Source organism: Pseudomonas sp. S09G 359 (assembly GCF_002843605.1).
In the GTDB taxonomy this organism is placed as follows: domain Bacteria; phylum Pseudomonadota; class Gammaproteobacteria; order Pseudomonadales; family Pseudomonadaceae; genus Aquipseudomonas.
The window spans coordinates 4,419,987-4,644,722 of sequence record NZ_CP025263.1 but is presented as its reverse complement, the minus strand read 5'-3'; the positions used below and the strand labels follow the sequence as shown (position 1 = coordinate 4,644,722).

Genomic DNA, 224,736 nt, shown 5'->3' with positions numbered 1-224,736 from the left:
GGCACCGGCCGCCACGCCGCCTGCGCCGCGCTTGAGCGCACCTGCCAGCGCTGCGCCGGCGATCAGTAAGGCGGCCCAGCACACCACGACTGCTCGGGATACCTTGTGGGAAATTGCGGAAAAAAATCGCAATGGTGCTTCGGTCCAGCAAACCATGCTGGCTATCCAGGCGCTCAATCCTGATGCTTTTGTCGATGGCAATATCAACCGCCTGAAAACCGGCCAAGTCCTGCGGCTGCCCGATCGTGTGCAGGCGACCAGCCTGTCGCAACCTGCGGCGATTGCTGAAGTGACTGCGCAAAACGCCGCCTGGCGCCAGGGGCGGCGCGGGGCGACTAATCAAGTTGCGGGCAAGCAACAACTGGACGCCACCAAGCGGACCCAGGCCGGGAATGCGCCGGCGAGTACCAATGCCAAGGACAATTTGAGCCTGGTCTCGGCTGAAGCGGCCAAGAAGGGCGGCAAGGGCAAGGCCGGTGACGGCCAGGCCCTGAGCGACAAGCTGGCGATGACCCAAGAGCAACTGGACACCACTCGCCGCGACAACGAAGAGCTGAAAAGCCGCGCGGCCGACTTGCAGAGCCAGTTGGACAAGCTGCAAAAACTGATTCAATTGAAAAACGATCAATTGGCCCGTCTGCAGGCTGAAAAAGGTGACCCGGCGGCGCAGGCTACGGCAGCGATGCCGGCTCAATTGGCTGCTGCGCCTACGGGCACTCCGGCAGCCACCGAGGCCACGCCGAGCGTGGCAGCGCCTGCGCCAGCGCCCGAGCCGATCAAGCCGGATGCTGCGCCCGCCACTGCCGAAGGCAAGTTCAACGACCTGCTGACCAGTCCGATCGTACTCGGTGTGGTGGGCGGTGCGGCAGGCCTGCTGGTGCTGTTGCTCCTGCTGTTGTGGGCGCGCCATCGCAACGCCCGTCGCGAGGAAGAAAAGCACCTGCGCATGGCGCGAGCCCTGGCGCAAGAGCCGGAGTTCACCTCGAATATCGACCACGACCTGCCGCCGGATAGCTTCGAAGGCCTCGAAGTGCCACCGCCGAACGTCAAGCTGGCAGCCGCTCCTGCATCGGCGCCTGTTGTCGAGCCAGTCGTGGCGGTACCGAGCGTCGCGTCCGTGCTGGCGCCGCTGGCTGTCGCCGTGGCCCCGCAAAACGCCAACGATGCGCTGGCGCAGGCCCAGTCCCTGGTTGATCGTGGCCACCTGAACCAGGCGGCGGACGTGCTGGAGCAGGCAATCAAGCATGAGCCCAAGCGCAGTGACCTGCGTTTGAAGCTGATGGAGGTCTACGGCCTGCAAAACGATAAGGACGGCTTCGTTACCCAGGAGCGTCAACTGGTGGCCAATGGTGAAAACCATGCCCAGGTCGAGCAGCTCAAGAGTCGCTTCCCGGCCATGGCCGTGCTGGCCGCTGGTGTCAGTGCCGCGGTGGCCGCTGCTGCCCTGGACGCCCAGTACGTCAAGGACTTGCTGGAAGACAAGCCGGCCCCGGCAGCGCCGGAAGCCTTCGACACCGATTTCGATTTGAGCCTGGACGATCTGGAAGCGGCCTCGCCTGCCGTGGTCGCGGATGCCGAGCCGACGTTCGAGTCGCTGCTGCAGGAGCAGACCGCAGCCAAGGCCGCCCCGGATGAGCTGTCGGACTTCGACCTGGACCTGCAACTGGATGCACCGACGTCCACGCAATCCGACGATGACTTTCTCTCGGGCCTCGAGGACGAGATGAAGGACGTGCCGGCGGTCGAGCCACCGACCCTGACCCCCGCGGCGCCGGAAGACTTCGACCTGCCGGAGGACTTCGACTTGTCCCTGGCGGATGAGCCGCAAACGCCTGCCGAGCCTGACGTTTTTGCGTCGGAACTGGACGACGTCAACGCAGAACTGGATCGCCTGTCCCAGAGCCTTGAGCATCCGTCCATCGAACCTTCGTTCACCGCTGAAGATGCCGCGCTGGGCGATGATGAGCCGGAGTTCGACTTCCTGTCCGGTTCGGACGAGGTGGCCACTAAGCTCGACCTGGCCCAGGCCTATATCGACATGGGCGACATGGACGGCGCACGGGACATTCTTTCCGAGGTGCTGACCGAAGGTAACGAAGGGCAGCGCGGCGAGGCCAAGGAAATGCTCGGCCGCATTTGACGGGGCATGCAAAACAGGTGTGGGAGGCGGACTTGCTCCCGATGGTGGTTTGTCAGTCGACACATCTGTGACTGAACTACCGCCGTCGGGAGCAAGCCCCCTCCCACATTTGCATTACAGCAATCCCTAACAAAAGCGCCCGCCACGCGGTTGCCGCCTTTATAATGGCCGCCTTTGCGCAACTCATCAGGCTCTCAGTTCTTGGCAAATATAGATAACGCGGCCGCCGAAATGGCGGCCGCAGGCTTTTACCGCATCGCCCTGGGCGTGGAATACAAAGGCTCGCGCTACCGCGGCTGGCAGCGCCAGGCGTCCGGCGTGCTGACCGTGCAGGAAACCCTGGAGAAGGCCCTGTCAAAAGTCGCCGACTCGCCGGTGTCGCTGATGTGCGCCGGGCGTACCGACGCCGGTGTGCATGCCTGCGGCCAGGTGGTGCACTTCGACACCCAGGCCGAACGCACCATGAAGGCGTGGGTAATGGGCGCCAATATCAATTTGCCCCATGACGTCAGTGTCAGCTGGGCCAAGGTCATGCCGGCGCACTTTCATGCGCGTTTCAAGGCCATTGCCCGGCGTTATCGCTATGTGATCTACAACGACCAGATCCGCCCGGCGCACCTGAACGAAGAAATCACCTGGAACCACCGCCCGCTGGATGCCGAGCGCATGGCTGAGGCCGCGCAGCACCTGGTCGGCGTGCATGATTTCAGTGCTTTCCGTGCCGGGCAGTGCCAGGCCAAGTCGCCCATCAAGGAAGTCCATCACCTGCGGGTGACGCGCCACGGCAAGATGATCGTGCTGGATATCCGCGCCGGGGCATTCCTGCACCATATGGTACGAAACATTGCGGGTGTGCTGATGACCATCGGCACCGGCGAGCGCCCGGTGGAATGGGCCAAGGAAGTACTGGAGAGCCGCATACGCCGTACCGGCGGTGTGACCGCGCACCCGTTCGGCCTTTACCTGGTGGATGTGGAGTACCGCGACGAGTTCGAACTGCCCGAGCGTTTCATCGGGCCACACTTCCTCACAGGTTTCAGCGAACTTGGCGGCTGACGCCCGGAAAAGCTTTTGTTACCATCCGGGACTTTCTCGGTTCAACCCCTGAGGTTTCTACGATATGCCAGCCGTTCGCAGCAAGATTTGCGGGATTACCCGCATAGAAGACGCGCTGGCGGCAGTCGAGGCGGGCGCGGACGCCATTGGTTTGGTGTTTTATGCCAAAAGCCCGCGGGCGGTGAACGTGGTGCAGGCGCGGGCGATTATTGCCGCGTTGCCACCGTTCGTGACCACCGTGGGCCTGTTCGTCAACGCCAGCCGTTGCGAACTCAATGAAACCCTGGATGCCGTGCCGCTGGATATGCTGCAGTTTCACGGCGACGAAACCCCGGACGAATGCGAAAGCTACCAGCGCCCGTATATCAAGGCATTGCGGGTCAAGGCCGGTGACGACATCGCGGGTGCCTGCGCTGCCTATGGCGGCGCGCGCGGGATCCTGTTGGATACCTATGTCGAAGGCGTGCCCGGTGGTACCGGTGAGGCCTTCGACTGGTCGCTGATTCCCGAGGGGCTGAGCAAGCCGGTCATCCTGGCCGGAGGCCTCAACCCCGCGAATGTCGCGGCGGCCATCGAGCAGGTGCGCCCTTACGCGGTGGATGTCAGTGGTGGGGTGGAGCAGGGCAAGGGCATCAAGGATCGCAGTAAGATTCGCGCATTCATGCAGGCTGTGCGTAACAGCGGTGGCGGGATGTGACGGCTGGCAGTCTGCCGCCGTCCATAACTACCACTGTGTAAAACAGCCCGGCGCCGCCTGTGGGTAGCCCGGAAATGAAGTGGCAACCCTGCACGGGCAGGTTGTCTGGAAGGCTGAGGAGGCATGCGGGAAATGGCCGGTCGAACGTCTGACCCCGTCCAGCATGCATCATCGCCACATATGAATTTAGCTCAAGGGCATACGCGGGGCTGAGTTCAAGCCACCGGTACTGGAGAAAGAAAGCATGAGCAACTGGTTAGTAGACAAACTGATCCCTTCGATCATGCGTTCCGAGGTGAAAAAAAGCTCGGTTCCTGAAGGTCTGTGGCACAAGTGCCCATCCTGCGATGCGGTGCTGTACCGCCCTGAGCTGGAAAAGACCCTGGATGTTTGCCCCAAGTGCAACCACCACATGCGTATCGGCGCCCGCGCCCGCATCGACATTTTCCTCGACGCAGAGGGCCGTAATGAGCTGGGCGCTGACCTGGAGCCGGTTGACCGTCTCAAGTTCCGCGACAGCAAGAAGTACAAGGACCGCCTGGTCGGCGCCCAGAAGCAGACGGGCGAGAAAGACGCGCTGATTTCCGTCAGCGGCAAGCTGTTGGGCATGCCTGTAGTGGTGTCGGCGTTCGAGTTCTCCTTCATGGGCGGCTCCATGGGTGCCATCGTCGGTGAGCGCTTTGTGCGCGCCGCCAACTACGCTCTGGAAAACCGTTGCCCGATGATCTGCTTCGCCGCCTCCGGTGGTGCGCGCATGCAGGAAGCGCTGATCTCCCTGATGCAAATGGCCAAGACCTCTGCGGTGCTGGCGCGTCTGCGCGAAGAAGGCATTCCGTTCATCTCCGTACTGACCGACCCGGTCTACGGCGGCGTTTCCGCCAGCCTGGCAATGCTGGGTGACGTGATCGTCGGCGAGCCAAAAGCCCTGATCGGCTTTGCCGGCCCGCGTGTAATCGAGCAGACCGTGCGTGAAAAACTGCCGGAAGGCTTCCAGCGCAGCGAGTTCCTGCTGGAGCATGGTGCAATCGACCTGATCGTGCCGCGTGGCGAGCTGCGCCCACGCCTGGGTAACCTGCTGGCGCAAATGATGGGCCTGCCGACACCGGTGTACGTCGCGCCTAAAGTCGAGCCAATCGTTGTGCCGCCGGTGCCTGCAAACCTATGACCCAACGTACCCTTGGCGAATGGCTCGCCTACCTAGAGCAGTTGCATCCGTCAGCCATCGACATGGGCCTGGAGCGCTCGCAACAGGTAGCGGCCCGCCTTGGGTTGGGGCGCCCGGCGCCGCGTGTAATCACGGTGACCGGTACCAACGGCAAAGGCTCGACCTGTGCCTTTGTCGCGGCGCTGCTGCAGGCCCAGGGGCTGAAGGTCGGCGTGTACAACTCGCCGCACCTGCTGCGCTACAACGAGCGGGTGCAGCTCAATGGCGTCGAAGCCACTGACGAGCAGCTCTGCGAAGCCTTTGCCGCACTCGATGCGGGCCGAGGCGAGATTTCCCTGACTTACTTCGAAATGGGCACCCTGGCGGCGTTCTGGCTGTTCGAGCGTGCGCAACTGGATGTGGTCGTGCTGGAAGTGGGCCTGGGCGGGCGCCTCGACACGGTCAACGTAGTAGATGCCGGCCTGGCGCTGGTGACCAGCATCGGCGTGGACCATGCCGACTACCTGGGCAATACCCGCGAATCCGTAGCCTATGAAAAGGCCGGGATCTTCCGCCAGGGCAAGCCTGCCCTCTGTGGTGACATCGACCCGCCGCACACCCTGCTGGACAAAGTGCGCGAGCTCGATTGCCCGTTCTTCCTGCGCGGCCGTGAGTTCAGCCTCGAGATCGGTGATCAGCACTGGCAGTGGCGCGGGCGTGATGCGCGTGGTCAAGCCGTAGAGCTGCATAACCTGCCGTTGTTGAATCTGCCGATGGAAAACGCGGCGCTGGCGCTGCAGGCTTATCTGCTGCTGGACCTGGCGTGGAATGCCGAGCAGATTGCCGCGACATTGCTGGCGACCCGCGTGGTCGGGCGCCTGGACCGCCGTGCATTCGAATGGCAAGGCAAGCGCCTGAACCTGCTGCTGGATGTGGGGCACAACCCCCATGCGGCCGAATACCTGGCCAAGCGCCTGGAGCGTACGCCGCCGGTCGGCCGCCGCCTTGCGGTATTTGGTTTGCTTGCTGACAAGGATTTGCACGGCGTGGTTGCACCGTTGCTGGGCAGTGTCCAGGCTTGGGCCGTCGCGCCGTTGGATTCGCCGCGTAGCCGTGCGGCCGCCGAACTGGAAGTGGCCTTGCAGAACCTTGGTGCGCCGGTGGCGTCGTATGCAAGCGTGACGTCTGCCCTTGAGGCGCAGTGTGCGGTGGCAACGGCCGACGACGAGATTCTGTTGTTCGGATCATTTTATTGTGTTGCCGAGGCGCTCGAATGGTTGGCCCGGCGCTCCACGGAGGAAGCTGCACATGGCATTACTGGATAGCGCATACAAGCAGCGAATGGTCGGAGCCCTGGTTCTGGTGGCATTGGCGGTGATTTTTCTGCCGATGCTGTTCTCCCGCCAGGACGAAGAGCGCCAGGTAGTGGTTGAAGCACCCGCCGCGCCCCAGGCGCCGGCAGTGCCACAGGTGCAGATTGAGCCGGTGGTGGTGCCCGAGCCGCAGGCCTTGCCGGAAGAAGAGCCTGTGCCGAGCGACGATGAGGTGGCTGCGCAGCAGGCGCCGTCGATGCCGGTGCAGCCGAGCGTGCCGGTGGTCAAGCCTGCTCCGGCAGCGCCTGTCGCAGCCGCCAAGCCTGCTGCCCCGGCAGCTGCGCCCAAGCCAGTGGCGCCGCAACCTGCAGCGCCGGGCAAGCCGGATGTCGGCCAAAGCCGGATCGATCCGAATGGCTTGCCGATCAGTTGGTCGATTCAAGTCGCCAGCCTGGGTAATCGCGAAGGTGCCGATGCCCTGCAGAAAAAGCTGCGTAGCCAGGGTTACAACGCCTATATCCGCAGTGCCGACGGCAAGAACCGGGTATTTATCGGGCCGCTGATCGAGCGCGCCGAGGCCGACCGCCTGCGGGATTTGCTGGATCGCCAGCAGAACCTGAAAGGTTTCGTGACCCGCTTCCAGCCTGAGCGCGGCTAATAAGTAGGGCAATGCAGTCAAAATGTGGGAGGGGGCTTGCCCCCGATAGCGGTGGGTCAGCGATAGATGTGCTGGCTGACCCACTGCTATCGGGGCCAAGCCCCCTCCCACATTAGTTTTATGGTTGGGTTGAAATAGAGTAGGTTCGTCACAAACTACTGATTTGCAAAGCGGTCGTAATCACCGCTTACCGATAGCCCGGCGCTCTGCTAAAATGCGCCGCCTTATCCGTCCGTAGGCTCAAACGTGCCATTTACCTGGGTTGATTGGGCGATTGTTGCAATCGTCGCCATCTCCGCTTTGATCAGTCTAAGCCGCGGCTTCGTAAAAGAAGCACTGTCGTTGCTGACTTGGATCATCGCAGGAGTCGTAGCCTGGATGTTCGGTGGTTCACTGTCTGTCTACCTGGCCGGATACATCGAGACACCTTCGGCTCGCGTCATCGCGGGCTGCGCCATCATGTTCATCGCCACGCTGCTGGTGGGGGCGATGGTCAATTATCTTATTGGCGAGTTGATACGTGTCACCGGCCTCTCCGGGACCGATCGATTTCTCGGCATGGCCTTCGGCGCCGCACGGGGTGCGTTGCTGGTGGTTGTGGCGGTCGGGCTGTTGAGCCTGGGGCCGGTACAGCAGGATTCGTGGTGGCAGGAGTCGGTACTCGTGCCAAAATTTCTATTAGTTGCAGATTGGTCCAAGAACCTCATTTTGGGGTGGAGCAGTCAGTGGCTGGCCAGCGGAATCAGCGTACCCGCTGATCTTCCGTTCAAGGAACACCTCTTACCGGCCAAAACGCCTCAGTAAGCTGTGTTCAGTCAAGATTCATTAAGTAGGGGTTGCGTCGCATGTGTGGCATCGTCGGTATCGTCGGTAAGTCGAACGTCAATCAGGCGCTGTATGACGCGCTAACCGTCCTCCAGCACCGCGGCCAGGACGCTGCCGGTATTGTGACCAGCCACGACGGCCGGTTATTCCTGCGCAAGGACAATGGTCTGGTGCGTGACGTGTTTCATCAGCGTCACATGCAGCGCCTGGTCGGCCACATGGGCATTGGCCATGTGCGTTACCCGACTGCCGGTAGCTCGACTTCGGCCGAAGCTCAACCGTTTTACGTCAACTCGCCTTACGGCATCACCCTGGCGCACAACGGTAACCTGACCAACGTTGAACAGCTGGCCAAGGAGATTTACGAATCTGACCTGCGCCACGTCAACACCAGTTCCGACTCGGAAGTGTTGCTCAACGTGTTCGCCCACGAGCTGGCCCAGCGCGGCAAGCTGCAGCCGACCGAAGAAGACGTGTTCGCGGCCGTGATCGACGTGCACAACCGTTGCGTCGGTGGTTACGCTGTCGTGGCGATGATCACCGGCTACGGTATCGTCGGTTTCCGCGACCCGCATGGCATTCGCCCGATCGTGTTCGGCCAGCGTCATACTGACGAAGGCGTCGAGTACATGATCGCTTCCGAAAGCGTGTCCCTGGACGTGCTGGGCTTCACCCTGATCCGCGACCTCGCGCCGGGCGAAGCGGTGTACATCACCGAAGACGGCAAGCTGCACACCCGTCAGTGCGCTGTGGCGCCGAAACTCACCCCGTGCATCTTCGAACACGTCTACCTGGCGCGTCCGGATTCGATCATCGACGGCGTTTCGGTGTACAAGGCGCGTCTGCGCATGGGCGAGAAGCTCGCCGAGAAGATCCTGCGTGAGCGCCCGGAGCACGACATCGACGTGGTCATCCCGATCCCGGACACCAGTCGTACCGCTGCACTGGAACTGGCCAACCACTTGGGCGTCAAGTTCCGCGAAGGCTTCGTGAAGAACCGCTACATCGGCCGTACCTTCATCATGCCGGGCCAGGCTGCGCGCAAGAAGTCGGTGCGCCAGAAGCTCAACGCGATCGAGCTGGAATTTCGCGGCAAGAACGTGATGCTGGTGGATGACTCCATCGTACGTGGCACCACCTGCAAGCAGATCATCCAGATGGCCCGCGAGGCCGGTGCGAAGAACGTGTACTTCTGTTCCGCTGCGCCTGCCGTGCGTTACCCGAACGTGTACGGTATCGACATGCCGAGCGCCCACGAACTGATCGCCCACAACCGGTCGACCCAGGACGTTGCCGACCTGATCGGCGCTGATTGGCTGATCTACCAGGACCTGCCGGACCTGATCGAAGCGGTTGGCGGTGGCAAAATCAAGATCGCCGAGTTCGACTGCGCCGTGTTTGACGGCAAGTACGTGACCGGGGACGTTGATGAGGCCTACCTGAACAAGATCGAGCAGGCGCGTAACGACTCCTCGAAGATCAAGACCCAGGCGGTCAGCGCGATCATCGATCTGTACAACAACTGAGTAAACACCGGCCCTGAGGGGCCGGTTTTGTATCTTAAATAAAGAATTGAGTAAGGAGTGGCAGCATGAGTCAGGAATGGGATGCCGGTCGGTTGGACAGCGACCTCGATGGCGTAGCTTTCGATACCCTGGCTGTGCGTGCCGGCCAGCACCGCACGCCGGAAGGCGAACACGGTGACCCGATGTTCTTCACTTCCAGCTATGTGTTCCGCACCGCCGCCGACGCCGCTGCGCGGTTTGCCGGTGAAGTGCCGGGCAACGTGTATTCGCGCTATACCAACCCGACCGTGCGCGCCTTTGAGGAGCGCATCGCCGCCCTGGAGGGCGCTGAGCAAGCGGTGGCCACGGCCACTGGCATGGCGGCCATCCTGGCGGTGGTGATGAGCCTGTGCAGCGCTGGCGACCACGTGCTGGTGTCGCGCAGCGTGTTCGGCTCCACCATCAGCCTGTTCGAGAAGTACTTCAAGCGCTTCGGTATCGAAGTGGATTACGTGCCCCTGGCGGACCTGTCCGGTTGGGATGCGGCGATCAAGGCCAATACCAAGTTGCTGTTCGTCGAGTCGCCATCCAATCCGTTGGCCGAGCTGGTGGATATCGCCGCGTTGTCCGAAGTGGCTCACGCCAAGGGCGCGATGCTGGTGGTCGACAACTGCTTCTGCACCCCGGCATTGCAGCAGCCATTGAAGCTGGGCGCAGACGTCGTGGTGCACTCGGCGACCAAGTTCATCGACGGCCAGGGTCGTTGCATGGGCGGCGTCGTGGCGGGCCGTAGCGAGCAGATGAAAGAAATCGTCGGCTTCCTGCGTACCGCCGGCCCGACCCTGAGCCCGTTCAATGCCTGGATTTTCCTCAAAGGCCTGGAAACCCTCAGCCTGCGCATGAAGGCCCATTGCGCCAATGCCCAGGCCCTGGCCGAGTGGCTGGAGCAGCAGGACGGTATCGAGAAGGTGCATTACGCCGGCCTCAAGAGCCACCCGCAGCACGAATTGGCCCAGCGCCAGCAGCGTGGTTTCGGTGCGGTGGTGAGTTTCGAAGTGAAGGGCGGCAAAGACGGCGCCTGGCGCTTTATCGATGCCACGCGCCTGATCTCCATCACCGCCAACCTGGGCGACAGCAAGACCACCATTACCCACCCGAGCACCACGTCCCATGGCCGTCTGGCGCCACAGGAGCGGGAAGCCGCGGGTATCCGCGACAGCCTGATCCGCATCGCCGTCGGCCTGGAAGATGTGGCCGATTTGCAGGCTGACCTGGCTCGCGGGTTGGCGGCCTTGTGATCGAGTGGTCCATGGAGGCTGCAGCGGCCACTAACGGTCGCGTTGCGCTGGTGACTGGCGCGGCGCGCGGCATTGGCCTCGGGATTGCGGCGTGGCTGATCAGTGAAGGCTGGCAGGTGGTGTTGACTGACCTGGACCGCGAGCGCGGTTCCAAGGTGTCCAAGGTGCTGGGTGACAACGCCTGGTTTATCAGCATGGATGTGGCTGATGAGAAACAGGTCGCCCAAGGTGTCGCCGAGGTCCTGGGGCAATTTGGCCGCCTGGATGCGCTGGTGTGCAACGCGGCGGTGGCCGACCCGCGCAATACCACCCTGGAAAGCCTCGACCTGGCCTACTGGAATCGTGTGTTGGCGGTGAACCTCAGCGGGCCTATGTTGCTGGCCAAGCACTGTGCGCCGTACCTGCGCGCCCACGGCGGGGCGATCGTCAACCTGGCGTCGACCCGGGCCCGTCAATCGGAGCCGGACACCGAGGCCTACGCGGCGAGCAAGGGTGGGCTGCTGGCCCTGACGCACGCGTTGGCGATCAGTCTTGGGCCGGAGGTGCGAGTGAATGCCGTGAGCCCAGGCTGGATCGATGCGCGTGACCCTGCTGCACGGCGTGCCGAGCCGCTGAGCGATACCGATCATGCCCAGCACCCGGCGGGCAGGGTGGGTACGGTGGAGGACGTGGCGGCGATGGTGGCGTGGTTGTTGTCGCGCCAGGCGGGGTTCGTCACGGGGCAAGAGTTTGTGGTGGACGGCGGCATGAGCAAGAAGATGATTTACAGCGAGTAGGGCCGGCGGCCGTCTTGAAGCAATTTTGTCTTTTTCAGAAAAACTTCAAGCAGGCTATTGACTTAGGTCCGTTACCTGCGTAAATTTCGCGGCCTCAACGAAGCAAAGGGTGATTAGCTCAGCTGGGAGAGCATCTGCCTTACAAGCAGAGGGTCGGCGGTTCGATCCCGTCATCACCCACCACTTCTTGAGAGTTTTGCCCTAGGGCAAGACGCTACGTTAAAGGTTGCACCGACGCGCAGCGGTAGTTCAGTCGGTTAGAATACCGGCCTGTCACGCCGGGGGTCGCGGGTTCGAGTCCCGTCCGCTGCGCCATATTTTCCATGTCCGATTCGTCGGGCTTGAGATTGAACAGCCCAGGCTGATCGATCAGATGTTTAAAGACGGTTGAGGGTTTACGCTCAGCCGGTCAAGCGATACGCAGCGGTAGTTCAGTCGGTTAGAATACCGGCCTGTCACGCCGGGGGTCGCGGGTTCGAGTCCCGTCCGCTGCGCCATATCTGCCTCAAGGCCCACTGAACGCCTTGAAGCACAAAGCAAGCCTTTGGCTACTTTGATCCGATAGCAAAGACCCTGGTCGAAAGACCGGGGTTTTTTGTTTCTGCGATTTGGAAAATCGATGGTAAGAACCGGCGAACCGGTTCTTACCCTGTTGTCAGAACCCCAACTTGTCCCGCAACCCGTAATACCAGGCGCCCAGCGCCGCAAAGGGTGTGCGCAGCAATTGGCCGCCCGGGAACGGATAGTGCGGCAGGTCGGCAAACGCGTCAAAGCGTTCTGCCTGGCCTCGAAGCGCCTCTGCCAATACCTTGCCTGCCAGGTGCGTGTACGTCACGCCGTGGCCGCTGCAGCCCTGAGAATAGTAGATGTTGTCGCCCAGGCGACCCACCTGCGGCAGGCGCGACAAGGTCAGTAGGAAATTGCCGGTCCAGGCGTAGTCGATTTTCACATCCTTGAGCTGCGGGAAGGCCTTGAGCATCTTAGGCCGGATGATCGCCTCGATGTTGGCCGGGTCGCGCGCGCCATACACGACGCCGCCGCCGAAGATCAGGCGCTTGTCGCCAGTGAGTCGGTAGTAGTCGAGCAGGTAGTTGCAGTCTTCGACGCAGTAGTCCTGCGGTAGCAGGGTCTTGGCCAGTTCATCGCCCAACGGCGCCGTGGTGATGACTTGGGTGCCGCACGGCATCGATTTGGCCGCCAGTTCCGGCACCAGGTTACCCAGGTAGGCATTCCCCGCGACGATGATGAACTTGGCCCTGACCTTGCCCTCGGCGGTATGCACCACCGGGTTGGCGCCGCGCTCGATGCGCACCGCCGCCGATTGCTCGTAGATTGTGCCGCCCAGCGACTCCACGGCCGCCGCTTCGCCCAGCGCCAGGTTGAGTGGGTGAATGTGCCCGCCGCTCATGTCCAGCAGGCCGCCGACATAGTTGTCACACGCCACCACCTCGCGGATACGGCGCTCGTCCAGCAGTTCCAGCTGGGTATGGCCGTAGCGCTCCCACAGGCGCTTCTGTGATTCCAGATGGCCCATATGCTTGTTGTTGAGCGCCGCGAACACGCCGCCATCCTTCAAGTCGCACTGGATCTGATATTTGGCGACCCGCTCGCGGATGATCCTGCCACCCTCAAACGCCATCTGCCCGAGCAGTTGCGCCTGTTGGGGGCCGACACTGCGCTCGATTACATCGATATCGCGGCTATAACTGTTGACGATCTGCCCACCATTGCGGCCAGACGCACCAAAGCCCACTTTGGCGGCTTCCAGTACCGTCACGCGAAAACCGTTCTCCAGCAAAAACAGCGCGCTGGACAGGCCGGTATAGCCGGCACCAATCACGCACACATCGGTTTCGACCTCGCCTTGCAGCATGGGGCGCGGTGGAACGGCATTCGCGGAAGCGGCGTAATACGACTGGGGGTAGGGGGTGTTCGCCATCCTGGAACCTCTGTTTTATATTTTTTACGAGTGCCCCGATCCTACCTGAGTTAAAAATTGCCTGCCAGCCACTCGCAAAAAGCCAATGCGCCGGCCGAAAATAAATAATTCGCATATTCATAGGGTTAGCTGCAAAAAAGAGGTTGACACCCCTCCATAATTCCGTAGAATGCCGCCTCACAGCAGGCACGTAGCTCAGTTGGTTAGAGCACCACCTTGACATGGTGGGGGTCGTTGGTTCGAGTCCAATCGCGCCTACCAAACAAAATCCGCTCTGCTGGGCGGTCTAGAAGGGCTCACCGAAAGGTGGGCCCTTTTTTGTTGCCTGCGATTTGCCAGGCTTTGCAAAACCCCGACTAAAGTAACTGGCAGTCAAGCCGATGCAGTCAGTACTCTTTCGGCATCGGACCTATGGCAATGCTCATCAATATTAGCAATCCTCCCGCTGTATCCAGCAGTCAAAGCGTTGCCGCCCCGGTTGATTCCACCACAACCGATAGCACCAGCAGCACCAGCAGCGCAGATGGCTTGAAGGTCAATATGAACGCCGGCGCTGAGGGTGCCGGTGGTGTAGGCGGTGGCGAGGCGCCGCTCAAGCAGGACTCCGAGACTGTCAAGCAGCTGAAAAAGCAGATTGAACAGTTGCAGCAACTGCTTCAGCAGCAGCAACAAGCGTTGCAAAAAGCCCAGTCTGGCACCCAGGACCCAGACGCTAAGGCAGTCGCGGTAGCGGCGGCTCAATCGCAGATCGCGAGCACCTCAGCGGCCTTGCAGACCGTGACGTCGGCCTTGTTGAAAGCCGTGACTGATGAGGGCAACAGCAGCACGGGCTCTATGGTCAGCACCACCGCCTGATTCATCGAGGAGTGTGTTGATGCATCGAGCGCTGCGCTCAGCCGCGCGTCAGCACACTCTCCCCGGCGGCCGCCGGCAACCGATACACATCCACCAGCGCCAACACCCCCAGTAACGCGACCCCGACAAACGCCACGCGGAAATCCGCCGCCTGCGCCTGAATTTCGTGCCCCTGCACGCTCATGGACGCCCGCAGCAACAGCGCCGCAACCGTCACACCCATCCCCATGGCCAGCTGGAACGACATGCTGAACAGCGCCGATGCCTCGCTCATGCGTGGTTTGGGCACGTCCGCGAAGCCGATCGAGTTGTAGCAGGTAAACTGCATCGAACGTGACAACCCGCCCACAAACAACACGGCTGCGATCAGCGCAAAGGGTGTTTGTGCGGTAAACAGTGCACACGCCGCAATCGACACCACGCCAATCACCCCATTCACCAGCAACACCTTACGAAAACCGTAGCGCTGCATGATGGCAGTGGTGAAGGGTTTCATCGCCAGGTTGCCGGCAAATACCGCGAGCACCAGTAAGCCCGCATCCACCGGGGATAAACCAAAGGCGACCTGAAACAGCAACGGCAGTAGAAACGGTAAGGCACTGATGGCCAGGCGAAACAGCGAGCCCCCATAAATACTCACGCGGAAGGTATTGATGGACAGGGTTTCCAGCGGCAACAACGGCTCGGTGTGGTGCCGGCAATGGTGCACGGCCCATACCGCCAGCACGATGCCCGCCGCGACCAGCGCAAGGCCCGGGATGAGCATTTCGTCGGCCCTGCTGCCCAGCCACTCAAGACCGCCCAACAGCGCCACGCACGCACCTGCCAGCAGTACAAAACCCTTTGCGTCGAACCTGCGCACCTGCGCTTCACGGCCTTCAGGCACCAGCCACAAAGCGGCGAGCAACGCCAACAGGCCCAGCGGCAGGTTCACATAGAAGATCCACGGCCACGAGGCATGGGTGACGATCAGCCCACCGGCCAATGGCCCGAGAATCGGCGCTACCAGGCCGGGCCAGGTGATGATCGCGATCATCTTGACCAAGTCTTTCTTATCCGTATTGCGCAGCACCGCCAGGCGTCCCACGGGCACCATCAGCGCCCCACCGATGCCTTGCAGCACCCGGGCGAACACGAACATCTCGAGGCTTTGGCTGAGCCCGCAGAGCAGCGAGGCGAGGGTGAACACGACGATCGCGCCGGCAAATACCCGGCGCGCACCAAAGCGGTCTGCGACCCAGCTGGACAGCGGTATGAAGATCGCCACGGCGAGAATATAGGCGGTGATGCCGATGTTCATGTCCACCGGGGTTACGCCGAAGGCCGTCGCCATGGTCGGCAGCGCGGTGGCGATGACCGTGGCGTCGAGGTTCTCCATGAAGAAGGTCACGGCGACCACCAGGGCGATCAGCCGAGTGTGCAGGTTGAGGCCGGTTTCGGCGGTGGGTGTGGCGGGAGAGGTCACCGGTGCTGCCCCTTGTTCCGATAAGGTCGCTGGCCTTTGACGATACCGGTTCAGGCTGGAACGTACACGTGTCGGGGCAGGCTTTTTGATTAAAATGTCGGCGATGCCGAAATGCCATCATCTCTGTACAATTGCCTTCGGCCGATATCCGGTCGAGCCATGATGGCGATAGGGAGTGTTGGTATGCGTGTTCGTTTAGCGGTGGGGATTGCGGCGTTGATGATGCTGGCGGGGTGTGTCACCAGCCGGTCGGAGGTTGAGGTCAACTTTGTACCGCCGGGAAACGTGCCGGCTACTGCGAGCAATGGCAAGAAGGTGTTGATCAGTACGGTGGATGAGCGGGTCTTCCAGATAAGCCCGCGTAGCCCGGCAACGCCATCGCTGAAAAATGACGAAGTCACCGATAAATCCATTACCGAGCGCGCTATCGCCCGCAAGCGTAATGGCTACGGCATGGCGCTCGGCGATGTGTTGTTACCGTCAGGCCGCACCCTTTCGCAATTGGTCAATCAGTCGGTAGCCTCGGCCTACCAGCAAGCGGGCTATGAAGTCGTCACCGAACCAAGTGCTGCTGATACTAAGGTGAAGGTGCATATCGTCGAATTCTGGTCGTGGTTTACTCCGGGTTTCTTCACTGTTGACGTCAGCAGCAAATCGCTTCTGCGTATCGAAGCACCAGGGGCGAAGACGTTTGACGTGGTTACCCTGCAAAACCAGAGCATGCAGGTGGTGATGGAAAAGGACTGGAAGAAAATCACCGAGGAGAACCTTCAGGAAGTGTCGCGGCAGACCGCCAAACAGCTTTAACGAAGGCAGGTGTGTGGCAGGAGGGTCAACCGCGGGGTTGGCCCTTTTTGCATTTATACAGCCATACTGGGCGATGTTTAACGCAGCGCATGGAGATGGAGTTGGTGATGGAAATGGAAGTGTCGTTCAACGTATCCGAACACGAGCTCGAGGCGATCCGCAAGCCATTGCGGGCGTATAACCTCAGCCACACCGGCGCAATGGGGTTTGAAACCGTCGGGATTTTACTGCGTGATCCCATCACCCAAGAGGTGGTCGGTGGTCTGTATGGAAAGATTTACTATGGGTGGATGTTTATCGAGCTACTGAGCATTCCAGACGCGCTGCGTACTCAAGGCACGGGTACCCGCTTGATGAATGCGGCTGAAGCGTTGGCTCGGCAAAAGGGTTGCACGGGGATCTGGCTGGACACGTTCAGCTTCCAGGCCCCTGGGTTTTATCGAAAGCTGGGCTTCAGTGAGTTTGGGCATATCGCCGATTACCCTCCGGGCCATCAGCGGCATTTTTTCCAGAAGCGCTTGGTATGACGCGCGGGGCGCTCCCGCCCCGCACGCTATAAACCGACATCGCCCAGATACGCGCCTCGTGTCAGGCTCCCCCCTTCAATCCCCCACAAAATTTATTGGTCCGCAGCAACAATTTTTCTTGTTGGACACCTCCCGCCCCCAGGCAGCAAAGTTGCCGCCACTGACGCTCGACCTTCCGGGTCAACAATAAAAAAACCGAGCCGACTGCACGCCACTTCCTGCTGTGAGCCTTTTGTTCACATCCTGCTGTAATGGCGCCGCAGCGCGCACCAAAGGACCTTTCCGCCATGCAAACTGTTGTGAACTTATGGCCGTTGATCGGCGTACTTGTGATCGTGGTTGGCTTTGTTTTGCGCTTCAATCCGTTGTTGGTGGTCACCGCCGCCGCTATCGCCACCGGGTTCGCCGCCCACTTCCCGCTGGAAAAAATCCTCGCCACCATGGGTGATGGTTTCCTTCAAACCCGTGCCCTGCAATTGATTCTGTTGTTGCCTCTGGCGGTCATCGGCTTGCTCGAGCGCCATGGCCTGCGCCTGCATGCGCAGAACTGGATTGCGCGGTTTGAGCGTGCCACGGTGGGGCGCTTGCTGATCATGTATCTGTTTGTGCGCGAATCCACGGCCGCGATGGGCTTGACCAGCCTGGGCGGGCATCCGCAGATGGTGCGCCCGCTGCTGGCACCGATGGCCGAGGGCGCAGCGGAAAAACGCTACGGGAAACTGCCGGACAAGCTGCGCCACAAGGTGCTGGCCATGTGTGCCGCCACCGACAACGTCGGGTTGTTTTTTGGTGAGGACATTTTCGTCGCCTTTGGTGCGATTGCGCTGATGCACACCTTCCTGTTGGGCTCGGGGATTGATGTGGAGCCGCTGCACATTGCGGTGTGGGGCATTCCTACGGCGATCTGCGCGTTTATCATCCACGCCATTCGCCTGCATCGATTCGACCGGCGGCTGACCCGCGAGATGATGCCCGTCGCCACTCCCGCGGAGGCTGCGCAATGATCATCTCCATTCAATACTTGTACTGGCTGGCTGGTGTTTTGTTGCTGATCACTGCTGGCATGATCTTGTTGGACCGAACCCATCCCAAACGCTGGTCGAGCGCCTTGTTCTGGCTGCTGTTCGCTATTCCGTTCCTGGTCGGCGAGCGCCTGCCCTCGGTGGCCATCGGTGCGGGCGTGGTCGTGATGGCGTTGATTGCCGGTTTCGGCGGTGTCGGCCGTGGCAAGCATGCCGAACTGCATGACAAGGCTGCCCGCGCCAGTGCCGGGCGCCTGGGGCATAAACTGTTCATCCCGGCGTTGGCCATCCCGCTGACCACGGTGATCGGCTCGGTATTGCTCAAGCACACCGAGATCGGCGGCGTACCGCTGCTGGACCCGAAAAACACCACCTTCGTCTCCCTCGGCATTGGTTGCCTGATTGCCCTTGGCCTGGCGTGCTGGTTGACCCGTGACACGCCGGTGCAGGCCTTGCGCGAATCTCGACGCCTGACCGAAGCCTTGGGCTGGGCCATGGTGTTGCCGCAGATGCTGGCGATGCTGGGCCTGCTGTTCAACGAAGCTGGAGTTGGCACGGCTGTGGCGCACGTCACCACCACCTATATCAACCTGGATTTCAAGCTGGTTGCGGTGATGGTCTATGTGTTGGGCATGGCACTGTTTACGGTGATCATGGGCAATGGTTTCGCGGCGTTCCCGGTGATGACTGGCGGTGTCGGTGTGCCGGTGTTGGTGGGGATCTACGGGGGTAACCCGGCCGTCATGGCGGCGATCGGCATGTTCTCGGGTTACTGCGGCACGCTGATGACGCCGATGGCCGCCAACTTCAATATCGTACCGGCGGCATTGCTGGAGTTGCCAGACAAGAACGCGGTGATCAAGGCCCAGTTGCCGACCGCGTTGATGATGCTGGTGGTCAATATTGTGCTGCTTTACCTGTTGATGTGAGGCCAAGATGCAAACCGTACTGCTGACAGGGTTCGAGCCCTTTGATCAAGACCTGATAAACCCCTCCTGGGAGGCGGTTCGCCAGTTGGATGGCGTGCAATTGGCCGCTGATCTGCAGGTAGTGGCGCGCCAACTGCCCTGTGCGTTTGCCACGGTGGGCGAGTGCCTGACCCGGCTGATCGATGAGTTGCAACCTGCCATGGTGATTGCCACCGGGTTGGGGCCGGGGCGCAGTGTGATTTCCTTCGAGCGCGTGGCGATAAACGTGAATGACGCGCGCATCCCCGACAACCTGGGCGCGCAGCCGGTCGATACGCCCGTGGTGGCCGACGGCCCGGCGGCTTACTTCACGACGCTGCCGATCAAGGCGATGGTCAAGGCCGTGCGCGAGGCGGGGATCGGAGCTTCGGTTTCGCAGACAGCGGGTACCTTTGTGTGCAACCAGGTGTTTTACCTGTTGCAGCACGCACTGGCCACCACGGGCGTGCGCAGCGGGTTTATCCATGTGCCGTACCTGCCGGAACAGGTGGTTGTTTCGGGGCAGCCTTCGATGGCGCTGGCCACCCTTGTCGATGGGTTACGGGTGGCTGTGCTGACAGCTTGGCAAACCTGCGTGGATGTAGCAGAAACGGGTGGGCAGGTCAGCTGACCTGCCTAAGCCGCCTCAGGTCGCAAACAGTCGGGTGAGCCCGAAGGTGATGGCGCAGGCCAGGCCGGTCATGGCGAATGCCGTCGCCACGTACCATTTGATCAGGTTAACTTCGGTGGTCGTAAGATCCGCCTTTGTTGCAAAGTGCTTTTCCATGGAATCTGCCCTGCTCGAAACGGCGATCAGCTTCTCTTTCATTTCCGCCAGCCCCTTTTCCAGTACACCTAGGTGTATTTCCACGCATGAGTCTCCTTATTTGCGTTTGCCGACTCAGCCTTGAGACGGGATGTTCAGCGCAAAGATAGAGCGAGTTCGGGTCTGTGGGCACAGGTAAACCTTTGCAAAATAACACCAGGAGTTGGCTGCTCAGTCTTCCCTCCGTGGGAAGAACAACTCGAAACACGTCACCCCGGCCTCGCTGCTCACACCATAGCGCCCGTTATGTAACTGCATGATGGTCGCCACGATTGACAGGCCCAACCCGTTGGACTGGGCCGAACGTTCCCGAGACTCATCCACCCGATAAAAGCGCTCGAACAGGCGCGGCAGGTGCTCGGCTGCAATGGTTTCACCTTGGTTGCTCACCTTCAGGTAGATACCCTCGGTATCCGGAACCGCCTGGATCACCAGTTCTGAGCGCGGTGCGCCATATTTGATGGCGTTGGCGCACAGGTTGGCCAGGGCCCGGCGCAGCAACATCGGTTCGGCCCAGATCACGCCTTCGCCCTCGGCCTGAATGCGGATATCCACATCGCTCGCCAAGCCTTCAAAGTAGTCGGCGATGCGTTCTACTTCATCGGCGGCACTGAGTTCCTGGCGTTGGCGCAAGGCGCTGGCCGGGTCGGTGCGGGCCAGGAACAGCATGTTGTCGAGCATCCGCGCCAGGCGCTCCAGCTCTTCGACGTTGGACGCCAGCAGTTGCTGATAGCTCTCGATGCTGCGCTGCTGTTGCAGGGCGACCTGGGTTTCACCCAGCAGGTTATTGATCGGTGTGCGCAATTCGTGGGCCATGTCGGTGGACACTTGGCCCAGTTGCACAAACCCCTTGGCCAGGCGTTCGAGCATCGTGTTGAAAGAGTCGATCATCGGCAGCAGCTCTTTGGGTGCGCCGCGACTGTCGAGACGCTCCGCCAGGTTGCCCACGCCAATGCCTTGGGTGTGCGCGGCCAGGCGCCGCAGCGGCACCAGGCCACGGTGTACCAGCAGGTAACTCACCACCGCGAGGATGACCGCAGCGATGCTGGCGAGGAAAAACACACTCAAGCGATAGCTGGCGAGCATGGCGGTGCGCTCAGTCATCAGGCGCCCGGTGGTGACTTGCAGGCTACCCAGGTCACCGGAGTCGATGGACGCGGCCACGGTGGCGAAGGGCACGCCATTGATGCCGGGCAAATGGTGCACGTCGGCAAAGCCCAGCTCATGGTCTTTGGGAACGGGCGGCACCGAGGGCATTTCAATATTGCCCGGGTTCACCAGTAGCAACGGCTTCTGCCCGGGCGCGGCGATGCTCAGCACTGATTCGCTGTTGCCCAACATGTTTTGAAACAGCTCCGGCTTGGTCTTGATCAAGTCCAGGGTGTTGCTGTCGTTGAGCAGGTTGCGCAATTGGTCGGCGCGATAGATCAGCGCGGCGTCATCACGCTTGATCAGTTCGCGCTCAAGCTCGCGGTAAAGCGCCACGCCCAGGGTGGCCAGCAGGGCGAACGCCAACAAGGCGAAGATCAGCGCCAGGCGCAGGGTCAGCGAATAGTGGCGGCGGTGGCTCATGGCTGGGTATCGAAGCGGTAGCCGATGCCCCGCACGCTGTGGATCAGTTTGAGCTGGAACGGGTCGTCGATTTTCAGGCGCAGGCGCCGCACGGCCACGTCCACCACGTTGGTGTCGCTGTCGAAGTTCATGTCCCACACCCGCGACGCGATCAGCGAACGGGACAGCACCTGGTCCTGGTGCGTGGCGAACAGGTGCAGCAAGGCGAATTCCTTGTTGGTCAGGGTGATGCGTGTACCGGCGCGGGTGACGCGGCGTTTGAGCACGTCGATGTGCAAATCGGCGATCTGCAGTTGTTCCTCTTCCCGGCTTGGGCCGCGGCGGGTCAGGGTGCGCAGGCGCGCGACCAGTTCGGCGAAGGAGAAGGGCTTGATCAGGTAATCATCGGCGCCCAGTTCGAGGCCCTTGATGCGGTCGGCAATGTCATCGCGGGCAGTGAGAAAAAGCACCGGTGTATCAGCTTCCTTGCGCAGGCGGCGCAGCACTTCCCAGCCGTCCATTTTCGGCATCATCACATCCAGCACGATCACGTCGAACGGTGTTTCCAGCGCTTGGTGCAACCCGTCCACGCCATCCCGGGCCAGGCTCACGGAGTAACCCAGTTCCTGCAGGCCGTTAAGCAGGTAATTGCCGGCCTTGGGTTCGTCTTCGACTACGAGGATGTTCATGGCAAGTGCCCTGTCTCAATACGTGGCGCAAGTGTAGCCGGATCAATTGTCACTGGCGCAACCCATGCCTTGCACCTGGTAGTCCAGCACGTGTTCGCGGCCCTGGCTGTCGAGGTAGTTGAGTTGCGCCGGGACAATGCCGCACTGGCCGTAGGTGTCGGTGCTGGACAGTACCTTGGCGACATCCAGGTGTACGAAAAAGCCGGTTTTATCGTGGATCACGGGTTCGCCAGCAAACACGGAACCAGTAGCAAACAACGCGGCAAAGCCGAAGATAAACAGTTTCATGGCGGTATCTCTCTTTAAGGGTTGGCTGCCCGGTCGTGGCAGTGAATTCACAGTAACCAGGCGCCCCGAACAGCCAACCAACAGGTTGATGACAAGTTTGTAATGCAGCGGCTTAAGGCTGGCGGCCGGACGCTTCGAGGATCAGGTCGGTGATTTCCTTGGCGTGGGAAACCAGCGACAAGTGGCTCGATGGCAGTTCGATGGTGCTGGCGTGCATGCGCTTGGCGAGGAAGCGTTCCAGATCCGGGTTGATGGTCTGGTCATTGGTCGATACGGCGTACCAGGACGGCTTGGTGTGCCAGGCGGCATTCACGGTGCGGCCGCTGAACAGGGTCTTGGTGATGGGTTGCTGCACCGCGTACAGCTCAAGCGCCTTGGCGTGGGGGACGTCGGCGGCGAAGTACTTGAGGAACGCGTCCTGGCTCAGCGTGAGGTACCCGTCGTGATCTTCCACGCCAGCGCGCACAGGCATGGTCGGGTACTTGGCCGAGAGTGCGACAAAGTCTTCATTGGCGTCCGGTGCACGAGCGGCCACGTACACCAGTGAACTGACTTTCGGGTTGACCCCGGCGTCGCTTACCACGCTACCCGCGTAGGAATGGCCGACCAGCACCGTAGGGCCGTCCTGTTGGTCCAGCACGCGGTTGGTGGCGGCAACATCGTCGGCGACCGAAGTCAGCGGGTTTTGCACGGCGGTCACGTGCAGGCCAGCGGCCTGGAGGCGGGTGATGACCTCGGACCAGCTCGACCCGTCCGCCCAGGAGCCATGCACCAACACCACGTTATTGGCTTTGATGGGGGCGACGGTAGCGGCCATGGCGGTGCCGGTGCCCAGCATCAGCAGGCTGGCGGCGATCAGGCAGAGTTTGCTTGCAGGTTTCATGGGTGGACCCTTTTCATCAGTGAGAAGTGGCGTCAACCGGTGTGGGTGACTGACGACTCCACTGTATGAAGTGAGGCGGGGCTCCAGACTTACAGCTTGATTACAAAGCTGTAATGCAATCGATTGATTGGCAGCGTTTACAAGCGCCGAGGCGATCCGTAGATTGCATCGTGCCCATTACTTGTTACAGCCCACGAGGAACCCCCGCAGTGTCCATCCGAGGTTCAGCCATCTTTGCCCGCGGTTACCGCGCCTTTCTGTTCGATATGGACGGCACTCTGCTCAACTCCATTGCGGCTGCCGAGCGGGTGTGGGGTATCTGGGCTGAACGCCATGGCCTGGATGTGGCGGCTTTTCTGACCACTATTCACGGCGCCCGCGCGATCGATACCATCACGCGCCAGGCACTGCCCGGCGTCGACCCTGAGGTCGAGGCGCAGTGGATTACCGAGGCTGAGCTGAATGACGTAGAGGGTGTGGTCGCGATTGATGGGGCCGTTGCCTTTCTGAACAGCTTGCCCGGCGCTCAATGGGCGTTGGTCACCTCGGCGCCCCGGGAACTGGCGCTGCGTCGACTGCAAGCGGCCGGTATCACGCCGCCGGCGGTGCTGGTTACCGCTGAGGATGTCGCCGTCGGCAAGCCGGACCCCGCCTGTTATGTACTGGGGGCACAGCGCCTGGGCGTGCCGGTGCAGGACTGCCTGGTCTTTGAAGATGCGCCGGTGGGTATTCGTGCCGCAGAGGCGGCCGGGGCGGATGTGATGGTGGTGACATCCACACACCTCAAGCCCATGCTCACTGAACACCCTTCGATTGACGGGTATGAACAATTACGGGCGCAGCGCACAAATGATGGCTTGCTGTGCGTGCACAGCGCGTTGGGCTGACAGGAAAAAGCCGAGTCTGCTAGCGGTCTCGGCCTTGTTCGCAAGGGTCGGAAGAGGGCGGCGGGTGTATCCGATCATTCCTCATTCCCTGGCGTGACAGCACCATCTCCCTGAGAATTTCATTCGCCAGTCGAGCAATTGCTTCGGCACCGCGATAATGCGCACGCACGATCCCGGTAATTGCGAAATGGTCGGTTTCCGGCCCACTGAGCACCGCCGAGAGGGTGCCGTCGGCATGCAATGTACAGTCGACTTTGTAGCTGGGCAGGCGGGCTGCCAGCTCAGATTCGATTTGGGTTTTAGTCAGGGTGTCCATCTGCTTCAGCACCATTGTGTGACTGGGCAAAGCAAAGCATAGGCGGTGTTGCGACGGTGTAAATACCGGCGATCTGTTAGCCAATAGTTGGCCGTCAACGGGCTGCCTTGTGAGCTATTTTCCGGCACATTTTACGCTGTATGGCCTTCTGGATGGGTTTAAGGCAGAACATAAACAAGTAGCCACCCAGCACGAACGCCAGATCCAGCCAGGAATGGCGGCTGGCGAAACCCGTACCTTCGATTTCAAGCATCAGGCCATATTCCAACCCCACAAAGACCAGCCCGATCAATAGCGTGATCGTCCAGGACATGGAGGTAAACGGCTGCGCAGTGGTAGGCCTCATCGACGTGCTCCTGAGCGCACTCGGATGGCAAGGTATCGGTCAGATGATTTGGCTGCGAAGGGTGCGACAAGTTCCGGGCGTTAAAGCAGTTTCATCTTGGCGCGAAGATGAACACATTAACGACCTCGATCATGCAACAAACTACAGGAGCAGTTCGAAGGGTTTTCGCCAGCCGTTACAGTGAACGAAAGGGCTGGCTACTGAGGTGCTTCAAGGCGTCTGGTTTTTGTCCGGAGCAGTCAGGCCGGCCTGGATGCGCTGGTAGATCTCCTCGCGATGCACGGCAACATCCTTAGGTGCGTTGATGCCGATTCGTACTTGCTGGCCGCTGACGCCCAGGATGGTGATCGTGATGTCATCACCGATGTTTATGCTTTCACCGACTTTGCGGGTGAGTATAAGCATGGACTTCTCCTTGATTACTTTTAAGGACACATGTTTCAGACAGGGCAGATGTCAGATGTGTGTAGCTTACTGCTAAGCGCTTCCCTGTGACTGCCTCTTTTAGGACGCATAGAGGCGGCATTAATTCCCATGGCGGCATCATACAGGTCTGCGATACATCATTCGCATTGTTTAAGCCAACGTTTATGACGGCCAGAATAGACAGTGAATGATAAAGTTGCCTCTTTATCCTTAAAGGAGCAGGGCTGTGCGTAAAGTAGCGATGGCAATTGCGGTGTTGGCATTGGCCGGTTGCGGTGAAGGTAAACCGGTCGACGCCCCCAAGGCCAGGCCTGCCGTGACCGAAAGCCAGCCACAAACCGGCGCGATTGCCGCCCAGGAATGGGATATTCGGGTTGGCCCGCCGGACCACAAGTTGCAGGCAATCACCGACCTTACGGCGTGGCTGCTCGAACATGGTTTCAATTTTTATATCGTGAAAACAGACGGCAAGGACGAAGTGCTGTTGGGGCCTTTTGCAACCAAGGCCGAGGCCGAGGCCAAGCAGACGCTGCTGAACGAAAAGATGGCGCGAGCCAAGAAAACCGACACCGTGTCGGAGATCATCGAGCACAACGTCGCGCAGTAACGAGCTGAATGGGCGGCAGCTCCGCCCATTTTCAACCGCAGGCTTTCAGGTCTACCGGCCCGACAAACTCATTGCCAGCCCCCATCACGCATGCAACGGTCTGGTTGCGCTGACGCTCCCATGTCTGCACCGGGTAGGTCTTGTTCCAGGCTTCGTACAGCTGGCGATCTTGCTTGGACAGGCGCAAGCCATACCGCTTGCTCATGTAGAAATAGGTGCGCGCGATCATTCCACGGATGGACGGGCGTGGCATGACCTTCTTGGCCTTGAAGTCCACCTGGGTCAGGCATGAACCGTACTGACCGCTTTGCACTGGCAGCCAGCCAAAACTGAAATTGCTACGGTCACCATTGACCTCGCCGATGCTCGGCACCAGGTTGTGCAGGTCCGCTTCGGCGCGCTTGAATACGTCATCATGGCGCGTGCAGTTCTTGCGCCCACCGTTCTGCCAGCACTGGCGCTGATGCCCGATCTGCCAGGCCGGAACAATGTGCTCCCACTCGATACGCGCGGCGCGGCTGGCGTTTTTGCGCGGGATGTAACCACAGGCTTTCAGGTCTATGCGGTTGCCGGTGTATTTGCAGCCGCAATAGAACTCGGTGGATTGTGGGGCATAAAGTTTCCAGGCGATCTTCTTGGCTTCGCTGAATGTGCGAGGCGCCTGGGCGTGAGCGGTGACGGCAAATAACAGGCAGCACACCGCGATAAAACGGACATACATCGAGTCAATCTTCCTTCGGCACAACCCAGAAAATCTGCACGCCGCCATCGTCCCGATAGGCGAGGGTGACGTTGTCGTTCTCGGCGATTTCTTCCAGCAAGCGCGCCCATTCATCCTCCGGTTCGTCCGGCAAGCGGAAGATCAAGGCTGCCTTGGCTTTTTGGGCGTTGGTCGAATTGATGATCTTTTGCACACGAATCGCCAGGCGTGCGTAGGCATCAGGCGGGGTTGGCGCTGCGGAAGAGGACTTTGCCACGGAGTATTCCTTAATAAGCTGTACGCACATACAGTATTTAACTGTGGGCGATTTCGCAACTGCTTAAATTTCAACAAGTTCGTCTGACAGCGATTCAGGCAGTTTGGTGTAGGGCGAAGGGGGGGCTATCGGAGGCGTTGCGGGGAGGGCAGGGGCGGGAAAGTCCGCCCCTGCCGAGGTGTCACCAGGAATCAGTATTCCCAGAACATCCGTTGCAGCTCTTTGCTGTCTTGGGTCTTGGTCAGGGCGACCATTGCCAGGATGCGGGCTTTCTGTGGGTTCAGGTCGAGGGCAGCGACCCAGTCGTACTTGTCGTCAGGCTGTTCGGCATTGCGCAGCACCATGCCGCCGGCATTCACGTGGGAAGAGCGAATGATCTGCACGCCTTGCTTGCGCAATTCCACCAGGGCAGGGACTACCTTGGACGACACCGAACCATTGCCGGTGCCGGCATGGATAATGGCTTTGGCGCCAGCCTGGGCCAGGGCCTTGTAGGCGGTGTCACTCACGTTGCCGTAGCCGTAGGCAATTTCAACATCCGGCAGGCTCTTGATGTTCTTGATGTCGAACTCGGAATCCATGGTGTGACGCTTGGCAGGCAGGCGGAACCAATAGGATTTGCCTTCAACCACCATGCCCAATGGGCCCCATGGGCTCTTGAACGCTTCGGTCTTGATGTTGATCATCTTGCTGACGTCGCGACCCGACTGGATCTCGTCGTTCATGGTCACCAGCACGCCTTTGCCGCGTGCGTCTTTGCTGCCGGCCACGGCCACGGCGTTGTACAGGTTGAGCATGCCGTCCGCCGACATGGCGGTGCCTGGGCGCATGGAGCCGACGACCACGATGGGCTTGTCGGTTTTTTCCACCAGGTTCAGGAAGTAGGCGGTTTCTTCCAGGGTGTCGGTGCCGTGGGTGATCACGATGCCGTCCACGTCCTTGCTGTCAGCCAGTTCGGCGACGCGACGACCCAGTTGCAGCAGGTTTTCGTTGTTGATGCTTTCGGACGCAATTTGCATCACTTGCTCGCCGCGCACATTGGCGATCTGGCTAAGCTCAGGAACACCGGCGATCAATTGCTCGATGCCGACTTTGGCCGCCTGGTAAGTGGCACTGTTGGCTGCGCTGGCGCCAGCGCCGGCAATGGTGCCGCCCGTGGCGAGGATCACCACGTTGGAGAGCTTGGTCTTGGTTTCAACGTCCTTTGCCTGGGCGGCAACGGGGAACAGCAGCAGGAGGGCCAACGCGCCCGGAACAAAAGTCTTCAGTGCAGATTTCATTATTTTTCTCTCTGGTTTTTGATGAGTGCTGTAGCAGGTTCATCTAGAACACCCGGGCGGTTCTGAACGCTCGAGGTGCTGAGAAAGAGCAGGATTTGTACCAAGCTCAGGGTGTTAGCGTTTACGAATTAACTCATTGATTTAAAACAATTTTAAATGTGCATATAAACTGTTCGCGAAGGTTTCTGTCCGGCTTTCCGAACAATGGAGTAGTTTTTCGTTCGGTTGTCCGAAAACTCTTACGGGATTCTCGTGAGGCGCCAGTGGCGGAGGCTTCACAGCTGTCGTTTTAGAGAACGACTGCGGGAGTGCGATGTTTAATCACCTCGGCGCATGAGGCTGGGGGCAGGGAGGGCTACAGGGCTTGGATGAAAGGCTGTTTTCTACCGTTGACAAATCTCGACAAGGTTCTCATAGTTTGAATAACGCAAACGTTTGCGAGATGTTTCACGAGCGCAAGCGTTGCTCACAATAATCATAAGATCGGAGTGAACCCATGAAGCTGCCATTCGCTGGACGTCTTCTTGCTGTCGCTGTGCTTGCTGCCGCATCCGCCGCTTTACCTCTCTCTTCTGCATTTGCTGATGAGGCCGCCAAACCCAAGGTCGGCCTGGTCATGAAATCCCTCGCCAACGAATTTTTCGTCACCATGCAAGACGGTGCCAAGGCGTACCAGAAAGACCACGCCGCCGATTTCGACATGATCACCAACGGGATCAAGAACGAAACCGATACCAGTGCGCAGATTGATATCGTCAACCAGATGATCCTCGCCAAGGTCAACGCTATCGTCATCGCCCCGGCTGACTCCAAGGCGCTCGTTACGGTGTTGAAGAAAGCCTCCGATGCCGGCATCAAGGTCGTCAACATCGATAACCGCCTGGACCCAGGCGTGCTGAAAAGCAAAAACCTCGACATCCCCTTCGTAGGCCCCGACAACCGCAAAGGCTCCAAGCTGGTGGGCGACTACCTGGCCAAGCAGCTGGCTGCCGGTGACAAAGTTGGCATCATCGAAGGCGTGCCGACCACCACCAATGCCCAGCAGCGCACCGCAGGCTATAAGGATGCGATGGATGCTGCCGGCATGAAGATCGTCTCCACCCAATCCGGCAACTGGGAAATCGACCAGGGCCAGAAAGTGGCGTCCGCCATGCTGAGCGAATACCCGGATCTCAAGGCATTGTTGGCCGGTAACGACAACATGGCCCTGGGCGCTGTCTCCGCCGTGCGTGCGGCGGGCAAGGCCGGCAAAGTCCTGGTAGTGGGCTACGACAATATCGAAGCCATCAAGCCTATGCTGCAGGATGGCCGCGTGCTGGCGACTGCCGACCAGGCCGCGGCCCAGCAAGCGGTGTTCGGTATCCAGAACGCGCTCAAGCTGGTCAAGGGTGAGAAAGTCGATGCCCAGGATGGCGTGATCGAAACCCCGGTCGAACTCGTCCTCAAGAAGTAATCCTGGCTGCACCCAACAGCGCCCGCTCGTCCTGAGCGGGCGCCTGGAGATTTTCCTATGTCATCTTCCGCCCCGAACGCTGTCCTCTCGGTCAGCGGTATCGGTAAGACCTATGCCCAACCGGTTTTGTCCGACATCACCCTCACGCTCAATCGCGGGGAAGTGCTGGCGCTCACCGGCGAAAACGGTGCAGGCAAAAGTACCTTGTCGAAGATCATCGGCGGGCTGGTCACGCCGACTACCGGGCACATGCAGTTCAACGGCCAGGACTACCGCCCAGGCAGCCGCACCCAGGCTGAGCAGTTGGGCGTGCGTATGGTCATGCAGGAACTTAACCTGCTGCCAACGCTGACCGTGGCCGAAAACCTGTTCCTGGATAACCTGCCGAACCACGGTGGCTGGATCAGCCGCAAGCAATTGCGCAAAGCGGCGATCGAGGCCATGGCCCAGGTCGGCCTGGACGCCATCGACCCGGACACCCTGGTCGGCAGCCTGGGTATCGGGCATCAGCAAATGGTCGAGATTGCCCGTAACCTGATCGGCGACTGCCACGTATTGATCCTCGATGAACCCACGGCGATGCTCACTGCCCGTGAAGTCGAGATGCTGTTTGAACAAATCACCCGCCTGCAGGCCCGAGGCGTGGCGATCATTTATATTTCGCACCGGCTCGAAGAACTGGCCCGTGTTGCCCAACGCATTGCGGTACTGCGTGACGGCAAGCTGGTCTGCGTCGAGCCGATGGCCAATTACAACAGCGAGCAACTGGTGACCTTGATGGTCGGCCGCGAGCTGGGCGAACACATGGACCTCGGCCCGCGCAGCATCGGCGGCCCGGCCCTGACGGTGAAGGGCCTGACCCGTTCGGACAAGGTTCGCGACGTGTCCTTTGAAGTACGTGCCGGTGAGATCTACGGCATCTCTGGCCTGATCGGCGCCGGTCGCACCGAGCTGCTGCGCCTGATCTTTGGCGCCGACCTTGCCGACAGTGGCACCGTTGCCCTGGGCTCGCCGGCCCAAGTGGTAAGCATTCGCTCGCCAGTCGACGCCGTGGGTCACGGCATCGCCTTGATCACTGAAGACCGCAAGGGTGAAGGCCTGCTGCTGACCCAGTCGATCAGCGCCAATATTGCCCTGGGTAACATGCCGGAAATCTCCGGCGGCGGCGTGGTTAACAGTCGTGATGAAACTGCCTTGGCCAAGCGTCAGATCGACGCCATGCGCATTCGCAGTTCCAGCCCGGCGCAATTGGTGTCCGAGCTGTCCGGCGGCAACCAGCAGAAAGTCGTGATCGGCCGTTGGCTGGAGCGTGATTGCTCGGTAATGCTGTTCGACGAGCCCACGCGCGGCATCGACGTGGGGGCCAAGTTCGATATTTATGCCTTGCTCGGCGAGTTGACCCGCCAGGGCAAAGCACTGGTGGTGGTGTCCAGCGACCTGCGTGAGCTCATGCTGATCTGTGACCGCATCGGCGTGTTGTCCGCCGGGCGCCTGATCGAGACCTTCGAGCGTGACAGCTGGACCCAGGATGAATTGCTCGCTGCCGCCTTTGCTGGCTATCAGAAACGTGATGCGCTGCTCAACGACGCAGTGCTTAGGGATACCCCATGAAAACAACAACTTCCCCCGGTAAAACTGGCGGCAACTTCTACGGCCTGGGCACCTACCTGGGGCTGGCGGGTGCGCTGTTGGCGATGATTGCGCTGTTCTCGGTGCTCAGCGACCACTTCCTGTCCTATGACACCTTCAGCACCCTGGCCAACCAGATCCCGGACCTGATGGTGCTGGCGGTGGGCATGACCTTCATCCTGATCATCGGTGGCATCGACCTGTCGGTGGGCTCGGTGCTGGCGCTGGCAGCCTCGGCCGTCAGCGTGGCAATTCTGAGCTGGGGCTGGAGCGTATTGCCGGCGGCTGTGCTGGGCATGGGCTGCGCGGCGCTGGCCGGTACCATTACCGGCTCGATCACCGTGGCGTGGCGGATTCCATCGTTTATCGTGTCCCTGGGCGTGCTGGAAATGGCCCGTGGCGTGGCGTATCAGATGACCGGCTCGCGCACTGCCTATATCGGTGATTCGTTTGCCTGGCTGTCCAACCCGATTGCCTTCGGCATTTCGCCGTCGTTCATCATTGCCCTGCTGGTGATCATCGCCGCGCAGTTGGTACTCACCCGTACGGTGTTCGGCCGTTACCTGATCGGTATCGGCACCAACGAAGAGGCCGTGCGCCTCGCCGGGATCAACCCCAAGCCCTACAAGATCCTGGTGTTCAGCCTGATGGGGCTGCTCGCTGGTGTAGCAGCACTGTTCCAGATCTCGCGCTTGGAAGCCGCCGACCCGAATGCCGGCTCCGGCCTGGAGCTGCAAGTGATTGCGGCGGTGGTGATCGGCGGCACCAGCTTGATGGGCGGGCGCGGTTCGGTGATCAGCACGTTCTTCGGGGTATTGATTATTTCGGTATTGGCCGCTGGCCTGGCACAGATCGGTGCCACGGAGCCCACCAAGCGCATCATCACCGGTGCCGTGATCGTGATTGCCGTGGTCCTTGACACCTATCGCAGCCAGCGCGCCAGTCGGCGGGGCTGAACCATGGCAACGATCAAGGATGTGGCAGCGCTTGCAGGTATTTCCTACACCACGGTGTCGCATGTGGTGAACAAGACGCGCCCGGTCAGCGAGCCGGTACGCATCAAGGTCGAAGCGGCGATCAAGCAGCTCGACTACGTGCCCAGCGCTGTCGCGCGCTCGCTCAAGGCCAAGACCACGGCCACCATCGGCCTGCTGGTGCCCAACAGCCTCAACCCGTATTTTGCGGAGCTGGCCAGGGGCATCGAGGATTACTGCGAGCGTAACGGCTACTGCGTGATCCTCTGCAACTCCGATGACAATGCTGAAAAACAACGCAGTTATTTGCGCGTGTTGCTGGAGAAGCGTATCGATGGCCTGATCGTGACCTCGGTGGGCGGCGATGACAGTGGCCTTGCCGCCGGCTTGAGCGCGGTGCGCACGCCGATGGTGATTGTCGACCGGGCGCTGGACGGCATTGATGTCGACCTGGTGCGCATCGATCACGAGGAGGGCGCCTACCTGGCGACCCGCCACCTGCTTGAGCTGGGCCATCGGGATATCGCCTGCATTGGCGGCCCGAGCCACACCCGGGTGGCGCAGATGCGCCTGGCGGGTTATCACCGTGCGCTGCGTGAGGCGGGTGTGGACGTGGCGGCCCATCGCACCCAGGAAAGCGACTTTACCAGTACCGGCGGTTATGCCGCGGCTGTGCAGCTACTGGCGCAAAACCCGCCCAGCGCGATTTTCGCCAGTAACGACATGATCGGTTTCGGCGTACTGCGTGCGGCCGCCGAGCGTAATATCCGCGTACCAGGCGAGCTGTCGGTGATTGGCTTCGATGACATTCAAATGGGCCGTTACGTGTACCCGGCGCTGACCACGGTCGGGCAGTCGATCGTGCAGTTGGGCGAGACGGCGGCCGAGCTGTTACTGCGACGAATTGCAAGCCCCCAACTGCCGATCGATCAACGCATCGTGACGCCGAGCATTGTGTTGCGCGAGTCGACGGCGCCCGTCGCCGGGACGTTTGCCCAATACCGCTGAACCGAATTGATGAGTACTGATGTATGCCAGCAAAAGTAGTGGTAATAGGCAGCTTGAACATGGACCTGGTGACCCGCGCGAGCCGGTTGCCGCGTGCCGGTGAAACCCTGATCGGTCAGACGTTCTCCACCGTGCCCGGCGGTAAGGGCGCCAACCAGGCCGTGGCGGCAGCACGACTGGGGGCTGACGTGGCGATGATCGGCTGCGTCGGCAGCGATGCGTACGGCACTCAGCTGCGCGACGCGTTGCTGGTGGAAGGTATCGACTGCCAGGCGGTCAGCACGGTGGACGGCTCCAGCGGCGTGGCGTTGATCGTGGTGGATGACAGCAGTCAGAACGCGATTGTGATCGTCGCCGGCAGTAACGGCGAGCTGTCACCCGCCTCGTTGCAGGCCTTTGATGCCGTGTTGCAGGCGGCCGAAGTCATCGTCTGCCAGCTGGAAGTGCCGATGGCCACGGTGGGTTATGCCCTCAAGCGTGGCCGCGAGCTGGGCAAAACCGTGATCCTCAACCCGGCCCCCGCCAGTGCGCCGTTGCCGGCCGAATGGTACGCCTCGATTGATTACCTGGTTCCCAACGAAAGCGAAGCCAGCGCACTGACCGGCGTGACGGTCGACTCCCTCGACAGTGCCAAGGTCGCTGCGACGCAACTGATCCAGGCGGGTGCCGGTAAAGTCATCATCACCTTGGGCGCGCAGGGCGCCTTGTTCAGTGACGGCCAGGTGTTTGAGCACCTGGTGGCGCCCAAAGTCAGGGCGGTGGACACCACGGCAGCCGGTGATACGTTTGTCGGCGGTTTCGCCGCAGCACTGGCCGCTGGCAAGAGCGAAGCCGAGGCCATCCGTTTTGGCCAGGTCGCCGCCGCGCTGTCGGTGACCCGTGCCGGCGCGCAACCCTCCATTCCTACGCTGCACGACGTACAAGGTTTTGTGCCCTCATGAAAAAGACCCCTCTGCTCAATATTGCCCTGTCACGCGTGATCGCGTCCCTGGGCCACGGCGACATCCTGGTGATCGGCGACGCTGGCCTGCCGGTGCCGCCCGGTGTCGAACTGATCGACCTGGCACTGACCCAGGGCATCCCGGATTTCATCAGCACCTTGGGCATTGTGCTCAGTGAAATGCAGGTGGAAAGCCACGTCCTGGCGGAAGAAATCCTACTCAAGCAACCGCCTGCGCTGACCGCGCTGAATACCCTGACTGAGCAGGCGGCCCTCGGCGAGCGGCGCCTGGTCAGCCATGAAGAGTTCAAACAGCTCAGTCGCAAGGCGCGTGCCGTGGTGCGCACCGGTGAATGCCAGCCTTACTGCAATATCGCGCTGGTGTCCGGCGTAACGTTCTAGAGTTCCCAACGACAAGGAGTGTTTTATGCAACGTGGTCTCCCAACCCTGAAAAACCTGTTTCGGAGTGTTTTGCTTTTGTCCGCGCTCACTGCTGCCAGCGCCCATGCGGCGGAAAAAATCGACCTGATCATCGACACCGATCCTGGCGCCGACGATGTGGTGGCCTTGCTGTTTGCCATGGCCTCCCCGGACGAATTGAACATTCGCGCGCTGACCACCGTTGCTGGCAACGTGCGTTTGGACAAAACCTCCCGTAACGCGCGCCTGGCACGCGAGTGGGCAGGGCGCGAGGAAATCCCGGTGTACGCCGGTGCGCCAAAACCGCTGCTGCGCACGCCGATCTATGCCGAGAACATCCACGGCAAGGAAGGTATTTCCGGAGTCACCGTGCATGAGCCGAAAAACGGCCTGGCCGAAGGCAATGCCGTTGACTACCTGATCAAGACCCTGAGCACCGCCAAACCCCATAGCATCACCATCGCCATGCTTGGCCCGCAGACCAACCTGGCGCTGGCACTGACCCAGGCGCCGGAAATCACCCAAGGCATCAAGGAACTGGTGGTGATGGGCGGCGCGCACTTCAACGGCGGCAATATCACGCCGGTCGCGGAGTTCAACCTGTTCGCCGACCCGCTGGCGGCCGAGATTGTGCTCAAGAGCGGCGTCAAGCTGACCTACCTGCCGCTGGACGTGACCCACAAGGTCCTGACCAGTGAAGCGCGGCTGAAAAAAATCGCCGACCTGAAGAACAATGCGAGCAAGGTGGTTGGCGACATTCTCAATGAATACGTCAAGGGCGACATGGAGCACTACGGCATCCCTGGCGGCCCGGTGCACGACGCCACTGTCATCGCCTACCTGCTCAAGCCTTCGCTGTTCAGTGGCCGTGAGGTCAATGTGGTGGTGGACAGCCGCGAAGGCCCGACCTTCGGCCAGACCATCGTCGATTGGTACGACGGCCTGAAACAACCGAAGAATGCGTTCTGGGTTGAGAACGGCGACGCCCAGGGCTTCTTCGATCTGCTGACCGAGCGCCTGGCGCGCTTGAAGTAAAACGCTTGCCGGTCGGCGTTCGCCGGCCGGTTCTTATTCGCGGCCGGGGTCTTGTGCCCCCGGATGATCGGCCGGGTATTTTTCGAATACCTGCCCGATGAACGCTTGTGCCGCTTGGGTGCCCAGTTCCTTCACTAGCAGGTCGATACCGATGATCGCCAACTCTTCAGGGCTTCCGGGGCTGTAGGAGCTTTGCCCTTGGGGCCATTTGGCTTTGATATCGGCTTGGAGCGTTACGGTGGTCATGGATGTCTCACGGGGCTGAAAGTGCTGGGCAGTGCGCTGGAATGCGGTTCTAACGGGCGCAGTTAAGCATTTTGCGCGGCTTTTGGCACTGCTACTTAGGCATGAAGAAGGCGCTGTGCGACACTGTGCGCCTGTTTTAATTGCCGGGGAGTACCGCGTGCAGATCGACTTGAACAACCCCGAGAACCTGACCCTGGCGGCGGTGCGCCAGCTGATTGCCAGTGCCAGTGATGATGAACATACGCAATTGCGCGTGACCAAGAGCGGCATCGCCTACATCTCTTCAGGGGCTGCAGTGGGCGGCGTGGATATCGATGGGTTGCTGTTTCGCCTGGAGACGTGGGCCAAGGGCTCTGGTTATGTAGGTAACGTAGCGGCCAGCGATGAAGTCTGGGTCATGCAGATTTTCAATGCGTTGAAGCAGAACTGGCCGAAGCCACCGTTTGATTACATCGACGTCTACTGATTGCGTTCATATCTGGTCACGATTGACCTGACGATTGCCTGCCCAGAGTCAGGCAGACTTGCCCCGCGGCAGTTTACGTCTTGAAACCAATCCGTTTGCTGGCTGTCGCACGATCTCTGTCCATTTTTAATCATAGGAGGCTTCATGCCTTGGAAGCTCGCATCATTCGGTACTTTGTTGGCAGCACTCGCATTGGCGGGTTGCAGCACCCCGGGTGCCTCTGAGCCAGCCAAAGACGCCGCCGCGGCCGATGCTGGTCATAGCCGCTGTGAGTCGCAGGCCGCCGAATTCACCATCGGCCAGAAAGCCTCGCCCCAGTTGCTGGAACAGGCGCGTACCCGGGCAGGTGCGCAGAACGCGCGTATTCTCAAGCCCAACGACATGATCACCCTGGAATACCGTTCTGACCGCCTGAACCTGAACACTGATGACAACCTGGTGATCACGCGGGTCAACTGCGGCTGATAGCAGGCTTTTGCAGCGCCCATAAAAAACCCCGTCACATGGACGGGGTTTTTTTTAGCTCAGCGGAGAATTACTCGCCGCGAACCTGTGCAGCTTGCATACCCTTTTGGCCTTTCTCAGCCACGAAGGAAACGGTTTGGCCTTCTTTCAGGCTTTTGAAACCGTCGCTTTCGATAGCTTTGAAGTGTACGAACAGGTCGTCACCGCCACCTTGAGGAGTGATGAAGCCGAAGCCTTTTTCATCGTTGAACCATTTAACGGTGCCGGTTTGGCGATTAGACATGGTGTATCTCCAAGAAACATATATTTTCAGTAGTGCTGTGCTGCTCAGGCCAACTGGGCACACCGGGCTATCATAGTCGAAATGTTCGGCTTGGGAGCCCCCCCAAGGCATTGTTTGCTAATCAATAGCGTTGCGTTTAGCCCCTGATTCAGCTGAAAGCCCCGATCTACGGGGCTTTCGCGTGAAATATTCGCTGGTAAAAAAAGCCGTAAAAGCTGCGTAATTTGTGAGAAATGGCAGTTTTCAGGCTGTTTTTCCAGCAAAACGGCCGTCTGATCAGCGCGCGATCTTACTTTTTCTTCACGACTTTGCAGGACGAAATAGCCGCCACCGCTTTGTTTTTAAGCTCGGGGCTGGCGTTCTGGTTAGTCATCAGCTCCTTGATTTCTGCAGTGCTCAATTCGGCGTTGATTTTGTCGGCGCCACATTCGCAATGGTCTTTGGCAGTTTTGACGTCCACGTTCTGGCTGGCAGCAGACGTGCAATCTTTGACGAAGCTGTCACGGGCACCGGCTGGCCAGTTGGAAGGGGCTGCAGCCTGCGCGCCGAGGGAAAGGAGGCTCAGGGTAGCGGCGAGAGCGAGGGTAGAGGTGAAACGCATCATGGGATGCTCCTTTGGGTCGAGGACGAACGGCGATTCTCAGTGGGTTTGAGGCATTGCGTACAGCTCAAGTTCACTTTTGCAGCTATTAAAGGCCGGAATTTGTCTTTACGCACGGCGGCAGCGGCGCGATGACCGTTCATCTGTGCTAGCATCTTGCGCTTGGCTAATTTCGGGCGCGCCAATTGCCGCCTTGCCATGTTTCTTTTTAGCTCACTCCAGTCACTCTGGTTCGATTATCGGTTGGCCGAAAGGCTCCTGCCGCTGTAAGGCAGGCGTTCATCACTGAACGGCCTGGTGTTGGATCTTGTACTGGCTCATCCCAACCCACGTGACCTTTGGTAGGGGTCACCACTAGGAGAGGAGGCGCCATGCCAACTATTACTCTTCCCGACGGCAGTCAACGTTCATTCGATCATTCGGTTTCCGTAGCCGAGGTCGCCGCATCCATTGGTGCCGGCTTGGCCAAGGCCACCGTGGCCGGTAAGGTCGACGGCAAGCTGGTCGACGCCAGCGACCTGATCACCGCCGATGCCAGCCTGCAAATCATCACGCCCAAGGATCAAGAGGGGCTGGAGATCATTCGCCACTCTTGTGCGCACCTGATTGGCCATGCGGTCAAGCAGCTGTACCCAACCGCGAAAATGGTGATCGGCCCGGTCATCGACGAAGGCTTCTATTACGACATCGCCTACGAGCGTCCTTTTACCCCGGACGACCTGGCCGCGATCGAACAGCGCATGCACGCGCTGATCGAGAAAGATTACGACGTGATCAAGAAAGTCACGCCGCGCGCCGAAGTCATCGACGTGTTCACCGCCCGTGGCGAAGACTACAAGCTGCGTCTGGTGGAAGACATGCCGGACGAGCAGGCCATGGGCCTGTACTACCACGAAGAATACGTCGACATGTGCCGTGGCCCGCACGTGCCGAACACGCGTTTCCTCAAGTCGTTCAAGCTGACCAAGCTGTCCGGTGCCTACTGGCGCGGTGACGCGAAGAACGAGCAACTGCAACGGATCTACGGCACCGCCTGGGCTGACAAGAAGCAGCTGGCCGCCTACATCCAGCGCATCGAAGAAGCCGAAAAACGCGACCACCGCAAGATCGGCAAGCGCCTGAACCTGTTCCACCTCCAGGAAGAAGCGCCGGGCATGGTGTTCTGGCACCCGAACGGCTGGACCCTGTACCAGGTGCTCGAGCAGTACATGCGCAAGGTTCAGCGTGACAACGGCTACCTGGAGATCAAGACTCCGCAGGTCGTTGACCGCAGCCTGTGGGAGAAATCCGGGCACTGGGCCAACTACGCCGACAACATGTTCACCACCCAGTCGGAAAACCGCGACTACGCCATCAAGCCCATGAACTGCCCTTGCCACGTGCAGGTGTTCAACCAGGGCCTGAAGAGCTACCGCGAGTTGCCGCTGCGCCTGGCCGAATTCGGTGCCTGCCACCGTAACGAGCCATCGGGTGCGTTGCACGGCATCATGCGTGTGCGTGGCTTTACCCAGGACGATGCCCACATCTTCTGCACCGAAGAGCAGATGCAGGCCGAATCCGCCGCGTTTATCAAGCTGACCATGGACGTTTACCGTGATTTCGGCTTTACCGAAGTCGAGATGAAGCTGTCCACTCGTCCGGAAAAACGCGTCGGTTCCGACGAGCTGTGGGATCGCGCCGAAGCCGCGTTGGCCGCAGCGCTGGACAGTGCGGGCCTTGCGTACGACCTGCAACCGGGTGAGGGCGCCTTCTACGGGCCGAAGATCGAGTTCTCGCTGAAAGATTGCCTTGGCCGCGTCTGGCAGTGTGGTACCCTGCAGCTCGATTTTAACCTGCCGATCCGTTTGGGAGCCGAATACGTCTCCGAAGACAACAGCCGTAAGCACCCGGTTATGCTGCACCGGGCGATCCTCGGCTCGTTCGAACGGTTCGTCGGTATCCTGATCGAGCACTACGAGGGTGCATTCCCCGCGTGGCTGGCGCCGACTCAGGCAGTGATCATGAATATCACTGATAAACAGGCCGATTTTGCTGCTGAAGTTGAAAAAACACTCAACGAAAGCGGATTTCGTGCCAAGTCCGACTTGAGAAATGAAAAGATCGGCTTTAAAATCCGCGAGCATACTTTGCTCAAGGTTCCCTATCTTTTGGTTATCGGAGATCGGGAAGTCGAGATGCAGACTGTCGCTGTGCGTACTCGTGAAGGTGCTGACCTGGGCTCGATGCCCGTCGCCCAGTTCGCTGAGTTCCTCGCGCAAGCGGTTTCCCGGCGTGGTCGCCCAGATTCGGAGTAATTATTATTAAGCGTGAAATGAGACAAGATAAACGAGCTGCACCGAAAGCCCCGATCAACGAGAATATCTCGGCACGCGAGGTTCGGTTAATTGGCGCTGACGGCGAGCAGATTGGCATCGTCTCGATTGATGAAGCGCTTCGTATCGCTGAAGAGTCCAAATTGGACCTGGTGGAAATTTCCGCCGACGCAATCCCGCCTGTTTGCCGGGTGATGGACTACGGCAAATCGATCTTCGAAAAGAAGAAGCAGGTTGCTGCAGCGAAGAAGAACCAGAAGCAGATTCAAGTAAAAGAAATCAAGTTTCGTCCAGGGACGGAGGAAGGGGATTACCAGGTAAAACTGCGCAACCTGGTACGTTTCCTGAGTGATGGGGACAGGGCCAAGGTATCCTTGCGATTCCGCGGCCGTGAGATGGCCCACCAGGAGCTGGGTATGGAACTCCTCAAGCGGGTTGAAGCTGACCTGCTCGAGTACGGTTCCGTCGAACAGCATCCTAAGATGGAAGGACGCCAGCTGATCATGGTCATCGCCCCGAAAAAGAAGAAGTAATCAACAGGGCACGGCAGGCCTTCTGATTATGTTTATCAACTGAATGCGGAGTATCCGAACATGCCAAAGATGAAGACTAAAAGTGGTGCTGCTAAGCGGTTTCTGAAAACTGCTAACGGTATCAAGCACAAGCACGCTTTCAAGAGCCACATCCTGACCAAAATGTCGACCAAGCGTAAGCGTCAACTGCGCGGTAGCAGCTTGCTGCATCCGTCTGACGTGGCAAAAGTCGAGCGCATGCTGCGCCTTCGTTAATTTTTGGATCAAGAATAGAGGAAGTAACTCATGGCTCGTGTAAAGCGTGGCGTCATTGCCCGTAAACGTCACAAAAAAATTCTGAAACTTGCTAAAGGCTACTACGGCGCTCGCTCACGCGTATTCCGTGTTGCCAAGCAAGCGGTAATCAAGGCAGGCCAATACGCCTACCGTGACCGTCGTCAGAAAAAACGTCAGTTCCGCGCTCTGTGGATCGCTCGTATCAACGCTGGTGCACGTGTTAACGGTCTGTCCTACAGCCGTTTCATCGCTGGCCTGAAAAAAGCGTCCATCGAGATCGACCGTAAGGTTCTGGCTGATCTGGCAGTGAACGAAAAAGCGGTGTTTGCCGCGATTGTCGAGAAAGCTAAAGCCACCTTGGCTTAAGTACCCCCGACAGTCACCTTGGGTTACTCCTGTAGCCCAGAGTGGTAAACGTCATAAATAGGGGAAGAGCCTTCAAGCTCTTCCCCTATTTTGTATCTGGAGTCTGTACATGGAAAACCTGGACGCGCTCGTCGCTCAAGCTCTCGAGGCTGTGCAAAGCGCTGAAGATATCAATGCCCTGGAGCAAATCCGGGTTCACTACCTTGGCAAAAAGGGTGAATTGACTCAGGTGATGAAGACCCTGGGGAATTTGCCGGCTGAAGAGCGTCCGCAAGTCGGCGCGCTGATCAACGTCGCCAAGGAGCGTGTCACAGAGGTGCTCAATGCGCGCAAGGCGTCGCTCGAGGAGGCCGATCTTGCGGCCAAGCTCGCCGCCGAGTCCATTGACGTAACCTTGCCTGGCCGTGGCCAGGCCTCGGGCGGTCTGCATCCGATCACCCGGACTCTGGAACGTATCGAGCAGTTCTTCACCCATATCGGCTACGGCATTGCCGAAGGCCCTGAGGTCGAAGACGACTATCACAACTTCGAGGCGCTCAACATCCCAGGCCATCACCCGGCCCGGTCGATGCACGACACCTTCTATTTCAACGCGAACATGCTGTTGCGCACCCATACCTCGCCGGTACAGGTCCGCACCATGGAAGCGAACAAGCCGCCGATCCGCATCGTCTGCCCAGGCCGTGTGTACCGCAGCGACTCGGATATCACCCACTCGCCGATGTTCCACCAGGTCGAAGGCCTGCTGGTTGATCGCGATATCAACTTCGCCGACCTCAAAGGCACCATCGAAGAGTTCCTGCGGGTGTTCTTCGAGAAGGAGCTGGCGGTGCGTTTCCGTCCATCGTTCTTCCCGTTCACCGAGCCATCCGCTGAAGTCGACATGGAATGCGTGATGTGCAGCGGTAAAGGTTGCCGCGTCTGCAAGCAGACCGGCTGGCTGGAAGTGATGGGCTGCGGCATGGTTCACCCTAACGTGCTGCGCATGTCCGGGATCGATCCGGAAGAGTTCTCGGGCTTTGCCTTCGGCATGGGCGTTGAGCGTCTGGCCATGCTGCGTTACGGCGTGAATGACTTGCGTCTGTTCTTCGACAACGACTTGCGGTTCCTCGCGCAATTTCGCTAGTCGTAACGAATCTTTAGGAGAGCAGGATGAAATTCAGTGAACAATGGCTGCGTGGCTGGGTAAGCCCGCAGGTAGGTCGCGACGAGCTGGTTGCTCGTCTGTCGATGGCCGGTCTTGAGGTCGATAGCGTTACGCCGGCCGCCGGTGTTTTCAGTGGCGTGGTGGTGGGCGAGGTGCTGAGCACCGAGCAGCACCCGGATGCCGACAAGTTGCGCGTATGCCAGGTCAGCAACGGCGCGGAAACCTTCCAGGTCGTGTGCGGAGCGCCCAACGTGCGCCCGGGCCTGAAGATCCCGTTCGCCATGATCGGTGCCGAACTGCCGGGCGACTTCAAGATCAAGAAGGCCAAGCTGCGTGGCGTTGAGTCCAACGGCATGCTGTGCTCCCAGGCTGAGCTGCAAGTCGGCGAAGGCAACGATGGCCTGATGGAACTGCCGGCCGACGCGCCCGTGGGCCAGGACATCCGTGTCTACCTGGAACTCGAAGACGCCAGCATCGAAGTCGACCTGACGCCTAACCGCGGCGACTGCCTGTCCCTGGCTGGCCTGGCCCGTGAAGTGGGCGCGTTGTACAACGCCCCTGTCACCCGCCCAGTGGTTGCCGCCGTGGCGGCGGTGCACGATGAAGTGCGCTCGATCGAAGTGCTGGCACCCAATGCCTGCCCACGTTACCTGGGTCGTGTGATCCGTAACGTAGACCTGTCCAAGCCAACCCCGCTGTGGATGGTTGAGCGCCTGCGTCGCGCCGACGTGCGCAGCATCGACGCTGCCGTCGACATCACCAACTACGTGATGCTGGAGCTGGGCCAACCGCTGCACGCGTTCGATCTCGCCGAAATCAACGGTGGCATCCGCGTGCGAATGGCCGAAGAAGGCGAGAAGCTGGTGCTGCTCGATGGCCAGGAAGTCAGCCTGCGCGCCGACACCCTGGTGATCGCCGACCATTCCCGCGCCCTGGCGATTGCCGGTGTGATGGGTGGCGAGCACAGCGGCGTGTCCGCGACCACGCGTGATGTATTCCTTGAAAGTGCGTTCTTTGACCAGATCGCCATTGCTGGCAAGGCCCGTTCCTACGGCCTGCACACCGATGCTTCGCACCGCTACGAGCGCGGCGTGGACTGGCAGCTCGCCCGTGAAGCCATGGAGCGTGCCACTGGCCTGCTGCTGGAAATCACCGGTGGCGATGCCGGCCCGATCACCGAAGTTGTCAGCCAACAGTACCTGCCGTCCGTTGCACCGATCACCCTGCGTGCCAAGAGCGTCGAGCAAATGCTCGGCCTGGTGATCGCGCCGGCTGAAATCGAGCAACTGTTGTCGGCCCTGGGCCTGGGTATTTCTGCGGGTGGGGAAGGGCAGTGGCAGGTTGAAGTGCCAAGCCATCGCTTCGATATCAGCCTGGAAGTCGACCTGATCGAAGAACTGGCTCGCTTGTACGGCTACAACCGCCTGCCGGTTCGTTACCCGCAAGCGCGCCTGGCACCGCAACCCAAGGCTGAGGCGCGTGCGCATCTGCCTGAGCTGCGTCGCCTGCTGGTTGCGCGGGGTTACCAGGAAGCGGTGACCTACAGCTTCATCGATCCCAAGCAGTTCGAACTGTTCAACCCGGGCGTCGAGCCGCTGTTGCTGGCCAACCCGATTTCCAACGACATGGCGGCCATGCGTTCGTCGCTGTGGCCAGGTTTGGTGAAAGCCCTTTCCCACAACCTGAACCGTCAGCAAGACCGCGTGCGCATGTTCGAAAGCGGCCTGCGTTTTGTCGGTCAATTGGACGGCCTGAAGCAAGAGCCGATGCTGGCTGGCGTGGTGTGCGGTAGCCGCCTGCCGGAAGGCTGGGCGCAGGGTCGCGACGGCGTTGACTTCTTCGACGTTAAAGCTGACGTGGAAGCGGTATTGGGCTTTGCCGGTGCACTGGATGCCTTCACCTTTTTGCCAGGCAGCCACCCAGCGTTGCACCCGGGCCAGACTGCACGGATCGAACGTGAAGGCCGCCTGGTGGGTTTCGTTGGCGCCATTCACCCAGAGCTGTCGAAAACCCTCGGTCTCGACCGTCCGGTCTTCGTTTTTGAGCTGGTCCTGGCGGAAGTTGCTTCCGGCAAGATGCCTAAATTCAGCGAGTTGTCGCGCTTCCCTGAAGTGCGTCGTGACTTGGCCCTGATCGCCGATCGTGAAGTCGCTGCCACTGCCGTTCTGGATGTAATCCGTGAAAATGCAGGGGAATGGCTGACAGACCTCAGGCTATTTGACGTCTATCAGGGTAAAGGCATTGATCCGCATAGAAAAAGCCTTGCAGTTGGCTTGACCTGGCAGCATCCATCGCGCACTCTTAATGACGATGAGGTGAATACCACGACACAAAATATCCTCACCTCGCTCGAACAAAGGTTGAACGCCACGTTAAGGAAGTGACGTATGGGGGCTTTGACGAAAGCTGAGATGGCGGAACGTCTGTACGAAGAGTTGGGTCTGAACAAGCGCGAGGCCAAGGAATTGGTCGAGCTGTTTTTTGAAGAAATCAGACACGCTCTGGAAGACAACGAACAGGTCAAATTGTCCGGTTTCGGCAATTTTGACCTGCGGGACAAACGCCAGCGGCCTGGCCGCAATCCAAAAACGGGAGAAGAAATCCCGATCACGGCTCGCCGTGTGGTCACCTTTCGTCCAGGGCAGAAGTTGAAGGCCCGAGTTGAGGCTTATGCTGGAACCAAGTCATAACGACGAACTACCCGTCATCCCAGGCAAACGCTACTTCACCATTGGTGAAGTCAGCGAGCTGTGTGCAGTAAAGCCACACGTGCTGCGCTATTGGGAGCAGGAGTTTCCTCAACTCAACCCCGTCAAACGCACCGGGAACCGTCGGTATTATCAGCGCCAGGATGTGCTGATGATCCGACAGATCCGTGCGTTGCTGTACGATCAGGGGTTCACCATCAGCGGCGCGCGCCAGCGTATGTCCGGTGATGAAGCCAAAGACGACACCACCCAATACAAGCAACTGATCCGCCAGATGATCTCCGAACTCGAAGATGTGCTGGTGGTGTTGAAGAAGTGATACAGGCTTTTAAAATACTTCCACATTTCAAAAGCTTGCGGTATATTCCTGATCGCTTCGTTGCGAAGCAAACCCAGTAACACGCCTAGTCGGGGCGTAGCGCAGTCCGGTAGCGCACTAGCATGGGGTGCTAGGGGTCGAGTGTTCGAATCACTCCGTCCCGACCATATTTTTCAGTGACTTAGCCGAACTCTAGCAAGTTCGGCTTTTTTACGCGCAGGGACTTTTGCGGGGGATCATCCCAATTTCCTCCTCAAGATCGTCAGCGCTGGCCCGCGAGAGTCAGTTGCCGACACTTTGTTCGCAGCCTCAATCAAGTGCTGCAACTCAGGGGTAGAATAGTGGCTCGTAATGCTGCCGTTCTTATGCCCCAACAACGCTTTCCGATCTTCCTCTGTCACGCTCGCTGCACGTAGCCTTCTGCCAAAGGTGTGCTTCAAGTCGTGAATCCTGATCGACCTGAATCCGGGGTGTGCTGGCGCATGGTGGACCTTCTCCCACTTGTCTGCTGCGCGCACCCTGGCTTTCTTCCAGGCTGAATCATTCATTCGATGCATTGCCGTTGGCCCGAACTGATCTGGTTGCCCATACGGGAACACCAGGTCTTTGAGTAGACCGCGCTGGCCATCGATGATGGACATCGCCACGTTGTTCAAGATCACCAGGCGTTCATCGCCGTTCTTCACCCCTGCTTTTTCACTCCGCCCGCCGAATCCGGCAGGTATCAGAAACACGCTGGTGTTCAGGTCCGGCACCCGTATTTCCCAATCCCACCGCAACTTGCACACTTCCTGCTCCGGGCAACCCGTGTTCACCTTATAGAGGGCCATCCTCAACAGGTGGTCGGGCAGCTCAGGGAACAACAGGGCCTGTTCTTCCCAGGACATCGGGTATGGTTTGCGGCTCGACTTCTTTTCCTCAAGCATCGATATCATCGGCACGCTCTCCAGCCACGGCCGCTTTTCAGCATCGCGCCACTTGCGGTGGCACAGGTTCAAGATCCTGACGACTCGCTGTAGGGCGATATTGACCGTCCTGTTCGATACGCCTGGCTTGACCTTTCCTTTGTCGGTCTTGCTCGGCCGCTGCCGGTCACGAATGAACGTAGCCAGGCTCCCATCATCGATGTGCGTTATCGGCAGATCGCCGATGTATGGGTCGAGTTGTTCGATGTGGGAAGCGGAAAGGCCGATTGATGCCTGGTCTTTGAACTCGACCAGGAACCGGGTGGCAGCCTCGCGCCAGGTTCGCACCTGGCGCACGCCGTAAATCTTTTCCTGCCGCAACTTTTCCAGCCGATGAATCAAGTACTGCTCGGCTTCTTCCCTCTCGCTTGCTCCAGTGCTTTCTTGAAGTCGGCTACCTCTGACGACTTTGTCGATGTGCCAAATCCCGTTCCTCTGGTAGAGGCCCGACATTGTTTTTCGCGCCATTGTTTTGCTCCTTGGCGCCCACTGCGGGGCGGATTGTTGTCCTGATCAGCCTTCTTTTCAATTGCCATGCGTTCGACGTAGGCGTCTGCCCACGCATCCAGCTCATGACGGTCGAAGGCAACGCCCTGTTTTCCAATGGGGAATTCGCGGACGTGGGGGCGGACGGTGTTCTTGAATTCTTCCCGGCACATGCCGAGGTAGGCGGGTGCAGCCGACGCCCGGATGAAGCGCGGCGTGATATCTGCGGCCGGTGCCGCGTTTGCTCTGGACATAGGAATGCCTTGCCACTCTATTTATAGGTGGTGTGATCAGCTTGGATAGGGTTTAGAGTTAAGTTCTATTTCAAAGGGAGATTGCAATGGTGAGCAATGTTTCGGTGGTCGGTTCGAGCGAGGATTCTAAATATATCGCCTATGGCGACGACAGCGGGTACAACGACGCTCTTGTATTTGCTTTTTTTATTTTCAAGCGAACAAAACTAAAGTCAATCGTTCGGGATATAGATGATATAAAAAGACGCTTTAAGTTTCCTCTTGGCGTAGGGATACATTGTCGAGAACTTAATAGTGGGCAAATCAGAAAGAAAAAGGGATTAGATCACCTCTCAGAAGAAGATATAAACTCAGTCCTCAATAATGTCATAACTGTCGTGAATCGTTACCAAGGACTTGCGCGGTTCGGTTACGCGTTTACGGATAAGTCGTTGGGTGCTTTCAGTTCGGGCGAGTTGGTGATGCAGTCAACGATAGGTGAGGCTGATATTGCTCTTCCTATTGCTCCGAATCCAAAAGGCATCCTTGGCTTTTTGGCCCAAATGTGTTTTGCCAATGGCCCCCAAGGAGGCCCCAATGGCCCGTGTGCAGCTGATTGCCAAATTTTTATATCTCCTGACCCAACGATGACAAAGTTCATAGGGCCCAGAAGCACGCAGGCACATTATTTGACTTCTGGCTATATTGACGATGGACGCAATATTGGCAAGGTCGATAAAGTTGAACCAATAATAGGTGGCGGCAAATATCCTCAACTTCTAGATGTTGCTGACGTGCTTGCATATGTGTGTTGTCACGCAATTCATAAAGACCCATTGCAGAAGAAGTATAATCAGTTATATGACCGTTTGGAGTGGCGGGTTGGCTCCGAGTTTGTGTTGGATCCGTCTCCTTAGATCACATTTTTTATACTTGCCCGGCCTTGCTACACTTGTCGTGGTCCCCGCTGTTGCGGGGCCTGTTGCACTTGTCGCACTTGGCCAGGAACTCCAGCACCCCGGCGGACGGCTTGCCGGTGCTGGTCATGGCACAACCTTCAATGCCGATTTCCCCAGCATGCGAAGCGCACGGCGGGCGCGTCCCAATTCTTGGCGTACGTCGCGGCGCTCTTGAATCACCCGCCAGGCCGCGTAGCAGTGTTCACACCCGGTATCCTCTTCGGTCAGGTGTATTTCCTGATCCTCGTACCCCATAAGGACTTGATTGCCGTAGTCGCTTTCGACCGTCTCGTTGAAGGCTTCCCACAGATGGGTTTTAACCAGCATCTTTTCGTCGTACAGGTCTTTGGTTTGTTCGGCGCTTAGCGTCCAGTCACCAGCCTTCTTCATCACCGGGCATTCAGCCAGGGGCGCGCCGATCTGCTTTTTCATCTGGCTGACCTGTTGCAGCAGGCGTTCGTGGTTGGCCAGGGCCGTGATGACGCGGGTTTCAAACGGGATGGCTTGTTTCACGACGCCCCCTTCAACAAGTCGATAACGATCTTCACGCCGCTGGACACGCTGGCCGGTTGCTGCACGGCGTATCGGGTCAGATCAGCAATGGCCTTGGTCCGTACCGGCTCGCGCCGAATCGATGCGCCCAGGCCCTGGACGAACGTCACGGCGAATTGCTTGCCCTCCAGCTCCATGACGCGGTTGATAGGGCCGGTGATCACCAGTTCGGGCAGAGGCTCGTTGGCCACGATGGGCGGGAGAAGTTTGGAGGCGCGCGCGGGCGCCTGGCGGGCGCGGTCAAGCGCCTGCTGTGCGAGTGAGTGCATGAGGGGATCCTTAGTACATGACGCGTCGTTGATAGGTTGGTTTGGCAGGGGGAATGGTGCAGAATCAGAACGCCATCATTGTTGGCGGTTGTTCATACGGAGAGACGAACATGTCGTTACAGCAAGCAAAACGGTTAGCTGACATCAGGGGAGAAATTGAAGCGGCATCTGAAAAAGTTAGTGCGCGGTTGCTGACTTTCAAGGAGTGATGCTGTGAATGATCTGGATGTTTCCGACTTCAATAAATCTAGGAGTTTTCTTCTCGGTTGGAGTATTTTAGTTTTTTGTCTTTGGTTTTTTGGTGCTGACCTCACTGCCTTTAAATTGCTAGGTAATGAAATAAAGCTTACTAAAAATGTAAGTGAGGTATGGCTGTTGCTGGGATGTGCTAATGCTTATCTATGGTTTAGATACCTTCAATTGGTTCCGAAGGGCGGGTTTAATTTTGATGGTGATATGAATGAGGTTTACGACGATGTATTACGTTCGTGGGTAGCGATTAGGTTAGTTTTTTTTGATCGTTGGCGAATAAAGTATCAGCAGCATAAGCTTAATGGATTCAAAGTTAAGATATACAAGTCTGCAGCAGTGATGCGTCGCTTCAACGTTGTAAGCAAAGGTGCGGCTGTGCAAGCTCATAGATTAAATCTTTCCGATAGAGCCGCTATGGATGTTAGTTATTTGTATCAGGTGACTCTCGAGAAAGGAGGGACCAATGAGGGCTGGGGTTTTGGGATTAGTGTACAACCTAACGCATTTTTTGCGGCCGCACTTAAAGCCATTGCCTTTATTAAAGGAGTGTTTGTTGTTCCATGGTTTACTACTTACTTACTGCCAGTTATGGTCGGGGCAGGCGCAACAATTTTAGCGATAGACCAATGGTGGCTGATAAATTCCTGAATGCCGTGTTACGACTGCGTATAAACCCCTACCAGCTAAGAATCGTATGCGTGACCTCTTATGGCTGAGTGTCTCTATAGGTCATAGGAGGTGCTTCCGGCTGGCGTGATCCGAGAGGATGTGCCTTACTTCTGGCTCACATAAAAGAGGAAGGACCGACTATGCCAATCAAAATCGACAATTCAGGATTGGATAAGCTGATGCGCAATATGGAAGCGCTGCAGGGCAATCACGAAATTCCACTTGGTGAGTTGTTCACACCGGAATTTATTCAAAGCCACAGCAAGTGCAGTGACTTGAACGGTTTATTTGAGGCTGCCGGCTACAACATCCAAAGCATTGAAGATATCGAAGCGATCGACGATAACCATTGGGATGCGTTCATCAAGGACAACACCGACTTCGATAACTGGCAGGAGATGCGCAGCCAAGCGATGGCGGGCTATATCCGTAAGCGCCTGAGCGACGGTATGTAGTACCAATACATCTGAGCGAGTCGTTTCATGGGTTTACCTGGTGAGAGACGCTCAGTGCCACCGCCACGGGCTGAACCCATATCGGCATGCTGTTGAGCATGAAGGTTTCGCCGGCATCGGCCAGCAATAGGGTGGTGCCCATCACATGGGCGATTGCTTCGGCGGCTGCCGGTGGAACTGCGTTCCCGATTCGCTCGCGCCAGGCTTGGTCGCTCAGGCCGTCCAGCTCAAACCATTCCTCTGGCTCAACCAAACTTTGCAGCGCGGCTAGCTCCAGCGTGGTGAACGGCCGGTGCCAGGTGCCGTCGAGGCTTTCGATAACGCAGGTCAACCGCTCGTTAGCTTCCGGCATGCGGGGATCTGCGACAGACCACCGGCCGTTGTCCTGACGGGCACTGGCTGAAACGGCGCCGCACTGGTCGTTCCAGCTGGTGACGCCGTAGTGCCCACCGGTGAGGTAGGCGTCTCCCTTCGTGCGCTTCATGCCTGGGCGTGGGTCCTGAACAGCGAAAGCTCCCTGGCCTGTGGTGCTGCCTGAGATAACCGTGCGCGATATGCCATCCCACTGGGCCACGTTGTACTTGGCGTGCCCAATGCCTGGGTCGCGGGGATCAGCAACGCTGAACGTACCTTGCCCGGGCGACTTGACGCCGATCACCGCGCCACTGGTTTCCTCCCAGCGCCGAACACCGTACTGCTGGTATTGCAGGGCGCCGGCCCTGGCCCGTGGATCAGCGACCGAGAACTTGCCGTTGGTTGGCCCGCTTCGCGCAGCAACGGTGCCGGCGGTTTCGTTCCAGTCGTGCACGCCCAGGAAACCGTCCCGGAATTGCGGAACAATGACCAGGTCGCGCAGGTAACCGTCCTCGATCACCAGGTCATTCAGGCAGCGCCAGTCTTTCCCGGCTTCGACCAGTGCGAGCCGCACCCAGGTTTTCCATTGCAGCGCCGGAAACCGGTGCATAGGGCCGGCGGCTTCCACGTCGCCGGCCATGGGCATGCGGCCCAGGATCGAGCCGACTGACTTGAGGGTTTTCTTTTCCGGCTCGTAGAGGAAGGGCGGCACCTTCTCGATGTGCCTGGCCACCAGCAAGAAGCGCTTGCGGCTCTGGGCCAGGCCGCCGATCACGCCACAGTCGTGGGTGGTTTCTGCAACTGCATAACCGTAGTGGTTCAGCAGCTTGTTGATCTGGTCCAGCAGGTGCCGGCCACGGGTGGCCAGGCGCGGCACGCTCTCGAAAACGATCAGCGATACCGGGTCATCCTTCCAGGCTTCGCACATCAGCCACACGCAGCGCAGCGTCAGTTCGTTGAGGGCCTGGTACTTCGGGGTCAGGCTCATTGTTTCGGGCAGCAAGCCAGAGGCGCCTTTGCAGGGGCTGCTGATGAACACGGCGTCCGGGCGTTCGTAGCCGGCGGCGCGGCGCACATCGTCAGGGCCAGCCTCAACACAACCAGGTGGTGGCGGCTTACCGTGGAAGGCGGTGTACATGCCCAGGGTGAACAGGTCCATCAGGGTGCCCGGCACTCCGGACAGCTGCTGGAAGTCGCGCAACCCGGCAGGGTCAACATCGATGCCGCCAATGCACTGCCACTCGGCCTGCATGTTGCCCACTACGGGCTTGGCCTTGTTGAACCCTTTGGCACCGCCGCCGAGGCCGCAGCAAAAATGGAAGTGCTTGAAAATTCGCTTGAGCATCATGCGATGGGTTCCTGTTTAGAGTTTGGAAACCGCTCGCAACGCAAACGCCGAGTCATTAATATCTCGACATTATTCGAAGGAGCGATTTGTATGAAGTCAAAGTCTGAATTCTTTGGTTGGGTTGTTACGGGGCTTTACCTTGTCGCTATTGCTGTTCTCGCTTTTTGGAAGCGAGATGCGTGGTCAGGTTTGACGCTTAACGAGATTGGTGATTTTCTCGCGGGAGCCTTTGGCCCCATCGCTTTTCTCTGGCTGGTGCTCGGCTATATACAGCAAGGGCGTGAACTAAAAATAAGTTCAGATGCTCTAGTTCAGCAAGCTGCGGAGTTGAAAAATTCGGTCCAACAACAGGCGGATCTTGTTGCTGTAAGCCGCGAGCAAAATATTGCTCAAGTAGCCGCTTATAACTATGAGCGCATGCGTTACGAAAAAAGCATGAATGCACGTATTTTCTTTTACTCGCAAGGGTGTCTAGGTGTTGGGGAGTTTTATACTCATACATTTGAAATACATAATGCTCGGGCGGAAGTGTTTGATTTGCAGTTTATGTGTAAGCTGCCAGGCAATAATTTTCACGGTACATATGCAGTATTAGCTCGCGATGAAAAAGTGACGGTTCCGTTTACGTTTGAAATGGTGGACCAAGATTACTCGACCATTCTTCACTGTTTTTACAAAACATTTGATGGGCGAAGGGTTGGTTTTCAGATGGACCTCGCCATAAGTGCAGAAGGTCAGAAAATGGCCATCACCCCAATGGTGAAACTCGCAGACCTTTAAACCTATATATCCATGACGTATGGTGTGATTGATAGTCGAATAGTAAGTTTGAGGGAGAGAATTATGGAGTTTGATGGGGCGAATCGCTATCTGGAGCTTATGAGGGGAGCTAAGGATAGAATGTTGGTTGTTCATAGGTTGCTGGTTGGAGAGGTGACGACTGGCTTCATGCAAACAAATGTTGAAATAATTTATCTTCAATATCGTAAAGTGCTAGAGCTTATTGCGTTTGGCTCCTTGATCGCAAATTTAGATGCATATGCAAAAATCAGGGAAAAATATTCAAGTGACTGGCACGCGAAGCGAGTACTCAACGCTGTAGAAGCGGTACACCCCGATTTTTACCCGAAGCCTGTGACGCAGATGCGGGTAGACGGCAAAAAACACAGCGCTGAGTTGCATAAGTTCGAAGGGCATTATCTAGCGAAAGCAAATTTTGAAATATTATATGACTTGTGCGGAGGAATTATGCATAGTCAAAATCCCTACGGATCTCCTATGAATTATGCTGCATGCCTTGAGGACGCACCTGAGTGGGGTATGAAAATTAAAAATCTATTAAACGTTCATGAGGTAAAACTGATCAATGAGAAACAGTTCTACCTTATTCAAATGGGTTCTAGTGTTGAAGGACCAATGTATAACTTGTTTGAGAGATTTGATGAGGATAATCCTCAGCTGTAAAACACGTATATGCACACATTGAATTGACCGGGGAAGGCTAACAATCACTTCGTTTGCCCGTGTCAATCCACCTGAGCAGGCGGGTTCATGGCGAAGTAGATGCGGTCGCATGCCTCGGTGTCGGGCCGCGCGCGGTGGCCACCGACCAGTTCTTCACCGATGAAGTGCAGCAGGGCCTCGGCCACGGTTGGCTGCTTGAACTGGCGGCCGAAGCCAGCGGCGATCATCTTGGCGGTGGGTGGGCACTGCACCAAGTTCTTACTGGACTGGCAGGTGCAGTATCCGGGGGTGGACTTGAAGGCGTCGGCCGCTTCCTTGCCCCGGCAGCGAGACAAGGCGATGCGCATGATCCGGTCATCAAAGTTGATGTTGTGGGCGACCCGCAGGCCGGCGCGGTCATGAATCGCCATGAAGCCGTCCAGCGCTTCCGACTCAGGGATACCCAAGTCCATGGCCATTTCGTTGGTGATGCCGTGGATCGCCGTAACGTCAGCAGGGATCACCCAGCCATCAGGGCGCACCATCGCTTCGAAGGCGTCGACCAGGGCTCCGTTAGCGTCATAGGCCAGGATGCAGATGTCTACCAGGTGCGGCTGGCTAGGGTCGTCGCTCGGGTTACGGAACGCCGGGAGGCCGGTAGTTTCAGTGTCAAATACGCAGATCATGTGTTGGCCCTCTTGATTCACTAAACAAGCTCGGTTAAATTTGGCGCCATGTCAGCCACTTGCGGAAAGCAATAGCTTTCCAGAGGTGGCAGAGCGGCTTAATGCACCGACCTGATAAGTCGGCAACTAGGCAACTGGTTCACGGGTTCGAATCCCGTCCTCTCCACAAAGCCTCCTTCCTTTTTTGGCTCAACGACCCCTAGCGGGTATATGAGCCACCAAAGGAAGGAGGCTTTCGTGGTTCTGGGCCCGGTTAAGCTGTAATGGCTTGTGGCATGACGATGAACCCTTGGTCGATCCATACTGCTGCATGGTGGTGGGCATAACAGCCATTTGCTGCTTGAGCGTGCCAGCAAGGATCACCGACGCCCGGTTGCCTTCAGCCGTCAGAGTGCGAGGTAGGCGCCTAGTTATATTGCGGGGATGGGTTTAAGTAACGTCTGCCAGAGTGGCGATGACCTTGAAGCTGTGGTCGAACGCTGATTCGCCCTCGGTTTCGATCTCAAGCATCTTGTCATCGAGCAGGCGCAGCAGCAGCGTGGCGGTCTTGTCGCTGTCGATAGCCAGGCGGCTCTGGACCCAGTGGCCTTTGAACGGTTTGGCCTACGCCAGAGACCTGTATAGCGAAGCCTTGCTGCAGGAAGAAATGGTGATCCTTGTGCGCCGTGACCACCCCTGGCTGAAGCGGACTTCAGTCTACGAAGACTTGAGTGCCGCGCGCTGGATCTTGCCGCGTGCCGGCTCTCCGGCGCGACAATTGCTGGATGCGTTTTTTGCCCACATCGGCATCGCCGCACCCAGCCCTGTGATTGAAACGGGCGACCTGGCGATTTTGCGCGGTGTGTTGCTGCGCTCAGACATGCTCGCCGCTGTTTCGGCCCATCAACTGGAACATGAAATGGCCAGCGGTGACCTGGTGCGACTGCCGCTTTCCCTCATCCATACCACGCGGCCAATCGGCCTGATCTCCAGAGCGGGGGCGCTTCAATCGCCTGCGGCGCAGGCGTTGATGGACAAGATTCGTGAGGTGGTAAGGGAGTAGGTGATCCCAGTGATGTTTACGCGGCATTTTTCAGACTACCCAACCATCCCCTCAACCTCCGCAAGCGTTACATACGGCACCACATCCTCCGGCAGCCGCGAAGCATCGGACAAGTTGTAAACCCTGAAATCATCCCCCACTACCTTCTCGGACATCAGCTTGAACGAAGGCAATATGCGCGTCTCAAAATGCTGGTCGAGCCCGCAGGGGGAGTGGTTGGATTCAGCGGTTTCATAAAAACGTCCGGCATTCTCGTCCAGATCCACCCCTACCAGGAATACCTGGTTGAAGCCGAGGTGAAACGCCAGTTGTATCGCCAGATAAGCCACCGTTCGTGCATCAAAGAAACCTTCGCTCATATCTTTACTGAAGCCAATCGGCCTTTCCCCAAGGCTGCGCAAGGAGTGATTGGCGACCAGTGCGCTGTGCCGTCTCAGTGCAGAGTCGATCCAGGAGGGTTTCTTCGCCTTGGTCAAGGTGTAAAGCGCCCCGGAGGGGGGGATAGCCGTTGATCGCGCGTGGTCTTCCCACAGGGCGACTCTCTGGCTGAGTGCCATCGCGTGTTTGAATAAATCGGGCTGCTGCTGCGAAAAGCTCTTGTCCGTGCAGGCGTAGAAATACGGCCGTACGTTGCTGTTCAAAAACATCGAGATTGCGCCATTCATCGTAATCATCGGCACGTGGGCAAATTGTGCGAGGGGAAACGACTTGGCTGATGCGCCGGAGGCAATGATGAACACCGCGCCCGTTGCGATATTCCGGCAGGCTTCAAAACGCTGCGTGTGCAGGTCCTGCACGGGTTCAACAGGGTTGCGGGGCATGGGTTTCATCAGATTCAACCGTGCAGTTAAAGTGAGTGACGTACATCAGCCGACCCGATTTTTGTTGCAAAGTTGCTATGTAAAAAAAATGATACATAGCTACGCAATTAAAATGTTTGCCCCATGGAGAACTGAAACACTTGCTTATCCGCGTTCTCAGGCGTGCGAATCGGGTACGCCAAGTTCACGCTCAGCGGCCCCAACGGGCTGTACCACGTCACACCTACGCCCACCGAACTGGCCATTTGGCTCAAGTCCACGCTGCCGCAGCCCTGGGTGGTGCTGAGGTAGCATTTGTCCGAGTAGACCGTGCCCACATCCCAGAACACCGAAGTGCGCACTGACTTGTTGTCCTTGATGAACGGCACGGGGAACAGGTACTCCGCGCCACCGGTGATCAGGATATTGCCGCCCAGGGACTCCGTGTCCCGATCCGAGTAATACGCCTGGCCGGCACTGGCGTAGGTGCCGGTGGCCGGGGTGTTGCGTGGGCCCAGGGTGCCGCTTTCAAAGCCGCGCACCGTGCCTTCGCCGCCCGCCGTGTAGGTTTCGTAGAACGGCAACCCGTCGGTCGAGCCATACCCGCTGCCGTAGCCGAGCTTGGTATGAAAGCGCAGGGTGGTGTTGTTGGTGACGGGGAGGTAGGTTTGCCCGGTGTAATCGATTTTGTAGAAGCTCAGGTCGCTGCCTGGCACCGTTACCATCAGGTTAAGGTTTTGCGAGTGCCCGCGCGTCGCCAATACGCCTTTGTTCAGGGTCGATTCCGACCAGCCGAGGTTGGCCTTGTAGTTGGTGAATTCCTTGCCTTCACGCTCGACAAAGTCGTAGATCTCGTCGGCGCTGTAGGTACCGGGTTCGATGCTGTCGTGTTGCGCCGTAAGGCCGAAACTCAGGCGTGAGGTTTCATTGATCGGGTAGCCGAGGGTGGCGCCGAGGCCAAAGCTGTTGATGGCGTAGTAAGACACCCCGTCATCGTAGTACTTGTTGTAGTCGGTCTTGCTGTAGAAGGCGTTGTAGCCCAGGCTCACGCCGTCCGGGGTGAAATAGGGGTCGGTGAAACCGATGTTGTACTTGCTCTGGTAGGACGATCGGGTCAGCCCCAGGCTGGCGTAGTTGCCGGTGCCGAGAAAGTTGTTCTGGGTAATCGAGCCCCCGAGGATCAGCCCCGAGCTCTGGGCAAACCCGACGCTGGCCGTAATCGAGCCAGAGGCTTGCTCTTCCACGGCGTAGTTCACATCCAGCTGGTCATCCACCCCGGCCACTGCGGGCGTCTCGACGTTGACCTCCTTGAAGAAGCCCAGGCGATCAAGGCGCACCTTGGATTGGTCGATCAGGTAGGTCGACGCCCAGCCACCTTCCATCTGGCGCATCTCGCGGCGCAGCACCTTGTCATCGGTCTTGGTGTTGCCACGGAAATTGATGCGATTGACGTAGGCGCGCTTGCCAGGGTCGACGCTGAAGGTGACGTCCACCGTGTGGTCTTCATCGTGGGCCTGCGGTACGCCGTTGACGTTGGCGAAGGTATAGCCTTCGTTGCCCAGCCGACGGGTGATCAGTTCCGAGGTGGTGGTCATCAGCTTGCGCGAAAACACCTGGCCCTTTTGCACCAGCAGCAATACCTGCACCTGGTCCTGCGGGATTTTGAGTTCACCACTGAGTTTTACCTCGCGCACCGTGTATTTCTGGCCCTCCTGGATATTCACGGTGATGTAGACGTGTTTCTTGTCCGGGGTCATCGACACTTGGGTCGAGGTGATATCCATATTGATATAGCCGCGGTCCAGGTAAAAGGAGCGCAGGCGTTCCAGATCGCCAGACAGTTTTTCCCGCGCGTACTTGTCGTCGTTCTTGAAAAACGACAGCCAATTGCTGGTCTTGAGGGTGAACTGGTCGGTCAGCGCCTCATCGGGGAATAGCGTATTGCCGACCACGTTGATGTGTTGGATCGACGCCACTTCGCCCTCATCGATCTTGATCTTCACGCCCACGCGGTTGCGCGGCTGCGGCACCACCTGTGTCTCCACCGACGCCGAGTAACGGCCTTGGGCGACGTACTGGCGCTGCAATTCGTTGCGTATACCTTCCAGGGTCGCGCGTTGAAAAATCTCGCCCTCGGCAAGCCCGGACTGCTTCAGGCCCTTCATCAGGTCATCGGTGGCGATTGCTTTGTTGCCTTCGAACTCGATACTGGCAACCGAGGGGCGCTCGACTACATTGATAATCAGCACATCGCCTTCGCGGCTCAGCTGGATGTCCTGGAAGAAGCCGGTCTTGAACAGCGTGCGGGTCGATTCGACCAGGCGCCGGTCGTCTGCGTCGTCGCCCACGTTCAACGGCAAGGCGCCGAACACGCTGCCGGCGGAGACCCGTTGCAAGCCGTTGATTCGAATATCCGAGATTTTGAAACCTTGGGCGAGTGCCAGTGAGGCATTGAGCAACAGCGCAACCGAGCAGAGCAGGCGCGAAAAATTCATCAAGATCTTTTCCAGAACACATCGACAAGCAGCGCCGGCGCGGCCGGACTGGTGAACGGCCAGCATAAGAGCGCATGGCGTTTGGTGCGGTTAACCGAATGTCAAGTTAGGTAAAGGTTGGCCTGCGCGGATGCGGCAAGGCGGATAATGCGCACCCCCCCACAGATGAGCCCGAAATGACCCGCGTACTGTTGGTCGACGACGACCAGGAACTGACTGCAATGCTGAGCCAATACCTGGCGAGCGAAGGCTTCGAGGCCACGGCCGTGCACACGGGCGAGGAGGGCGAGTTTCAGGCACTGTCGGGGCGCTACAGCATTGTGGTGCTTGACGTGATGCTGCCCCAGCGCTCGGGCATCGAGGTGCTGCGGCGCATTCGCGCGGTCAGCCAGGTGCCGGTGGTGCTGCTGACCGCCCGTGGCGACAACATCGACCGCATCACCGGCCTGGAACTCGGCGCTGATGACTATGTGCCCAAGCCCAGCTCGCCTGGCGAGTTGGTCGCGCGCTTGCGCGCGATCATGCGGCGGGTGCAGCCGGTGGGCCAGACAACGTCGGAAGTGATCAAGACCGGCCCCCTGGTGTTGTGGCCGGGGAAGCGCCAGGCCCTGTGGAAGGGCGTCGAGCTCGGCGTGACCAGCACTGAATTCAGCCTGCTCGAAGAGTTGGCCCGCAGCGCCGGCCAGGTGGTGAGTAAAAAAGAGCTGTCACTCAACGCCCTGGGCTGTCCGCTGACCCGCTACGACCGGCGTATCGACGTGCACATCAGCAGCATCCGGCAAAAGCTCGGGCCGCGCCCGGATGCCAAGGCCTGGATCCAGAGTGTGCGCGGCCTCGGCTACCTGTTGATTGCCGAATGACCAAGCCCAGCCTGCTGTTCTGGAAGTTGTTCCTGGCCTTCTGGCTGGCCACCACCCTGACGTTTCTGGTGGGGGTGGGCGTGCTTGAACTGGGCCGCTTCCGCCCGAACGATCCGCATGTGCAAACCATCCTGGCGGCCGAAGAGCAACTGCTGCAGCAATTCGGTATCGAGGCGGCCGGCCAGCTCCTTACGGTCTGGGAGCGTCCGAAGGATGAGGCCATCGGCATCTACGACAGCGCGGGTCAATTACGCGCAGGGTTGCCAGTTGCGCAGCCGGCCTATGAGCGCTCGGTCGTCAGCAAAGAGGGCCTGACGCTGTCGATTCGCTCCACTCACATGCCGGATGAACATGGCCGGCCCTGGCCGCAGATGCCGTTGATCATCGGCACGCTGATGAGCGCACTGTTCAGCGGCTACATGGCGTACTACCTGGCGTGGCCCCTGGCGTACCTGCGCCGGGCAATGAGCGACGCGGCGCAGGGGCGCTTCGAAACCCGGGTCAAACCCGCGATGGGCAAGCGCCGCGATGAAATCGTCGATTTGGCCGAAGACTGCGACCGCATGGCCAACCAGCTGAAGGTGCTGGTGGAAGCCCAGCAACAGTTGCTGCACGACATCTCCCACGAACTGCGCTCACCGCTGACCCGTCTGCAGGCGGCCATCGGCCTGCTGCGCCAGGATGCCACGCGCCTGGAAATGCTCGGACGCATCGAGCGTGAATCCGTGCGCATGGACACCCTGATCGAGGCGCTGCTGACCCTGGCGCGTCTGCAAGGCCGGCCCGATAGCATTGAGCGCGAGCCGGTGGATATCGTCGAACTGCTGGCGATGATCGTCGAAGATGCACAGTTCGAAGCGGGGATCAAAGGCTGCCGCGTACACCTGCAAGCGTGCCCGCCGTTTATTGCCTGTGTCAGTGGCGAGCTGTTGTACCGCTGCTTCGAGAACGTGATCCGCAATGCCGTGCGTTACACCCGGCCGGACACCACGGTGCAGGTTACCGCGCAGGTCAACCCCGAAGCGAACCGCCTGCGCGTGCAGGTCAGCGACCAGGGGCCAGGCGTTGAAAACCACCGGCTACGCAGCATCTTCCAGCCGTTCGAACGGGGCGTGGGCGATGCCAGCGTAGGCTTTGGCCTGGGCTTGGCCATCGCGGCGCGGGCCGTGCAAATGCACGGCGGCACGATCACGGCGCACAACGAAGCGAACGGCGGGCTGACCGTGGAGGTGAACCTGCACAGCGCGCTATCTTTACACGACATTACATTGGCTTGACCGCCCTGTACGTCGCGCCTGATTAGACTTATCGCCATTGATTGAGTGGAGGTGGCGATGTTTCAGGTACATAAAAAGGGCTTCGTGCCCGGCAGGAAAATGGTTGACGGCTTGGTCCCGTATGACTTCTTTTGCGAAGACAGCCCGGCGATCAACCTGTTCGTGTTTACCGGCGCTGCCACGCCCGACGCGACCGTCGCGGAGCAAACGCTGTGGGGCTTCACACGCCTGGAGCGGTTCGAGGCGATGACCAGCGCCCTGGTCAACAACAAGCACCACGCGGGCTGGTTTCAAAATGTCAGTGTGCTCACCGGGCCCAACCAGAACGGCACGCAAAGCGTGAAATTCCAGCGCGTGCTGAAAATCATCAAACACGCCAGCGCTACCCGTAAAGTCGACTACGAGATTCTGACCGACGAAGGCGATACGTACTTCACGCGCCGGGCCGTCGCTGAAGATTGCGCGCAAACCATCATCTATTCGGCCGAATGCGCGGCCATGTAACTCAGAGTCATGCGGCTCAATGCGCGAATCCCCACCGCCAGGCTCGGGTCATCCACCTGGAACCCCGGCGAGTGCGTGGGCCAAACCGTCTTGCCCTCCAGCGCCGGTGGGGTGACGCCCATGCGCATGAAAATCCCGGGGATCTGGCGGGCGTACTCGGCAAAGTCATCGGCGCCATAGGTGCCGTTGTCGATTCGCACCGGGGTGGTCGACACCTGTTGCAGCACTGGCAGCAACTGGTCCACCAACGCCGTGTCGTTGTAGCCTGCGCGGTAATTGCCGGGCAGGTACTCCACGGTGGCGGAGGCCCCCGAGGCTTCGGCGATGTTCTCGGCGGTGCGGGTCATGCGCTGCAAAACGTCCTCGCGCTGTTCATCGCTGACGGTACGGATCGAGCCCTCCAGCCGCACTTCGGCAGGGATGATGTTATGCCGGTCACCGGCGGTGATACGGCCCACCGAGATCACCGGCGCCGGTAGCAGGCTGAGGTTTGACTGGCGGCTGGGAATGGTCTGCCAGGCCAGGATCACCTGGGCTGCGACCGGCACCGGGTCAATACCGGTCCAGGGGAAGGCGGCGTGGGTCTGGCGCCCGACAATCCGTGCGACGAAGGTATCGGCAGCCGCGGTGGTGCGTTGCCGGCTGAGGGTGAAGGTACCTGCCGTGCCGGCGGTGACGTGGATACCGAAGATCACTGCGGGTGCTGGGTTTTGCAGCGCGCCCTCCTTGATCATCAGTTGCGCGCCGCCTTGTTCGCCCAGCGGCGGCCCTTCCTCGGCCGGCTGGAAAATCAGTTTGAGCGTGCCCGGCAACTGTTCACGATGCGCCGCCAACACTTCGGCCACGCCCAGCGCCATGGCCATATGCGCATCGTGACCACAAGCATGCATGACCCCGACCTCCTGGCCGCGGCTGCGCAAGTCAGCACCTTCATCTTTGCTGCGCACCGTCGAGGCGTAGGGCAGGCCGGTCTGTTCGGTCAGCGGCAGCGCGTCGAGTTCGGCACGGATGGCGACCACCGGGCCGGGTTTGCCGCCGCGCAAAATGCCGATCACGCCGGTATGCGCGATGCCGGTCTGCACTTCCAACCCCAGCTCCCGCAGGCGTTGGGCGATACGTTCGCCGGTATGGAACTCGCGGTTGCCCAGCTCCGGCTGCTGGTGAATGGCATGGCGCAGCGTGATCACGCCGGGTAGTGCCTGGTTTATCTGGTTATCCAGAGCGTCCCAGGGTTCGGCTGCCGACAGCGAGCCTGACAGCATCAACAGGAAAAAACCGGCGGTCTTGACAGGTAACATGCGCGCCTCCTGGCTCAGTAGGTGAAAGCGATCGGCGGCGCTTTGGCGTTCAGCAGGTAGTCGCCGATGGCTTTGTACTTGTAGGCCAGGGCGTCATGGGTGGTGTGGGTGCGCGCGTTGCGCCAGTGACGGTCGAAGTTGTAGCGCGACTGGGTGGTGGCGGCACCGCCGACTTCATACAGGCGCTCGCACACATGCAGCGCGGCGCGGGTCGAGGCGATCTTGGCTTCGGCCACGGCAATCGAGGATTTGACCAAAATGGCTTCCAGCTCCTCACCCTGCGCCAACCCCTGCAACTGTGTGCGTGCAGCCAGGTCGACTGCCCCGGCAGCTTTCTCCACCAGCGCTTCGGCGCCGTGGATACGCGCAGCCAGATCGCCGAGGGTGTGCAGGATGTACGGGTCGTGGCGGGCCTGATCCACGCCACTTTCGCGCACCGGCCGCGAGCCGCTGCGCGCCCACTCCACCGCGTCATCCAGCGCCGCCAGGCCAATGCCGACATCGATGGCGCAATGGATCAGTTGCGCGCTGGCGCCGACATAGTTGCGGCGCTGGTACCACTGCGCCAACGGGATCACCTGCTCGGGACGCACCACAACATTCTCCAGCAAAGTGCTACCACTGGCGGTCACGCGCTGGCCCATGCCATCCCAGTCGTCGAGCAGCGTGATACCAGGGGTGTTGGCAGGCAGCATCACATATACCGCGTCGCCGGCCGCGTCCACCGCCTGGATTTTCAGCAGGTCGGCAAACAGGCAGCCGGTGCTGTAGAACTTGCTGCCATTGAGCACCCATTGCTCGCCGCGCCGCTCCAGGCGGGTATGGATTTCACCGCGAAAGGTGCCGCTGCGTTCGGCAATCGCCCCCGATGACAGCTGGCGCTCGGCAAAGGCGCCGAGGTATTCGCGCTGTTGCTCGGGGTTGGCGATCAGGCGCAGGTGCTCGACCGTGGCGAAATGCGGAAAAAGCGCCTGCGCCACACTCGGGTCGGCCTTGGCCAGGCTGATGAAGATCTGTGCCACCTGCAGCTGGCTGACGTCGCCGCCGCCCAATTCCACAGGCACCCGGGCAGCGCCCAGGCCCGATTCGCGGATCAGGTCGAGTTGGGCGTAGGGCAAGGTTCTATTGGCGTCGCGGTCGGCGGCGCCGGGTTGGATCTGGGCGGCCAGTTGGTGGGCGAGGGCAAGGTAATCGGTCATGGGGAGGTCCATCAAAAAGGTCAGAAAGCGTCGCGCAGGGCGTTGCGGGGTACGCCGAACAACAAGATCAACGTGCCACTGGCCACCAGGGCCGCCACGATGTAGAGCGCCAGGCTGATATCGCCGGTGGACGTCTTGATCGCGCCGATCATGATCGGCGTCAGCAGGCTGCTGATCTGCCCGCAGCAATTGACCAGTGCCAGGCCGGCGGCCTTGGCGTGGTCGGACAGGTAGTAAGTCGGGATGGTCCAGAAAATCGCGGTGGCCACCAGGTAACCGCTGGTCATCAGGCTCAGTACGGCAATCGCCGAGTAGGGGCTGAAGAGGAAATTGGGCAGGATCAGCATGGCCAGCGCCGCTGTCAGGCCGCCCAGGGCGAAGTGCCAACGGCGTTCCTGGCGCACATCCGAGTGGCGGCAGGCCCACAACATCAGGCACACGCCGACTACATAGGGCAGGGCCGACAACAACCCCAGTTGCCCAAGGTTGCTGATGCCCGAATCGCGGATGATCGACGGTGCCCAGATATTGGTGACGTTGCCGGTGCACATGATGGTCAGGCAGTAGGCCAGGGTGATAAACCACACCTTGCGGTCCTTCAGTGCCTCGACGAAGCGCGTATGCCCGCCGGGTTTGCGCTGCAGCCGTTCACGCGCCAGGGCCTGCTCGATGGCGTGCTTTTCATCCGTGCTCAGCCACTTGGCCGAGGCCGGTTTGTCGTCCAGCCAGTACCAGGCGAACAACCCGGCGAGCACCGGCGGAATGCCGGTGATCACAAACAGCCATTGCCAGCCGGTAAACCCGCCGACCCCGGCGAAGTGCCCCATGATCGCAGTCGACAGCGGCCCGCCGATAATCCCGCACACCGCAATCGCCATGATGAAGCGCGAGGTGATACGCGCCCGGTGGCTGGCCGGAAACCAGTAGGTGAGGTACAGGATCACCCCCGGAAAGAACCCGGCCTCGGCCGCCCCCAGCAATACCCGCAGCACATAGAACTGCGCCGGGGTCTGGGCAAACGCGGTGGCGATGGTCACCAGCCCCCATAGCACCATGATGCGCATCATGGTTTTTTTCGCGCCAATCTTTTCCAGCAGCAGGTTGCTGGGAATCTCGAACAGCAGGTAGCCGATGGAGAACACCCCGACGATGATGCCGAACGTGGCGTCGCTGATGTTCAGGTCGGTCTTGAACTGCAAGTGCGCGAAGCTGATGTTGACGCGGTCCAGCCAATTGAGCACGAAGCACAGAAACAGGAACGGCATGATCCGCCAGGCCAGTTTGCGGTACAGGCGCTGGTCGAAGGTCGCCTCAGGGCGTTCGAAGTGCGTCATCACCAGCTCACATCGACTTTAGCGAAGTAATAGGCGCCTTCCAGGCCGTAGGGCGAGTACCAGCTGTAGGTCGGGTTGTCGGTTGGGAAGAAGTAGAAGCGCTTGGCCTCATCATTGAGCTGTTGCGGGCGGCGGTCGAAGATGTTTTCGCCGCCCACGGTGACTTTCACTGCATCGCTCAGCCAATAGCCGACGCTCAAGTCGGTGATGAACGCGGGGCGAATCACCTCGTCACGGCTGGCGGAAATCTGGTTGCGCCCGGTGACCTTGGAGTAGCGGGTTTCCTTGAGGTTTACCTCGAAATCCCCGAGTTGCCAGGCGGCGTTCAAGGAGGTGGTGTTTTTCGGGTAGGCCGAGGTCAGGTTGCCCTGGCGGTCACGGCCGACTGCACTCACGCCGGTGCCGGCGAGTGCGGCGGGCTCCTTGATTTTCTCGATGGTCTGCAGGCTCTGGTTGCTGAGCAAGGTCCATTTGGTCTTGCCATAGCGACCCAGGTCATAGCGGTAGTCGGCCACCAGGTCGATGCCACGGGTGCGGGTGTCGGCCAGGTTGCCGAAGTACGAGACGATCTGGTTGGGGTTCAGGCCTTGGGCGGCGAGCAGGTTGGACACGGCGGTGCCCTGCAGGTTACTGGTTTGCAGGATGCGGTCCTTGATATCGATCTGGTACAGGTCGACGGTAACGTCCAGGTTCTCGGTGGGTGTAGCGACGAACCCGAGGCTGTAGTTCATCGAGCGTTCAGGCTTGAGTTCCTTGGCGCCCAACGCTTGGCCGGCGGCATCGTTGACCGTCACGTAGCGGGTGGTGGCCTGTTCCAGTTGCCCGGTTAGCGGGCTGGTGCGCCAGGCGGTCAGCGACGATGAATAGAACTGCTGCTGCAGCGACGGCGCACGGAAGCCGTTACTCACGGTGCCGCGTACGGCGAATTGCGGCGTGAACGCATAACGGGTGGAGAATTTGCCGCTGCCAGTGTCACCGAAATCGCTGTAATGCTCAAAACGCCCGGCCAGGCTCACGTCCCATTGGTCGGTGAGGCTCTGGCTGAAGTCGACATAGCCGGCGGTGTTGGTGCGCGAGTAGTTGTGCGCATCCGCCGGGGTGAAGCCCACCAGCCCTGGCGCGCCGGGGTTGGGACGTTGCCCGGCGAGTGGGCTGCCGGCGGGGAAGACGTAGCCGCCATCGGCGTAGGAGGCGTATTCGCCGGCCTGGATCTCGAAACCGTCACGGCGGAACTCAAGGCCGGTGGACACGTTCAGCGGCTTGGCAAACAGCCCGGTGTCGAAGGCGCGCGTCAGGTCGAGGTTGTTGGTCCACTGGCTGGCGATCAGGTTGCCGCCGTCCATGTCGTGGGGGCTGGTTGGCCCCAGGGACGGGTTCAGCGAACGCTCGTTGCGGGTGTTGGCGTTGTTGTAGCCGTAGCTGGTGCTCAAGTCCCACGCCCAACCGAGCAGGTCATCGTTACGTACCCCGAAGACGCTTTGGAAGTCGTCCTCTTCCACCACGAAGCGCGGCGAGAAGCCGTCCGGGTACACCGAGACAATATTCTGCGGCGAGTTGGCGGTGCGGTACGTGCCCCAACTGGTGGAGTTGCGGTGGCTGAGGGTGGAGAACGAGTACAGCGTGTAGTCCTGGTTCAGCGGCAACTCGGCGTTATAGCCGAAGTTATAGGTTTGCGAGCGTGGCTGGCCCAGTTGCTGGCGGTAACGGCTTTCGCTGGTTTCGCGCGGATCGGGCTGGCCGTTCTGGCGGAAATAGATGCTCGTGCGATCCGGCACGGCGCCGGCCACGTTGGAGCTTTCCTGAATGCCGATATCCGCGCTGAGGCTGAAGAAACCCTCATTGGGCAGCTCGAAACCCTGGTTGACCTGGCCCTGGCCACGGGCGCCGAAGTTGCCCTTGCCGCCTACACGGTTCGCATACTGGCCGTATAACGCGCTACCGCTGCCACCGGAGTGGTTGCGCTTAAGGATGATATTGATCACCCCGGCAATCGCATCCGAGCCGTACTGCGCCGCCGCGCCGTCGCGCAGCACTTCCACGTGGTCGACCGCCGCGATGGGGATCAGGTCGAGGTCGGCGGGCGACTGGCCGCTGGACGTGGCGGCGGTCTGTACGAAGATCAGCGAGGTGTTGTGCCGACGCTTGCCGTTGACCAGGACCAGCACATGGTTGCCGCCCAAGCCGCGCAGGGTCGCCGACTTGACCGACAACCCGGTGCCACCGGTAAAGCCCGCCGCATTGGTATAGGACGGTACGCTGGCGGCCAGGGCGTCGCGCAGGTTCTGTTTACCTGAGCGGGCGAGGTCGTCGGCACTGATCACATCAATCGGCGCCAGGCTCTTGGCCACCGTGCGGCCGCTGTCCCGGGCGCCGGTGACCACCACGGTTTGCAACGCAGTGTCGCTGGCCGCCGCAGGCCGTGACGGGGTTTCTTCGGCCTGGGCCGCCTGCTGGGCGCACAGCCCGAGGATGCCGACAGTCAGCAGGCTGAGCCTGGGACGAAAGCGAGTGTAAGGGCGAGACATGGTGAGGCTCCAATGTTTAGGTGCCGCTTTCCATTCCTGATGGTGGGAGTTCCTGACAGTACTGGGGAGGCTTATAGGTTGGCTGTTTCTAGTTATGGGGGGGGCGGTTACACCTGGGCATCACGCCCCAGCATCACGTCCTGGCGGGCCTGGTCGACCAGTGCCATCTGCCGCGTCAGTCGGGCCTTGCGTTCAGCCAGCAGCAGGGTCTTGGTCCACTCCACCGCCTTGCTGGAGTGGCTGGCCAGGCGCGCGGCCAGTTCCAGCGAGCTGGCGTAGGCGTCGTCCACCACTTGGTTGACCAGGCCGAGCGCCAGCGCCGCTTGAGCGTCGAATTTGCGCGCGCTGAGCATGATGTCCAGGGCCGCCGCCTCGCCGATCAGGCTGGGCAGGGTGATTGCACTGAAGCCGGACAACATGCCGTGCTGCACTTCCGGAAAGTGGAAGCGCGTGTCATGCCGCGCAATGCGGAAATCGCAGTGAATCGCCAGGCTGATGCCCAGGCCCAGGGTGTGCCCGTGCAGCGCGGCAATCACCGGCTTGCTCAGGTCGTTGCCGACGCCGGGCAGGGCGCGGGCGAGCACGTCGCTGCTGACGGTTTCGCCGGTGGCCTGGATTTCCTTGAGGTCGGAACCGGCGCAGAACGCCCGCTCACCGGCCCCGCGCAGCACGATGGCGCGCACGTCGGTGTCCTGTTGAGCGCGTTGCCAAACCTCGGCCAACTCGTGCTTGGCCTGGCTATCCAGGGCATTCAGGCGCTCCTGGCGATTGAGGGTCACCACCAGGATTCCCTCGCCAATTGTTTGGTACTCGACTGTCATGGTGTGGTTTTCATCAGGGCTGAAAGAAAGACGCGATTGCCCCTTGAGGTCCGCGTCAAAGTGAGGAAAACTTAATGGATGTGCACAATGCAAACAAGATGTTTGTTATATGAACATATTCTTATCGGGTCAGAAACGGTTATAAAAAATGAAAGCCATAGTTCTAAAAGCCTTCGGCGGGCCGGAGCAATTGCAGCTCGAGGAGGTGCCTACGCCTCAGGTGGGTGCGGCTGAAGTGCTGGTCAAAGTAGCGGCTGCAGGGGTTTGCCATCACGACGTGCTGCATCGCGCCGGGCACTTGCCAGGGGCGCACACGGGCGTGGTGCTCGGCCATGAAGTGGCGGGTGAAGTGGTTGAGGTCGGCGCTAACGTGCATCAACTGGCGGTCGGTGCCCGTGTCGTGGTCTATCAGCGCCGTTTTTGCGGCCAGTGCCGCGACTGCCTGCGCGGGCGCCAGGACCTGTGCCGCGCCTTGGGCCTGCCATCGGTGGATACCGAGGGTGCCTACGCCGAATACCTGCGGGTGCCGGCGATTTCCGCCATCGAACTGCCCGACGGGTTGGACTACGTGCAGGCCGCCTTGGCGTCCTGCCCGATTGGCACCAGCGTGCGCGCCCTGCTCGGCGAGGCGGCGCTTAAACCTGGCGAAAGCGTGTTGATCAACGGCGCCAGCGGTGGCTTGGGGGCTCATCAGATTCAATTGGCCAAAGCCTTTGGCGCACGGGTGATCGCCGTGACGGGCAGCGCCGACAAGCGCGACTTTCTCCACCGCCTGGGGGCCGACGAGGTGATCGTCAGTGCCGGCAGCTACAGCGCCGAGGTGTGGAAACTCACCGGCAAACGCGGCGTGGACGTGGCCATGGAAAACCTCGGCAGCACGTTGGAAGACACCCTGCGCAGCATGGCCCTCGGCGGGCGCGTGGTGGTGTTGGGTAACGTCGCACCGGCCAGCGTGCCGATCAACCCCGGCTTGTTGATTGGCCGTCGCCTGCGGGTGCAGGGTTCGGGCAGCGCGACGCTGGAAGAAGTGCGCCTGGCACTCGCTTTGATCAAGGGTGGGCAGGTCAAGCCGCTGATCGACCGCGTGCTGCCGTTTCACCAGGTGGCCGAGGCCCATGCGCTGTTGGAATCGCGCCAGGTCAGCGGGCGCATTGTGTTGAGTGGGTGGTAAACATGGATATCAGTACGCTGCTCAGCCAGGCCGCCTGTAAATGGCCGGACCAGATCGCACTGCACGAACCGGCCAGTGCGCGCACCTTGACCTTCGCCGAGCTGGATCGCGCCCTCAGCGGCGTCGGCCAGGCCCTGGACCACTTGCAGATCGCGCCTGGTGCGCGTGTCGCGCTGCTCGCCGACGCGAGCCTCGACTACTTGCTGGCCGACTACGGCTGCATGGCCACCGGGCGTGTGCGCGTGCCGCTGGACCCGGCGCTGGCGCCTGACGAGTTGCTCGCGCAGTTGCAGGATGCCGGTGCTGCCTTGCTGCTGTTTTCCGAGGCGTACGCTGCCGTCGCGCAAGGCTTGGGTATCCGCAGCCTGGCGCTGCACACCCTCACTGCAATCAAACCCGTCGACAGCCCCCCACGCCCGGCGCAATCGCCACAGTCACTCGCTTCGCTGAACTACACCGGCGGCACTACCGGCACCCCCAAGGCGGTGATGCATCAGCATGCCAGCCTGTGCGCGGTGTTGCAGAACATCGTGATGGGCCGCGGCGCGGCGGTGGGCGATGTGCTGCTTAACGTGCGGCCGCTGTGGCCGATTGCGGCGGTGGCGGTGCTCGGCCATCTGCTCAGTGGCGGCCAGGTGGTATTGGCGGGGCGTTTCGAAGCCAAGGCATTTTTGCCCCAGTTGGTTGAGTACCGGGTGGCGTTCAGCTCCCTGGTGCCCACGCAATTGCTACGCCTGCTGCGCGAAACCGGCAGCGCACCGGCCGATCTGCCGGCGTTCAAAAGCCTGGATGTGGGGGCCGCCGCGTTGACTGGCGAGGTGCTTGAAGGCTCCTGCAGTCTGTTTAGCGAGCGCATTGGCGTACTTTACGGCATGACCGAAGCCCCCTGGAGTTGCTACCTCGCGCCGGCGCAAATGGCGGCAGTGCGCGAAGCGGGCGGCAGTGCCGAGGGCCTGGTGGGGCGCCCGCTGTTCAGCGCCGCGATCCGTATCGACCAGCCGGATGCCGCAGGCGTGGGCGAGATTCTGCTCGGCGGCCCGCAATTGATGCGCGGCTATTGGCAGCTTGAAGCGCTCAGCGCCAAAACGTTGGACAACGGCTGGCTGCGCAGCGGCGACCTCGGCCGCATCGGCCCGGATGGGCTGCTATGGGTACTGGGGCGTTGCAAGGACATCATTCGCAGCGGCGGCAAATCGGTGCAGCCCGCTGAGGTCGAGCAGAACCTGTTGCGCCATCCCGGCGTGCAGGACGTGCACGTGTTCGGCCTGGCGGACCTGGAGTGGGGTGAACAGGTGTGCGCCGCCGTGGTGCTGGACGGTTCGCAGCCGCTCTCGGCGCAGCAGTTGATGGATCACTGCCGCGCCGGGTTATCGCGCTACAAGGTGCCGCGCCGCGTCTACTTTATCGACGAACTGCCGCGCTCACATTACGGCAAGGTGCAGAAAAACCGCCTGTTCGCCGCGCTGAACCTGCAACCCTAGAGGTTGCCGAGTTGCGCCGCGATGCCCTCACAAGCCCGGCGCACGTGGCTGGCCAGCGACGAGGCGGGGTGGGTTTCGTCTTCCATTTCCAGGCCGGCGACCACCACCGCGCCAATCGCTTGCCCGGCTTCCAGGCGAATCGGAAACGCCACCGACGACAAGCCCGGCTTGAATTCGCCATGGCCGAAGGCGAAGTCCTGCTGGCTGCGGATCAACTCCAGCGCGGGGCGCGCCTTGGCGTAACGCGCTGCGCCGAGGATCGCCTGCGCGGCCGCCTCGCTGTAGGTCGCGAGTACCGCCCGCCCGCTGGGGCTGCCGTCGATGGGGAATTGGTCGGCAAGGTCGACAATCACGTTGAGCGGCGTGGTCGGCGTCCACATCCGTTCGATCAACACCACCTGGTCGCCCACCGGCACCGACAGCGACACAATCGCCTGGCGCTCGCCGATCACCCGTTGCAATTCGATGGCGTAGGGCAGGGCGATCTTGCGCAGGTTCAGCCGGTTCAGGTACGCCGCCGAATAGATCAGGCACTCCGGGCCGATGCGGTAGGTGCCGCCCTGGGACTCGATCAGGCTCCAGTGGGTCAGGGTTTTGAGCAGGCGGTGGATGGTGGTGCGGTCGATGCCGGTCAGGCGTGCAAGGTCCAGCGCACTGGCGCCGTGCTTGAGCCCCGACAGCGTGCGCAACAGCACGATCGAGCGGTCGATGACCTGAACGCGCCCGCCGGCATTTTCCTTGGTGCTGGCAGGCAGGGGAGGCGTTGAAGAAATATCCATGGTGGCAGCGGCTTCCGAAATCATTTTGTTCGGCAAGCGCGGATCGCAGGCTTGGCCGGTGGCCAAGGTTAGCCGCGATCCGGTGTCGGGTGAAGAACTGATTGTTACCGGGCTACGACTCTGCTCACTAATGGGGCGGTTTCTGGGCCGTTTGGTAGCAGGTTCGCAAGCTCGTCTTCCGATCTCCTACTGCTGGCTGTGGCCAATTCCCATTGAATCAATCAGTTGGCTCACCGCTCCTGCAGTTGGCACGCATTCTGCTTTTTTGCATTCGTGGATAATTGGATACAAAAATTCAAAAGGTGCTGCCGATGCAATTTGCCCCCGCTTACGTTGACCGTCAGCCCCTGACCGCCGAGGAGGAGGCCTACAACTTCCTGCTCGACGCCATTTGCGGCGGGCGCTACCGCAAGGGCGACCGGTTGATCGCCGAAGACATCGCCAGCGAGATCGGCATGAGCCGCATGCCGGTGCGCGAAGCGTTTCGCCGCCTGGATGCCCAAGGCCTGGTGACCCTGCGCCCCAACCGCGGCGCCATCGTCAGCGGCCTGGATATCGACGAGCTGCACGAAGTGTTTGAAATGCGCAGTGCCCTGGAGGGCCTTGCGGTGCGCGTCGCGGTCAGCCGTATCGGCGAGCGCCAGTTGGCCGCGCTGGAGCGCCTGCTGGACGAGATGGACGACTACCGCGACGAAAGCGCCGAGTGGGTCAGCCGCCACCGCGCCTTCCACGAATACCTTTGCAGCCTCAGCGGCCGGCCGCGCCTGATGAAGCAGATTTCGGCGCTGTACTCGCTGGTGGAAGCGCCCATGCGCTTGTGGCTGCAGCATGGCGAAAAACCCCTCAGCGCCCGCCAGGAACACGCGGTGATTCTCGAGGCCATTCGCGCCGGTGATGCCGCCCGCGCCGAAGCCGTGGTGCGCGAACACATCGAAGGCACCGTGCCGGCGCTGATCCAATTCCTGCAATCCGAACAATAAAAAAGCTCTCGTGTTTTGACTTTGAGTCCTGCCCCGTTATTCAACGAACTGGAGTGTCTGGTCATGCATAAACGCCGCGCCTTGCTGGTGGCTGTCGCCCTCGGTCTCTGCACACAAGGAGCCTTCGCTGCGCTCCAAGTGCCGGAGCGCCTGCAGAAAGTCGACAAACTCACCTACTGCTCAGGGATGGATTCACCGCCCCTGGTGTCTTTCGACGAAGCCCAGAAACCGCGCGGGCTCACCGTCGACCTGGGCCTGGAAATCGCCAAGCGCCTGGGCGACAAGCCGGTGCAATGGCGGGTGATTCCGTTCTCCGGGCTGGTGCCGGCGTTGCTCGCCCAGCAGTGCGACATGATCGTCGACCAGTTGTTCGACAAGCCTGAGCGGCGCCAGGTGATCGACATCGTCAACTACATGTATTCCAGCCAGTCGGTGGTGGTGCCCAAGGGCAACCCCAAGGGCATCAAGACGCTGGATGCGCTGTCCGGGCACAAGGTCGCGGTGCTCAACGGCTCCACCATCAAGACCTTGCTCGACGCCCACAACGAAACCCTGGCCAAGGCCGGCAAGCCACCGATGAAACTGGTGGTCTACAACACCGATACCGATGCCTTCCAGGCGCTGCGCATCAGCCAGGTCGACGCCTACGGCACCACCGTGGAAACCGCCGGTTACTACGCGGCGATGGCCCCGGACCTGTTCCAGGAAGGCGTCCCGGCGTTCAGCCGCATCCTCACCGGCCTGGGTATGCGCAAGGATGACCCGCAACTCAGCGCCGCCGTGCAGCAGGTGATCAGCGATATGCGCAGCGATGGCAGCTACCAGCGCTTGCTGGACAAATGGCATGTGAGCAGCGACACACTCGACTGAGGCAAACCGGCGATGAATTTCAATTGGGATGTGTTCTGGCAGTACTTGCTGCAGCCCAGCGGGGTGTACCTCACCGGGCTCTGGCTGACCTGTCTGATCAGCGTATTGGCAATGCTGCTCGGCTGCATGCTGGGGCTGGCGGCGGCGCTGCTGCGCTTGTCGAAGAACCCGCTGTTGCACCTGCCGGTGCGTTTTTATGTGTGGCTGATGCGCGGTACGCCGCTGCTGGTGCAGATCGTGTTCCTGTACACGGCGCTGGCGGCAGGCGGGATTTTCCGCTTCGAAGACATTGAGCTGTTCGGCTTGATCGTGCCCGGCAATATCCAGGCAGCGATCATCGCCCTGGGCCTGAATGAAGGCGCGTACATGGCCGAGATTATCCGCGCCGGCATCGGCGCGGTGGACAAGGGCCAATACGAAGCCGGGCGCTCCCTTGGCATGGGCTTCGCCAAACTGATGCGGCGCATCGTGCTGCCCCAGGCGTTCCGGGTGATCGTGCCGCCGCTGGGCAACGAGTTCAACGTGATGCTCAAGAACACCACCCTGGTCAGCGTGATCGGTGTGCAAGAGCTACTGCTCAGCACCCAGATGATCACCTCGGCGACGTTCCGCGTGTTCGAGTTGTACCTGGTGGTTGCCCTTTACTTCCTGACGCTGACCACCCTGTGGGGGTTTTTCCAGCGCTGGCTCGAAGCGCGTTTCAGCCAGTCTGACCGGCCTTCCGCGCCGCCACCGGCAGCCAGCCGCATGTTTGGGCGCAGCACCTTGAAACTGCTCAGAGGGCGATAACCATGGCGCACCAAAGTGAAGAACTGATCATCGAGGCGCTGGACCTGCACAAGTCGTTCGGCGACCTGCAGATTCTCAAGGGTATCTCCCTGCAAGTGCGCCGCGGTGAAGTGGTGGTGCTGATCGGGGCTTCGGGCTCGGGCAAGACCACCTTTATCCGCTGCATCAACCTGCTGGAAGACATCCAGGGCGGGCGCATCCGCGTCAACGGCCGCGCCATGGGCTACCGCGAGCGCAGTGACGGCAGCCTGGTGCGCGACTCCGAGCGCAATATCGCCCGGCAGCGCCGTGACATCGGCATGGTGTTCCAACGCTTCAACCTGTTCCCCCATATGACTGCGCTGGAAAACATCATCGAGGCGCCGATCCACGTGCTTGGCACGCCACGCGCCGAAGCACTGGAGCAAGCCCGCGGCCTGTTGGCACGGGTCGGCCTGGCGGACAAGGCCAGCCACTACCCGTCGATGCTCTCCGGCGGCCAACAGCAACGGGTCGCGATCGCCCGCGCCCTGGCGATGAAACCCCAGGCGATGCTGTTCGATGAACCCACCAGTGCCCTCGACCCGGAAACCGTCGGCGAAGTGCTGCAAGTGATGAAGGAACTGGCCGAGGAGGGCATGACCATGGTGGTGGTGACCCACGAAATGGGCTTTGCCCGCGAAGTGGCTGACCGCGTGGTGGTGCTCGACAGCGGCGAACTCATCGAGCAAGGGCCGCCGGAACAGATTTTCAGCCACCCCAGCCACCCCCGTACCCGGGCCTTTCTCAGCCGCGTGTTATGACCCTTCCAAGGAAATTCGCCATGCGTTTATCGAGCTTGTTTGCCGCGTTATGTTGCGCCGCCGTGGCGCCCATGAGCCTGGCTGCCACGCCTGTGGTCAAGGTGTACAACTGGTCCGACTACATCGGCCCCGACAGCGTGAAAAACTTCGAGAAAGACAGCGGTATCAAGGTGCAATACGACATCTTCGACACCAACGAAATGCTCGAAGCCAAGTTGCTTTCCGGGCACTCCGGGTATGACCTGGTGGTGCCGTCGAGCCAGTTCCTGTCCAAGCAGATTCGCGCCGGGGCCTACCAGCCGCTGCAACGCGAGCTGCTGGATAACTGGAAGCACCTCGACCCGCGCCTGATGCAGCGCCTGGAAGCCGCCGATCCCGGCAACCGCTACGCCGTGCCGTATATGTGGGGCACCGTCGGCATCGGTTACAACGAGGCCAAAGTACGCGCGGTGCTGGGCAAGGATGTGGTGCTGGACTCCTGGGCCATGGTCCTTGAGCCCGGCAACCTGGCCAAGCTCAAAAGCTGCGGCGTGGCCTTTCTTGATGCACCGGTAAAAATCATCCCGCAGGTCCTGCTCTACCTCGGCCTGGACCCCAACAGCACGCGGCCCGACGACTACAAGCAGGCCTCCAAGCGCTTGATGGAATTGCGCCCCTCGGTGACCTATTTCAATTCGTCAAAATATACCGCCGACCTGGCCAACGGCGATATCTGCGTGGCCGTCGGTTATTCCGGCGACGTGATGCAGGCCCAGACCCGCGCCAAGGAGGCCGGCAAGCCTATCGACATCCGCTACCTCCTCCCTAAGGAAGGCGTGAACCTGTGGTTTGACATGCTGGCGATCCCCAAAGACGCCGGCAACGCCACCAACGCGCATGCGTTGATCAACTACCTGCTGCGCCCCGAGGTGATCGCGCCGATCAGCGACTATGTCGGCTATGCCAACCCGAACAAAGACGCGACGCCGCTGATGGACCCGAAAGTCAGCAGCAACCCGGGCATCTACCCGAGTGACGACGTGATCAATCACGCCTTTGTCTCCGCCGACCTGCCGGAAAACATCCAGCGCCTGATCACTCGGGAATGGAACCGCATCAAGTCCGGCCAATGAATCGAAGAGCCTTTGCCATGTTGAAATTTTCTGCTCACGAGTACCCCTATCCGTCGCAACGCCAGAGCGTGTTCGCCCGCCGCGGCATGGTCGCGGCGTCGCAGCCCCTGGCCGCCCAGGCCGGTATCGAAATCATGCAAAAAGGCGGCAATGCCATCGACGCCGCCATCGCCACGGCGGCCGCGCTCACGGTGGTGGAGCCCACCGGCTGCGGCCTGGGCGGCGATGCGTTTGCCCTGGTGTGGTGCAAGGGCCAGTTGCACGGCCTGAACGGCAACGGCCACGCGCCGGCGGCCTTGAGCATCGACGCGGTCAAGGCCGCCGGGCATGAACAGATGCCCCTGTACGGCTGGACGCCGGTCACCGTACCTGGTTGCCCGTCGGCCTGGGCCGAGCTGTCGCAACGCTTCGGCAAGCTACCGTTTGCCGAATTGCTGCAGCCGGCGATCAGCCTGGCGCGGGAGGGTTTCCCGCTGTCGCCGGTGGTTGCCTATCAATGGCAGCTCGCCCTCGACGAATTCACCCCCCATCGCGACCCGGTGCTCGATGCCTGGTTCGACACCTTCCTGATCGACGGGCGTGCACCCCGTGCTGGGGAGATTTTCCGCAACCCGGCCCAGGCGCGCACCTTGGAAGAACTCGCTGCCACGCGCTGCGAAAGCCTGTATCGCGGCGCCCTGGCAGAACGCCTGGACGCGCATTCCAGGGCCAGCGGCGGCTACCTGCGCGCCAGTGACCTGCAGGGTTACCGCGCGCAGTGGGTGGACCCGATCCACATCAATTATCGTGGCGTGGATGTGTGGGAAATCCCGCCCAGCGGCCAGGGCCTGGTGGCGCTGATGGCGCTGAAAATCCTCGAGGGCTTCAGCTTCGATCACCGCGACAGCCAGCAGACCTGGCACCGCCAACTGGAGGCGATGAAGCTCGCCTACAGCGACGGCCTGCACTACATCACCGACCCCCAGCACATGCGCGTAGCGGTGGCCGACTTGCTCAGCGAGGCGTACAGCACCCGCCGTCGTGGCCAGATCGGCGCGCAGGCCCAGGCCCCCAAGCCCGGCGACCCCCACGCCAGTGGCACGGTGTACCTGGCTACGGCAGATGCCGAAGGCAATATGGTCTCGTTTATCCAGAGCAACTACCACGGCTTCGGCTCGGGCGTGGTGCTGCCCGACAGCGGTATCGCCCTGCAAAATCGCGGGCAGGAATTCAGCCTCGACCCGGCCCATGCCAACTGCCTGGCAGCGGGCAAGAAAACCTTTCACACCATCATCCCCGGTTTCCTCAGTAAGAACGGCGAAGCCCTCGGGCCGTTCGGGGTGATGGGCGGCTACATGCAGCCCCAGGGCCATGTGCAGATGGTGATGAACCTGGTGGACTTCGGCCTCAACCCCCAAGCTGCCCTGGACGCGCCGCGTTGGCAATGGTTGGGCGACATGAAGGTCGGCATCGAGCAGGGCGCCTCCCGCGACCTGGCCAACGCCCTGGCGCGGCGCGGTCACAAGGTGCAGATCGACAGCGACCTGACCGACTACGGACGCGGCCAGATCATCCTGCGCGACCCGGTCAGCGGGGTGCTGTGCGGGGGGACTGAGCCGCGCGCGGATTCACATATCGCGGTGTGGTAGGCGTGTTATTGCACCGCGAGCAACGCCCAGCCGGCCAGCGCCACCAGCACGGTATTCAGGCAGGCCAGGCCAAAGCCGAAGCGCACCAGTTGGCCTTCTTCCTCGGGGCTGGTCCTGGCCAGCCCGAGGACCAGCATCACAATCGACAGCGACCCCAGCGCGGCATGCCCGGCCGCGCTGTTTTGCAGCGCCGCCAGCAGCCCGCGCGAGGCCTCTGGCAACAGCGCCACGGCTGGCATGAAGATCGCGTTGCCGCCCACATTCGAACCGGTCATATAGCCGGACAGCCCGCCCAATAGCGCCACCAACGGCACCACCGTCATCTCGGGCAAACCGCTCAGCACCTGCACCAGCCCGTCGAGGAAGCCGGCCTTGAGCATCATCTGTGACATGGCCAGGAAGCACAAAATCGTCAGCAACGGCCGCCGTGCCCGGCTAGCCAATGCGCCGAGCAGGCGGTCGCCACCGCCGCGAGCAACCCACAACAGCACCAGCAACAAGGCGATGCCCGGTGACGCCAGGGGCTTCCAGGCGACGTGCGCGCCGCGCACTACCCAGGCGTCTTCAAGGTGGGTCAGCGCGTTGAGGCCCTTGAGCAGCACGATGCACATGATCAACGCCAGATACGGCCAGGCGCTGCGCGGCCAGGCCAGGGCGGTTGCACCCTGGCGTCGATACAGCGCCAGCAGCAAGGTCGCGGCGGCAACGCTCAGCCCCGCACCCACCCCGGCCACCTCCGGGCCCAGCCAACGGCTCAACCCGTAGAGCACCGCCAGAAACAGCAACCCCAGGCCCACCAGTGCGCGGGTGATGCCCACGCCGCACAGGTACGATGCCAATGCCGCCAGCGCGATAAACACCGGGGCACTGGTCAGCGCCGAGGTGGCAGCCAGCGTCGACGCCTCGACATGGGCCAGGGACGCGCCGATCACCGTCGCCAACCCCAGCGTGCCCCACGGCATGATCGCCATCCCGGTCAACGCCACGCGCAGCGCAATGCGCCGCTCGAACAGGCTCAGCAACAACGGCACGGTGGCGATCAGTGATACGCCGAAGCCGGTCATGGCCTCCAGCAACGGCGCCAGCCCCAGCACGATAAACATCACCAGTTCGGCGCGCTTCAACCCCAGCGCCTGTACCCACTCGCTCAGCGCCTGGTTCACGCCCATCCGCTCGATCAGAATCACAAACGCCAGGCCCGGCACGATCACCAGCGCGGTGCTGGCAAACAACACCGCCGTGTCCTTGAACGCCGCCAGCGCCGCACTCGCCATAAAGCCATCGAGCAACCACAACACCGCCACCAGGCCCGCACCGGCCATCGCCGCCTGCACCGGCGGGCGGCGCAATACCATCAGCATCGACATCACCAGCAACACCGGTGACAGGTGGATCAAAAACGCCATGGGACACTCCATTGCTGCATGCCGAAGGAGTTGGGATAGTATTGAGGTCCCGGTCGTCATTGGTCTCTGAATCGAGGCTGTTTTCGATAAAATTTCTCACCCTGTCGAGCGCGTGCCAATGGCCAAACCTGCTTCCTCCCTGTTGGACCTGGATGGCTTCGACTGGTCGATCCTGGCGCTGGTGCAGCGTGATAACGCCTTGCCCCTGCGCACCCTGGCCGAGAAGGTCAACCTGTCCACCGCCGCCGTGCAGCGGCGCCTCAAGCGCCTGGAGGAGGGTGGGGTGATCACCGCGAATGTTGCGGTGGTCGACCCGGTCAAGGCCGGCAAGCCGATCACCATCATTGCCGAGGTGTCCGTGGAGCGCACCAGCATCGAAGCACTCACCACCACCAAGGCGAGTTTCTGTGCGCCCCAGGTGCAACAGTGTTACTACGTCACCGGCGAGGTGGATTTCGTGCTGGTGCTGAATGTCGCCAGCATGCAGGAGTACCAGGAACTCGCCGGGCGGCTGTTTGCCGAGAACCCGAATGTGAAGTGGTTCAAGACCTTGGTGGCGCTGGATCGGGTCAAAGTCGGGCTCGAAGTACCGGTCGGTTGAAGTTTTTTAAAAATATTTGTCGAAGCCTGTCCCTTTTTTTCACCTCGCCTGTCATTCCAGGCAAGTGAACAAAATCGAGAGCTTCCTCCCATGCCCGCAGTTCTACCTTTGCGCTTGCGCCCGTTGCTGAAACTGAGCTTGATGTTGAGCCTCAGTGCCAGCCCGTTATTCGCCGCTGTCAGCTATGCCGAAGACGCCTCCGCCCGCCGCAGCTATCAGGTGCCGGCCGGTAGCCTGAGCGCGGCACTGACCCGTTTTGCCGGCTTGTCGGGGGTGAATCTGTCGGTTGATCCGGCGCTGGTCAGCGGGCGCAGCAGCAGCGGGTTGTCCGGTGAGTACGGTGTGGAGGAGGGCTTTGCCCGCTTGCTGCAAGGCTCCGGCCTGCAACTGCAACCCATGGGTGAACGCGCCTACATGCTGGTGCCGGCGCCGGATGGCAGCAGCCTGGAGCTGGCGCCGACCTCGATCCTCGGCACCACCGGCCTGTACGACGGCGACACCTACGCCGGTGGCCAAGTGGCGCGGCGCGGGTCGCAAGGCTTGCTGGGCACGCGGGACTTCATGGAAACGCCGTTCAGCATGACCACCTACACCCAGGACGCGGTGAAAAACCAGCAGGCGCGCACCCTCGGCGACCTGATCGCCAGCGACCCGTCGGTACGCGCCACCAACCCGGCCGGTGGACGCTATGAGCAGTTCACCATTCGTGGGTTCAGCCTGTTCAACAGTGATGTGGCCTACAACGGCCTGTACGGCGTGCTGCCGACCTACACCATCGACATGGAAATGGCCGACCGCGTCGACATTTTCAAAGGCCCCACCCAGTTGATCAACGGCATCTCGCCGCGCGGCAGCGTGGGCGGCGGGATCAACGTGGTGCCCAAGCGCGCCACCGACAAGGACATCAACTCGTTCACCGGCAACTGGGCCTCCGACAGCCAGGCGGGCGGCGCGGTGGATATCGGGCGGCGTTTTGGCGAGGACAACAAGTTCGGCATTCGCTTCAACGGCGTGAAACAGTCCGGCGATACCGAGTGGGACCACCAGAGCGTCGATCGCGAAATGGCCGTGCTGGGCCTGGATTTTCGTGGCGAGCGCCTGCGCCTTTCTACCGACATTGGCCACACCGAACGCGACACCGATGCGCCTCAGGAACGTGTGCAGGTAGCGGCCGCCGCACCGGTGCCCAGCGCCAACGATGTACGCCGCAACTACGCGCAGTCCTGGAGCAAGGCCAGCACCAACGACACCTTCGGCACGTTCAACGGCGAGTACGACCTCAGCGATAACGTGATGCTCTACGGCGGCGTGGGCGCACGTAAAAGTAACCACGACTTCCTGCGCCATGCAGTGTCCGTGACCAACGCGGCGGGGGATTTCGTGGTGTCGCCACGGGATTTCACCCGCGATGAAAACGTGCGCACCTACAACGCCGGGGTGCGTAACTGGTTCCATACCGGGTCGGTTAGCCATGAGGTCAACCTTGCCGCCAGCTACTTCTATATGGACTTTGAAAACGGCGGTGCACGTTATGCGAACGGGCGCAGCAATCTCTATAACCCGGTGCAAACGCTGACACCCTCCACGGCAACGCGCCAGGATGCGAAGGTCTACACCGAAAACAAATTCAGCGGCGTAGCATTGTCCGACACCCTCGGTTTTTTCGACGACCGCCTGTTGCTGACCCTCGGCGCGCGCTGGCAGCGGGTCAAGGTGGATGACTGGAACAATGGGGTCAAAGGCAAGACCGGGTACGACGAAGAAAAGATTTCGCCGTCCGGCGGCCTGCTGTTCAAGGCCACCGACAAGCTATCGCTGTATGCCAACTACATGGAAGGCCTGAGCCAGGGCAAGGTCGCGCCGTCGACGTCAAACAACGACGATGAAATCTTCCCGCCATTTATCAGCCGTCAGGTGGAAGTCGGCGCCAAATACGACGCCGGCGCCTTGGCCGTCACCGCTGCGGTGTTCCGCATCAAGCAGCCCGCCTATGAAACTAATAGCACCACGAACGTGTTCGGCCCCAACGGCAAGCGCCAGAACACCGGGGCGGAACTGAGTGTGTTCGGGGAGCCGCTCAAGGGCGTGCGCCTGCTCGGCGGGGTGATGTACATCGACAGCGAACTGCAGAAAACCACCAACGGTACCTACGACGGCAACCGTGCACCGGCTACGCCCAAGTACAACGTCAACCTCGGCGCCGAGTGGGACGTGCCGACCTTGGAAGGCCTGACCCTGACCAGCCGGGGCATCTACTCCAGCTCGCAGTACCTGGACACCTCCAACGTCAAGGAAATCGATGCCTGGAACCGCATCGATGTCGGCGCGCGCTATGCGTTCAAGGTGGATGACAAGCACATCACCCTGCGCGCCAACGTGGAAAACGTCGCCGATAAGCGCTACTGGAGTTCGGCCGGTGCGTCGGATGACAGCGAGCCGGGGCTGACCTTGTCGACGCCGCGTACCTACTTGCTGTCGGCCACCGTCGATTTCTAGTAGGCGCAGATCCAAAATGTGGGAGGGGGCAAGCCCCGCCCACATTTGATTTGTAGTGTCTGGGCCTGCTTCATCATCGTAATGAGAATGTTTTTTGATCACATCGCCTCGATATGGAATAGTACCCGCCGTTTTCCCCAGCCTGTCTAGTTGGGGTGTGTTAACGCCGAGGTCCTTGTCATGCGAATGCTGCGCTCCATCCCCATCCTTGCCGCCTGCCTCCTGGCATTGTCTTCAAGCGTATTAAGCGCTGCACCTATCGACCTCAACGACGGCCAGCACGCGGTACATCTGCCGGATGCACCCAAGCGTGTGGTGGTGCTGGAGTTCTCTTTCCTCGACAGCCTGGCCGCCGTCGACGTGACCCCGGTGGGCGCCGCCGACGATGGCGATGCCAACCGCGTGTTGCCGCGTGTACGCCAGGCCATCGGCCAATGGAAATCGGTGGGCCTGCGCTCGCAGCCGAGCATCGAGGAAATCGCCCGGCTCAAGCCGGACCTGATCGTCGCCGACCTCAACCGCCATCAGGCGCTGTACAGCGACCTGGCGAGCATTGCGCCGACCCTGTTGCTGCCGTCGCGTGGCGAGGACTATGAGGGCAGCCTCAAGTCCGCCGAGCTGATCGGCAAGGCCCTGGGCAAAAGCCCGCAGATGGCCGCGCGCATCGCGCAGAACCGCGAAAACCTGAAAAAGATTGCCGCGCAGATCCCCGCCGGCGCCAGCGTGTTGTTCGGCGTTGCCCGTGAAGACAGCTTCTCCGTGCACGGCCCGGACTCTTATGCCGGCAGCGTGTTGCAAGCCATCGGCTTGAAAGTCCCGGCCGTACGCGCCAATGCCGCCCCGACTGAGTTTGTGAGCCTGGAGCAACTGCTGGCCCTCGACCCGGGTTGGTTGCTGGTCGGCCATTACCGCCGCCCAAGCATTGTCGACACCTGGAGCAAGCAGCCGCTGTGGCAAGTGCTCGGCGCGGTACGCAACAAACATGTGGCTGAAGTGGACGGCGACAGTTGGGCGCGCAACCGTGGTGTGCTGGCCTCGGAGCAGATCGCCGAGGACGCCCTGGCGATTCTCAAGGGCGGCAACGCCGTACTGAGCCAATAGGCATGGGGCGTAGTCTCGCGGCGGTGGGCATTGTGCTGCTGGGCGCCGTGTTGTTCTGGCTGTCGTTGTTCAGTTGGTCGCCGTTCACCCTCACCGCGACGGATGCGTGGAATGGCCTGGTGCATCAGGGCAGCGTGGGCGGCAATATGGCTTATATCGTCGCCCAGTTGCGCGTGCCTCGTGCCGTGTGTGCCGCCCTGGTGGGCGCGTGCCTCGGCCTCGCCGGTGCGTTGATGCAGGGCATTACGCGCAACCGCCTGGCCTCGCCGTCGCTGTTTGGCGTGACGGCGGGGGCGGCGCTGGGGCTCGCATTGTTTTCCACCGGGTTGGTCGCGCCACCCTTTGCCGGCGGCGCGTTGTTGATGACCTGCCTGGGGGGCGCGTTGGCCTGGATCACGGTGTTCAGCCTCGGCGGTGCCTGGTCGCCGACCACTGCCCAAGGTCGCCTGGTATTGGCCGGTGTCGCCGTGGCGGCGCTGTGTGCCGCGCTTACCCGGCTCACGGTGATTCTGGTCGAGGCCCAGGCGCAAAGCGTGTTGAACTGGCTGGCCGGTTCCCTGGCCAACGTCGGCGCGGCGCAGGTGCAATTGCTCTGGCCGTGCACCCTGGTTGGCGGCCTATGGGCACTGTGGTGTGCGCCGCGCTTGAACCTGATCAACCTCGGCGAAGACGCCGCGCGCTCCTTGGGTGTGGGCATCGCCAGCCTGCGCCTGCAGGTGTTTTTCGCCAGCCTGTTGCTGGTGGGGGCAAGCGTCTGCGCGGTGGGGCCGATTGGGTTTGTCGGGCTGATCGCGCCGAATATCCTGCGTCAGTTTCTCGGTAACGACTACCGCTGGCTGATCCCACTGAGTGCGGCGCTGGGCGCGGTGATCGTACTCGGCGCCGACCTGCTCAGCCGCGCCGTGGCGTTTCCGGTGGAAACCCCGGCCGGGGTGGTGACCGCCTTGATCGGCGCACCGTTCTTTCTCTTTCTCGCCAGGCGCGCCCTATGATCCGCCCACGTTTTCGCCTGGGGTTGCTGCTCGGCCTGTTGCTGCTGGCGACGTTTATCAGCCTCAGCGCCGGCACTTTGTGGCTCAAGCCTGCCACCGTACTCGAGCGCCTGCTGGCCCATGACGTCCTCGACTTCGAAGTGTGGAACCACCGCCTGCCACGCAGCCTGATCGCGATCCTCGCAGGGGCAGCCTTCGGCCTGGCCGGGGCGATTGTGCAGGGCGTGATCCGCAACCCGCTGGCCTCGCCGGAGATCCTCGGCGTGACCCAAGGCGCCGGTTTGGCGCTGACCGTGGCGATCATCAGCTGGCCGCAGCTGCCGATTGCCTGGCTGCCGCTGGTGGCGTGCCTGGGCGGCGCTGGCGGTGCGTTGCTGCAGGCGTTGTACAACACCGGGGTGAGTTTTTCCGGCGTGCGCTTTGCGCTGTCCGGGGTGGCGATTGCGGTGACCTTGGCCAGCGTCACCGAGTTTCTGATCCTGTCCCACCCGCTGGATATCAACACCGCCTTGCTCGCGCTCACCGGCAGCCTGTGGAGCCGCAACTGGCACCACGTGGCGTTGGTGCTGCCGTTTCTGCTGCTGATCCCGCTGGGGTTGTGCCTGGCCAAGCCGTTGAACCTGATCGCCTTGGGCGATGAGGCGGCGCACAGCCTCGGCACTGCGCTGAACCGTACGCGTTGGCTGGCGATGTTCTGCGCGGTGTTGCTCACCAGCCTGGGCGTGGGCGTGATCGGGCCGATTGGTTTTATCGGCCTGGTCGCGCCGCACATGGCACGGCGCCTGGTGGGCGGGCATCACCAGTACCTGCTGCCGGCCGCGATGCTGATCGGCGCGCTGCTGCTGGTATTGGCCGACACCCTCGGGCGCACGCTGATCGCGCCCAGCGAAATCCCCGCCGGGGTGCTCACGGCGGTGATTGGTGCGCCGTATTTTCTTTGGTTGCTGGCACGCTTCAAGGGTTGATGACATGACTATTCTCCAGGCCAGCCAGGTCGATATCGGCTACGGCGGCACCCGCATCGTGCAAGGCCTTTCGTTTGCGCCGCCGGCCGGCAAGGTCACTGCGCTGATCGGGCCCAACGGCTGTGGCAAGTCCACCTTGCTCAAGGCGTTTGCGCGGATTCTAAAACCCTTGGGCGGCGAGTTGACGCTCGATGGCCAGGCGTACAGCACCTTGTCCGCGCGCGAACTGGCACGCCAGATCGCGTTTCTGCCCCAAGTGCTGCCGGTGCCCGAAGGCGTCAGCGTGCGCCAACTGGTCGCCTACGGCCGCAGCCCGCATAACTCACTGTGGGGACGCCTGAGCGGCAGCGACCAGGCCCACGTCACCCAGGCCATGCAGCGCCTGGAACTGGACAGCCTGGCCGACCGCGCCCTGGCGGATTTATCCGGCGGCCAACGCCAACGCGCCTGGTTGGCAATGGTGCTGGCCCAGAACGCACCCGTGGTTTTGCTGGACGAACCCACCACTTACCTCGACATCAGCCATCAGGTCGAACTGCTCGACCTGATGCGCGAACTGGCCGCCGAAGGCAAGACCGTGATCACCGTGCTCCACGATATCAACCAGGCCTGCCGCTACGCCGACCATTTGGCGGTGATGCAGGGCGGCAGGCTAGTGGCGCATGGCGCGCCGGGGGAGGTGATTGGTGTGGAGTTGATGCGGCAGGTGTTTGAGGTGCAGGTGCAGATCCTGCAGGAACCGGTGTCGGCTACGCCGATGTGCGTGGTGGAGAAGAGCACCCGGCTTCAGGCCTGACATAGTTCAAAATGTGGGAGGGGGCTTGCCCCCGATAGCGGTGTATCAATCAGCTAATGTATTGACTGACACTCCGCCATCGGGGGCAAGCCCCCTCCCACATTTTTGACTTCATCTGGCTTGAGAGCGCCACACGGCCGTTTTCACATCAATGGCCTTGGGTAGCAGGCGATTCTGGTAGAACAGATCCGCTGTCGCCTGCTGCGCCTGGATGATCTTATCGTCAATCGGCAGGTGTTTGAGGTGCAGGTGCAGATCCTACTGGAACCGGTGCCGGCTACGCCGATGTGCGCGGTCGAAAAGAGCACCCGGCGTCAGGCCTGACATAGTTCAAAATGTGGGAGGGGGCTTGCCCCCGATAGCGGTGTGCCAATCAGCTAATGTATTGACTGACACTCCGCCATCGGGGGCAAGCCCCCTCCCACATTTTTGACTTCATCTGGCTTGAGAGCGCCACACGGCCGTTTTCACATCAATCGCCTTGGGCAGCAGGCGATTCTGGTAGAACAGATCCGCCGTAGCCTGCTGCGCCTGGATGATCTTATCGTCAATCGGCAGGTGTTTGAGGTGCAGGTGCAGATCCTACTGGAACCGGTGCCGGGTACACCGATGTGCGCGGTCGAAAAGAGCACCCGGCTTCAGGCCTGACATAGTTCAAAATGTGGGAGGGGGCTTGCCCCCGATAGCGGTGTGCCAATCATCTAATGTATTGACTGACACTCCGCCATCGGGGGCAAGCCCCCTCCCACATTTTTGACTTCATCTGGCTTGAGAGCGCCACGCGGCCGTTTTCACATCAATGGCCTTGGGTAGCAGGCGATTCTGGTAGAACAGATCCGCCGTCGCCTGCTGCGCCTGGATGATCTTGTCGTCAATCGGCAAAATCGGCGAAGGCGGGCGGTTATCCATGTAGCGTGCGATCACCTCGCTGGGCAGGCCCATGAACCGGGTCAGCACGCGCAGGCTGTCTTCGCGCTGGCTGCGGGTCAGTGCTTCGGCCTCTGTCAGTTCGCCGAGCAAATCATCGATAAACCCGTCGTTGGCCTTGGCATACTCACGCCGCGCGGTGTACACCGGCCCTGACAAGCCAAGGCCTTCACCGTTGGCCAGCACATGGCTGGGGCTCTGGCTCAGGGCGAGGGAGGAGTAGGGTTCCCAGATGGCCCAGGCATCCACGCTGCCTTGCTCGAACGCGGCGCGGGCATCGGCGGGTGGCAGGTACACCGGCTGGATGTCCTTATAGTTCAGGCCGGCTTTGTTCAGCGCGCGCAGGATCAGGTTGTGGGAGCTGGAGCCTTTCTGGAAGGCGACTTTCTTGCCTTTCAAATCGGCCACCGAATGCAGCGGGCTGTCGTTGCGCACCAGGATGGTTTCCGCCGTAGGCTTGGGCGGTTCGGCGCCGATGTAGACCAGGTCTGCTCCGGCCGCTTGGGCGAACAGCGGTGGGATATCGCCGGTCGAACCCACGTCCAGGGCGCCGACGTTGAGGGCTTCGAGCATCTGCGGGCCGGCGGGGAATTCGATCCACTTTACCTCGGTGTGGGGGAAGCGTTGCTCCAGCAGGCCGTGCTCCTTGGCCAGCACCAGGGCGATGGAGCCTTTCTGGTAGCCGATGCGCAGGGTGGCGGGGTCGGCTGCCAGGGCGGTATGCGTCACGGCCAGCAGTGCCAGCATCAGGGCTCGAATGTTCATGCATCATCCTTTTTGAAGCGATTGGCGGGGCGCGCCAAACCGAGGTTTTCACGCAAGGTACTGCCGGTGTATTCGGTACGGAACAGGCCGCGTCGTTGCAACTCGGGCACCACCCACTCGGCGAAATCTTCCAGCCCGCCCGGCAAGTGCGGCACCAGGATATTGAAGCCATCCGCGGCCCCCTGCTCGAACCAGCGCTGCAGCTCATCGGCAATCTGCGTCGGCGTGCCGATCAGGCTGTAATGCCCGCGGCCGCCGGCAATCCGACGGCCCAATTGCGCCAGCGTCAGTTGCTCACGGTCGGCCAATTCACTGAGCAACTGCTGACGGCTGCGTTGGCCGCTGTCGGTCAATGGCAACTGCGGCAACGGCCCGTCCAGCGGGTAGCCGGACAGGTCGAAATTACCCAGCATGCGCCCCAGCAGCGCCACCCCCACTTCGGGTTCGACCAGGGCCTGGAACCCTTCGAATTTCGCCTGGGCCTCGGCCTCGGTGGCGCCGACCACCACAAACACGCCGGGCATGATTTTCAGCGAATCCGGCTCACGTCCATAGCGGCCCAAGCGCGCCTTGAGGTCGGCATAAAACGCCTGGGCATTGGCCAGCGAGGTCTGCGCGGTGAACACCACCTCGGCGGTTTGCGCGGCCAGTTCACGCCCTGTCTCTGAAGAGCCCGCCTGCACGATCACCGGTTGGCCTTGGGGCGAGCGGGCGACGTTCAGCGGGCCCTTGACCCGGAAGTGTTCGCCCACATGGTCCAGCACATGCAGTTTGGCCGAGTCGTAGTAGGTGCCGCTGGCCTTGTCGCGGATGAAGGCGTCATCCTCCCAGCTGTCCCAAAGCCCCGTCACCACCTGATGAAATTCACGCGCGCGGCTGTAGCGCTCGCCATGCCCCAAGTGCTCGTCGCGGCCGAAGTTCTGCGCTTCGGCGGCGGCGTCCGAGGTCACCAGGTTCCAGCCTGCGCGCCCACCGGACAGGTGATCCAGCGAGGCGAATTTACGCGCTACATGGTAGGGCTCGTTGTAGCTGGTGGTGGCCGTAGCGATCAGGCCGATATGCTCGGTCACTGCACTCAATGCCGAAAGCAGGGTGAGCGGCTCGAAATAATCCGAGCGCGCCATCTGGCTGGCAATTTCGCCTGTGGCGGCAGCGATGCTGTCGGCCACGAACAACGCGTCGAACTTGGCCGCTTCGGCCACGCGCGCCAGGTGTTTGTACTGGGCGAAATCCAGCCCGGCATTCGCCGGCACGTCCGGGTGGCGCCAGGCGGCGACGTGGTGCCCGGTGGCCATGAGGAAGGCGCCGAGTTTCAGTTGACGGCTCATGCTAGAAATCCTTGCGCAGTTGCACGCCGAAGTAACGCTCATCGTCACGGGGCACGGCGCGGTAGATGTAGTTGCCGCCGCTGGCCAGCAGTGGCGAGTAGGACTTGTCGGCGAGGTTCTTGGCCAGGAAGGCCACGCGCCAGCCGTTGCTGTAGTCGGCCAGGGCCACGCTGGCGTTCCAGATGCCGTAGGCGCCTTGCTTGGTGTCGACGTTCTGGCTGATGTCGTATTGCACTTCGCTCTGCCAGCTGTAGTCGGTGCCCAGTTCGATGTCCAGGCCGTTATCCAGCGGGATACTGTAATCGGCGCGCACGTAGCTTTTCCAGTCCGGGCTGTAGGGCAGGGGCTTGCCATTCACGTTGCAGGTGGCCGCCGCGCCCGCCGGGCAGGCGAACTCGTCGATGCGCGCACGGGTGTAGGCCAGGGCGCCGGAGAGCTTGAGTTGCTGGGTGGCTTGCAGGGCGTAATCCAGCTCGACGCCTTCGGTGCTGACACTGCCCGCGTTGATCAGGCGCGTCACGACCTGGCCGGCCACCGTGTCGAAAAAGTTGGCCTGGTAGTTGTCGTAGTCGCTGTGGAATACCGCCAGGTTAGTGGTCAGGCGGTTATTCCAGGCGGTGGCCTTGATCCCGGCTTCCCAGGTATTGGAGGTTTCCGGCTTGAGCGCGTCGGTGTCGCGCGGCTGCATATTGAAGAACACGTTGTAGGCCGGGCCCTTGTAGCCACGCGAGTAGGTGAGGTAGCTGGTGACGGTATCGGTCAGGTCGTATTGCACGCCGAGCCGGCCGGACCAGCCATCCTCATCCACCGAGCCCGAGCTGAAGGTGGCCGGCTGAATGCCGCTGACGGTGGTAGCCGAGGTGGAGACGCGGCGGTGATCGTATTTCAAGTCGTCATGGGTGTAGCGCAGGCCGGCAATGCCGCGAAAGCGCGAGGTGAAATTCAGCGTGGTCTCGCCGAACACTGCGTAGCTGTCGCTGGTGGTGCTGTAGTCGGCGATGCCACGGTCGGTGCGCGTGGTGGTGGTAAGCGTGCGCTGGTAGGTCTCTTGGTCCTTGCCGTGCATATAGAACAGGCCGCCGACGTACTCCAGGAGCTCACCCTTGGGCGAGGCCAGGCGCAGTTCCTGGGAGTACTGGTCGAAGGCCAGCTCGCCTTTATCGGCGGTGCCGGGGAAAGCGGCGGTTACCGTGCCGAGGCGGTCGCCGTCCTGGTACTGGGTGTTGTCCCAGCCGCGCCAGGCGGTGATCGAGGTCAGGGTGTAGTCGCCGAGGTTCCAGTCCAGCTGGGCGGACAGGCCCTTGTTGGTGTCTTCCACGTGGCTGCGGGTGTCGGTGTTGATGTCGCGGTTGTCGCTGGAGGCGCGCACCGGGCTCAGCGCGTTGGTGAAAGCTGGGGTCAGGGATTTGCTCACCACACCGTTCGGCGCGTCGTCATGGGACTGCATATAGTCGGCGATCAGCGTCAGTTTCACGTCGTCGTTGGGGGTGAACTCCAACTTGCCGCGAATGCCCTTGTGGTTGTAGCCGTTGACCTCCTGGCCGTTGTGTCTGTTATCGACATTGCCGTCGTAGCTGCCGAACAGCGTGCTCACCGAGCCCTTGAGCACATCCGGCACCAGGCTGCCGCCGATGCCGAACCGGGTGCGGCTTTCATTGCCGCTGTAGTAGGCCTGGTCGATATAGCCGTGGGTCTCGGCGGTGGGCGCCTTGCTGGTGATATTCAGCACGCCGGCCGAGGCGTTCTTGCCGAACAACGTGCCTTGGGGGCCGCGTAGCACTTCGATGCGTTCCAGGTCCAGCAGGTCGAGAGTGGCCTGGCCGGGGCGGGCGTAGACCACGCCGTCGATCACCGTAGCCACCGTGGGCTCCACGCCGGGGGAGGTGGAGATAGTGCCCACGCCGCGCACGAACAGCGAGGTGTCCTTGTTCGAGGCGCCGGTGCGGAAGTTCAGCGACGGCACTTGTTGCGCGATGCTCGCCACGCCGTTGCGATTGTCGCGCTCCAGTTGTTCGCCATCGAGTACGGAGACGGCCACCGGGACTTTTTGCAGCGACTCTTCACGGCGGGTCGCGGTGACGGTGACCGGTTTGAGGGTGGCTTCCGGCTCGTCGGCGGCAACGGCGCCGGCTATCGGGAGCGCGGTCAAACCGGCGAGAAATAATAGGTGCGTGTGTTTGTGCATGCTGTGTCCGCTCGAAAAGAATGCCCTGAACCGCTGCGGTTCTTGCGACCGTCAGCGCCTGTGAAACTGTCTTTGGCATTCGCTCGAGCGAGTAGCAGACAACGCGCCTTGTTAGCGCTAACATCGGCATTATTGGTAGGTCTGGTTTAGAGCGTCAAATACTAAAAAATTAGCCCTATATTCTTTTTGGTTTTTAACAGGAACCTCCCGTGAGCGAAGACAAACCGCGCAAACGCCGTGGCGCCGGGCGCGTCACCTTGAATACCGTGGCCCGCCAGGCCGGGGTCTCGGCGATCACCGTGTCGCGCTATTTCAACCAACCGGAGCAGGTCTCGCACGAGCGGCGCGAGCGGATCGCCGAGGTGGTGGCCGAGTTGGGTTACGTGCCTAACCTGGTGGCTGGCGGGCTGGCGTCGGCGCGGGGCAGGATCGTGGCGATGGTGATCCCGAACATCTCCGGGCCGATTTTCGCCAACACCATCCAGGGTTTCAGCGACACCCTCAGCCGCCATGGTTATCAGCTGTTGCTGGCGTCGAGTTACTTCAGCGCGGAACAGGAAGAAAGTGCCGTGCGCGCGTTTCTCGGCTGGTCGCCGGCAGCGCTGGTGCTGACCAGCCGCTTCCACAGCGCAGGCACCGAAAAGATGATCGCCGACGCCGATATCCCGGTGGTGGAGACGTGGGACTACGTGCCCCAACGCGAGCCGTTGCAGATCGGCTTTTCCCACTACGCAGTCGGCGTCACCGCCGCCCGCTACCTGCACGGCAAGGGTTATCGGCGCATCGCCTTCGTGCACAACAGCGTGCCTGGGGACTTCAGTGCCCAGGAGCGCGGCGATGGTTTCGCCGCGACCCTCAAGGAACTGGGCGTGCAACCCTGGGTGTTCGCCCCCGACGCCGACCGCGCGCCCTTCGAGGCGGGCAAACAGGCGATGGACGTGCTGATGCGCCATGCCACGCCGCCCGACGCGATCTTCTTCGCCAATGACAACCTGGCCGCCGGTGGCCTGCTGGCTGGGCAGCGTGCCGGGTTGAAGATCCCCCAGGACTGCGCGGTGCTCGGTTTTGGGGATTACCCGTTTGCTGAAATGTTGTTGCCGAGCCTGAGCACCATCAAGCCGCCAGCCTTGGAAATCGGCGTGCTGGCGGCCACCCGGGTCCTGGAAAGCCTTGGGGTGCTGGCGGTGGATGATGAGGTACAGCGCTTGAACCTGTTGGACTGCCGCCTGATCGAACGCGAAAGCGCCTGAGCTTTATTTGCGGCCCGGGGGCAATTTGGATACGGTGCAAGCCTGCCCACAAGGATGTTCCCATGACCGAACCAGCCCCCAAAACCCGCCGCGCACCCAAGGGTGAAAAACGCCGCGAAGAGCTGCTGGACGCGGCCTTGCAGGTGTTCTCTCTGGAAGGCTACAGCGGCGCCTCCGTGGCCCAGGTGGCGGCGATTGTCGGCATCTCCGTGGCCGGCCTGCTGCATCACTTCCCCAGCAAGATTTCGTTGTTGATGGGCGTGCTGCAACGTCGTGACGAAGCCAACCAACGCATTGCCGATGAAGTCCGCGCCGAGAAGTCGTTGTCCGGGTTGCTCGGCAGCCTGCGCGCGATCAACCGCTCGAATGCCACCGCGCCCGGCGTGGTGCGCGCGTTCACTATTTTGAATGCGGAAAGCCTGCTCGATACGCAACCGGCGTGGGCCTGGTTCCAGGAGCGCTATGCGGGGATACAACGTCGTTTACAGGGGCAGTTTGCCGACCTGGTGGCGGCGGGGGAGGTGCGCAGCGACGTCGACATTGCCGGGCTGGTGGAAGAAATCCTGGCCATGATGGATGGCCTGCAGATCCAGTGGCTGCGTTTTCCGGAGCAGGTGGACCTGGTGGCGCGGTTCGATACCTACATCGCGCGGGTTGATGCGGCGATCAGGGTCTAAGGCCTGACACGGTCAAATGTGGGAGCGGGCTTGCTCGCGAAAGCGGTGGTTCAGCCAGCACCTGCAGTGACTGAAACAGCGCCTTCGCGAGCAAGCCCGCTCCCACACTAGACCGCGTGCGCCTTAGTTACCGGCAGCACTGCCCTGGGTGCTGTCATCGCTCATGTCGTAGCCATCACCGTCGCTGGTGCCGCTGTCACCTTCATTCTGATGCAGCACCCCGCCGGTTTTAACCGTCGATTCACGCAGTGTCGAGTTCAGCGCAGAGCGCGGCAGCGGGTTGCTGGTGGTGGTCGACAGTTCCTGGCGGAACGGGTTGACCAGCTTGGCGTTCAGGCGGATGTCCTGGGACGAAGCGCCCACCGACAGGTTGAAGCTGTCGGCATCCACCACCCACTGCTTGCTGGCCACATCGTAGTAGGCCAGCGAGCGATCATTGAGCTCAATGGTCACGCGCTTGCTCTCGCCAGGCTTGAGGAACACTTTCTTGTAGCCCTTGAGCTCCTTGATCGCGCGTTCGACTTTCGGGTTGTTCTGGCCCACGTACAGCTCGGCGACTTCGGCACCTGCGACCTTGCCGGTGTTGGCCAGATCGAACGACACCTTGATCGGCGCACCGGCCACTGCCACGCCAGGGCTGACGCTGATGTTGCTGTAGCCGAAGGTGGTGTACGACAAGCCATAGCCGAACGGATACAGCGGCTTGATGCCCTTCTTCTCGTAGCCGCGATAGCCCAGGAACAGGTCGTCCTTGTAGCTCATCTCGCTCAGGGTTTCCTGATTGTCGAACTTGGGGAAAGTCGCGTAGATCGGGTTGTCTTCGATGTTGCGCTCGATGCTGATCGGCAGCTTGGCCGACGGGTTGACCTTGCCCAGCAGGATCTCCGCCAGCGCCTGGCCGCCGTTCTGCCCAGGGTAGAACGCGTGCAGTGCGGCCGGCACCTGGTCGATCCAGTCGCTCATCTTCAAGCCCGTGCCGCCGTGCAGCGTGACCACGGTGTTCGGGTTGACCTTCGCGATGCTCTGGATCAGCAGATTCTGGTATTCCGGCAGGTCGAAGCTGTGGTCGAAGCCTTCGCCTTCGTATTCATTGCTGTTGCCGGCTGCCACCAGTACGGCGTCGTACTCGGCCAGGTCCTGTGGCGCAACCAACGACGCCCAGCTCATCTGCACGCCAACCAGGCCGCCCATGGTGGAGAGGTAGCCGTTGCGGCGCGAATATTCCAGCTTGATGTCGACCGGTTTGCCGGCTTCAAGATTGACCTTGGCGAACACCGGGATGGTCGGCGGAATGCTGTTGTTCGGCAGCGGCTTGCCGTCGCCGTTGTCGAGGACTTTCTTGCCGTTGACGTAGAGGCGCACCGCACCGTCGGCGCGGATCTTGAACACCTGTTCGCCGCTGACGGTCGGGGTGATCTGGCCGCTGTAGCGAATCGACGTGGCGGCGGTATCGCCGTTCACCGGCAGGCTGTCGGTGGACCAGTCGAGGTCGACATGCGTATCGGTACGGCTGGCAGCCGGGTCACCGGACCAGTTGGTGTTGCTGAAGAACTCGGTCTTCAGGCCTTTGACGCTGTTGCCATTGCTGTCGGCATGGGTCCAGCTGGAGGTGGCCGGGTCCAGCGACAGCCCGTCGATGAACTCGACCTTGGCGCCCGGCGCCAGTTGCTGCAGGCCGCTCAGCTCGCTGATGTAGTTGGCAGCCATGACGTTGGCGCTGCCGAAACCGGTCGGCGGCGCGTACTTGGCCAGGGTGCCGACCACGGCGATGCGCTTGACCTTCTTCGCGTCCAGCGGCAGCAGGCTGTTGTGGTTTTTCAGCAGCACGATGCCTTCGCGAGCGGCATTCAGCGCCGTGCGGTTGCTGGTGGCGCTGTTCATGTTGTGGCTGGTCAGCGGGGCTTTGCTGTCGAACTTGTACAGGTAGATCTGCTTGAGGATGCGGCGCACCTTGTCATCGATGGTCGCGCTGCTCAGCTCGCCACTGTCCAGGTACGGCTTGAGGACGGTGCTGTTCATCTGGTAGCCCATCATGTCCAGGTCCGTGCCCGCCTGTGCCGCCGGCAAGCCGTCGACCACCGCGTTGTAGTCGCTCTGGACGAAGCCTGGATAGCCCCATTCGGTCTTCAGGATGTCGCGCATCAGGTGCTTGTTCTGGCACGCGAACTCGCCGTTCACCTTCTGGAACGCGCACATCATCATTGCGACTTTGCTGTTCTTCGAGGCGGACTCGAAAGGCGGCAAGGTCATCTCGCGCAGCACGCGCTCGCTGATGGTTTCGTTGAGGTGGAAGCGGTTGCTTTCCTGGTCGTTGGCGGCGAAATGCTTGGCGTTGGCCCACACCCCGCGCGACTGAATGCCGTTGATGACCGCAGGCCCCAGGCTGGCGCCGAGGAAGGGGTCTTCACCGGACAAATACTCGAACGCACGGCCGCTGTACGGCATGCGATACAGGTTCACGCCGGGGCCGGTGACGAACTGATAACCGCCACTGGCGGTGTCATAGCCCAGGGCACGGCCCAGGTCGATGGCGCGACGCGGGTTCCAGCTGGCTGCCAGGTTCGGCCCTGACGGGTACACCACGCCCTGCGCGTTGCCTTCACTGGTGTAGCGCACGCCGACGCCGCCATCGGCACCGTGGATCTGCGGGATGCCGTACTGGGTCAGTGGCTTGACGTCCCAACCGCCGGTGCCGCCGATGTAGGCGAGTTTTTCTTCCATGGTCATCTTCGCCAGGGTTTTGTCCGCAGCCTTTTCTGCGCGGCTCACCCGGCCTTCATCCAGGGCCGGGCTGGTGGCCGCGTGCACCTGGGACACGGCCAGTGCCAGCAGGGCAAATGCCGACTGCGCACCGATTATCTTGCGTTTGTTCATGGGGTTTCTCCGACAACTGTTAATCAAAATAGGGCGCCAAAACGCGCGCATCACACAACACGCTCGTCACTTTTTTACGGGCAATAGTTCGCCTTGATCGCAATTTTTAACCGATGGCTAATTGCAACTACTTGGCGGATTTCGCAGTATTAAAAGTTTAATAATTGTATTTTTTGTTGTTATGAATAGTGTCTAAGTGGCATCACGCGATGGCGTTTTGAACCGCAAAAACCGCATAATTAAGGCAATTCTTGCGGTTATAAGTCAAACAAAAGCTAATTTTTGCGTGAAATTAGAAATATTTCATTACGTTTTGGAACTAAGGCTAAACCTACCAGTCGATTGGTTTAAGAAAATATATGGCGGCATGGCGAACTAGTGGCTTTGCTCGGTAGTTCTAAAAGGCCATGTTTTATACAAGCTGTCATACACAACGCTTTGGTGTAGGGTCTTGATCGAATTCAAGGCGCCATCTGAGCAGTACGCTGTTTTTGAACTGGAGAATCTTTATGAAAATGTCCCTGTTGGGTGCCGGCCTCGTGCTGGGCGTTGCATTGAGTGGCGCAGCCATGGCGGCTGAATCCACCGACGCCGATGCGACGTCGGGTGCTACCGATTCCACCGTGTTGACCCAGACCCACGACGCCAAGGCCGCGAAAAAGCAGAAAGCCGAAACCACCAAGGGTGGCCGACCGTTGAATGGCAGCCAGGCCGCGCCGAAGACCTCGAACTAACTTGGAAACGTGGTCCCCTTGTGGGAGTGGGCAAGCCCCCTCCCACAAGGGGTTCCCACAGTCCTGTAGAACATTGCCCCTCAGATAGCTACCCATGCACAGTCCCGCAACGCCCATCGATGCCTGCCAGATGCACGTCCCGGATACCGAACAGGTCTGCGCGTGGCTGATGCAACAGGCCGGGTTGAAAACCGTGGACCTGGAGCGCGCCCGGCGCCTGTCCCAGGAGGGCGGCGAGACTGAATTACTCGGCCTGCTGACCCGTCTGGGGCTGGTCTCCGAAGTCGAACTGGCCCGCGCCTGGGCTGACCTGCTCGGCGCTCCGCTGCTGTTGGCCGACGCCGCGCCACCGTTGCTCGACCCTTTGCCCGTGTTGACCGAGCGCTTTATGCGCCACTACCAGGTGGTGCCCGTGGGCTGGAGCCAGGGTGGCCTGCGGGTGCTGGCAGCGAACCCGGCGCTGGTCTATCCGTTCCAGGCCATGGCCTATGCCTGCGGCGTACCGGTGTGGCTGGCCGTTGGCCCGCGCAACGAGGTCGAAACCCTGATCGAGCGTTACTACGGCCAGGGTCGCTCGGCCATGGGCACGCTGATCGAAAACCTCGACGAGCAGAGCGGTGCGCTGGAAGACATTGAACACCTCAAGGACATGGCCTCCGAAGCGCCGGTGATTCGCCTGGTCAACCTGATCCTGCAGCGCGCGGTGGAACATCGCGCCTCGGACATTCATATCGAACCCTTCGAAAACCAGCTCAAGGTGCGCTACCGCATCGATGGCGTGCTGCACGAGGCCGAGGCGCCGCCGTCGAGCTCGTCGGCCGCGGTGATTTCGCGGGTGAAGATCATGGCGCGGCTGGACATTGCCGAACGGCGCCTGCCCCAGGACGGGCGGATCATGCTGCGCATCCAGGGCAAGGAACTCGACCTGCGGGTGTCCACGGTGCCCACCAGTTTTGGCGAGTCGGTGGTGATGCGTCTGCTCGATCGGCAGACCGTGCAGTTTGATTTCCAGAGCCTGGGGTTCGACGGCCAACGCCTGCAAACCTTCCTTGAAGTGCTGGAGCGGCCGCACGGGATTCTGCTGGTCACCGGCCCGACCGGCTCAGGCAAGACCACCACGCTGTACACCGCGCTGTCACGGCTCAATACCGCCGAGCGCAAGATCATCACGGTTGAAGACCCGGTGGAATATCAGCTTGAGGGGATTAATCAGATCCAGGTCAAACCGGCCATCGGCCTGGACTTTGCCGGTGCGCTGCGCTCGATCGTGCGCCAGGATCCGGACGTGATCATGATCGGTGAGATCCGTGACCTGGAAACCTGCCGCATCGCCATCCAGTCCTCCCTGACCGGCCACTTGGTGCTGTCGACCCTGCACACCAACAGTGCGGCGGCGAGTATCACGCGGCTGCTCGACATGGGCGTGGAGAGCTACCTGATTGCGTCCACCGTGAATGGCATCCTGGCCCAGCGCCTGGTGCGCCGCCTTGACCCAGCCACCCGCGAAGCCTTCGCAGCACCGCCCGAATTGATCGCCGAGCATGGCCTGGATCGCTTTACCGATCAACGCCCGATCATGCTCTATCGCCCGCGTGCCGATGCGCCGGGCGGTGGTTACCACGGCCGCAGTGCAATCACCGAATTGCTGGTGATGAATGAAGAACTGCGCAGCCTGCTGATGCGCCAGGCCGACGCCGCCACCCTGGAAGCCGCCGCCCGCCGTGGCGGCCTGCGCACCTTGCATGAGGAAGGCCTGCGCCAGGCTGTCGCCGGCGTGACCTCGCTGGAAGAAGTACTGCGCGTGACCCGCGGGGAGGGCGCGTGAGCCTGTTCAAATACCGCGCCCTCGACAGCCAGGGCGCCGCGCAAAACGGCACACTCGAAGCCAAGGACCAGGACGCCGCCGTCGCCCTGCTGCACAAGCGCGGGTTGCTGGTGTTGCAGGTTGACGCCGCCGGCGCGCAAGGGCTGCGCAATGCTTTTGGGCGTGGCCAGTTGAACGGCGCGGCGCTGGTCAGTTTCACCCAGCAACTGGCCACGCTGTTGGGCGCCGGCCAGCCGCTGGAGCGCTCGCTGGGCATCCTGCTCAAGCAACCTGGCCAGCCGCAGACCCGCGCGTTGATCGAGCGGATCCGCGAACAGGTAAAAGCCGGCCAGCCGTTATCCAAAGCGCTGGAAGAAGAGGGCAGCCAGTTCTCGCCGCTGTACCTGAGCATGGTGCGTGCAGGCGAGGCGGGCGGCGCCCTGGAAAACACCCTGCGCCAGCTCAGTGACTACCTGGAGCGCAGCCAATTACTGCGCGGCGAAGTGATCAACGCGCTGATCTATCCAGCCTTTCTGGTGGTCGGCGTGCTCGGCTCGCTGGCGCTGCTGCTGGCCTATGTGGTGCCGCAGTTCGTACCGATCTTCAAGGATCTGGGCGTGCCCATCCCGCTGATCACCGAAGTGATCCTCGGGCTCGGCCAGTTTCTTGGTGCCTACGGCCTGGCCGTGTTTGCCGGGTTGATCGTGATGGTCTGGACGCTGGCCGCACGCCTGCGTGATCCGCAGCGCCGTGAACGTTACGACCGCCGCGTGTTGGGCATTCGAGTGATCGGCCCGCTGCTGCAGCGGGTCGAAGCGGCGCGGTTGACGCGTACCCTCGGCACCTTGCTGAGCAACGGCGTGGCGCTGCTGCAAGCGCTGGTGATCGCGCGGCAGGTCTGCACCAACCGCGCGCTGCAAGCGCAAGTCGCCCAGGCCGCCGAATCCGTCAAGGGCGGCGGCACCCTGGCCAGCGCCTTTGGGGCGCAACCGTTGCTGCCTGACCTGGCGCTGCAAATGATTGAAGTCGGCGAACAGGCCGGCGAACTCGACAGCATGCTGCTCAAGGTCGCCGATGTGTTCGACGTCGAGGCCAAGCGCGGCATTGACCGCCTGCTTGCCGCGCTGGTGCCGTCGCTGACCGTGGTCATGGCAGTGCTGGTGGCGGTGATCATGCTCGCGATCATGCTGCCGCTGATGAGCCTCACCAGCAATATATGAACCCTTAAGGAAGCAAGCTGATGCGCCATACCCGATTCAAGTCCGCCCGCCGCCAGGGCGGTTTTACCCTGCTGGAAATGCTCGCCGTGATCGTGCTGCTGGGCATCGTCGCGACCATCGTGGTGCGCCAGGTCGGCGGCAATGTCGACAAGGGCAAGTACGGCGCGGGCAAGGCGCAACTGGCCAGCCTGAGCATGAAAATCGAAAGCTACGGCCTGGACGTCGGCTCGCCGCCAAAGTCCCTGCAGCAACTGGTCGACAAACCGGGTAATACCGCCGGCTGGGCCGGGCCGTACGCCAAGCCGTCGGATCTCAAGGACCCGTTCGGCCATGCCTTTGGCTATCGCTTCCCCGGCGAGCACGGCGCGTTCGACCTGATCTTCTACGGTCAGGACGGCCAACCCGGCGGCGAAGGCTACAGCGCCGACCTGGGCAACTGGGAATAACCCCTGACCATGGCCAACGCCCAACGTGGTTTTACCTTGCTGGAAATGCTGGTGGTGATCGTCTTGATCAGCATCGCCGCCGGCTTGGTGGGTTTTGGCCTGCAACAAGGCCTGCGCGCCGCCAAAGAGCGCCAGGCGGTCGGGCAGATGGTCGAGGCGTTGCGCAGCACGCGGGCGCGGGCGATTGTCAGCGGCACCACGCAAAGCACACTGTTCGATCTGGGCAGCCTCAGCTTCCAGGCCCCGGGCCGCCCGAAAAAACACTGGCCGGCCGACCTGCAAGTCACCCTGCACACGGCCGAAAACGTCGGCTCGGCGGTGGAGTTCTACGCCGATGGCAGTTCCACCGGTGGCAATCTGCTGTTGGCCAACGGCAGCCGGCGCTGGCGCATCGATATTGGCTGGCTGACCGGCAGCGTGCAGTCCAAGGCGCTGCCATGAAGCAGCAAGCCGGGTTCACCCTGCTGGAAATGCTTGCCGCCCTCACGCTCATGGCGATCTGCAGCACGGTGCTGCTGGTCGCTTTTGGCCAGAGCGCGCGCTCGCTGTTGCAAGTCGCCCACAGCGACCGCCTCAGCCATGCCGCCGTCAGTGTGATGGACCAGGAAGCGGCAGGCCCCCTGGCCAACGGCGTGCGCCAGGGCGATTTAGACGGCATCGCCTGGCAACTGCGCATCGCCCAGCAGCCGACCCGTATCGGCCAGCCGCACTTGTTTCGCCTCGACCTCACGGTCAGCGAAGGCCCGCGCCACGCCAGCTTCAGCACCTTGAAGCTGCGTGCGGCAGGGGCCGGTTTGTGAAGCGCCGCCAACAGGGCTTCACCTTGCTCGAAATCATGATCGTGCTGAGCCTGCTCGGCGTGTTGCTGACCCTGGTCGGTGGCGCGTTGCTGGGGGCCAATCGCGCGGTGCTGAAGGCGCAGCGCTACACGGTCAGCCTGGACGAAATGCGTGCCGCGCAGCAGTTTTTGCGCACCGCCATCAGTGAGGCGCTGCCCTTGGACGTGACCGAGGATGACAGCCAGACCGATGGTTTTTTCGCCGGCAGCCCACAGCGCATGCAGTTTGTCGCGACCTTGCCCGGCGTGCTCGGCGGCGGGATTCAGCGTTTCACCTTGCAGTTGACCGGCGCCGCGGCGCAGCGCGATTTGCAGGTCGCGTTTGCGCGGTTTGAGTCCGAAGCGCAGGTCAGCGTGCCGGCGTCGCGCAGTGAACCGCAGGTGTTGTTGAAAAATATCGAAGAGCTGCAATTCAGCTATCGCGGTGTGTCGCCCAAGGGCCAGGCCACCGGCTGGATCAGCGAGTGGCCGTGGACCAAGCGCTTGCCCTCGGCGGTACGGATTGCGGCGCGCGTCAACGGGCCGGTGCCATGGGTCACCCAGGTGATCGCGTTGCGTTTGAACCTCTCGGGCGGAGGCCCCGAATGATTCGGCGTCAGCGCGGCGTCGCGCTACTGCTGGTGCTATGGGTGCTGGCGTTGCTCAGCCTGCTGCTCGGCGGCCTGGCCGGCTGGGTGCAGTTGGAAACGCGACAGGCGTCGTGGCATCGCCAGCATACCCAGGCGGTGCTGGCCGCCGAGGCGGGCGTGGCGTTGGCCATGCAAGGCCTGGCCGATCCGTTGCAGCGCAAGCAGTGGCTGGCGGATGGGCGTGAAATCCCGTTGGCATTCGACGATGCGCAGTTGCACGTCAGCCTGCGCAGTGAGCGCGGCAAGTTGTATTTGAACAGCGCCGAGGTTGGCGATTTTGCCCGCCTGGCCCTGGCGTGCGGTGCGACCCAGGCGCAGGCCAGCCAACTCGCCAAGGACCTGGAAGTGCGTCGCAACAGGGGCCTGGCGCCGTTTCGGGTGATTGAAGAAGTGCGGCAACTGCCGGGCATGACCCAGGCGCTGTACAGCGCACTGGTGCCCGAGATCAGCCTGTGGAGTGGCCTGGACCGGCCCGATCCGGCCTTCGCCAGCGCGCTGATGCGCCGCGCCTTGAACCTGCCGCACCTGAGTGCAGTGGGCGCCGACCCCGGTGATGTGCTGGTGATCGACAGTCGCGCGCAACGCCCCGGCGGTTACCACGCCAGCCTGCAAGCCACCGTGTTATTGAGCCCCGCGCAAGGCAGCGCACAACCTTATCGAGTCTTACGTTGGCAAGAATGAACGAACACTTATCCGCACGGCTGCAGCTGCTCACGGAGCCGATCACCCAGCGCTGGCGCGGTAGCCTGCTGCAATCGGGCTGGCGGCTGTGGCTCAAGGAGCTGCGGGGCTGCCTGCCGGCTTGGTTGTCGCTGCAGGACATCCCCGAGCATGTCTACCCCTGGCCGTTGACCGCGCCCGTGCCACCCGTGGCTGGCGAGGCGCGCCAGGTGCTGCTGCTGGCCCCTTCGGCGGTGCTGGTGCAAGCCTTGCAACTACCCCCGGCGGCGGCGCGCAACCTGGCGACGGTGGTGGGTTATGAACTGGACCGCTTTACCCCGTTCGATGCGGCCCAGTTGTACTTTGTCGCGCGTCAGGAACGGCGCACGCCGACCCATGTGCACGTGACGCTGGTGGCGATCCTGCGCGAGCGCCTCGACCAGATCCTCACTGAGTGCGCCGCGCTCGGCTTGCAGCCACACGCCGTGGATGTGGCGGACGCGGCGGGCGTACCGCTGGGCATTGACCTGTTGCCGGTGCCGTTGCGCCCACGCCAGCGCCCGGCGGGTAAAGGCTTGCAACGCAGCCTGCCGTGGTTGTGCGGCGCCTTGCTGATCGCCGCCATGCTGCTGTGGCTCAACGACCGCCAGCGCGTGCTCGACAGCATGCAGCAAAGCGTGCGCGCGCAAAAAGCCCAGGTCGCCGAGATCCAGGCGCTGCGCCAGCAACTGCTGAATACCCGTGGTGCCGCGCAGTACCTGATCCGCCGCAAGACCGCCCAACCGCCGCTGGCCGGGCTGCTCAACGAGCTGACCGCTTGCCTGCCGTCCGACACCTGGATCGACCAGTTGGAAGTCAACGACGGCGCCGACGTTTCATTCTCCGGGCAAAGCGCCAAGGCCAGTGCCCTGATCACGCGGATCAAGGGCTGCCACAGCCTGGAAAACGCCCAGTTCGAAGGGGTGATCCAACCCGATGCGCAAACCGGCAAGGATCAATTTTCCTTGCGCGCCCACCTGCACCAGGAGGCCGCCGATGCGCCGACCACTGACACCCCGTGAGCGCCGCGGCGCAGCCCTGATCGGCCTGGCCCTGGTGCTCGGTGCCGCTTACTGGCTGTTAGTCGACAGCTGGTTTGCCGGCCCCTTGCGCGAGATGGGTGAGCAGGCCGAGCAGCTGCGCGAACAACAGCAACGTTACGCCGGCGTATTGCGCCAGGGCAATTCCTTGCGCCAACAACTCGAAGAGGCCCGCCAGGACCCGGCCAGCAACACCAGCCTGTTGCCCGGCGATGACCCCAGCGCCGTGGCGGCGGACCTGATGCAGCGCATCGCCGACCTGATCAACAGCCGCGCCGGCCTCGGTGGCGGCTGCAGCCTTACTCAGCGCATGCCGATCACCCCCGAGCAGGACGACAGCGAGCCCTATCGCCAAGTCAAAGTCAGCCTGACCCTCAACTGCGCTATCGAACCCTTGACCGCGATCCTGCATGAGCTGGAGTACCAGCGCCCGTTTCTGTTTGTCGATGAAATGAGCATTCGCCGTGGGCCAAACGCGCCCGCCAGCGGTGGCGCCGGCCAACTGGTGGTGCACCTGCTGGTGCGTGGCTACCTGCAACCGGCTGCTGCCACGCAGGTGCGCCGATGATCAATGCACTGCGCCCCCTGGAGTGGCTGCTGCTCGGTGTGGCCGGGCTGTTGGGCCTGTTGATGGTGGGCATCCTCAGCAGCATCGGCGATGCGCCCGAGTGGTTGCCGGCGCCCGCACCCGATGCACGCGCCAACGCCACCGCCAAGGTGCTGGCGGCCCCGGCGGCGACCCTCGAGAGCCTGGCCGGCACCTGGCAGGCGCCCTTGTTCAGCCCCGACCGCAGCCCTGACCGCGCCGTCGGCCAGGCCGCCGTCTCCAGCCTGTCGAGCCTGACGCTGACCGGCATCGTGCTGGATGGCGACCTGCGCGTCGCCCTGCTCAAGCGCGCGGATGGCCCGCCGCTGAAAGTCCACCAGGACCAGACCCTGCCCAATGGCTGGCGCCTGGAACACCTCACACCCCGCGAAGCGCGCTTTGTACTCGACGGCCGCACGCAGACCCTGAGCCTGCGCGGCCTGCGTCTGCCGCCGCCGTCCACCACAGCCCCGATTACCCTTCCTCACGAGTCCACCCCTTGATCGATACATTCCCCGGCGCTTTGCGCACCACCGTGTTTTGCCTGGCCACCGCCGTTTCCCTTGGTGGCTGCGGCACATTCCCCGAGCATCTGGACCCGGACGAGGCCTTGTTGCACGAGGCGATGCAGGGCACCGGCTCGCAACGCCCACCCGTCGACCCGGCCAGCGAGCAGGCCCCGGTCGACAGCGGCCAGCCCCAGGCCAAGACACCGCCCCAGCGTCAATTGATTCGCGGCAACGGGCAATTTGTGCGTCCACCGACAGCGGCGTCGGCCGGCAAGGAAGAGGCGGGCGGCGACATCGTGTTCAACTTCGCCGACCAGCCGATCGAGGCGGTGATCAACAGCGTGATGGGCGACCTGCTGCATGAGAACTACAGCATTGCCCAAGGGGTGAAAGGCAATGTCAGCTTTTCCACCTCCAAGCCGGTGAACAAGCAGCAGGCGCTGTCGATTCTGGAAACCCTGCTGTCGTGGACCGACAACGCCATGATCAAGCAGGGCAACCGCTATGTGATCCTGCCGGCCAACCAGGCGGTGGCGGGCAAGCTGGTGCCGGAGATGCGTGTGTCGCAACCCTCCAACGGCTTGTCGGCGCGGCTGTTTCCGCTGCGCTATATCTCGGCCACCGAGATGCAGAAACTGCTCAAACCGTTTGCCCGGGAAAATGCCTTCCTGCTGGTGGACCCGGCGCGCAATGTGCTGAGCCTGGCCGGTACCCCGGAGGAGCTGGCCAACTATCAGGACACCATCGACACCTTTGACGTGGACTGGCTCAAGGGCATGTCGGTAGGCGTATTCGGTTTGCAACGCGCCTCGGTCGCCGAACTGATGCCCGAGCTGCAAAAGATGTTCGGGCCCGACAGCGGCATGCCGTTGGCGGGCATGGTGCGTTTTTTGCCGATCGAGCGGACCAACTCGGTGGTGGCGATCTCGTCGCAACCGCAATACCTCAGCGAAGTCGGTGACTGGATTCACACCATCGACGAAGGCGGCGGCAACGAGCCGCAGATGTACGTCTACGACGTGCGCAATATGAAGGCCACGGACCTGGCCAAGTACCTGCGGCAGATCTACGGCAGCGGCGCGATCAAGGACGACGCCCCGGCCAAGGTCGCCCCCGGTTTGCGCACCGCGACGCTGTCCTCGCCCGGCACCAACAGCACCTCCGGCAGCACGCCTGGCGGCCTGAACGGCAACAGCAGCGGCATGGGCAACACCACGCAGCGCGCCAGCGAAGATGAAGAGCAAGACCCCCAAGCCAGCGAAGATACCGAAAGTACCGACGACGGCACCACGGCTGACGCCCCGGCCAAAAGCCTCGACGCCGGTACACGAATCACCGCGCAAAAAAGCAGTAACCAACTGCTGGTGCGCACCCGCCCGGTGCAGTGGAAGGAGATCGAATCGGCGATCAAGCGGCTGGACAATCCGCCGCTGCAAGTGCAGATCGAGACGCGCATCCTTGAGGTCAAACTGACCGGCGAACTGGACCTGGGCGTGCAGTGGTACCTGGGCCGCCTGGCGGGTAATTCCACCAGCACCACCGTGGGCAATACGGCCGGCAGTCAAGGCGCGTTAGGCGGCGGTGGGGCAGGGTTGGGCGCGACGGATTCGTTGTTCTATTCGTTTGTCAGCTCCAACTTGCAGGTGGCCTTGCATGCGCTGGAAACCAATGGCCGTACCCAGGTGCTGTCGGCGCCGTCGCTGGTGGTGATGAACAACCAGCCGGCGCAGATTCAGGTGGGCGACAATATTCCTATCAGCCAGACCACGGTGAATACCGGCACTTCCGACACTACGTTAAGCAGTGTTGAGTATGTGCAGACCGGGGTGATCCTGGATGTGGTGCCGCGGATCAATCCGGGTGGTCTGGTGTATATGGATATTCAGCAGCAGGTCAGTGATGCGCAGGACCAGGCGTCCAACAATGACACGCAGAATAATCCGCGTATTTCCACGCGTTCGGTGTCCACGCAGGTAGCGGTGCAGAGTGGGCAGACGGTGCTGCTCGGGGGGTTGATCAAGCAGGACAATGCGGAGAGTGTCAGTGCGGTGCCTTATCTTGGCAAGATTCCGGGGTTGCGGTGGTTGTTTGGCAATACCAGCAAGTCCAAGGACCGGACGGAGTTGATCGTGCTTATCACGCCCAGGGTGATTACCAGCAGCAGCCAGGCGCGGCAGGTGACGGATGATTATCGGCAGCAGATGCAGTTGTTGAAGCCTGCGAACTGAAGGAATGCGGTCAAAATGTGGGAGGGGGCTTGCTCCCGATATCAGTGTGTCAGTCACCAGATGTATTGACTGATCCACTGCCATCGGGGTGTAGCCCCCTCCCACATTTTGGCCTGAGTTAGGTCCGCGAAACCGGTCGGGTTCAAGGCCAGCAATGGATATACGCACAACATCAAATATATGAATAAACTAAAACAAAAATAATGAAATCCAAGAATATTAGCTTATGCCCAAATAGCATTATATTTCCCCAACCCATTCCGTTATGTTTGATCGCAACAGCCTACCCCTGACCTCGGATGGTACCAATCTAGATTCGGATTCTGCGTTGCCAAACCGGGTAATCACCCCGCAGCAGAATCGTTGGAAGGGAGTTCAACGTATGTTGCCAATTCAAACCCCGCGCCACACCTAGCCCCAAATCGCCGCAACACCCCACAACCTCCGGAGCACCGCGCACGATCGCGTGCCTGCCCGACTTCGCGATTTGGAATAGTTTGGAGTGGCTATGAAGCAAGTCTTACAACCGACCGCCATCCTGGCGCTGGCAATCTTCGCCAATACCGCCCAGGCCCAGGACGACAGCACCCTGTCCACTGTGGTGGTCACCGGCAACCGTGGCGCCGAGCAGCGCACCGTTACCAGCAGCCCGGTGCCGATCGATGTGGTCAGCGCCAAGCAACTGCAAAGCACCGGCAAACCCGGTTTGATGGAAGCCCTGAGCGCAGTGATCCCGTCGCTGACCCTGCCGGAAAAAACCGGTTGGGACGCCAGTGGTATCGCCCGCGCCCCCAACCTGCGGGGCATGAGCGCCGCTGAAGTGCTGGTGCTGGTCAATGGCAAGCGTCGCCACACTGCCGCCACGTTGAACATCAACGGCATCAACACCGGCGCCGCGCCGGCCGACCTGGATCTGATCCCCATCAGCGCCATCGACCATGTCGAAGTCCTGCGTGATGGCGCCGCCGCCCAATATGGCTCCGATGCCATCGCCGGGGTGATCAACGTGATCCTCAAGGCCGACACCAGCGGCACCTCGGTGACCAACGCCGGCATCGGCTATGACGGCAAGAAACAGACCGTGCAGCAAAGCCTCAACAAAGGCTTCGAAATTGGCAACGGCGGCATCGTGCAACTGGCGCTGGATGCGCGCAGCCAGAACGATGACAACAAGGCCAGCGCCAACGGCTACACCTACGCCCAGGCCTATGAGCAGGCCGGTCGTTCCACCTATGGCGGCTACGGCACACCCAAGACCAACCTGCTGACCCTGGGCTACAACGCCGAGTTGCCGATTGACGACAGTTTCAGCCTGTATTCCTTCACCACCTATTCGCGACGCAAGGCCGAGCAGGGCCAGAATTTCCGCCTGCCGACCATCACCAATACCATCACCACCGGCCCCAATGGTTACCCCGGCGGCTACACGCCGACCTGGTTTATCGACGAGGACGATTTCCAGGCCGCGTTTGGCGGCAAAGGTACGCTTGGCGAGTGGGACTGGGACTTGTCCACCACCTACGGGCGCAACGAGGCGGAGCAGGGCACCACCCATAACCAGAACCCGTCCCTGGGCGAGGCCACGCCGAATCACTTCACCTCCGGCACGTGGATTTCCACCGAGCTGACCACTAACCTCGACTTCAAGCGCGGCTTCGACATCGGCCTGCAAAAGCCGCTGGACCTGAGCTACGGCTTCGAGCATCGGCGCGACACCTATGAGGTGCAGGCCGGTGACTATGAGTCCTACGCCAACGGCGGCTACTGCGTGGCGCCGGGCAACTGCGCGTCGTCCGGGGCCCAGGTCACCAACGGCATTTCGCCGGACGAAGAAAGCAGCGCGTCGCGCAACAGCCTGGCCAGCTACGTCGACGTCGGCTTCAACCCGGTGCCCGACTGGTACGTCGGCACCGCGTTTCGCTACGAGCATTACAACCAGGGCGTGGGTGCCACCCGCAGCGGCAAGCTGACCACCCGGTACGACTTCACTCCGCAGTTCGCCGTGCGCGCCACCGTGAGCAATGGTTTCCGTGCGCCATCCCTGGCCAACAGCCTGTTCAGTGCGCGCTCCACCACCTATGGCGTGGTGAATGGGGTGTACCAGTCGATCAACTACGGCGTGTTGCCGGTAGGCTCGGCCGCTGCCCAAGCCCTTGGCGCCCAGGAGCTCAAGCCCGAGCGTTCGACCAACTTCAGCCTGGGTTTCACCCTCACGCCCACCGATCGCCTGAACTTCACCGCCGACGCCTACGTGATCAACCTGCGTGACCGCATCACCCTGACCGGCACCTTGCTCGGCCCGGAAATCACCCAGGTGCTGCAAGGCAATGGCATTACCTCCACCTCCGGCGGGCAGTACTTCATCAATGGTGCCGACACCCGCACCAAAGGTCTCGATCTGGTCGGCAACTACAGCCAGGACCTGGGCCAATACGGCGCGTTGAAGTGGACGGCGGCGTTCAACTGGAACCAGACCAAAATCCTCAACTACAAGGAATCCACCACGATCCTCGGCACCTCCTACGACCTGATGGACCGCCAGGCACGCAACCTGATCACCGGCGTGCAGCCGAGCACCAAGCTGATCCTGGGCGGCGACTGGAGCATCGAGCGCTTCAACCTCAACCTGGCCCTGACCCGTTATGGCTCCTACAAAGAGGTCAACGTCTCCGACGACCGCAGCCTCGACCGGGTCTACAGCGCCAAATGGATCACCGACCTGGACCTTGGCTACAACCTCACCAAAGACCTCAACGTGGCCATCGGCGCCAAGAACCTGTTCGACGTCTACCCCAAGAAACAAGGCGTGCCCAGCAGCACCATGGTCAGCAGCTACGGCACCTATTCGCCCTACGGTTTTACCGGCGGGTACTACTACACCCGCTTGACCTACGCCTTCTAAGGCCGAGGAATACCACATGCCTATCGTCGCTAAATCCTATGATCTGATTGACTCGTCCAGCGCGGTTCGCCAGGCCCGCGTCTCCACACCGATCAAAGCCCTCCAGGTAGTGCCCGCCCGGCACCCCTGGCGCTGGGCCGGGTCGATCTTCGCCGCGCTGGTGCTGTTGACCATCGTGCATTCCCTGGCCACCAACCCGCGCTGGGAGTGGGGCGTGTTCGGCCAGTGGTTCTTCTCGCCGTCGGTGCTGCGTGGCCTTGGCCAGACCCTGCTGCTGACTCTGCTGAGTACGGTGTTCAGCGTTATTCTCGGCACCGCGCTGGCCCTGGCGCGGTTGTCGGGCTCGCCGTTGCTGGCGGCGTTGGCCTGGGGGTACATCTGGTTTTTCCGCTCGATGCCGGCGCTGCTGGTGCTGATCATCCTCTACAACTTTGCCTACCTGTATGACCACATCGTGGTCGGCGTGCCGTTCACCAGTGTGGTGTTCGCCGAGTGGTCGACGGTTGACGTGCTCAGCCAATTCACCGTGGCCGTGTTGGGCTTGAGCCTGATGCAGGCGGCCTACGCCGCAGAGATCATCCGGGGCGGCCTGATCGGCGTCGACGCCGGCCAGCATGAAGCGGCGGCAGCCTTGGGCCTGCCGGCTTCGCGACGGATCTTCCGGATCATCCTGCCCCAGGCGCTGCGCTCGATTTTGCCGTCGGGGTTCAATGAAATCATCGGCCTGGTCAAGGGTACGTCCATCGTCTACGTGCTGGCCTTGCCGGAGCTGTTCTACACCGTGCAGGTCATCTACAACCGCACCCAGGCGGTGATCCCGCTGCTGATCGTGGCCACCGTGTGGTACCTGATCATCACCACTGTGCTGACCAGCGCCCAGTACTACGTCGAGCGTCATTTTGCCCGGGGCACGGCACGGGTGCTGCCACCCACACCGTTGCAGCGCATACGCGGCTGGCTCAAGGAGAAAACCCATGGGTGAAGCACGCGCCGGGCGCATCCAGATCCAGGGCGTGGGCAAGCGCTTTGGCAACCAGCAGGTGCTCAAGGACATCGACCTGACTATCGCCCCGGGGGAGGTCACGGTGATTCTCGGGCCGTCCGGCTCGGGCAAATCAACCTTGCTGCGCACCATCAACCACCTGGAAAAAATCGACAGCGGGCACATCACCATCGACGGTGAATACGTGGGCTATCGGCGCAAGGGTGACCTGCTGTTTGAGCTCAAGGAACGCGAGATCCTCAAGCGGCGTATCGACGTCGGCTTCGTGTTCCAGAACTTCAACCTGTTCCCCCACCTTACCGCTTGGGAAAACGTCGCCGAAGCGCCCCTGGCCCACAAGCGCTGGAGCAAGGCCGAGGCCCAGGCCAAGGCGAGTGAGCTGCTGGCCAAGGTCGGGCTGGCGGACAAAGTGGACGCCTACCCGCGCCAGCTCTCCGGCGGGCAACAGCAACGCGTCGCCATCGCCCGCGCCCTGGCACTGGACCCGAAAGTGCTGCTGTTCGATGAGCCCACCTCGGCCCTCGACCCGGAACTGGTGGGCGAAGTGCTCGACGTGATCAAGGGCCTGACCCAACTGGGCGTGACCCTGGTGATCGTCACCCACGAAATCGGCTTTGCCCGCGAAGTGGCCGACCACGTGGTGTTCCTCTGCGACGGCCAACTGATCGAAGAGGGCCCGCCCGAACAGATTTTCCGCCAACCACGACATCCCCGCACCGCGGCCTTCCTCGGCAAGGTGCTTTAGTTAACGGAGTGACTGCCCATGTTTATTTCTACCGCTCGTATCGGCCTGTTGGCGCTTGCCATCAGCACTGCGCAACAGGCGTTTGCCGTGCAACAGGTCGACCTCAGCCCTGACCGCGTGCGCATCCATGTGCCGCGCAACGAGGCGGCTATCGCGCAGATCCCGCCGGGCTTCAAGTTCGCCCAACCGGGCAAGTTCACCGTGGCCGTGTCCGGCGTGGCCGGGCCGCCCCTGGCGCTGCTGGCCAACGACGACAAAACCACCATCGGCAGCGAAGCCGACACCGCGCAGCTTGTCGCCGATAGCCTCGGCCTGCAACTCAACGTGGTGCAGACCAGTTGGGAGGATTGGCCCCTGGGCGTCAGCTCGGGCAAGTACGACGCGGTGATCAGTAACGTCACCGTGACCGAGGCGCGCAAGAAGCGTTTTGACTTCGCCACCTATCGCCAGGATGTGCTCGGGTTCTACGTCAAGAGCACCAGCAAGATCAGCGAGATCAAACAGGCGCCAGACATCGCCGGGCTGAAAATCATCGTCGGCTCCGGCACCAACCAGGAAAAAGTCCTGCTGGCCTGGAACGAGGCCAATGAAAAGGCCGGCCTCAAGCCCGCCTTGTTGCAGTACTTCGATGACCAGGCCGCAGCGCAGTTAGCGGTGCAGTCGGGGCGCAGCGATGCGCTGTTCGGGCCCAACTCGGTGTACGCCTATTCCGCCGCGATCACCGGCGGCATCAAGCGCGTCGGCACCGTCAACGGTGGCTGGCCGTTGCAGGCGGATATCGCCGTGACCACGCGCAAGGACAATGGCCTGGTCAAGCCGATCCACACCGCCCTGGAAGGCGCGATTGCCGGCGGCCAATACGAGCAGGTGCTGCAACGCTGGGGCCTGGACGTGGAGCGCGTCGACAAGTCGCTGATCAACCCACCGGGCCTGCCGGATTAAGGAGCATTCGACATGGGACTGACACGACGTGAAGCGCTGTCCAGCATCGCTGCGGTGGGCGGCGAAAAAGCCGTCAAGGATGCGCTGGCAGTATTGGGGCTGGGGCCGTCGTCACACCGGCGCCCGCAACCGCTGAAACTCAAGGACGGCCTGGGGCAGGGCACCCGTGTGCTGGTGCTGGGCGCGGGGATCGCCGGGCTGGTCACCGCCCTCGAACTGACCCGCGCCGGCTTCAGCGTGCAAGTGCTGGAAGCCCGCGACCGCGTAGGCGGCCGCACCTGGACCCTGCGCCACGGCGACCGGGTGGACTACAAGGACGGCCGCTCGCAAACCGTGGCCTTCGACCCGGGCCTGTATTTCAATGCCGGCCCGGCCCGCATCCCCAGCCAGCACCGCACGATCCTCGACTATTGCAGTGAACTCGGTGTGCCCCTGGAAGTGCTGGTCAACAGCAGCCATGGCGCCCAGGTACGGCCAGATGTGAGCCAGCCGGCGTTCAGCGTCGGCCAGGCGATCAACGATGCGCGCGGGCATCTGTCCGGGTTGTTGGCCAAGGCCGTGCAACGCGATGCGCTCGACGACGTATTGAGCGGCGAAGAACGCACGCGCTTGCTGGCGTTTTTGCAGGTGTATGGCGACCTGTCCCAGGAGCTGGCCTTTGAGGGCACGATCCGTTCCGGGCACCTGGAATCACCTGCGCACCCTGGCGCCTTGCCCGCCGCGCGCAGCCCGCTGGGGTTGGACCAACTGCTGCACCCGGAACTGTGGGGCGCGTTGCTGCACACCGAATTCCCGGAATTCTCGGCCACCATGTTCCAGCCGGTAGGCGGCATGGACCGCATCACCGACGCCTTCTACCAGCGCGTGCGCGACCACGTGCAACTGGGGGCCCAGGTGCGCCAGATCCGCCAGCTGGAAGACGGCGTGGCGGTGACCTATCACGACCAACGCAGCGGCCGCGAGCAGGTGGTGCGCGCCGACTATCTGGTGTCGACCTTGCCGTTGCCGCTGTTGGCCAAGCTCGACACGGATTTCAGCGACCCGATCAAGGCCGCCTTGCTCAGCACCCGCAGCGACCAGGCGACCAAGGTGGCGTGGCAATCCCCGCGCTTCTGGGAAACCGATTACCGCACCTATGGCGGCCTGTCCTGGATTGAACACCCGGCACGCCTGCTCTGGTACCCCAGCAACGACCTCAACACCCGCGAAGGTCTGCTGGTGGCGGGCTACGTGACCGGGGAGGGCGCTGACGTGTTTGGCGCCAAACCGTTCGCCGAGCAATACGCCACCTCCCAGGAAGCCGTGGAGCTGCTGCACCCCGGTTACTCAAAACACCTGCGCAACCCGCTGGCGGTGTCCTGGGAACAGATCCCCTACAGCGAAGGCCCGTGGTTGCAACGCGAACATTTCCCGGCCGACGCCAGCAGCCTGCTCGAAGCCGGTCACGGCCGTGTGTACTTCGCCGGCGATGGTCTGGTGCAAAGCGGTGTGGGCATCTGGCAGGAATCGGCGGCCAACTCGGCGCGGCATGTGGTGGCGCAATTGGCTGAACGCGTTACCCAGCAAACCTATCTTGCGGCCGTGGCCGCGTCTTAAGGAGATTGATCATGAGTGACAGCATTCAACGCACCAGCGTCGGCGATTTTCCGATTTCGCAAACCGTGACAGTGCCGGCGTCGGCGAGCCTGATTTTCGTCAGCGGCACCTTGCCGGACCTGGCTGATCCAAACGTGCCAGGCGCCTACGGCAACACCGAAGTGCAGACGGTTTCGGTGTTCAACAAAATCCGCCGGATCCTGCGCCAACAGGACCTCGACCTGGGCGATATCGTGCAGTTGCGCGTGTTTCTGGTGGGGGCCGAGGAGACGGACGGAAAGCTCGATTTCGCCGGGTTGCAGCGCGGTTACACGCAGTTCTTCGGCACGCCTGAGCAGCCGAACAAACCGGCGCGCACGGCGTTGCAAGTGGTGGCGTTGCCTTTGCCAGGTGCCTTGGTGGAAGTCGAAGCCATCGCCGCCAGAACCGCCTGATTCACACGGTAAAAATGTGGGAGGGGGCTTGCCCCCGATGAGGGCGTGTCAGTTGATAAAGCTGTCACTGACCCACCGCCATCGGGGGCAAGCCCCCTCCCACAGTTTGATCTTCATGTTCTTGAAGGATAATCCTCATGCCTAACTCCCAGCGCCAACTCAAATTCGGCGCCATCCTCACCGGCGTCGGTACTGCGCAAAATGAATGGCTGCACCCGCAAATTCCGGGCGACGCCAGTGTGGACATCAACTGGTATCGCGCCCAAGCCCAGCAGGCCGAAGCGGCCAAGTTCGACCTGGTGTTCATCGTCGACAGCCCCTACATCACGCCGGATTCGGCACCGCACTTTCTCAATCGCCTGGAGCCTTTGACCTTGCTGTCGGCCATCGCCGGCGCCACGTCGAATATCGGCCTGGTGGCGACGCTGACCACGTCCTATACCGAACCCTTCAATGTGGCGCGCCAGTTTGCTTCCCTGGACCACATCAGCGGCGGCCGCGCCGGCTGGAACGTGGTGACCACCGGCCTGGAAGGCGCGGCGGGCAACTTCGGCCTTGAGCAACACATCGACCATACCGAGCGCTACCGCCGCGCCGCCGAGCACCTCGACGTGGTGCAAGGCTTGTGGGATTCCTACGAGGACGACGCCTTTGTGCGCGATAAGGCAAGCAAGGTGTTCCTCGACCCGCAACGCCAGCATCGCCTCGATCACCACGGCGAGTTTTTCTCGGTGACCGGGCCGTTGAATATCGCGCGTTCGGCCCAGGGCCAGCCGGTGATTTTCCAGGCCGGCATTTCCGAATCCGGGCGCAGCCTGGCGGCCAATTACGCCGAGGGGATTTTTGCCGGCGTGGGCAATTTCGAGGATGCCCAGGCCTATTACCGTGACATCAAGCAACGCACCGCCGCCGCCGGGCGTAACCCCGACCACGTGACTATCCTGCCGGGCATTTCGCCGATCATCGCCGACACCGACGAACAGGCCCAGGCCATCGACCGCGAGCGCAATGGCGAGTTGGACCTGGACAAGGCCCTGGTGCAACTGGGGCGCCCGTTCAATTACCACGACTTCAGCCAGTACCCGCTGGACGAGCCGTTCCCGGAGCTGGGCGACCTGGGCAGCAATGGTTATCGCGGGCATGCCGAAAACATCAAGCAAGTGGCGCGTGACCAAGGCCTGACCCTGCGCCAGGCGGCGTTGCGTTTTGCCAAGCCGTTTTCCAGTTTCGTCGGCTCGCCCAAAACGGTGGCGGATGAGATTGAGCGCTGGTTTGTCGAGGGGGCAGTGGATGGGTTCAATATCCATGTGGGTGCGCCGGAGGACTTTGCGCGGTTTACTGACCAGGTGTTGCCGCTGCTGCGTGAGCGGGGGTTGTTTCGTAGTGAATACAGCCATAGTACGTTGCGTGGGCATTTGGGCTTGCCGGTGCCGGTAAACCGCCACACCGCTGCACGCGCGGCCTGAACGCAGTAAAAAAATGTGGGAGGGAGCTTGCTCCCGATAGCGGAGTGTCAGTCAGCACATGCATGGCTGAACCACCGCTATCGGGGGCAAGCCCCTCCCACATTTGGATTGCGGTTAAACTTTGTTAATGCATTTGTTTGATTATTTTGAATGATGAATATTAAAAAAGCTGATTATTAGAATATAACTACAAAGCCTTTTACAGACGATTCTTAGACGAATATCTTCCAGTACAGAGATATTTCTCTAACGACACACTCGACCCGACCCCTCGCATGGTGGAGGAGAGCATTCGCTGTATTCACCTGCGAGGGGCCCCCTGATCATGACGACCTGACCGCACTTCCCGCCGCCACACCGTCCTTGCGTTTTCGTCGCCGGCCCTGCCGAGCCACGGTTTCGTTCGCCTATAAAAAACTGCCTGATCAGGGTTACCCGTATGAGCCACTCCACGCTGTTCCCGCAAACCATCTACACCTTGCCCTACGCCAACAACCGCCTGGCGCTGGGCGCGGTGCCCAAGCATGACGACCCCCTGCAAGAGCGCCTGCACCGCAAGCAACGCCTGGCCGCTGCGTACCGCCTGTTCGGGCGCCTCGGTTTTGAAGTGGGTGTGGCCGGGCATTTCACTGCCCGCGACCCGGTGCACCCCGAGCAGTACTGGATCAACCCGCTGGGCGTACCGTTTTCGCAGATCACCGTGTCCCATTTGCTGCGGGTGGATGGCCAGGGCCAAGTGGTGGAGGGCGAAGGCCTGCTGAACACCAGTGCGCTGGAGTTGCATCACGACCTGCAACAGGCGCGGCCGGAGGTGGTGGGTATCGCGCACTTCCATGGCTTCCATGGCCGCGTGTGGTCGTCGTTGGGGCAGTTGTTCGAACCGATTACCGCCGAGTCCGGCGCGTTTCTTGACGACCAGGTGATCTTCCCGCGCCACGCCCTGCGTACTGCCAGCGGCGCCCTGGAGCAGGACCGCGCTATCGTCAGCCAGGCCTTCGTCGAAACCTTCGCCCAGCACAACCTGCTGGTGTGGCAGAACCACGGCCTGTGGGTCACCGGCGAAAGCGTGGAAAGCGCCGCCTGGCGTTTCATCCTCGCCGAAGACACCGCCCGCGTGCACCTGGCGGCACGCTCGGCCGGGACGCCGCTGGTGCCTGCGCCGGATGCGTTGGAAGGCGGCATCGACAAGGCGCGCCACGAGTTTTTCGCCTGGCTCAATTTCCTGCCGTTGTGGGACCAGATCCGCACCGAAGAACCCGATCTGCTCACCTGAGGCTGCCAGCATGCACACCCTGACTCGTCGGCAATTACTGCTGGCTGGCGGCACCCTCGCGGCCGGTTCCCTGCTGGGCGCCCAGGCGGCCGAACCCTTGCGCGTGTGGCGCTACAAGGGCACTGCCGCGTCGTTCCTGGCCGATGCCGGCCAGGCCGACACCCCGTACCCGGTGGAATGGGTGGATATCAGCGGCGGCAACCTGGTGCTGGAAGCCCTGAGCAGCGGCCACCTGGACTATGCGTTCATGAGCGAGATCCCGCCGATTTTCGCCTCGATTGCCAAGGTGCCTATTGCCTTGGTCGCGGTGTACCAGGGCGACAGGAACGACACCAGCCTGGTGGTGAAAAAAGCCAGCGGCATCCGCACGGTCCAGGACCTCAAGGGCAAGACCATCAGTTATGTGCGGGCCACCAACACCCACTACTTCGTGTTGAACCTGCTGCAGCAGAACGGCTTGTCCCTGGCGGACGTAAAGGCGGTACCGCTGCCGATGCAGGACGCGCTTACCGCGTTTCGCAACGGCCACGTGGACGCCATCGCCACTGGCGGCATCGGCGCGCTGCAAGCCACCAGCCAGATGGACGGCGAACTGTTGGCGGACGTCAGCCGCTACTACTCCGGCAACTACGTGATTGCGACCACGCAGCAGGTATTGGCCGACCCTCGACGCCGCAGCCAGGTAGGTGATTTTTTGCGGCGCGAGCAAGCCACCTGGGCCTGGGTCAATGCCCACCCCGAGCGCTGGGCCGAGCGCAGTGAAGCGCTGACCGGTATCGACCGTGCCCTGTACCTGCGCCAGTTCCAGCAGCGCAGCCGACCGGGCCGCCTGTTGGGTATCGATGCCGCCGCCATGGCCTCCCAGCAACAGGTGGCCGACCTGTTCTATGCCAACCATTTGATCAGCCAGAGCGTCGATGCACGACCGCTGTGGCGTGACGACTTCAACCCTATTCTGAACAGTTGACCTGCCATGAAACCCATTGCCTACCGCTCCACCCTGCAACTCGCGCCGCTGCTGTTCGCCGGTTTTTCCATGCTGCCGGCCTATGGCGCCAGCGATGACACCCTCGACACGGTGATTGTCACCGGCTCGCGGGGCAGCGAGGCGCGCACCGTGACCAGCAGCCCAGCGCCGATCGATGTGATCAGCGCCCAGCAGCTGGAAAAAACCGGCTCCAGCAGCTTGCGCGCCGCGTTGCAGAAAACCCTGCCGTCGTTCTCCCAGCGGCCATCGGGTTCGTCCAACGACAGCATCGCGCGGCCCTATAGCCTGCGCGGCCTCAACGGTTCCAACGTGCTGGTGCTGGTCAACGGCAAGCGCCGCCACAACAGCGCAGTGATCAACCTCGACTCCACGGCGGCCTACGGCACCAACCCGGTGGACCTGGACATGATCCCGGTCAGCGCCATCGACCATATCGAGGTGCTGCGCGACGGTGCTTCTGCGCAGTACGGCTCGGACGCGATTGCCGGGGTGATCAACATCATCCTCAAGCAGAACGACAACGGCGGCTCGGTCAGCACCTCCTACGGCGAATACACCAAGGGCGACGGCGGCACTATTCGCCAGACCTTCAACAACGGTTTTGCGCTGCCCAACGACGGCTTCTTCAACCTGTCCCTGGACGCCAAGTCCCAGCAGACCTCCGTGCGGGCCCGCGATGCCACCGGCGCGTTCTACTACCGCCAGCCCGATGGCTCGGCCGACCCGCGCGAGGCCAACGACAAGGATGTGCAGAAAAACGGCTTGCCGAAAATCAAGGCTATCAACGTTGCCTACAACGCTGAATTGCCCCTGGACGACGTGACCCTGTATTCGTTCTCCACCCTCAGCCAACGCGATGCGCGAGGCGGGCAGAATTACCGGCGGCCGAACTCCACCAATATCATCCCGTCGATCTACCCGGACGGCACCGCGCCGTTCTACACCCTGCGCGAAACCGACTACCAGGTGGCGGCCGGCGGCAAGGGCAAGGTCGCCGAGTGGAACTGGGACTTGAGTTCGACCTTTGGCCGCGACAAGGGCGTGGCCGGCGCCGACGAGACCCTCAACGCGTCCCTCGGCCCGTCGAGCCCTACGCACTTCACCACCTACACCAACTATTTCGACCAGTGGACCAACAACCTCGACCTGACCCGCGCCTTTGAAGTGGGCTTGAGCAAACCGCTGCAGGTCTCGGCCGGCCTTGAGCACCGGCATGAGCGCTACAAGACCGAGTCCGGCAACCCGCTGTCGTATATCAACGGGGGGTACATCTACCCGAGCGGCCCCTTGGCCGGGCAACCGGGCGCAGTCGGCGCCCAGGGCGCGATCACCCTGACTCCGGAAGACGAAGGCCAGGCCAGCCGCAACAGCTACGCGAGTTATGTGGACCTGGGCCTCAACCCTACCGAAAAATTCTATCTGGGCGTGGCCGGGCGCTTCGAGCATTACGACGACAGCTCCGGCAACACCAGCAGCGGCAAGCTTTCGATGCGTTATGACTTCACCCCCGAATTTGCCTTGCGCGGCACCCTCAGCAACGGCTTTCGCGCGCCGTCGCTGTCGCAGTCGGTGTATGCGCAAACCGCCAACCAATACACCACCGTCAACGGCGTGGCGCAGTTCGTCGAGGCCAAGTCGGTGCGGGTCGACTCACCCTTGGCCCAGGCGCTTGGGGCGGAAGATCTGAAACCGGAGAAGTCGCGCAATATCAGCCTCGGCTTTGCGTACAAACCGGTGCCTGAAGCCAATATCACCGTCGACGCCTACCAGATTGAAATCAGCGACCGCATCGCCCAGACCGGTTTTCTGTTCGGCAATGGCGTGGACCAGATCCTGCAGGCCAACGGTTACCGCCCTGGCTACCGTGTGAAGTACTTCACCAACGCCGCCGACACCACCACCCGTGGCATCGACCTGGTCACCGACTACCGCGTCGACTACGGCGCCCTGGGCACTGTCAAATATGGCGTGGCGGCCAACTACAACAAAACCACGATCGATAGCATCAAGTCGACGCCTGCTGCGCTTACCGCCGTGGGCAGCAGCCTGGTGCTGTTCGACCGTGTGGCCCAGGGTTACCTGACCGTGGCCAACCCCAAGACCAAGCTGATCCTGAGTGCCAACTGGAAGGTCGACAAGTTCGACATCAACGCCGGCCTGACGCGCTACGACAAGGTCATCGCCCGCGACACCAACCCGGCCTATGACGTGACCTATGGCGCCAAGTGGCTCACCGACCTGGAGGTGGCCTACAACCTCACCAAGGACCTCAACCTGGCCGTGGGCGCCAACAACATTCTCAACGTCAAGGCTGACAACAACGCATTCCCCCAGGGCGATATCAACGGTTTTCCCAAGTTCGGCAGCATCTCGCCGTTCGATCCCTACGGCGCGTTCTGGTACACCCGCGCCACCTACACCTTCTGATGAGGACTGCGACATGAGCCAACAAGATCGACAACTGCTGCTCGGCGCCTTCATCCCCAGTGCCGGGATCATGGGCTCCGCCTGGCGCCACCCGAGTGCGACCACCGATTCGTTCCGTGATTTCGAACACTACCGCTGGATCGCCGAGAAGCTTGAGGCGGCGCGCTTTCACGCGCTGTTTTTCAATGACTCGGTGAACGTCGACCTCGACCCATTGGCCCTGGCGCGCGGCCCCAACAGCGTGCGCTGGGACCCGCTGGTGTTGCTGCCGGCGCTGGCGTTGGCCACGCGGCATATCGGCCTGATCGCCACGGCCAGCACCACCTACAACGAGCCGTACAACATCGCGCGCAAGTTTGCCAATATCGACCATTTGAGTGGCGGCCGGGTGGGCTGGAACCTGGTGACGTCCCTGGGCGGTGGCGAAAACTTCAACCGCGACGACCATACGCTGCACGCCGACCGCTATGAGCGTGCCGAAGAGTTCTACGACGTGGTCACCGGCCTCTGGGACAGCTGGGGCGACGCTGCGTTTATCCAGGACAAGGCCTCGGGGCAATGGCTCGACACCGACCAGTTGCACGTGCTCAACCACCACGGCAAATACTTCCAGGTGCAGGGCCCGCTCAACGCCGCACGGCCGGTGCAGGGCTACCCGGTGATTGCCCAGGCCGGTTCATCCGACGCCGGCCGGCGCCTGGCCGCGCGGGCCGGGGAGCTGATCTTCACTGCCCAGCATACGGTGGAGCAGGGCCAGGCGTTCTACCGCGAAATCAAGCAGACGGCGGCCGACCTGGGGCGCAACCCTGAGCACCTGAAAGTGCTGCCGGGCGTCTCCACCGTGATCGGCCGCACCCAGGCCGAAGCCCAGGCCAAATACGATCAGTTGCAGGAGCTGCAAGATCCCAAGGCCTTCCTCAGTTCGATCTCGCGCTTTACCAGTCTGGGGTTCGACCTGTCGGAGCTGCCGTTTGATTCCCTGGTGCCGCTGCCGCCCGAGCAGTTCGACACCAACACCCATAAGAGCCGGCAAAAGCTGGTGTTCGACCTGATCCGCCGCGAACGCCCCACCGTGCGCGAGCTGTTCAACAAACTGACTGCCGGCGGGCATCGCATCCTGATCGGCACGCCGGAAAGCGTGGCGGATGATTTCCAGGAATGGTTCGAAAGCGGCGCCGCCGATGGCTTCAACGTGATGTTCTCCGGCTTGCATCAAGGCATCAGCGACTTTGCCGAAGGCGTGGTGCCGCTGCTGCAGCGCCGAGGTCTGTTCCGCCATGAATACCAGGGCCAGACCCTGCGCGAAAACCTCGGCTTGCCGTATATCGCCAACCGGCATCAGGGGGCGCGTTCATGAGGCAGTTTTCAGTCGCGCTGCTGGCACTGTTGTTGGCGGCGTGCGGCGGCCCCCCGGGCGAAGTCAGCCAGGCCGACGCCTCCAAGCCCCACAGCGGCGGCACCCTGCGCGTGGCCCTGGACGGCGACCCGCAGTGCGTCGACCCACAGCAGGCCGGCAATAACACCGCACTGAATGTGGGCCGGCAACTGGTGGATTCGCTCACCGATCAAGACCCGCTCACCGGCGCCATCGTGCCGTGGCTGGCCGAGCGTTGGGCGGTGGAAGCCGATTCGCGGCGCTTTACCTTTGTGCTGCGCCAGGGCGTAACGTTCAGCGACGGCGCGGCGGTGGACGCCGCGGCGGTCAAGGCCAACCTGGAGGCCATCGTCGCCCTGGGCGCGCGTTCGATCCTCGGTTCGACCTACCTGGCCGGGCTCAAGCGCATCGACACGCCCGACAGCCACACGGTGGTGGTCGAGTTCGAACAACCCAACGCGCAGTTCCTGCAGGCCACTTCGACCATGACCCTGGGCCTGTTGTCGCCGGCCAACCTGGCACTGCCTTCGGGTGACCGCTGCCAGGGCCAGTTGGTGGGCTCGGGGCCGTTTGTGCTCAAGTCGTTCGTGCATAACCAGAAGGTTTCGCTGACGCGCCGTGACGATTACGCGTGGGGCTCGTCCCTGGCGGCGCACAAAGGCAAGGCCTGGCTCGATGGCATCGAGTTCCTGATCATTCCCGAATCCGGCGTACGCCTGGGCAGCCTGGCCTCCGGGCAGATCGAGGTGAACACCAGCGTGGCGCCCCAGGATGAGCCGAGCATCGAGGGCCAGGGCCTGGTGCTGCTGAACCGGGCCAACCCCGGTGTGGTGTTCAACCTGGCGCTGAATGAATCAACGCCGCTGTTCGCCGATATCAGGGTGCGCCAGGCGCTGAACAAGGCGATTGACCGCGCCGAGTTGCAGCGCATCATTTCGCGTTACCAGAAACCTGCCAGTGCCTTGCTTGCCAGCAGCACGCCGCTGTACCGCGACTTTTCCAGCCTGCTGGCCTACGACCCGGCCGCTGCGCGCAAACTGTTGGACGAGGCCGGTTGGCAGGTGGGGCCTGATGGCGTGCGGGTCAAGGACGGCAAGCGCCTGGGGTTCCGCCTGGATTACTGGCAGCAGACGCCCATCCTGGAGCTGGTGCAGCAGCAGTTGAAGGGCGTGGGCATCGACTTCCAGTTGAATAAATCCACCATCAGCCAGGTCACGGCGATCCAGGCCGGGGGCGATTTCAGCGTGCGCTTTCTCAACCTCACCCGCGCCGATCCGGACGTGCTGCGCACGGTGTATTACGCCCAGGGTTACAACATCAACAAGCGTGAGCCGGGGGAGGTGGACCGCCTGTTGCGCGAATCGTCCGAGACCCTCGACACTGCCCAGCGCCAGGTCCTGATCGACCAGGCCAGCGAGTTGTTGCTGCGTGACGGCCATGCGATAGCCCTGGTGGAACTGGCGACCGTGCTGGCGCATGGCAAGAATGTGCAGGGCCTGCATTACGAGGCGTCGTCACGCCTGCAATTCTTCGACACCTGGTTGCAGCCATGAGGGGCGCGCTGCTGTACCTGTTGGGCCGTGGCGGCCAGGCGCTGCTGGTGCTGTGGGCGGCGTTCAGCCTGTCATTCGTGATTCTGTATGCGCTGCCCAGCGACCCGGTGAGCATCATGCTCAACCAGAGCGGCGAGCAGAGCACGGTCAACCAGCAGCAAGTGGCGGCGTTGCGTGCGCAGTACCATCTCGACGAGCCGCTGGCGGTGCAGTACGGCATCGCCTTGTGGCACGCGGTGCAACTGGATTTCGGCAACTCGATCCAGAGTGGCCAGCCGGTGTCGGCGTCGCTGGCCGAGGCCTTGCCGAAGACGGCGGCGTTGGCGCTGGTATCACTGGCCGTGGCGTTGGTGCTGGGGGTGGGCCTGGCGCTGGTCGCCAGCCTGGCCCGCCAGCGCTGGCTGCGTGATCTGTTGCTCGGGCTGCCGGCGGTGGCGGTGTCGCTGCCGACCTTCTGGGTGGGGCTGCTGCTGTTGCAGTGGTTTTCCTTCGGCTGGCACCTGTTCCCCGCCATGGGCAACCAGGGCCTGGCCTCGCTGGTGTTGCCGACGCTGACCCTGGCCATCCCCACCAGTGCGGTGATCGCCCAGGTGTTGGCACGTTCCCTGGCGGCCACGTCGCGCCTGCCGTTTGTGGATGCGCTGCGTGCCAAGGGCCTGAGCCCGTTGCGCGTGCTGTTGACCCATGTGCTGCATAACGCGGTGATCCCGATTCTCAGTTTGAGCGGGGTGATTGTCGGCTCTTTGCTGGCCGGCTCGGTGGTCACCGAAACCGTGTTTTCCCGCGAAGGCGTCGGGCGTCTGGCCCAGGGCGCGGTCAGCACCCAGGACATCCCGGTGGTGCAGGGCGTGGTGGTGTTGGCGGCGCTGATTTTTATCGGCGTCAACCTGTTGGTGGACCTGTTGTACCCGTTGCTCGATCCCCGTATCCGTGGAGCCGCCCGATGAGCCTTGCGTTGACCGCCGTTTTGCCGCGCCCGCGCCACTTTCGCCTGTTGCGCCGCCGCCCGTTGCTGCCCCTGGGCGTGATCGTGTTGTTGCTGGTGCTGGGCTGGGCGCTGTGGCCGCAGCTGTTCACGCAGTTCGACCCATTGCTGGGGGTGCCGGCGGATGCCTTGCAGGGTCCGTCCGCGGCTCATTGGTTTGGCACCGACCACCTCGGCCGCGACCTCTACAGCCGCACGGTGTATGGCGCCGGGCTGTCCTTGCGCGCCACGTTGCTGGCGGTACTGATCGCGTTGTTCAGCGGCATTCTGCTTGGGGTGCTGGCGGGGTTCTTCGGCGGCTGGGTGGACGCGCTGCTGATGCGTCTGGTGGAGGTGCTGATGGCGATCCCGGCATTGCTGTTGGCCATGGCGGTGATCACGGTGTTGGGGTTCGGCACGCTGAACATTGCCTTGGCGGTGGGCTTGTCGTCGGTGGCGACCTTTGCCCGGCTGGTGCGCGGCGAGGTGTTGCGCTGGCGTGCCAGCACCTTTGTCGAAGCCGCCTCGGCCTGTGGCGTGGGGCCATGGACCATCATCACCCGGCATATCCTGCCCCACGCCAGCGCGCCGGTACTGGCCTTGGCGGCCCTGGAATTCGGCAGCGCGGTACTGTCGGTGTCGGCCTTGAGTTTCCTCGGCTTCGGCGCGCCCCCGCCGCAACCGGAATGGGGCCTGCTGGTGGCCGAAGGGCGCAACTACATGATTGCTGCGTGGTGGTACACCAGCCTGCCGGGCCTGGTGGTGGCGGCAGTGGTGGTGTCGGCCAACCAACTGGCGCGGGCGTTGCAACACGATCAAGGGGTGATTGGATGAGCGAGCAGATTTTGCTGGAGGTACGCGACTTGCGCATCGCCTACCACGGTGGTGACGGGCGCACCGTCGGGGTGGCCGGGATTGATTTTCAGCTCAAGGCCGGCGAGATCCTGGCGATTGTCGGCGAGTCCGGCTCAGGCAAATCGACCACGGCGGCGGCCTTGATGGGCCTGCTGGCCGCCAACGCGCAGATTGAATCCGGCAGCATTCGCCTGGCGGACCAAGAGTTGGCCACTGCCAGCGAGCGCCACTGGCAGAGTATTCGTGGCCGCAGCGTGGGCTTCGTGCCGCAGGACCCGGGCATGTCCCTCGACCCGGTCAAACGCATCGGCCATCAATTAGTCGAGGCGCTGACCCTGCACGGCGTGCCCAAGCCGCTGGCCCGCCCACGCAGTTTGGCGCTGCTGCGCGAAGTCGGGCTGGTGGACGCTGAGCGGGTGGCGCGGGGTTACCCTCATCAGCTCTCCGGCGGGATGCGCCAGCGCGTATTGATCGCCATCGCCCTGGCCAACGATCCCCCGTTGGTGATCGCCGACGAGCCCACCAGCGCCTTGGACGTGGGCGTGCAACGGCAGATTCTCGACCGCTTGCAAACCCTGGCCCGGGAGCGCGGCACGGCAGTCTTGCTGATCATCCACGACCTGGGCGTGGCGCTGGATCACGCGGATCGGCTGTTGGTGATGTACCAGGGGCGCATTGTTGAAAGCGGCGAGGCGCGCCGTGTGTTCGAGGCGCCGCAGCACGCCTATACCCGGCAACTGCTGCAAGCGGCGCCGAGCCTGCTGGTGCAACAACAGCGGCCAGTGAGTGCGGCCCGTGCCGACGTGACACCGCTGTTGACGGTGCAGGGCCTGCGCAAGGATTTCTCCACCTGGCGCCAACCGACGCCGTTGGCGGTGGATGAGGTGTCCTTCCACCTGCCGCGTCATGGCACGACCAGTTTGGTGGGGGAGTCGGGTTCGGGCAAGTCCACCACCGCGCGCCTGATCCTCGGCCTCGAACGGCTCGACAGCGGCAGCGTGGTCTTCGACGGCCAGGACATCAGCCACGTATCGCGTCGCGAGTGGCTGGCGTTGCGGCGTCGGATCCAGGTGGTCTATCAAAATCCCTACGCGTCCCTGAACCCAAGGCTGAGCCTGGAACAGATCATCAGCGAGCCGCTGCAGGCCTTTGATATCGGCGATGGTGCCTGGCGACGGCAGCGTGCGGCGAGCCTGCTGGAACAGGTTGAATTGCCGGCGCGTTGGTTAGCCAGCCGGCCGGTGGAGTTGTCCGGCGGGCAACGCCAGCGCGTGGCGATTGCACGGGCGCTGGCGTTGGAGCCGCAGTTGCTGGTGCTGGATGAAGCATTGTCGGCGCTGGATGCGTCGATCCAGAGGCAGATCCTGAAACTGCTGGCCGAGCTGCAGGAACGCTTGGGCTTGAGCTACCTGTTTATCTCCCATGATTTGGCGGTGGTTCGACAGATTTCCGATCATGTGGTGGTGATGCAAGCGGGCAGGGTGGTGGAGCAGGGGCCTTGCGAGCGGGTTTTTACCGCACCGCAGAGTGATTACACGCGCAGTTTGCTGGCGGATATACCGGGGCGGTTGTTGCAAGCATAGGTATCGACAAGTGGCAAGCGGGCTTGCCACATAGGTAGGCGCGGTTACCACCATTTCCAGCGGCCTTGTTGTTTCAGGGTCGCGATGATGGCTTCGCGTTTGTGGCGGATCTCCACCGACTTTCGCCGCAGTTCGCGGCAGCGGTTGCTGTTGAGGATCAGCAGGCCGAGCAGGGGGGCGAGGAGGGTTATTGCGTATAGGTAAAGATTGGGACGGTAGGCGATGGTGGGAAGTGATACCAGCAGGCACATGAGGTAGATCACGACGTTGACCCAGGTCCAGTGGGGGTGACCGTATAGCACCTGTATCTGGGCGATGGAAAACACCACGTTTATTGCCAACCCGCTAAAGAACCAATTGCGTAGCGTCGCATCCTCAGGGGCCCCGGACAAATAAGTGTTCAATATCAGCAACCCCGTCATGGCAACTGAGAAGCACCCGGCGAGCATCCATCCGCCCATCACTGGACCGTAACGTTTACGCAGCGGTCGTGGGTCTTCAATGTAGAACACCGAGTAGAACAGATCTTTTCCGCTCAGCGTATTTAAGTCGGGAAGACTACTGCTGTGTCCCATCTTCTCTAGGGCTTTTAGTGCTTTGTGTTTCTTCATTGGCTGAACTCTTCATAGAGTCCGATAGCAATAGCGTTGGTAAGTCCTAATGTTGCAGCCAATGCATCTCTTATGTGGTTGACCGTTGCGTGTTGCATATCTGTCGCGCTGATACGCTTGGAGGCGGTGCCAGCGGCCTGTTTCAGCTTGAGCAGTTTGGTTGTCAATCGCGGGTCTTGGATTCTGAGTAATTCATCATTGAGTTTTGCTCGCTCCTGTCGGGTGAGTCTTTTCAGCACCTGCCGTAGCGTCTGTCCCGTTGCTTTTGTGCTGACGTTGATCGCTTTTACCGTGGTCAACGCTGATGCCCCGACTCCCAAAAGTGTAACGCCATCCAGTACAGTGGTTACTGCCTGGAACCATGCTTCGCTGTCTAGGCGGTCAAGACTTTGCGGCGCGATCACTTCAGCGCCGGTTCTACCTACACCAATTAAACATTGGGCGATGCTGGCAGCCATGGCGGCCTGACCAATAAACGTAATCACCGCACTTGTTCCCGCCGTAAATGGCATCAGCACAAACCCGCCGGTAACGACCATCCAACTTAGTGCCGCTCCCGTACATGCGGCTGCCGTTTTCACCGCCTCCGCCACCAGCTTAGATTCCCGAGGCTCATGCTCCAACATCCGCTTGAACTCCACCGCCCCCACGTACCGGGGCGCCTCACGCAGCACCAGCTTGATCGGCTGCACCCTGCAAATCGCTTGAAACTCACGCAGCACCACCACGTTGAACATCGCATCGATATACACCACGCCCGCGCCAATCAGTGCCGGGTCGGCGTCGATGGCGAAGAACAACCGGTGCAGGTCGATGCTGCTTTCGATACGTTGGCGTGTGGTGCGGTGGGCCGAGGGGAAGCCATCCTTGAGCGGGGAAGCCAACATTCCATAACTCCTTTTTTGGGGAGTCGAGAGAGTAAAGATGCCGGGGCTGGGATGAATGTCGGAAGCTTCGCCTTTTAACGTCAGGCACTTCCTGAACCCACTTCTGATGATGGCCTGCGCCAGTGGCAAGCATTACCCCGAGGCGCGGTTGGTGGTACGCAAGGCCGGCGGGGCGGTGAAATTTGGCTGGAATATCCGCCAGAACGTAAAGGCCTGACACTCAATCCTGTGGCGAGCGGGCTTGCCCGCGTTGGGCTGCGCAGCAGCCCCAATAGGCTCAACCGCAGTGTCTCAGGATGAACCGGGGTGCAGGTTTCAGGGCTGCTCCGCAGCCCAACGCGGGCAAGCCCGCTCGCCACGTAGGTAGGCGGGTTACCACCATTTCCGGCGGCCTTGTTGTTTCAGGGTCGCGATGATGGCTTCGCGTTTGTGGCGGAGTTCTACCATTTTGTGGCGCATTTCCCGTTGGCGTTTACTGTTCAGGCATAACAGTCCTATCAACGGACTCAGTACGGCAAGGGTAAATAGGACGCGATCGGGGCTGTAAATGACTGTCGGAAGTACAAGCAGCACGTAAGTCATGAACACACCGACCTGAAGCCAAACCCACTGACTATAACCATGGAGGATAATGCTCTGTGCGACGCCAAATGCCACGCATGCCGTACCTCCTCCGACTAAAAATACTGCATTGCTGAACTCATCAGATGCGTCAGCGAAGTAGGTGAGGTTCATTAGCGTACCGGCAATGGCAACCGAAAAGCACAACGACAGAATCCCGCCAAACAACGCCAGCCTGTGGCGTGCCCAAAGTCGCCGAGGATCTTCGATGCTAAAGGGCGCTGGGTGGTTTTTCATTCCTTGAACTCTTCGTAGATACCGATCGCCAGCGTCTTCGTATTGCCTGAAGCCGCGCTGCTGGTTATACCCAGCGCTGCGGCAATAGCATCATTGCGATGGATGGCGCTGATTGGTTTTATCCTGGCCGCTGGAATGCTTTTAGGTGCATTGCCCGCGGCCTGCTTGAGTTTGAGGAGCTTGGGGGTCAACCGCGGGTCCTGCATTTTCAGCAGTTCGTCCGTCAATTTTCTTCGCTCCTGCCGGCTCAGGCCACGGAGTACCTCTCGAAGTGGTTTGCCTGTTGCCCGCTTGGACAGGTTGATAACTTTCACTGTCGTTGCGGCAGAAGTAGCGACCCCAAGCAAGGAAACAGCATCCAGAGCCGCCATCATTCCTTCGTACCATGCGTTACTGTCCAGGTTGTCATTCATCTGCGGGTCCCACACTTCGTTTGCTGTTCGATAAGCTCCGGCGCCACACTGGAACAGACCTGCTACTACTGCGGCTGTGCCGATGAACGAGATCACAACGCTTACACCTCCAGTAAAAGGCATCAAGGCGATCCCGCTGTGAATAACATGCCAACTCAAGAGTGCTCCCGCACACGTCGCCCCCGCACTCAGTGCCTCCCTGATTAATTCCGACTCCCGTGGCTCATGCTCCAACATCCGCTTGAACTCCACCGCCCCCACATAACGGGGCGCCTCACGCAATACCAGCTTGATCGGCTGCACCCTGCAAATCGCTTGAAACTCACGCAGCACCACCACGTTGAACATCGCATCGATATACACCACGCCCGCGCCAATCAGTGCCGGGTCGGCGTCGATGGCGAAGAACAACCGGTGCAGGTCGATGCTGCTTTCGATACGTTGGCGTGTGGTGCGGTGGGCCGAGGGGAAGCCATCCTTGAGCGGGGAAGCCAACATTCCATAACTCCTTTTTTGGGGAGTCGAGAGAGTAAAGATGCCGCAGCTGGGATGAATGTCGGAAGCTTCGCCTTTTAACGTCAGGCACTTCCTGAACCCACTTTGACGTCTTGTGGACCTGGGCGCGGTTGGGGAAAAGTGCGCCCCACGTCACTACCGACGCATAACAGGACAGGGAGCCAACATGGCAGTCGATATGTTTTTGAAGCTGGGCGATATCAAGGGTGAATCACGGGACCAGGCCCATCGCGACGAGATCGATATCACCGAATGGGCGTGGGGTTTGTCGCAGACCGGGTCGATGCATACAGGCAGTGGGGGCGGCGCGGGCAAGGTCAATATTGCCAACCTGAACCTGAAGAAGCCGCTGGATAAATCCAGCCCCAACCTGATGATGGCCTGCGCCAGCGGCAAGCATTACCCCGAGGCGCGATTGGTGGTACGCAAGGCCGGCGGGGCCAGCCCGGTGGAGTACCTGGTGATCACCCTGAAAGAAGTGATGGTGGTGTCCTACGGCACCGGCGCTGAAAGTAGCGATGACGTGTTGTACGACAGCATCGCCTTGAACTTCGCCACCGTCGACGTCAGCTACCAGCCGCAAAAAGCCGATGGCGCCAAGGACGGCGGGGCGGTGAAATTTGGCTGGAATATCCGCCAGAACGTAAAGGCCTGACACTCAATCCTGTGGCGAGCGGGCTTGCCCGCGTTGGGCTGCGCAGCAGCCCCCATGAGCTCAACCGCAGCGTGTCAGGGTTGATCAAGGTGCAGGTTTCAGGGCTGCTTCGCAACCCAACGCGGGCAAGCCCGCTCGCCACACAAGCCCGTCCTCTATACAAGCCCGCTCCTTACGTCAGCTATCAGCCGCAAAAGGCCGATGGCGCCAAGGACGGCGGGGCGGTGAAGTTTGGCTGGAATATCCGCCAGAACGTAAAGGCCTGACACTCACTCCTGTGGCGAGCGGGCTTGCCCGCGTTGGGCTGAGCAGCAGCCCCCATGAGCTCAACCGCAGCGTGTCAGGGTTGATCGAGGTGCAGGTTTCAGGGTTGCTTCGCAACCCAACGCGGGCAAGCCCGCTCGCCACACAAGCCCGTCCTCTACACAAGCCGGCCCCTTACGTCAGCTACCAGCCGCAAAAGGCCGATGGCGCCAAGGACGGCGGGGCGGTGAAGTTTGGCTGGAATGTCCGCCAGAACGTAAAGGCCTGACACTCACTCCTGTGGCGAGCGGGCTTGCCCGCGTTGGGCTGCGCAGCAGCCCCAATGAGCTCAACCGCAGCGTGTCAGGATTGATCGAGGTGCAGGTTTTAGGGTTGCTTCGCAACCCAACGCGGGCAAGCCCGCTCGCCACACAAGCCCGTCTTCTACACAAGCCCGCCCTTTACACAAGCCTGCCCCTGCACAAGCCCGCTCGCCACATAGGTGGGTGTCAGCCCCTTGTATCACTCACCGAAGCCGACAATGGCCTTGGTTTCCAGGTACTCCTCGAAGCCCTGTACACCGTATTCGCGGCCATTCCCCGAGCGTTTGTAGCCGCCAAAGGGGGCCATTGGGTTCCAGGCGGGGTAGTTCAAGTGCACTTGCCCGGCGCGAATGCGCGATGCCACGGCGCGTGCCAGTGTCAGGTCCTGTGCCTGAACATGGGCGCCCAGCCCGTAGACCGTGTCGTTGGCAATGGCAACGGCTTCATCAATGGTGTCATAGGCAATGATGCACAGCACCGGGCCGAATATTTCTTCTTGGGCAATGCGCATGCTGCTGTTCACATCGGAGAAAACCGTGGGGCGGGTATAGAAGCCCTGGTCAAACCCCGCCACCCGTCCCGGCCCGCCGCATACCAGCCTGGCGCCCTCGTCGAGGCCTGCCTGGATCAGGGTTTGCACGCGGTTGAACTGCGCTTCGTTGGCAATCGGGCCCAGTTGCGTCGCTTCCGATCGTGGGTCGGCGACGATGAGTGCATTGGCGGTTTCTGCCGCCAGCGCTTCGACTTCAGCCAGGCGGTTTCTCGGCACGATCATGCGTGTCGGTGCGCTGCACGATTGGCCGACGTTGCGAAACGCCGACATCACCCCCAACGGCACGGCTTTGGCGAAGTCAGCGTCGGGCAGCAGCACATTCGGCGACTTGCCCCCCAGCTCCTGGGTGACCCGCTTGACCGTCGGGGCCGCCGCCTGCGCCACCAGGGCGCCAGCGCGGTTGGAGCCGGTGATTGAAATCATGTCGATATCCACATGCGCCGCCATGGCTGCGCCGACCTCGGCACCGCTGCCGTTCACCAGGTTGAATACCCCGGGTGGCAGGCCTGCGTCATGCACCACCTGCGCAAACAGCAGGGCGCTCAGCGGCGACAGTTCGCTGGGCTTCAGCACCACGGTGCAGCCGGCGGCGATGGCCGGGGCGACTTTGGCGGTGATTTGATACAGCGGCCAGTTCCACGGCGTGATCAGACCGCACACGCCGATGGGTTCGCGTTCAATCGCGGTGCCGCCCTCTACCGTCTGGAAGCGATAGCTGGACAGCAGGTCACGCGCGACCCGCACGTGCTCCGCCGCCAGCGGCACCTGCATGGCCCGCGCAAAACTGATGGCCGCGCCCATTTCCAGGGAGATCGCCTGCGCCAGCTGCTCCTTGCGCTCAAGGATCAGCGTGTAGATGTTCCCAAGCACCCGTGCGCGCGACTCGGGCGGCGTAGAGGACCAGCCCGCAAACGCCGCACGTGCCGCCGCGACGGCGCGATCAACGTCTGCAGCAGAGCCGCGTGCGACCTCGGCAACCACCTGTTCAGTGGCCGGATTGACCACCGGCAAGCGGTCCGGAACCGTCGGCGATACCCAGCGGCCGTCGAGGTAAAACTGCTGAGCCGTGTGCGGATCGATGCTGTAGCTGTTCGCGGTGTGTGTGGTCATCCAACTGGCTCCCTGGAGCGGTAGTAAGTGCTGCGAAGAGCACGGCCCTGTGTCTGGCTAAGCTAGCAAAAGGCTTGCGCCCAAAGATGCCGTTATTCAACGCTGCAAGGGATAATCTGCTGAATCCGCCAGGCCGGCGTGCGGATCGTCATGACAGCGACGCCGTGATTCACTTCACCGCATACACCTTGCGTACATACACGGTGCTGGTCCAGGCGCAGGGTGCGCCCTTGGCCACAAATACGCTGTCGCCGGGGTTGACGGTAACGGCGTGACCCGCGTCGTCTTGCAGCGTGACGCTGCCTTCCAGCAGGTGCATCAGTTCATGCAGTTTGTGCGCACGGCCGTGGCGAGCGTAGGGCGTCGAGTCCCAGATGCCGATGCGCAGTTCGGTGCTGGGGTCATCGAACAGGTTCAGCGCGCGGCACTGTGGCGTGGGCCCGATCAGGATCGCAGGCTCCGGCGCCGCCGAGGGGTTGAGCAGGGTGTATGGGTCGAGGAAGGTCAGGCCAGGGCGGGCGGGGGCGTCGGGCAGGTCAAGGGCGCAGAATGCCCACTCACTGTCGGTACTGGCCTGCACGGTGAGGCGGGTGCCACGGCCGATCACGGCGCTGGCACCGACGCCGAGTTCCAGGCTGTGTTCTGCGCTGCTGAGCACCACGTGGCCGGCGTGCACCACCAGGGTTTCACTGTGGGGGAAATCTTCGATCACGGCCATGCCGTTGAACCGCACCACACCTGCAGATACGCCGTCGTCGCCCAGCCAGGCAAGGTGGCGGCTGTCGCCGAACGGGTCCAAAGGGCTCAAGGCGGCGTTGTTGAAAGACGTGGCCACGCGGCTGCCGTCGGCACGTGCCAACAGCAGTGTTTTGGGAGATGACATGGGGAGAGCTCCGGGACGAAAGTCAGCTGATCGCTTGGGTGATCAATGCAAACGGGTGGACACCTTGGCTGGCTTCGGGTGGGGTGCCCAAGGCCATCTGCGCGACGGTGTCGATGTTCTTCAACCCGGCCTGTTCGAGCCAGTCGCTGAGACCGCAGGCCACGGGGATATCGATACGGACAAAGGCATCCGGCACCTGTGCGAGTAACACCGCGATCAGGTGCTTGGCCTGGTTGATATTCTCGGCCACCACCGGGCCGATGCAGCGGCCACGGCCAAAGGGGCGCAGCAGGGCGAAACCACGCAGGCGGCCATCGCGCTCGATGCCCACGGCATGTTCTACCTGCAGGTCACGCATCACCTCGCGGCGGTCCAGGCCGCTGGCGGCCTTGGCAAGGGCGAGCAGGGTGCTGTGGTCATCGGCAGTGAGTGCACGGCAGGTTTCACCGCTGGCAAGTTCCGGCAGCGCAGGCACCTGCGCCTGGCCCTGATGTTGTTGCACCCGCCCGAATTCTACGAACCCTTGGCTGGCATACAGCGGTGCGCCGGCGAGGGTGGCATTCAGCAACGGCGTGCGCGAATCGCACGCGGCGAGGGCCTTTTCCATCAAGCGGCGGCCGATGCCCTGGCCCTGGTACTCATCGCTGACGATCACCAGGCCGATGGTGGCGTAGTCGCCCTGGGGGCAGGTGAAAGCGCTGCCGATCAGCCGCTCGCCATCCATTACCACGAAACCGTCGCTGACCCGTTGCAGCATGGCCCAGTCATCCAGGCGGTGAGGCCATTTGAGTTGCACGGACAAGGCGTGGGCAGCCGGGAGGTCGGCCACGGTCATGGGGCGGTAGATATAAGCAGGGTGTGGCAGGGCGGACATGGCGAGCCTCCATAGAACATTGTTTTTTGCGCGGTGAGGATGCCTGTATCCCACCTGCATAAAAGGCTGGCAAGGGGGCTGTGGATATTCGGTAGATTCCTTGGGCTGTGGGTTGCGGGGCCACAGGTCGTACTTAATTTCTGTGGGGCGGCGGCAGTAAATGCCGACCGGTATTTCATGCTTGAATCCAATTAAAGTGTGGGAGGGCGGTGCGACCCGAATCGTCGCACCGCCTCTCCCACACTTTCTGCCGCCCCCACCCCCGTCCTTAAGCCTCCCCGCCGCCAAAAGCCCCCTAAAAGCGCACAAACACAGGCCCTGCCCAAGCCTGGCGCGCACCGCAAACTCTGCTGCGTCCAGCCACCAAAACGGTGGTTTGTATTGAGCACAGGTCGTTTTAGACGGCATATGCTGATTTCACAGTGGTGTAATGAACCTGTGCTGCAACGAGGCCGACGCGCCGCCAGGGCAGTGAACGCTTGTCACACTCAACGAACTTCAGGACCGCACTCCATGAGCTTTCTTCGTCCCAAATTCATTACGTTCGACTGCTACGGTACGCTGACCAACTTCCATATGGGCACCATGACCCGCGAGATCTTCGCCGATCGCATCAAGCCCGAAGAGATGGACCAGTTCGTCAAGGACTTCTCGGCCTACCGCCTCGACCAGGTCATGGGCGATTGGCGCCCGTATGACGAAATCCTCAAGACCGCCCTGGCCCGTACCTGCAAGCGCTGGGGTATCGACTATCGCGAGGAAGGCCAGCTGTATTACGACGCTGTGCCGACCTGGGGCCCGCATGCGGACGTGCCGGCCGGCCTGTCGAAGATTGCCGACAAGATTCCCCTGGTGATCTTCTCCAATGCCAGCGACAGTCAGATCATGTCCAACGTCGACAAGCTCGGCGCACCGTTCCATAAGGTCTTCACCGCTGAACAGGCGCAGGCCTACAAGCCGCGCCTGGCCGCCTTTGAGTTCATGCTCGACAACCTCGGTTGCGGCCCGGAAGACATCTTGCATGTGTCGTCCAGCTTCCGTTATGACCTGATGCCGGCGCATGACATGAAGATCAAGAACAAGGCGTTTGTTGCCCGTGGCCATGAAGTGCCAGGCAACGCGTTCTACGGCTACCAGCAGATCACCGATATCGGTGGGTTGCCGGCACTGGTCGGTCTGTAACGCACACAAGGGGCAAGATATGGGCAGCGAATCCTATTGGCTCGACACCGCACCGGCGTTTACCGGCGCCCAACTGGGCGGCCTGCCCAGCCAGGTCGATGTGGCCGTGGTCGGTGGTGGTTTCACCGGCCTGGCGGCGGCGCGGGCGTTGGCGCTCAAGGGCGCCAGCGTGGTGGTGCTGGACGCCGGGCGGGTGATCGGCGAGGCCTCGGGGCGCAACGGTGGGCAGTGCAACACCGGGGTGGCCCAGGACTATGCCGGGCTGCACGCCAGCCTGGGCGCGGCCAAGGCGCGTGCCTATTACCAGGCCTATGAAAGCGCGGTGCAGACGGTGGTGTCGCTGGTTGAGCAGGAAGGCATCGCCTGCGATCTGGTGCGCAATGGCAAGCTCAAGTTGGCGGCCAAGCCGCTGCACTACGAAGGCCTGGCCCGCACCTTTGAGCTGATCCGCAAGGAGGTGGATGCCGATGTCGAACTGCTCAGCGCCGTGCAGGCCCGAGCGGAAGTGAAGTCGGCGCAGTTCCATGGCGGCTTGCTGCAACGCAACGGCGTGCAGATGCACGTGGGTCGCTTCGGTGTGGGTTTGGCCGAAGCGGCGGCGCGGCGCGGCGCGATGATTTATGAGCATACCCCGGTCAAGGACTGGAAGGCCCAAGCCGGGGGTTACCAGGTCAACACCGCCAAGGGTTCGCTGCACGCCGGGCAAGTGTTGCTGGCCACCGGCGCTTGCCAGCATGGCGACCTGGGCTGGTACCGCCGGCGGATCGTGCCGGTGGGCAGCTTTGTGATCGCCACCGAAGTCTTGCCCCAAACGCTGATCGATCAGTTGCTGCCCAAGCATCGGGCTTATGTGACCAGCCGCATGATCGGCAACTATTTTCGCCTGACCCCGGACAACCGCCTGCTGTTTGGCGGGCGTGCGCGGTTCGCCATGTCTGACAGCGTTTCCGACGCCAAGAGCGGCAAGGTGTTGCAGGCCGCCATGCTCAATATGTTCCCGCAGTTGGCGCACGTGAAGATCGACTACTGCTGGGGCGGCCTGGTGGACATGACGTCCGACCGCCTGCCCCGCGCCGGCCAGCATGGCGGGGTGTTCCACTCCATGGGCTACAGCGGCCATGGTGTGCAGATGTCGGTGCACATGGGCCAGGTGATGGCCGAGGTGATGGCCGGCAACACGGCGGCCAACCCGTGGCGCGAACTCGAGTGGCCGGCGATCCCCGGGCATTTCGGCAAACCCTGGTTCCTGCCGTTCGTGGGCGCCTGGTACCGCTTCCAAGACTATTTGCACTGAGTTGCCGTTGTTGCGTCACCGTCGTTTGTGTTTCCAGGACGCTCCGGACATCCGTGAGCACTCGATTCTTCCGATTATCGACAGGTAGCCTTGCTATGACTGACAACAAAAACACCCCGGACTTCATCTCCGGCCAAGACAGCCTGCGCATCTTCGAAGGCCTCAACCGTGGCATGTCGCGCCGCAACGCCCTGCAGATGCTCGGCGTGGCCGGTGTCGCGGCTGCCGGGGCGGGCAGCCTGTTCGGCGCCGCCGGCAAGTTGTTCGCCGATGAGGCTGCGACTGACGGCAAAGGCAAACCGGGCGGCAAGATCCGCGTGGCTGGCATGTCCAGTTCCACCGCCGACACCCTCGACCCGGCCAAGGGCGCGCTATCCACCGACTACGTGCGCCACTTCATGTTCTACAACGGCTTGACCCGCTTCGATAAGCACCTGGTGCCGCAACTGGAACTGGCCGAGCGTATCGACAACACGGACGCCACCCTGTGGACCATCACCCTGCGCAAGGACGTGACCTTCCACAACGGCAAGAGCCTCACCGCCGCCGACGTGGTGTTCTCCCTGAGCCGCCACAAAGACCCGCTCACCGGTTCCAAGGTCATGCCGCTGATGGAGCAGTTCAGCGAGATCAAGGCCAGCGGGCCGAACGAAGTACAAATCCGCCTCAGCGCGCCCAACGCCGAATTGCCGTCGATCCTCGCCGTGTCGCACCTGTTGATCGTTCCCGAGGGCACCACCGACTTCAATCAAGGCGTCGGCACCGGGCCGTTCACCGTTGGCGAGTTCAAGCCTGGCGTGCGCTCGATTGCCGTGCGCAACAAGAACTACTGGAAGCCGGGCCTGCCGTACCTCGACGAGATCGAGTTCATTGCCATCGGCGACGAGCCATCGCGGGTCAACGCGTTGCTGTCCGGCGACGTGCACATGATCAACGAGGTCAACCCGCGTTCCACCACGCGTATCAAGGCCAGTGCCAAGCACCGCGTCGTCGATGCGCCGTCGGGCAACTACACTGACTTGATCATCCGCCAGGACCAGATGCCCGGTAAAAGCCCGGAATTTACCCAGGCCATGAAGCTGCTGCTGGACCGTGAGCAGGTCAAGTCCGCAGTGTTCCGTGGGTTTGCGGTGGTCGGTAACGACCATCCGATTGCGCCTGGCTCGCGTTACTTCAACACCGACCTGCCGCAGACGGTCTACGACCCGGAAAAGGCCAAGTTCCTGCTCAAGAAAGCCGGCATGGAAAGCATCACCATGCCCGTGATGGCCTCGCCTGCCGCGACCGGTTCGGTGGACATTGCCGTGCTGTTGCAGCAATCGGCGAAACAGGCCGGGCTCAAGCTGGACGTGAACCGCCTGCCCAGCGACGGCTACTGGTCCAACCACTGGATGAAGCACCCGTTGAGCTTCGGCAACATCAATCCGCGGCCGAATGCGGACGTGATGTTCTCGCAGTTCTTCCAGTCTAAGGCACCGTGGAACGAGTCCGGCTGGCAGAACGATCAGTTCGACCAGTTGCTGATGCTGGCACGCGGCGAAACCGACGACGCCAAGCGCGGCAAGATGTACGCCGACATGCAGACCTTGGTGCATGACCACGCCGGCATCGGCATCCCGGTGTTCATCAGCAACATCGACGGCGTGGACCAGCGTATCAAGGGCTATGACAGCAACCCGCTGGGCGGTTTCATGGGCTACATGTTTGCCGAGCAAGTCTGGCTGGACGCGTGAACACAGCGAGGGCAGGGCGATGAATAGCAATACACTGTGGTTGATCGGCCGGCGCCTTGGCGCGGGGGTCGTGACCTTGTTGATCGTGTCCATGGTCGTGTTTGCGATCACGGCGGTACTGCCGGGGGACGCGGCGCAACAATCCCTTGGCCAGTTCGCCACCCCGGAACAGGTGGCGGCGCTGCGCCTGAAACTGGGGTTGGACCAGCCCGGTGTGTTGCGTTACCTGCACTGGTTGATGAGCCTGCTCAGCGGCGACATGGGCGTGTCGGTGTCCAACGCCATGCCGGTGGGTGAGCTGATGGCCGGGCGCGTGCCCAACACCTTGATGCTGGCGGCCACCACGGCGCTGGTCTCGGTGCCGGTGGCGCTGGTGCTGGGCATCGGCTCGGCAATGGGCCGGGGCGGGCGCATCGACAGTTTCCTGAGCTTTTGCACCCTGGCGATGGTCGCGGTGCCGGAATTTCTGGTGGCGACCCTGGCAGTGCTGATTTTTGCCGTCAACCTCGGTTGGTTGTCGGCGCTGTCTTACGCCAGTGATATCAGCTCACCGTGGCAATTCATGCGCACCTACGCGTTGCCGGTGATGACCCTGTGCTGTGTGATCGTCGCGCAAATGGCGCGCATGACCCGCGCCGCCGTGATCGACCAACTCGACAGCGCCTACGTGGAAATGGCCCGGCTCAAGGGCGTGGGCCCGGTGCGGATCGTGCTGCAACACGCGTTGCCCAATGCCATCGGGCCGATTGCCAATGCTATCGCCCTGAGCCTGTCGTACTTGCTCGGCGGGGTGGTGATCGTCGAGACGATCTTCAACTACCCCGGCATTGCCAGCTTGATGGTCGATGCGGTGACCAACCGTGACATGGCGCTGGTGCAGGCCTGCACCATGCTGTTCTGCGCGGCTTACCTGGGCCTGGTGCTGCTCGCCGACCTGTGCGCGATCCTGTCTAACCCGAGGCTGAGAAACCAATGAACAATCTCATGCTCAAGTCCAAGCCCGTAGCCCCCGACCTGTCGGCGGGCAAAGTCTCCAGCGCGCCGTCCTGGCTCGGGCTGCTGGGCGCCGTGGTGTGTGTGGCCTGGTTGCTGGTGGCGCTGTTCGGCCCGTGGCTGGCGCCGCACCCGGTGGGCGAAGTGGTGTCCGACAACATCTTCGACAACATCAGCGCCACGTACCCGTTCGGCACCGATTACCTGGGCCGTGACATGCTCAGCCGGGTCCTGGTGGGCGCGCGCTTTACGGTCGGCCTGGCGCTGGTGGCGGCGATCCTGGCCAGCGGCCTGGGCACCGGGTGCGCGTTGCTCTCGGTGGTCTCGCCCAAGTGGCTGGACGAAATCATCAGCCGCCTGATGGACGCATTTATTTCGATCCCGAGCAAAATGCTCGCGCTGATCATGGTTTCGGCGTTTGGCTCCTCGGTGACGCTGCTGATTTGCACCGCCGTGCTCAGCTTCAGCCCCGGCGCGTTTCGCATCGCGCGCAGCATGGCGGTGAATATCGAAGCCCTCGAATACGTGCAGGTGGCCCGCACCCGTGGCGAGCGTCGGCTGTATATCGCCTGTGTGGAGATCCTGCCGAACATGCTCAACCCGGTGCTGACCGACCTGGGCTTGCGCTTTGGTTTTATCGTGTTGCTGCTCAGCGGCATGAGCTTCCTCGGCCTCGGCGTACAGCCGCCGGATGCCGACCTCGGCTCGCTGGTGCGGGAAAATATCGGCGGCCTTGGCCAGGGCGCACCGGCCATCGTGCTGCCGGCGCTGGCCATCGGCACCCTGACCATTGGCGTGAATCTGTTTATTGACCGGCTGTCATCCCGACGCAGTCGACGCACCGGGGGCCATTGAAATGACCGAATTGATTCGTGTCGAAGACTTGCGCGTGGTCGCCTGTGGCGAGCGCGGCGAGGTGGAAATCGTCAAAGGTGTGAGCTTTGCCCTGGAGAAAGGCCAGGTGTTGGCGCTGATTGGTGAGTCCGGTTCGGGCAAGACCACCATCGCCCTGGCGTTGCTCGGCTATGCGCGGCGTGGCTGCCGGTTATCCGGCGGGGTGGTGCAGGTGGGCGAGCATGACATGCTGGCCTTGAGCGAACGCCAGCTGCAAGGCCTGCGCGGCAATCGCGTGTCCTATATCGCGCAGAGCGCGGCAGCCGCGTTTAACCCGGCCAAGAAGCTCATCGACCAAGTGGTGGAAGGCGCGTTGATCCACGGCCTGGGCACCCGCGCCGACCTGCAGGCCAAGGCCATCGGCCTGTTCCGCGACCTGGCCTTGCCCGACCCCGAGCGCATTGGCCAACGCTACCCGCACCAGGTGTCCGGTGGGCAGTTGCAACGGGTGATGGCGGCGATGGCGCTGATCAGCGACCCGTTGCTGGTGGTACTCGACGAACCGACCACGGCACTGGACGTGACCACCCAGATTGACGTGCTGCGAGCCTTCAAGCGCGTGGTGCGTGAGCGTGGCGCCACGGCGGTGTATGTGTCCCACGACCTGGCGGTGGTGGCGCAGATGGCCGACCAGATTGTGGTGCTCAATGGCGGGCAGATCCTCGAGCAGAGCGCCACGGCGCCGTTGCTGAAGGCCCCGGCCCATGAATACACGCGCAGCCTGTTGGCAGCCGCGCGCCCCGACACCACCATTCGCCCACCCTGCGGTATCGCCGAAGACGTACCGTTGCTGACCATCAGCGGCCTTACCGCCGGCTACGGCAACAAGAACCTGCAAGGCATGCCGGCGATCCGCGTGCTCGAAGACATCGACCTCACCGTGCGCCGTGGCCAGGCCATCGGTGTGATCGGCGAGTCCGGTTCAGGCAAATCCACCCTGGCGCGGGTGGTCGCGGGGCTGCTCACGCCGGCCCTCGGGGGCTTGACCTTTGATGGGCAACCCCTTGGCGGCAGCCTGTCCGAGCGCACGCCGGAGCAATTTCGGCGGATCCAGATGGTGTTCCAGAACGCCGACACCGCGCTCAACCCGATGCACAGTGTGGCAACTATCATCAGCCGCCCGCTGAAGATGTATTTCGGCCTCAAGGGCCAGGCGTTGCAGGCGCGTATCGGCGAATTGCTCGACCTCGTGCGCCTGCCACGCAACCTCGCCGAACGGCGCCCGAATGAGCTGTCTGGCGGGCAGAAACAGCGGGTCAACCTGGCCCGGGCGTTGGCGGCCAAGCCCGATCTGATTCTGTGCGATGAAGTCACCTCGGCCCTCGACACCGTGGTCGGTGCGGCGATCCTCGAGCTGCTGCGCGACCTGCGCCAGCAACTGGGCGTGTCCTACCTGTTTATCAGCCACGACATCTCCACCGTGCGTGCGTTGTGCGATGACATCGTGGTGATGTACAGCGGTCATAAGGTGCAGGCCGGCAGCCGGCAGTCGTTTGCCGAAGCGCCGTTCCACCCCTACACCGACTTGTTGATCCACTCGGTGCCCGAACTGCGCCAGGGCTGGCTGGAAAACTGCGGCGCCACCTGCGGCGAGCTGCCGCCCATTGGCGCGCGGGCCAACGTGCCGGAACTGTGTACGTTCCTCAACCGCTGCCCGGTGCGGGTCGACGGCCTGTGCAACCGCACCGCGCCGAACCGCCGCACCCTCGACAACGGCAGTGAAGTTCTCTGCCACCACGATACGGCCCAGTTGCTGAACATGCAGCAGGGCATTACCAGCATAACCTTGGGAGCGTATGCATGAAGGGGCGTTTTGTGCGGCTGGCCGAACAGGGCCGGCCGACGGTCAGCCTGACCGTGGATGGCACACCCATCCAAGCGCTGCAGGGCGATACCTTGATGGTCGCGCTGCTGACCCAGGGCAACGCCTTGCGCCAATCCGAATTCGACAGCGGGCGCCGCGCCGGTTTTTGCCTGATGGGCGCGTGCCAGGACTGTTGGGTATGGACACGCACGGGAGAGCGCCTGCGTGCCTGTTCCAATGAAGTCCGTGACGGGCTGGAAATTGTCACCACACAACCGGAGGCAACATGGCCATTGCACGGGTAGTCATTGTCGGTGCCGGGCCGGCCGGGGTGCGTTGCGCCGAAACCCTGCTGGCCGCCGGTATCAAGCCGATCCTGATCGATGAAAACCGCCGCGACGGCGGGCAGATCTACCGTCGCCAGCCTCAAGGCTTTACCCGCGACTACACCACGCTATACGGCACGGAAGCCGCCAAGGCCCAAGCCCTGCACGACAGCTTCGACCGCCTGCGCAGCGCCATCGACTACCGCCCCGACACCCTGGTGTGGAACCTCACGCCAGGGCAGTTGTGCTGCGTGAGCCAAGGCCGTCACAGCACGGTGGACTACGACGCGCTGATCCTCTGCACCGGCGCCACTGACCGTTTGATGCCCATCGAGGGCTGGCAGCTGGCGGGCACCTACAGCCTGGGCGGGGCGCAGATCGCACTGAAAAACCAGGCCGTGTCGATCGGGCATCGCGTGGTGTTCATGGGCAGCGGGCCGTTGCTGTACCTGGTCGCCAGCCAGTACATCAAGGCCGGTGCCGAGGTGGCGGCGGTGCTGGATACGTCGCCAATGAGCCTGCGGATCAAGGCCTTGCCCAAGCTGCTGGCGCGTCCGGGGGTGTTGTTCACCGGGCTCAAATTATTGGCCCAGCTGTATCGCGCCAAAGTGGCGGTGCACCTGGGGATCAAGCCGCTGCAAGTGCTGGGCGATGCGCTCAATGGCGTCGGCGGCGTGCGCTTCACCGCAGGTAACGGGCAGGAGCTGACGGTGCAGGCCGATGCCGTCGCGCTGGGTTACCACCTGCGCCCGGAAACCCAGCTGGGCGACCTGGCCGGCTGCGCCATGGCCTTTGATCATGCTTCCAGCCAATGGTGGCTGGCGACTGACGCCGCCGGGCGCACCTCGGTAAAGGGGGTGTACGCAGCCGGTGACGGCTCGAAGATTCGCGGCGCGGATGCCGCCGAGCACGCCGGGCGCCTGGTAGCGTTGGCGTTGCTCGAAGATCAACAGCTGCCGGTGGACAACGCCGTGCGTGACCAACAGCAGCAGGCGCTGGCGGTGATGGATCAATTCCGCCTTGGCCTGGCCCAGGCGTTCCCTTGGCCCAGCGCGCAAGCCGGGGCGTTACCAGACAGTGCCATCGTGTGCCGCTGCGAGATGATCAGTGCGGGTGAATTGCGCCGTACCGTGAACGAAAAGGGCGCCTGTGAAGTCAACCGTGCCAAGGCCTTCAGCCGGGTCGGCATGGGCCGCTGCCAGGGGCGTTACTGCTCCCAGGCGGGGGCTGAAGTGATTGCCGCCGCCGCCGGCGTGCAGGTCCAGGAAGTCGGCCGCCAGCGCGGCCAGGCGCCGGTCAAACCGTTGTCGATGCTCACCGAGGAGGTCACGCCATGAGCGTGCAAAAAGCAGATGTGGTGATTGTCGGCGGTGGCCTGATGGGCGCGGCGACGGCGTTTTTCCTGCGCCGGCGCGGGCAGTCGGTGATCCTGCTGGAGCGCGACCAGATTGGCCAATATGCCAGTGGTGTGAACTTCGGCAATGTGCGCCGGCAAGGGCGCTTCCTCGGCCAATTGGCCCTGGCCAACCGCTCCTGGGCGCTGTGGAAACGCCTGCCGGAACTGATCGACGATGACCTCGAATTTATCCCCAGCGGCCACATGCGCGTGTGTTATCGCGAGGATGAAATCGCCGAGCTGGAGGCTTACGCCGCCGCACCGGAAGCCGAGCAACTGGACCTCAAAATCTATCGCGGCGCCGAGTTGCACCGGCGCTTTGGTTTCCTCGGCCCGGACGTGAAAGGCGGCTCCTACGCCCCCCACGACGGTCACGCCAACCCACGCCTGGCGGCACCGGCTTTTGCCCGCGCGGCCATTCGCCTGGGCGCACGGATTGAAGAGCGCACCGAAGTCGCCGAGGTGCAAAAAATAGGCGCCGATTTCCACGTCACTACCACCGACGGCCGCCAGTTCCAGGCCGCGCAATTGCTGATTACCGCCGGCGCCTGGGGCCAGAAACTCTCGGCGCAATTCGGCGAACCGGTGCCGCTGGACACCCATGGCCCGCAAATGGCGGTGACCGAGCCCGTGCCCTACGCGCTGCCGACCGTGATCGGCGTGTACACCAAGATCCCCGAGGAAGTGATCTACTTTCGCCAGATCCCCCGCGGCAATATCGTCATTGGCGGCGGTTATCGCAGCAAACCCGACATGCTCAACCGCCGCGCCTACGTGGAGCCGCGGAGCATCCTCAACCAGCTCAGCCAAATGCGCCGCCTGCTGCCGGGCGTGGGTAACCTGAATATCATCCGCGTGTGGAGCGGCATCGAGGGCTACCTGCCGGACTCGCTGCCGGTCATGGGCCCCAGCGGCAGCGTCGATGGCCTGTTCTACGCCTTCGGTTTCTGCGGCCATGGATTCCAGCTGGGCCCGGGTGTCGGTGATGTGATGGCCGAACTGCTTAGCACTGGCGCCACCAGCACGCCGATCGCGGCGTTTTCTATCAGCCGTTTTGCCCTTCCTGCCGAGCAACGGAGCCAGGCCTCATGAAACCCCGTGTACTGGAAATTCTGAAAAAACTGATGGCGTTCGACACGGTATCGTCCGAGTCAAACATGGCCTTGATCGAGTACGTGCGCGACCTGCTGCTGACCAAGGGCATCGAGTCGCTGATCGTCAAGGATGCAAGCGGCAAGAAGGCCAACCTGTTCGCCAGCACCGGGCCCAAGGACCAGCCCGGCGTGTTGCTGTCCGGGCACACCGACGTAGTGCCGGCGGCGGGGCAGGCGTGGACCTTTCCGGCGTTTGCCGCCACGGTGCAGGACGGGCGCATCTACGGGCGCGGCAGCTGTGACATGAAAGGTTTTATCGCCCTGGCTATCGACGCGCTGCTGGACGCCGCCGAGCACAGGTTGAGCCGCCCGCTGCAATTGGCCTTGTCCCATGACGAGGAGATCGGCTGCGTGGGCGTGCGGCGCTTGCTCGACGTGCTGCACCTGGCGCCGGTGCGACCGTTTTTGTGCGTGATCGGCGAACCGACCAACATGCAATTCGTGCTCGGCCACAAGGGCAAGGGCTCCTATCGCACCTATTGTCGTGGCCAGGAGGCGCATTCGTCGCTGGCGCCGCGTTCGGTCAACGCCATCCACGTGGCCTGCGACTTTATCGCCGCGCTGCGTGAAAGCCAGCAGCAGTTGCAGCAACACGGCGCCCAGGACCACGACTACGACGTGCCGTACAGCACCGTGCATGTCGGGCAGATCGGCGGCGGCAAGGCACTGAATATCGTGCCCAACCTGTGCACCCTGGATTTCGAGGTGCGCAACCTGCCGGCCGACGACCTGGACCAGTTCCTCGAGCAGATGCGCGAACGCGCCGAAGTGATCGTGCGCGAGGCACAAAAACTCTCCAGTGTGGCGGCCATCGAGATTGAAACCGTGAATGTCTACCCCGGCCTCGACACCCACCCCAGCGTCGAGGCGGTGCGCTTTCTCAAGAGATTCGCCGCGCCGGATACCGGTACCGCCAAGGTTTCGTTCGGCACCGAGGGCGGCCTGTTCAAGCAGCGCCTGGACGTACCGGTGGTGGTCTGCGGGCCGGGTTCCATCGAGCAGGCGCACAAGCCCGACGAGTTTATCGAGATCAGCCAGATGGACGCGGGCGAGCGCTTTCTACAGGGTTTGCGCGGTTCGCTGACGGCCTAGCAGAGCCTGCCGTCCTGGGCTGAATTTCAGCACGGCACGCTGCTGTAACCGTGCTTTCGGCATCCTCGTCCGTGGTGCCTGCCTAGACTGGAGCATGTCTCGGATCAGGACTCGACCATGCTCACTACTCGCTTGCAAAACCCCAGCCTCCTGGCTGAACTCGCCTACGTCGATGGCCAGTGGACCGCTGCCGACAGCGGCGCCACCCTGGCCATCCACGACCCCGCCACCGGCCAACTGCTGGCACGTGTGCCGGCCATGGACGCGCTGGACACCCACCGCGCCATCGCCGCCGCCGAACGTGCCTGGCCGGCCTGGCGCGCGCGCCCGGCAGCGGAACGTGCGGCGCTGCTGGAGCGCTGGTTCCAGGCGATGCTCGACAACCTCGACGACCTGGCGCTGATCATGACCTGGGAACAGGGCAAGCCGCTCAATGAAGCCAAGGGCGAGATCCGCTACGGCGCCGGTTTCGTCAAATGGTTCGCCGAGGAAGCGCGCCGGGTCTACGGCGAAACCATGCCGGCGCCCAGCGGCGACCGACGCCTGTTGACCCTCAAGCAGCCCGTGGGCGTGTGCGCCGCGATTACCCCGTGGAATTTCCCCAACGCCATGATCACGCGCAAATGCGCGCCGGCCCTGGCCGCCGGCTGCCCGATCATCGTCAAGCCGTCGGACCTCACGCCACTGTCGGCCCTGGCCCTGGCGGTGCTGGCCGAGCGCGTCGGCATTCCAGCCGGGGTGTTCAACGTGATCACCGGCTTACCCGCCGGGATTGGCGAAGCACTCACCCGCAGCCCGGTGGTGCGCAAGATTTCCTTCACCGGCTCCACCGCCGTCGGTCGCTTGTTGATGCGCCAGAGCGCCGAACACATCAAGCGCTTGAGCCTGGAACTGGGCGGCAATGCGCCGTTTATCGTGTTTGACGATGCCGACCTGGAACAGGCAGTGGCCGGGGTGATGCTGAGCAAGTTTCGCAATGCCGGGCAGACCTGCGTATGTGCCAACCGCATCTTGGTGCAGGCCGGTATCTACGAACGTTTCGCCGCGCGCCTGGTGGAGGAGGTGGGCAAGCTCAGGGTCGGCAATGGCCTGGAGGAGGGCGTGAGCATCGGCCCGCTGATCAACCTGGCGGCGGTCAACAAGGTGGCGCGGCACATCGACGATGCCCTGAACCAGGGTGCCAGGCTGTTGTGCGGCGCGATCCCCACGGGCGACAGCCAGTTTGTGCAACCCACGGTACTCGGCGACTGCCACGCCGACATGCTGCTGGCCAACGAAGAAACCTTCGGCCCGGTGGCACCGCTGATGCGCTTTACCGACGAGGCCGAGGCACTGGCCTTGGCGAATGCCACGCCTTATGGCCTGGGCGCCTACTATTTCACCCAGGACCTACAGCGTTCGTGGCGCTTTGGCGAGGCCCTGGAGTTCGGCATGGTGGGCCTCAACACCGGGATCATCTCGATGGAAGTCGCGCCGTTTGGCGGTATCAAGCAGTCGGGCCTGGGCCGCGAAGGCAGCAAGTACGGGCTGGATGAGTACCTTGAAGTCAAAGCTTTCCACATTGGCGGGTTGAACTAGCGAGGCAGCATCGATGAGCAAGGCATTTAGAATCGCCGCGATTGCCGGCGATGGCATTGGCAAGGAAGTGCTGCCCGAAGGGCTGCGGGTACTGGAACAGGCCGCCAGGATCTGGGACTTGAACCTGAGCATCGAGGTGCTCGACTGGGCCCACTGCGATTACTACCTGGAACACGGGCAGATGATGCCCGACGACTGGTTCGAGCAGCTCAAGGGCTTCGACGCGATTTACTTCGGCGCGGTGGGCTGGCCGGACAAGGTGCCGGACCATATCTCCCTGTGGGGCTCGTTGCTCAAGTTCCGGCGCGACTTCGACCAGTACGTGAATATCCGCCCGGTGCGTCTGTTCCCCGGCGTGCCGTGCCCGCTGGCCGGGCGTGAACCGGGGGATATCGACTTTGTGGTGATCCGCGAAAACACCGAGGGCGAATATTCATCGGTGGGCGGCAAGATGTTCGAGGGCACCGAGCATGAGTTCGTGCTGCAGGAGTCGGTGTTCACCCGACGCGGGGTTGATCGCATCCTCAAGTTCGCCTTCGACCTGGCCCAGACCCGCCCGCGCAAAAAGCTCACGGCGGCGACCAAGTCCAACGGGATCTCCATCAGCATGCCGTACTGGGATGAGCGCACCGCCTTGATGGCGGCCAACTATCCCGAGGTGAGCTGGGACAAGCAGCATATCGACATCCTGTGTGCGCGGTTTGTGTTGCAACCGGATCGGTTCGACGTGGTGGTGGCGTCGAACCTGTTCGGCGATATCCTCTCCGACCTGGGGCCGGCGTGTGCCGGGACGATTGGCATTGCGCCGTCGGCCAACCTCGATCCCGAGCGGCGCTTTCCCTCGTTGTTCGAACCGGTGCATGGCTCGGCGCCGGATATTTATGGGCAGAATATCGCCAACCCGATTGCGATGATCTGGTCGGGGGCGTTGATGCTGGAGTTTCTTGGCAATGGGGATTCGCGGTATCGGGCGGCCCATGATGGGATTTTGCAGGCGATTGAGGCGGTGATTGCAGAAGGGCCGATTACCCCGGATCTGGGCGGGCAAGGTTCAACCCAGGATGTCGGCTGGGCAATTACCGAAAGGCTCCATCTCTAACGCGAACACGGTTAAAAATGTAGGAGGGGGCTTGCCCCCGATAGCTCTGGGTCAGCAACAGATTTTGTAGCTGATGCACCGCTATCGGGGGCAAGCCCCCTCCCACATTTTGATTTGCATGCATCAGTAGCCTTTGTGGCGGTCCACTTCACCTACCATTGGTTCTGCCCGTTCAAATCGCCGAATATTCTCCAACAACACCCCAAACGCACTCGCCGGCTGGGTCATGGCGGCAATATGCGGTGTCAGCACAACCTGCGGGTGGTCCCAGAATGGATGGTCCGCCGGTGCCGGTTCCTCCTGCAGCACATCCAGCACTGCAGCGCTCAGTTGGCCGCTGTCGAGTGCTTCCAGCAAGTCCTCTTCCACCAGGTGCGCGCCACGGCCCATGTTGATCAGCGCTGCGCCCCGTGGCAGTTGCGCAAACAGCTGGCGGTCGAGAATGCCCTGGGTCTGCTCGGTCAACGGCAGCACACACAGCAGAATGTCGCACTGATTCAGAAACGCCGGCAACTGCGCCTCGCTCGCATAACAGTCCACACCGGCAATCGCATGAACACTACGGGCCCAGCCCGATAAGGCAAACCCAAGCGGTGCCAAGGTTGCCAAAATCTGCTGGGCCTGGGCGCCCAGGCCCATCACGCCGACGCGGCGGTTCGCCGCCGGCTGCAACAGGTGCGCCTGCCAGCAGCGTGCGGCCTGCTGCTGACGGTAGCGCAGCATATCCCGGTGCAGGCTGAGCACCGCCCAACTGGCGTATTCGCACATGCCACGGGTGATGCCCGGGTCGAGCAGGCGTACCACCGGCAGTTCGGGCGGCAAGCGGGACAGGTCCAACTGATCTACACCTGCCGACAAGGCAAACAACACTTTCAGGTTGGGCAGCACTTGCTGCAGATCATCCGGCGCCTGCCAGGCGGCCAGGTACTCGACTTCCTCGGGGTTGCCGATATCCGGCCAGGCGCGCCACTCGATATCCGGCGCGTGTTCGGCAAACAGCGCCTGCCAGTGTTGGCCGCGCACCGGGTCAGCTTTATAGAGCAAGGCCATGGGCATTTCCTGCAGGGTTTAGGTAGCGATCATCATCCCCCAAGGCCGGCGCAGGATCTGTTGAAAGGCAGGGGCAAAACAGTTGATCCGAATTTCTCACGGGCCAAGTTCGGCGTAGTTCGTTGCGGGCACGCCGTAATCTGAACAGCATCGCAACCGCCTTCCGGTTGCCGGACTCACGATGGGAAATGCCATGAACAGCAAAGTCGACGAAACCCCTCATTTGCTCCGTCAGCGCGATCAATTCGTGCCCCGTGGCCTGGTGACCGCGCACCCGCTGGTGATCGACCGGGCCCAGGGCGCCGAGTTGTGGGACGTGGATGGCAAGCGTTACCTGGACTTCGTCGGCGGCATCGGCGTGCTCAACATCGGCCACAACCACCCCAAGGTGGTGGCTGCGGTGCAGGCCCAGTTGCAGAAGGTGTCCCATGCCTGTTTCCAGGTGGTGGCCTACCAGCCTTACCTCGATCTGGCGCAGCGCCTGTGTGAAATGGTCGGCGGGCAGGAGGCTTACAAAGCGGCGTTTTTCACCTCCGGCGCCGAGGCAGTGGAAAATGCGGTGAAAATCGCCCGCGCCCATACCAATCGCTCGGCAGTGATCGCGTTTCGGGGCGGCTTCCATGGCCGTACCTTGCTCGGCACCACGCTCACCGGCATGAGCCAGCCCTACAAACAGAACTTCGGGCCGTTCGCCCCGGAGGTGTTCCACACCCCTTACCCGAATGCCTATCGCGGCGTGACCAGCGACGTAGCGCTGAACGCCCTCGATGAACTGCTGGCGACCCAGGTGGCGCCGGAGCGGGTGGCGGCGATCATCATCGAACCGGTGCAGGGCGACGGCGGTTTCCTCACCGCGCCGCCGGAGTTTCTCCAGGCCCTGCGCGCGTTGGCCGACAAGCACGGCATTGTGTTGATCCTCGACGAGATCCAGACCGGCTTCGGCCGCACCGGCACTTGGTTCGGTTTCCAGCACGCCGGTATCCAGCCCGACCTGGTCACCGTGGCCAAGAGCCTGGCCGGTGGCCTGCCGCTGTCCGGGGTGGTCGGCAAGGCGCACATCATGGACGCACCGCTGCCCGGCGGCCTCGGCGGCACCTATGGCGGCAACGCCTTGGCGTGTGCGGCAGCGCTGGCGGTGATCGACGCCTTCGAACAAGAGCAATTGCTCGCGCGCAGCCAAGTGCTGGGCGAACGCCTGCGCCAGGGCCTGCTCGGTTTGCAGGCACGCTACCCACGCATTGGCGATGTGCGCGGCACCGGCTTTATGCTGGCGATGGAGTTGATCAAGGCTGACCCGGCCCGCAGCCCGGATGCCGACCTCAACCAGCGCGTGATCGACGCCGCCCGTGCCGGGGGGCTGCTGGTGATCAAGTGTGGCGTGCACCGTAACGTGCTGCGCTTTCTCGCACCGTTGGTGGCCACCGAGGCCCAGGTCGACGAAGCCGTACAGATTCTCGACGCCGCCTTGGCACGGGTCTTGAACTGAGCCTGAGCCTGTTCAGGCTGAACCGCATCATTGGAGGCTTGACCCCACATGGGACTGACAGATTATCGAGCGTTGCTGATCGACTGCGATGAAGTGCTGGTGGACCGTGACTCGGGGGTCTGGGCGGCGTTGCAACCGCTGCTCGAGAGCCGTGGCGGGCAGCCGCACAGGGAGCAGGTACTGGCTGAGTACAACCAGGTGGTCGCGGCGCTGTACCCGCGTTTCGCGGAGCTGGGCTTCAGTGGCGTGTTGTGCTTCGCCCATCGCCAACTGGCCGAAAGCTGGGGGCTGCACGCCAGTTGGGAGGAGGGCATGAGCTTCGCCCGTTCTGCGGGCAACTGGTCACTGTTCGAGGACGCACCGGGAGCTATGCTCTACTTGCGCAAGTTTTACCGCTTGCTGGTGCGTGGCGACCGCGACGCCGAGGATCGCAGCGTGTTGTGCGAACGCCTGGGCATTGCACCGGAAGATTTCATTTCCCTGGCCGATGACCCGCAATGGCTCAGCGCGCAAGCCGAAGAGGTGCAACCGGTGCTGCATGTGACAGGTCCATCCGTCGACGCAGAGGGCGCGCTGGACCGCTGTTTGATCGGCCGCCACCGGGCCCGGCAGCCTTCGCCGTGCGCCGCGGATTATTGCATCAACAGCATGGCGGACCTGGTGGCGCAGCATCAGCTGTCTTTACGGCGCTGATTTTGCTAGAAGATTGTCTTACAAACGGCAGTCAAGAGGTAGGCAATGGAAGGGCAAGTGAAGCTGGACCGGATCGACATCAGTATTCTGGTTGAACTGCAAAAGGACGGCCGGATGACCAATGTCAGCCTCGCCGACGCCGTGGGCTTGTCTGCCAGCCCGTGTTTGCAGCGGGTCAAGCGGCTGGAGTCGGCCGGGTATATTTCCAGCTACAAGGCGCACTTGAACCTGGCCAAGATCACCGACTCGGTCACGGTGTTTACCGAGATCACCCTCAGCGACCACAAGCGCGAAGACTTCGCCAAGTTCGAATCGAACATCCGCCTGGTCGACGAAGTGCTCGAATGCCATCTGATCAGTGGTGGCTACGACTACCTGGTGCGCTTCATGACCCGCAGCATCCAGCACTACCAGGAAGTGGTCGAGAGCCTGCTGGACAAGAACATCGGCATCTCCAAGTACTTCAGCTACATCGTCATCAAGTCGCCGGTGCTCAAGGACGGCGTGCCGCTGCGCAAGTTGCTGCGGCACTGAGTCGGAGGCTCAAGGCGTGCCGGGGTAGCGTGTCTCCATCACGATCGACAGGGCATCCGGGCGCCAGAATTCCTGGTCGAATTCTACCGGTTGGTTGTCCTCGCCGAAGTTCAGGCGTTCCAGGTAGACGCTGGTGGCCCCGGGTGACAATTGCAACAGCTCGGCCTGTTCTTCATTGACCGTGCCGATGTGCATCTGCAGTTCACACCGCGATTGCACCCGCGCAAAACGCTCGCGCAGCAGTTGCGTCAGGGATGTATTCAGGTCGGCGTCCAACAGGCCGGGGCACCAGCTGGCAAGCAATGCGTTGAATTCCAGCAGCACCGGGCGGCGGTCGATCCAGCGGCGGCGTTGCAGGAAAAACACCGGCTCGTCCGCCGAGGCCAGGCCCATGCGCCTGGCCAGCCAGGCGCCGGCCGGGCGCAGTTCGGCGTGCAGGCATTCGGTGCGGGGCGTGCGGCCCTGGGCACTGACGTAATCCATAAAGCCGCTGATGCGCGTCGGGTCGTAGCGGATACGCTGGGGGCTGACGAACCAGCCCCGGCGGTTTTCGCGGTACACCAGGCCCTCGGCCTCCAGTTGCTGCAAGGCCTGGCGCAGGGTTACGCGGGTGCAGCCGAAGCGTTCGATCATGTCCCGTTCGGAGGGGAACTTCTCGTCGGCCTGGGGGCTGCCTGCGCTGATGTCATTGGCAATCTGTTCGCGGATGCGCTGGTAATGGGGCGAAATGGGGTCGAAAGGCATCCTGGGGTTCCGTGTGCAGGCATGACGTGGGCAGACTCTACCTTTCCTGTTGGCGGAGGTCACGCTGCCAGGCCCGCAGACCATAGGCCGCCAGCAGCACAAAACCGGCGTAGAGCGCGGCGGTCAGATGCAGGTCCTTGTACAGGAACAGGCCCACATAGGCCGCGTCCAGCACGATCCACAGCCACCAACTGACCACGTATTTGCGCGCCGCCCACAGGCTGGCCACCAGGCTGAAGGCGGTGAGCAGCGAGTCGAGCCAGGGCAGGGCGGCGTCGGTGAAGTGATGCATCACGGCGCCCAGGGCCACGGCGCCGACCAGCCCCGCCAACAGGTGTCGCCACGCCTCCTGAGGCGGCAGGCGCTCTACACGCACCTTGCCCGCGTCAATGCGCCCGGTGCTCCAGCGCCACCAGCCATAACCTTGCAGTACGGCAAATACCAGTTGCAGCAGCATGTCCGAATACAGCTTCACATCGAAGAAGATCCAGGCATACAACAACACCGCGACGACGCTGACCGGCCAGCACCAGCGCACCCGCTGTGCGGTGAGCCAGACCCCGGCGATGTTGAAGAACACGGCGACGATTTCGAGTGGCGACATAGGGTTCTCTCGGAACTAGTTTTCCAGATGCAGCGCCTGTTGCTTGAGCTGGCGCTTGCGTTCGAAGGGCAGTTTTTCCTGGTCGCCATAGGGCGCGCTGTACCAGTTGCCGTAGGTGGGGTTGGGCAACAGGAACCAGCGTTGGCCAAGCCAGGCCAGGTACGGCGCGGCGGCCTTGCGTTGGTCCGCCAGGGTGTTGTGTTCGGCTTGCATGAAGTCACCGAAGGAATCGCCCGCCAGCATCAGCACCCGGGCATGGCTGGCCACCCATTGACGCCGGCAGTTCTTGCCGTAGCCGGCCTGCTCGCAATGGCCGGTGGGCGTGCTGGCAGCCAGCACCTGTTCGTTACGCGCCACCGGAAAGCCGCGCAGGCGCAGGTTGTTGACCGTGGCCTGGACCTGGCTGTGTTCGCGGTTGGTGATGTAGTAGACGCTGACGCCTTTTTTATCCGCCGCCTGCAGGAACTCGACGGCGCCTGGCAGGGCCTGCGCCTTGGCCTGGTCGACCCAGGTGTTCCAGCGGTCGTAGGAGTAGACCTGGTTGCTGAGAATGTCCCGGGCGTTGAGCGGCACGTTATCGAGTACGGTTTCGTCGATATCGACCACCACCGCCGGCGGCAGCCCGCTGAGGTTGCGGGGTGGCAAGGGCAGGGCGTCCCAGGTCGGGTCGGCCAGGGCGACGTCCAGCTGACGGGTGGCGCTGGCGAAGATTTGGCGGTAAATCAGCTCGTGCTCGATGGAGGTCTGGGTCCACAGCACTGCGTCCAGTTGGTCGTTGGCGGGCGGTTGCTGCTGGCAGCCGACGAGGGCGGTGGAGAGCAGGCACACACTGGCAAACATCAGATTACGCATAAACACTCAGCCTCAGAAATTGACGGTGGCGGACAGCCGCGCAGTACGTGGCGCGCCCAGGAACAGGTAGCCGTCGCCTGCGGATTCACCCACATCCCGCCAGTAGCGTTTGTCGAACAGGTTGTCGACGGTCAGGCGCAGCACAGTAGCGTAATCGCCGACCTTGGTGGTGTAGCGGCCGCCCACATCGAACACCGCATAGTCGTCGACCTTCACCGTGGCCTCGCGGTTGGCGTATTTACTCGCGCTGTATTGCACCCCGCCGAGCAGGGCCAGGCCGGGTACGCCGGGGATGCTGTAGTCGCCGTGCAGGCTGGCGCGCAGTTTGGGCACGTTGATCGCCTGGTGGCCGTCATAGTCATCGGTGCCGCTGCCGCTGACCTGGGCGCGAATCGCCGCGACGCTGGCCGACACTTGCAGGTCGGAGGTCACGCGGCCGTTGGCGGACAGTTCGATGCCGACGTTCTTCTGCTTGCCTTGCTGCACAAAGGTGATCGTGCCGTCTTCGTTGGGGCGGTTGTATTGCAGGTCCTGGCTGATCTGGAATAACGCGGCCGTCAGGCTCAGGCGCTGGAAGTCACGCTTGATCCCGACTTCCAGCTGGCGCGAGGTGGTGGGTGGCAACACCTCATCGGCGTTGTTGCTGAACCACGCCGCCTCGCCACCCAGGGACAGGCCCTTGCTGTAGCTGGCGTACAACGACGTGTCCGGGCGCGGCTTGTAGATCAACGCCGCCTGGGGCAGGAACACGCTGCGCTGGGTATGGCGGGTGGTGGCGCCGGCCTGGTTGTAGGTCTCTTCGTCGAGACGCACCTGGCGCCCGCCGAGGATGGTTTGCCATTGCTCGTTGAAGCTGATGCGGTCGCTGGCGAACAGGCCGTACTGGCGGCTGTCGAGGCGCCGGTAGGTGTGGCCCAGCGGGCCGTCGTAGGGTTCCAGCACCGGTGACGGCTGATAGATATTGCCTTCGCCGATGTACTCGTTGACCGATTGGCGCCGGTCCACCAGGCGGCGGAATGCGCTGGTGCCAACGGTCAGGTCATGCTTGAGAAAGCCGGTGTCAAACTGGCCGTTGAGCGCGGCCTGGGCTTCCTCATTGCTACGCGTGTCATCGGGACTGCGGTAGTCGGAGATGTCGTAGTCGCCCTCGGCGCTGAAGTGGTTGGGCACCGCGGTGCCTGCGCAACTGGCGGCGCCGTAGCAGCCCCAGGCGAAGGTGCTGTAGTCGTCGATCACCACGCGGCTGCGGGATGCGCTGAAGCTGGCTTTCCACGCGTCGTTGAAGCGGTACTCGAACAGCCCGTCGAGGTTCAGCGACTGGATACCCACCGGGTTCGACCAGCTCTGGTACGCCAGCAGATCCTTGGGCGAGACATGGTGCGGCACCTCGGTCCCCCCGAGCAATTGATAGCCCGGCACCGAGCGCTGCTCGCGGTTCTGGTACTCGGCGTTGAGTTGCAGCAAGGCGTTGGGGCTGATGTTCCAGTCCAGCGCCAGGGAGGCGAAATCGCGCTTGCCGTCGGCGTGGTCGACGTAGGAGCGAATATCCTCATGGGCCAGGTTGATGCGCACGCCCACCTGCTGTTCGGTGCCAAGCCAACCGCCGATATCGGTGACCAGGTAGCGCTCGCCCTGTTCGTTGGTGGACACGGTGACCGAGCGCACATTCTCCGGGCGTTTGCTCACGTAGTTGACCAGGCCGCCGGGCTCCGAGACGCCACTCTGCAAGCCGGCCAGGCCCTTGAGCACTTCCACCTGCTGCTTGTTCTCCAGCGCCACGTTTTGCTCGCCGGTGATGGTGCGACCGTTGATCTTGTAGCTGCTGGCCGGGTTCAGGGCAAAGCCGCGTATCACGAAATTCTCGTAGTAGCCGACGGGGGCATAGCTGTCGCCGACCGAGGCGTCATTCTTCAAGACCTCGCTGAGCAGGCGCGCCTGCTGGTCTTTCAAGCGGCCTTCGGTGATCACCGAGACGGACGCCGGGGTGTCCAGCAACGGCGCGTTGTCGAAGCCGGCCACGGCGGCTTTTTTGGCCTGGTAGTCGGTGGCCTCCTGGCCGACCACGGTGACGGTGTCCAGGGTCGTGTCCTGGGCGTGAGCCGCCGCAGCGGCGAGGGTGATGCTCAAGGCGAGCAGGGTGTGACGGTAAGGTGTAGCCATGAAAAGAGCGCTCCAAAGGCCTGCCGCCGCTGCCGTACGCTTTTATCGGGCAACAGGGTGCCCAGCGCTGCGCAACGACGGGTTGCCAGTACGAAATGAAAAAGCCGAGTTCGCCGCAGAGGGCGTCAGGCCGGAGCTGCTCCGGTAGTCATTGGTAAGCGTGCGTCGGCGGCCCATTCCTGCAGGGAGCCGTCGTAGAGTGTGATGTCCTGGCGCCCCAGCAGGGTCAGGGCCAGGGCGTTGGCGGCGGCCGAGATACCGCCGCCGCAATACAACACCAGGGGGCCTTCGCTGTGCAGCAGCGTGGGGCCGATAGCCAGGGCCAGGGCATCCTTGGGCAGGTAGCGGCCATGGGCGTCGAACAGGTTGCGCGCCGGCAGGTTACGGCTGCCGGGGATATGCCCGCGCCGGGCGTAGCGGGTGGCGGCGCTGCCGTCGAAGAGTGCCGCACCCAGGGCGCAGATCAAGACCCCAGGCGCTTGCCCGGCGACAATGGCTTCGACGCCGACGCGGTCGATCCACGCCTGCGGGCGCCGGTTGATCGGCCAAGGTTGCACCGCAGCAATCGATGCCGCAGGTCCGCCGTGTTCGGGCAAACCCGCTTGGCGCCAGGCGTTGAATCCGCCATCGAGTACCGACGCTTCGATGCCCACGCCGCGCAGCATCCACCACAGGCGGGCGGCCCAGAAACCGTCGGCGCGATCGTAGATTACCAAGGTTTTATCCACCCCCGCGCCGAGCGCTGCCAAGCCTTGCACCAGCGCGTCGGGCGCTGGCAAGGCAAAGCTGAAACTGGCCTGGGTATCCGCCAGTGCCGTCAACAAATCAGCGTGTCGCGAGCCGGGAATATGCGCTTGCAACCAGCCGTCATAACCGCTGGCAACCCGATAGTCACCGTCGAATTGCGGCGACGGCAGCAGCACCGTGGCGTCCAGCACCACCAGCGCCGGGTCGGCCAGCTGTGCGTGCAACCATTGGGCATCGACCAGCAGGCTCATACGCTTCGGCGCCGGATATGCCCAAGCAGGCGTTGCCCCTCGGCACCCGCAAACCAGCGCAGATGACCGAGCAGGTAGGCGTAGTAGGCCACGTCGGCGCTGGCGCTGGAGCCGACCACGTCCTGGTAATACGCGACCTCGGACAGGGCAAAATCCACATGCACCAGCGGCAGCAAGGCGCTGAGTGTGTGTAAGTCGTGTGCACTCAACGGGCGCATCTGGTGATAACCATTGAGCAGGGCATCAACGCTGTCGAGGTCGGCGCTGGCCGTGCCGCCGCTGTCCAGGTCCAGCCAGGGCACGGCGTTGCGTTCGATGGCGGTGGCCAGGTCGAAGAGCGCGAACGTGCGGTCGGCCAGGCCGAAATCCAGCACGCTGGAGACGCTGCCGTCTGCACTCCACAGCAGGTTGGAGGCGTGCCAGTCGTTGTGGGTCCACAGCGGTGGCTGGTTGCGTAATAAGGGCTGTAGCGCTTGGTGCCATGGCAACAGCAGCTCGCTGAGCTGGGCGTGCCAATCTTTGTCGGCGAGGTAGGCGCTGTGGCGGTTGGCGATGGCGTGCAGCGGTGCCTCGTGCTCGATCAGCCGCGCATTGGCCAGCAGCACGGCGGTGCGGCGTGGCGGCGCGGCGTAGTGTTCGGCGGCTTGATGCAAACGGGCCAGGGCCTGGCCAGCGGCGAGGGCATGCTGGTGGTGCTGGAACGGCGACCACGACAGCGCGTCGCGGTACAGGTCGAGACCCTCGGCCAGGTGGTGCACTTCATAGGTCCACTCGCCTAGCACGGTGGCCGTCGCCCCGTGGCGGTTCGGCACCACGGCTGCTACCGGCGCGCCCTGGCGATGCAGGTGGGCGATCAGTTGGTGTTCTTCTTCCAGCCACGCGGCCTGGCGCACCTGCTGGTGATGGCGTTTGACGAACAGCGTCGCATCGGCGGTGGTGATCAAGCCGGCAGCGGAAAATGGCCGCGGGCTGTGCCAATGCAGGCTGTGCAGCGGGCCGAGTTGCGGGTAATCACGCAGCAGGTGTTCGATGTCGGTTTCGTGCAGGGCCGGCCAATCCGCGGTGACAGGCTCCAGCCCCAGGCCATGGGCGGTACGTTGCGGGTTCATGGGCGCGCCTCGGGCAGGTAGGCGTTGCTGGTCGCGCCTCGCCACACTTGCGGGTTGTCGAGCACCGCATGGTGGTGCAACCACTCGGCGTAAGGCGCGATCAGCGCCTGGCGTTGCTCGCCCCAGCGGCCTTGGTGCAGCCAGGTGGGGGCGATTTTATGCAGCGAGGCGCTCAGCAGTTCTGCCGGGAAATACGGCGTGGTGTGTTCATACGCGCTGAGGGCAATCGACGGCTCCTCGGCCACGGCCAGGTAACCGCGGGCGGTGGCGGCGAGAAAGTCGCGCACCACCTCGGGCTTGTCCGCCAACGTGCGTTCGTGGGCGCCGAGCAGGTAGCTGTGATAGGCCGGTGCGCCGATCTCGTCCACCGGCAACACCACCCGGCGCGCCGCCTCGATGGGGCTGTGCATCAGTGCTTCCCAGGCCCAGTAACCACCGAAACTGGCGTCGGCGACGCCTTCTGCCAGTTGCTCGGGGCGCAACTCGCGCACGCCGCTGTCCACCAGGATCACGCCATCGGGGTCGCCGCCGTCGCGGCTGACCAAGTGACGCACCATGGCCAGGCCACGCGGCGTGGGGTTGAGCGCCAGGCGCTTGCCCACCAGGTCGCGGGGGCGCCGGATGCCGGAATCGGTGAGGGTCTGGATGGACTCCAGCCCGGCATGGTTGATCGCCGCGATGCCTTGCAACGCCTGGCCCAGGCTACGGCGTACCAGCAGGCGGTTGCTGGGGAATACGCCGAAATCGGCGGCGCCGTTCAGCAGGTGCTCCAGGGTGTCGCCACGGTAGGGGTCGTGCACCACCAGTTCCACATCCAGGCCCAACTCCGCATACCAGCCGCGCTCCCGTGCCAGGTACAAACCCGCCGAATTCGGCCATGGGTGAAAGTACTCCAGCATTACCTTTACCGACACCATCGCGTGTTACTCCAGCCCAACGTCCTTTGATGGGAGCGATTTATAAGCGAGCAATCTGGTATATACCAATATCCTTTATTGCTATGGATATAACCGCGTGGTTCGGCTCTGCCCTGAGCGAGTGCTGCTGTGTACACTCCACCGCCATCAGTTACTTCAAAGGAGATTCCGGTGGATCTACGCCAGCTGGAAGCATTTGCCGCAGTCATGTCGGCAGGCAGTGTCACCGGTGCCGGGCAGATGCTGGGCCGTTCGCAGCCGACGGTCACGCGCCTGATCCAGGAGTTGGAACAGGAGCTGGGCTTTGCGTTGTTCGAGCGCAGCGGCCCCAAAGTCACGCCCACCCAGAAAGCCTTCAAGCTGTCGGCCGAGGTGGACAGTGCGCTGCAAGGGGTTCGGCATGTGCAGCAGCGGGCCTTGAACATCGCCCGTGACGAGAACCTCAGCCTGCGCGTGGTCGCAACCCCGGCCCTGGCGGCCGGCCTGGTACCCCCGGCCCTGGCGCGCTTGCCGAACCACCTGCGCCCTCAGCAATTGCAGATCCAGAGCCTCACGCCCGAAGGTGTGGTGCAGGCGGTATTGGCCAAAACCGTTGACCTCGGCGTGGTCAGCCTGCCCCTGGAGCACCGTGGCCTGGAAGTGCACTGGATCGGTGAGGCCGCTTGCGTGGCCGTACTGGCAGAGGACTCACCGCTGGCGGCGGAGTCGGTACTGAGCATGCAGACCCTGGCGCAGCACACGCTGATCAGTATTTCCAACCCGTTTCGCTTTCGCCGCCGGATCAACAAGGCATTTGAAAACGTCGGCGCCGAGCCCCAGCACATCCTCGAAACCAACACCTCGTTGACCGCCATGCAAATGGCCCGCGCCGGTCTCGGCGTGGCCTTGGTCGATCCGTTCACTGCGTTTGGCGTGCCGCTCAGCGGCGTGGTGGTGCGGCCGATCGAAAGCACCATTCCGTTTTTCTTCGGCTTGATTTCCGCCTACGCCAGCCCGCTGTCCGAGGTGGCCCAGGCATTGATCGAGGCGCTGCAAGCCTGCTCCCAGGAGTTACTCCCGGGCATGATCATCCACCCGGCCAACGCGCATGACGCCTTGATGCAGCGCATTTACGCCAGCTGACCCTTTATATTCAATTTGGAGATATGCATAGCTCTATTAATTAGTAGATGGAATAAGTGATGCGCCTTAGTATTCATTTACCGCATTCAATGCGCCAATGAATCACGAAAACGAATTGATGACTGTTCACCCAGCTCATCTTGCTTCGCGGACATCCAGCCGACCTCGGCAAATCGCCGCACGACCAGTTACACCCTTTTTGGCGATTTTTCGGGGAGTTTGCCCATGCAACCCAGCTTTTCATCGAACGCATTTTTTTCACCGGCAGCCTTCGCGCTGACCGGGTTGTGCCTGGCGTCTACACCGCTGTTGGCCGATGACGACCCAGACACAGAACGCAAGAAAGCCGAGCCGGTCATGCAGACCGTGGTGTCGGTGGGCAACCGCGGCAACCAGCGCACCGTGGCGCAGAGCGCCGTGCCGATCGACGTGATCGGTGGCGAAGACCTGCAGAAGCAGGGCGGCAGCACGGCGCTGCGCGATGCGCTTGAGCACCTGTTGCCTTCGTTCAACGTGGCCAAGGTCACGGGCGGTGCCTACAGCAACGTGGCACGGGCGGCCGGCCTGCGCGGTTTGGGCGGCGGTTATGTGCTGGTACTGGTCAACGGCAAGCGCCGGCATGGCGGCTCGGTCGCGTCGGAGAACTCGGTATTGGTCGAGGGCTGGAACCCGGCGGACCTCGATCTGATTCCCATCAGCGCCATCGACCGTGTCGAGGTGCTGCGCGACGGTGCGGCCGCCCAATATGGTTCGGACGCCATTGCCGGGGTGATCAATATCATCCTCAAGTCCGACAGCAGCGGCGGCAGTTCCAGCACCATGGCCGGGCGCCGCTCCCATTACGCCAGCGGCGTCGGCTCCAACGGTGAGACCTACCAACAAACCTTCAACTACGGTTTGCCATTGCCCAACGAAGGGTTCTTCAATTTCGCCCTCGACGCCAAGAAGCAGGACAGCACCAAGCGCTCCGGCGTGGCCACCGGTGCGTTCTACTACCCGGTCAACGGCCAACCCGACCCCCGCGAAAACACCGTGGAGAAGCGCAGCTTTGGTGGCGGCCTGCCTGAAATCGAGCAGATCAACCTGTCGTACAACGCCGAATTGCCGCTCAACGATTCAACCTCGTTGTATTCCTTCAGCACCTTGGGCAAGCAGGATGCTCTGGTGTCCATTGGCTTTCGGCGGCCCAATTCCAACACCATCATCAACGAGCTGTACCCGGATGGCATTGCGCCGGATTTCACCTTTGAAAGCCTCGACTACCAAAGCACCTTCGGTGCCCGTGGTGATGACCTGGCAGGGTGGGGCTGGGACCTGAGCACCTCGTATGGCGCCAACCGCCAGAAGCAGATGACCGAAAACAACCTCAACCCGTCCCTGGGCACTGCCAGCCCCACCGACTTCACCTTGCAGACCAACCAGTTCACGCAGTGGACCACCAACCTGGACCTCAACCGCAAGCTCGATATCGGCACGCGCAACCCGCTGAACTTTGCCACCGGCCTGGAATACCGCTTCGAGCAGTACCGCACGGAGTCCGGCGATGTCGACTCCTACCGCAATGGCAACTATCGCTACCCGGTCGGCCACCCGCGTGCAGGCCAGTTGGCGGCTATCGGCGCCCTCGGCAATTACCTGTTGCTGCCCGAGGATGAGGTCAACCTGCGTCGCAGTGACACGGCGGCCTATATCGATCTTGGCCTGGACGTGACTGATAAATGGTTCGTGGGCGCCGCCGGGCGTTTCGAGCATTACACCGACAGCTCGGGCAATACCTGGACCGGCAAGCTCTCCACCCGCTATGCCTTCACCCCGGAGATTGCTGCACGCGGCGCGCTCAGCAGTGGTTTCGTTGCACCCTCGATGGTGCAGCAGGGGTACGCCAAGACGGGGCTGGGCCGTCGCACCGTGGGCAACACCACCCAAGACATCATGATCAAGCGCGTGCAGACCTATTCGGCTATCGGCCGTGCACTGGGCGCCGAAGACCTCGAGCCGGTGAAGTCGCAAAGCATCTCTGCCGGCCTGACCTGGACCCCGGTCAAAGACCTCAACGTGGCCTTGGATGCCTACGTGATCGACCTGCAGGATCGCATCGCGCTGATCAGCCCGTTGTCGGGCGCGGCCGTCGACCAGATCCTCGCGGCCAACGGGTTTTCCCATGTGCAGCAGGTGCAGTACTACGCCAATGCCTTCGATACCCGCACCAAGGGCCTCGACCTGGTAGCCGACTACACCCAGTACCTGGAGCGTTTCGGCCGCCTGCGCTGGAACGTTGGCGCCAACTGGAACAAGGCCACCATCACCGACCTCAAGGCCAACCCGGCGCAATTGCAGAGCCTCGGCCTGCAGCGTTTCGAGCGCACCGAGCTGGGTGGGATTACCGACCTGACCCCCAAGAGCAAGTACATCGTCGGCCTCAACTGGCAGGTCAATGACTGGGACGTCGGCGTACGCACCACCCGCTACGGCAAGGTCAAGCGCCTGGGCAGCGGCACCACCGGGGTGGATGAAACCTTCGGCGCCAAATGGATCACCGATGTCGACGTGACGTATGCCCTGACCGACAACGTGCGGGTCTCCCTGGGCGCTGACAACCTGTTCAACGTCTACCCGGACAAGCACACCGTGACCGATGTTTCCGGCGGTTCCTACTACTCGTCGATCTCGCCATTCGGTTCCTACGGGGCGTTCTACTACAGCCGCCTGAACATCGACTTTTAACCTATGCGGGCCGTGTGCCCGCTCACTTGATCGAGTACCCCAACGATGCCGCACACCACCGCACCCATCGGTCTACCCGCCCTCGAAGCGCGCCTGCGCGAGGACCTGGAGTGGCTCGACCTTCCCGCCCAGCCCTGGGTGAAACCGCGCCAGCTGGAGGGGCGGCCCTTGCTGGAAGTGGCCGTGATCGGCGGCGGGATGGCGGGCATGGCGGTGGCGGCTGAGCTTGGCCACCTGGGCGTGCGGGCGGTGGTGTTCGACCAGGCGGCGCAAGGTTTCGAAGGGCCGTGGGCAACCACCGCGCGCATGCAAACGCTGCGCTCGCCCAAGCAGTTGAGCGGACCGGCCCTGGGCTTGCCGGCGCTGACGTTCCGCGCCTGGTTCCAGGCGCAGTTCGGCCTGCAGGCGTGGGAGGCGCTGGATAAAATTCCGCGCCTGCAATGGGCCGATTACTTGCGCTGGTATCGCCAGGTGCTGCGCCTGGATGTGCGCAACCAGCACCGTGTCACCCGGGTGCAACCGTTGGCGGATGGGCGCGTGGAGTTGCACGTTGAGGTGCAAGGCCAGGCACAGGTGTTCTCGGCACGGCACGTGGTGTTGGCCACCGGGCGCGATGGGTTGGGCGGCCCTTGGGTGCCTGAGCTGGCGCGCCAGTTGCCCCGCGAGTATTGGGCGCATTCCGCCGATGGCCTGGAGGATGCCTGGTTTGTCGGCAAGCGCGTGGCGGTAATCGGCGGCGGCGCCTCGGCGATGGACGCTGCCGGTACCGCGCTGGAAGCCGGCGCGCTTAACGTCGACCTGCTGGTACGGCGCAAGGATCTGCCACGTATCAACAAGGGCAAAGGCGCCGGCAGCCCGGGCATGACCCATGGCTACTGGCGCTTGCCGGACGATTGGAAGTGGAGCATCCGCCATTACCTGAACTTGCAGCAGGTGCCGCCGCCCCATGGCAGCACCTTGCGGGTGTCGCGCCACGCCAATGCACGCTTTCTGCTGAGCAGCCCCGTCGAGTCGGTGGCGGTCCAAGGCGACGGCAGCCTGGTGCTGCACACCCCCACGGCGCGGTTGAGCTACGACTTTCTGGTGTTCGCCACCGGGTTTCGCAGCAACCTCGACTTGCGTCCGGAATTCGCGCCGTTCGCGCCGCATATCAAACTCTGGCGCGACCGCTACACCGCGCCCGCCGGCCAGGAAGACCTGGAGCTGTCGCAACTGCCGGACCTCGGCGCGCTGTTCGAATTCCAGCCGCGCACGCCCGGCGCCTGCCCTGGCCTGGACCGCGTGCATTGCTTCAGTTACCCGGCAGCGCTGACTTACGGCGGCGTATCCGGCGACATCCCGGCCATCAGCGAAGGCGCCAAGCGTATGGCCCAGGGCCTGGCCGGGCAGTTGTTCAACGATGACGTCGAGCTGCACTTCGCCGCCATGCAAACCTATGCCGAACCAGAGCTGCAAGGCGATGAATGGCAGGTGGGCAGTCTGCGGGCCGAGGAGCGGCGTACATGACCGCGTGGTTACTCCGGCGTGTGGGCCAGGCCGTGCTGGTGATGCTGCTGATGACCCTGATCGTGTTCGTCGGCCTGAATGCCATCGGCAACCCGGTGGATATCCTCATCGGCGAAGACCTCAACCAGGCCGAACGCTTGCAGGCCATTGCACGCCTGGGCCTGGACCAGCCGCTGTGGCAGCAATACCTCACGTTCCTCAACGGCGCGCTGCACGGTCACCTGGGCAAGAGTTTCGTGCATCACGAAGACGCATTGCAGCTGATCCTGCAGCGGTTGCCGGCGACCTTCGAGCTGGCTTTCAGCGCCTTGCTCATGGCGATTGTGATCGGCGTACCGCTGGGGCTGTTTGCCGGCCTGTATCCGGAACACTTCGCCTCACGGTTGATGATGACGGGCAGCATCGTCGGTTTCTCGCTGCCGTCGTTCTGGGTAGCGCTGATGCTGATCATGCTGTTTTCGGTGCACCTGGGCTGGCTGCCCGCCAGTGGGCGTGGCGCGACACGTGAATGGCTGGGTATCCAATGGTCATGGTTGACCCTCGATGGCTGGCAGCACTTGTTGCTGCCGGCGTTGAACCTGGCGTTGTTCAAAATTTCCCTGGTGCTGCGCCTGACCCGCGCCGGCGTGCGCGAAATCCTGCCCCAGGATTTCGTCAAGTTCGCCCGGGCCAAGGGGCTGTCGCCGCTGCGAGTGACGCTTATGCATGTGTTGCGCAATACCTTGATTCCGCTGGTGACGGTGCTCGGCCTGGAGCTGGGCTCGACCATCGCCTACGCGGTGGTCACCGAAAGCATCTTCGCCTGGCCCGGCGCCGGCAAACTGATCCTCGACAGCATCAACAGCCTCGATCGGCCGGTGGTGGTGGCGTACCTGATGGTGGTCGTGGTGATTTTCGTCAGCCTCAACCTGCTGGTGGATGTGCTGTATCGCCTGCTGGATCCGCGCGTGCGCCTGGAAGGTGCGCAATGACCCGCGTGCAGTCACTGTGGCAACGCGGCGCCATGGATTTCATGCGTTCGCCCCTGGCGATTGTCGGCCTGCTGATCCTGGCGGTGATCGTATTGGCCGCGCTGCTGGCGCCGTGGATCACTCCGCAAAATCCCTATGACCTGATGCAGCTGGATGTACTGGATGCACGCCTGGCGCCCGGCGCCACCAGCGGCGAAGGGCATTACACCTATTGGCTGGGCACCGACGGCCAGGGGCGTGACCTGTATTCGGCGATTGTCTACGGGCTGCGTATCAGCCTGCTGGTGGGGGTTGGCTCGGCGTTGATCGCCGCCGTGATCGGTACGTTGCTCGGGCTGGTGTCGGCGTATGCCGGCGGCTGGGTGGATGCGCTGCTGATGCGCCTGGTGGACCTGCTGTTGTCGTTTCCCGGCATCCTGATGGCGCTGATGATCCTGGCCTGGCTGGGCAAGGGCGTGGGCAACGTGGTGCTGACCCTGGTGGTGCTGGAGTGGGCGTACTACGCACGTACCGCGCGTGGCCAGGCGCTGGTGGAAAGCCGCCGTGAGTACGTCGAGGCCGCCCGTGGTCAGGGCATCAGCCGCTGGCGCATCCTGGTCGGGCATATCCTGCCCAACTGCCTGCCGCCACTGATTGTGATCGGTGCGCTGCAGATCGCCCGCGCCATCACCCTGGAGGCGACCCTGTCGTTCCTTGGCCTTGGCGTACCGATTACCGAACCGTCCCTGGGCCTGCTGATCGCCAACGGCTTCCAGTTCATGCTCGGTGATGAATATTGGATCAGTGTGTTCCCCGGCTTGGCGCTACTGCTGACCATCGTCGCGATCAACCTGGTAGGCGACCGCCTGCGGGACGTGCTCAATCCGAGGTTGCAGCGATGAAACCATTGGATAACGCGGTACTGCCGGCGACCCTGGAAGTGCGCAACCTGTCGACCTCCTTCCACACGCGCGACGGCATTCTACCGGCAGTGCGCGAGGTGTCCCTGCGCCTGCAACCGGGGCGCATTCTGGGGCTGGTGGGCGAGTCGGGTTCGGGTAAATCCGTCACCGGTTTCTCTATCCTCGGGCTGGTAGATGCGCCGGGGCGTATCAGCGGCGGTCAGATCCTGTTCCAGGGCCGCGACCTGGTTCAGCTCCGCCCGGCGCAGTTGCGCCAGTTGCAGGGCAACCGCATCGCGATGATCTTTCAAGACCCGATGATGACGCTCAACCCGGTGCTGCGCATCGACACGCAAATGATCGAAGCCGTGCGTGCCCACAACCCGATGAGCAAGCGCCAGGCGCGCGAGCATGCCTGCGCCACCCTGGCGTCGATGGGCATTGCCAGCCCCGAAGAGCGCCTGCGCGCCTACCCGCATCAACTGTCCGGCGGCATGCGCCAGCGGGTAGCGATTGCCATCGCGTTGTTGCACCGCCCCGATCTGATCATCGCCGATGAACCGACCACCGCGCTCGACGTGACCATCCAGGCGCAGATTCTCGGCGAGGTGCAGAAACTGGTGCGCGAGCAAGGCACTGCACTGATCTGGATTACCCATGATCTGTCGGTGGTCGCCGGCCTGGCCGATGACGTGGCGGTGATGTACGCCGGGCGCATCGTGGAGCAGGGCAGCGTCGACGCAGTGCTCGACCGGCCGCTGCACCCCTACACCCAAGGCTTGATCGACAGCCTGCCGAGTCGCAACCGGCGTGGCCAGCGCCTGCGGCAGATCCCCGGGATGGCCCCGGACCTGCTGTCCATGCCCGCCGGTTGTGCATTCGCCGAGCGTTGCAGCCGTGCCAGCAATGCCTGCATCGAGCAGCCGCAGCCCCTTGAAATCGAACCCGGTCGCAGCGTGCGTTGCTTCCATCCTGGAGGTGTGCATGGCCAATGAACCCGTGCCGTTGATTGAGTTGCGACAGGTCAGCAAACAGTTTGGCCAGGCGCCCGGCGGCCTGTTGCAACGCCTCGGCCTGAGCCGCCCACGTCCGCTGACGCGCGCGGTAGACAACGTCGACCTGCGTATTGCCCGCGGCGAAGTGGTAGGGCTGGTGGGGGAGTCCGGTTGCGGCAAATCCACCCTGGGGCGCATGGTCGCCGGCCTGCTGCCGGCTTCCAGTGGCAGCGTGGCGCTGGACGGCCAGCCGATGCACGCGCTGGGCGCGGCGCAAAGGCTCAAGGTGCAAATGATCTTCCAGGACCCGTACGCCAGCCTCAACCCACGGCTGCGGGTCGACCGTATTGTCGGCGAAGGGGCATTGCGCCAGGGGTTGATCGACCGTGGCGGGTATGACGACTACGTCAGCGCCCAGTTGCGCCGTGCGGGCCTGAGCCCCGAGTTGCGCCAGCGTTACCCGCACCAATTCAGCGGCGGTCAGCGCCAACGCATCGGTATCGCGCGCGCCCTGGCCGTGCAGCCGCAGTTGCTGGTGTGTGACGAGTCGGTGGCGGCGCTGGATGTGTCGATCCAGGCGCAGATCCTCAACCTGTTCATGGACCTGCGCGAGCAACTGGGGCTGACCTACCTGTTTATCAGCCATGACCTCGGCGTGGTCGAGCACCTGTGCGACCGCGTGGTGGTGATGTACCTGGGGCGGGTGGTGGAGTCGGCGACCGTGGATGAACTGTTCGCCCGCGCTAACCACCCTTACACCCAGGCGTTGCTGGCGCAGATCCCCAAGTTCGAATTGCGTCGCAGCCAGTACCAGGCGATTCGCGGCGAAATCCCGAGCCCCTTGAACCCGCCCACGGGCTGCCACTTTCACCCGCGTTGCCCGCATGCCACGGCGCGTTGCCGTGAAGAAATACCGCCGCTTCGAGAAGTGTCACCCGACCACTTGAGCGCCTGCCACCTCAACCTTGCCTCTTAGGAATTTGCCATGAAGCCCTTGCTGCTGACGCTACTGACTGCCGCGCTGTTGACCGGCGCCAACGGGGCCACCGCCCAGCCCCTGCGCATTGCCTACGCCGACCCGGTATCGTCGTTGGACCCGCAGTTGAACAACCACGCCGGTGACCGTTCCATCGCGCTGCATGTGTGGGAGTCCCTGCTCGACCGCCGCGATGACAAAAACCTGCCGGGCCTGGCCGAAAGCTGGAAGGCGATCGACGCCAACACCTGGGAATTCAAGATCCGCCAGGGGGTGAAATGGCAGGACGGCCAGCCGTTCACTGCCGATGACCTGGTGTTTTCCCTGGAGCGCGCACGCAATGTGCCTGGCAGCGTCGCGCCGTATTCCAGCAGTTTGCGCACCGTGGAATCGGTCAGTGCGCCCGACCCCTACACCCTGCGCGTGAAGACCTCGGTACCCAACCCGTTGCTGGTGCAGAACATCGACTCGGTCTACATCGTCAGCCGGCATATCGGCGCCAAATCCAGTACCGAGGACTACAACAGCGGCAAGGCGGTGATTGGCACCGGGCCTTATCGATTGGTGTCGTACGCTCAGGGCGACCGCACGCTGTTCGAGCGCAATAAGGACTACTGGGGCAAGCCGCCGTTGTGGGACACCGTGGACTACCGTTTTATCGCCAACCCGGCGAGCCGCACCGCCGCGTTGCTGGCCGGTGACGTCGATGTGATCGACAAGGTCTCGCCCCAGGACGTGAAAAAACTCCAGGCCACCTCCAGCGTCAAGGTGTTCGCCTACCCCGGGTTGCGTGCGCTGCTGATCCAGCCAAGCTTCCGCGTCGGGCCGAATGAATTTATCCGCGATAACCAGGGCAAGCCGCTGGCCGAGAACCCGCTGCGCGATGTGCGGGTGCGCCAGGCACTGTCCTTGGCGATCAACCGCAAGGCCATTGCCGAGCGCATTTTGCAGAACACCGTCACCGTGGCCAATCAGTGGATGCCCGCCGATACCTTCGGCTACAACCCAGACGTCAAAGACATCGCCAACGACCCGGCCCAGGCGAAAAAGCTGCTCGCCGAAGCCGGTTACCCCGACGGGTTCCAACTGACCGTGCATGTGCCCGGCGACCGCTACCCACTGGCGCCGGAAACCTTGCAGGCGGTGGCGCAGTTCTGGGCGCGGGTCGGCATCAAGGTCGACCTGCAAGTGGTGCCCTGGTCGGTATACGCCAGCCGCGCGAATAAAAACGAATACGCCGTCACTGTGATCGCCTGGGGCAATGGCACCGGTGAGGCCGGCTATGGCCTGCTCAATGTGCTGGCCAGCGCCGATCCGAGCAAAGGGCAGGGCTCGTCGAACTGGGGGCGCTACAGCAACCCGCAGGTGGACAAGGACCTGGAACTGTCGTCGGCCGAGTTCGATGAAGGCAAGCGCGAAGCGATCCTGCGTGATTCGGTGCAGCGCGTGAGCGACGACGTGGGCATCCTGCCGTTGTTCCACTACCAGAATATCTGGGCTGCCCGCAAAGGCCTGCGTGTCAACCCGCTGGTGAGCGACCGCACCACCGCCTCGATGGTGACGGAGGAAAAGTAATGGCGCGCCTGGCAATCACCCCTCTTGATGGTTTGCTCGATGAACCACGGCGCATCGTGGTTGAAGGGCTGGCGCCCGGCGCGCAAGTGACGTTGAACAGCCGCACCCTGCGCGGCGGCGACCGGCCCTGGCGCAGCACCGCGACGTTTGTCGCCGACGCCCATGGGCGCGTGGATCTCGAGCGGGATGCGCCGGTGGCGGGTGACTACCTCGGCGTATCGGCCATGGGCTTGTTGTGGAGCCAGCGTATCGAGCAGGGCCACAGTGCCGCGGTGTTTCCCGAGACGGTGCTGCAACCGTTGCAGACCCGCATCGACGTGCAAGGCAGCGATCAAGCGCTGGTGCTGGTGCAACGCCTGGCCGCAGCCGGTGTGACCCGGCGTGAGGTGCGTGAGGATGGCCTGGTGGGTACCCTGTTCCAGCCCGCCGGCGCCGGGCCACACCCGGCGGTGATGGTGCTCAATGGCTCCGGTGGCGGCATCAACGAGGCCCGCGCCGCGCTCTATGCGTCGCGCGGCTACAACGCGCTGGCACTGGGGTATTTCAAGGCACCGGGGCTGTCGGAGTATATCTCCAACACCCCGCTGGAATACTTTGAACAAGGCCTGGCCTGGATGCATCGCGAACTGGCGCCCGCCGATGGTTTTATCGCCCTGAGCGGGCAGTCGCGTGGCGGCGAATTGGTGTTGTTGCTGGCCAGCCTGTTTCCCGCGTCGGTATCGGCGGTGATTGGTTACGTGCCCAGCGCCCTGGTGCACGGCGGGCAGGCCGCCGCCGACCCGGCGGTGGGGCGCGATGGCCCGGCCTGGGTGTATCGCGGCAAGCCGCTGGTACACCTGTGGAACAACAACCGCCATGCGTCCTGGGCCGCGCGGGACGCCGGCTTGCGGAATGCGTTGGCGATGAATACCGCGCTTGAGGACCGCGACGCAGTGGAGCGCGCGCGTATAGCCGTCGAACGGATTCGCGGGCCGGTGCTGTTGCTCACCGCTGGCGATGATGCGGCGTGGCCGTCCAGCCGTTTCGGGCGGATGGTCACTGAGCGCCTGGCGCAATTCGAACACCCCTGGCCGGTGCAGCAACGCGACTTTCCGTTGGCCGGCCACAGCATTTTGCTGCCTTACATTCCCAGCACCTACAGCGACGACGGCCAGCCTGAGGCGAATGCCCAGGCCAACCAGCAGTCGTGGCAGGCCGTGGTGGATTTTCTGCATGACGCCGTCGCCACGCGCCGCGCGCATTTGAAGGAGTTGCAATGAACAGTCCTGTATTACCCGACCTGCTGACCCGGCTGTTGCTCAGCGAGCACAGCCCCGTGCAGGGCCTGCGCCAGGCGCGGGCCAAAGTGACCGATGCCACCGAAGGCAGTTACCAGGCGCTGTTCGCCGAAAACTTGCCCGGCAGCCTGAGCCTGCAGGAACGTTTGCTGGTAGCCGAATATGCCTGCCAGCTCACGCCACAACCCGAGCTGGCCGCGCACTACCTCGAGCGCCTGCAAGCACTGCCCGCGACCCAGGACTCGCCGCGCCTGAAAGCCATCCTGGATTTTACCCGCACCCTGGTGCTGGCCCCCGTGGAAGGTGATCGCCAGGCATTGGCACCGTTGCTGGACGCAGGCCTTGAGACCATTGACGTGGTCACCCTCGGCCAGTTGATCGCCTTTATTTCCTACCAAGTGCGCCTGGCGAGCGGGCTGAAAGCATTGGAGCAGTTGCGATGAGCGAACCCCTGGATATTCAAGGCTTCACCAACCGCAGCCTGGGCTGGAAAGCCTGGCTGCCGACCCTCGAGCTGGCCCAGGCCAACCCGACGCAACTGGCGGTACTCGAAGAGAGCCATCCCCAGGCCAAGGTCTCCGAGTATTACTTGACCCTGATCCACCAGCCCGAGGTACTGCGCCAGCGCTCCCTGGCGTTCAACGCGATCATGTATGCGCCGGGCGGCCTGTCGCGCGCCGAGCGTGAGCTGGCAAGTGCGGTGGTGTCGCGCATCAACAGCTGTGTGTTCTGCGCCTCGGTGCATGCCCAGCGTTTCGAACAGTTGGCCAAGCGCAATGATGTGATTGCCCAGGTGTTCGCTGACCCGCATAGCGCCGGCACCACCGCTCGGGAACAGGCCATCGTGCGCTTTGCCATCGACCTCACGCTCAGCCCGGGTGAGATCAGTGCCGCTTCGTTGTCGGCACTGCGCGAGCAGGGCCTGGAGGATGGCGAGATCCTTGACCTGATCCACGCCATCGCGATCTTCGCCTGGGCCAACCGGTTGATGCTGAACCTGGGGGAACCGGTGTGGCCGTGAGTTAGGCTCGGCGCACATTGCGAAATGTTTCGCCGAATGCGAAACTGACGTAATTGTGAATACTTATCATCTGGAATCTATCCCGGCACCCACTCCACGCATCCTGATCATCGAGGATGACGTCGAGCTGTGCACGCACCTGAGCAACCATCTCAGTCGGCGTGGCTTTGCATTGAACTGCGCGCATAGCGGCGATCAAGGCCTGGACCTGGCGCTGCGCATGCCGGTGGAACTGATTCTGCTGGACATCATGCTGCCGAATGAAAGTGGCCTGACTATCCTCGCGCGGCTGCGCCATGAGCGCGGCACGCCGGTGATTTTGATGTCGGCCCTCGGCGCCGAGCAAGACCGTATCACCGGCTTCAGCCAGGGCGCGGATGACTACTTGCCCAAGCCCTTCAGCCTCGCCGAGCTGGATGTGCGCATTGACGCCTTGCTGCGCCGGGTGGCGATTGATTGCGGCAGCCAAGCCGCGCAATTGCCCCGCCGAAGCTCGGCCCTGGAGTTCGACGCGTATGCACACGATGTGAGGCTTAACGGCCACGCCGCCGGGCTGACCTCCTCGGAGTTCCGCTTGCTGTGCACACTGCACGAGCACACCGGCGAGGCGTTGACCAAAGCCTTCCTTTACCAACACGTGCTGCACCGACCCTATACCCGGCTGGATCGCGGCCTGGATGTGCATGTGTGCAACCTGCGGCGCAAGCTGGCGGCCATCCATGTGCAAGGTTTGCGCATTGACGCCGTGCGTTACCAGGGTTATGTGCTGATGTGCGACGGCGCCTGATGCAGCTACGGCATCCACTGCTGTGGAAAATGGCGGTGCTGCAAGTGTGCGCCTGCCTGCTGCTGGTGTGGCTGGTGTGGAACTGGGGCTTGAAGGTCGAACGCAACACCTACTTCCTCGAACAACCCGACCGCGGCGCGCTGGCCGCCTATGCCGCCGAGGCCGAGCAGGTGGCGGCCAGCGGCGATCGCGAAGCGCTGGAGCGTTGGCGCCTGGCTTTGCAGAGGCGTGAACACACCTGGGTCGCGGTGCTGGATGAGCACCTGCAGAGCCTGGGCACCACGCCGTTGACCGCCGAGCAGATCAGCCACCTGACCTTCATGCGCAAGCTCAGTTGGCCGATGAGCAAGCGCCTGGAGGATGAGCTGCCCTACGTCAGCATCGCCTTCGCGCAACACCCCGAGCGCGGCCGCCTGGTGATGCAATTGCCGGAACGCCTGCTGCCACCGGGGCTGACGCCCTGGACCCATGTGTTTACCCATGGCGTGGTCCCGGGGTTGCTGGCGCTGGCGTTGGGGTTAGTGCTGTATCGCCACGTGGTGCAGCCGTTGAATGAACTGCGTGAGCGCGCCAATGCGCTCAGCGCAGGTGATTTGGCGCCGCTGGCGAGCAGCAGCGTTACGCGCCGCCCGGACGAGTTGGGCGAGCTGGCTCGCGCCTATGAACACATGGCCGAGCGCCTGCGCCAGAGCCTGCAGCAGCAGCGGCAATTGCTGCGCACCTTGTCCCATGAAATCCGTACACCGCTGGCGCGCTTGAAGATCGCCAGCGAAAGCGGCCTGCCCCCCGAGCAGTTGGAGCAGCGCCTGGCCCGCGAGGTGGAGGACATGCGCCGGCTGGTGGACGACTCCCTCAACCTGGCCTGGCTCGACACCGAAAAACCGCGCCTGGACGCCGAAGACGTGGTGGTGGCCTCGGTGTGGGAAGCCCTGGTGCAGGATGCGCATTTCGAAACCGGCTGGCCGCTGGCGGCGCTGGTGTGTGAGCTGGACAGCACCTGCCAGGTGCGCGTGCACCTCAACAGCTTTGCCCAGGCCCTGGAAAATATCCTGCGCAACGCCATCCGCCACTCGCCCGCACACGGGGTGGTGCGCCTGAGTGGGCAGCGCGAAGGCGACACCTGGTGGCTGGTGATCGAAGACCAGGGGCCGGGGGTGGCGGCAGGCGATCTGGAACGTATCTTCGACGCCTACCTGCGGCTGGACGGCACCCAGGGTACGGGGTTCGGCCTGGGCTTGAGCATTGCGCGACGCGCCATTGCCCTGCAGGGCGGCGAGCTATGGGCAACCCAGGGGGCCGCGGGTTTGCGCATGAACCTGCGCCTGCCGGCGGCAAATGTTTAGAAAGTTAAGTTGCTTTACTCGCAATTGCATCTGATTATCATCTGCGATCTTTGATGGCCCACCGCTATCGGTTGGGTTGACGTTTGGAGATCCCCGCATGTTCCGCTTGTCCCTGCTTGCCGTGAGTATTTGCAGCCTGTTGCCTGTCAGCAGTTTCGCCGCGCAGGCCCCATTGCCTGCGCAAACGGAGCCGTCCGCGCCGATGGAATTGCCGACCCAGACCGTATTGGGCACCGCACAGGAAGAGATCAAGCAGATGCCCGGCGTGTCGATCATCACCGCCGAAGACATCAAGAAGCGCCCGCCGGCCAACGACCTGTCGGAGATCATCCGCACCATGCCGGGCGTAAACCTTACCGGTAACTCCAGCAGCGGCCAGCGCGGCAACAACCGCCAGATCGACATCCGCGGCATGGGCCCGGAAAACACCTTGATCCTGGTGGATGGCAAGCCCGTGAGCAGCCGCAATTCGGTGCGCTACGGCTGGCGCGGCGAGCGTGACAGCCGGGGCGACACCAACTGGGTGCCGGCCGATCAGGTCGAACGCATCGAAGTCATCCGCGGCCCGGCGGCCGCGCGCTATGGCAACGGCGCAGCGGGCGGCGTGGTCAATATCATCACCAAGCAACCGGGCACCGAAACCCATGGCTCGGCGACGATCTACCACAACTTCGCCCAGCACAAAGCCGAGGGCGAGACCGAGCGCATGAACTTCGGCCTCAACGGCCCGCTCACCGATGCCCTCAGCTACCGCGTGTACGGCAACATTGCCAAGACAGACGCCGATGACGCCGACATCAACAGCGGCCACGAATCCACGCGCTACGGCACCCAGATCGGCACGCTGCCGGCGGGTCGCGAAGGGGTGCGCAACAAAGACGTCAACGGCTTGCTCAGCTGGAAAATGACCCCCGAGCAGACCCTCGACCTGGAAGCCGGTTTCAGCCGCCAGGGCAACATCTATACCGGCGACACCCAGAACACCAACTCCAACGCCAGCGTGAAAAGCATGCTCGGCCATGAGACCAATATTCTCTATCGTGAGCACTATGCGCTGACCCACCGTGGCGAATGGGATTTCGGCAGCAGCCTCGCCTACCTGCAATATGAAAAGACCCGCAATAGCCGCATCAATGAGGGCCTGGCGGGCGGCACCGAAGGCATCTTCGCCAACACCAGTTTCTACACCAGCGTGCTGCGTGACCTGACCGCCCATGGCGAGGTCAACCTGCCGCTGCACGCCGGGGTCGACCAGGTGCTGACCCTGGGCACTGAGTGGGTCGAATCCAAGCTCGACGACCCCAGCGCCAATACCCAGACCACCACCGCCGGCGGCGCTGTTTCGGGGCTCACCAGCACCAATCGCAGCAGCACCTCGTCGGCGCGGATTTTCTCGGTGTTTGCCGAAGACAACCTCGAACTGCGCCCCGGCACACGCCTGACCCCCGGCCTGCGCCTGGATCACCACGATATCGTCGGCGACAACTGGAGCCCGTCGCTCAACCTGTCCCAGGTGCTCACCGACACCCTGACGCTGAAGGCGGGTATCGCCCGTTCGTACAAGGCGCCGAACCTTTACCAGCTCAACCCTAACTACCTGCTGTACAGCAACGGCCAGGGTTGCTATGGCTCGACCAAGAGCTGCTACCTGCAAGGCAATGCGGACCTGGACGCCGAAACCAGCGTCAACAAGGAGCTGGGTATCGAGTACCGCAACAATGACGGCGTGGTTGCCGGCCTGACCTATTTCCGCAATGACTACAAGAACAAGATCGAGTCCGGCCTCACGCCGGTCGGCACTGCCACAGGCGGCACCGGCAGCACCGCCAACGCCAATGTGTTCCAGTGGGAAAACGTGCCCAAGGCCCTGGTCGAAGGCCTGGAAGGCAACCTCAGCCTGCCGCTGGCCGAGTCGCTGACCTGGACCAACAACTTCACCTACATGCTGCAATCGAAAAACAAACAGACTGGCGACGTGCTCTCGGTCACGCCCAAATACACCCTCAACTCGATGCTCGACTGGCAGGCCACCCAGGACCTGTCCCTGCAAGCCAGCGTGGCCTACTACGGCAAGCAAACCCCGAAAAAATATGACTACCACGGCAACCGCGTGACCGGTTCGGCCAACAACCAACTGTCGCCGTACGCGATTGCCGGCGTGAGCGGCACCTACGCCATCACCAAGAACCTGAGCCTCACTGCCGGTGTCGATAACGTCTTCGACAAACGCCTGTGGCGTGAAGGCAACGCCCAGGGCGTGAACAACATCGACGGTGCCGGCGCTGCCACTTACAACCAGTCCGGCCGCACCCTGTACACCAGCCTCACGGCGTCGTTCTGATGGGGCGCGTGATCCTGCTGGCCATGCTGTTCGCCCAGTGCGCCTATGCCAAGCCGGCCCCCGAGCAACTGATGGATGCGCCGGTGCTGCGCGAGGCCAGCGATTACAGTTTCAGCACCTTGGAATTGGACTCCGCCGATGGCGCTCGGCACTATCGCATCTGGCTCGGCCGACCGCTTAAGGTCAGCACCGCCAACCCCGTCGCCTACCTGCTGGACGGCAACGCGGCGATGGCGGCGCTGGATACGCCGCTGCTCCACCGCCTGGCCCACAGCGCCGCACCGCCGGTGCTGGTCGCGGTGGGCTACGCCACGCCACTGCGCATCGAGCGCAACGCCCGCACTTTCGATTACACCCCCCAAGTGGGCGAGGGCGCGCAACGCGATCCGCTGACGGCTGTGCCCAGCGGCGGCGCGGAGCCGTTCCTGGACCTGCTGACCGAGCAGATCCGCCCACTGATCAACCAGCGTCTGCAAGAGACGCCCAGGCGCCAGGTGTTGTGGGGGCATTCCTATGGTGGGTTGCTGGTGTTGTACACGCTGATGACCCGGCCACAGGCATTCGATGAGTACGCGGCTGCGAGCCCGTCGCTGTGGTGGAATGGCGGGGTGATCAATACCGAAGGCCTGGCGCAACGCCTGCACGGCAAGCCGCGCACATTGCTGATGATGCGTGGGGATGAAGAGCCCGCGAGCCCGGCGATGCGCACCGGGCCCAAGGGCGAACAGGGGGGAGCAGCGAAGCAACTGTTGGCCTCGTTGCAGCAGGTGAAGGGGTTGAAAGTGCAGTACCAGGCATTCCCTGGCTTGAGTCATGGGCCCATGCTGCCCGCGTCACTGCACTACACCCTGGAACACATCAGCCAGCAGCCATAACGCGCATGAAAAAATGTGGGAGAGGGCTTGCCCCCGATAGCGGTGGGTCAGTTATAAATTTATTAACTGACACTCAGTCATCGGGGGCAAGCCCCCTCCCACATTTGATCTTCACAACTCGGGTTTACAGGATGTTCATCGGGTAGCTGACAATCACCCGATGCTCATCACTGTCACGCTGGGTGGTCACTTCGGTGCGCAACGAAGCATGGCGCAACGCGATGCTCAGGTTCTTCAGCGGGCCTTGCTGGATCACATAGCTCACCGTCAGGTTGCGTTCCCACTCGCTTTTATCGCCGGTTGGCGTGCGGATATTCGAGCCGCTTTCGTACATGCCCATGAAGCTCAGGCCCGGCACGCCGACGCTGGCAAAGTCGTAACCGTAACGCACCTGCCAGGTGGTTTCCCCGGCGCGCTGGAATTTGCCGATCATCGACTCGGTCATGAAATACGCCGTGGAACCATCACCTTGGTTCAACCACACCGCATCGCTGTCGCCGCTGACCTGTTGCAGGCCGGCGGCAATGGTGTGGCCGTTGACCAGGTAAGTGAACAGGGCGCTGTTCAAGCGGCTGTCGACCTTGCCCTTGGTAACGCCGTCGCCGTAATAGCCGAAGGTGTAGTAGGCCGGGTCATTGCCGTTGGCGCCGTCGGAGTGGTTATCAAAGTGGCGCAGGTCGGTGCGCAGGGTGCCGGGGCCGACCTGCCAGTCGTACTTGAGGCCCAGGAAGTTCTGTTTGTAGAAGTCCTGCAGGTTGCCGTAGTAGTACTGCAGGGTCAGGTCTTTGCTGGGTTTGTAGTCCACGCCGCCGTAATAGAACTTGTTGACGAAGGTGCCGGTACGCGCGTTGTTGGCGCCGGGGATCGACATGCCCATCTGGTCGCTCGAGCCACGGCCCTTCACGTGCTCCAACTGGCCGAGGGTGAAGGTGAAGTTCTCCAGGTCCTTGGACTGCACCTGGCCGCCATTGAAGGTTTGTTGCAGCATGCGGTCGGTGGACATCACCACTGGCAGCATCGGCACCAGGGTGCCGTATTTCAGCTCGGTCTTGGCAAAGCGCGCCTTGGCGGTCAGGCCCAGGCTGCCGAACTCGTCTACCGCGCGGCCGTCATGATCAGTGGGGAACACGTTGCCGTTGAACGCGGTGCTTTGCGGGTTGTAGTGGCGACCCTTGCCGGAGTCCAGGCGCACGCCGAACATGCCGATGGCGTCTACGCCGAAGCCCACGGTGCCCTGGGTGAAACCCGACTCGAAGTTGGCGATGAAACCCTGGCCCCATTCCTGGGTGTAGTTGGGGTCGGCCGCGCCGCTGCGGTTGTCGGCGTTACTGAAGAAGTTGCGGGCCAGTACATTGAGTTTGCTGTCTTCGACCAGGCCTGCGGCGTAGCCCTGCTGGGCGATCATCAGGCCGCAGAGGCCGGCGAGTACGGTTGGTGCGCGATTGAAAAGCTCCATCGGTGTCATCCCCATGTGTGGTTGGTTTTTTTCAGGGCAGTCAAAGGCGGCAGTAAAATTTTTATTTTTCAGGAGCAACGGTGGCCGACACGACATGCAGTCGCACCGGCGGCAAGCGGTACAGAATCATCAGGGCAAGCACGCCGATGCCGGCGCACAGCAACAGGCCGACGCCTACCGACTGGGCCAATGCGTCACGGGCCAGGTCCAGCCAGGGCGAGGCTTCAAGCGGGGTGTGCAACAGCGCCTGCGGGTCGGCGTACAGGGCAATCCCCTCAGCGTGGTTGGCGGCTAAAAACACCCGCTGCAACTGGGCGCCGTAGAGCAGGTTGACCAGCACACCCATACCCGCCGTACCCAATAACCCGCCGACCAGACGCAACGATTGCGTGAGCGCCGTGGCGACACCGAGGAACTGCCGTTCGGCCAGGGTCTGGGTAAACACCGTGAGGTTCAGCAGGATGAAGCCCAGGCCCAGTCCCGCCAGCAGAATCAAGCCCAGCAGCTCATTGAACGAGGCCCCACGCCCGACCACCGCGAGGCCCACGCACGCCAGCAGCAGCGCGACAAACCCCGCCAACGGCAACAGATTGGGATTGCGCAGGCGGGTAACGATGCGGCTATTGACGATGGCCCCCAAGGTGATGCTCAGCGCCAACGGCGTGATCAATAAACCGGCGTCCTGGGGCGAGTAGCCGTAGGCGCCTTGGAGCAGCAACGGCAAGTAGAACAGCAGCGAAAACATGATCGCGCCGGCGGCCACCGACAGGATGAACAACACCCGCAGGCTCGGCAGGCTGAACAACGCCGCAGGCAACAGGGCGTGGGGGCAGCGGCGCTCCCAGTGCCACAACGCGATGATCGCGCTGATGCAACCCAGCCCCAGCGCCGCACTCAGGGCCAGGCTCGAATGCCCCAGCCACTCCACAAACAGCTGCAGGCTGCCCAGCGCCAGGGCGATCAATAGCGCGCCAGGCCAATCCAGGCGGATGCCGACGCGTTGCTGCGGGCGATACCACGGCAAGCAACGCCAGGCGATCAACAGCGCCAGGCCACCCAATGGCAGGTTGATGTAGAACACCGAGCGCCAGCCGAATGCGCCAGTGAGATACCCGCCCAAGCCCGGGCCGATGGCATTGACCACGCTGAACAGCGCGCTCAACAGCATCTGCCAGCGCAGGCGTTGGCGGGTATCGGGGAACAGTTCGGGAATGCAGGCGAACGCCGTGCCGATCAACATGCCACCGCCGATGCCCTGTAACGCGCGGCCAATCACCAGCACCAGCATGTCATTGGCCAAGGCACAGACCAGCGACGCCAGGGTGAAAATCAACGTGGCCGCCAGCACGAATGGCTTGCGCCCGTAGTAATCCCCCAGCCGCCCGAAAATCGGAATGGTAACGATGGACGCCAGCAGGTAACCGGTGGCGACCCACGCATAGAGTTCAAAGCCATCCAGCTCGGCGACGATGCTCGGCAAGGCATTGCCGATCACCGTCTGGTCCAGTGCCGAAAGCATCAGCACCAGAGAGATACCGAGCATGGCCAGCAAGGCTTGCTTGAAACTCAGGGGAGGGTGGGCCGCCACGGTCATCATCGGTCCTCAGCGCAATGTGGCGACGGCGGCGGCAATGCGCGCGCAGCCTTGGTCGAGGGTGCTGATAGCGGTGGCAATCGACATGCGGAAAAACGGCGCCAGGCCATACGCCGTGCCCGCAACCACGGCCACGCCCTGGCTTTCCAGCAGGTACATCACCACCTCGCTGTCGGTGTGCAGCACGCTGCCGTCGGGGGTGGTTTTACCCAGCAGGCCGGCACAATTCACATACAGGTAGAACGCCCCATCGGGTTTGCGGCAGCTCAGGCCGGGGATCGCGTTGAGCAGTTCCAGGCAGCGGTCGCGGCGTTGCTGGTAAACCACCACGCTGTGTTTGACGAAGCTTTGGTCGCCGTTCAGCGCTTCCAGCGCGGCGGCCTGGCTGACCGAGCAGGCGTTGCTGGTGGATTGTGATTGCAGGGTCGCCATGGCGCCGATCAGGTCGGCGGGGCCGGCGGCGTAGCCGATGCGCCAGCCGGTCATGGCGTAGGTCTTGGATACGCCGTTGACCACCAGGGTGCGATCAGTCAAGGCCGGTTCGATGGCCAGGATATGCGGGTTGTCCAGGCCGTCGAAGCGGATGTGCTCGTAGATGTCATCGGTCATCAGCAGCACGTGGGGATAGTCCAGCAGCACATCGGCCAGGGCGCGCAACTGCGCGTGGCTGTAGCTGGCGCCGGTGGGGTTGCTCGGTGAATTGAGCAGCAGCCAGCGGGTGCGTGGGGTGATCGCGGCGCGCAGTTGTTCCGGGGTGAGCTTGAAGCCGTTGTGCTCGGGGCACGCCAGGGTCACCGGCTCGCCTTCGCAGGCCAGCACCATGTCCGGGTAAGACACCCAGTACGGCGCCGGGATCAACACTTCATCGCCAGCACCGAGGGTGGCGGCGAAGGCGTTGAAGATCGCGCTCTTGGCGCCGCTGGTCACCAGTATCTGCTGGGCGGTGTAGGTCAGGTGGTTTTCCCGGGCCAGCTTGTCGACGATGGCCTGGCGCAGCTCGGGGGTGCCGGCGTTCTGGGTGTAGCGGGTCTCACCGCGTTCGATGGCGGCGCTGGCCGCTTGGCGGATGTTAGGCGGCGTATCGAAATCCGGTTCGCCCACCACCAGGTTGATGATGGACTGACCTTGGCGACGCAGCTCGTTGGCGCGGTCGGACGCGGCGCTGCTGGGCGATGGTTTGATGCGTTGCACACGGGCGGCGATGCGGGAGGCAGTCACGGGCGTTCCTCGTTGATGACGTTGGCAGGGTCACAGTACGAGGCACGGGGCAGGGCGCCATAAGACGAGATCGTTCTGGTTTGATAGGCAGTGCTTATGGCTGGGGCTGCACTGTTGCGGTGCGTCCAGCCCTGGTTGCTCCGGGCGGGTGCTTTGGGTGGGGGATTGAGGGCAGCCATAGCAAAGCCTTATGGCTGATCACCAGGCTGGCCTACCTTTTGCAGACCACCCTTGACCCCTGTGGGAGGGGGCTTGCCCCCGATGGCTGTGTACCAGTGCCGGATGTGCTGACTGACACACCGCTATCGGGGGCAAGCCCCCTCCCACATTTAAAGTGTTAGCCCGCAATCCCCCTCACACGAGCACCGCCCACTTGAACCTGCGCCGATTGAAGTATTTCGTGAAACTGGTCGACATCGGCAGCATGACCCAGGCCGCCGACGTCCTGCATGTGGCGCAGCCCGCGCTGAGCCAACAACTGGCCACCCTGGAAGCGGAGTTGCAGCAGCAGTTGCTGATCCGCACCAAGCGTGGCGTCACGCCGACCGAGGCGGGCAAGGTGCTGTACGGCCATGCGCAGATCATCCTGCGCCAGTGCGAGCAGGCGCAGAGTGATATCAATGCCACCGGGCATGCCTTGTCCGGGCAGGTGTCGGTGGGCCTGGCGCCGGGGACGGCGGCGTCGACCTTGTCGCTGCCGCTGCTGCGCACGGTGCGCGAGCGCCATCCCGGCATCCTGCTGTACCTCAATGAAAACTTCGGCACCACCCTCAGCGAGCTGATCATGAACGGCCGCATGGACATGGCGGTGCTCTATGGTGGGCGCGAGGTGCACGGCTTGAGTTTTGTCTCGCTGCTGCGCGAGCCGCTGTACCTGGTGAGTGCCGACCCGGCCATCGCCAGCCGAGAAGACATTCCCCTGGCCGAGCTGGCCGACATGGACATGCTGCTGCCGCGTCCCTACAACGTGATGCGCCGCTTGGTGGACGAAGCGTTCCTGCGTATCGGCCTCGGCGTGCGGGTGGTGGCCGAGATTGAATCCTCCACAACCCTCACCGCCGCCGTGGCCGATCACTTTGGTTCGACCATCTTGCCGGAGTCGTCCGCGCGGGTGATGGCGGCGGACCCTGCGGTGCATCTGTGCCGCATCGTCGAGCCCGAAGTCGAGGCGCCCTTGGCCTTGTGCCTGTCCGGGCATCTGCCGTTGTCGGTACCGGCCCAGGCGGTCAAGGCGATCCTGCTGGAGCTGGTGGCGCAGATGCGTGGCAGCGCGTCATAAGGGCGGCTTATCACCCCAAAGCCAAAGCGTCTTGGCCGCTTTTCGAGGGGCTCGGTAGATTGGGCCCATCCACTCAAGACACGCTCGACAGGCAGGGGCCATACATGGATTCAGCACGTATCAAGGGGTTGATGGATTTGCTCGCCGAATCCGATCTGCTGGAGCTGAGCCTCACCGAAGGCGACAGCACGTTGCGGCTGTTCAAGCAGCCGGGGCAGGCGGTAATCAGCGTCACACCGAGCGTGGTTGCCGCGCCCAAAGCCACGCCGGCGGCCACCGCCATTGAGATCAAGGCCAGCCTCTACGGCGTGCTGCACCTGACGCCCGCCGTCGGTGAAGCGCCGTTCGTGACCGTGGGCCAGGCCATCGAAGCCGGCCAGACCGTGGCGGTGATCGAGGCGATGAAAATGTTCCACCCGGTCAAGGCCAAGGCTGCAGGCCAGGTCCTTGAGATCCTGGCCCAGAGCGGGGTTGAAGTCGAAGCCGGCCAGGCTTTGTTCCGACTCGGTTGACCCCCACGCATATTTGTTATTCAGGTGAATTCAATGTTCGACAAAGTGCTGATCGCCAACCGTGGCGAAATCGCCCTGCGCATTCAGCGTGCCTGCCATGGCCTGGGCATCAAGACCGTGGCGGTGCACTCCGAAGCGGACCGCCACGCGCAATACGTACACAATGCCGACGAGTCGCTGTGCATCGGCCCGGCCGCGCCTGGGCTGAGCTACCTCAACCAGAGCGCGTTGCTGTTTGCCGCCAAGGTCACGGGGGCCCAGGCGATTCACCCCGGCTATGGCTTCCTCTCGGAAAACGCCGGCTTTGCCGAACGCATCGAGGCCACCGGCCTGACCTTTATCGGCCCCAGCGCGGCGTGCATCCGAACCATGGGTGACAAGGTGGCGGCCAAGCGCGCCATGCGCGAAGCCGGCGTGCCCTGTGTGCCCGGGCCGGATTCGACGATGCCCACCGACGACGCGAGCATCCTCGCCATCGCTGCCGACATCGGCTACCCGGTGATCGTCAAGGCCGCTGGTGGCGGCGGTGGCCGTGGCATGCGCGTGGTGCAGGCCGAGGCCGAGTTGCTCGCCGCTATTGGTCTTACCCGTGAAGAGGCGCGGCTGGCGTTCGGCAACCCGGAACTGTACATCGAGAAATTCCTCGGTCACCCCCGGCACGTGGAAATCCAGGTGTTGTGTGATGCCCATGGCCATGCCATCTGGCTCGGTTGCCGTGATTGCTCGCTGCAACGCCGCCACCAGAAAGTGCTCGAGGAAGCCCCCGCACCCGGTATCGATCCTGCGCTGATCGCCCAGGTCGGTGAACGCTGCGCCGAGGCCTGCCGGCAGATCGGTTATCGCGGCGTCGGTACGTTCGAGTTTCTGTATGAGGACGGCGAGTTCTTTTTCATCGAGATGAACACCCGTTTGCAGGTGGAGCACCCGGTCACCGAGATGACCACCGGCATCGATATCGTCCAGCAGCAGCTGCGCATGGCGCGCGGTGAAGTGCTGAGCCTGCGTCAAGAGGACGTGCAGCTCAACGGCCACTCCCTGGAATGCCGCATCAACGCCGAAGACCCGCTCACCTTCATGCCCACGCCTGGGTTGATCCAGCGCTGGGAAGTGCCCGGCGGCTTTGGCGTGCGGGTTGATTCCCATGTGACCACCGGCTATCGCGTGCCGCCGTATTACGACTCGATGGTGGCCAAGGTCATCACCCATGGCGCCACCCGCGAAGAGGCCATGGCGCGCATGCGCCTGGCCCTCAGCGAAATGATCGTGGACGGCATCAGCACCAATATCCCCTTGCACCGCGACATTCTTGACGACCCGGCTTTCTGCGCCGGCGGTGTCGATATTCATCACCTGGAGCGCTGGTTGCAGCAAAGGAGCCCCGCATGAGCACCGCACCTTCCATCAGCCTGCTGGGTTCCAGCGCCTTGCTCTTCGAAGCGCCGGGCGAGCTGGACCTGGCCCCGCAGCAGCGCATCTGGAGCCTGGCCCTGCAAGCCGGTGAGTGGCCGGAAATCCACGAAGCCGTGCCCGGCATGAACAACCTGATGCTCACGTTTCTCCAACCGCCGCGCGAATTGAATGCACTGTGCGAGCGCCTGCTGCACGCCTGGGAGAGCAGCGAACCGTTGCCCCTGGAAGGGCGCATCGTCGAGTTGCCGGTGGTCTACGGCGGTGAATTCGGCCCGCACATGGCCGATGTGATCGCCCACACCGGGCTGGACATCGAAACCATCGCCAACCTGCATTGCGAACCGTTGTACCCGGTGTACGCCCTGGGCAGCCACCCGGGTTACTGCTACCTCGGCGGCATGGACCCACGCCTGGCCACGCCACGGCGCCAGGTGCCGGTGCTGGATATCGGCGCGGGCTCGGTGTCCATCGGCGGCGTGCAAACCGGCGTCTCCGCGTCTGCCGGCCCCAGCGGCTGGAACACTATCGGCCGTACCGAAATGGCGTTTTTCGACCCTGCCCAAACCCCGCCGGCGATCTTGCGGCCGGGTGATTTCCTGCGCTTGCGCATCGAGAGGATCATTCGATGATCGAGATTCTATCGGCCACCGCCCTGGCCACCGTGCAGGACTTCGGCCGCTTCGGCAGCCTCGGTTACGGCGTGGGTACCTCGGGTGCCATGGACCACCTGGCCCTGGCCCTGGGCAACCTGCTGCTGGGCAACCCCGAAGACGCCGCCGCGATTGAGATACCGCTGTTTCCGTTCGAGGTGCGCCTGGTCCAGGACTGTGCCTTTGCCGTGACCGGCGCCGCCTGCGATGCCACGTTGGATGGCCAGCCACTGCCGCCGAACTGGGTGTGCCAGGGCCGTGAAGGCCAGGTGTTGAACCTGGGTTACCCAACGTCCGGCAGCCGCGCCTACCTGTGTTTGGCCGGTGGTGTGGATGTGCCGGCTGTGCTGGGCTCGCGCAGCACCCAATTGCGCGGCGAGTTCGGTGGCCTGCACGGCCGCGCGCTGCAACAGGGTGATCGGCTGGGGGCGCTGCGCCCGGGCATCAGCCCGTTACCGCTGGACTTTGGGGTGTTGGCCCCGAGCTTGGCGCTGCCGCTGCACGTCGACGGGGTGCCCGCCATGCGCGTGCTGCCCGCCGCCGAATACGCGCGTTTTCAACAGACCTCCCGCGCCGCGTTCTGGGCCGGTGAATGGAAGATCACCACCCAGAGCAACCGCTACGGCTATCGCATGGAAGGCCAGCCGTTGCTGCCTATCGCGCCAATGGAAATCCGCTCCCACGGCATCGTGCCGGGCGTGATCCAGGTGCCCCATGGCGGGCAGCCGATCATCCAGATGCGCGACGCCCAGCCCAGTGGCGGCTACCCCAAGTTCGGTAGCGTAATCGAGGCGGATTTGTGGCGGCTCGGCCAGGCGCCGATTGGCGGCAAGGTGCGCTTTATCGAGTGCAGTTACGCCGAGGCCGTCGAGGCCCTGGAAACCAATCGACGTTACCTGCGCGAGGTCGGCCGCTTGGTGGACCTGCACCGTGAAGGAGTAAAAGTATGACCCTTTCGGAAATTCGCCAACTGGCGCTGTGGCTCAAGGAGCACCACTTGGCCGGTGCCGAGATGAGTCGGCCGGGCCTGCACCTGACCCTCAAGCGCGGTGGCGAGCCCGTCAGCGTTGCTGCGCCTGCCGCCGTTGCGGTTGACGACAAGGTGCTGCGCACCACCGGACTGGGCCGCTTGCTGCTGACCCATCCCGAACTGCGCGAGCCATTCGTGGCCGTCGGCGATCAGCTCAGCGCCGGGCAACTGGTCGCCGTGCTGCAAGTGGGTGAACTGCTGTTGCCCCAGCGCAGCCCGACTGCCGCGCGTGTCATCGATATACGCGTGCCGTGCGGTACTACCGTCGGTTATGGCGAAGCCTTCCTTGGTGTGGAGTATCAGGCATGAAGATCGACTTGAACGCCGACCTCGGCGAAGGCTTCGGCCCGTGGCGCATGGGCGAGGATGAAGCGCTGATGAGCCTGATCTCATCGGCCAACGTCGCCTGCGGTTATCACGCCGGCGACCCGCTGATCATGGACACCACGGTGCGCCTGGCCAAGGCTGGCGGCATCGACCTGGGGGCCCATGTGGGTTTCCCGGACCTGATGGGCTTTGGCCGGCGCCAGATGAATATCGAGATCAAGGAGCTGGCCACCTATGTGATCTACCAGCTCGGCGCCCTGGCCGGTATCGCAGCGGTCAATGGCCATCGCCTGACCCACATGAGCTTCCACGGCGCCCTGGGCAACATGGCCGCCGCCGATGCCGCGCTGGCCGAGCCGTTGGTGCGGGCGGTGGCGGCGTTCGACCCGACGCTGATCATCAGTTCGTCCAGCAGCCGTGCCATCGAAGGCGCGGCGGAAAAATGCGGCCTGCGCGTGGCCACCACCTTCCTCGCCGACCGCGCCTATGACGATGACTGCCTGCTGGTGCCGCGCAAGGTCGAAGGCTCGGTGATCAAGCAGCCGGCAGCCGTGCTGCACAGGGTGCGGCAGTTGCTGCAGGAGGGCACAGTGACGGCGCTGAGCGGCAAGGTGCTGCGGGTGCCGGCCCATTCGATCCTGCTGCACGGCGACACGCCGGGTGCGGTGGAACTGGCGCGCACGATCCGCGCGGAAATCCAGCGCATGGGCGGGTGTATAACCCCGATTTCACAGCTGCTGGCCGCGTCATAAGCAGGCCTTATCGCCACACAACCATTGCGTCTTGGTCCAGCGCCTGAAGGCTGGATAGAGTCGAACCATAACCCGTAGCACAAGGACCACCCCATGCCATTTTCCGACTACAAAACCGCGCTGGTCACCGGGGCTTCCTCCGGCATCGGCGCCGCCGTTGTCGAGCGCCTGTGCCAGGAAGGCGTGCAGGTGCATGCCCTGGCTCGCAGTGCCGACAAGTTGCAGGAACTGGCAGCCAGGACCGGCTGTATCGCCCACGCCATCGACGTCACCGACCTCGCCGGGCTGACCCGGTTGTTCGCCGAAAATACCTTCGACATCCTGGTGAATAACGCCGGCGTCGACAAACCCGGCTCGCTGCTCAAGGCCGACGCCGACGGCATCGACCTGCTGATCGACGTCAACCTGCGCGCCGTGCTGCACCTGGCACGCCTGGCGCTGCCGGGCATGGTCGAGCGCGACTGCGGGCACATCATCAATATCAGCTCGATTGCTGCGGCCTACAACTTCGGTGGCAACTCGACGTACCACGCGACAAAGGCCGCGGTGAGCATGCTTTCGCGCCAGTTGCGCATCGATGCGTTCGGCAAGCGCGTGCGCGTCACCGAGATCTGCCCGGGGCGGGTCGCCACGGATATCTTCGCCCACGTGCACGGTGATTCCGAAGAGACCTACAAGCGCTTCGTCGAAGGCTTTGAGTTGCCCCAGGCCGAAGACATCGCCAACGCCATCGCTTTTGCGATTGCCGCGCCGATTGCGGTGAACATCGGGCATATGGAAATCACCCCGACCTTGCAAGTGCCGGGTGGGCTCTCCACCGCACGGCCTCAGGACTACCAAGGCTGAACAACAGCCGCTTAAAACAGAACGGATCGATCCGTCATCGCTGTATCCCGCCTCGGCCACGCCGGGTGATTTTGATTTCTGCCCTAGCCCAATGCCGATAGGGATTGACCATGAAGCAAGACTTCGATTTGGCCGCGATTCTGCAAGGCGAGTACGCCGAGCTGATCGTCAAGGGCATCGAAATGACCTTGCAGCTGGCGTTGTTCGCCTGGCTGCTGGCGATGGTGCTGGCGCTGACGCTGGTCACGGTGCGCCTGACCGGCAATACACTCGCCGACCGCCTGGTGGCGGGGTACGTGTCCTACCACCGCAATGTGCCGACCCTGGTGCAACTGATGTTGTGGTACTTCGGCGTGCCGACGCTGCTCAGCGAAAATACGCAACTGTGGCTGGCCAGCCACAACACCGAATACCTGTTCTCGGTGATCGCCCTGGGGTTGTGCCAGGCCGCGTACTTCTGTGAAGACATGCGCAGCGGCCTGCGCGCGATTCCCGCCGGGCAGACCGAAGCGTCGAGGGCGCTGGGCCTGGGGTATGTGCGTTCAATGCGTTACGTGATCCTGCCCCAAGGCGTGCGCAACTGCCTGCCGTCGCTGATCAACCACACCGTGCTGCTGTTCAAGAACACCAGCCTGGCGATGGCGATTGGCGTGATGGAACTGACGTACGCCAGCCGTGAAGTGGAGAACTACACCTTTCGCACCTTTGAGTCGTACCTGGTGGCCACGGTGTTCTACCTGGTGTTTTCCCTGCTGCTGATGGGCGCCGGCGCGTTGCTCGCCCGGCACTACAGCAAAGCCTTGGCGAGGTAGATGGCGATGTTCGATATCGTTGAAATCCTGCAGAACAACTGGACGCTGTTCCTCATCGGCCAATACCCCCATGGTCCCCTGGGCGGCCTCGCAAGCACCCTGATCCTGGCCGCGCTGGCGTTGCTGCTGGCATTCCCGTTCGGCTTGCTGCTGGCACTGGCGCGGGTGTCGCCGTGGAAGGGCCTGTACTGGGTCGCCACGGTGTGGGTCTACGTGCTGCGCGGCATCCCGTTGCTGATGGTGATCTTCTGGACCTACTTCCTGGTGCCCTTGCTGATCGGCCATAACATCACCGGCTTCATGACCATGCTCTGCACCCTGGTGATCTACCAGAGTGCCTACCTGTGCGAAATCATTCGCGGGGGTATCCAGGCGTTGCCCAGCGGTCAGTACGAAGCGTCCCGTGCCCTGGGCCTGGGTTATGTGCGCACCACGCTCTGGGTGATCTTGCCTCAGGCGCTGTACAACGCGCTGCCGAGCCTGATCAGCCAGTTTATTTCGATCATCAAGGAAACCTCCCTGGGCTACGTGATCAACGTGCAGGAAGTGACCTTTGCAGCCAACCAGGTCAACAACCAGTTGCTGACCAAGCCGTTCCAGGTGTTTTTCATCCTGGCGATCATCTACTACCTGCTGTGTTTCGGCCTGACTCGCCTGGCTGGCTGGGTAGAGCAACGCATTGCGCGCAAGCGCCTGGGCGACGGCGGGCAAACCCAGCCTGGCGCACCGTTGCTGGTCACCGATAATTGAAGAGGGCTGCGCTCATGCATCCAATGATCATGTTTTCGAAAATCAATAAATGGTACGGCGAATACCAGGCCCTCACCGACATCACCGCCGAGGTACAACCCGGCGAAGTGGTGGTGCTGTGTGGCCCATCGGGCTCGGGCAAGTCGACGCTTATTCGCACGGTCAACCGCCTGGAAGACATCCAGAACGGCCAGATCCTGTTCGATGGCCAGGACGTGCACGGCACCGATGCGCAGATCAACCGCCTGCGCAGTCGCGTGGGGTTTGTGTTCCAGAGCTTCAACCTGTTCCCGCATCTGTCGGTGCTGGAAAACATCACCCTGGCCCCGAACAAACTGCGCAACCTTAAAGGCGCAGCCGCCAAAACCAAGGCGATGGAGCTGCTCGACCGCGTCGGCCTGGCCCACAAGGCCGGCGCCTACCCGGCACAGCTCTCCGGTGGCCAGCAACAACGCGTGGCGATTGCCCGGGCCTTGGCGATGGAACCGCCGGTGATGCTGTTCGACGAGCCCACCAGCGCCCTCGACCCGGAAATGGTCGGTGAAGTGCTGAGCGTGATGAAGGGGCTGGCCAAGGATGGCATGACCATGATGTGTGTGACCCACGAGATGAATTTCGCCCGTGAAGTGGCCGACACCATCTGGTTTATGGACGCGGGGCAGATTCTGGAAAAGAGCAGCCCCGACGCCTTCTTCACCCAGCCTTCGCACCCGCGAGCGCAACGCTTTATCGCCGACCTGCGGGCCCACTGAGCTGCGGCGGCTTTGCTCCCTCTGCCATTTTGCTGGTCCAACTTTCTGGAGATTTACCATGGGTATGAAGCATCTGTTCACTGCGCTGGCATTGGGTCCATTGGCGATGGCCGGCGCACAGGCCGACCAATTGAGCGACATCCTCGCCAAACAATCCCTGAGCTGCGGCGTATACGCCGACGTGCCGCCGTTCTCCGCGCCAGACCCGAAAACCCGCGAGCTGGTGGGCATGGACGTCGACCTGTGCAAGGCCCTGGCCAAGACCATGGGCGTGGCCCTGGAACTCAAGCCACTGTCGGTTGAAGCACGCATTCCGGAAGTGAAGATGGGCCGCGTCGACGTGATCTTCGCCAACCTGGCCTACACCAAGACCCGCGCCGAGCAGATCCAGTTCAGCGACCCGTACTACATAGCCAAGGAAACCCTGGTGGTGCGCGCAGTGAATGCCGACCAGCCGAAAAGCTTCTTCAAGGACAAGCGCATCAGCTCTACCAAGGGCTCCACCTCCGAGCAATCGATCCGCCTGGCCGGTGCCACCCCGGTGACCTTCCAGGACACCGGCTCGGCGTATATGGCCCTGCAGCAGAACAAGGTGGTGGGCCTGGTGACCAACACCATGACCGCCCTCAAGCTGGTCAACCAGGCCAAGGCTGGCGGTGTCGAACTGGCGCTGGCGAAAGAACCGATGGCCCTGGAACCGATCGGCGCAGGCATGCGCCGCGATGAGCCGGCGTTTCTGGCCAAGGTCAACGAGTCGCTGATGGCGATGGAAAAGGCCGGCGAAATCGACGCGATCTGGGATCGCTGGATCGGCCCGAACACCGAGTACAAGATGGTGCGTGAAGACAAGGTACAGAGCTTGAGCGCGTTGAAGTTCGAGCCGCTGCCGTAACGGCACACAGCCCGCCGGTTTACCTGATGTACTGGGTCAAAATGTGGGAGGGGGCTTGCCCCCGATGAGGGAGTATCAGTCTATACATCAGTGACTGACACACCCACATTTTGACCCAGTGCACTCCGTACGGCACCATTGCGCCCAACCGTACGAACAGGAAGGCCGCGTTCATGAGCGCACTGATCGAAACCCGCGCCCTCACGCGCATGGATGAGCGCCGCCAGGTGCTGTTGCTGCAGCCCACCGATTTCAGTTTGAACGCCGCCGACCGGGTGTCCATCACCGGCTCCTCCGGCTCCGGTAAAAGCGTGTTCCTGCGCGCCCTGGCCCTGCTGGATGCGCCCACTTCGGGGCAGGTGGTGTGGAATAACCAGCCCATCGCCAACGCGCAGATCCCGCACTACCGCAGCCATATCAGCTACCTGTCCCAGCGTCCGGCGCTGCTTGAGGGCACGGTGGAGGACAACCTGCGTTTGCCCTATAGCCTCAAGACCCTGCGCCAGCGCCGTTTTGATCTGGCGGCGGTCACCACGCTGCTGGGGCATGCGGGCAAGGCGCCGGACTTCCTAAAGAAAAACGCCGGTGACCTGTCGGGCGGTGAGTCCCAGGTGGTCTCGCTGATCCGCACCCTGCAGCTCAACCCCGAAGTGCTGTTGCTGGACGAACCCACCGCCGCCCTTGATCCCACCTCATCCCGGGATGTGGAAGCGCTGATCGAGGCGTGGTATGCCGGCGATCCCTCACGCGCCTATATCTGGGTATCCCATGACCTCGACCAGGCTCAACGCATGAGCGCCATCCACCTGCACATGAGTGCCGGTGTCTTGAGCGAGGCGACCCAGGCATGAACTATCAGAATCTCACAGCGCTGGACATGGGCATCGCCGCCTCGCTGATCCTGATCAACGGCGCGCTGTCACTGCTGTTGCGCCTGGGGTTGGGCCGCCAGTTGCTGTGGGCCGCGGTGCGCACCGTGGTGCAACTGTTGGCCATCGGGTATCTGTTGGGTTGGGTATTCGAGTTCGCCTACTGGTATGTGGTGTTGCCCTTGATGTGTGCGATGACCTTGATCGCCGGCCTGTCGGCGGCGGGGCGTGGGCGGCGCACGTACCGCGGGCAACGGGTCGACAGCATTCTGTCGGTGTGGGGCAGTTCGTGGCTGGTGACGGCGGTGGGGTTGTTTGCGGTGATTCGCATCCACCCGTGGTACGAGCCGCAGTATGCAATTCCGATCCTGGGGATGATCCTCGGCAATACCTTGACCGGAGTGTCGCTGGGGATTGAACGCATGACCCAGGAATTGACCTCGGGCCGCAACACCATCGAGATGATCCTGGCCCTCGGCGGCTCGCGCTGGGAGGCGGCGCAGGAGGCGATCCGCCAGGCGGTACGCGCCGGGATGATCCCGACGCTGAACCAGATGACCGTGGTCGGCATCGTCAGCCTGCCCGGCATGATGACCGGGCAGGTGCTGGCGGGGGAGAGCCCGGTGGACGCGGTGCGCTATCAGATCGTGATCATGTTCCTGATCGCCGCGTCATCGGCCCTGGGCACCGTAGGCGCGGTGTTGCTCACCTACCGGCGGTTGTTTTCCGCGAGCCATCGGTTCTTGCGTTTCAGGCTCGAAGAGCGCGCCTGAGGTTCATTTGTGGCGAGCGGGCTTGCCACGTGCTATCGGGCCCGTCACCTGTGGCGAGCGGGCTTGCCCGCGTTGGGGCGCGAAGCGGCCCCTGCATTGACGCATGCGGTGTATCAGGCATGTCTTGGCGCCTGGTTTTAGGGCTGCTGCGCACCCCAACGCGGGCAAGCCCGCTCGCCACAGGAGGTTGACTCGGCGTTGTGGGCATAACAAGGCTTTTTGTGCCCAGGCCGGGCTGGTGATCAGGGCAGGTCCGCGACACCAAAATCCAGCACCACTTTCATCGCCTGGGTTTTATCCGCCGCCAGTTCAAATCTACCGGCGGTTGTTTTCCGCGAGCCATCGGTTCTTGCGTTTCAGGCTCGAAGAGCGCGCCTGAGGTTCATTTGTGGCGAGCGGGCTTGCCACTTGTTATCGGGCCCGTCACCTGTGGCGAGCGGGCTTGCCCGCGTTGGGGCGCGAAGCGGCCCCTGCATTGACGCATGCGGTGTATCAGGCCTGTCTTGGCGCCTGGTTTTAGGGCTGCTGCGCACCCCAACGCGGGCAAGCCCGCTCGCCACAGGAGGTTGACTCGGCGTTGTGGGCATAACAAGGCTTTTTGTGCCCAGGCCGGGCTGGTGATCAGGGCAGGTCCGCGACACCAAAATCCAGCACCACTTTCATCGCCTTGGTTTTATCCGCCGCCAGTTCAAATCTACCGGCGGTTGTTTTCCGCGAGCCATCGGTTCTTGCGTTTCAGGCTCGAAGAGCGCGCCTGAGGTTCATTTGTGGCGAGCGGGCTTGCCACTTGTTATCGGGCCCGTCACCTGTGGCGAGCGGGCTTGCCCGCGTTGGGGCGCGAAGCGGCCCCTGCATTGACGCATGCGGTGTATCAGGCCTGTCTTGGCGCCTGGTTTTAGGGCTGCTGCGCACCCCAACGCGGGCAAGCCCGCTCGCCACAGGAGGTTGACTCGGCATTGTGGGCATAACAAGGCTTTTTGTGCCCAGGCCGGGCTGGTGATCAGGGCAGGTCCGCGACACCAAAATCCAGCACCACTTTCATCGCCTGGGTTTTATCCGCCGCCAGTTCAAATGCCTGTACCGCCTGTTCAAATGGCACGGTATGCGAGATCACCGGGCGCACGTCGATGATCCGGCGATTGAGCAGATCCACCGCCTGGGCAAATTCGCTGTGGAAGCGGAAGGTGCCGCGCAAGTCAATCTCGCGGCTGACCAGCAGGTTCAGCGGCAACGACACATCCCCGCCCAACCCAACCGTGACCAGCACGCCTCGCGGGGCGATGCATTCCAGGCCGTTACGCAAGGCCTGGGCGCTGCCGGAGACCTCGAACATCACATCGAAATAGCCCTTTTCAGCGCTGTAGCGTTTGAGTGCATCGGCGCCGTCGGCGATGTTGTGGGTGCGCGTGGCGCCCATTTTTTCGGCGCAGGCGAGGGCGCTGGCGGACAGGTCCACAGCGACGATTTCAGCCGCGCCGGCCGCGCGCAAACCGCCGATCAGCAGGTTGCCGATGGGGCCGCAGCCGGTCACCAGCACGCGTTTGCCGAATACCGCCCCGGCGCGTTGGATCGCATGCAAACCCACCGACAACGGCTCGGCCAGTGCGCCTTCAGCAAGGCTGACGTGATCGGCCAACACATGGGCCTGGTGCGTCTCAATCACCAGGCTCTGGCGAAACGCACCCTGGATATGCGGAAAGGGCATCGCGCTGCCGTAGAAACGCATGTTCAGGCAATGGTTCGGCAGGCCTTGATGGCAATACCGGCAGCCGCCACACGGGCGTGACGGTGACACCGCAATGCGCTGGCCGACCTTGAACAGCCCGGCGTCTGCACCCACCGCGTCGATTACCGCCGACACCTCATGGCCCAGCACCATCGGTTCGCGCAGGCGCACGGTGCCGAAGCCGCCGTGCTGGTAGTAATGCAAGTCCGAGCCGCAGATACCGCCCCGGGCGATGCGCACGCGCAACTGCTCGGGGGCGAGGGTTGGGGCTTCGTCCTGGGGGCTCACCCGCAGGTCTTTCGAGGCATGGCAGACAATCGCGTGCATAAGGTTCTCCGGGATTACAGTGACGCGGTGATGCCACCGTCGACGTAGAGGATATGGCCGTTGACGAAGCTCGCGGCGTCGCTGGCGAGGAATACGGCGGCGCCGGCCAGTTCGGCCACATCGCCCCAACGCCGGCTCGGCGTGCGTTGTACCAGCCAGTCGCTGAACTCGGGGTTGGCCACCAGGTTGGCGTTCAGTTCGGTCTTGAAGTAGCCCGGGCCGATACCGTTGACGGTCAGCCCATGGGGGCCCCAATCAATCGCCATGCCCTTGGTGAGCATTTTCAACGCGCCCTTGCTCGCCGCGTACGGCGCGATGCCCGGGCGCCCCAGTTCACTCTGCACCGAGCAGATATTGATGATACGCCCACGCTTGCGCGGGATCATCGCCCGCGCCACGGCCTGGCCCACCAGGAACGCGCTGTCGAGGTTGGTGCTGATCAGTTCGCGCCAGTGCTGCTCGCTGTAGTCTTCCAGCGGCCCGCGCCGCTGCATGCCGGCGTTGTTGACCAGAATCTCCAGCGGGCCGAGGCGTTCTTCGATAGCCGCCACGGCGGCCTGGATCGCCGTGCTGTCGGTGACATCGAACGCCTGGGTGTGCACCTCCAGGCCTTCCAATGTCAGCAGCGCGGCGGCATCGCGCAAGGTGCTGCGGTTACGCCCGTTGAGTACCACCCGCGCCCCGGCCTGGGCCAGGCCGCGCGCAATGGCCAGGCCGATACCGGCGCTGGAACCGGTGACCAGCGCGAGCCGGCCATCGAGGCGGAAGTTGTCTAAAACGCTTTGCATGGGGCCTGAATCTCCTGGCGCACGGTGATAAACAAAACACTTTCATGTTCGAGTGGCTGGACTTCACTTCAGCGCAGAGTAGGGTGTGGGTCCAATGTTCATTTATGATCGGTTGATCAATATCCGTGATAACCAGGAGGGCTTGATGGAGCTCAAGCACTTACGCGCCTTTGTGATATTGGCCCAAGAGCTGCATTTCGGCCGGGCCGCGGCGCAGCTGTCGATTGTGCAGCCGGCGTTGAGCATGCAGATCAAATTGCTGGAAGGCGGCTTGGGCGTGCGCTTGCTCGACCGCAATCGCCACTCGGTCACGCTGACCGAAGCCGGGCGGGTATTCCTGCCCGAAGCCCAGGCCACCTTGCACCAGGCCGCCCGCGCGGCGGATGCGGCGCGGGCCTCCAGCCGTGGGGAAATCGGCCGGGTGCGCCTGGGGTTTGTCTCCTCGGTGTTGCCGAACCTGTTGCCGCAGTTGATCCGCGCTGTGCACCAGCGTTACCCGCGTATCGAGCTGGAACTAAAGGACATGCCCGGCCCCGACCAAGCCGCCGCGTTGAAGAACGGCCAGCTGGATTTCGGCCTGATGCGCCTGCCCGCCGCCTACCCCGGCGTGCACACCCGCGCGGTGCTGCATGAGAGTTTCTGCGTGGCGTTACCGATCGATCATCCGCTGGCGGCCCAGCAGACTCTTCAGCCTGCCGACCTGATGGACGTGCCGGTGTACATCCTGGCGCGGCGTTACGCACCGGGCTTCTACGATGAATTTATCCAGGCCCTGGGCATTACCCTGGAGATCGCGTCGGAGCTGGGCGAATTCACCACCATGCTCGCGCTGGTGTCTGCCGGGCTGGGTGTGGGCGTGTTGCCGTTGCAGGCGGCGCGGGCGTTGCCGGCCAATTGTGTGTCGCGGCACCTGGAGCTGGGTGGGTTCGAGGCCAGTACCGGCTTGGCCTGGACCGAGCTGGACAGCGCGGTGAAGACCACGCTGTTCAACCTGATCATGGAATTGTTTGGCGAATGATTGTTTCAGTGGCTGAAATGCTGGATTGTAAATCCTGGTGATTCCTTCGATCAGCGCAGCGGCGGAACATGCGAAGCCTCGAAACCCCACCCCTTGGAGCCGCTCATGTCTCAGCCTGCGATCAAACATTATGGTTTTCCACTGTCCGGCCACTCCCATCGCGTCGAGCTGATGCTCTCGCTGTTGGGCTTGCCGCGGGAATTTATCCTGGTGGACCTCAAGCAAGGCGCGCAGAAAGCGCCCGACTTTATCGCCACGCTCAACAGCTTCGGCCAAGCGCCGGCGATTGACGACAACGGCACCGTGCTGGCGGACTCCAATGCGATCCTGGTCTACCTGGCCAGCAAATACGGCAAAGGCCAGTGGCTGCCCAGCGACCCTGAGGGCCTGGCCCGCGTACAGCGTTGGCTGTCGGCCGCCGCCGGGCAACTGCACGCAGGCCCCGCCGCTGCACGCCTGGCCCTGGTGTTTGGTGCCCAGGTCGACACCCACGCCGCTATCAGCCGTTCCCATGCTTTGTTGCAGTTGGTGGAGCAGCAGTTGCGCAACAGCCGCTTCCTGGCCAGCGAACAGCCGAGCATCGCCGATATCGCCTTTTACACCTACGTGGCCCACGCGCCGGAAGGCAATGTGTCGCTGGCCGACTACCCTCACGTGCGCGCCTGGCTGGCCAGCATCGAAGCATTGCCTGGGTTTGTGGGCATGCCGCGCACGGCGGTGGGGTTGCAAACACACTAACCTTCGAGAGGGCTGCCGATGGACCGATTCCATGAAATGCAGGTGTTCCTGGCCGTGGCCGAGGAAGAGGGCTTTGCCGCCGCCGCGCGCCGCCTGAAAACCTCGCCGCCCAGCGTGACCCGGGCCATCGCCGCCATGGAAGCACGCATCGGCACCCAATTGCTGGCGCGTACCACCCGCAGCCTGCATCTGACCGAAGCCGGCCAGCGTTATCTGGAAGACTGCCGGCGCATCCTCGCCGACCTCGATGAGGCGGAGGAGGCGGCGGCGGGCAGTTATTCGATTCCCTGCGGCCATCTGGCGGTGACCGCGCCGGTGCTGTTTGGCGAGCTGTATGTGGCGCCGGCGCTGGGGGATTACCTCGACCGTTTCCCCTTGGTGAATATCAACGCGTTACTGGTCGACCGCGTGGTCAACATGACCGATGAGGGGGTTGATGTGGCCGTGCGCATCGGCCATCTGCATGAGCCGGGGCAGCAGGCGATCAAGGTCGGCGAAGTGCGTCGGGTGGTGTGCGCGGCGCCGGCGTATCTCGACCAGCACGGTCGGCCCCGGCATCCGTCGCAGTTGCGCGAAGCCAAGATCGCCACCTCATCCTCCAGCCAACTGGTGAGTGAGTGGCAGTTTGTCGAAGATGGCCAGCCGTTGAGCGTGGCGATTGAGCCGCGCCTGGTGGTCACCGCAAACAATGCGGCGATCAACCTGGCGCGTTTGGGCTGGGGCATGACGCGAGTGCTGTCGTATCAAGTGGCGGCGGCGGTGGCGGCCGGTGAACTGGAGATTGTGCTCGAGGATTTCGAGCCGGCGCCGCTGCCGATCCAGGTGGTGTTCCAGAAAAGCTCGCGGGTGCCGGCCAAGATCAACACCTTTGTGGATTTTCTCAGCCATCGCCTCGGCCAGGACGCCAGCCTGAACCCGGCGATGAAGCGGCGCGGTTGATGGAGCGTTATCGCGATATGCACCTGTTCGCCGCGCTGGCCGGGCAACCCAGCCTGGCCTCGGCGGCGCGCCGTGCCCAGGTGTCGGGCCCGACCCTGATGCGCGCGGTGGCCCGCCTGGAAGCACGCCTGCATGTGACATTGCTGGCACGCAGCACGCGCGGCGCCAGCCTGACCGACGCCGGCCACGCCTACCTGGCCGACTGCCTGCGCCTGCTCGCCGCCGTGGCCGCCGCCGAAGCTTCGGCCAAGGGCCTGCACGATGAGGCGCAGGGCAACCTGCGGGTATTCTTGCCGCTGCTGTTCAGCCGCTATGTGATGGCGCCGGTTTTGGCCGGCTACCTGGAGCGCTATCCCGATGTGCGCCTGGAGGCGCGCTACCATGACTACTACCCCAACCTGCACGAAGAGGGGCTGGACGTGGCGATCCTGGTCGGCGAGTTGCCCAGCTCAACCCTGATTGCGCGGCGGGTAGGGCAGGTGCGGCCGATTCTGTGTGCCAGCCCGGAGTACCTCGCGGCCCATGGCGAACCTCGACATCCCGGCGACCTCGAGAGACATCACCTGATCGCCAGTGCCGGGCAGGTGCAATGGGCTTTTCAAGGTTGTCAGTTCAAGGGCCACGCGCGCTTGAGTTGCGCCACGGTGCAAGGCGCGATCAATGCGGCCGTGCAGGGCGCCGGGTTGATTCGCTGCCTCAGCTACCCGCTGCATGAATACCTGCTCAGCGGCCAGTTGTGTCGTGTGCTGCCGGACTTCGAGTCACCGCCCTTGCCCCTGCACGTGGTGTACCGCGAGGGGCGCAACGCGCCGATGCGCGTGCGCAGTTTTGTCGACCATTGCGTGGCAGCCTTGCGTGAGCATCCGGCATTTCAGTTGGCGTAACAGTGGATTGCCTGGCGTGGCTATTCCGTCGTCGGCTGGCGGGGCGCAGCATACGTTCATCCAAACGGAGGTGAGCACCATGAACCCCATCGAACAGTCCCCGTGGCACCAAGGCGAACGCCAGTTGCAGGAAAGCGCCGGCGCCGCCGAGCGCATGGCGGTGATCGGCCCCAAGGTGATTCGTGATCACCTGCCCGAGCAGCACCGCGACTTCTATCCCTTGTTGCCCTACCTGCTGCTGGGTGTGGTAGATGAGCAGGGGGTTCCCTGGGCGACGATACTGGAAGGCGCGCCGGGCTTTGCCCATTCGCCCGATCCCCTGGTTTTGCAAGTCGACAGCTTGCCGTCCCGCAGCGACCCGGCACGCTCCGGCTTGCGTCGCGGCGCCAGCGTCGGCCTGCTGGGTATCGACCTCAATACCCGCCGCCGCAACCGCATGAACGGGCGCATCGGCCGCCTGGGTCACGACGGCTTTGCCGTCGACGTGGTGCACACCTTCGGCAATTGCCCCAAATACATCCAACTGCGGCCCGTGGATGGTATCGCGCGCAAACCCGGCACCCTGGCCGAACGCAGCAGCGGCCTGGACGCCACCGCGCAAGCCATGATCCGCAACGCCGACACCTTCTTCGTCGCCAGCTACGTCGATGTGGACGGCGAACGCTCGGTGGACGTTTCTCATCGTGGCGGTAATAGCGGTTTTGTGCGCGTGGAGGGCAACGTGCTGACCATCCCCGACTTTGCCGGCAATCTGTTCTTCAACACCTTGGGCAACCTGCACGCAAACCCGGTGGCGGGCCTGCTGTTTATCGACTTTGCCTCGGGGGAGGTGCTGCAGGTTGCCGGGCGTACCTCGCTGATTCTCGACGGGCCAGAAGTGGCCAGGTTCGAGGGTGCACAGCGGTTATGGACGCTCACCGTCGAACAGGTGGTACGCCGCCCGGCAGCCCTGGCGTTGAGATGGCAGTTCGCGGAATTTTCGCCGCACAGCCTGGCGATGGGAAGTTGGTGATACCGGCCCTTGAAGCGCTTTTTCGTGGCGAGGGAGCTTGCTCCCGTTGGGCCGCGAAGCGGCCCCAAAACCGGTAAACACGTCGTTCCTGAGAAAACGCGGTGGTCTTTATAGGGGCTGCTGCGCAGCCCAACGGGAGCAAGCTCCCTCGCCACAGAGGAATGCTCTGTTGCCAGCCCTGGGCGGCCGGGCACGATTTCCAGGGTGCAGGCGAGCAAATGTGGGAGCTGGCTTGCCTGCGATGGCATCACCTCGGTTTATCTGCTGGACCGAGTTGCCTGCATCGCAGGCAAGCCAGCTCCCACAAAAAGCGCCGGGCTCATACGCAGGTGGCCCCTGAACCGGTAAACGCGTCGTGCCTGAAAAAACGAGCTGGTCTTTACAGGGGCTGCTGCGCAGCCCAACGGGAGCAAGCTCCCTCGCCACAGAGGAATGCTCTGTTGCCAGCCCTGGGCGGCCGGGCACGATTTCCAGGGTGCAGGCGAGCAAATGTGGGAGCTGGCTTGCCTGCGATGGCATCGCCTCGGTTTATCTGCTGGACCGAGTTGCCTGCATCGCAGGCAAGCCAGCTCCCACAAAAAGCGCCGGGCTCATGCGCAGGCGGCCCCTGAACCGGTAAACGCGTCGTGCCTGAAAAAACGAGCTGGTCTTTACAGGGGCTGCTGCGCAGCCCAACGGGAGCAAGCTCCCTCGCCACAGAGGAATGCTCTGTTGCCAGCCCTGGGCGGCCGGGCACGATTTCCAGGGTGCAGATGATCAAATGTGGGAGCTGGCTTGCCTGCGATGGCATCACCTCGGTTTATCTGCTGAGCCGAGCTGCCTGCATCGCAGGCAAGCCAGCGTAAGCCTGCGCACCAGCGGTCTGACGAAAACCCACTATCCTTAGCATTCGTGCCCCCCGGTTAACACTCTATTGCGTCAGCTCCGGTGTTTAACCAGCCCCCATCGCGCAATACTCCCCCGGGATTTTTTTCGAGGTTTCAACCATGACTTTCCCGAGCCGCCTTGCGCTCTTGATCACCGCTTCTGCTGCTCTCACCGCCTGCGGTGAATCCGCCAATCTGCCATTCCAGGCCGGTGTCGGGCCCATGCCCCAACTGCCGGAACCCAGCACCTCGCTGATCCCCACGCTCAAAGTTTCCAAGGCGGTCGGCTGGCCCGAGCATGTGCAACCTACCGCGCCGGAAGGCTTCACGGTCACCGCCCTGGCCGACAACCTCGACCACCCGCGCTGGGTCTACACCCTGCCCAATGGCGATGTGCTGGTCGCCGAAAGCAACCACCCGCCGATGCCCGAAGGCGCGACCGACGGCGGCAGCGGCGTGGTCGCCTGGGCGCGTAGCACGGCAATGGGCATTGTAATGAGCCGCGTCGGTGCCGACACCCCGAGTGCCAACCGCATCACCTTGCTGCGCGATGCCGACCACGATGGGCACGCCGAAGTGCGCAGCGAATTCCTCAGCGGCCTCACGTCGCCTTTCGGCATGGCGCTGGTGGACAATGAGCTGTACATCGGCAACGCCGACGCGGTGGTCAAGGTGCCCTATACCCCAGGCCAGACGCATATCGACGCGACGCCGGTGAAAGTCACCGACTTGCCCGCCGGCATCAACCACCACTGGACCAAAAACCTGTTGGCCAACCCTGAAGGTACGCGGCTGTACATCACCGTGGGCTCCAACAGCAATGTCGGCGAAAACGGCCTCGACGCCGAAGAAGGCCGCGCCGCCATCTGGGAACTGAACGTCGCCAGCGGCGAAAAACGCCTGTTCGCCAGCGGCCTGCGCAACCCCAATGGCCTGGCGTGGAAACCCGGTACCACGCAGCTGTGGACGGTGGTCAACGAACGCGACGAAATCGGCAGCGACCTGGTGCCCGACTACCTCACCTCAGTGCAGGACGGCGCCTTCTATGGCTGGCCGTGGAGCTACTACGGCGGCCATGTCGACGTGCGCGTGCAACCGCCGCGCCCGGATAAAGTCGCCCAGGCCATCGCGCCTGACTACGCCTTGGGCACCCACGTTGCGCCCCTGGGCCTGGCCTTCTCCGATGCGCGAGGCATGCCGGCGGCCTTTGCCAATGGCGTGTTTGTCGGCGAGCACGGCTCGTGGAACCGCAACCCGCAGGCGGGCTACAAGGTGGTGTTCATCGCATTCAAGGACGGCAAGCCAGCGGGTACCCCGGTGGACTTCCTTACCGGCTTCCTCAATGCCAGCGGCGAAGCCCAGGGCCGGCCGGTGGGCGTGACCCTGGACGGGCAGGGTGCGTTGCTGGTGGCGGATGATGTGGGCAACACCGTTTGGCGGGTGGCACAGCGCAAACCTTAGGCCGCCTGGCCAAAACCCCTCACCCTGCCGTACCATGCGCGCGCCTCACAATGACGTGAGGCGCAGCGCCAGGATGGCATCGCATGTGTGTCCTGTTGCGCTTGCAGCTTCCTTTTTGCCCGCGTTCAGGATTCGACATGCTTCGTTTTTCCAGGCCATTGGCCGTATTTTTGCTGGCGACCGCGCTGGCCGGGTGCGGCACGCAACCCGCCTCGCTGGTCAGCCAGCCGCTGCAACCCGGCCCTACCGAGCCGGTGGCTTACCTGGTGGGCTCCATCGGCCCGCAGAGCCTCACTGCCTCACCCGCACCCAACCAACGCCTGTTGTTTCGCAAGCGCGGTTCCGCGTATGGCGCGGCCGGTGTGTGGGTAGGCGCCGGGCGCGAAACGCCGCAGGATGTGCAGGACAAGGACGGCGCCGCCAGCGTGTTCGTGCTGGCGCTCAAGCCTGGGGATTACGAGTTCTACGATTTCCAGTTCTTCTCCAGCAACTACTCGCCGACCTTGGGCACCACTTACATCTCGCGCCAGGCGCGGGAGAAATTCAACCTGCCGCTGCGCCTGCAGGCCGGCAAGGCCTATTACCTCGGCGAATTCCGCTCGCTGTGCCTCGGTGCATCCCTGTGCGCCTTCCGTTGGCGTGACCAGCTAGGTCGCGACGAACCGCTCGCGCGCCAGTCGGTGCCGGGCTTGCCGAGCCTGCAGTTGCTGCCGCTGGATTATCGCAGCGCCGCCCCGTACATCATCGCGCCGCTGCCTGGCGGTGCGGGTCAGAACACCCTTCAAGAGAGTCGCCCATGAACCGCTGTATGACCCTTGGCGCCGTGGCGCTGCTGGCTGGTTGCGCGAGCACCAACACCTTGCCCGAGCGCACGTTGCCCGATGGCAAGGACTACCTCAAGCCGATCCATGTGATGGTCGATGACCCGGAGAATGCCGCGCAGGTGCGTAACCAGCTGCGCGAAACCGGGATATTTCGCAGCGTCGAAGCCGGCATGGGCAAGCCCGGGGATTATTCAGTGCTGATTCGCTCCGACGTGCAGCGCGACATGCCGCCGTTCCCCGTGGTGCTGCTGAGCGCGGCGACCCTGTTTCTGCTGCCGTTGTCGGTGAGCATCGACACCACCACAGAGTTTTCCCTGCAGCAGGATGGCAAGTCGTTGAAGCAGTACCGTTACCGCAACGTCACCCATAAATACAGCTGGCTGCTCGATGGTATCGGCGGCATGCAGCAAGAAAACAGCACGCGCATCGCCCGCGCGTTTGCCCAGGATGTACAACGCGATGGCCTGCTGCCGGTGGAGAGCGCGCAATGATCAGAATCAGCCTGTTGGCCGGTGTGCTGTTGCTCAGTGGTTGCAGCACCGCCCTCAAACCGCTGGACTACAAGGCCGAGCGCGCCTATGTGCCGATGAGCGTGAGCCTGCCGCCGGCCGCGTCGCGCTTCGATGAGCAAAAGCAGCGTGAAGTCATCCAGGTACTGCGTGGCACCGGCGCCTTCAGTTTCCTCGACGGTGGTTTCAGCAAGACCGGCTACAGCCTGCGCCTGGACCAGAGCGGCGGCAAAGGCGCCGGGGTGCTGCCGGCCGTACTCGGCGCGCTGACGCTGCTGACCGTGCCGATTCCCTACACCTATGAGCGTCAGTTGCACGGCACGTTGTACAAGGACGGTGAACTGCTGAAATCCTATGCCTACAAGCGCGGCGGCTGGACCGCCACCACCTGGTACATCCCCATGGCCGAGCCGCGCAGCGAAAGTGAAATGCTTGGCGAGCTGATGCGCGACCTCGACCACGATCGCTTGATTCCCTATCAGTAAGCCTTGGCCGTCAGCGCCGGCGCTTGCCCCCAGGCGCCGCCCAACGCGGTATACAAATTCACCTCCGCCACCAGCTGCGCCAGTCGATCCACAATCAGCCCCTGCTGGGCACTGAACAGTGAACGCTGGGCGTCGAGGAACGTGAGGTTGCTGTCCACGCCGCTGCGGTAGCGGTGTTGGGCCAGGTCGTAATAGGCCTGGTTGGCGGCGACAAAATCCCGTTGTGCGTCGAGCTGGTCGGTGAATGTCTGGCGGGCGGCGAGGCCGTCGGCGACTTCCTGGAAGGCGGTCTGGATGGATTGTTCGTACTGCGCCACGCCGATGTCTTTTTGCAGTTTGGCGTAGTCGAGGCTGGCGCGCAGGCTGCCGGCGTTGAAGATCGGCAGGTTGATCTGCGGCTGGAAGGTCCAGGTGCCCGAGCCGCCCTTGAACAGCCCTGACAGTTCGGTGCTGGCACTGCCGGCGTTGGCGGTGAGGGTGACTGACGGGAAAAACGCCGCACGGGCCGCGCCGATATTGGCGTTGGCGGCTTGCAGTTGGTACTCGGCCTGGAGGATATCCGGGCGGCGCTGCAGCAGGTCAGATGGCAGCCCGGCGGGCACGCGCGCGACCAAATCAGTGGCCAAGGGCCGCGCCGGCAGATGTTCATCCACCGCGCCGCCCACCAACAAGGTGAGGTTGTTGAGGTCCTGCGCCACCTGGCGTGCATAACGGGCCACGCTGGCGCGGGTGCTTTCGACGCTGGTGCGCGCCTGCACCACGTCCAGCGCCGAGGCCTTGCCGGCGGTTTTGCTGCGCGAGGTCAGTTGCCAACTGTGCTCGTCGGCGGCCAGAGTTTGTTGGGCGAGTGCCAGCAGCTCCTGGTCGGCACGCCAGGTCAGGTAGGCGTTGGCGACGTTGGCCACCAGGCTCAGTTGTGCACTGCGCCGGGCCTGTTCGGTGCCCAGGTAGGTGAGCATCGCCTGTTCGCTGAGGCTGCGCACGCGGCCGAACAAGTCCAGTTCATAGGCGCTGATGCCCAACGTGGCGGAATAGCTGGAGGTGATCGCGGGCTTGCCGGTGCCGGTCACATCCCCCGGCAACCTCTGGCGCTTGCCGGCGCCCGTGGCGGACACCGCCGGGAACAGGTCGGCGCGCTGGATACGGTACTGCGCCTGGAACGCCTCGACGTTCAGCGTCGCCACCCGCAGGTCGCGGTTATTGATCAGGGCCGTGTCAATCAACTGCTGCAGTGCCGGGTCGTGGAACACGCCTTGCCAGTCCGAGGTGGGCGCAGTGCGATACACCCCGCCTTGGGGGTACTGCGCCGGCACAGGGGCCACGGGCCGCTGGTATTCGGGGATCAGCGAGCAACCGCCGAGCATCCAGGCCAGGCCGACAGTGGTCAACGTGTGACTCTTCATCAAGCGCCCACCATCCATTTGGCCAGGCCATGCCGACCACTCACGCCCAGCTTGGCGGCGGCGCGCTTGAGGTAAGTCTCGATGGAGCTGTTTTTCACGCTGAGTTTTTCCGCCATTTGCGGCACGGTGCCGCCGGTCAACAGGCCCAGGCACACCTCCTGCTCCCGCGCCGACAGGGTGATGTCACCCAGTGACAGGCGCTTGTAGAACTCACGTTGCAACTGCGATTGCTCCAGCAACGTGTGAGCCGGCGCGGCCTCGGTCTGCGGTACCTGGCGCAGGCTCTGGGCGTGGCACTCGATCAGCGGCAGCAGGGTGTCCGATAAACACTTGAGAAACGACAATTCGGCCAAGGAAAACCCGCGCTGGGCGGGCGGGCGGTAGAACGAAATTACATAGCGCCGGTTGCCCTGGCGCGATACCAGGTTGCACTGGTGCGAGGTGCCTCGCGGGTGCGCACTGTCGGCCTTGGCCTTGAGCTGGATCAGCAGCGGGTCTTGCATACCGAGCATGTCGCGCAGCAGGGGGTGATCATTGATCGAAGGCAAGCTCAGGGGCGCAGGCAGGTCCTGCTTCTGGCCGGCGCTGCCGAGCAAGGTGATGTCGAGCACGCGGTCGCGCAGCTCGTCGAGGGTCCACTCACTGAGATCCACCAGGTGGATCGGCACCCATTTATCCACCAGGTTCAACATGTGGGCGGCAAAATTCGCCTGGCCGCTGCTGGAAATCAACTCACCCATTTCGGCATAAAAATGCGGGCTGTGCGTGTTGTTCATACTGCTCGTCAAACTCATAGCCATCTCATCCTTGATGTCGAAAACCGTCACAAACTCCCTGGGCCTCTGCGGGGCGATCCGTTCCTCATGAAGCAGAGTCGGCACTCGAGAGTGTATTTAGCCTGGGGATTCGTCCTACGTATGTAGCAGAAACGAGGGACACAACGTGCCATAAAAACATCGTCATTAATTCGAGGTTTCTGACATGCAATTCCGGCGAAGAAAATTTTAAAATAGCCTTTATATTTATTTAACTAGTTGATATTTAACGTAAATTTATATTTTAAAAAACGTTCTAAAAAATCCGACATCGGCCAGTTATAGCCAATCTCCTACAGCCCTTTAATCGTTTCAGCAGTGAACCTTCAGCCAAGCCCGTTTCCATCGCTTTGGATGTCCGGGTTTCGGGTGTCAGACCGCCCCCGGAGCCCATGCTCAAATCCGGCCATTTCGCCGTCCCTGCGCGGCCAATGCCTGACCATGAGAAGGATCTTATGAAGCACTCCTCCAGCTTCCCTCTTACCGCCGCCCAGCAGGACGTCTGGCTCGACCAACTGCGCGCGGGCGACTCGCCGCTGTACAACATCGGCGGCTATGTGGACTTCGCCGGGGCCGTGGTGCCCGAGCTGATCCAGCGCGCCGTCGAGCAATTGGTGGCCAGGCACGATGCGTTGCGCACGCAGTTGCACAGCGATGCCGACGGTTTGCCGCGCCAGGTCTTTGCCCCCGCCATGGTGGTGGAGGTGCCTGTGCATGACGTCTCGGCACTGCCCGACCCGCAGGCCGCGAGCCAGGCCTTGATGCATGCGCAAATGGCCCGGCCCTATGTGCTGGAAGGCGCGCCGCTGTTCCGGTTTTTCCTGGTCAAACTCGACGACACCCACTACCGCCTCGGCACCCAGGCCCACCACCTGATCCTCGACGGCTGGGGGTTCGGCCAGATGCTGCAATCGCTGGCGCAGCTGTACAGCGCCCTGGAGCAGGGCCGGCCGGTGGACGCGGTGGCAGCCTCCTATACCGACTTTATTCACGCCGACCAGCACTACCACCACTCCGCGCGTTACCCCCGCGACCGGGCCTATTGGCTCGGCAAATACCAGGCGCTGCCCGAGCCGTTGCTGGTCCCCCGGCACACCGCGCAGGCACCCAGCAACACGTTGGTAGAGCCGTTTGCGGTCGAGCTGCTCAGGCGCATGGAGCACGTGGCCCAGCGTTATCAGGCGTCGGCGTTTCATGTGTTGCTGGCGGCAATGTATGTGTACTTCACCCGTGCTCACCAACGCGATGAGTGGGTGGTTGGCCTGCCGATTCTCAACCGCTCCAACGCGGCGTTTCGTGGCACCGTCGGGTTGTTTGCCCAAGTCAGTGCGGTGCGTTTTCAGTTCAGCGAGCAGTTGCCCTTTAGCGCGCTGGTGCGCGGTGTGCGTGACCAGCTCAAGCAGGACTTTCGCCACCAGCGTTTCCCGTTGAGCGAGATGAACCGTGAGCTCGGCCTGCGGCGCAGCGATCGCGGCCAGCTGTTTGACCTGTCGGTGTCGTTCGAGCAGGACGACCATGACCTGCGCTTCGGCCAGGTGCAGGCGCGGGCGGTCAAGGTCTCCAACCACTATGAGCCGCTGCCCATCGCCATCCACCTGCGCAGCAACCGCTACCAGGCCACGGCGTGCCTGCATTGCGTGTACAACGAGGCGTACTTTCAGCACGACGAGGTGCAGGCGCTCACGCGGCGCTTGATCGGGTTGTTGGAGCAAGGCCTGGACGATACGGCGCTGCAGGTGGGCGAGTTTGCCCTGGTCACGCCCGCCGAACAGGCCCAGCTGCAACGCTGGAATGCCACCGCGCAGCCCACCGTTGCGCCGCATACCCTGCACGCGCGCATCGAAGCCCAGGTGATGCGTACGCCGGATGCTGTGGCCGTCGTGCAGCAGGGCCGGCAACTGACTTACGCTCAACTCAACCAACAGGCGAATGCCCTGGCCCAGCAACTGCTCGAGCGCGGCGTGCAGCCGGATGATCGCGTGGCGGTGTTGGCGCGGCGCGGGCCTGACACGCTGGTGGGGTTGTTGGCGGTGCTCAAGGCCGGCGCCTGCTATGTGCCGGTGGACCCGGCCCATCCCGCTGAGCGCCTGCATTACTTGCTGCAGGAAAGCGCGCCGGTGGTGGTGCTGACCCAACAGGCGCTGCTGCCGCGCCTGCCCGCGCTGGATGTGCCGGTGATCGTGCTGGACCGCCCGACCTTCGACCTCGGCCCCAACCCACGCGTGGCCGTCACGCCCACGAACCTCGCCTACGTGATCTACACCTCCGGTTCCACCGGCCTGCCCAAAGGCGTGATGGTGGAGCACCACACGGTGGTCAACCTGGTGGACTGGCACTGCCAGGCCTTCGACCTGCACGCCGGCAGCCACACCGCCAGCGTGGCCGGGTTTGGCTTTGATGCGATGGCTTGGGAGGTCTGGCCGGCACTGTGCGTGGGCGCGACCCTGCACCTGCCGCCGGCCCACGATGGCGCGGAAGATCTCGACGCGCTGCTGGGCTGGTGGCGCAGCCAGCCGTTGCAGGTGAGTTTCCTGCCGACGCCGGTGGCCGAGTACGCCTTCAGCCAAGGCCTGGACCACCCGACCCTGCGGACCTTGCTGATCGGCGGCGACCGCCTGCGAGGGTTCAAGCAGGCGCAGACCTTCGACGTGATCAATAACTACGGTCCCACCGAAGCCACGGTGGTCGCCACCTCCGGCCGTGTCGAGGTGGGCCGGCCGCTGCATATCGGCGGGCCCATCGCGAATGCCACGGTGTACCTGCTGGACGCGCAGCAGCGCCCGGTGCCGATTGGCATGCCGGGGGAGGTCTACATCGGCGGAAAAGGCGTGGCGCGCGGTTACCTGAACCGCCCCGAATTGACCGCCGAACGCTTCCTCGATGACCCGTTCAACCGCGGTCGAATGTACCGCAGTGGCGACCTCGCGCGCTGGCTGCCGGACGGCAACCTGGAATACCTCGGGCGCAATGACGACCAGGTGAAAATCCGTGGCGTGCGCATCGAACTGGGCGAAATCGAATCGGCACTGGCCAGCCACCCGGCAATCAAGGAAGCCGTGGTGCAGTACCGCGAAGGGCAGTTGCAGGCCTGGTACATCCCGCATCATGCGGTGACGATCGAAGCCCTGCGCAGCCATCTGCAAGCCGCGTTGCCGGACTACATGCTGCCCGTGGCCTATGTGAAACTCGACGCGTTGCCCCTGACCGCCAACGGCAAACTCGACCGCAAGGCCTTGCCGGCACCGACTCAGGCAGCCTTTGTAACGCGCCTGTTCGAAGCGCCGCGCGAGGGCGTGGAAACGCTCCTGGCGCAGATCTGGGCCGAGCTGTTGCAGGTGCAGTCGGTGGGGCGGCATGACCACTTTTTCGAGTTGGGCGGGCATTCGTTGCTGGCCGTGCAGCTGGTGCAACGCATGCGCCAGGCGGGCCTGCACGCGGATGTGCAGGTGCTGTTCGGTCAACCGACGTTGGCGGCGCTGGCGGCAGTCAGTGAGGGCACCGAGGTGGCGGTACCGGCCAATCGGGTGCCGGTGGATTGCACCCGCATCACGCCTGACATGCTGGCCCTGGCCGACCTCGACCAGCCGAGCCTGGATCGCATCGTCGCCGGCGTACCCGGTGGTGCCGCGAATGTGCAGGAGATCTATCCACTCGCGCCTTTGCAGGAAGGCTTGCTTTACCACCACCTCACTGACGCGCGGGATCCGTATCAGCAACACGCGCTGTTCAGCTTTGCGCGCCGTGAGCAGCTGGACGCCTTCGCCCAAGCCCTGCAACAGGTGATCGACCGCCACGACATCCTGCGCACCAGCCTGGCGTGGGACGCCCTCGAGCAGCCGATGCAAGTCGTGTGGCGCCACGCCCGGCTACGCGTCGAACCGCTGCGCGACGACGGTGCCGCGCTGGACCTGCGCCAGGCGCCGCTGATGGCCCTGGATTACGCCGAAGAGCCGCAGCGCTGGGTTGCGCGGCTGCGTTTCCATCACCTGGTCAACGACGCCACCTCGACCGGTGTGCTGGTGGATGAAATCCGCGCCCATCTGCTTGGTGAACAAGCGCAGCTGCCGGCGCCGGTGCCGTATCGCAACGTGGTCGCGCAAGCCCGCCTGCCGGCGCGGTTGGCCGCCCATGAGGGGTTCTTTCGCGAGCGTCTGGCGGATATCGATGAGCCGACCCTGGCCTTTGGTCTTCAGGAACGCCAGGCCGATCGCGCCAACATCGAGGCCTTCGAGCAGCCCGTGAGCGCTGCTCTCAACCATCGCCTGCGGACCCAGGCGCGTGCCCTTGGCGTCAGCGCCGCCAGCCTGTTCCACCTGGCCTGGGCGCAGGTCCTCAGCCGTGTGGCCGGTCGCGATGACGTGGTGTTCGGCACCGTATTGCTCGGCCGCCTGCAAGCGGGCGAGGGCGCTGACCGGGCCCTGGGCATGTTCATCAATACCTTGCCGTTGCGCCTGTGCCTGGCTGGGCAGACCGTGGTGGATGCGCTGCACGACACCCATCGCCAGCTCAGTGCCTTGCTCGCCCACGAGCAAGCCTCGCTCGCCCTGGCCCAGCGATGCAGCAGCACGGCGCCGCTGTTCAACAGCCTGCTCAATTACCGTCACACCGCCGCCGACCCTGCGCTGAAGCTGGTGCCCGGCATCGCCTTGCTCAGCAGTGAAGATATCCTCAGTTACCCGCTGATGCTCACCGTGGACGACATCGGCAGCGGCTTTCAGCTCAAGGCCAAGGCCCCGCGTGAGGTGGGTGCCGAACGCCTGCTTGGCTACCTCGACACGGTGCTCAATGGCTTGGCGGATGCCTTGGAAAACACCCCGCAACGGCCGTTGCACGAGGTGCAGGTATTGCCCGCCAGCGAGCTGCACTCCCAGCTGGTGGACTTTAACGCCACCGCCACCGACTACCCCGATGCCCTCACCGTGCACGCGTTGTTCGAAGCCCATGTGCGGCTGAATCCCCACGCCATCGCGGTGCAGGCTGGCGAGCGGCAACTGACTTACCGCGAGCTCAACGAACGGGCCAACCAGCTCGCCTATTACCTGCGCGAGCGCGGCGTGCAGCCGGATGCGCGGGTGGCGCTGTGTGTCGAACGCGGGCTGGACCTGGTGGTGGGCTTGCTGGCGATCCTCAAGGCCGGCGGCGCCTACGTGCCGCTGGACCCGGGTTACCCGCGCGAACGCCTGGCCTACATGCTGCACGACAGCCAGCCGGTGGCGCTGCTGGTACACGCCGCCACCCGCGAGTTGCCGGGTGAGGTGACGATCCCGCTGATCGATTTCGACCACTGCGCCTGGGGCCATGCACCGACGGGTAACCCGTTGGTGCCGGGGCTGAGCGTGGCCAACCTGGCCTATGTGATGTACACCTCGGGCTCCACCGGCACGCCCAAAGGCGTGATGATTGCGCATCGCGGCCTGGGCAACCTGATGCACTGGGGCTCCCGGCTCTGCCCGAATGCCGAAGGCGGCGCGTTGCTGCAGCGTGCGCCGTTCAGTTTCGACGGCTCGGTGTGGGAGCTGTTCTGGCCGCTCACCAATGGCATGCGCCTGGTGCTGGCGCGGCCCGATGGGCACCGCGAGCCGACGTACCTGGCGCAGGTGATTCGCGAGCAGCAAATCACCGTGATCAAGTTCGTGCCGGCGATGTTGCAGCAGTTTCTGGAGCTGGAAGAGTCCGCCCTGTGCACCAGCCTCACTGACCTGTTGTGCGGCGGCGGCGAACTCACCGAAGCCTTGGCCCTTGGCGTGCAGGCGCGCCTGCCGACGGTGCGCTTGCATAACGTGTACGGCCCCACCGAAGCCACGGTGGACAGCAGCGCCTGGACCCTGGAGCCCGGCGCCCGCGTGCCCGCGCGGCAATTGCCGATTGGCCGCGCGATCAGCAACACGCGGTTGTATGTGCTGGATGCACACGGCGCGCCCGTGCCGCTGGGTGTCAGCGGCGAGTTGCATATCGGTGGGGTTGGCGTGGCGCGCGGCTATCTGGGCCTGGAGCAGATGACCGCCGAGCGTTTTATCGACAGCCCGTTCGTGGCTGGTGATCGGCTGTATCGCACTGGCGACCTGGTGCGTTACCTGCCTGACGGCAACCTGGAATTCCTCGGGCGCAATGACTTCCAGGTCAAGCTGCGCGGTGTGCGCCTGGAGCTGGGGGAAATCGAGTCGCGCCTGCTGGCGCATCCGGCGCTGCGTGAGGTGGCGGTGTTGATTCGTGATGAGCGGCTGGTGGCGTATTTCACCACGCGGGCTGCGGCACCGAGCCTGGACGCGTTGCGCGCGCATGTGTTGGAGCAGTTGCCGGAGTACATGGTGCCCGCGGCGTTTGTGCAACTTGAGGTGTTGCCGCTGAACCCGGCCGGCAAGCTTGATCGCAAGGCCTTGCCGGAGCCGGGGTTGGAGGCGGTGGTGAGCCGGGTGTATGAAGCACCGATAGGCGAGGTGGAAGGGGTGATGGCCGGGGTATGGGCTGAGGTGTTGAAGTTGGAGCGGGTGGGGCGGCATGACCACTTTTTTGAGTTGGGTGGGCATTCGTTGTTGGCGGTGAATCTGGTGGCGCGGTTGCGTAAGGCGGGGTTGGAGGTGGATGCGCGGATGGTGTTTAGCCAGCCGACGGTGGCGCAGTTGGCGGGGTGTTGTGCGGCTCAGGTGCAACGGGTTGAAGTGGCTCAGACCGCTATTCCTCAGCTCAACCGCCGGCGTCGGATCTAGGGTTGGGTCAGGGTGTTTAACGGGGCGCCTAAGATCAAAATCAAACAGCACAGCGCGGCGGCCTTAGAGCCGACCGGTTTTTTGCCTCGTACTGGGTCAAAAATGTGGGAGCGGGCTTGCTCGCGAATGCGGTGGATCAGTAACAGAAATATTGACTGACCCACTGCCATCGGACGCGAGTAAACGCAGGGTGGCAGCTGTACGCAGGTTAGTCGAACGGTCAGGAGCATCCGGCGCGCCCCAAGGCGCCGCATCATCGCAGCTGCGGGTAGATAATCAGCTGCAGATACCCCTTGGAATAGCGTTTCCCCCCTGGCGGCAATTGCCCGGCCTCGCGCATTTCACTGGTGCTGTTGATCCGCATTAGCACGCCAACCGAGCCGTGTTGGCGTGCGTCGTTCAGCCAGGCTTGAACCTGGTCCAACTCGACTTTGCGCTTCATTGCGCCGGCGTATTGCAGGCCGTAGCGCAACTCGCCTTCGGTGTCATACAGCGCCACGTCGGTTCGGTGCAGGCGCCAGGCCATGGCGCTGGCATTTTCCAGGGCATTCGCCAGCAGCGCGTGGGTCTGTTGCAACTCGTCCAGATGCTCGAGCACGAACTGATCGGGCATTTCGTTATCCGCGATCTGCGCTGGCATGCTCGCCGGCAGCAGGATCACCAGCACGCCGATACCCAGCGTCGGCAACGCCCACAACGTCAGCGGGCGAAAGGCTTGCAGCAGGTTGGCAAGCACCCACACCAGCAGCACGATAAAGGCCAGCGACAGGCTGAACATCTCGGCGAGGCCATGGCCGTACAGCGGCTTGGTGAGTTGCAGGTAGATCAGGCCAATCATGGCCGCCATGCCGATCGCGACATTGAGCAGGCCATTGAGCCACAGCGCGCGGGCTTTGACCTGGCTGAGTTGATCGATCAGGTTATGCCCCATCAGCAGCGCCAGCGGCAGCAGGCACGGCATGATGTAGGTCGGCAGTTTACCCTTGCTGAGGCTGAACAACCCCAGCGGCAACAGCAGCCACAGGGCGAGGAAAGTGATTGCCGGCTGGCGTTTTTCTGCCCAGGCCTTGTGCAGGGTGTTGGGCAATAGCCCGGCCCACGGCAGGCACGCCACCGCCATGATCGGCAGGAAGAACCACCAGGGCCGCACGTGTTGCGCGTCGTCGGCGCTGAAGCGGCGAATGTGTTCATTCCAGAAAAAGAAGCGCCAGAAGTCCGGTTCCTGCAGGTGGATCGCCAGTGCCCACGGCACGCACGCCAAGGCTGCCACCACTACAGCCAGCGGGCCGTAGCGCAGCAACTCACCCAGGCGCCGTTGCCAGAGCATGTAGGGCACGGCAATCAACACCGGCAACGCCCAGGCCAGGAAACCCTTGGTCATGAAGCCCATGGCGCACGCCAGGCCCACCACTGCCCATGACCACAGACGACCGCGGGTCGTGTGGCTATCCAGGGCAAACCACAGCGCGACCAGGCTCAGGTTGACCCACAAGGTGAATTGCGGATCGAGGTTGGAATACCCGGCTTGCCCGGCCACCAGGCCGAAGCTCAGGTAGAGCAGGGCGCAGGCGCAGCTCTTGCGCGGGTCGTTCCACAGGCGCCGGGCGAGCAGATAGGCCAGCAGCACGCTCAGGCCGCTGGTCAGCGCCGAGGCAATGCGAACACCGAACAGGTTCTGGCCGAACACGGCCTGGCCCAGGGCGATCAGCCAGTAACCGCCGGCCGGTTTTTCGAAATAGCGGATGCCCATGAAGTGCGGCGCCACCCAGTTGCCGCTCAGCAGCATTTCCTGGCTGATCTGGGCATAGCGGGTTTCGTCGGGTATCCACAAACCATGCAGGCCGAGGGGCAACAGGTAAAACGCGGCGAAGGCCAGTAGCAATAGTGGCAAGGGTTTTAATCGGGTTATCACAACGTCGCTCCTTGACGTTTAAAAACAACTGTTTGAAGTAATAAAGTAATAGTGCAATACATCACAACGTTCATTGAGTGACAGGAAATATTCATGACGTCCTTAATTAAAAGGCGCAACTAAACATGCCAGAACATGGCTGTCTTTTTGCTGAACATAGGCCGTGGCGGCGGGTTAGGAGGTGTTTAGAGTTGCTTTAGCGCGGCGGGCCATTGCGCGTTGTTGACGATGCCCAGGGCCTTGAATTTGCCATGCGGCAACACCTGCACGAACAGCGCGCTGCCGTACTCGGGGAAGGCCGCTCGGGGAAAGCCCAGGGTGGCTTCGAAGTCGGCGATGCAGCCGCTGTGAGTGACGAAAACCAGGTTACGCCCGGGGGCCTTGTGGCTGAGCAACTCCTCGCCCATGGCGGCGCCGCACACGGCTTTCTCGCCGGAAGTGACCTCGTTTTTGCCGAACATGAAGCGCAGGGTCTGGGCGGTGCGAATGGCCGGGCTGGCGAGTACGTCGCTGGCGTCCATGCCCAATGTTTTAAAGGCTTTGCCGAGGTTGTCGGCGTGTTCGCTGCCGTTGATCGTCAGGCCTTCCACCGGCCCCAGGCAAGGGTTGGTCGAACGGTCGCAGCGTTCTTCATGGCGCACCAGTACGATCAGGTCGCCGTCGCGCCACAGGGGCAACACCTGGGAGGTCAGCAGGCGATTGCCGATGCCCAGGTCGCGTGGCGAAGAGGGCCAGAACAGGCTGCCGGTGAGCAGCAGGGCGACCACCGCAATCCCCAGGCCGAGGGCTGGCCAGCGCTTGAAAAAGCGTCGACGCGGGCGCGGTTTGGTCAGGGTAAGGTCAACCACTTCATTCACCATGGGCGCTGTTGGCAATCTTGTATTAATTAGGCGCAACGTATTGGCGAATAGCCGCAGTGAAACAAGAGGCTGTCACAGGGCGGCTGTCTTTTCGCTGAACATGTTGCGGTTAAAAGTTGTCACCTGTGGCAACTGCAAAGTTGCCCGGCAGTGACGCGTGATGGGTAATTTAAAGAGGCATGGGTGGGCAGCCGGTGAAATCCATGTGAAAAATTTGCGTGGCCTTGGTCGGCAGCCGTTATTCTCGATTGCCCGCCCTTAAACGAGTGTTCTCATGCTGCAAGTGCAAGGTGTTTTCAAAAGCTATGCCACGCCCCAGGGCCCCCTGGCGGTACTGGCGGGTGTCGACTTGCACCTGGCTGCGCGCAGCAGCCTCGCGTTGATGGGCGAATCCGGCAGTGGCAAGAGCACCCTGTTGCACCTGGTGGCCGGGCTTGACCGCGTGGATGGCGGCTGCATCCAGGTGGGCGAGCAACGCCTTGACCAACTGGGCGAAGCGCAACTGGCCCACTGGCGGCGTACCGAAATCGGCCTGGTGTTCCAGCAGTTCAACCTGATCAGCAGTTTGCGTGTCGACGACAACCTGGCCTTCCAGGCCCGCCTGGCGGGGCGCTTCGATGCCCAATGGCAGGCGCAACTGGTGGAACGCCTGGGCCTGGGCGACCTGCTCAAGCGTTACCCGGAACAACTCTCGGGCGGCCAGCAGCAACGCGTGGCGGTGGGGCGCGCGCTGGCCTCGCGCCCGCGGTTGCTGTTGGCCGACGAGCCCACCGGCAACCTCGACGAAGCTACCAGCGATGAGGTGCTGCAACTGCTGCTTGACCTGCTGCGCGACAGCCCCACCAGCCTGTTGATGGTCACCCACAGCCCGCGCATCGCCGCGCGGCTGGACCGGCAGGTGGTGTTGCATCATGGGCGGGTCGTGCCTACCGAGGCAGCGTCCGGGTGAGCGTGTTTTATTGGACCATGCGCGCTTTGCTCAGCCACTGGCGGCGCCATCCGGTGCAGTTTTTCAGCGTATTGACCGGCTTGTGGCTGGCCACCGCTTTGTTGACCGGCGTGCAGGCCCTCAACAGCCAGGCACGCGATAGCTATGCGCGCGCCAGCCAACTGATCGGCGGCGAACCCCAGGCCAGCCTCAGTGCGCCGGATGGGGCGAGTTTCCCGCAGGCGCTGTTCTCCCAGTTGCGCCGCGCCGGGTGGCCGGTGTCGCCGGTGGTGCAGGGGCGCGTGCAACTCAAGGGCATGGAGGACGTGCGCCTGCAATTGATGGGGATCGACCCGCTGTCGTTGCCCGGCGGCGGTGCGGTGGCCGGGCAGCGTTTTAGCCAGGCGCAGATGCTCGGGTTTTTTACCCCGCCGGGGCGAACCTGGATCGCCCCGCAAACCTTGCAGGCGCTGGGGCTGCGTGAGGGCGCGCAGCCCGTCACGTTGAGCGGGCAGGCGTTGCCGCCCTTGCAGGCCCAGCCCGATATGGCGCCCGGCCTGTTGCTCACCGACATCGGTTTTGCCCAGCCGCTGCTGCAGATGCCCGAGCGTCTGTCGCGGTTGCTGCTGGACAAGGCCTTCGCCGCCAGCCATCCCACGCCTCCGGCGGCGCTGCAACTCAAGCAGGGCGAGGACAATAACCTCGCACGCCTGACTGAGAGCTTTCACCTGAACCTCGACGCATTGGGCATGCTCGCGTTCGTGGTGGGGCTGTTTATCGTGCACGCCGCCATCGGCCTGGCGCTGGAGCAGCGGCGCGGGCTGTTGCGGACCTTGCGCGCCTGTGGGGTGAGTGCGCGTCTGTTGGTGCTCGGGCTGGGCGTCGAACTGGGAGCTTTATCGTTGTTGGGCGGGGTGCTCGGCGTTGCCAGCGGTTACCTGTTGGCCAGCCTGCTGCTACCGGATGTGGCCGCCAGCCTGCGCGGGTTGTATGGCGCCGAAGTGCCCGGGCAGTTGAGTCTGAGCCCGGGATGGTGGCTGGCGGGGCTCGGCCTGAGCCTGCTGGGCGCCGTGCTCGCCGGTGCCGGCAGCCTGTGGCGGGCGGCGCGTTTGCCGTTGCTGGCGCTGGCCAATGCCCAGGCCTGGCATGAGGCTCATGGGCGCTGGTTGCGGCGCCAGGGTTGGGTGGCCGGCATCGCGTTGTCGATTGCGTTGCTGGCGTTGTGGTTGGGTGACAGCCTGGCCGCCGGGTTTGTGCTGATGGCCGCGTTGCTGCTCGGCGCCGCCCTTGGTTTGCCGGTACTGCTCAACGCCTTGTTGAAGGCGGTGTTGGGGCGCAGCCGCGGGGTACTCGGGCAATGGTTTCTCGCCGACTGCCGCCAGCAATTGCCGGCGCTGAGCCTGGCGCTGATGGCGCTGCTGTTGGCGCTGGCCGCGAACATCGGTGCGGGGTCGATGACGTCGGGCTTTCGTCACACCTTCAATAACTGGCTGGAGCAACGCCTCACCGCCGAGCTGTACCTCAACCCGCAAAACCCGGCCCAGGCGGAGCAACTCAGCACGTGGCTGGCGCAGCAACCCCTGGTGCAGACTGTATTGCCCACCTGGCAGGTGGCCGTGCAAGTGCAGGGCTGGCCGGCGGATCTGTTTGGCGTGGTTGACGACCCCACCTATCGCCAGCACTGGCCTTTGCTGGACGCGGTGCGCGCACCCTGGGACCAGTTGCAGCAAGGCGACACCCTGATGCTCAGCGAGCAACTGGCGCGGCGGCTGGCGGTGAGCCTTGGCGACACGGTCAAAATTTCCACGCCGCAAGGTGTGTGGGCACCCAAGGTAGTGGGGATCTACGCCGACTATGGCAACCCCAAGGGCCATATGCTGGTCACTTCCGCGCAACTGCTGGCCCACTGGCCGGGGCTGTCACCGGCACGGTTCAACCTGCGGGTCGCGCCGACCGATGTGGCGCCGCTGATCCATGCGGTGCAGCGCGCCTTCGCCCTGGAAGACAGCCGGATCGTCGACCAGCAGCAGCTCAAGGGTTGGTCGAGCCAAGTGTTCGAACGCACCTTTGCCGCCACGGCGGCGCTCAACAGCCTGACGCTCGGCGTGGCCGGCGTGGCGCTGTTTATCAGCCTGTTGACCCAGAGCCAAAGCCGCCTCGGCCAGCTCGCGCCGCTGTGGGCCCTGGGCGTGACACGGCGGCAATTGATGCTGCTGAACCTGGGGCAGACCTGGCTGCTGGCGCTGCTCACGCTGGTCCTCGCGCTGCCGTTGGGCGTGTTGTTGGCCTGGTGCCTGGACGCGGTGATCAATGTGCAGGCGTTTGGCTGGCGGTTGCCGTTGCAGGTGTTCCCGTGGCAATTGGCGCAGTTGCTGGGGCTGGCGATGTTGGCCACGCTGTTGGCATCGGCCTGGCCGCTGTGGCAGTTGTACCGCAGCCGCCCGGCTGACTTGTTGAGGACGTTTGCCCATGAAGATTAAGTCGCTGCTATGGGCTGCACTGTTGCTGGTGAGTGCCTGCGACAAAGCCCCCGCACCCGAGGAAAGCTTCGCCGGGTTGGGCAGTGACGCGGCGGATTTTGCCCAGGTGGTGCCCGGCAAGGTCTTCAGCTTCCCCGAGGACCATGGCCCCCACGCGGGCTTTCGCATTGAATGGTGGTATGTCACCGCCAACCTCAAGGATGCCCAGGGCAATCTGTACGGCGTGCAATGGACGTTGTTTCGCAATGCCCTCAAGGCCGGGCCGACGCAAGCGGGCTGGCAGGATTCGACCGTCTGGCTGGGCCACGCCGCCGTCACCTCTGCCACCCGTCACTATGCCGCCGAGCGTTATGCACGTGGCGGCGTCGGCCAGGCCGGGGCGCAGGCGATGCCGTTCAATGCCTGGATCGACGACTGGAATTTCGCCAGCCGCCCGGGTGCAGCCAGCCCCCTGGCGGACATGCAGCTCAAGGCCAGCGGCGCGCACTTCGCCTATGACCTGCAGCTGACCTCCAGCCGCCCGCTGGTGTTGCAGGGCGACGGCGGCTACAGTCGCAAATCCGACCAGGGCCAGGCTTCGTACTACTACAGTCAGCCGTTTTTCAGCGCCAGTGGCAGCGTGAGCATCGATGGCAAGGTCTACCAAGTCACCGGCCCCGCGTGGCTCGATCGCGAATGGAGCAGCCAACCGCTGGCCGCCAGCCAGACCGGTTGGGACTGGTTCTCCCTGCACCTCGACCGTGGCGAGCAGTTGATGCTGTTTCGGGTACGGCAAACCGACGGTGCGGCCTACCTGACCGGCACCTGGATCGACCGCGAAGGCCGTACCCAAACCCTGCATAACGCCGATATCCAATTGGTGCCCCTGGCAACCACGACCATCGACGGGCGCAAGATGCCTACACGTTGGTCGCTGAAAATTCCCGGCAAACAGCTGGATATCGTCACTGACGCCGTCAACCCGAACGCCTGGATGAACCTGAGTATTCCGTACTGGGAAGGCCCGGTGCAGTTCGAGGGTGGGGTGGGTTACCTGGAAATGACCGGTTATTAGGCTGGTTTCTGTAGGCACTGTTTCTTAGCTAAGTAGGCAACTTCCCAAATGTAATTCGCCCCCCTTGGGCTTGTGTCCGGGGCGGGTTCGCTTGCTTATATTTCGGCGCCATCTTCATTGCATCCGGGATGTAAGGCATGGCGCAGGGATATATCAATGACCACACAACGGACTACGAAAGTTTGAAATACCGCCTGATGGGCCGCGCGCTCAGCCAGCAGCGCTCTGCTCATTTTGATGTGCTGAACCGGCACCTGCGTCCAGGCTTGGTGGCGCCGGGGCAGGTGGTGATCGTTCCCGATACCTACAGCGTGAGTTGTTCCGGCGAGGAAGCCTGGTTGATGCGGCATGCCGAAGACGTTCGCCGAAACCTGGAGATGGATACGTCGGTCGGCAACGCGGTGCTCGGCAACTACGACTTGCTGCAGAGTTTCCTGACGTATGGCTCGATTGGTATCGGCAGTGCGACGTCGGCATGGGCGCGACACCTGGATGAGGTGGCGCACACCCTGGAAGACGTAGACCGCTTGCATCAACGCTTCAAGGGCGGCGCATTGGACCGGCAGGCGTTTCTCCAACAGCGCCAGGCGTTGTTCCGGCAGTTGGACCTGCAACTGCAGGGCGCCGCGCGATTTGGTACGGGGTTGCAGGGCAATCAGTCGTTGAAAAAGGTGTTGGGGATTTCGACCAAGAGCTATTTGCACAAGGGGGAGATAGAGGGGTATGCCAAGCGGATGCGCGAGATTGCGCAGATGTCGAAGTGGTTGGGTAAGGGGACTTATGTGGGGTTGGCGTTGGATGTGGGGAATGCGGGGTTGGAAATCAAGGAGTCGTGTGTGACGGGGCGGGAGGCGGAGTGTCGGCGGGCGAAGTATGTCGAGGGTGGTCGGTTGGTAGCTTCGGTGGCAGGGGCTACGGTGGGAGGGAAGGGAGGCGCTGCGCTAACTCGTTATGCATGCAAGGTATTGTTGGGCATCGCATCTAGAAGTAAAGGGGGGCTGGCCTGTGGAGTTATTGGAGGCGCTGCGGGAGGGTATTCATTAGGAGATGCGTTTGGGGATGGCGGGGCGTTTCTGGGTGGAAAGATCCTGGAGGTCGATGGTGATTTGATCTTTCAACCAGAGGGCGCCTGATCATGGATTTTTTTCTCGCCTACACAATGGTGTGGTTTGTTGGGATATTTGTGGTTCTAGGGCTGATGCTTTTTGCCGAATATACAAAGCTCGACGAGGTGGAAAGTTATTTCAGTCAAAACGAAATGGTCCGTAGCAATAAGCGTTTTTGGAAGAGAAACCAGTGGATCGATAAGCAGTATCGCATGCTGTTGATCTTCGAGTTCCTGTCCGACTCGAAGCGCCATGTGAACGCCGGTGATGTCACCGAGGCCGAGCTGGCGGCTGTTCCTTCAGCACTTAAACGTTGGGTGGTGTGGCCCTACTATCTTTTATTCATTTGGATAATCGCGACGGTTGTCTGGACCGTCTGGCGCAGATGGTGCGATATCCCCATTCCCTAATGGAATTATTGGCGGCGCGGCGGGAGGGTATGCAGGAGGAAAAACCGGTGGCAAAGGCGGTGCGTTTTTGGGTGGGGTAATCATTGAGGTCGATGGTGATCTGATCTTCCAGCCAGAGGAGGCTTAACCATGTCATTTTTTTTCGCCTACACCATCGTGATGATTGTCGGCACGTTCGTGGTGTTGGGGCTGTTGCTATTTGCAGGCTGTACAAAACTCGACGAGCTGGAAAGTTACTTCAGTGAAAACCCAGAGGTTCGTAACAGCAGGCAACGCTGGGAGCGAACCCAGCGTGTCAGCCGGTCCAGACGTATGGGGCTGTTGATTGACATCCTCCGCACGCCAAAGCGTTCGGTGAAAGAGGGGTACCTGACGGAGGCTGAATTGGCGTCCATCCCGTCATCACTCAGGCGTTGGGCAGTGTGGCCCTATCGCCTCGCGATGATTTGGGCCATCAGTTGGGGCTATTGGTGCACTTGGCTCGAGTGGTAAGTTTTTTCGAAAAAATACTGTACATCCATCCAGTCATATCCTACATTCCATCCCAGGTGACCGGATGTCACCTGAGCTTCACTTTTTAACTATGGATGGATAAAAAATGAAATCGAAAAAAGCCTTTATGCTGGGCGCGGCCATGGCGGCCACCTGCTTCGTGTCGGCCTTTGCCCTGGCCGAACAATACCCTCAACTGGCTGCGC

General features: G+C 62.4%; 208 protein-coding genes, 6 tRNA genes and 5 pseudogenes (2 of these 219 running past the window's edge). 158 read left to right on the top strand and 61 right to left on the bottom strand.

Going from position 1 to position 224,736, the window contains the following annotated elements; genetic code table 11:
* The 13 genes from CXQ82_RS21125 to CXQ82_RS21065 form a co-directional block, all read left to right on the top strand.
* Window positions 1-2,140, top strand: partial view of a FimV/HubP family polar landmark protein gene (locus CXQ82_RS21125; RefSeq protein ID WP_101272133.1) — the 3' portion only. 410 nt of this gene lie to the left of the window's left edge; the window shows 2,140 of its 2,550 coding nt (coding positions 411-2,550); its start codon lies beyond the left edge, outside the window; the stop codon is at window positions 2,138-2,140.
* Between the two features lie 231 nt (window positions 2,141-2,371).
* Window positions 2,372-3,196, top strand: a complete 825-nt coding sequence (gene truA / locus CXQ82_RS21120) for a tRNA pseudouridine(38-40) synthase TruA (RefSeq protein WP_101272132.1) — start codon at window positions 2,372-2,374, stop codon at window positions 3,194-3,196.
* A gap of 64 nt (window positions 3,197-3,260) precedes the next feature.
* A complete protein-coding gene (locus tag CXQ82_RS21115) occupies window positions 3,261-3,893 on the top strand; it encodes a phosphoribosylanthranilate isomerase (RefSeq protein WP_101272131.1) in 633 nt (210 codons plus the stop codon).
* A gap of 244 nt (window positions 3,894-4,137) precedes the next feature.
* Window positions 4,138-5,058 carry an acetyl-CoA carboxylase, carboxyltransferase subunit beta gene (accD, locus tag CXQ82_RS21110; RefSeq protein ID WP_101272130.1) on the top strand — a complete coding sequence of 307 codons (921 nt, stop codon included), beginning with the start codon at window positions 4,138-4,140 and terminating at the stop codon, window positions 5,056-5,058.
* On the top strand, window positions 5,055-6,362 hold the full coding sequence (folC, locus tag CXQ82_RS21105) for a bifunctional tetrahydrofolate synthase/dihydrofolate synthase (RefSeq protein WP_101272129.1): 1,308 nt from the start codon (window positions 5,055-5,057) through the stop codon (window positions 6,360-6,362). The genes accD and folC overlap by 4 nt, the downstream gene beginning before the upstream one ends.
* On the top strand, window positions 6,346-7,008 hold the full coding sequence (locus tag CXQ82_RS21100) for an SPOR domain-containing protein (protein ID WP_101272128.1): 663 nt from the start codon (window positions 6,346-6,348) through the stop codon (window positions 7,006-7,008). The genes folC and CXQ82_RS21100 overlap by 17 nt, the downstream gene beginning before the upstream one ends.
* 246 nt (window positions 7,009-7,254) lie before the next feature.
* Window positions 7,255-7,812, top strand: a complete 558-nt coding sequence (locus CXQ82_RS21095) for a CvpA family protein (RefSeq protein ID WP_003192538.1) — start codon at window positions 7,255-7,257, stop codon at window positions 7,810-7,812.
* A 41-nt stretch (window positions 7,813-7,853) separates the two neighbouring features.
* On the top strand, window positions 7,854-9,359 hold the full coding sequence (gene purF / locus CXQ82_RS21090; RefSeq protein WP_065952922.1) for an amidophosphoribosyltransferase: 1,506 nt from the start codon (window positions 7,854-7,856) through the stop codon (window positions 9,357-9,359).
* A 65-nt stretch (window positions 9,360-9,424) separates the two neighbouring features.
* The gene (locus CXQ82_RS21085) at window positions 9,425-10,636 is read left to right on the top strand and encodes an O-succinylhomoserine sulfhydrylase (RefSeq protein ID WP_101272127.1); all 1,212 of its coding nucleotides are present in this window, start codon (window positions 9,425-9,427) and stop codon (window positions 10,634-10,636) included.
* Window positions 10,637-10,647: 11 nt separating this feature from the next.
* Complete coding sequence (locus CXQ82_RS21080) at window positions 10,648-11,412, top strand: SDR family oxidoreductase (RefSeq protein WP_101272126.1); 765 nt, start codon at window positions 10,648-10,650, stop codon at window positions 11,410-11,412.
* Between the two features lie 107 nt (window positions 11,413-11,519).
* Window positions 11,520-11,595: transfer RNA gene (locus CXQ82_RS21075), tRNA-Val, on the top strand.
* Between the two features lie 55 nt (window positions 11,596-11,650).
* Window positions 11,651-11,727 (top strand) — tRNA-Asp (locus tag CXQ82_RS21070).
* A 105-nt stretch (window positions 11,728-11,832) separates the two neighbouring features.
* A tRNA-Asp gene (locus CXQ82_RS21065) sits at window positions 11,833-11,909 on the top strand.
* A gap of 158 nt (window positions 11,910-12,067) precedes the next feature.
* On the opposite strand, the gene CXQ82_RS21060 is transcribed toward CXQ82_RS21065, so the two are convergent.
* A complete protein-coding gene (locus CXQ82_RS21060) occupies window positions 12,068-13,351 on the bottom strand; it encodes an FAD-binding oxidoreductase (RefSeq protein ID WP_101272125.1) in 1,284 nt (427 codons plus the stop codon).
* 184 nt (window positions 13,352-13,535) lie between these two features.
* On the opposite strand from CXQ82_RS21060, the gene CXQ82_RS21055 reads away from it, so the two are divergent.
* Window positions 13,536-13,612: transfer RNA gene (locus CXQ82_RS21055), tRNA-Val, on the top strand.
* Between the two features lie 156 nt (window positions 13,613-13,768).
* Window positions 13,769-14,206: a hypothetical protein gene (locus CXQ82_RS21050; protein WP_101272124.1), complete on the top strand. Its 438-nt coding sequence runs from the start codon at window positions 13,769-13,771 to the stop codon at window positions 14,204-14,206.
* 37 nt (window positions 14,207-14,243) lie between these two features.
* Here CXQ82_RS21050 and CXQ82_RS21045 read toward each other — a convergent pair whose 3' ends face one another.
* Window positions 14,244-15,671, bottom strand: coding sequence for a DHA2 family efflux MFS transporter permease subunit (locus CXQ82_RS21045; RefSeq protein WP_101272123.1), 1,428 nt, complete (start codon window positions 15,669-15,671; stop codon window positions 14,244-14,246).
* A 183-nt stretch (window positions 15,672-15,854) separates the two neighbouring features.
* Between CXQ82_RS21045 and CXQ82_RS21040 the strand changes: the two genes are divergently transcribed.
* The 5 genes from CXQ82_RS21040 to pcp all read left to right on the top strand — a co-directional run bounded on the left by CXQ82_RS21040 (window position 15,855) and on the right by pcp (window position 19,605).
* Entirely contained in the window at window positions 15,855-16,478 is a 624-nt protein-coding gene (locus CXQ82_RS21040; RefSeq protein WP_177409924.1) for a flagellar biosynthesis protein, read from the top strand.
* A gap of 113 nt (window positions 16,479-16,591) precedes the next feature.
* Window positions 16,592-17,005, top strand: coding sequence for an N-acetyltransferase (locus CXQ82_RS21035; RefSeq protein ID WP_256581948.1), 414 nt, complete (start codon window positions 16,592-16,594; stop codon window positions 17,003-17,005).
* Window positions 17,006-17,292: 287 nt separating this feature from the next.
* Window positions 17,293-18,009: a DUF969 domain-containing protein gene (locus tag CXQ82_RS21030; RefSeq protein WP_101272121.1), complete on the top strand. Its 717-nt coding sequence runs from the start codon at window positions 17,293-17,295 to the stop codon at window positions 18,007-18,009.
* The gene (locus CXQ82_RS21025; protein WP_101272120.1) at window positions 18,006-18,956 is read left to right on the top strand and encodes a DUF979 domain-containing protein; all 951 of its coding nucleotides are present in this window, start codon (window positions 18,006-18,008) and stop codon (window positions 18,954-18,956) included. The genes CXQ82_RS21030 and CXQ82_RS21025 overlap by 4 nt, the downstream gene beginning before the upstream one ends.
* Window positions 18,957-18,963: 7 nt before the next feature.
* A complete protein-coding gene (gene pcp, locus CXQ82_RS21020) occupies window positions 18,964-19,605 on the top strand; it encodes a pyroglutamyl-peptidase I (RefSeq protein WP_101272119.1) in 642 nt (213 codons plus the stop codon).
* A 15-nt stretch (window positions 19,606-19,620) separates the two neighbouring features.
* Here the strand turns inward: pcp and CXQ82_RS21015 are convergent, their stop codons facing one another.
* From CXQ82_RS21015 to CXQ82_RS20995, 5 genes are all read right to left on the bottom strand, one after another.
* Window positions 19,621-19,845: a hypothetical protein gene (locus CXQ82_RS21015; protein ID WP_101272118.1), complete on the bottom strand. Its 225-nt coding sequence runs from the start codon at window positions 19,843-19,845 to the stop codon at window positions 19,621-19,623.
* Window positions 19,846-19,971: 126 nt separating this feature from the next.
* Window positions 19,972-21,372: a heavy metal sensor histidine kinase gene (locus CXQ82_RS21010; RefSeq protein WP_101272117.1), complete on the bottom strand. Its 1,401-nt coding sequence runs from the start codon at window positions 21,370-21,372 to the stop codon at window positions 19,972-19,974.
* On the bottom strand, window positions 21,369-22,040 hold the full coding sequence (locus CXQ82_RS21005) for a heavy metal response regulator transcription factor (protein WP_049712399.1): 672 nt from the start codon (window positions 22,038-22,040) through the stop codon (window positions 21,369-21,371). Before CXQ82_RS21005 ends, CXQ82_RS21010 begins: the two co-directional genes overlap by 4 nt.
* A gap of 42 nt (window positions 22,041-22,082) precedes the next feature.
* Window positions 22,083-22,328, bottom strand: a complete 246-nt coding sequence (locus tag CXQ82_RS21000) for a DUF2790 domain-containing protein (RefSeq protein WP_101272116.1) — start codon at window positions 22,326-22,328, stop codon at window positions 22,083-22,085.
* A gap of 112 nt (window positions 22,329-22,440) precedes the next feature.
* Window positions 22,441-23,211: an alpha/beta fold hydrolase gene (locus CXQ82_RS20995; RefSeq protein WP_101272115.1), complete on the bottom strand. Its 771-nt coding sequence runs from the start codon at window positions 23,209-23,211 to the stop codon at window positions 22,441-22,443.
* A gap of 209 nt (window positions 23,212-23,420) precedes the next feature.
* On the opposite strand from CXQ82_RS20995, the gene CXQ82_RS20990 reads away from it, so the two are divergent.
* A complete protein-coding gene (locus CXQ82_RS20990) occupies window positions 23,421-24,098 on the top strand; it encodes an HAD family hydrolase (protein WP_101272114.1) in 678 nt (225 codons plus the stop codon).
* 19 nt (window positions 24,099-24,117) lie between these two features.
* Here CXQ82_RS20990 and CXQ82_RS20985 read toward each other — a convergent pair whose 3' ends face one another.
* The 3 genes from CXQ82_RS20985 to csrA all read right to left on the bottom strand — a co-directional run bounded on the left by CXQ82_RS20985 (window position 24,118) and on the right by csrA (window position 25,165).
* Window positions 24,118-24,414, bottom strand: coding sequence for a hypothetical protein (locus CXQ82_RS20985; protein WP_101272113.1), 297 nt, complete (start codon window positions 24,412-24,414; stop codon window positions 24,118-24,120).
* A 94-nt stretch (window positions 24,415-24,508) separates the two neighbouring features.
* Window positions 24,509-24,760 carry a hypothetical protein gene (locus CXQ82_RS20980; protein WP_101272112.1) on the bottom strand — a complete coding sequence of 84 codons (252 nt, stop codon included), beginning with the start codon at window positions 24,758-24,760 and terminating at the stop codon, window positions 24,509-24,511.
* A 210-nt stretch (window positions 24,761-24,970) separates the two neighbouring features.
* On the bottom strand, window positions 24,971-25,165 hold the full coding sequence (gene csrA / locus CXQ82_RS20975; RefSeq protein WP_003192511.1) for a carbon storage regulator CsrA: 195 nt from the start codon (window positions 25,163-25,165) through the stop codon (window positions 24,971-24,973).
* 247 nt (window positions 25,166-25,412) lie between these two features.
* Between csrA and CXQ82_RS20970 the strand changes: the two genes are divergently transcribed.
* Window positions 25,413-25,793, top strand: a complete 381-nt coding sequence (locus tag CXQ82_RS20970) for an SPOR domain-containing protein (protein ID WP_101272111.1) — start codon at window positions 25,413-25,415, stop codon at window positions 25,791-25,793.
* Window positions 25,794-25,824: 31 nt separating this feature from the next.
* Here CXQ82_RS20970 and CXQ82_RS20965 read toward each other — a convergent pair whose 3' ends face one another.
* The 3 genes from CXQ82_RS20965 to CXQ82_RS20955 form a co-directional block, all read right to left on the bottom strand.
* Entirely contained in the window at window positions 25,825-26,514 is a 690-nt protein-coding gene (locus CXQ82_RS20965; RefSeq protein ID WP_101272110.1) for an endonuclease, read from the bottom strand.
* 4 nt (window positions 26,515-26,518) lie between these two features.
* Entirely contained in the window at window positions 26,519-26,770 is a 252-nt protein-coding gene (locus CXQ82_RS20960; RefSeq protein ID WP_177409923.1) for a DUF1654 domain-containing protein, read from the bottom strand.
* 191 nt (window positions 26,771-26,961) lie between these two features.
* On the bottom strand, window positions 26,962-28,050 hold the full coding sequence (locus CXQ82_RS20955) for an asparaginase (protein ID WP_101272108.1): 1,089 nt from the start codon (window positions 28,048-28,050) through the stop codon (window positions 26,962-26,964).
* 496 nt (window positions 28,051-28,546) lie between these two features.
* On the opposite strand from CXQ82_RS20955, the gene CXQ82_RS20950 reads away from it, so the two are divergent.
* The 7 genes from CXQ82_RS20950 to CXQ82_RS20920 are packed head-to-tail and all read left to right on the top strand — an operon-like array spanning window position 28,547 to window position 35,510.
* The gene (locus tag CXQ82_RS20950; RefSeq protein WP_101272107.1) at window positions 28,547-29,503 is read left to right on the top strand and encodes a sugar ABC transporter substrate-binding protein; all 957 of its coding nucleotides are present in this window, start codon (window positions 28,547-28,549) and stop codon (window positions 29,501-29,503) included.
* 57 nt (window positions 29,504-29,560) lie between these two features.
* On the top strand, window positions 29,561-31,114 hold the full coding sequence (locus tag CXQ82_RS20945; protein ID WP_101272106.1) for a sugar ABC transporter ATP-binding protein: 1,554 nt from the start codon (window positions 29,561-29,563) through the stop codon (window positions 31,112-31,114).
* A complete protein-coding gene (locus CXQ82_RS20940; RefSeq protein ID WP_015884943.1) occupies window positions 31,111-32,088 on the top strand; it encodes an ABC transporter permease in 978 nt (325 codons plus the stop codon). The genes CXQ82_RS20945 and CXQ82_RS20940 overlap by 4 nt, the downstream gene beginning before the upstream one ends.
* A gap of 3 nt (window positions 32,089-32,091) precedes the next feature.
* Window positions 32,092-33,114: a LacI family DNA-binding transcriptional regulator gene (locus CXQ82_RS20935; RefSeq protein ID WP_101272105.1), complete on the top strand. Its 1,023-nt coding sequence runs from the start codon at window positions 32,092-32,094 to the stop codon at window positions 33,112-33,114.
* Window positions 33,115-33,137: 23 nt separating this feature from the next.
* Entirely contained in the window at window positions 33,138-34,055 is a 918-nt protein-coding gene (gene rbsK, locus CXQ82_RS20930) for a ribokinase (protein WP_101272104.1), read from the top strand.
* Window positions 34,052-34,456: a D-ribose pyranase gene (gene rbsD / locus CXQ82_RS20925; protein ID WP_101272103.1), complete on the top strand. Its 405-nt coding sequence runs from the start codon at window positions 34,052-34,054 to the stop codon at window positions 34,454-34,456. The genes rbsK and rbsD overlap by 4 nt, the downstream gene beginning before the upstream one ends.
* 25 nt (window positions 34,457-34,481) lie before the next feature.
* Window positions 34,482-35,510, top strand: a complete 1,029-nt coding sequence (locus CXQ82_RS20920; protein WP_101272102.1) for a nucleoside hydrolase — start codon at window positions 34,482-34,484, stop codon at window positions 35,508-35,510.
* Window positions 35,511-35,543: 33 nt separating this feature from the next.
* Here CXQ82_RS20920 and CXQ82_RS20915 read toward each other — a convergent pair whose 3' ends face one another.
* On the bottom strand, window positions 35,544-35,756 hold the full coding sequence (locus CXQ82_RS20915) for a hypothetical protein (protein ID WP_101272101.1): 213 nt from the start codon (window positions 35,754-35,756) through the stop codon (window positions 35,544-35,546).
* Between the two features lie 157 nt (window positions 35,757-35,913).
* Here CXQ82_RS20915 and CXQ82_RS20910 point away from each other — a divergent pair, with 157 nt between their 5' ends.
* Together CXQ82_RS20910 and CXQ82_RS20905 are read left to right on the top strand one after the other, a co-directional pair.
* Entirely contained in the window at window positions 35,914-36,222 is a 309-nt protein-coding gene (locus CXQ82_RS20910; RefSeq protein ID WP_101272100.1) for a hypothetical protein, read from the top strand.
* Between the two features lie 144 nt (window positions 36,223-36,366).
* Complete coding sequence (locus tag CXQ82_RS20905) at window positions 36,367-36,687, top strand: I78 family peptidase inhibitor (protein ID WP_101272099.1); 321 nt, start codon at window positions 36,367-36,369, stop codon at window positions 36,685-36,687.
* A 70-nt stretch (window positions 36,688-36,757) separates the two neighbouring features.
* Here the strand turns inward: CXQ82_RS20905 and CXQ82_RS20900 are convergent, their stop codons facing one another.
* A complete protein-coding gene (locus CXQ82_RS20900) occupies window positions 36,758-36,970 on the bottom strand; it encodes a cold-shock protein (RefSeq protein WP_003234260.1) in 213 nt (70 codons plus the stop codon).
* A 289-nt stretch (window positions 36,971-37,259) separates the two neighbouring features.
* Window positions 37,260-37,574, bottom strand: a complete 315-nt coding sequence (locus tag CXQ82_RS20895; protein ID WP_101272098.1) for a hypothetical protein — start codon at window positions 37,572-37,574, stop codon at window positions 37,260-37,262.
* 368 nt (window positions 37,575-37,942) lie between these two features.
* Here CXQ82_RS20895 and thrS point away from each other — a divergent pair, with 368 nt between their 5' ends.
* The 9 genes from thrS (at window position 37,943) to CXQ82_RS20850 (ending at window position 45,399) form a co-directional block, all read left to right on the top strand.
* Window positions 37,943-39,865, top strand: a complete 1,923-nt coding sequence (gene thrS, locus CXQ82_RS20890) for a threonine--tRNA ligase (protein ID WP_101272097.1) — start codon at window positions 37,943-37,945, stop codon at window positions 39,863-39,865.
* Window positions 39,865-40,416, top strand: a complete 552-nt coding sequence (infC, locus tag CXQ82_RS20885) for a translation initiation factor IF-3 (protein WP_015884933.1) — start codon at window positions 39,865-39,867, stop codon at window positions 40,414-40,416. Before thrS ends, infC begins: the two co-directional genes overlap by 1 nt.
* Before the next feature lie 60 nt (window positions 40,417-40,476).
* Entirely contained in the window at window positions 40,477-40,671 is a 195-nt protein-coding gene (gene rpmI / locus CXQ82_RS20880) for a 50S ribosomal protein L35 (RefSeq protein WP_002553160.1), read from the top strand.
* Window positions 40,672-40,701: 30 nt separating this feature from the next.
* Window positions 40,702-41,058 (top strand): 50S ribosomal protein L20, encoded by a 357-nt coding sequence (gene rplT, locus CXQ82_RS20875; protein ID WP_007913489.1) that lies wholly within the window; start codon window positions 40,702-40,704, stop codon window positions 41,056-41,058.
* Window positions 41,059-41,167: 109 nt separating this feature from the next.
* The gene (pheS, locus tag CXQ82_RS20870; RefSeq protein ID WP_034099107.1) at window positions 41,168-42,184 is read left to right on the top strand and encodes a phenylalanine--tRNA ligase subunit alpha; all 1,017 of its coding nucleotides are present in this window, start codon (window positions 41,168-41,170) and stop codon (window positions 42,182-42,184) included.
* A 26-nt stretch (window positions 42,185-42,210) separates the two neighbouring features.
* Window positions 42,211-44,589, top strand: coding sequence for a phenylalanine--tRNA ligase subunit beta (gene pheT, locus CXQ82_RS20865; RefSeq protein ID WP_101272096.1), 2,379 nt, complete (start codon window positions 42,211-42,213; stop codon window positions 44,587-44,589).
* A gap of 3 nt (window positions 44,590-44,592) precedes the next feature.
* Window positions 44,593-44,895: an integration host factor subunit alpha gene (gene ihfA, locus CXQ82_RS20860; protein WP_002553164.1), complete on the top strand. Its 303-nt coding sequence runs from the start codon at window positions 44,593-44,595 to the stop codon at window positions 44,893-44,895.
* On the top strand, window positions 44,876-45,232 hold the full coding sequence (locus CXQ82_RS20855) for a MerR family transcriptional regulator (RefSeq protein ID WP_003174972.1): 357 nt from the start codon (window positions 44,876-44,878) through the stop codon (window positions 45,230-45,232). The genes ihfA and CXQ82_RS20855 overlap by 20 nt, the downstream gene beginning before the upstream one ends.
* A 90-nt stretch (window positions 45,233-45,322) precedes the next feature.
* Window positions 45,323-45,399 (top strand) — tRNA-Pro (locus tag CXQ82_RS20850).
* A gap of 69 nt (window positions 45,400-45,468) precedes the next feature.
* On the opposite strand, the gene CXQ82_RS20845 is transcribed toward CXQ82_RS20850, so the two are convergent.
* Both CXQ82_RS20845 and CXQ82_RS31665 read right to left on the bottom strand, forming a co-directional pair.
* On the bottom strand, window positions 45,469-46,650 hold the full coding sequence (locus CXQ82_RS20845; RefSeq protein ID WP_256581947.1) for a tyrosine-type recombinase/integrase: 1,182 nt from the start codon (window positions 46,648-46,650) through the stop codon (window positions 45,469-45,471).
* Window positions 46,536-46,937, bottom strand: coding sequence for a hypothetical protein (locus CXQ82_RS31665; protein WP_256581822.1), 402 nt, complete (start codon window positions 46,935-46,937; stop codon window positions 46,536-46,538). Before CXQ82_RS31665 ends, CXQ82_RS20845 begins: the two co-directional genes overlap by 115 nt.
* A gap of 86 nt (window positions 46,938-47,023) precedes the next feature.
* On the opposite strand from CXQ82_RS31665, the gene CXQ82_RS20840 reads away from it, so the two are divergent.
* Entirely contained in the window at window positions 47,024-47,833 is an 810-nt protein-coding gene (locus CXQ82_RS20840; RefSeq protein WP_101272094.1) for a hypothetical protein, read from the top strand.
* 126 nt (window positions 47,834-47,959) lie between these two features.
* Here the strand turns inward: CXQ82_RS20840 and CXQ82_RS20835 are convergent, their stop codons facing one another.
* Window positions 47,960-48,388 (bottom strand): hypothetical protein, encoded by a 429-nt coding sequence (locus CXQ82_RS20835; protein ID WP_101272093.1) that lies wholly within the window; start codon window positions 48,386-48,388, stop codon window positions 47,960-47,962.
* Window positions 48,385-48,696, bottom strand: a complete 312-nt coding sequence (locus tag CXQ82_RS20830) for a hypothetical protein (protein ID WP_256581821.1) — start codon at window positions 48,694-48,696, stop codon at window positions 48,385-48,387. The genes CXQ82_RS20835 and CXQ82_RS20830 overlap by 4 nt, the downstream gene beginning before the upstream one ends.
* A gap of 213 nt (window positions 48,697-48,909) precedes the next feature.
* Between CXQ82_RS20830 and CXQ82_RS20825 the strand changes: the two genes are divergently transcribed.
* Together CXQ82_RS20825 and CXQ82_RS20820 are read left to right on the top strand one after the other, a co-directional pair.
* Entirely contained in the window at window positions 48,910-49,596 is a 687-nt protein-coding gene (locus tag CXQ82_RS20825; RefSeq protein ID WP_101272092.1) for a hypothetical protein, read from the top strand.
* Between the two features lie 161 nt (window positions 49,597-49,757).
* A complete protein-coding gene (locus CXQ82_RS20820; protein WP_101272091.1) occupies window positions 49,758-50,072 on the top strand; it encodes a hypothetical protein in 315 nt (104 codons plus the stop codon).
* 25 nt (window positions 50,073-50,097) lie between these two features.
* On the opposite strand, the gene CXQ82_RS20815 is transcribed toward CXQ82_RS20820, so the two are convergent.
* Entirely contained in the window at window positions 50,098-51,774 is a 1,677-nt protein-coding gene (locus tag CXQ82_RS20815) for a DNA cytosine methyltransferase (protein ID WP_101272090.1), read from the bottom strand.
* On the opposite strand from CXQ82_RS20815, the gene CXQ82_RS20810 reads away from it, so the two are divergent.
* Together CXQ82_RS20810 and CXQ82_RS20805 are read left to right on the top strand one after the other, a co-directional pair.
* Complete coding sequence (locus CXQ82_RS20810) at window positions 51,742-52,554, top strand: hypothetical protein (protein WP_157832184.1); 813 nt, start codon at window positions 51,742-51,744, stop codon at window positions 52,552-52,554. The genes CXQ82_RS20815 and CXQ82_RS20810 overlap by 33 nt on opposite strands.
* A 63-nt stretch (window positions 52,555-52,617) precedes the next feature.
* The gene (locus CXQ82_RS20805; protein WP_101272088.1) at window positions 52,618-53,238 is read left to right on the top strand and encodes a hypothetical protein; all 621 of its coding nucleotides are present in this window, start codon (window positions 52,618-52,620) and stop codon (window positions 53,236-53,238) included.
* A gap of 62 nt (window positions 53,239-53,300) precedes the next feature.
* Here CXQ82_RS20805 and CXQ82_RS20800 read toward each other — a convergent pair whose 3' ends face one another.
* Window positions 53,301-53,903, bottom strand: coding sequence for a 3'-5' exonuclease (locus CXQ82_RS20800; RefSeq protein WP_101272087.1), 603 nt, complete (start codon window positions 53,901-53,903; stop codon window positions 53,301-53,303).
* 81 nt (window positions 53,904-53,984) lie between these two features.
* Between CXQ82_RS20800 and CXQ82_RS20795 the strand changes: the two genes are divergently transcribed.
* Window positions 53,985-54,069, top strand: a tRNA-Ile gene (locus CXQ82_RS20795).
* A gap of 423 nt (window positions 54,070-54,492) precedes the next feature.
* Window positions 54,493-54,945 (top strand): annotated as a pseudogene (locus CXQ82_RS20785) (LysR substrate-binding domain-containing protein); the annotation flags it as partial.
* Between the two features lie 35 nt (window positions 54,946-54,980).
* Here the strand turns inward: CXQ82_RS20785 and CXQ82_RS20780 are convergent.
* Together CXQ82_RS20780 and bamA are read right to left on the bottom strand one after the other, a co-directional pair.
* Window positions 54,981-55,775 carry a lipopolysaccharide biosynthesis protein gene (locus tag CXQ82_RS20780; protein ID WP_371917326.1) on the bottom strand — a complete coding sequence of 265 codons (795 nt, stop codon included), beginning with the start codon at window positions 55,773-55,775 and terminating at the stop codon, window positions 54,981-54,983.
* Window positions 55,776-55,873: 98 nt separating this feature from the next.
* Window positions 55,874-58,240 (bottom strand): outer membrane protein assembly factor BamA, encoded by a 2,367-nt coding sequence (gene bamA / locus CXQ82_RS20775; RefSeq protein ID WP_101272086.1) that lies wholly within the window; start codon window positions 58,238-58,240, stop codon window positions 55,874-55,876.
* A 176-nt stretch (window positions 58,241-58,416) separates the two neighbouring features.
* Between bamA and CXQ82_RS20770 the strand changes: the two genes are divergently transcribed.
* From CXQ82_RS20770 to CXQ82_RS20760, 3 genes are read left to right on the top strand one after another with little or no spacing between them, the layout of a single operon-like run.
* Window positions 58,417-59,100 (top strand): response regulator transcription factor, encoded by a 684-nt coding sequence (locus CXQ82_RS20770; RefSeq protein ID WP_101272085.1) that lies wholly within the window; start codon window positions 58,417-58,419, stop codon window positions 59,098-59,100.
* Window positions 59,097-60,377: an ATP-binding protein gene (locus tag CXQ82_RS20765; protein WP_101272084.1), complete on the top strand. Its 1,281-nt coding sequence runs from the start codon at window positions 59,097-59,099 to the stop codon at window positions 60,375-60,377. Before CXQ82_RS20770 ends, CXQ82_RS20765 begins: the two co-directional genes overlap by 4 nt.
* A 57-nt stretch (window positions 60,378-60,434) precedes the next feature.
* Window positions 60,435-60,881, top strand: a complete 447-nt coding sequence (locus CXQ82_RS20760) for a hypothetical protein (protein WP_101272083.1) — start codon at window positions 60,435-60,437, stop codon at window positions 60,879-60,881.
* Here CXQ82_RS20760 and CXQ82_RS20755 read toward each other — a convergent pair.
* From CXQ82_RS20755 to CXQ82_RS20735, 5 genes are all read right to left on the bottom strand, one after another.
* Entirely contained in the window at window positions 60,854-62,179 is a 1,326-nt protein-coding gene (locus tag CXQ82_RS20755; RefSeq protein ID WP_101272082.1) for an amidohydrolase, read from the bottom strand. The two genes, CXQ82_RS20760 and CXQ82_RS20755, sit on opposite strands and share 28 nt — an antisense overlap.
* Before the next feature lie 14 nt (window positions 62,180-62,193).
* Window positions 62,194-63,378: an acyl-CoA dehydrogenase family protein gene (locus CXQ82_RS20750; RefSeq protein WP_101272081.1), complete on the bottom strand. Its 1,185-nt coding sequence runs from the start codon at window positions 63,376-63,378 to the stop codon at window positions 62,194-62,196.
* A gap of 20 nt (window positions 63,379-63,398) precedes the next feature.
* A complete protein-coding gene (locus CXQ82_RS20745) occupies window positions 63,399-64,712 on the bottom strand; it encodes an MFS transporter (RefSeq protein WP_256581820.1) in 1,314 nt (437 codons plus the stop codon).
* Entirely contained in the window at window positions 64,712-67,237 is a 2,526-nt protein-coding gene (locus CXQ82_RS20740; RefSeq protein ID WP_101272079.1) for a TonB-dependent siderophore receptor, read from the bottom strand. Before CXQ82_RS20740 ends, CXQ82_RS20745 begins: the two co-directional genes overlap by 1 nt.
* A 107-nt stretch (window positions 67,238-67,344) precedes the next feature.
* Window positions 67,345-68,058 (bottom strand): enoyl-CoA hydratase/isomerase family protein, encoded by a 714-nt coding sequence (locus CXQ82_RS20735; protein ID WP_101272078.1) that lies wholly within the window; start codon window positions 68,056-68,058, stop codon window positions 67,345-67,347.
* Between the two features lie 148 nt (window positions 68,059-68,206).
* On the opposite strand from CXQ82_RS20735, the gene CXQ82_RS20730 reads away from it, so the two are divergent.
* Window positions 68,207-69,229, top strand: a complete 1,023-nt coding sequence (locus tag CXQ82_RS20730; RefSeq protein ID WP_101272077.1) for an alcohol dehydrogenase catalytic domain-containing protein — start codon at window positions 68,207-68,209, stop codon at window positions 69,227-69,229.
* A 2-nt stretch (window positions 69,230-69,231) separates the two neighbouring features.
* Complete coding sequence (locus CXQ82_RS20725) at window positions 69,232-70,710, top strand: class I adenylate-forming enzyme family protein (protein WP_101272076.1); 1,479 nt, start codon at window positions 69,232-69,234, stop codon at window positions 70,708-70,710.
* Here CXQ82_RS20725 and CXQ82_RS20720 read toward each other — a convergent pair.
* A complete protein-coding gene (locus CXQ82_RS20720; RefSeq protein ID WP_101273840.1) occupies window positions 70,707-71,489 on the bottom strand; it encodes an IclR family transcriptional regulator in 783 nt (260 codons plus the stop codon). The two genes, CXQ82_RS20725 and CXQ82_RS20720, sit on opposite strands and share 4 nt — an antisense overlap.
* On the opposite strand from CXQ82_RS20720, the gene CXQ82_RS31495 reads away from it, so the two are divergent.
* From CXQ82_RS31495 to CXQ82_RS20690, 7 genes are all read left to right on the top strand, one after another.
* A complete protein-coding gene (locus CXQ82_RS31495) occupies window positions 71,488-71,826 on the top strand; it encodes a hypothetical protein (RefSeq protein WP_177409922.1) in 339 nt (112 codons plus the stop codon). The two genes, CXQ82_RS20720 and CXQ82_RS31495, sit on opposite strands and share 2 nt — an antisense overlap.
* The gene (locus CXQ82_RS20715; protein ID WP_101272075.1) at window positions 71,801-72,469 is read left to right on the top strand and encodes a GntR family transcriptional regulator; all 669 of its coding nucleotides are present in this window, start codon (window positions 71,801-71,803) and stop codon (window positions 72,467-72,469) included. The genes CXQ82_RS31495 and CXQ82_RS20715 overlap by 26 nt, the downstream gene beginning before the upstream one ends.
* A gap of 63 nt (window positions 72,470-72,532) precedes the next feature.
* On the top strand, window positions 72,533-73,339 hold the full coding sequence (locus CXQ82_RS20710) for an ABC transporter substrate-binding protein (RefSeq protein WP_101272074.1): 807 nt from the start codon (window positions 72,533-72,535) through the stop codon (window positions 73,337-73,339).
* Between the two features lie 12 nt (window positions 73,340-73,351).
* Window positions 73,352-74,128 (top strand): amino acid ABC transporter permease, encoded by a 777-nt coding sequence (locus tag CXQ82_RS20705; protein WP_101272073.1) that lies wholly within the window; start codon window positions 73,352-73,354, stop codon window positions 74,126-74,128.
* Between the two features lie 2 nt (window positions 74,129-74,130).
* Complete coding sequence (locus CXQ82_RS20700) at window positions 74,131-74,910, top strand: amino acid ABC transporter ATP-binding protein (RefSeq protein ID WP_101272072.1); 780 nt, start codon at window positions 74,131-74,133, stop codon at window positions 74,908-74,910.
* A 20-nt stretch (window positions 74,911-74,930) separates the two neighbouring features.
* Window positions 74,931-76,022: a polyamine ABC transporter substrate-binding protein gene (locus tag CXQ82_RS20695; protein WP_101272071.1), complete on the top strand. Its 1,092-nt coding sequence runs from the start codon at window positions 74,931-74,933 to the stop codon at window positions 76,020-76,022.
* A 17-nt stretch (window positions 76,023-76,039) separates the two neighbouring features.
* Window positions 76,040-77,650: a gamma-glutamyltransferase family protein gene (locus tag CXQ82_RS20690; RefSeq protein ID WP_101272070.1), complete on the top strand. Its 1,611-nt coding sequence runs from the start codon at window positions 76,040-76,042 to the stop codon at window positions 77,648-77,650.
* 5 nt (window positions 77,651-77,655) lie between these two features.
* On the opposite strand, the gene CXQ82_RS20685 is transcribed toward CXQ82_RS20690, so the two are convergent.
* Window positions 77,656-79,056, bottom strand: a complete 1,401-nt coding sequence (locus CXQ82_RS20685; protein ID WP_101272069.1) for an L-lactate permease — start codon at window positions 79,054-79,056, stop codon at window positions 77,656-77,658.
* 118 nt (window positions 79,057-79,174) lie between these two features.
* On the opposite strand from CXQ82_RS20685, the gene CXQ82_RS20680 reads away from it, so the two are divergent.
* The 6 genes from CXQ82_RS20680 (at window position 79,175) to fecE (ending at window position 86,007) form a co-directional block, all read left to right on the top strand.
* Window positions 79,175-79,657: an Lrp/AsnC family transcriptional regulator gene (locus CXQ82_RS20680; RefSeq protein ID WP_101272068.1), complete on the top strand. Its 483-nt coding sequence runs from the start codon at window positions 79,175-79,177 to the stop codon at window positions 79,655-79,657.
* A 90-nt stretch (window positions 79,658-79,747) separates the two neighbouring features.
* Window positions 79,748-82,153, top strand: a complete 2,406-nt coding sequence (locus tag CXQ82_RS20675) for a TonB-dependent receptor (protein WP_101272067.1) — start codon at window positions 79,748-79,750, stop codon at window positions 82,151-82,153.
* Window positions 82,154-82,339: 186 nt separating this feature from the next.
* Window positions 82,340-83,254 carry a Fe(3+) dicitrate ABC transporter substrate-binding protein gene (locus tag CXQ82_RS20670; RefSeq protein WP_101272066.1) on the top strand — a complete coding sequence of 305 codons (915 nt, stop codon included), beginning with the start codon at window positions 82,340-82,342 and terminating at the stop codon, window positions 83,252-83,254.
* A 2-nt stretch (window positions 83,255-83,256) separates the two neighbouring features.
* Complete coding sequence (gene fecC, locus CXQ82_RS20665) at window positions 83,257-84,246, top strand: iron-dicitrate ABC transporter permease FecC (protein WP_101272065.1); 990 nt, start codon at window positions 83,257-83,259, stop codon at window positions 84,244-84,246.
* On the top strand, window positions 84,243-85,211 hold the full coding sequence (locus CXQ82_RS20660; protein WP_101272064.1) for an iron chelate uptake ABC transporter family permease subunit: 969 nt from the start codon (window positions 84,243-84,245) through the stop codon (window positions 85,209-85,211). Before fecC ends, CXQ82_RS20660 begins: the two co-directional genes overlap by 4 nt.
* A 4-nt stretch (window positions 85,212-85,215) precedes the next feature.
* Window positions 85,216-86,007: a Fe(3+) dicitrate ABC transporter ATP-binding protein FecE gene (gene fecE, locus CXQ82_RS20655; protein WP_101272063.1), complete on the top strand. Its 792-nt coding sequence runs from the start codon at window positions 85,216-85,218 to the stop codon at window positions 86,005-86,007.
* A gap of 111 nt (window positions 86,008-86,118) precedes the next feature.
* Here the strand turns inward: fecE and CXQ82_RS31660 are convergent.
* The 5 genes and pseudogenes from CXQ82_RS31660 to CXQ82_RS20620 form a co-directional block, all read right to left on the bottom strand.
* Window positions 86,119-86,241, bottom strand: a pseudogene (locus CXQ82_RS31660) (aliphatic sulfonate ABC transporter substrate-binding protein); the annotation flags it as partial.
* Window positions 86,242-86,442: 201 nt separating this feature from the next.
* Window positions 86,443-86,565 (bottom strand): annotated as a pseudogene (locus tag CXQ82_RS31650) (aliphatic sulfonate ABC transporter substrate-binding protein); the annotation flags it as partial.
* 201 nt (window positions 86,566-86,766) lie between these two features.
* The gene (locus tag CXQ82_RS20630; protein WP_101272062.1) at window positions 86,767-87,699 is read right to left on the bottom strand and encodes a sulfonate ABC transporter substrate-binding protein; all 933 of its coding nucleotides are present in this window, start codon (window positions 87,697-87,699) and stop codon (window positions 86,767-86,769) included.
* Window positions 87,696-89,027, bottom strand: coding sequence for an LLM class flavin-dependent oxidoreductase (locus tag CXQ82_RS20625; RefSeq protein ID WP_101272061.1), 1,332 nt, complete (start codon window positions 89,025-89,027; stop codon window positions 87,696-87,698). The genes CXQ82_RS20630 and CXQ82_RS20625 overlap by 4 nt, the downstream gene beginning before the upstream one ends.
* 1 nt (window position 89,028) lies before the next feature.
* Complete coding sequence (locus tag CXQ82_RS20620; RefSeq protein WP_101272060.1) at window positions 89,029-91,212, bottom strand: TonB-dependent receptor; 2,184 nt, start codon at window positions 91,210-91,212, stop codon at window positions 89,029-89,031.
* A 209-nt stretch (window positions 91,213-91,421) separates the two neighbouring features.
* Here CXQ82_RS20620 and CXQ82_RS20615 point away from each other — a divergent pair, with 209 nt between their 5' ends.
* Both CXQ82_RS20615 and CXQ82_RS20610 read left to right on the top strand, forming a co-directional pair.
* The gene (locus CXQ82_RS20615) at window positions 91,422-92,462 is read left to right on the top strand and encodes a LacI family DNA-binding transcriptional regulator (protein WP_101272059.1); all 1,041 of its coding nucleotides are present in this window, start codon (window positions 91,422-91,424) and stop codon (window positions 92,460-92,462) included.
* Window positions 92,463-92,524: 62 nt separating this feature from the next.
* A complete protein-coding gene (locus CXQ82_RS20610; RefSeq protein WP_101272058.1) occupies window positions 92,525-93,139 on the top strand; it encodes a TetR/AcrR family transcriptional regulator in 615 nt (204 codons plus the stop codon).
* A gap of 123 nt (window positions 93,140-93,262) precedes the next feature.
* Here CXQ82_RS20610 and CXQ82_RS20605 read toward each other — a convergent pair whose 3' ends face one another.
* Window positions 93,263-96,013, bottom strand: coding sequence for a glycoside hydrolase family 3 protein (locus tag CXQ82_RS20605; protein ID WP_101272057.1), 2,751 nt, complete (start codon window positions 96,011-96,013; stop codon window positions 93,263-93,265).
* A 509-nt stretch (window positions 96,014-96,522) separates the two neighbouring features.
* Here CXQ82_RS20605 and CXQ82_RS20600 point away from each other — a divergent pair.
* The 27 genes from CXQ82_RS20600 (at window position 96,523) to CXQ82_RS20470 (ending at window position 126,852) form a co-directional block, all read left to right on the top strand.
* Entirely contained in the window at window positions 96,523-96,747 is a 225-nt protein-coding gene (locus tag CXQ82_RS20600; protein WP_101272056.1) for a hypothetical protein, read from the top strand.
* A 130-nt stretch (window positions 96,748-96,877) separates the two neighbouring features.
* Complete coding sequence (gene gspE / locus CXQ82_RS20595) at window positions 96,878-98,572, top strand: type II secretion system ATPase GspE (protein WP_164444925.1); 1,695 nt, start codon at window positions 96,878-96,880, stop codon at window positions 98,570-98,572.
* Window positions 98,569-99,771 carry a type II secretion system inner membrane protein GspF gene (gene gspF, locus CXQ82_RS20590; protein WP_101272054.1) on the top strand — a complete coding sequence of 401 codons (1,203 nt, stop codon included), beginning with the start codon at window positions 98,569-98,571 and terminating at the stop codon, window positions 99,769-99,771. Before gspE ends, gspF begins: the two co-directional genes overlap by 4 nt.
* A gap of 20 nt (window positions 99,772-99,791) precedes the next feature.
* Window positions 99,792-100,217: a type II secretion system major pseudopilin GspG gene (gspG, locus tag CXQ82_RS20585; protein ID WP_065952958.1), complete on the top strand. Its 426-nt coding sequence runs from the start codon at window positions 99,792-99,794 to the stop codon at window positions 100,215-100,217.
* Window positions 100,218-100,226: 9 nt separating this feature from the next.
* Entirely contained in the window at window positions 100,227-100,658 is a 432-nt protein-coding gene (locus CXQ82_RS20580) for a prepilin-type N-terminal cleavage/methylation domain-containing protein (protein ID WP_101272053.1), read from the top strand.
* A complete protein-coding gene (locus tag CXQ82_RS20575; RefSeq protein WP_101272052.1) occupies window positions 100,655-101,017 on the top strand; it encodes a type II secretion system protein in 363 nt (120 codons plus the stop codon). The genes CXQ82_RS20580 and CXQ82_RS20575 overlap by 4 nt, the downstream gene beginning before the upstream one ends.
* Window positions 101,014-101,643: a prepilin-type N-terminal cleavage/methylation domain-containing protein gene (locus CXQ82_RS20570; protein ID WP_101272051.1), complete on the top strand. Its 630-nt coding sequence runs from the start codon at window positions 101,014-101,016 to the stop codon at window positions 101,641-101,643. The genes CXQ82_RS20575 and CXQ82_RS20570 overlap by 4 nt, the downstream gene beginning before the upstream one ends.
* Entirely contained in the window at window positions 101,640-102,365 is a 726-nt protein-coding gene (locus CXQ82_RS20565) for a type II secretion system protein GspK (RefSeq protein ID WP_101272050.1), read from the top strand. Before CXQ82_RS20570 ends, CXQ82_RS20565 begins: the two co-directional genes overlap by 4 nt.
* Window positions 102,362-103,405 (top strand): PilN domain-containing protein, encoded by a 1,044-nt coding sequence (locus CXQ82_RS20560; RefSeq protein ID WP_101272049.1) that lies wholly within the window; start codon window positions 102,362-102,364, stop codon window positions 103,403-103,405. The genes CXQ82_RS20565 and CXQ82_RS20560 overlap by 4 nt, the downstream gene beginning before the upstream one ends.
* The gene (gene gspM / locus CXQ82_RS20555; RefSeq protein WP_101272048.1) at window positions 103,380-103,991 is read left to right on the top strand and encodes a type II secretion system protein GspM; all 612 of its coding nucleotides are present in this window, start codon (window positions 103,380-103,382) and stop codon (window positions 103,989-103,991) included. The genes CXQ82_RS20560 and gspM overlap by 26 nt, the downstream gene beginning before the upstream one ends.
* The gene (locus CXQ82_RS20550; RefSeq protein WP_101272047.1) at window positions 103,988-104,512 is read left to right on the top strand and encodes a general secretion pathway protein GspN; all 525 of its coding nucleotides are present in this window, start codon (window positions 103,988-103,990) and stop codon (window positions 104,510-104,512) included. Before gspM ends, CXQ82_RS20550 begins: the two co-directional genes overlap by 4 nt.
* The gene (gene gspD, locus CXQ82_RS20545; RefSeq protein ID WP_101272046.1) at window positions 104,509-106,746 is read left to right on the top strand and encodes a type II secretion system secretin GspD; all 2,238 of its coding nucleotides are present in this window, start codon (window positions 104,509-104,511) and stop codon (window positions 106,744-106,746) included. Before CXQ82_RS20550 ends, gspD begins: the two co-directional genes overlap by 4 nt.
* 508 nt (window positions 106,747-107,254) lie before the next feature.
* The gene (locus CXQ82_RS20540) at window positions 107,255-109,648 is read left to right on the top strand and encodes a TonB-dependent siderophore receptor (protein WP_101272045.1); all 2,394 of its coding nucleotides are present in this window, start codon (window positions 107,255-107,257) and stop codon (window positions 109,646-109,648) included.
* 16 nt (window positions 109,649-109,664) lie between these two features.
* Entirely contained in the window at window positions 109,665-110,630 is a 966-nt protein-coding gene (locus CXQ82_RS20535) for an amino acid ABC transporter permease (RefSeq protein WP_101272044.1), read from the top strand.
* Window positions 110,623-111,396 carry an amino acid ABC transporter ATP-binding protein gene (locus CXQ82_RS20530; RefSeq protein WP_101272043.1) on the top strand — a complete coding sequence of 258 codons (774 nt, stop codon included), beginning with the start codon at window positions 110,623-110,625 and terminating at the stop codon, window positions 111,394-111,396. The genes CXQ82_RS20535 and CXQ82_RS20530 overlap by 8 nt, the downstream gene beginning before the upstream one ends.
* 18 nt (window positions 111,397-111,414) lie before the next feature.
* Window positions 111,415-112,338, top strand: a complete 924-nt coding sequence (locus CXQ82_RS20525; protein WP_101272042.1) for an ABC transporter substrate-binding protein — start codon at window positions 111,415-111,417, stop codon at window positions 112,336-112,338.
* Window positions 112,339-112,350: 12 nt separating this feature from the next.
* Window positions 112,351-113,934 (top strand): FAD-dependent oxidoreductase, encoded by a 1,584-nt coding sequence (locus tag CXQ82_RS20520; RefSeq protein WP_101272041.1) that lies wholly within the window; start codon window positions 112,351-112,353, stop codon window positions 113,932-113,934.
* An 11-nt stretch (window positions 113,935-113,945) separates the two neighbouring features.
* Complete coding sequence (locus CXQ82_RS20515; protein ID WP_101272040.1) at window positions 113,946-114,368, top strand: RidA family protein; 423 nt, start codon at window positions 113,946-113,948, stop codon at window positions 114,366-114,368.
* Between the two features lie 137 nt (window positions 114,369-114,505).
* Window positions 114,506-115,834: an LLM class flavin-dependent oxidoreductase gene (locus tag CXQ82_RS20510; RefSeq protein WP_101272039.1), complete on the top strand. Its 1,329-nt coding sequence runs from the start codon at window positions 114,506-114,508 to the stop codon at window positions 115,832-115,834.
* Between the two features lie 439 nt (window positions 115,835-116,273).
* Complete coding sequence (locus CXQ82_RS20505) at window positions 116,274-117,107, top strand: class II aldolase/adducin family protein (protein ID WP_101272038.1); 834 nt, start codon at window positions 116,274-116,276, stop codon at window positions 117,105-117,107.
* 10 nt (window positions 117,108-117,117) lie between these two features.
* Window positions 117,118-118,074 (top strand): ABC transporter substrate-binding protein, encoded by a 957-nt coding sequence (locus tag CXQ82_RS20500; RefSeq protein ID WP_101272037.1) that lies wholly within the window; start codon window positions 117,118-117,120, stop codon window positions 118,072-118,074.
* Between the two features lie 6 nt (window positions 118,075-118,080).
* Window positions 118,081-120,522 carry a TonB-dependent siderophore receptor gene (locus CXQ82_RS20495; protein WP_101272036.1) on the top strand — a complete coding sequence of 814 codons (2,442 nt, stop codon included), beginning with the start codon at window positions 118,081-118,083 and terminating at the stop codon, window positions 120,520-120,522.
* A 13-nt stretch (window positions 120,523-120,535) separates the two neighbouring features.
* On the top strand, window positions 120,536-121,879 hold the full coding sequence (locus tag CXQ82_RS20490; protein ID WP_101272035.1) for an LLM class flavin-dependent oxidoreductase: 1,344 nt from the start codon (window positions 120,536-120,538) through the stop codon (window positions 121,877-121,879).
* Window positions 121,876-123,450, top strand: coding sequence for an ABC transporter substrate-binding protein (locus CXQ82_RS20485; RefSeq protein WP_101272034.1), 1,575 nt, complete (start codon window positions 121,876-121,878; stop codon window positions 123,448-123,450). The genes CXQ82_RS20490 and CXQ82_RS20485 overlap by 4 nt, the downstream gene beginning before the upstream one ends.
* Window positions 123,447-124,397, top strand: a complete 951-nt coding sequence (locus CXQ82_RS20480) for an ABC transporter permease (protein ID WP_101272033.1) — start codon at window positions 123,447-123,449, stop codon at window positions 124,395-124,397. The genes CXQ82_RS20485 and CXQ82_RS20480 overlap by 4 nt, the downstream gene beginning before the upstream one ends.
* A complete protein-coding gene (locus tag CXQ82_RS20475; RefSeq protein WP_101272032.1) occupies window positions 124,394-125,248 on the top strand; it encodes an ABC transporter permease in 855 nt (284 codons plus the stop codon). The genes CXQ82_RS20480 and CXQ82_RS20475 overlap by 4 nt, the downstream gene beginning before the upstream one ends.
* Window positions 125,245-126,852 carry an ABC transporter ATP-binding protein gene (locus CXQ82_RS20470; protein WP_101272031.1) on the top strand — a complete coding sequence of 536 codons (1,608 nt, stop codon included), beginning with the start codon at window positions 125,245-125,247 and terminating at the stop codon, window positions 126,850-126,852. The genes CXQ82_RS20475 and CXQ82_RS20470 overlap by 4 nt, the downstream gene beginning before the upstream one ends.
* Window positions 126,853-126,896: 44 nt before the next feature.
* Here the strand turns inward: CXQ82_RS20470 and CXQ82_RS20465 are convergent, their stop codons facing one another.
* Complete coding sequence (locus CXQ82_RS20465) at window positions 126,897-127,463, bottom strand: hypothetical protein (protein ID WP_101272030.1); 567 nt, start codon at window positions 127,461-127,463, stop codon at window positions 126,897-126,899.
* Entirely contained in the window at window positions 127,460-128,350 is an 891-nt protein-coding gene (locus CXQ82_RS20460; RefSeq protein WP_101272029.1) for an NAD synthetase, read from the bottom strand. Before CXQ82_RS20460 ends, CXQ82_RS20465 begins: the two co-directional genes overlap by 4 nt.
* Before the next feature lie 94 nt (window positions 128,351-128,444).
* Here CXQ82_RS20460 and CXQ82_RS32020 point away from each other — a divergent pair.
* Window positions 128,445-128,522: pseudogene (locus CXQ82_RS32020) on the top strand (type VI secretion system tube protein Hcp); the annotation flags it as partial.
* Window positions 128,523-128,722: 200 nt separating this feature from the next.
* On the opposite strand, the gene CXQ82_RS20455 reads toward CXQ82_RS32020, so the two are convergent.
* Both CXQ82_RS20455 and CXQ82_RS20450 read right to left on the bottom strand, forming a co-directional pair.
* A complete protein-coding gene (locus tag CXQ82_RS20455; protein ID WP_101272028.1) occupies window positions 128,723-129,208 on the bottom strand; it encodes a hypothetical protein in 486 nt (161 codons plus the stop codon).
* A complete protein-coding gene (locus CXQ82_RS20450; RefSeq protein ID WP_101272027.1) occupies window positions 129,205-130,119 on the bottom strand; it encodes an NAD synthetase in 915 nt (304 codons plus the stop codon). The genes CXQ82_RS20455 and CXQ82_RS20450 overlap by 4 nt, the downstream gene beginning before the upstream one ends.
* 184 nt (window positions 130,120-130,303) lie before the next feature.
* On the opposite strand from CXQ82_RS20450, the gene CXQ82_RS20445 reads away from it, so the two are divergent.
* Together CXQ82_RS20445 and CXQ82_RS31490 are read left to right on the top strand one after the other, a co-directional pair.
* A complete protein-coding gene (locus CXQ82_RS20445) occupies window positions 130,304-130,792 on the top strand; it encodes a type VI secretion system tube protein Hcp (RefSeq protein ID WP_101272026.1) in 489 nt (162 codons plus the stop codon).
* A gap of 176 nt (window positions 130,793-130,968) precedes the next feature.
* Window positions 130,969-131,058 (top strand): annotated as a pseudogene (locus tag CXQ82_RS31490) (type VI secretion system tube protein Hcp); the annotation flags it as partial.
* Between the two features lie 499 nt (window positions 131,059-131,557).
* On the opposite strand, the gene CXQ82_RS20435 reads toward CXQ82_RS31490, so the two are convergent.
* The 3 genes from CXQ82_RS20435 to CXQ82_RS20425 form a co-directional block, all read right to left on the bottom strand.
* A complete protein-coding gene (locus tag CXQ82_RS20435; RefSeq protein WP_101272024.1) occupies window positions 131,558-133,021 on the bottom strand; it encodes an aldehyde dehydrogenase family protein in 1,464 nt (487 codons plus the stop codon).
* A gap of 169 nt (window positions 133,022-133,190) precedes the next feature.
* On the bottom strand, window positions 133,191-133,904 hold the full coding sequence (locus tag CXQ82_RS20430; RefSeq protein ID WP_101272023.1) for a cupin domain-containing protein: 714 nt from the start codon (window positions 133,902-133,904) through the stop codon (window positions 133,191-133,193).
* Between the two features lie 22 nt (window positions 133,905-133,926).
* Window positions 133,927-134,778 carry a GNAT family N-acetyltransferase gene (locus tag CXQ82_RS20425; protein ID WP_101272022.1) on the bottom strand — a complete coding sequence of 284 codons (852 nt, stop codon included), beginning with the start codon at window positions 134,776-134,778 and terminating at the stop codon, window positions 133,927-133,929.
* Window positions 134,779-135,291: 513 nt separating this feature from the next.
* Between CXQ82_RS20425 and CXQ82_RS20420 the strand changes: the two genes are divergently transcribed.
* The 12 genes from CXQ82_RS20420 to CXQ82_RS20365 all read left to right on the top strand — a co-directional run bounded on the left by CXQ82_RS20420 (window position 135,292) and on the right by CXQ82_RS20365 (window position 149,323).
* Window positions 135,292-135,960: a haloacid dehalogenase type II gene (locus CXQ82_RS20420; protein ID WP_101272021.1), complete on the top strand. Its 669-nt coding sequence runs from the start codon at window positions 135,292-135,294 to the stop codon at window positions 135,958-135,960.
* Between the two features lie 19 nt (window positions 135,961-135,979).
* Window positions 135,980-137,254, top strand: a complete 1,275-nt coding sequence (locus tag CXQ82_RS20415) for an FAD-binding oxidoreductase (protein WP_101272020.1) — start codon at window positions 135,980-135,982, stop codon at window positions 137,252-137,254.
* A 95-nt stretch (window positions 137,255-137,349) separates the two neighbouring features.
* Window positions 137,350-138,987 (top strand): ABC transporter substrate-binding protein, encoded by a 1,638-nt coding sequence (locus CXQ82_RS20410; protein ID WP_101272019.1) that lies wholly within the window; start codon window positions 137,350-137,352, stop codon window positions 138,985-138,987.
* 19 nt (window positions 138,988-139,006) lie between these two features.
* On the top strand, window positions 139,007-139,963 hold the full coding sequence (locus CXQ82_RS20405) for an ABC transporter permease (RefSeq protein ID WP_101272018.1): 957 nt from the start codon (window positions 139,007-139,009) through the stop codon (window positions 139,961-139,963).
* Complete coding sequence (locus tag CXQ82_RS20400; protein WP_101272017.1) at window positions 139,960-140,835, top strand: ABC transporter permease; 876 nt, start codon at window positions 139,960-139,962, stop codon at window positions 140,833-140,835. The genes CXQ82_RS20405 and CXQ82_RS20400 overlap by 4 nt, the downstream gene beginning before the upstream one ends.
* A 1-nt stretch (window position 140,836) precedes the next feature.
* Entirely contained in the window at window positions 140,837-142,678 is a 1,842-nt protein-coding gene (locus tag CXQ82_RS20395; protein WP_101272016.1) for an ABC transporter ATP-binding protein, read from the top strand.
* Window positions 142,675-142,983 carry a (2Fe-2S)-binding protein gene (locus CXQ82_RS20390; RefSeq protein WP_101272015.1) on the top strand — a complete coding sequence of 103 codons (309 nt, stop codon included), beginning with the start codon at window positions 142,675-142,677 and terminating at the stop codon, window positions 142,981-142,983. Before CXQ82_RS20395 ends, CXQ82_RS20390 begins: the two co-directional genes overlap by 4 nt.
* Window positions 142,965-144,341, top strand: coding sequence for an NAD(P)/FAD-dependent oxidoreductase (locus CXQ82_RS20385; protein WP_101272014.1), 1,377 nt, complete (start codon window positions 142,965-142,967; stop codon window positions 144,339-144,341). Before CXQ82_RS20390 ends, CXQ82_RS20385 begins: the two co-directional genes overlap by 19 nt.
* Window positions 144,338-145,492, top strand: a complete 1,155-nt coding sequence (locus CXQ82_RS20380) for an FAD-binding oxidoreductase (RefSeq protein ID WP_101272013.1) — start codon at window positions 144,338-144,340, stop codon at window positions 145,490-145,492. The genes CXQ82_RS20385 and CXQ82_RS20380 overlap by 4 nt, the downstream gene beginning before the upstream one ends.
* Entirely contained in the window at window positions 145,489-146,646 is a 1,158-nt protein-coding gene (gene argE / locus CXQ82_RS20375) for an acetylornithine deacetylase (protein ID WP_101272012.1), read from the top strand. The genes CXQ82_RS20380 and argE overlap by 4 nt, the downstream gene beginning before the upstream one ends.
* Window positions 146,647-146,763: 117 nt before the next feature.
* A complete protein-coding gene (locus tag CXQ82_RS20370; protein WP_101272011.1) occupies window positions 146,764-148,224 on the top strand; it encodes an NAD-dependent succinate-semialdehyde dehydrogenase in 1,461 nt (486 codons plus the stop codon).
* Window positions 148,225-148,237: 13 nt separating this feature from the next.
* Window positions 148,238-149,323 carry a tartrate dehydrogenase gene (locus tag CXQ82_RS20365; RefSeq protein WP_101272010.1) on the top strand — a complete coding sequence of 362 codons (1,086 nt, stop codon included), beginning with the start codon at window positions 148,238-148,240 and terminating at the stop codon, window positions 149,321-149,323.
* 123 nt (window positions 149,324-149,446) lie between these two features.
* Here CXQ82_RS20365 and CXQ82_RS20360 read toward each other — a convergent pair whose 3' ends face one another.
* On the bottom strand, window positions 149,447-150,373 hold the full coding sequence (locus CXQ82_RS20360; protein ID WP_101272009.1) for a glyoxylate/hydroxypyruvate reductase A: 927 nt from the start codon (window positions 150,371-150,373) through the stop codon (window positions 149,447-149,449).
* 193 nt (window positions 150,374-150,566) lie between these two features.
* On the opposite strand from CXQ82_RS20360, the gene gabT reads away from it, so the two are divergent.
* The 3 genes from gabT to CXQ82_RS20345 are packed head-to-tail and all read left to right on the top strand — an operon-like array spanning window position 150,567 to window position 153,086.
* Window positions 150,567-151,859, top strand: a complete 1,293-nt coding sequence (gabT, locus tag CXQ82_RS20355; protein ID WP_101272008.1) for a 4-aminobutyrate--2-oxoglutarate transaminase — start codon at window positions 150,567-150,569, stop codon at window positions 151,857-151,859.
* Window positions 151,860-151,907: 48 nt separating this feature from the next.
* Complete coding sequence (locus CXQ82_RS20350; RefSeq protein ID WP_101272007.1) at window positions 151,908-152,552, top strand: HAD family hydrolase; 645 nt, start codon at window positions 151,908-151,910, stop codon at window positions 152,550-152,552.
* A 45-nt stretch (window positions 152,553-152,597) separates the two neighbouring features.
* Window positions 152,598-153,086 (top strand): Lrp/AsnC family transcriptional regulator, encoded by a 489-nt coding sequence (locus CXQ82_RS20345; protein WP_010449292.1) that lies wholly within the window; start codon window positions 152,598-152,600, stop codon window positions 153,084-153,086.
* Window positions 153,087-153,095: 9 nt separating this feature from the next.
* Here the strand turns inward: CXQ82_RS20345 and CXQ82_RS20340 are convergent, their stop codons facing one another.
* From CXQ82_RS20340 to CXQ82_RS20310, 7 genes are all read right to left on the bottom strand, one after another.
* The gene (locus CXQ82_RS20340; protein ID WP_101272006.1) at window positions 153,096-153,830 is read right to left on the bottom strand and encodes a UTRA domain-containing protein; all 735 of its coding nucleotides are present in this window, start codon (window positions 153,828-153,830) and stop codon (window positions 153,096-153,098) included.
* Window positions 153,831-153,867: 37 nt separating this feature from the next.
* The gene (gene pnuC / locus CXQ82_RS20335; RefSeq protein ID WP_101272005.1) at window positions 153,868-154,434 is read right to left on the bottom strand and encodes a nicotinamide riboside transporter PnuC; all 567 of its coding nucleotides are present in this window, start codon (window positions 154,432-154,434) and stop codon (window positions 153,868-153,870) included.
* 15 nt (window positions 154,435-154,449) lie between these two features.
* On the bottom strand, window positions 154,450-155,286 hold the full coding sequence (locus tag CXQ82_RS20330; RefSeq protein ID WP_101272004.1) for a 5'-nucleotidase, lipoprotein e(P4) family: 837 nt from the start codon (window positions 155,284-155,286) through the stop codon (window positions 154,450-154,452).
* 12 nt (window positions 155,287-155,298) lie between these two features.
* The gene (locus CXQ82_RS20325) at window positions 155,299-157,446 is read right to left on the bottom strand and encodes a TonB-dependent siderophore receptor (RefSeq protein ID WP_101272003.1); all 2,148 of its coding nucleotides are present in this window, start codon (window positions 157,444-157,446) and stop codon (window positions 155,299-155,301) included.
* 125 nt (window positions 157,447-157,571) lie between these two features.
* The gene (locus CXQ82_RS20320; RefSeq protein ID WP_101272002.1) at window positions 157,572-158,444 is read right to left on the bottom strand and encodes a sulfurtransferase; all 873 of its coding nucleotides are present in this window, start codon (window positions 158,442-158,444) and stop codon (window positions 157,572-157,574) included.
* Complete coding sequence (locus tag CXQ82_RS20315) at window positions 158,441-159,553, bottom strand: phosphotransferase enzyme family protein (protein WP_101272001.1); 1,113 nt, start codon at window positions 159,551-159,553, stop codon at window positions 158,441-158,443. Before CXQ82_RS20315 ends, CXQ82_RS20320 begins: the two co-directional genes overlap by 4 nt.
* Window positions 159,550-160,470, bottom strand: coding sequence for an ABC transporter substrate-binding protein (locus CXQ82_RS20310; protein ID WP_101272000.1), 921 nt, complete (start codon window positions 160,468-160,470; stop codon window positions 159,550-159,552). The genes CXQ82_RS20315 and CXQ82_RS20310 overlap by 4 nt, the downstream gene beginning before the upstream one ends.
* 171 nt (window positions 160,471-160,641) lie before the next feature.
* Here CXQ82_RS20310 and CXQ82_RS20305 point away from each other — a divergent pair, with 171 nt between their 5' ends.
* The 15 genes from CXQ82_RS20305 to CXQ82_RS20240 all read left to right on the top strand — a co-directional run bounded on the left by CXQ82_RS20305 (window position 160,642) and on the right by CXQ82_RS20240 (window position 178,864).
* Window positions 160,642-161,592, top strand: a complete 951-nt coding sequence (locus tag CXQ82_RS20305; protein ID WP_101271999.1) for a LysR family transcriptional regulator — start codon at window positions 160,642-160,644, stop codon at window positions 161,590-161,592.
* Between the two features lie 225 nt (window positions 161,593-161,817).
* Window positions 161,818-164,316, top strand: coding sequence for a TonB-dependent siderophore receptor (locus tag CXQ82_RS20300; protein WP_101271998.1), 2,499 nt, complete (start codon window positions 161,818-161,820; stop codon window positions 164,314-164,316).
* Window positions 164,317-164,361: 45 nt separating this feature from the next.
* Window positions 164,362-165,822, top strand: a complete 1,461-nt coding sequence (locus CXQ82_RS20295; protein ID WP_101271997.1) for an FAD-dependent oxidoreductase — start codon at window positions 164,362-164,364, stop codon at window positions 165,820-165,822.
* Window positions 165,819-166,793, top strand: a complete 975-nt coding sequence (locus CXQ82_RS20290; RefSeq protein ID WP_101271996.1) for an ABC transporter permease — start codon at window positions 165,819-165,821, stop codon at window positions 166,791-166,793. The genes CXQ82_RS20295 and CXQ82_RS20290 overlap by 4 nt, the downstream gene beginning before the upstream one ends.
* Entirely contained in the window at window positions 166,790-167,674 is an 885-nt protein-coding gene (locus tag CXQ82_RS20285) for an ABC transporter permease (protein WP_101271995.1), read from the top strand. The genes CXQ82_RS20290 and CXQ82_RS20285 overlap by 4 nt, the downstream gene beginning before the upstream one ends.
* Window positions 167,671-168,669, top strand: a complete 999-nt coding sequence (locus tag CXQ82_RS20280) for an ABC transporter ATP-binding protein (RefSeq protein WP_101271994.1) — start codon at window positions 167,671-167,673, stop codon at window positions 168,667-168,669. The genes CXQ82_RS20285 and CXQ82_RS20280 overlap by 4 nt, the downstream gene beginning before the upstream one ends.
* On the top strand, window positions 168,659-169,645 hold the full coding sequence (locus CXQ82_RS20275) for an ABC transporter ATP-binding protein (protein ID WP_101271993.1): 987 nt from the start codon (window positions 168,659-168,661) through the stop codon (window positions 169,643-169,645). Before CXQ82_RS20280 ends, CXQ82_RS20275 begins: the two co-directional genes overlap by 11 nt.
* 9 nt (window positions 169,646-169,654) lie before the next feature.
* Window positions 169,655-171,220 carry an ABC transporter substrate-binding protein gene (locus tag CXQ82_RS20270; protein WP_101271992.1) on the top strand — a complete coding sequence of 522 codons (1,566 nt, stop codon included), beginning with the start codon at window positions 169,655-169,657 and terminating at the stop codon, window positions 171,218-171,220.
* Window positions 171,220-172,479 carry an acyl-CoA thioesterase/bile acid-CoA:amino acid N-acyltransferase family protein gene (locus tag CXQ82_RS20265; protein WP_177409921.1) on the top strand — a complete coding sequence of 420 codons (1,260 nt, stop codon included), beginning with the start codon at window positions 171,220-171,222 and terminating at the stop codon, window positions 172,477-172,479. Before CXQ82_RS20270 ends, CXQ82_RS20265 begins: the two co-directional genes overlap by 1 nt.
* Window positions 172,476-172,940, top strand: a complete 465-nt coding sequence (locus tag CXQ82_RS31480) for a CMD domain-containing protein (protein ID WP_177409920.1) — start codon at window positions 172,476-172,478, stop codon at window positions 172,938-172,940. Before CXQ82_RS20265 ends, CXQ82_RS31480 begins: the two co-directional genes overlap by 4 nt.
* The gene (locus CXQ82_RS20260; RefSeq protein WP_101271991.1) at window positions 172,937-173,518 is read left to right on the top strand and encodes a peroxidase-related enzyme; all 582 of its coding nucleotides are present in this window, start codon (window positions 172,937-172,939) and stop codon (window positions 173,516-173,518) included. Before CXQ82_RS31480 ends, CXQ82_RS20260 begins: the two co-directional genes overlap by 4 nt.
* 55 nt (window positions 173,519-173,573) lie before the next feature.
* Window positions 173,574-174,305 carry a response regulator transcription factor gene (locus CXQ82_RS20255; protein ID WP_101271990.1) on the top strand — a complete coding sequence of 244 codons (732 nt, stop codon included), beginning with the start codon at window positions 173,574-173,576 and terminating at the stop codon, window positions 174,303-174,305.
* Entirely contained in the window at window positions 174,305-175,648 is a 1,344-nt protein-coding gene (locus tag CXQ82_RS20250) for a sensor histidine kinase (protein ID WP_101271989.1), read from the top strand. Before CXQ82_RS20255 ends, CXQ82_RS20250 begins: the two co-directional genes overlap by 1 nt.
* Before the next feature lie 97 nt (window positions 175,649-175,745).
* Entirely contained in the window at window positions 175,746-177,989 is a 2,244-nt protein-coding gene (locus CXQ82_RS20245; RefSeq protein WP_101271988.1) for a TonB-dependent siderophore receptor, read from the top strand.
* Window positions 177,989-178,864 (top strand): alpha/beta hydrolase, encoded by an 876-nt coding sequence (locus CXQ82_RS20240; RefSeq protein WP_101271987.1) that lies wholly within the window; start codon window positions 177,989-177,991, stop codon window positions 178,862-178,864. The genes CXQ82_RS20245 and CXQ82_RS20240 overlap by 1 nt, the downstream gene beginning before the upstream one ends.
* 124 nt (window positions 178,865-178,988) lie before the next feature.
* Here CXQ82_RS20240 and CXQ82_RS20235 read toward each other — a convergent pair whose 3' ends face one another.
* The 3 genes from CXQ82_RS20235 to CXQ82_RS20225 all read right to left on the bottom strand — a co-directional run bounded on the left by CXQ82_RS20235 (window position 178,989) and on the right by CXQ82_RS20225 (window position 183,132).
* Complete coding sequence (locus CXQ82_RS20235) at window positions 178,989-180,320, bottom strand: OprD family porin (protein ID WP_101271986.1); 1,332 nt, start codon at window positions 180,318-180,320, stop codon at window positions 178,989-178,991.
* 61 nt (window positions 180,321-180,381) lie between these two features.
* The gene (locus CXQ82_RS20230; RefSeq protein WP_101273839.1) at window positions 180,382-181,914 is read right to left on the bottom strand and encodes an MFS transporter; all 1,533 of its coding nucleotides are present in this window, start codon (window positions 181,912-181,914) and stop codon (window positions 180,382-180,384) included.
* A 9-nt stretch (window positions 181,915-181,923) separates the two neighbouring features.
* A complete protein-coding gene (locus CXQ82_RS20225) occupies window positions 181,924-183,132 on the bottom strand; it encodes an aspartate transaminase (protein WP_101271985.1) in 1,209 nt (402 codons plus the stop codon).
* A gap of 373 nt (window positions 183,133-183,505) precedes the next feature.
* On the opposite strand from CXQ82_RS20225, the gene nac reads away from it, so the two are divergent.
* The 14 genes from nac (at window position 183,506) to fetB (ending at window position 194,786) form a co-directional block, all read left to right on the top strand.
* On the top strand, window positions 183,506-184,411 hold the full coding sequence (gene nac / locus CXQ82_RS20220; protein ID WP_101271984.1) for a nitrogen assimilation transcriptional regulator NAC: 906 nt from the start codon (window positions 183,506-183,508) through the stop codon (window positions 184,409-184,411).
* Window positions 184,412-184,515: 104 nt separating this feature from the next.
* Window positions 184,516-184,923, top strand: coding sequence for a biotin/lipoyl-containing protein (locus CXQ82_RS20215; RefSeq protein WP_101271983.1), 408 nt, complete (start codon window positions 184,516-184,518; stop codon window positions 184,921-184,923).
* Between the two features lie 33 nt (window positions 184,924-184,956).
* Window positions 184,957-186,309, top strand: a complete 1,353-nt coding sequence (gene accC / locus CXQ82_RS20210) for an acetyl-CoA carboxylase biotin carboxylase subunit (RefSeq protein ID WP_101271982.1) — start codon at window positions 184,957-184,959, stop codon at window positions 186,307-186,309.
* Window positions 186,306-186,962: a 5-oxoprolinase subunit PxpB gene (gene pxpB, locus CXQ82_RS20205; protein WP_101271981.1), complete on the top strand. Its 657-nt coding sequence runs from the start codon at window positions 186,306-186,308 to the stop codon at window positions 186,960-186,962. Before accC ends, pxpB begins: the two co-directional genes overlap by 4 nt.
* The gene (locus CXQ82_RS20200) at window positions 186,959-187,933 is read left to right on the top strand and encodes a biotin-dependent carboxyltransferase family protein (RefSeq protein ID WP_101271980.1); all 975 of its coding nucleotides are present in this window, start codon (window positions 186,959-186,961) and stop codon (window positions 187,931-187,933) included. The genes pxpB and CXQ82_RS20200 overlap by 4 nt, the downstream gene beginning before the upstream one ends.
* Window positions 187,930-188,322, top strand: coding sequence for a hypothetical protein (locus CXQ82_RS20195; RefSeq protein WP_101271979.1), 393 nt, complete (start codon window positions 187,930-187,932; stop codon window positions 188,320-188,322). The genes CXQ82_RS20200 and CXQ82_RS20195 overlap by 4 nt, the downstream gene beginning before the upstream one ends.
* Window positions 188,319-189,092 (top strand): LamB/YcsF family protein, encoded by a 774-nt coding sequence (locus tag CXQ82_RS20190; RefSeq protein WP_101271978.1) that lies wholly within the window; start codon window positions 188,319-188,321, stop codon window positions 189,090-189,092. Before CXQ82_RS20195 ends, CXQ82_RS20190 begins: the two co-directional genes overlap by 4 nt.
* Before the next feature lie 93 nt (window positions 189,093-189,185).
* Entirely contained in the window at window positions 189,186-189,938 is a 753-nt protein-coding gene (locus CXQ82_RS20185) for an SDR family oxidoreductase (protein WP_101271977.1), read from the top strand.
* A gap of 110 nt (window positions 189,939-190,048) precedes the next feature.
* A complete protein-coding gene (locus CXQ82_RS20180; protein WP_101271976.1) occupies window positions 190,049-190,750 on the top strand; it encodes an amino acid ABC transporter permease in 702 nt (233 codons plus the stop codon).
* A gap of 6 nt (window positions 190,751-190,756) precedes the next feature.
* Entirely contained in the window at window positions 190,757-191,500 is a 744-nt protein-coding gene (locus CXQ82_RS20175; protein ID WP_101273838.1) for an amino acid ABC transporter permease, read from the top strand.
* Between the two features lie 23 nt (window positions 191,501-191,523).
* Window positions 191,524-192,252, top strand: coding sequence for an amino acid ABC transporter ATP-binding protein (locus CXQ82_RS20170; protein ID WP_177409960.1), 729 nt, complete (start codon window positions 191,524-191,526; stop codon window positions 192,250-192,252).
* A 58-nt stretch (window positions 192,253-192,310) separates the two neighbouring features.
* On the top strand, window positions 192,311-193,144 hold the full coding sequence (locus tag CXQ82_RS20165; protein ID WP_101271974.1) for an ABC transporter substrate-binding protein: 834 nt from the start codon (window positions 192,311-192,313) through the stop codon (window positions 193,142-193,144).
* A gap of 173 nt (window positions 193,145-193,317) precedes the next feature.
* Entirely contained in the window at window positions 193,318-193,995 is a 678-nt protein-coding gene (locus tag CXQ82_RS20160) for an ATP-binding cassette domain-containing protein (RefSeq protein ID WP_101271973.1), read from the top strand.
* A complete protein-coding gene (gene fetB, locus CXQ82_RS20155) occupies window positions 193,992-194,786 on the top strand; it encodes an iron export ABC transporter permease subunit FetB (protein WP_101271972.1) in 795 nt (264 codons plus the stop codon). The genes CXQ82_RS20160 and fetB overlap by 4 nt, the downstream gene beginning before the upstream one ends.
* Window positions 194,787-195,786: 1,000 nt before the next feature.
* Here fetB and CXQ82_RS20150 read toward each other — a convergent pair.
* Both CXQ82_RS20150 and CXQ82_RS20145 read right to left on the bottom strand, forming a co-directional pair.
* The gene (locus tag CXQ82_RS20150; protein ID WP_101271971.1) at window positions 195,787-196,839 is read right to left on the bottom strand and encodes an L-idonate 5-dehydrogenase; all 1,053 of its coding nucleotides are present in this window, start codon (window positions 196,837-196,839) and stop codon (window positions 195,787-195,789) included.
* Between the two features lie 14 nt (window positions 196,840-196,853).
* Window positions 196,854-197,627 carry a glucose 1-dehydrogenase gene (locus CXQ82_RS20145; RefSeq protein ID WP_101271970.1) on the bottom strand — a complete coding sequence of 258 codons (774 nt, stop codon included), beginning with the start codon at window positions 197,625-197,627 and terminating at the stop codon, window positions 196,854-196,856.
* A 145-nt stretch (window positions 197,628-197,772) separates the two neighbouring features.
* Between CXQ82_RS20145 and CXQ82_RS20140 the strand changes: the two genes are divergently transcribed.
* The 9 genes from CXQ82_RS20140 (at window position 197,773) to CXQ82_RS20090 (ending at window position 206,363) form a co-directional block, all read left to right on the top strand.
* Window positions 197,773-198,645 (top strand): LysR family transcriptional regulator, encoded by an 873-nt coding sequence (locus CXQ82_RS20140; RefSeq protein ID WP_101273837.1) that lies wholly within the window; start codon window positions 197,773-197,775, stop codon window positions 198,643-198,645.
* A 105-nt stretch (window positions 198,646-198,750) separates the two neighbouring features.
* Window positions 198,751-199,383: a glutathione S-transferase family protein gene (locus CXQ82_RS20135; RefSeq protein ID WP_101271969.1), complete on the top strand. Its 633-nt coding sequence runs from the start codon at window positions 198,751-198,753 to the stop codon at window positions 199,381-199,383.
* Window positions 199,384-199,401: 18 nt separating this feature from the next.
* Complete coding sequence (locus CXQ82_RS20130) at window positions 199,402-200,322, top strand: LysR family transcriptional regulator (protein WP_101271968.1); 921 nt, start codon at window positions 199,402-199,404, stop codon at window positions 200,320-200,322.
* Window positions 200,322-201,206 (top strand): LysR family transcriptional regulator, encoded by an 885-nt coding sequence (locus CXQ82_RS20125; RefSeq protein WP_101271967.1) that lies wholly within the window; start codon window positions 200,322-200,324, stop codon window positions 201,204-201,206. Before CXQ82_RS20130 ends, CXQ82_RS20125 begins: the two co-directional genes overlap by 1 nt.
* Window positions 201,207-201,285: 79 nt before the next feature.
* The gene (locus tag CXQ82_RS20120; RefSeq protein WP_101271966.1) at window positions 201,286-202,218 is read left to right on the top strand and encodes a pyridoxamine 5'-phosphate oxidase family protein; all 933 of its coding nucleotides are present in this window, start codon (window positions 201,286-201,288) and stop codon (window positions 202,216-202,218) included.
* Window positions 202,219-203,204: 986 nt separating this feature from the next.
* Window positions 203,205-204,545, top strand: a complete 1,341-nt coding sequence (locus CXQ82_RS20105; protein WP_101271963.1) for a sorbosone dehydrogenase family protein — start codon at window positions 203,205-203,207, stop codon at window positions 204,543-204,545.
* Between the two features lie 137 nt (window positions 204,546-204,682).
* Entirely contained in the window at window positions 204,683-205,345 is a 663-nt protein-coding gene (locus CXQ82_RS20100) for a hypothetical protein (RefSeq protein ID WP_101271962.1), read from the top strand.
* Complete coding sequence (locus CXQ82_RS20095) at window positions 205,342-205,860, top strand: hypothetical protein (RefSeq protein ID WP_101271961.1); 519 nt, start codon at window positions 205,342-205,344, stop codon at window positions 205,858-205,860. Before CXQ82_RS20100 ends, CXQ82_RS20095 begins: the two co-directional genes overlap by 4 nt.
* A complete protein-coding gene (locus tag CXQ82_RS20090; RefSeq protein WP_101271960.1) occupies window positions 205,857-206,363 on the top strand; it encodes a hypothetical protein in 507 nt (168 codons plus the stop codon). The genes CXQ82_RS20095 and CXQ82_RS20090 overlap by 4 nt, the downstream gene beginning before the upstream one ends.
* On the opposite strand, the gene CXQ82_RS20085 is transcribed toward CXQ82_RS20090, so the two are convergent.
* A complete protein-coding gene (locus CXQ82_RS20085) occupies window positions 206,357-207,766 on the bottom strand; it encodes an efflux transporter outer membrane subunit (protein ID WP_157832180.1) in 1,410 nt (469 codons plus the stop codon). The two genes, CXQ82_RS20090 and CXQ82_RS20085, sit on opposite strands and share 7 nt — an antisense overlap.
* Window positions 207,766-208,560: a helix-turn-helix transcriptional regulator gene (locus tag CXQ82_RS20080; RefSeq protein ID WP_101271958.1), complete on the bottom strand. Its 795-nt coding sequence runs from the start codon at window positions 208,558-208,560 to the stop codon at window positions 207,766-207,768. Before CXQ82_RS20080 ends, CXQ82_RS20085 begins: the two co-directional genes overlap by 1 nt.
* Before the next feature lie 476 nt (window positions 208,561-209,036).
* On the opposite strand from CXQ82_RS20080, the gene CXQ82_RS20075 reads away from it, so the two are divergent.
* Window positions 209,037-215,288 (top strand): non-ribosomal peptide synthetase, encoded by a 6,252-nt coding sequence (locus CXQ82_RS20075; protein ID WP_101271957.1) that lies wholly within the window; start codon window positions 209,037-209,039, stop codon window positions 215,286-215,288.
* A 253-nt stretch (window positions 215,289-215,541) separates the two neighbouring features.
* Here CXQ82_RS20075 and arnT read toward each other — a convergent pair whose 3' ends face one another.
* Window positions 215,542-217,197 carry a lipid IV(A) 4-amino-4-deoxy-L-arabinosyltransferase gene (gene arnT, locus CXQ82_RS20070; RefSeq protein ID WP_101273836.1) on the bottom strand — a complete coding sequence of 552 codons (1,656 nt, stop codon included), beginning with the start codon at window positions 217,195-217,197 and terminating at the stop codon, window positions 215,542-215,544.
* A 188-nt stretch (window positions 217,198-217,385) separates the two neighbouring features.
* Window positions 217,386-218,060, bottom strand: a complete 675-nt coding sequence (locus CXQ82_RS20065; RefSeq protein WP_101271956.1) for a histidine phosphatase family protein — start codon at window positions 218,058-218,060, stop codon at window positions 217,386-217,388.
* A gap of 274 nt (window positions 218,061-218,334) precedes the next feature.
* Here CXQ82_RS20065 and CXQ82_RS20060 point away from each other — a divergent pair, with 274 nt between their 5' ends.
* The 7 genes from CXQ82_RS20060 to CXQ82_RS20030 all read left to right on the top strand — a co-directional run.
* A complete protein-coding gene (locus CXQ82_RS20060) occupies window positions 218,335-219,009 on the top strand; it encodes an ABC transporter ATP-binding protein (RefSeq protein WP_101271955.1) in 675 nt (224 codons plus the stop codon).
* Complete coding sequence (locus tag CXQ82_RS20055) at window positions 219,006-221,468, top strand: FtsX-like permease family protein (RefSeq protein ID WP_101271954.1); 2,463 nt, start codon at window positions 219,006-219,008, stop codon at window positions 221,466-221,468. The genes CXQ82_RS20060 and CXQ82_RS20055 overlap by 4 nt, the downstream gene beginning before the upstream one ends.
* Window positions 221,458-222,522: a lipocalin-like domain-containing protein gene (locus tag CXQ82_RS20050; protein ID WP_101271953.1), complete on the top strand. Its 1,065-nt coding sequence runs from the start codon at window positions 221,458-221,460 to the stop codon at window positions 222,520-222,522. The genes CXQ82_RS20055 and CXQ82_RS20050 overlap by 11 nt, the downstream gene beginning before the upstream one ends.
* Window positions 222,523-222,659: 137 nt before the next feature.
* Window positions 222,660-223,655 (top strand): hypothetical protein, encoded by a 996-nt coding sequence (locus CXQ82_RS20045; protein ID WP_101271952.1) that lies wholly within the window; start codon window positions 222,660-222,662, stop codon window positions 223,653-223,655.
* A 2-nt stretch (window positions 223,656-223,657) separates the two neighbouring features.
* On the top strand, window positions 223,658-224,038 hold the full coding sequence (locus tag CXQ82_RS20040; RefSeq protein ID WP_101271951.1) for a hypothetical protein: 381 nt from the start codon (window positions 223,658-223,660) through the stop codon (window positions 224,036-224,038).
* 129 nt (window positions 224,039-224,167) lie between these two features.
* Entirely contained in the window at window positions 224,168-224,530 is a 363-nt protein-coding gene (locus tag CXQ82_RS20035; RefSeq protein WP_101271950.1) for a hypothetical protein, read from the top strand.
* Window positions 224,531-224,636: 106 nt separating this feature from the next.
* On the top strand, window positions 224,637-224,736 hold the start of the coding sequence (locus tag CXQ82_RS20030) for a hypothetical protein (protein ID WP_101271949.1). Its footprint extends 1,361 nt past the window's final position; 100 of the gene's 1,461 nt are visible here — the first part of the coding sequence; its start codon is at window positions 224,637-224,639; its stop codon lies off the right edge, out of view.

What these genes read in the sequence shown, in the direction of transcription:
- CXQ82_RS20080 (WP_101271958.1), bottom strand. Translation starts at nt 208,560, where the DNA reads ATGAGTTTGACGAGCAGTATGAACAACACGCACAGCCCGCATTTTTAT.
- CXQ82_RS20950 (WP_101272107.1), top strand. Translation starts at nt 28,547, where the DNA reads ATGAAGCTGCCATTCGCTGGACGTCTTCTTGCTGTCGCTGTGCTTGCT.
- CXQ82_RS20945 (WP_101272106.1), top strand. Translation starts at nt 29,561, where the DNA reads ATGTCATCTTCCGCCCCGAACGCTGTCCTCTCGGTCAGCGGTATCGGT.
- CXQ82_RS20680 (WP_101272068.1), top strand. Translation starts at nt 79,175, where the DNA reads ATGGCCAAACCTGCTTCCTCCCTGTTGGACCTGGATGGCTTCGACTGG.
- CXQ82_RS20660 (WP_101272064.1), top strand. Translation starts at nt 84,243, where the DNA reads ATGATCCGCCCACGTTTTCGCCTGGGGTTGCTGCTCGGCCTGTTGCTG.
- CXQ82_RS20180 (WP_101271976.1), top strand. Translation starts at nt 190,049, where the DNA reads ATGAAGCAAGACTTCGATTTGGCCGCGATTCTGCAAGGCGAGTACGCC.
- CXQ82_RS20035 (WP_101271950.1), top strand. Translation starts at nt 224,168, where the DNA reads ATGTCATTTTTTTTCGCCTACACCATCGTGATGATTGTCGGCACGTTC.
- CXQ82_RS21025 (WP_101272120.1), top strand. Translation starts at nt 18,006, where the DNA reads ATGATCATCTCCATTCAATACTTGTACTGGCTGGCTGGTGTTTTGTTG.
- CXQ82_RS20325 (WP_101272003.1), bottom strand. Translation starts at nt 157,446, where the DNA reads ATGGCTACACCTTACCGTCACACCCTGCTCGCCTTGAGCATCACCCTC.
- CXQ82_RS20920 (WP_101272102.1), top strand. Translation starts at nt 34,482, where the DNA reads ATGCAACGTGGTCTCCCAACCCTGAAAAACCTGTTTCGGAGTGTTTTG.
- CXQ82_RS20600 (WP_101272056.1), top strand. Translation starts at nt 96,523, where the DNA reads ATGAAAATGTCCCTGTTGGGTGCCGGCCTCGTGCTGGGCGTTGCATTG.
- CXQ82_RS20515 (WP_101272040.1), top strand. Translation starts at nt 113,946, where the DNA reads ATGAGTGACAGCATTCAACGCACCAGCGTCGGCGATTTTCCGATTTCG.
- CXQ82_RS21010 (WP_101272117.1), bottom strand. Translation starts at nt 21,372, where the DNA reads ATGAGCCACCGCCGCCACTATTCGCTGACCCTGCGCCTGGCGCTGATC.
- CXQ82_RS20260 (WP_101271991.1), top strand. Translation starts at nt 172,937, where the DNA reads ATGAGCGAACCCCTGGATATTCAAGGCTTCACCAACCGCAGCCTGGGC.
- CXQ82_RS20740 (WP_101272079.1), bottom strand. Translation starts at nt 67,237, where the DNA reads ATGTCTCGCCCTTACACTCGCTTTCGTCCCAGGCTCAGCCTGCTGACT.
- CXQ82_RS20195 (WP_101271979.1), top strand. Translation starts at nt 187,930, where the DNA reads ATGACCCTTTCGGAAATTCGCCAACTGGCGCTGTGGCTCAAGGAGCAC.
- CXQ82_RS20940 (WP_015884943.1), top strand. Translation starts at nt 31,111, where the DNA reads ATGAAAACAACAACTTCCCCCGGTAAAACTGGCGGCAACTTCTACGGC.
- CXQ82_RS20605 (WP_101272057.1), bottom strand. Translation starts at nt 96,013, where the DNA reads ATGAACAAACGCAAGATAATCGGTGCGCAGTCGGCATTTGCCCTGCTG.
- CXQ82_RS20200 (WP_101271980.1), top strand. Translation starts at nt 186,959, where the DNA reads ATGATCGAGATTCTATCGGCCACCGCCCTGGCCACCGTGCAGGACTTC.
- CXQ82_RS20560 (WP_101272049.1), top strand. Translation starts at nt 102,362, where the DNA reads ATGAACGAACACTTATCCGCACGGCTGCAGCTGCTCACGGAGCCGATC.
- CXQ82_RS20475 (WP_101272032.1), top strand. Translation starts at nt 124,394, where the DNA reads ATGAGCCTTGCGTTGACCGCCGTTTTGCCGCGCCCGCGCCACTTTCGC.
- CXQ82_RS21100 (WP_101272128.1), top strand. Translation starts at nt 6,346, where the DNA reads ATGGCATTACTGGATAGCGCATACAAGCAGCGAATGGTCGGAGCCCTG.
- CXQ82_RS31480 (WP_177409920.1), top strand. Translation starts at nt 172,476, where the DNA reads ATGAACAGTCCTGTATTACCCGACCTGCTGACCCGGCTGTTGCTCAGC.
- CXQ82_RS20690 (WP_101272070.1), top strand. Translation starts at nt 76,040, where the DNA reads ATGTTGAAATTTTCTGCTCACGAGTACCCCTATCCGTCGCAACGCCAG.
- pheS (WP_034099107.1), top strand. Translation starts at nt 41,168, where the DNA reads ATGGAAAACCTGGACGCGCTCGTCGCTCAAGCTCTCGAGGCTGTGCAA.
- CXQ82_RS20735 (WP_101272078.1), bottom strand. Translation starts at nt 68,058, where the DNA reads ATGACAGTCGAGTACCAAACAATTGGCGAGGGAATCCTGGTGGTGACC.
- CXQ82_RS20620 (WP_101272060.1), bottom strand. Translation starts at nt 91,212, where the DNA reads ATGCACAAACACACGCACCTATTATTTCTCGCCGGTTTGACCGCGCTC.
- CXQ82_RS20270 (WP_101271992.1), top strand. Translation starts at nt 169,655, where the DNA reads ATGAAGCCCTTGCTGCTGACGCTACTGACTGCCGCGCTGTTGACCGGC.
- CXQ82_RS20125 (WP_101271967.1), top strand. Translation starts at nt 200,322, where the DNA reads ATGGAGCGTTATCGCGATATGCACCTGTTCGCCGCGCTGGCCGGGCAA.
- pnuC (WP_101272005.1), bottom strand. Translation starts at nt 154,434, where the DNA reads ATGTCGCCACTCGAAATCGTCGCCGTGTTCTTCAACATCGCCGGGGTC.
- pxpB (WP_101271981.1), top strand. Translation starts at nt 186,306, where the DNA reads ATGAGCACCGCACCTTCCATCAGCCTGCTGGGTTCCAGCGCCTTGCTC.
- CXQ82_RS20275 (WP_101271993.1), top strand. Translation starts at nt 168,659, where the DNA reads ATGGCCAATGAACCCGTGCCGTTGATTGAGTTGCGACAGGTCAGCAAA.
- CXQ82_RS20490 (WP_101272035.1), top strand. Translation starts at nt 120,536, where the DNA reads ATGAGCCAACAAGATCGACAACTGCTGCTCGGCGCCTTCATCCCCAGT.
- CXQ82_RS20075 (WP_101271957.1), top strand. Translation starts at nt 209,037, where the DNA reads ATGAAGCACTCCTCCAGCTTCCCTCTTACCGCCGCCCAGCAGGACGTC.
- CXQ82_RS21115 (WP_101272131.1), top strand. Translation starts at nt 3,261, where the DNA reads ATGCCAGCCGTTCGCAGCAAGATTTGCGGGATTACCCGCATAGAAGAC.
- CXQ82_RS20670 (WP_101272066.1), top strand. Translation starts at nt 82,340, where the DNA reads ATGCTGCGCTCCATCCCCATCCTTGCCGCCTGCCTCCTGGCATTGTCT.
- CXQ82_RS20915 (WP_101272101.1), bottom strand. Translation starts at nt 35,756, where the DNA reads ATGACCACCGTAACGCTCCAAGCCGATATCAAAGCCAAATGGCCCCAA.
- CXQ82_RS20685 (WP_101272069.1), bottom strand. Translation starts at nt 79,056, where the DNA reads ATGGCGTTTTTGATCCACCTGTCACCGGTGTTGCTGGTGATGTCGATG.
- CXQ82_RS20840 (WP_101272094.1), top strand. Translation starts at nt 47,024, where the DNA reads ATGGTGAGCAATGTTTCGGTGGTCGGTTCGAGCGAGGATTCTAAATAT.
- CXQ82_RS20340 (WP_101272006.1), bottom strand. Translation starts at nt 153,830, where the DNA reads ATGCCTTTCGACCCCATTTCGCCCCATTACCAGCGCATCCGCGAACAG.
- CXQ82_RS20520 (WP_101272041.1), top strand. Translation starts at nt 112,351, where the DNA reads ATGGGACTGACACGACGTGAAGCGCTGTCCAGCATCGCTGCGGTGGGC.
- CXQ82_RS31495 (WP_177409922.1), top strand. Translation starts at nt 71,488, where the DNA reads ATGGTGGCAGCGGCTTCCGAAATCATTTTGTTCGGCAAGCGCGGATCG.
- CXQ82_RS20120 (WP_101271966.1), top strand. Translation starts at nt 201,286, where the DNA reads ATGAACCCCATCGAACAGTCCCCGTGGCACCAAGGCGAACGCCAGTTG.
- CXQ82_RS20100 (WP_101271962.1), top strand. Translation starts at nt 204,683, where the DNA reads ATGCTTCGTTTTTCCAGGCCATTGGCCGTATTTTTGCTGGCGACCGCG.
- rpmI (WP_002553160.1), top strand. Translation starts at nt 40,477, where the DNA reads ATGCCAAAGATGAAGACTAAAAGTGGTGCTGCTAAGCGGTTTCTGAAA.
- CXQ82_RS20995 (WP_101272115.1), bottom strand. Translation starts at nt 23,211, where the DNA reads ATGAAACCTGCAAGCAAACTCTGCCTGATCGCCGCCAGCCTGCTGATG.
- CXQ82_RS20135 (WP_101271969.1), top strand. Translation starts at nt 198,751, where the DNA reads ATGTCTCAGCCTGCGATCAAACATTATGGTTTTCCACTGTCCGGCCAC.
- CXQ82_RS20130 (WP_101271968.1), top strand. Translation starts at nt 199,402, where the DNA reads ATGGACCGATTCCATGAAATGCAGGTGTTCCTGGCCGTGGCCGAGGAA.
- CXQ82_RS21000 (WP_101272116.1), bottom strand. Translation starts at nt 22,328, where the DNA reads ATGAAACTGTTTATCTTCGGCTTTGCCGCGTTGTTTGCTACTGGTTCC.
- accC (WP_101271982.1), top strand. Translation starts at nt 184,957, where the DNA reads ATGTTCGACAAAGTGCTGATCGCCAACCGTGGCGAAATCGCCCTGCGC.
- CXQ82_RS20465 (WP_101272030.1), bottom strand. Translation starts at nt 127,463, where the DNA reads ATGAAGAAACACAAAGCACTAAAAGCCCTAGAGAAGATGGGACACAGC.
- CXQ82_RS20895 (WP_101272098.1), bottom strand. Translation starts at nt 37,574, where the DNA reads ATGATGCGTTTCACCTCTACCCTCGCTCTCGCCGCTACCCTGAGCCTC.
- CXQ82_RS20235 (WP_101271986.1), bottom strand. Translation starts at nt 180,320, where the DNA reads ATGGAGCTTTTCAATCGCGCACCAACCGTACTCGCCGGCCTCTGCGGC.
- CXQ82_RS21040 (WP_177409924.1), top strand. Translation starts at nt 15,855, where the DNA reads ATGCGTGTTCGTTTAGCGGTGGGGATTGCGGCGTTGATGATGCTGGCG.
- CXQ82_RS20505 (WP_101272038.1), top strand. Translation starts at nt 116,274, where the DNA reads ATGAGCCACTCCACGCTGTTCCCGCAAACCATCTACACCTTGCCCTAC.
- CXQ82_RS20705 (WP_101272073.1), top strand. Translation starts at nt 73,352, where the DNA reads ATGAATTTCAATTGGGATGTGTTCTGGCAGTACTTGCTGCAGCCCAGC.
- CXQ82_RS20745 (WP_256581820.1), bottom strand. Translation starts at nt 64,712, where the DNA reads ATGACGCACTTCGAACGCCCTGAGGCGACCTTCGACCAGCGCCTGTAC.
- CXQ82_RS20480 (WP_101272033.1), top strand. Translation starts at nt 123,447, where the DNA reads ATGAGGGGCGCGCTGCTGTACCTGTTGGGCCGTGGCGGCCAGGCGCTG.
- fecC (WP_101272065.1), top strand. Translation starts at nt 83,257, where the DNA reads ATGGGGCGTAGTCTCGCGGCGGTGGGCATTGTGCTGCTGGGCGCCGTG.
- CXQ82_RS20755 (WP_101272082.1), bottom strand. Translation starts at nt 62,179, where the DNA reads ATGTTACCTGTCAAGACCGCCGGTTTTTTCCTGTTGATGCTGTCAGGC.
- CXQ82_RS20470 (WP_101272031.1), top strand. Translation starts at nt 125,245, where the DNA reads ATGAGCGAGCAGATTTTGCTGGAGGTACGCGACTTGCGCATCGCCTAC.
- CXQ82_RS20280 (WP_101271994.1), top strand. Translation starts at nt 167,671, where the DNA reads ATGAAACCATTGGATAACGCGGTACTGCCGGCGACCCTGGAAGTGCGC.
- CXQ82_RS20445 (WP_101272026.1), top strand. Translation starts at nt 130,304, where the DNA reads ATGGCAGTCGATATGTTTTTGAAGCTGGGCGATATCAAGGGTGAATCA.
- CXQ82_RS20485 (WP_101272034.1), top strand. Translation starts at nt 121,876, where the DNA reads ATGAGGCAGTTTTCAGTCGCGCTGCTGGCACTGTTGTTGGCGGCGTGC.
- CXQ82_RS20315 (WP_101272001.1), bottom strand. Translation starts at nt 159,553, where the DNA reads ATGAACCCGCAACGTACCGCCCATGGCCTGGGGCTGGAGCCTGTCACC.
- CXQ82_RS20145 (WP_101271970.1), bottom strand. Translation starts at nt 197,627, where the DNA reads ATGCAAAGCGTTTTAGACAACTTCCGCCTCGATGGCCGGCTCGCGCTG.
- CXQ82_RS21050 (WP_101272124.1), top strand. Translation starts at nt 13,769, where the DNA reads ATGCTCATCAATATTAGCAATCCTCCCGCTGTATCCAGCAGTCAAAGC.
- CXQ82_RS20700 (WP_101272072.1), top strand. Translation starts at nt 74,131, where the DNA reads ATGGCGCACCAAAGTGAAGAACTGATCATCGAGGCGCTGGACCTGCAC.
- CXQ82_RS20495 (WP_101272036.1), top strand. Translation starts at nt 118,081, where the DNA reads ATGAAACCCATTGCCTACCGCTCCACCCTGCAACTCGCGCCGCTGCTG.
- CXQ82_RS20190 (WP_101271978.1), top strand. Translation starts at nt 188,319, where the DNA reads ATGAAGATCGACTTGAACGCCGACCTCGGCGAAGGCTTCGGCCCGTGG.
- CXQ82_RS20820 (WP_101272091.1), top strand. Translation starts at nt 49,758, where the DNA reads ATGCCAATCAAAATCGACAATTCAGGATTGGATAAGCTGATGCGCAAT.
- CXQ82_RS20630 (WP_101272062.1), bottom strand. Translation starts at nt 87,699, where the DNA reads ATGAACATTCGAGCCCTGATGCTGGCACTGCTGGCCGTGACGCATACC.
- CXQ82_RS20955 (WP_101272108.1), bottom strand. Translation starts at nt 28,050, where the DNA reads ATGAAATCTGCACTGAAGACTTTTGTTCCGGGCGCGTTGGCCCTCCTG.
- CXQ82_RS21060 (WP_101272125.1), bottom strand. Translation starts at nt 13,351, where the DNA reads ATGGCGAACACCCCCTACCCCCAGTCGTATTACGCCGCTTCCGCGAAT.
- CXQ82_RS20240 (WP_101271987.1), top strand. Translation starts at nt 177,989, where the DNA reads ATGGGGCGCGTGATCCTGCTGGCCATGCTGTTCGCCCAGTGCGCCTAT.
- truA (WP_101272132.1), top strand. Translation starts at nt 2,372, where the DNA reads ATGGCGGCCGCAGGCTTTTACCGCATCGCCCTGGGCGTGGAATACAAA.
- CXQ82_RS21005 (WP_049712399.1), bottom strand. Translation starts at nt 22,040, where the DNA reads ATGAACATCCTCGTAGTCGAAGACGAACCCAAGGCCGGCAATTACCTG.
- pheT (WP_101272096.1), top strand. Translation starts at nt 42,211, where the DNA reads ATGAAATTCAGTGAACAATGGCTGCGTGGCTGGGTAAGCCCGCAGGTA.
- CXQ82_RS20095 (WP_101271961.1), top strand. Translation starts at nt 205,342, where the DNA reads ATGAACCGCTGTATGACCCTTGGCGCCGTGGCGCTGCTGGCTGGTTGC.
- CXQ82_RS20725 (WP_101272076.1), top strand. Translation starts at nt 69,232, where the DNA reads ATGGATATCAGTACGCTGCTCAGCCAGGCCGCCTGTAAATGGCCGGAC.
- CXQ82_RS20800 (WP_101272087.1), bottom strand. Translation starts at nt 53,903, where the DNA reads ATGATCTGCGTATTTGACACTGAAACTACCGGCCTCCCGGCGTTCCGT.
- CXQ82_RS20350 (WP_101272007.1), top strand. Translation starts at nt 151,908, where the DNA reads ATGGGACTGACAGATTATCGAGCGTTGCTGATCGACTGCGATGAAGTG.
- CXQ82_RS20855 (WP_003174972.1), top strand. Translation starts at nt 44,876, where the DNA reads ATGCTGGAACCAAGTCATAACGACGAACTACCCGTCATCCCAGGCAAA.
- CXQ82_RS20320 (WP_101272002.1), bottom strand. Translation starts at nt 158,444, where the DNA reads ATGAGCCTGCTGGTCGATGCCCAATGGTTGCACGCACAGCTGGCCGAC.
- CXQ82_RS20575 (WP_101272052.1), top strand. Translation starts at nt 100,655, where the DNA reads ATGAAGCAGCAAGCCGGGTTCACCCTGCTGGAAATGCTTGCCGCCCTC.
- CXQ82_RS20695 (WP_101272071.1), top strand. Translation starts at nt 74,931, where the DNA reads ATGCGTTTATCGAGCTTGTTTGCCGCGTTATGTTGCGCCGCCGTGGCG.
- CXQ82_RS20045 (WP_101271952.1), top strand. Translation starts at nt 222,660, where the DNA reads ATGGCGCAGGGATATATCAATGACCACACAACGGACTACGAAAGTTTG.
- CXQ82_RS20160 (WP_101271973.1), top strand. Translation starts at nt 193,318, where the DNA reads ATGAGCGCACTGATCGAAACCCGCGCCCTCACGCGCATGGATGAGCGC.
- CXQ82_RS21080 (WP_101272126.1), top strand. Translation starts at nt 10,648, where the DNA reads ATGGAGGCTGCAGCGGCCACTAACGGTCGCGTTGCGCTGGTGACTGGC.
- CXQ82_RS20420 (WP_101272021.1), top strand. Translation starts at nt 135,292, where the DNA reads ATGAGCTTTCTTCGTCCCAAATTCATTACGTTCGACTGCTACGGTACG.
- CXQ82_RS20290 (WP_101271996.1), top strand. Translation starts at nt 165,819, where the DNA reads ATGACCGCGTGGTTACTCCGGCGTGTGGGCCAGGCCGTGCTGGTGATG.
- CXQ82_RS20805 (WP_101272088.1), top strand. Translation starts at nt 52,618, where the DNA reads ATGGAGTTTGATGGGGCGAATCGCTATCTGGAGCTTATGAGGGGAGCT.
- CXQ82_RS20415 (WP_101272020.1), top strand. Translation starts at nt 135,980, where the DNA reads ATGGGCAGCGAATCCTATTGGCTCGACACCGCACCGGCGTTTACCGGC.
- CXQ82_RS20395 (WP_101272016.1), top strand. Translation starts at nt 140,837, where the DNA reads ATGACCGAATTGATTCGTGTCGAAGACTTGCGCGTGGTCGCCTGTGGC.
- gspG (WP_065952958.1), top strand. Translation starts at nt 99,792, where the DNA reads ATGCGCCATACCCGATTCAAGTCCGCCCGCCGCCAGGGCGGTTTTACC.
- CXQ82_RS20580 (WP_101272053.1), top strand. Translation starts at nt 100,227, where the DNA reads ATGGCCAACGCCCAACGTGGTTTTACCTTGCTGGAAATGCTGGTGGTG.
- CXQ82_RS21035 (WP_256581948.1), top strand. Translation starts at nt 16,592, where the DNA reads ATGGAAGTGTCGTTCAACGTATCCGAACACGAGCTCGAGGCGATCCGC.
- CXQ82_RS20365 (WP_101272010.1), top strand. Translation starts at nt 148,238, where the DNA reads ATGAGCAAGGCATTTAGAATCGCCGCGATTGCCGGCGATGGCATTGGC.
- CXQ82_RS20040 (WP_101271951.1), top strand. Translation starts at nt 223,658, where the DNA reads ATGGATTTTTTTCTCGCCTACACAATGGTGTGGTTTGTTGGGATATTT.
- CXQ82_RS20710 (WP_101272074.1), top strand. Translation starts at nt 72,533, where the DNA reads ATGCATAAACGCCGCGCCTTGCTGGTGGCTGTCGCCCTCGGTCTCTGC.
- CXQ82_RS20980 (WP_101272112.1), bottom strand. Translation starts at nt 24,760, where the DNA reads ATGAGGCCTACCACTGCGCAGCCGTTTACCTCCATGTCCTGGACGATC.
- CXQ82_RS20185 (WP_101271977.1), top strand. Translation starts at nt 189,186, where the DNA reads ATGCCATTTTCCGACTACAAAACCGCGCTGGTCACCGGGGCTTCCTCC.
- CXQ82_RS21030 (WP_101272121.1), top strand. Translation starts at nt 17,293, where the DNA reads ATGCAAACTGTTGTGAACTTATGGCCGTTGATCGGCGTACTTGTGATC.
- CXQ82_RS20985 (WP_101272113.1), bottom strand. Translation starts at nt 24,414, where the DNA reads ATGGACACCCTGACTAAAACCCAAATCGAATCTGAGCTGGCAGCCCGC.
- CXQ82_RS20780 (WP_371917326.1), bottom strand. Translation starts at nt 55,775, where the DNA reads ATGAAACCCATGCCCCGCAACCCTGTTGAACCCGTGCAGGACCTGCAC.
- CXQ82_RS20455 (WP_101272028.1), bottom strand. Translation starts at nt 129,208, where the DNA reads ATGAAAAACCACCCAGCGCCCTTTAGCATCGAAGATCCTCGGCGACTT.
- CXQ82_RS20675 (WP_101272067.1), top strand. Translation starts at nt 79,748, where the DNA reads ATGCCCGCAGTTCTACCTTTGCGCTTGCGCCCGTTGCTGAAACTGAGC.
- rbsK (WP_101272104.1), top strand. Translation starts at nt 33,138, where the DNA reads ATGCCAGCAAAAGTAGTGGTAATAGGCAGCTTGAACATGGACCTGGTG.
- purF (WP_065952922.1), top strand. Translation starts at nt 7,854, where the DNA reads ATGTGTGGCATCGTCGGTATCGTCGGTAAGTCGAACGTCAATCAGGCG.
- CXQ82_RS20295 (WP_101271997.1), top strand. Translation starts at nt 164,362, where the DNA reads ATGCCGCACACCACCGCACCCATCGGTCTACCCGCCCTCGAAGCGCGC.
- CXQ82_RS20410 (WP_101272019.1), top strand. Translation starts at nt 137,350, where the DNA reads ATGACTGACAACAAAAACACCCCGGACTTCATCTCCGGCCAAGACAGC.
- CXQ82_RS31665 (WP_256581822.1), bottom strand. Translation starts at nt 46,937, where the DNA reads ATGTCCAGAGCAAACGCGGCACCGGCCGCAGATATCACGCCGCGCTTC.
- CXQ82_RS20750 (WP_101272081.1), bottom strand. Translation starts at nt 63,378, where the DNA reads ATGACCGATTACCTTGCCCTCGCCCACCAACTGGCCGCCCAGATCCAA.
- fecE (WP_101272063.1), top strand. Translation starts at nt 85,216, where the DNA reads ATGACTATTCTCCAGGCCAGCCAGGTCGATATCGGCTACGGCGGCACC.
- CXQ82_RS20530 (WP_101272043.1), top strand. Translation starts at nt 110,623, where the DNA reads ATGGGTGAAGCACGCGCCGGGCGCATCCAGATCCAGGGCGTGGGCAAG.
- CXQ82_RS20770 (WP_101272085.1), top strand. Translation starts at nt 58,417, where the DNA reads ATGACCCGCGTACTGTTGGTCGACGACGACCAGGAACTGACTGCAATG.
- CXQ82_RS20450 (WP_101272027.1), bottom strand. Translation starts at nt 130,119, where the DNA reads ATGTTGGCTTCCCCGCTCAAGGATGGCTTCCCCTCGGCCCACCGCACC.
- CXQ82_RS20385 (WP_101272014.1), top strand. Translation starts at nt 142,965, where the DNA reads ATGGCCATTGCACGGGTAGTCATTGTCGGTGCCGGGCCGGCCGGGGTG.
- CXQ82_RS20065 (WP_101271956.1), bottom strand. Translation starts at nt 218,060, where the DNA reads ATGGTGAATGAAGTGGTTGACCTTACCCTGACCAAACCGCGCCCGCGT.
- CXQ82_RS20845 (WP_256581947.1), bottom strand. Translation starts at nt 46,650, where the DNA reads ATGTCGGGCCTCTACCAGAGGAACGGGATTTGGCACATCGACAAAGTC.
- gspM (WP_101272048.1), top strand. Translation starts at nt 103,380, where the DNA reads ATGCGCCGACCACTGACACCCCGTGAGCGCCGCGGCGCAGCCCTGATC.
- CXQ82_RS20565 (WP_101272050.1), top strand. Translation starts at nt 101,640, where the DNA reads ATGATTCGGCGTCAGCGCGGCGTCGCGCTACTGCTGGTGCTATGGGTG.
- CXQ82_RS20715 (WP_101272075.1), top strand. Translation starts at nt 71,801, where the DNA reads ATGCAATTTGCCCCCGCTTACGTTGACCGTCAGCCCCTGACCGCCGAG.
- rplT (WP_007913489.1), top strand. Translation starts at nt 40,702, where the DNA reads ATGGCTCGTGTAAAGCGTGGCGTCATTGCCCGTAAACGTCACAAAAAA.
- CXQ82_RS20310 (WP_101272000.1), bottom strand. Translation starts at nt 160,470, where the DNA reads ATGGTGTCGGTAAAGGTAATGCTGGAGTACTTTCACCCATGGCCGAAT.
- CXQ82_RS20525 (WP_101272042.1), top strand. Translation starts at nt 111,415, where the DNA reads ATGTTTATTTCTACCGCTCGTATCGGCCTGTTGGCGCTTGCCATCAGC.
- CXQ82_RS20765 (WP_101272084.1), top strand. Translation starts at nt 59,097, where the DNA reads ATGACCAAGCCCAGCCTGCTGTTCTGGAAGTTGTTCCTGGCCTTCTGG.
- CXQ82_RS20435 (WP_101272024.1), bottom strand. Translation starts at nt 133,021, where the DNA reads ATGACCACACACACCGCGAACAGCTACAGCATCGATCCGCACACGGCT.
- rbsD (WP_101272103.1), top strand. Translation starts at nt 34,052, where the DNA reads ATGAAAAAGACCCCTCTGCTCAATATTGCCCTGTCACGCGTGATCGCG.
- CXQ82_RS20425 (WP_101272022.1), bottom strand. Translation starts at nt 134,778, where the DNA reads ATGTCCGCCCTGCCACACCCTGCTTATATCTACCGCCCCATGACCGTG.
- CXQ82_RS20550 (WP_101272047.1), top strand. Translation starts at nt 103,988, where the DNA reads ATGATCAATGCACTGCGCCCCCTGGAGTGGCTGCTGCTCGGTGTGGCC.
- CXQ82_RS20300 (WP_101271998.1), top strand. Translation starts at nt 161,818, where the DNA reads ATGCAACCCAGCTTTTCATCGAACGCATTTTTTTCACCGGCAGCCTTC.
- folC (WP_101272129.1), top strand. Translation starts at nt 5,055, where the DNA reads ATGACCCAACGTACCCTTGGCGAATGGCTCGCCTACCTAGAGCAGTTG.
- CXQ82_RS20105 (WP_101271963.1), top strand. Translation starts at nt 203,205, where the DNA reads ATGACTTTCCCGAGCCGCCTTGCGCTCTTGATCACCGCTTCTGCTGCT.
- pcp (WP_101272119.1), top strand. Translation starts at nt 18,964, where the DNA reads ATGCAAACCGTACTGCTGACAGGGTTCGAGCCCTTTGATCAAGACCTG.
- CXQ82_RS20730 (WP_101272077.1), top strand. Translation starts at nt 68,207, where the DNA reads ATGAAAGCCATAGTTCTAAAAGCCTTCGGCGGGCCGGAGCAATTGCAG.
- CXQ82_RS20085 (WP_157832180.1), bottom strand. Translation starts at nt 207,766, where the DNA reads ATGAAGAGTCACACGTTGACCACTGTCGGCCTGGCCTGGATGCTCGGC.
- CXQ82_RS20170 (WP_177409960.1), top strand. Translation starts at nt 191,524, where the DNA reads ATGATCATGTTTTCGAAAATCAATAAATGGTACGGCGAATACCAGGCC.
- CXQ82_RS20535 (WP_101272044.1), top strand. Translation starts at nt 109,665, where the DNA reads ATGCCTATCGTCGCTAAATCCTATGATCTGATTGACTCGTCCAGCGCG.
- CXQ82_RS20250 (WP_101271989.1), top strand. Translation starts at nt 174,305, where the DNA reads ATGCAGCTACGGCATCCACTGCTGTGGAAAATGGCGGTGCTGCAAGTG.
- ihfA (WP_002553164.1), top strand. Translation starts at nt 44,593, where the DNA reads ATGGGGGCTTTGACGAAAGCTGAGATGGCGGAACGTCTGTACGAAGAG.
- accD (WP_101272130.1), top strand. Translation starts at nt 4,138, where the DNA reads ATGAGCAACTGGTTAGTAGACAAACTGATCCCTTCGATCATGCGTTCC.
- CXQ82_RS20405 (WP_101272018.1), top strand. Translation starts at nt 139,007, where the DNA reads ATGAATAGCAATACACTGTGGTTGATCGGCCGGCGCCTTGGCGCGGGG.
- csrA (WP_003192511.1), bottom strand. Translation starts at nt 25,165, where the DNA reads ATGCTTATACTCACCCGCAAAGTCGGTGAAAGCATAAACATCGGTGAT.
- CXQ82_RS20175 (WP_101273838.1), top strand. Translation starts at nt 190,757, where the DNA reads ATGTTCGATATCGTTGAAATCCTGCAGAACAACTGGACGCTGTTCCTC.
- CXQ82_RS20245 (WP_101271988.1), top strand. Translation starts at nt 175,746, where the DNA reads ATGTTCCGCTTGTCCCTGCTTGCCGTGAGTATTTGCAGCCTGTTGCCT.
- thrS (WP_101272097.1), top strand. Translation starts at nt 37,943, where the DNA reads ATGCCAACTATTACTCTTCCCGACGGCAGTCAACGTTCATTCGATCAT.
- argE (WP_101272012.1), top strand. Translation starts at nt 145,489, where the DNA reads ATGAAACCCCGTGTACTGGAAATTCTGAAAAAACTGATGGCGTTCGAC.
- gspE (WP_164444925.1), top strand. Translation starts at nt 96,878, where the DNA reads ATGCACGTCCCGGATACCGAACAGGTCTGCGCGTGGCTGATGCAACAG.
- CXQ82_RS20050 (WP_101271953.1), top strand. Translation starts at nt 221,458, where the DNA reads ATGAAGATTAAGTCGCTGCTATGGGCTGCACTGTTGCTGGTGAGTGCC.
- CXQ82_RS20540 (WP_101272045.1), top strand. Translation starts at nt 107,255, where the DNA reads ATGAAGCAAGTCTTACAACCGACCGCCATCCTGGCGCTGGCAATCTTC.
- CXQ82_RS20090 (WP_101271960.1), top strand. Translation starts at nt 205,857, where the DNA reads ATGATCAGAATCAGCCTGTTGGCCGGTGTGCTGTTGCTCAGTGGTTGC.
- fetB (WP_101271972.1), top strand. Translation starts at nt 193,992, where the DNA reads ATGAACTATCAGAATCTCACAGCGCTGGACATGGGCATCGCCGCCTCG.
- CXQ82_RS20390 (WP_101272015.1), top strand. Translation starts at nt 142,675, where the DNA reads ATGAAGGGGCGTTTTGTGCGGCTGGCCGAACAGGGCCGGCCGACGGTC.
- CXQ82_RS20215 (WP_101271983.1), top strand. Translation starts at nt 184,516, where the DNA reads ATGGATTCAGCACGTATCAAGGGGTTGATGGATTTGCTCGCCGAATCC.
- CXQ82_RS20345 (WP_010449292.1), top strand. Translation starts at nt 152,598, where the DNA reads ATGGAAGGGCAAGTGAAGCTGGACCGGATCGACATCAGTATTCTGGTT.
- CXQ82_RS20140 (WP_101273837.1), top strand. Translation starts at nt 197,773, where the DNA reads ATGGAGCTCAAGCACTTACGCGCCTTTGTGATATTGGCCCAAGAGCTG.
- CXQ82_RS20810 (WP_157832184.1), top strand. Translation starts at nt 51,742, where the DNA reads ATGGAAGTGCTTGAAAATTCGCTTGAGCATCATGCGATGGGTTCCTGT.
- CXQ82_RS20360 (WP_101272009.1), bottom strand. Translation starts at nt 150,373, where the DNA reads ATGGCCTTGCTCTATAAAGCTGACCCGGTGCGCGGCCAACACTGGCAG.
- CXQ82_RS20760 (WP_101272083.1), top strand. Translation starts at nt 60,435, where the DNA reads ATGTTTCAGGTACATAAAAAGGGCTTCGTGCCCGGCAGGAAAATGGTT.
- CXQ82_RS20370 (WP_101272011.1), top strand. Translation starts at nt 146,764, where the DNA reads ATGCTCACTACTCGCTTGCAAAACCCCAGCCTCCTGGCTGAACTCGCC.
- CXQ82_RS20935 (WP_101272105.1), top strand. Translation starts at nt 32,092, where the DNA reads ATGGCAACGATCAAGGATGTGGCAGCGCTTGCAGGTATTTCCTACACC.
- bamA (WP_101272086.1), bottom strand. Translation starts at nt 58,240, where the DNA reads ATGAATTTTTCGCGCCTGCTCTGCTCGGTTGCGCTGTTGCTCAATGCC.
- CXQ82_RS20905 (WP_101272099.1), top strand. Translation starts at nt 36,367, where the DNA reads ATGCCTTGGAAGCTCGCATCATTCGGTACTTTGTTGGCAGCACTCGCA.
- gabT (WP_101272008.1), top strand. Translation starts at nt 150,567, where the DNA reads ATGAACAGCAAAGTCGACGAAACCCCTCATTTGCTCCGTCAGCGCGAT.
- CXQ82_RS20625 (WP_101272061.1), bottom strand. Translation starts at nt 89,027, where the DNA reads ATGAGCCGTCAACTGAAACTCGGCGCCTTCCTCATGGCCACCGGGCAC.
- CXQ82_RS20500 (WP_101272037.1), top strand. Translation starts at nt 117,118, where the DNA reads ATGCACACCCTGACTCGTCGGCAATTACTGCTGGCTGGCGGCACCCTC.
- CXQ82_RS20610 (WP_101272058.1), top strand. Translation starts at nt 92,525, where the DNA reads ATGACCGAACCAGCCCCCAAAACCCGCCGCGCACCCAAGGGTGAAAAA.
- CXQ82_RS20430 (WP_101272023.1), bottom strand. Translation starts at nt 133,904, where the DNA reads ATGTCATCTCCCAAAACACTGCTGTTGGCACGTGCCGACGGCAGCCGC.
- CXQ82_RS20830 (WP_256581821.1), bottom strand. Translation starts at nt 48,696, where the DNA reads ATGCACTCACTCGCACAGCAGGCGCTTGACCGCGCCCGCCAGGCGCCC.
- CXQ82_RS21085 (WP_101272127.1), top strand. Translation starts at nt 9,425, where the DNA reads ATGAGTCAGGAATGGGATGCCGGTCGGTTGGACAGCGACCTCGATGGC.
- CXQ82_RS20230 (WP_101273839.1), bottom strand. Translation starts at nt 181,914, where the DNA reads ATGACCGTGGCGGCCCACCCTCCCCTGAGTTTCAAGCAAGCCTTGCTG.
- CXQ82_RS20380 (WP_101272013.1), top strand. Translation starts at nt 144,338, where the DNA reads ATGAGCGTGCAAAAAGCAGATGTGGTGATTGTCGGCGGTGGCCTGATG.
- CXQ82_RS20265 (WP_177409921.1), top strand. Translation starts at nt 171,220, where the DNA reads ATGGCGCGCCTGGCAATCACCCCTCTTGATGGTTTGCTCGATGAACCA.
- CXQ82_RS20330 (WP_101272004.1), bottom strand. Translation starts at nt 155,286, where the DNA reads ATGCGTAATCTGATGTTTGCCAGTGTGTGCCTGCTCTCCACCGCCCTC.
- CXQ82_RS20150 (WP_101271971.1), bottom strand. Translation starts at nt 196,839, where the DNA reads ATGCACGCGATTGTCTGCCATGCCTCGAAAGACCTGCGGGTGAGCCCC.
- CXQ82_RS20460 (WP_101272029.1), bottom strand. Translation starts at nt 128,350, where the DNA reads ATGTTGGCTTCCCCGCTCAAGGATGGCTTCCCCTCGGCCCACCGCACC.
- CXQ82_RS20900 (WP_003234260.1), bottom strand. Translation starts at nt 36,970, where the DNA reads ATGTCTAATCGCCAAACCGGCACCGTTAAATGGTTCAACGATGAAAAA.
- CXQ82_RS20510 (WP_101272039.1), top strand. Translation starts at nt 114,506, where the DNA reads ATGCCTAACTCCCAGCGCCAACTCAAATTCGGCGCCATCCTCACCGGC.
- CXQ82_RS20060 (WP_101271955.1), top strand. Translation starts at nt 218,335, where the DNA reads ATGCTGCAAGTGCAAGGTGTTTTCAAAAGCTATGCCACGCCCCAGGGC.
- CXQ82_RS20285 (WP_101271995.1), top strand. Translation starts at nt 166,790, where the DNA reads ATGACCCGCGTGCAGTCACTGTGGCAACGCGGCGCCATGGATTTCATG.
- CXQ82_RS20400 (WP_101272017.1), top strand. Translation starts at nt 139,960, where the DNA reads ATGAACAATCTCATGCTCAAGTCCAAGCCCGTAGCCCCCGACCTGTCG.
- CXQ82_RS20720 (WP_101273840.1), bottom strand. Translation starts at nt 71,489, where the DNA reads ATGGATATTTCTTCAACGCCTCCCCTGCCTGCCAGCACCAAGGAAAAT.
- CXQ82_RS20165 (WP_101271974.1), top strand. Translation starts at nt 192,311, where the DNA reads ATGGGTATGAAGCATCTGTTCACTGCGCTGGCATTGGGTCCATTGGCG.
- CXQ82_RS20965 (WP_101272110.1), bottom strand. Translation starts at nt 26,514, where the DNA reads ATGTATGTCCGTTTTATCGCGGTGTGCTGCCTGTTATTTGCCGTCACC.
- CXQ82_RS20815 (WP_101272090.1), bottom strand. Translation starts at nt 51,774, where the DNA reads ATGATGCTCAAGCGAATTTTCAAGCACTTCCATTTTTGCTGCGGCCTC.